Raw genomic sequence first — 228,127 nt, forward strand, 5'->3', positions numbered from 1 at the left:
ATCAGCAGCTTCGGCGACAGCGGCTTACCGGTGTTCCAGGCCGGGCACTGCGACTGGCAGCGACCGCACTCGGTGCAGGTGGAGAAGTCCAGCAGACCCTTCCAGGAGAACTGCTCGACCTGCGAGACACCGAACACGTCGTCGTCACCCGGGTCGGTGAAGTCGATCGGCTTCCCGCCCGACGTCATCGGCTGCAACGCACCCAGCGCGGTCGAACCGTCCGCGTTCCGCTTGAACCAGATGTTCGGGAAGGCCAGGAAGCGGTGCCACGCGACGCCCATGTTGGTGTTGAGCGAGACCGTGATCATCCAGATCATGGTCGTGCTCAGCTTGATCATCGCGAACAGGTAGACCAGGTTCTGCAGCGTGCCGATGCTCAGGCCCTTCAGGGCCAGCACCAGCGGGTACGAGGCGAAGTACGCCGCCTCGTAGTGGTCCACGTGGTGGATCGCGCCCTCCAGGCCGCGCAGCACGTAGATCGCGAGGCCGATGGTGAGGATGACGTACTCGACGAAGTACGCCTGACCCATCTTCGAGCCGGTGAAGCGCGACTTGCGGCCGGGCCGGGACGGCAGGCTCAGCAGGCGGATGACCATGAGGACGGCGATGCCGAGGGTGGTCATGGCGCCGATGAACTCGATGTACATCTCGTACGGCAGGAAGCCGCCGAGCACCGGAAGGGTCCAGTCGGCCTCGAAGAGCTGGCCGTAGGCGGTGACGATCGTCGGCGGCAGCGTCAGGAAGCCGATCGCCACGAACCAGTGGGCGACGCCGACGATGCCCCAGCGGTTCATGCGGGTGTGTCCGAGGAACTCCCGGACGAGGGTCACACTGCGCTGGTAGGGGTTGTCGGTCCGGGTACCGGCGGGGACCGGCTGGCCCAGCCTGAAGTACCGGACGAACTGACCGATCGCGCGTGCGAGCAGCGCAACGCCGACCACGGTCAGAACCAGCGACACGATGATCGCGGCGAGTTGCATGGGGGCTCCTCGGGCCTGCGAGGCGTTCGTCGGGGGCTCCGCTACGGCTTCCCCAGATTACTAAGCGGTAACTTATGCAGTCTGTTCGAGATTACCCCTATCTTCGGTCGCACTGTAGCCGGGCGTGGGGTGATCTGAGTCGCTGAGGGTCGCCTGACATATCGCTGAGGCTGCCTGGCGTGACGCCGAACGGGGGATCCGGTACGGCGCCGAACGGGGTGTCTGCGATGGCACCTCGCTTCCGATCGTGTTATTCACGCCAAATCCGTACATACGCCCCTAACTTATATCCGTGCTCTACGGGATCGTCGTCGCCACCACCGCCCTGCTGCTCTCCGCCCTCCTCACGGCGGTGCTGCGGGGCCCCGCCCTGCGCCTCGGTGCCGTGGACCGGCGGCGGCAGCGGGCGGTTCCACTGTCCGGGGGAGTCGCCGTCATGCTGGTGACCGGGCTGGTCGCCGGCGTCGGCGACTGGACGGGCGTCGCGCCGCTCGGTTCCGGGGTCGGACGGCTCCTGGTGGCCGGGGTCTGCGTCGGCGCGCTCGGGCTCGCCGTGGACCGCTGGCGGCTGCGCTGGTGGGTGCCCGTCGCCGGTACGGCTCTGGCGGCGGTGCTCGTGGTGCCGTACCCGGAGACCGGTGCGGGCGCCGGGCTGCTCGCCGCGGGGTGGGTGGTGTGCGTCACCGTGGCGTTCCGGGGGCTGGACCACGCCGACGGGCTGGCCGGGGGTGTGGGGGTGGTGACCGCGTTCGGGGTGGCGGCCTGTGCGGCCGTGGAGCTGATGGACGGGGTCGCGGTGCTGCTGAGCGTGCTGGCCGCCGCGCTCACCGGATTCCTCATGCACAACTGGTATCCCGCCCGGGTCGCGCTCGGTGCGGGCGGTGCGCTGTTCGCCGGGTTCGTGCTCGCCTCGGCGGCGGTGTTCGTGCGCGCCGGGCAGGGGGTCGGCACGAGCGCGGGCGTGCTGTTCGCCCTCACCGCCGTGGTGTGCGCGGACGCCGTCCTCGTGGTGCTGTCGCGATGGCTGGCCGGCCGGCCCCTGCCGCGTGGCCGCCCGGACCATCTCGCGCACCGCCTGCGGCGCCTCGGGCTCGCTCCGCGCGCCGTGACCGTACTGCTCGGCATCGGCGCGCTCGCCGGGGTACTCGTCGCCGTGCTCACCCATACGGGCCGCACCTCCGGGGGCGCCGTGCGATGGGTGGCGGCGGTTACGGTGGTGGTGGTGCTTGCCCTGGTGCGGGTACCGGGGCGCGAGGCGTCCGGGAGGTCCGCGGGGACGGCTGTCGGCCGCAGGGCCGAGGCGCCCTCCGGCCGGGTCTCCGGGGAGCCCGCCGGACCGGTGGCCGAGGGGCCGCCGCCGTACGGCAGGGACGGCCGACGGGTGGCGAGAGTCCCGGTGGCCGGAGCCGATACCCGGACTCGATCCGGGGTAGACCGTCCAACCGGGGCCGGTCGTCCCTCTGGGGGTGGACGTCCGTCCGGAGTCGGTGGTCCATCCGGGGCCGGTCGTCCCTCTGGGGGTGGTCGTCCGTCCGGAGTCGGTGGTCCATCCGGGGCCGGTCGTTCCTCCGGGGCCGATCGTCCGTCCGGGGCCGGTCGTCCGTCCGGAGTCGGTGGTCCATCCGGGACCGACCGTCCCTCCGGAGCCGGTCGTCCCTCCGGGAGCGGCCGTCCGTCCGAGGTCGGCCGTCCGTCCGAGGTCGGCCGTCCGCCGGCCACCGCTCCCCGGCCCCGCTCGGTCGCCGACCGGCCGCGCGGACGTCTCCCCGACGTCCCCCGCAGCCGGTCGTCCGAGGAGCCGCCCCCCGCGCGGGCCCAGCGGGCGGCGCAGGCCGCGCGTGAACCCTCGCGCGCACCCAGATTTCGTACCCCATAACCGATCACCGGCCGCATCACCACAGGTCAGACGCCCGTTGCGCGTAAGGAGCAGATAAGAGTTGAGTCTGATCGACTCAGCTCTGTTGACCCTGCGTCGGGCGTCAGGCATGCTTGAGTCCGTTCCACTCAAGTCAGCTGGAGGAATTGAAATGGCACGTGCGGTCGGCATCGACCTGGGCACGACTAACTCCGTCGTCAGCGTTCTGGAGGGCGGCGAGCCCACCGTCATCACCAACGCCGAGGGCGCCAGGACCACGCCTTCCGTCGTCGCCTTCGCCAAGAACGGTGAGGTGCTGGTCGGTGAGGTGGCCAAGCGCCAGGCCGTGACCAACGTCGACAGGACCATCCGGTCGGTCAAGCGCCACATGGGCACCGACTGGAAGATCAACCTGGACGGCAAGGACTTCAACCCGCAGCAGATCAGCGCCTTCGTGCTGCAGAAGCTGAAGCGGGACGCCGAGGCGTACCTGGGCGAGAAGGTGACCGACGCGGTCATCACCGTCCCGGCGTACTTCAACGACGCCGAGCGCCAGGCGACCAAGGAGGCCGGCGAGATCGCCGGTCTGAACGTGCTGCGCATCGTCAACGAGCCGACGGCCGCCGCGCTGGCGTACGGCCTCGACAAGGACGACCAGACCATCCTCGTCTTCGACCTCGGTGGCGGTACCTTCGACGTCTCCCTGCTGGAGATCGGCGACGGTGTCGTCGAGGTGAAGGCCACCAACGGTGACAACCACCTCGGTGGTGACGACTGGGACCAGCGCGTCGTCGACTACCTGGTCAAGCAGTTCCAGTCGGGTCACGGCGTGGACCTGTCCAAGGACAAGATGGCGCTGCAGCGTCTGCGCGAGGCCGCCGAGAAGGCGAAGATCGAGCTGTCGAGCTCCACCGAGACCTCGATCAACCTGCCCTACATCACCGCCTCCGCCGAGGGCCCCCTGCACCTCGACGAGAAGCTGACCCGGGCTCAGTTCCAGCAGCTGACCGCGGACCTGCTCGAGCGCTGCAAGACGCCGTTCCACAACGTCATCAAGGACGCCGGCATCTCCATCAACGAGATCGACCACGTCGTCCTCGTCGGCGGCTCCACCCGTATGCCCGCCGTCGCCGAGCTCGTCAAGGAGCTGACCGGCGGCAAGGAGGCCAACAAGGGTGTGAACCCGGACGAGGTCGTCGCCATCGGCGCCTCGCTCCAGGCCGGTGTCCTCAAGGGCGAGGTCAAGGACGTCCTGCTGCTCGACGTCACCCCGCTGTCCCTCGGCATCGAGACCAAGGGCGGCATCATGACCAAGCTGATCGAGCGCAACACCACGATCCCGACCAAGCGCTCGGAGATCTTCACCACGGCCGAGGACAACCAGCCGTCGGTGCAGATCCAGGTCTACCAGGGCGAGCGCGAGATCGCGGCGTACAACAAGAAGCTCGGCATGTTCGAGCTGACCGGTCTGCCCCCGGCGCCGCGCGGCGTCCCGCAGATCGAGGTCTCCTTCGACATCGACGCCAACGGCATCATGCACGTCACGGCGAAGGACCTCGGCACCGGCAAGGAGCAGAAGATGACCGTCACCGGCGGCTCCTCGCTCCCGAAGGAAGAGGTCGACCGCATGCGTGAGGAGGCCGAGCGCTACGCGGAGGAGGACCACAAGCGCCGCGAGGCCGCCGAGTCCCGCAACCAGGGCGAGCAGCTCGTCTACCAGACCGAGAAGTTCCTCGCGGACAACGAGGACAAGGTCCCCGGCGAGATCAAGTCCGAGGTCGAGGCCGCCGTCGCCGAGCTGAAGGAGAAGCTCAAGGGCGACGACACCGCCGAGATCCGCACCGCCACCGAGAAGGTCGCGGCCGTCTCCCAGAAGCTGGGCCAGGCCATGTACGCCGACGCCCAGGGCGCACAGGCGGCCGGCGGTGCCTCGGCCGGCGCCGGTGCCGGTGAGGCCAAGGCCGACGACGACGTCGTGGACGCCGAGATCGTCGACGACGAGCGGAAGGACGGTGCCGCGTGACGGAGGAGACCCCGGGCTTCGACGAGCAGCAGCCGCAGCAGCCCGACGTCCCCTCCGGCGCCGCTTCCGAAGACGCCGAGCCGAAGGCCGCCCCCACCCCCTCCGCGGAGGAGGGGGCGGCCCCGGCCGGGGACACGGGCCAGAACGCGGCCCTGGTGGCCCAGCTGGACCAGGTGCGCACCGCGCTCGGTGAGCGCACCGCGGACCTGCAGCGCCTCCAGGCCGAGTACCAGAACTACCGCCGCCGGGTCGAGCGCGACCGGATCGCGGTCAAGGAGATCGCCATCGCGAACCTCCTGACCGAGCTCCTGCCCGTGCTCGACGACATCGGCCGCGCGCGGGAGCACGGCGAACTGGTCGGCGGGTTCAAGTCCGTCGCCGAGTCGCTGGAGACGACCGTGGCGAAGATGGGCCTGCAGCAGTTCGGCAAGGAGGGCGAGCCCTTCGACCCGACGATCCACGAGGCCCTGATGCACTCCTACGCCCCGGACGTCACCGAGACGACCTGCGTCGCGATCCTCCAGCCGGGGTATCGCATCGGCGAGCGCACCATCCGCCCCGCGCGGGTGGCCGTCGCCGAACCGCAGCCGGGCGCGCAGACGGTGAAGGCCGCCGAGGAGAGCACCGAGGACAAGGCCGAACCGGCGGAGAACAAGGAGAACGGTGGCCCGGAGGAGGGCTGACGTAATCACCGACGACGGGAAGGAGGGACGTCGGGGATGAGCACCAAGGACTTCATCGAGAAGGACTACTACAAGGTCCTCGGCGTCCCCAAGGACGCCACCGAGGCCGAGATCAAGAAGGCGTACCGGAAGCTCGCCCGCGAGTACCACCCGGACGCCAACAAGGGCAACGCCAAGGCGGAGGAGCGCTTCAAGGAGATCTCCGAGGCGAACGACATCCTCGGGGACCCCAAGAAGCGCAAGGAGTACGACGAGGCCCGCGCGCTGTTCGGCAACGGCGGCTTCCGCCCGGGGCCGGGCGCCGGCGGCGGCTCGTTCAACTTCGACCTCAGCGACCTGTTCGGCGGCCAGGCCGGCGGCCAGGGCGCGGGCGGCGGCTTCGGCGGCGGTCTCGGTGACGTCTTCGGGGGCCTGTTCAACCGTGGCGGCGCGGGCGCGGGGACGCGTACGCAGCCGCGGCGCGGCCAGGACATCGAGTCCGAGGTCACGCTCAGCTTCACCGAGGCGATCGAGGGCGCGACCGTCCCGCTCAGGATGTCCTCCCAGGCGCCCTGCAAGGCCTGTTCGGGCACCGGCGACAAGAACGGCACACCGCGCGTGTGCCCGACCTGCGTCGGCACCGGCCAGGTCGCGCGGGGCAGCGGCGGGGGCTTCTCCCTGACCGACCCGTGCCCGGACTGCAAGGGCCGCGGTCTGATCGCGGAGACCCCGTGCGACATCTGCAAGGGCAGCGGCCGGGCCAAGTCCTCGCGGACGATGCAGGTGCGCATCCCCGCGGGCGTCAGCGACGGCCAGCGGATCCGGCTGCGCGGCAAGGGCGCCCCGGGCGAGCGCGGCGGCCCGGCGGGCGATCTGTACGTCGTCGTGCACGTCGGCGCGCACCCGGTGTTCGGCCGCAAGGGCGACAACCTCACCGTCACCGTGCCGGTGACGTATCCCGAGGCGGCTCTCGGCGGCGAGGTGCGGGTCCCGACGCTGGGCGGGCCGCCGGTGACGCTGAAGCTGCCACCGGGCACGCCCAACGGCCGCACCATGCGCGCCCGGGGCAAGGGCGCGGTCCGCAAGGACGGCACCCGCGGTGATCTGCTGGTCACCGTCGAGGTGAGTGTTCCCAAGGACCTGTCGGGGAAGGCTCGTGACGCGCTCGAGGCGTATCGCGAGGCCACCGCGGGCGAGGACCCGCGGGCGGAGCTGTTCCAGGCCGCGAAGGGAGCTTGATTTCAGATGGACGGCCGTCGACGCAATCCGTATGAACTGACCCAGGACACCCCGGTCTACGTCATTTCGGTGGCGGCCCAGCTCTCCGGCCTGCACCCGCAGACCCTGCGCCAGTACGACCGTCTGGGGCTGGTCTCGCCGGACCGCACCGCCGGGCGGGGCCGGCGCTACTCGGCCCGCGACATCGAACTGCTCCGCCAGGTGCAGCAGTTGTCGCAGGACGAGGGCATCAACCTGGCCGGAATCAAGCGCATCATCGAACTGGAGAACCAGGTCGCCGCGCTCCAGGCCCGTGTGGCCGAACTGGAGGACGCCCTCGACGGCGCGGCGGCGGCGATGCGCCAGCGCGAGGCGGCGGTGCACGCCTCCTACCGCCGTGACCTGGTGCCGTACCAGGAGGTCCAGCAGACCAGCGCGCTGGTGGTGTGGCGGCCGAAGCGGCAGCAGCAGTCGGACTGAGCAGCCGGACAGCGGCGGACGTGACATTCCGGTAAGGGCCCGGGGGCCGGTGTGCGGCCTCCGGGCCCTCACGCGTGCGCGCACACATCAATGAGCGGCGTATGTGCAGGTGTTCGCGGGTCCTTCGCGGGTCGTCCGCGTGTTCCGCACGAGTTCAGCGGAGCGTGCTGTGTCCATCTCGTTAAGTGGTTCCCCTTGACGCCGATGGTGGGTGAAGCGTTGGCTTTTCAGTCACATGGGTCGCACTGCTGTGCCCACGTCCCGAATACGTACCTGAAGTGAGCCCTCGCATGCGTCGTCGTATCGCCATCTCCGTGGCCGCCACCACTGTGTCCGTCATGCTCGCCGGCTGCGGCGTGCTCAACGCGACGGGCAGCAGCGACGACGCGAGCCCGACGAAGGGCAACGACATCACCGTCGGCCTGCTGCTGCCGGAGAAGGCCAACACGCGGTACGACCAGTTCGACTACCCCATCTTCAAGCGCAAGGTGGAGTCGCTCACCAGCGACGAGGGCAAGGTCGTGTACGCCAACGCGGACGCGGACGCGGCCAAGCAGGCGAGCCAGCTCCAGCAGATGATCGAGGACCAGGTCGACGTCATCGTGCTGGACGCGGTCGACTCGCACGGCATCGCGGACGGCGTGAAGAAGGCCAAGGACGCCGGTATCCCGGTCATCGCCTACGACCGGCTGGCCGAGGGTCCGATCGACGCGTACATCTCCTTCGACAACGAACTCGTCGGCGAGGTCCAGGGCCGTTCGCTGCTGGAGGAGCTCGGCGACGGCCTCGACATCACCGACAAGATCGTGATGATGAACGGCTCGCCGACCGACCCGAACGCCAAGCAGTTCAAGGCGGGCGCGCTGTCCGAGCTCAAGGGCAAGGTGACGATCGCCAAGTCCTACGACACCAAGGACTGGAAGCCGGAGAACGCCCAGGCCAACATGACCGAGGCGATCGACGAGGTCGGCGCGGAGAACATCGTCGCGGTCTACGCCGCCAACGACGGCATGGCGGGCGGCGTCATCAAGGCCCTGCAGGCGGCCGGGGTGACCGACCTGCCGCCGGTCACCGGTCAGGACGCCGAACTCGCCGCCGTGCAGCGGATCATCGCGGGTGAGCAGTACATGAGCGTGTACAAGTCCTACCCGCAGGAGGCCGAGGCCGCCGCCGAGATGGCCGTGGCGAAGATCCAGGGCAAGGACATCCAGTTCGACGCGCTGACCCGCGACCGGGTCGACAGCCCCACGAACAAGGACATCCCCTCGCAGCTGGTGCCCGTGGTGGCCCTGACGAAGGACAACATCGAGGACACGGTCGTGGCCGACGACATCTACGAGGTGTCGGACATCTGCACGGCGAAGTACAAGGCGGCGTGCAGCGCGATCGGCCTGAAGTAGCCGTCACGGGGTCGGGGGATCGGGCGGGGAGTCCTCACCCTCCCTTCCCCGTCCGGCCTCGGTGCAGGGCTGCGGCGGCGGCCCTGTTCGAAATCCCCCGATGACCGGCAATCCCACCAGCGCGTGGTCGGAAAACACCCCCAGCTTGTTGCAACGGGTCATCCCGGAGGAGTGGACATAGGGGACTCCAGGGGGTGTTCCGGGGCGTTTCCCCGCCCGAGCCGTGTTGCGAAGGCGGAGGCGTCCGCGCATAGTTGCGCTGCGGAGACGCTGAACCGGGGGTGGGATGGGCGATGGCCGGGCACGGGACGGACGGGCATCCACACGGTGCTGACCGACTGTGCGAGGCCGGGGATCGCGTGTATTCCCGGGCCGTGCGGCGCGGGCGGGTGCACCGCCGGGACGCGGAGCCGGTGCCCTGCCTGCTGGAACTGGCCCTGCTGCACCCCGATCCGGACGACATGGACTGGCTGGTGCCGACCTCCCCGCAGGAGGTCATGACACGGCTGCTGCGCGGCGTGTACGACGAGATCAGCGCGAGCCGGCGACGCGTGGGCTCGGCGGTGGAGGCCTTCGAGTGGTACGCGGGCCTGGGCCGCCGTCATGCGCAGCCCTCGCCGTCCGCCTCGGAGGGCCCGGCGATCCGTGTCCTGGACGGACTCGCGCGCATCCAGGCGGCGATGGACGAGGCGACGCAGGCCTGCACGACGGAGGTGCTGACCGTCCAGCCCGGCGGCATCCGGCGGGAGGCGGAGCTGTCGGAGGGCCTGCACCGGGCGATGGCGCTGCGCGGCCGGGGCGTACGCATGCGGGACCTCTACACGCACGTGGCCCGGCACGGCCACGGCCTGCTCTCCTATCTGGAGCTGATGGGCGACGCGGTGGAGGCGCGCACGCTGGACGAGGTGATCGAGCGCCTGATCCTCTTCGACCGCACGGTGGCCTTCATCCCGGCCAACGCCGAGCGCACGATGGCCCTGGAACTACGCCACCCCGCGCTCGTGGACTACCTGGTCACGGTCTTCGACCGCCTGTGGCGCCTCGCCATTCCGTTGACGGCCCCGCTCCCCGACACGGGCATCGAGGGCATCTCGCACCGGGAGCAGTCCATCGCGGCGCTGCTGGCGGAGGGCCACCAGGACGCGGTGATCGCGGAACGCCTCGGCATCAGCGTCCGCACCTGCCGCGCCCACATCGCCCGCCTGTCGGAGACCCTGGGCGCGGCGAGCCGCACCCAACTGGGCGTCCGCATAGCCCAGGCGGGCCTGGACGGCTCCCACCGCCCGCCGGTCACCGTGCCTGATCAAGAATCCCCGAGCGTCCGATGAGAAACCCGAGCTGAGCCCGGCTCTGACTGCCCAGAGTGGCGGCGAGCTTGGCGATGTGCACCCGCGCGGTCCGCACATTCATGCCGAGCCGGTCGGCGATGACGGCATCGGTGTGGCCTTCGACGAGGAGTTGGGCGATGGCGCGTTGGCGTGCGGTGACGCCGTTGAGGGACGGGGGCTGGACGGACTGGGGGTACATGGGAATCGCGAGGCGCCAGAAGCGGTCGAACATGGAGGTCAGGTAACCCACGATGGCCGGGTGCCGGATCTCCAGCGCCATGTCCCGGTCGCTGTCGGCGGGGATGAAGGCGACCGCCCTGTCGACGATGATGAGACGTTCGGTGACCTCGTCCAGCGTGCGGGCCTGGGCATCGCCTCTGAGCTGCTCGTACCGAGCGACGACGACGGGGATGTGGCGCTGCGTGTGTGCGTACAGGGCCCGGATCCGGCCGCCGCGGTCGAGGAGCGCCTGGTCGCGACGCATCGCCAGGGCTTGCGCTGTTCGGGCGTATTCGGAGGTGTGGTACTTCAACTGGGGCTGGACGGAGAGCAGTTCCTCCGTCGCGCCTGCCAGGATCTCGGTGATGGCCTGGTTGATCCGGTCCTTGCCGCTGAGAACGTTGAGGAGCGGAGTGCTCCCTTCTTCCGCCGATCGTTCACCGATCTGCATGAGTGACTGAAAGATCTCGGCCAGCTGTTCCTCCCGCCGCCTTTCGTCCGCGATGCGTTCCCCGGAGTGCCGCAGCAGTCGCTGCAACGCAACGGCCGGCGCGACAGGTTCCAGCCGGGCCAGATCGTCGAGGGCGGGATGCAGGAGCCCTGTGTCGAGCAGGCAGGGGGCTTCGCCGGCGTCCTCGGCGGGCAGGTGTCCCTCACGTAGAGCCCTCTCGTACAGCTCCCTTCCTGCTGGGCACAGTTCACTCGCACCGTGCTCGGGGTGTCGAGGCGCGATCACGGACCCTGCCCCTCCTGCTCGAGGATCCCCGACTGCCCGATGAGGTAGCCGAGTTGTGCCCGGCTCTGGCTGCCGAGGGTGGCGGCGAGTTTGGCGATGTGGACGCGGGCGGTGCGGACGTTCATGCCGAGGCGCTCGGCGATGGTGGCGTCGGTGTGGCCCTCGATGAGGAGTTCGGCGATGGCGCGTTGGCGGGGCGTGATTCTGTCCGGGGGCCGGGGGGCGGCATGCGGGAAGGTGGGAGTGGCCAGGCGCCAGAAGCGGTCGAACGCGGTGCCGAGATATCCGACGATCGCCGGGTGCCGTATTTCGATGGCGACGGAGCCGTCCTTGTCAGCGGGAACGAAGGCGACCGCACGGTCGACGATGATGAGACGGTCGGGAACCTCGTCCAGCACGCGCTCTTCCATGTCGCCCGACAGACGCTCGTGGCGGGCCGTGACGGAGGGCAGGTGACGCACGGTGTCCTGATACAGCGTGCGGACGCGGGCGCCGCGCTTCAGCACGTCCTCGTCGCGCCCCAAGGAGGCGGCGTCGGCGCTCTCCCCTCGGGGGCCGGTGAGCCCGGTGCGGGGCTGCACGGTGAGTACTTCCCTCACGGCCTCTGCCATGGCGTCAGTGATGGCCTGGTTGATCCGCTTCGTACCGCTGAGGACACGGAGCACCGGTGTGCCGGTCCCGGTCGACCCGTCCTGGCCGAGAGGCATCAACGACTGGAACACGTCGGCCAGCTGTTCTTCATGCCGTCGTGCCTCGGCGATGCGCTCTGCGGACATCCGAAGCATCCGGTGCAGGGCCACGACCGGGGGCACGGGCTCCAGCCGCTTCAAGTCGTCGACCGCGGGGTGCAGGAGCCCGACGTCGACCGGACAGGGGATCTCACGTGCGTCGTCCGCGGCGACATGCCCCTCCCGCAGAGCCCTCGCGTACAACTCCGTTCCTGGGGCGCACAGGGGCTCGTCGCTGTGTTCCACGTGCGACGGCGAGGTCACGAGTGGCTTCCTCCAGGTGCGCGGTCTCCTGCTGTGCTGCCGGCCGATCGACCCCGCAGAGTACCGCTGAGTCACGGTCAGTGGCCTCAGTCGCCCTGGTCCAGGATGCCCGATCGCGCGATGAGGTACCCGAGCTGCGCCCGGCTGCCACTGCCGAGAGCTGCCGCGAGTTTGGCGATGTGGGCCCGGCAGGTGCGTACGTTCATGCCGAGTCGACGGGCGATCGCCTCGTCGACATGGCCTTCGATGAGGAGCTTGGCGATGGAGCGCTGGACGCCGGTGATGCCGTGGGAGTCGACGTCGTTCGGCACATCCTCGGTCAGGGGGACCGCGCGCTGCCACAACTGCTCGAAGACCATGGCCAGGTAGCGCACCAGTCCCGGGTGGCGCAGTTCGAGGGCGATGCGCCGGTCTTCGCCGGCTGGTATGAAGGCGACGGCCCGGTCGAAGATGATCAGCCGCTCGATGAGCTCCTCGAGGGTGCGGACCTGAATACGGCCGTCGGATATGCGATCCACATAGGCGAGGGTGCTCTGGCTGTGTCGGGCCGTGTGCTGGTAGAGGGTGCGGATGGTCACCCCCCGGTCGGCGAGGGGCTGATCGCGCTCCAGAGCCTCCATGAGGGTGTCTGCGGGGCGGCCTCCGCCCGGCTGCACGGTCAGCATCTCGCTGCGGCACTCCGCCGTAGCGAGGTTCAGGGCGGCGTTGATCCGGTCGATGCCCTCGAGGACCGTGATGGCGTGAGTGGTGGCCACACTCTGCGTGCTGATGTCGATGAAGGGATCGAAGGCGTCCGTCAGGGCGATCGTCTGCCGGCGTCGCTCCTGGATCTCCTTTTCCAGCGGGCGCAGTTGCTGGGCGAGGGCGATGGACGGCGGGACCGGCCGCAGCCAGTCGCTGTCCTCGGGGTCAGGGCGAAGGAGCGCGAACTCGATCAGGCAAGGGGCCGATTTCGCCTCGGCTCGGCTGATCCGTCCGGCGCGCAGCGCATTGGCGTAATGGCGCGCTCCTTCGTCGCACAACTCAGAGACAGCATGGGGATGTGTCTGTTTAGTGTGCTTTGCGGTCAATTCTCCACCCCCCAGGGTCCTGAACGTGCAGGAACATGATGCATCCCCCCTGTGGCATTGACGTGCCTGAATGAGCCATCGTCTTGTCCTGCGGGGGAGAGGATTCCATCAAGTGAGGACGAAGCCGACTATGCGAGCGAGATTGATTGGTTCAGTTCTTGCCGCCGTCTTCTCCGCCGCAGTGGCCCTGGGCGCCGTAAGTGGTACGAATCATCTCGCGGGGGACGCCGGGACAGCGGTCGAGGCCGACAGCGGCTGGAACCTGGTGGCGCCGAGGTCAGTCGTCCTGGCGGACAGTGGTTGGAACACCGTCGTGGCCGGTACCCCGACCGACAGTGCGCGGAGCTGATGGAGATGACCACTCCACCCGACGACCGCTCCTTCCGTCGTGAAATGGCCACCGCCTACCGGTCCGGCTGGCACTTCATCGACCTGGTCACCGCCATCCCCCACAGCGGTGACTCGTTGATGGTGACCGTGTTCGGGGAGCCGGTCGTCGTCACGCGGGACGAGGACGGAGACGTGCGGGCGTACCGGTGTCTGCGGCGGCCGCGGGGTGCGCCGCAGCCCGTGCGGTGTGCCATCCGGTACGGAATGATCTTTGTGAATCTCGACCAGCGGGACCATCAGCAGGTGGACGCCGACGCCCCTGCTGCTCGGACCTTCTCTGCCACCCCCCGCAGTGCCTGACGCGATTCCCCCGTCGTAAAAGATCGCGCAGGTGCTTCCCCCCGCAGCGGCGTCACCGTGACCTGAACACGGTGACGCCGCTGCAGTTTGTGGGCGTACCGCACCATTCCTCCGGGCGTCGCGCCCTGGCCGGAAAAGGTCGTTCGGGGGTGCGCATCCTCAGGCCCGGCCCAGCGCCCGCGTCAGCGTGATCTCGATGACCACCCGGGACGGGTTCGGGGTCGGTGTGCGGCCGTAGCGTTCCGCGTAGCGGCGTTCCGCCTCCGCGACCCGGGCCGGGTCCGTCCGGACGAAGGCGCGGCCCTCCAGCGTGGCCCAGCGCCCGCCGTCCACCTGGCACACCGCCACCGGCGCGCCCTCCGGCCCGGCCGCCAGTACGTTGCGCACCTTCGTGCTCGTCTTCCGTGTGATCACCCGAGCCAGCCGCGCCCCGGGGTCGTATGTCACTCCGACGGGTACCACGTGCGGTGTGCCGTCCGGGCGGAGGGTGGTCAGGGTGCACAGGTGCCGGTCCTGCCAGAAGGCCAGGTACGGGGCGTCCGGTTCGCCCGGGTCCATGCGGGGACTGGTGGTCATGGGTGAAATCTAGCCCGCCGCGGCCTCCCGGACCTCGCCTTGAGTGGAATAGACTCAAGTTTGTATACGTTGACCGAGTCAGCCAGGAACGCCGCTGAAGGGTCACCGCAAGGAGGAGAACGGACACGTGGACGCCGAGCTGACCAACCGGAGCCGGGACGCGATCAACGCGGCCGGCAATCGGGCCGTGACCGAGGGGAACCCCGACCTCACCCCGGCCCATCTGCTGCTGGCCCTGCTCGAGGGGCAGGACAACGAGAACATCACCGACCTGCTCGCCGCGGTCGACGCCGACCAGGCGGCCGTACGCTCCGGAGCCGAGCGCGTCCTCGCGGGGCTGCCGAGCGTGACCGGGTCCACCGTCGCCCCGCCGCAGCCCAACCGGGAGATGCTCGCCGTCATCGCGGACGCCCAGGCACGGGCGCGTGAGCTCGGCGACGAGTACCTCTCCACGGAGCATCTGCTCATCGGGATCGCCGCCAAGGGCGGTGCCGCCGGGGAGGTGCTGCAGAAGCAGGGGGCCGGTGCCAAGAAGCTGCAGGAGGCCTTCCAGAAGGCCCGCGGCGGGCGCCGGGTGACCACCGCCGACCCCGAGGGGCAGTACAAGGCGCTGGAGAAGTTCGGCACCGACTTCACCGCCGCCGCCCGGGAGGGCAAGCTCGATCCCGTCATCGGGCGGGACCAGGAGATCCGGCGGGTCGTGCAGGTGCTGTCCCGGCGCACCAAGAACAATCCCGTGCTCATCGGTGAGCCCGGCGTCGGCAAGACCGCCGTCGTCGAAGGGCTCGCCCAGCGGATCGTCAAGGGCGACGTGCCCGAGTCGCTCAAGGACAAGCGGCTCGTCGCGCTGGATCTGGGGGCGATGGTCGCCGGGGCCAAGTACCGCGGCGAGTTCGAGGAGCGGCTGAAGACCGTCCTCGCCGAGATCAAGGACTCCGACGGGCAGATCATCACCTTCATCGACGAGCTGCACACCGTCGTGGGCGCCGGGGCCGGCGGTGACTCCGCCATGGACGCCGGGAACATGCTCAAGCCCATGCTGGCGCGTGGTGAGCTGCGGATGGTGGGTGCCACGACCCTGGACGAGTACCGCGAGCGGATCGAGAAGGACCCGGCGCTGGAGCGGCGGTTCCAGCAGGTGCTGGTCTCCGAGCCGTCCGTCGAGGACACCATCGCCATCCTGCGCGGACTCAAGGGCCGCTACGAGGCCCACCACAAGGTGCAGATCGCGGACAGCGCGCTGGTCGCCGCCGCGACCCTGTCCGACCGGTACATCACCTCCCGGTTCCTGCCGGACAAGGCCATCGACCTCGTCGACGAGGCCGCCTCCCGGCTGCGCATGGAGATCGACTCCTCGCCCGTCGAGATCGACGAGCTCCAGCGCGCCGTCGACCGGCTCAGGATGGAGGAGCTGGCGATCGGCAAGGAGACCGACGCCGCCTCCCGCGAGCGCTTGGAGAAGCTGCGCCGCGACCTCGCCGACAAGGAGGAGGAGCTGCGCGGTCTCACCGCCCGCTGGGAGAAGGAGAAGCAGTCCCTCAACCGCGTCGGTGAGCTGAAGGAGAAGCTCGACGAGCTGCGCGGCCAGGCCGAGCGCGCCCAGCGCGACGGCGACTTCGACACCGCCTCCAAGCTCCTCTACGGCGAGATCCCGGCCCTGGAGCGCGACCTGGAGGCCGCCTCCGAGGCCGAGGAAGAGGTCGCCAAGGACACCATGGTCAAGGAGGAGGTCGGCGCCGACGACATCGCCGACGTCGTCGCCTCCTGGACCGGTATCCCGGCCGGCCGGCTGATGGAGGGCGAGACGCAGAAGCTGCTGCGCATGGAGGACGAGATCGGCCGGCGGCTGATCGGGCAGAGCGAGGCCGTGCGGGCCGTGTCCGACGCCGTGCGCCGCTCCCGCGCCGGGATCGCCGACCCCGACCGGCCCACCGGGTCGTTCCTGTTCCTCGGCCCGACCGGTGTCGGCAAGACCGAGCTGGCCAAGGCGCTCGCCGACTTCCTCTTCGACGACGAGCGGGCCATGGTCCGCATCGACATGAGCGAGTACAGCGAGAAGCACTCCGTCGCCCGCCTGGTCGGCGCGCCCCCCGGCTACGTCGGCTACGAGGAGGGCGGCCAGCTCACCGAGGCGGTGCGGCGGCGGCCGTACAGCGTCGTGCTGCTCGACGAGGTGGAGAAGGCCCACCCCGAGGTCTTCGACATCCTGCTCCAGGTGCTCGACGACGGCCGGCTCACCGACGGGCAGGGCCGCACGGTCGACTTCCGCAACACCATCCTGGTGCTCACGTCCAACCTGGGCAGCCAGTTCCTGGTCGACCCGATCACCAGCGAGGCGGAGAAGAAGGAGCAGGTCCTCGAGGTGGTCCGGGCGTCGTTCAAGCCGGAGTTCCTCAACCGCCTGGACGACCTGGTGGTCTTCTCGGCGCTGACCAAGCCCGAGCTGGAGCGCATCGCCAAGCTCCAGATCGACCGGCTGGCCAAGCGGCTCGCCGAGCGGCGCCTCACCCTGGACATCACCCCCGAGGCGCTGGCCTGGCTCGCGGAGGAGGGACTGGACCCGGCCTACGGTGCCCGCCCGCTGCGCCGCCTGGTGCAGAGCGCGATCGGCGACCGGCTCGCCAAGGAGATCCTCTCCGGCGAGATCAAGGACGGCGACACGGTCCGCGTGGACCGGTTCGCCGAGGGTCTGCTGGTGGGCCCGGCGACAGAGAAGTCACTGTGAGTGACAAGGTGTCGGTCGGCTCACCGTGGTACCCGCAGATTGACCGGATCGTGTCAGCCCGTGGCTGACAGGCCCGTCGGGGCTTGCCACCCCCCTCCCCGCATGGGGGAGGATGGCGGGATCCGTACGAAGGGAAAAACACGGTGAGCATCGACCCGTCCTCGATTCCGAACTTCGGGGGCCAGCCCGAGCCGCAGCCCCAAGGACCGGCGGGCCCCGTCGTCCCGGATCAGGACCTCGTGAAGCAGCTCCTCGACCAGATGGAGCTCAAGTACGTCGTCGACGACGAGGGTGACCTCGCGGCGCCGTGGGAGCAGTTCCGCACCTACTTCATGTTCCGCGGGGAGGCCGACCAGCAGATCTTCTCCGTGCGGACGTTCTACGACCGGCCGCACGCGATCGACGAGAAGCCGCAGCTGCTGGAGTCCGTCGACGACTGGAACCGCCGCACCCTGTGGCCCAAGGTCTACACGCACACCCATGACGACGGCACCGTCCGTCTCATCGGTGAGGCCCAGATGCTGATCGGCATGGGCGTCAGCCTGGAGCACTTCGTCTCGTCGACGGTCAGCTGGGTGCGGGCCGCCATCGAGTTCGACAAGTGGCTCGTCGAGCAGCTCGGCCTGGAGCAGGAGATCAACGAGGCGGACAAGCCCGACGACGAGTGAGTGAGCCTTGAGGCTCCGCTCAGGACGAGCAGGGCCCGGCACGGAACCGGCCGTCACGGCCGGCTCCCGGCCGGGCTCTTGCCATGTCCGGCCCAGCCCCGCCTCAGCCGGCCGCCGCACCCTTCAGCCGCCGCGCCGCCTCCTCCAGCACGCCCTTCCGCTTGCAGAACGCGAAGCGGACGAAGGGCGCGCCCGCCTCGCGGTGGTCGTAGAAGACCGCCGTGGGGATCGCCACGACGCCCGCGCGCTCCGGCAGGGCGCGGCAGAAGGCGATGCCGTCGCTCTCGCCGAGCGGGCGGATGTCGGCGGTGATGAAGTACGTGCCGGCCGTGCGGAAGACCGAGAAGCCCGCGTCCGCCAGGCCCGCCGCCAGCACGTCCCGCTTGGCCCGCAGATCGTCCCGCAACCCGGTGAAGTACGACTCCGGCAGCGCGAGCGCCTCGGCGACCGCGTACTGGAACGGGCCCGCGGAGACGTACGTCAGGAACTGCTTGGCCGAGCGGACCGCAGTCACCAGCTCGGGTGAGGCGGTCACCCAGCCGACCTTCCACCCGGTGAACGAGAACGTCTTGCCGGCGCTGGAGATCGCCACCGTGCGCTCCCGCATCCCCGGGAAGGTCGCCAGCGGCACGTGCTCGGCCTCGTCGAAGACCAGGTGCTCGTACACCTCGTCGGTCACCACCAGGAGGTCCCGCTCCACCGCCAGCCCGGCGATCGACGCCAGCTCCTCGCGGGTGAGGACGGTGCCGGTCGGGTTGTGCGGGGAGTTGATCAGCAGCAGCCGGGTGCGGTCGGTGACGGCGTCGCGCAGCTCGTCCAGGTCGAGCCGGAAACGGCCCTCGCCGGGGCGCAGGGTGACGGGGACGCGCCGGCCGCCCGCCATGGCGATGCAGGCCGCGTAGGAGTCGTAGTACGGCTCCAGGGCGATCACCTCGTCGCCCGGCTCCACCAGGGCGAGCAGCGCGGCGGCGATCGCCTCGGTGGCGCCCGCGGTGACCAGGACCTCGGTGTCGGGGTCGTAGGACAGGCCGTAGCGGCGCTGCTGGTGCGCGGCGATCGCGGTGCGCAGCTCGGGGATGCCGGGGCCCGGCGGGTACTGGTTGCCGCGGCCGTCGCGCAGGGCCCGTACCGCCGCCTCCCTGACCTCCTCGGGGCCGTCGGTGTCGGGGAAGCCCTGGCCGAGGTTGATGGACCCGGTCCTCAGGGCGAGGGCGGACATCTCGGCGAAGATCGTCGTCCCGAACTCCGCCAGCCGGCGGTTCAGGAGGGGGCGCGCGCTGGAGGTCATGCCGGTCATCCTGCGCCGAAGCCGCGGCCTTCCTCAACACGGCGGCAGGGACCTCAGAAGTTGCTCAACTCTGCTTTGGGCCGTGACGGGGAGGGGCATCTCCCGACCACGCACGTGAACGAGGCACCCACGGGGGGCTGCTTCGGGGGATTCACGGGGGACTCGAAAGGACGGTGACGCCATGACCATCGGCATCATCCTCGTTCTGATCTTCGCTCTGTTCGTGGTGCTCGTCGTGAGTGCCGTACGCCGGGCCGCGCGCCGGGCGGACCGGATGCGGGGCCGGCCGTACAGCCGTCGCGGCAGCAGCCACAGCTACAGCGGCAGCGACAGCAGCTGGTGGGTCGGTGGCGGAGCCGTCGGGTCGTCCTGCAGCTCCGGAAGCGACAGCGGCGGCGGCTCGTCCTGCGGGGGCGGGTCGTCGTGCGGGGGCGGCGGCGGATGCGGCGGCGGGGGCGGCTGACACGGGGCAGCACGCCTTCACCTTCGGGGGAACGCATCCGCGACAGCGGGGTCCGCGCCTGGGGCGGGCCCCGCTGAGCCGTTCGGTGACGCGAGTGAGTGAGCGCGTGGGCGCGAGCCCGTGTCCTGGGGCGTACGCCGTGGTTGAACAGTTGAGCTGTGGAGCCCCCGGTGGGATGGAAAGCCTACGAATTTGGGTAAAAACGCTGTGGCAGCGCCACAGTTCATGATTCCCTCTAAATCACCAAAGCAGCCCTCGGACTTCCTGCGGACCCCACCCGACCGGCCGACCGGGCTGACGGGCCGAAATCCCCGGCGCGGCCGGGGGGACACCGGTCCCGTTCTTCTTCCTCTCCTTTGTGTGCTTGCGGAGCCGATCCATGCTCACGACCCTGAACACCGCCTACACCGACACCCGCGCGGCCGACCTCGCCTGGGCGCTGGGACGCGAGCCGCTTCCCGCGCTGGCCACGCTCGACCTGGAACTGGCCGGAGCGAAGCTTCAGTTGAGACTCCTCGGCGCCTCCCACCAGGTGCTGCTGGAGGAGGAGCGGGGCCTGTGCTCGGAGACGGTGGCCTGTATCCCGGGCAGCAGCACGCCCCTTCCGCTGGGCGTCGCCAAGCGGGTGGGGGACTGGGAGTACGAGTTCGCCGCCCGCGTGGAGGAGCTGCCGCCCGGCTCCTTCGCGGGCCGCGCGCAGGAGCTGCTCGCCCTGGTCTCCGACCATCCGCACGGCCTCGCCGGGGTGTTCCCCGGCAGCCCGCACGCGTTCACCGCGATGCTCGCCCACCACCACGAGGGGCAGGTGCACTGGCGCACCTGGCACGCCTACCCGCAGGACGGGCAGTTGGTGGCCACCCGGACGAAGGTCGGGGCGCGGGTGACCGCGGCGGCGTGAGGGCCCGCTCGCCCCGCCCCGGCGCGGCCCGCTTGCTCATACCAAAATCGGCCAGGTGTAAACAAACACCCCACGTGTGGGTGACGCTTCGCGCCGAAGGTGTGACGTACCGTCGCAGGATGATCGAACCGCAGGCACCCGCCCCGCCCGGTTCCGCGCACCCCGGGGAGCGGCTGGGCGGCACCGTGAGGTCCGGCGGCTGCGGTGGTCCGGGCGGTGTCGCGCCGCTGCCCGTGCGACAGGCCACCGGGCGGTTCCTGGTCCTCGCGGGAGTGTTCGTCTGTGCGGCCTGCGGACTCGTGTACGAGCTCGAACTGGTCGCGCTGGCCACGTACTTGATGGGCGACTCGGTCACCCAGGCGTCCGTCGTGCTGTCCGTGATGGTCTTCGCGATGGGGATCGGCTCGCTCGCCGCCAAGCGGCTGCGCCGGCACGCAGCGGCCGGCTTCGGCGCCGTCGAGGCGGTGCTCGCGCTCGTCGGCGGGTGCAGCGCGATGGCCCTGTACGCCGTCTTCGCCTGGACCGGGGACTGGGGCGGACTGTGGGCCCACGGGCCGCGCGTTCTGCTGGTCGCGTTCTCCCTCGCCACCGGTCTGCTGATCGGCGCCGAGGTGCCGCTGCTGATGGAGCTGATCCAGCGGATCCGCCGCCAGGACGCGGGCGGCGCGGTCGCCGACCTGTTCGCCGCGGACTACGTGGGGGCGCTCGTCGGCGGGCTGGCCTTTCCGTTCCTTCTCCTGCCGTTCCTGGGCCAGTTGACCGGTGCGCTGATCACCGGGGCCGTGAACGCGGTCGTCGGCGGTGCGCTGGTACTGGGTCTGTTCCGGCAGGACCTCACCCGCCGTGCCCGCCGGCTGCTGGTCGTCGCCAACGTCTGCGTGCTCGCGGTCCTCGCCTCGGCCACCGTCCTGGTCGACGACTTCGAACGGGCCGCCCGGCACGCCCTGTACGGCTCCGACGTCCGCGTGGCGCTGCGCACGGAGGTGCAGGAGGTGGTGCTCACCGGCGGCCGTGACGGCCGGCCCCTGTCGCTGTTCCTCGACGGCCGGCTGCGGTTCAGCGGCCACGACGAACTCCGGCACCACGAGGCGCTGGTCCACCCCGCGATGACCGGCCGGCACATCCGCGTGCTCGTCCTCGGCGGCGGCGACGGGCTCGCCGCACGCGAGGTGCTGCGCCATCCGGGAGTGCACCGCGTCGACCTCGTCGAACTCGACGCGGGCCTGGTGCGGTTGGCCCGCAGTGACGCCGCTCTGTCCACGCTGAACCGGCACGCCCTGGACGACCCCCGGGTGACGGTGACGACCGCCGACCCCTTCGACTGGCTGCGCGGTGCGCCCCCGGCGGCGTACGACGTCGTGGTGTCGCACCTGCCCCGCCCCGGGATCACCAGGTCCACGAAGCTGTACTCCGAGGAGTTCTACGGCCTGGTCCGGCGCGTGCTGGCCCCGGGTGGGCGGCTCGTGGTGCACACGGGGCCGGTGGGGGCCCGCCCTCGGACCTTCTGGACCGTGGAGTCGACCCTGCGCGCGGCCGGTTTCCGCACGGCCCCCTACCGGGCGGGCGACCGCGGGCTGATCCTGGCCTCCCGCTCCGCGCCCCTGCTCCGCCTCGACCCCTCCGGCCCGCACCCGCGCACGCTCACGGACGCCTCCCTCGCCTCCGCCGCCCGCGCCGTGTCCAGCACACGCATCCCCGGTCTGCCCCCGTCGAGCCTCGTCCATCCCCGGTACGCCCGCTGAGCGCCGGCCGCCGGCTCCGTGAGTCCTCGGACCCGCTCTCAGGGCGAGGCGCGGAGGGCCGGTGGCCGGGGGCAGCGGGATGAGACGCGCCGTGACTTCTCGCCGGCGGGGGTGCAGGGGGGCGTTGCGTGGGTAGGCTCCGCTGTCATGGAGCACGAGGTGTTCGTTCCGGTTCCCGCCCAGCGGCTCAGGGAGGTCCTGGACGACCCCGAGCGGGTCGCCCGGGCGGTTCCCGGGCTCCAGCACGACGCCGGCGCCGAACCGGTCGCCGGGCGGCTGAAGGTCAGGATCGGCAGTCACTCCATCACCTACCGGGGCACCCTGCGCGTCACCGGCCACGACGACGGCTCCTACGCCGTCGAGGGCGACGCGGCGGAGACCCGCGGCAGCGGCTCGGTGAAGCTGGCGCTGCGGCTGCGCCTGCGGGACGCGGAGGGCGGCGCCACCCTCGCGGTCGACGGCACGGCCAGCGCCGACGGCCGGATCACCGAGCTTCCGGCGGACGCGGTGGCGTCGGCGGTGTCCCGCCTGATCGACCGGTTCGCGGAGAACCTGGGGGCGGACGCAGGGGAGAAGGGCGAGGGGGAGTCGGGGGAGAAGGGCGAGGGGGAGTCGCCGGAACTGCTGCGCACGGGCGATTTCGAACCCCGGGCCACCAGCGACTTCGAGACCACCCCGGACGCGGACGACACGCCGCCGCCCGCGTCGGCGCCCGCACCCTCTCCGTCGTCTTCGTCCGAGAAGCCCGCCGAGCCCGCCGAGCGCACCGAGCCGGAGTCCGAGGCGCCCTCCGTCTTCGAGACCGAGGTCCCCCCGCCCTCGCTGGACCCCGCCGCGGAGGACGAGGGCCCCGCAGACGCCGAGGACGCCGAAGACACCGCCGGTGTCGCCGAGGCCGCCCACGCACGCCGGACGATGATCGGCCGCAGCGCCGAGGAGGTGGACCACGCGCCGCCGCGCGGCCGGTACGCCCCCGTCCCCGCGCCCCAGACGGTCTCGCCGCCCACCCCCCTGCGCTGGGCGGCCCCGGCGGCGGCGCTCGCCGTGGCCTCCGCCGTCGTGGCGATCAGGGCGCTGCGTCGCCGCCGCTGAACACCCGTTCCCCACGCGCCCGGCGAGGCCCTCTTGATCACCCCAGTAGGTTTGTCACGTGAGGAACGAAGACATCACGCTGACCGCGGGTGACGCGGAGGTGACCGTCGTGCCGGGCAACGGCGGACGGGTCTCAGGACTGCGCGTCGGGGGCGTCGAACTGCTGCGGCAGGGGGAGCGCTACGGCAGCTTCCCCATGGTCCCCTGGTGCGGTCGCGTCCGCGACGGCCGGTTCCGCGACGGCGCCACGGTCCACCAGCTGCCGCTCAACGCCCCGCCGCACGCCATCCACGGCACCGCACGCGACGCCGCGTGGCGCACCGCCCGCACGCGGACGGACGAGGCCGTGCTCACCTACGACCTCACCGAGCCGTGGCCGTACCCGGGCCGGGTCACCCAGCAGATCGCGCTCACCGCGGACGCGCTGACGCTGACCATGAGCGTGGAGACGTACGAGTCCTCCTTCCCGGCGCAGATCGGCTGGCACCCCTGGTTCAACCGGAACCTCGGCGGCGAGGACGTACGCCTCGACTTCGCACCCGCCTGGCAGGAGGAGCGCGGTGAGGACCACCTGCCCACCGGCAACCGCCTCGACCCGAAGCCCGGTCCCTGGGACGACTGCTTCGGCATGCCCGGCGGTGTCGACGTCACCCTCACCTGGCCTGGGCAGCTTCAGCTGAAGGTGACCAGCCGCGAGGAGTGGGTGGTGATCTACGACGAGCAGCGCGAGGCGGTGTGCGTGGAGCCGCAGACCGGCCCGCCCGACGGGCTGAACACCCTCCCGCGCCTGGTCACCCCGCTGGAGCCGCTGGAGGCCTCGACGACCTGGACCTGGACCCGGCTCTAGGTCCTGTCTGGAGTTCCCCGTCTGCGCAGCGGCGGTCGGCACGCACCCTCGCCGCCGCACACCGAGGGCACGCACCGACCGCCGCTGCGCCCGCCCTTCGGGCGGACGACGGGGAACTCCAGACAGGACCTAAGCTGACAGGCATGACGGACACACGCGGCGCGCTGCTGCAGCAGATCAGGAACAAGGCCGTGGTGCACGGCAAGGTGACCCTCTCCTCGGGTCTGGAGGCCGACTACTACGTCGACCTGCGCCGCATCACCCTCGACGGTGAGGCGGCCCCGCTGGTCGGGCAGGTGCTGCTCGACCTGACCGCCGAGTACGACTTCGACGCGGTGGGCGGGCTCACCATGGGCGCCGACCCGGTGGCCGCCGCGATGCTGCACGCCGCCGCCGCACGCGGCCGGAGGCTGGACGCGTTCGTCGTCCGCAAGGCCGCCAAGGCGCACGGGCTGCAGCGCCGCGTCGAGGGCCCCGACATCAAGGGCCGCCGGGTCCTGGTCGTCGAGGACACCTCCACCACCGGGGGTTCCCCGCTCACCGCCGTCGAGGCGGTACGCGAGGCCGGCGCGGAGGTCGTGGCCGTCGCGACCATCGTCGACCGGGCGACCGGCGCCGCGGAGAAGATCCAGGAGGGTGCGGGCGTGCCGTACCTGTTCGCCTACTCCAAGGACGAGCTGGGCCTGGACTGACCGGCCGACCGCCCAGCCCGCGGACGGCGGGATGGACCTTCCGGCCGAGTCTGGAAGGATGTGACCGACAATGACGTCGCATCCAAGGTTCCAGGTCAGGGCCGACAGTACGCAGTACGCCAACCCGCACGCATAAGGAGCGGACAGATGCCCATCGCAACTCCCGAGGTCTACAACGAGATGCTCGACCGGGCGAAGGCAGGCAAGTACGCCTACCCGGCCATCAACGTCACCTCGTCCCAGACCCTGCACGCGGCACTGCGCGGCTTCGCCGAGGCGGAGAGCGACGGCATCGTCCAGATCTCGACCGGCGGTGCGGAGTTCCTCGGCGGCCAGCACAAGAAGGACATGGTGACCGGCGCGGTCGCGCTCGCCGAGTACGCGCACATCGTCGCCGAGAAGTACGACGTCAACATCGCCCTGCACACGGACCACTGCCCGAAGGACAAGCTCGACGGGTACGTACGTCCGCTGCTCGCGGTCTCCGAGGAGCGCGTCAAGGCCGGCCGCAACCCGCTGTTCCAGTCCCACATGTGGGACGGCTCCGCGGAGACCCTCGCCGACAACCTGGCCATCGCGCAGGAGCTGCTGGAGCGCACCCGCGCCGCGAAGATCATCCTCGAGGTGGAGATCACCCCGACCGGTGGCGAGGAGGACGGCGTCTCGCACGAGATCAACGACTCCCTCTACACCACCGTCGAGGACGCCATCCGCACGGCGGAGGCGCTGGGCCTGGGCGAGAAGGGCCGCTACCTGCTCGCCGCGTCCTTCGGCAACGTCCACGGCGTGTACAAGCCGGGCAACGTGGTGCTCCGTCCGGAGCTGCTGAAGGAGCTGAACGAGGGCGTCGCCGCGAAGTTCGGCAAGGCGTCCCCCTTCGACTTCGTCTTCCACGGCGGCTCCGGCTCCACGGAGGAGGAGATCGTCACCGCGCTGGAGAACGGCGTCGTGAAGATGAACATCGACACGGACACCCAGTACGCCTTCACGCGTCCGGTCGCCGACCACATGTTCCGCAACTACGACGGCGTCCTGAAGGTGGACGGCGAGGTCGGCAACAAGAAGATGTACGACCCGCGCACCTGGGGCAAGCTGGCCGAGGCGTCGATGGCCGCCCGCGTCGTCGAGGCGTGCCGCAACCTGCGCTCCACCGGCACGAAGATCAAGTAACCGTCCGGCACACGTCGAGCCCGGCACCGCGATCGATCGGTGCCGGGCTCGACGCGTATGCGCGGAAACACGTGTACGCGTAGGAGCGTGCCGCCGCGCGGCTACCGCTTCAGCTCCGCGTACGCCTCCTCGCTGCTGTCCTTCAGGAACTGCCAGCAGCGCTCCGTCTCGTCCTTCTCGTCGATCGCCCCGGCGGCGCGGGCGAGGGCGGCGAGGCAGCGCAGGAAGCCGCGGTTGGCCCGGTGGTCCCAGGGGATGGGGCCGTGTCCCTTCCAGCCGGCCCGGCGCAGCGCGTCCAGCCCCCGGTGATAGCCGGTCCGCGCGTAGGCGTACGACTCGACCACGCGTCCGGCCTCGAACGCGTCGTCGGCGAGCATCGCCCAGGCCAGCGAGAACGTGGGGTACTGCGCCACGACCTCGGCCGGAGGCCGCGACTCCTCGCCCAGCAGGCGGTACGCCTCTTCGTTCTCCGGCAGGTAGGTCGGATCCGGGCCGCCGAGCAGGTTCTTGTGCGTCGTCATGCCGCCAGTCTGCCACCTGCCTCCGGCGCCCGGCCGGTCACACCGGGAGGAACGAAAGGGGCCGACGGCCTGCGGGTGCGATCGGTTCCCCGGCCCTTCGAGATTGGCTCAAGTGCGTCGGGAATCGGCGGACTCGGGGAAACGGTGATTCACCCCACGGTGCCGTCGGCCGGAAATCGCTTGTCCGTCGAATGGGTGGTGGGTGAACCTTGATCCGCCCGGGTGATCGCCCGGGAAACGGGAAAGGAGAATGCGATGAAGCTCATCAAGGCTGCTCCCGCCGTCAAGAAGGTCACGTTTTCCGTGATGTACAACGCCCCGGTCTGATCCGAGGCGTCGTGCTGCGTGAGGGGCGGAATTTCTCCGCCCCTCACGGGCATGACCGATCGTCCGACGGAATGGACTTCTGAGAGAAACGGGGCCGAGGGTGCGGCATTTCGTGGTTTCAGCCGGTCGTGGAGTCGTGGGATTCACGCCGGTCAAGGCGCTCGTCGAGGTGGCGGACAGGTCGCACTGGCCGCGGGAGGCGCTGATCGGACTGCGGCTGATCTCGCCCGACGACCCGTCCTGCGCCGGCATCGACCGCGAGGCCAGCCTCACGGACGCCGCCCAGGCGGAGGACCGGATCCGGTTCTTCCTGCGGGACCGCCTCACCCGGAACTTCCGTGACGTCGGCAAGGCCTGGCTGTCCGCCGTGGGTCCGTGCACCGTCGAGGTGATCCACGCCGAGTTGCTCGACGACGGCAGCCGGCTCTTCCTGGAGACCCTGGCGACCCTGCCCGGCCCGGGCGCCGAGGTGCGGCTGCGGGTGGGCGCGGGCGACACCCCGGTCACCGCGCACGCTCCGCAGAACCCGCGCGAGGAGACCGTCGACCGGCTGCTCGCCCAGGTCGCGGCGCTGCCGGAGGCCGACCTGGACCGCCTGTACGAAGAGGCGGTGCAGTATCTGAGCGTCGGCGACAGCTGGACGGCCGAGCGGATCCTGCGGCGGATCCAGCCGCACCACGACCTGCCGAAGGTCTGGGGGCGTCTGGGCCTGGCCCACACGATGCAGGGCAGGACCCTGGAGGCCGAGTTCTGCTACCTCCGGTGGCGCGAGGACCCGGACCCCGTGGGCGTGGCCGGAGCGGACTACGCGCTCTCCATGCTCTACGCCCGCCACCACCCGGAGCACCTGCGCTCCCTGGACCGGACGGCCGAGTACCTGGAACACGGATACGCGGCCCTCGACCGGGTGGACGACGGCGACGACCGGGATCTCACGTTCCACCGCGTCTTCAACCGCAACGGATACGCCCTGGTGGAATTCCGGCGGGGACGGATCGACGCGGCGATAGAGCACCTGACGGCGGGTATTTCGAAACTGCGCAGCGGAAATGCGGTGCACCGCATGCACCAGACGGTGCTCATCTACAATCTGGCCCAGTGTTACCGGCGTATCGGCCGTGTCGACGACGCGATCGAGACCTACCGGGAACTCCTCGGCGTCGACGGGAAAATGCCGGAATACCATATGGAACTCGCTCAGTGCCATATGAGCAACGAGCAGTTCGACGACGCGCTGTCCTCTCTCCTTCGAGCCCGCGATCTGGGGCCGTCCATTCCCGAGGTGCATTCCCTGCTCGGATACACGTATCTGCAACTGGGGAAGACGGCCGAGGCACTCGACGCGTACCGGGCCGCGCACGACTGCGATCCGCAGGACGTCGAGGCGCTGTACGACTACGCGTATCTGCTGGCCGAGTCCGGGCAGCCGGAAGAGGCACTGCGCCTGGCCCGCAGCGTCGACACCGGTCTGCTGCCGGCCGAGCAGGCGGTCAAGCTCCTGACCCTGGCGGCCGAGCAGCACGCCCAGCTCGGGGACCTCGCCGCGGCCCACTCGGCGCTCCAGGACGTCCTCGCGCTCACCCCGGACGACCCCGCGGCCCGCGCCAACCTCGACCAGGTCGCCGCCGCCATGGCCTGACCGGCCGGCCCTGCGCCCGCCGTATCCCCGCCCCGCACACCCGCTGTATCCCCGCCCCGCACACCCGCCGCACCCCGAGCCGTACCTGTCCGTGCCCACAGCCGAGAAGGCGTCCATGCGTTCCTCACCCGCCACGCCGTCAGGCGGGCGTCCGCCGGTTCCCGGCGCCCGCCGGGTCGTCGGCTTCACCTTCCTGTTCTTCACCGGCATGTGGCTGTCGAAGACCGTGCACCCCCTGTACTTCGACCGGCACGACCACCTGGTGAACTTCGGCCTCTCGTACACCGCGATGGCCGTCGCCGGCACCACGTCGGTGTTCATCGGCCGGCTCGCGGACCGGTGGGGCCCTCGGGCGGTGCTCGTCGCCGGCACCGTCCTGTACGCGGCCGGCATGACGCTGCGCACCGTCCACGACAGCGCGCCGGCCGCGGTGGCGTCCGGCCTCGTGGCCGGGATCGGGGCGTCGTCCGTCTTCATCGGGCTGCGCACCTGGACCCTGCACAACACGACCGAGGACCAGCGCGCGGGCCTCGTCTCCCGCCGGGAGTTCATGACGCAGGCGGGCACGGCGCTGGGCATGGGCGGCGCGGGAGGGCTCGCCGCGTTCGCCGGCGCGGGGGACCGCGGTTATGTCTTCGTGCTGCTGCTCGCCGCGGGCTGCGTGCTGGCCGGGCTGCTCCTGATCCCGCCGAGCCGGACCGGCCCGGGCTCCGACGGCCCGGCGAAGGCCGCCGAGGCGGGGTTCGCCACGGTGTTCCGGCAGCACCGGGGCCTGGCGCTCGGCATCGTCGGCCTCGGGCTGCTGATGGGCTTCTACGTCAGCATCCTCAGCCCCTACCTGCCCCTGCTGCTCGCCGAGCGGGGCGTGCCCGTGGCGCTCGTCGGTGTCGTGCTCGCCGTGGCCAGCGTCGTCCGGCTGACCGCGGCGGCCCTCGCCGGAAGGTATCTGCGCGAGCGTTCCCCGCTGGCGGTGTTCCTGGTCTCGGAGAGCTGCTGCGCGGCCGCCACCCTGGCCCTGGCCCTGTCGGTGAGCCCCTGGCTGGCGGCCTGCGCCCTGGCGCTGCGCGGCGCCTTCCTGCTGGGCGCGACGGTCTCCCAGGAGCTGCTGCAGCTGAACGCGTTCCCCAGCGCCCTCGCCGGGGTGTTCTTCGGACTCGTCCAGAGCGCCTTCCTGGCCGGGGACTCGCTGGGCGGCGCGCTGGGCGGCTGGCTGTACCACCAGCTCGGCAGCTCCCAGACCGTCCTCATCGCCACCGGACTCACCCTGGCCAACGCCCTGCTCGTACCCGCCTTCTACGGCCGTCTGCGCAGACTCGCCGAGACCGACCCGGAAAGGCAGCGTGCGCATGCCGCACCCTGACGTCTCCCTCCCGCAGCGCCCGGTGCCGCGGACCTTCTTCACCGAGCGCGGCCGGTTCCTCCTGACGTGGGACGGCGGACCGGTGCTGGGCGAGGTCCAGGACGACGGCGCCCTGCACCTCGACGTGCCCGCGGACGCGACGCGCGTGCCGGCCGGGGCCCGCATCGGCCTCGACGGTGACGCCGTGCTGTTCGTCGAGGCGCGTGAGGTGCTGGTGACCGTGCAGCTGGACGGCACGCGCGCCGTCGTCGTGGAGAGCGCGCTGGGCGGACCGAGCGAGCGGTGGCAGGCCGCGCTGCCGCCGGCGCGGCACGGGTCCTGGACGCTCACGGACGTCGTGGCCGCCCGGGAGGAGACGGGCGCCGACTGTCTCGTGCTCACCGTCCAGGACGCCGAGGGCGCCGTCGAGTTCCACCAGATCGGTGCCGGTCTGCCGACCCGCGCCCACCGGCCCGCCGTACCGGGGCAGTTGCTGCACTGGGATCTGCGCTGCGACGCCGCCGTCGTCCGTGAGGACCGCGGCCCCTTCGAACCCCGGCTGCACCTGGAACGCCCGCTGTCCGGGGCCGCTCCGCGGTCGGTCACGGCCCGCTGGGCGGACGGCTGGGACGGACGCGGCCTGCTGATCGAGACACCCCCCGACGCCGCCGGCCGCCTCGCGGTGTGGGACCTGTCGACCTCCGCCACGACGCCGGTCCCCTGCCCGGCGGGCCACCTCGACGACGCCCGTCTCGCGCGGGACGGCAGCGGGCGGATCCTCGTCGTCACCACCGTCGACGGCTCGGACACCCTGCACGTGTGCCACCCGGGCGACGGCGGGATCCGGCCGCTGCCCCTGGGCGGCACCGGCCGGCTGCGCATCCGGACCGCCGGGCCGCGCGGGATCGGCCTGTACCGGGTGTCGACCCTGGACGGATCCGGCTGGCTGTGGTGGGACCACGGCACCGCCCTGCACCGCTCCGAGGGCGCTGTGCCCCGCCACCCGGGCCGGGCCACGCTGTCCCACGCCTGGTACGGCCGGACGCCGGTGCTCCGGTATTTGCCGGAGGGGCCCGCGGTGGCCGCCGTCGTCTCGCTCCACGGCGGCCCGGAGTCCCTGGAACGTGACGAACTGCGCTGGGACGGCCTCTACCGGGAACTCCTCGACGCCGGTGTCGCCGTCCTGGGGCTCAACTACTGCGGCTCCACGGGATACGGCCCCCGGCACACGCGCCGGGCGTGGCACACCTGGGCCGACGCCTTCCGGGAGGACCTGGAGTCGTGCGTCGCTGCCGCCGCGGAACGGGGAGTGCGGCCCCCTGGCATCGCCCTCCTCGGGGGCAGCTTCGGCGGCGCCCTCGCCCTACTGGGCTGCGTCCTCAGGCCCGACCTCGCCGGCGCCGTCGCCAGCGCCCCGCTGATCGACATCCGCCGCCACGCGGAGCACGCCGCGACGGCCGACCCCTCCTACCGGGACTGGTTCGAGGCCCGCTTCGACCTCACCGCGTCGGCCCCACCGGACCGCCGGGTCTTCGACCCCGCGCATCTGACGACCACGGCCCCCGGACAGCGCGTCGTCCTCGTCCACGGCAGCGAGGACGAGGTCACGCAGTGGCGGCACAGCAGGCTCGCGGCCGACGAGGCGGCCCGCCGGGGGCTGCCCTGGACGCTGGTCACCGAAGCCGGAGCGGGTCACGTCCCCGCCGATCCCGACGAGGCCGAGCAGCGGTACCGGAACATCCGCTCGGCCCTGCTGGACGTGCTCCGGATCGATCCGGAGGCCCGGAACGCACGACCGTGATCCGCCCGGGGTCCGCCGGTGAGACCGGCCCGAGGTCCGCCGGTGAGCAGGCGGACCTTGCGATCGTGGGGGACGATTGCGGAGGATGCACCGTGGGGACCGGGGCCCCCGTGCCGGTAACGGCAGGGGCGGACCGCTACCCGGAGTGCATGTTCAGGAGACAGCGATGTCCCAAGAGGCTCACGAGACTCACGAGTCCGAGGCCCCGCATCTCGACTTCCAGGGGACGACCCCCTACGAGGACTACGTCAAGGCAGACGTCCTCACCCATCTGCAGCACACCCTCTCCGACGATCCCGGAGAGATGGTCTTCCTGGTCACCACCCAGGTGATGGAGCTGTGGTTCACCGTCATCGTCCACGAGTGGGAGACGGCGGCGAAGGCGCTGCGAGGCGACGACGTACCCACCGCGATCGCCGCGCTGAAGCGGTCCGTGCGGGAGCTGGAGGCGCTGAACGCCTCCTGGAAGCCGCTCGGCCAGCTCACCCCGCAGCAGTTCAACTCCTACCGCTCGGCGCTCGGCGAGGGCTCCGGCTTCCAGTCGGCGATGTACCGGCGTCTGGAGTTCCTGCTCGGTGACAAGTCCGCGTCCATGCTGGTTCCGCACCGGGGCGCCCCGCGCGTGCACGCCGAGCTGGAGAAGGCGCTGCACGAGCCCAGCCTGTACGACGAGGTGCTGCGGCTGCTCGCGCGGCGCGGGCACGCCGTGCCGGAGGAGGTGCTGCGCCGGGACGTGGCGCAGCGCTACGAGCCGTCGCCCGAGGTGGAGCAGGTCTGGACGGCCGTCTACGCCGGTGACGAGGACGACGAGGTGGCCCGCCTCGGCGAGGCGCTGACGAACGTCGCCGAGCTGGTGTGGCGCTGGCGCAACGACCATCTGGTCGCCACCCGCCGCGCGATGGGCGCCAAGCCCGGCACGGGCGGCTCCGCCGGGGTGGCCTGGCTGGAGAAGCGGGCACAGAAGAACGTGTTCCCCGAGCTGTGGACGGCGCGGTCCTATGTCTGAGCCGAGCATGCGGGCCGAGCTGAGCATGCGGGCCGAGAAGCTGGACGGGGCCGACGAACTGGCCCACAAGCGCGCCGAGTTCGTGCTCGACGACGTGGTCTACCTGGACGGCAACTCGCTGGGCGCGCTGCCCGCCGCCGTCCCCGGCAGGGTCGAGGACGTCGTACGCCGCCAGTGGGGCGAGCTGCGCATCCGGTCCTGGACGGAGGGCGGCTGGTGGACCGCGCCCGAGCGGATCGGTGACCGGATCGCACCGCTGGTCGGCGCGGCGGCCGGGCAGATCGTGGTCGGCGACTCGACGAGTGTCAACGTGTTCAAGGCGGTCGTGGGGGCGGTGCGGCTCGCGCGGCTCGCCGACCCGGCGCGGGACGAGATCGTCGTCGACGCGACGACCTTCCCCACGGACGGATACATCGCCGAGTCGGCCGCGCGCATGACCGGCTGCACCCTGTGCCCCGTCACCCCGGCCGAGGTGCCGGGCGTGCTCGGGGAACGCACCGCCGCGGTGCTGCTCAACCACGTCGACTACCGCACCGGCCGGCTGCACGACCTGCCGGCCCTCACGGCCGCCGTGCACGAGGCGGGCGCGTACGCCGTCTGGGACCTGTGCCACAGCGCGGGCGCGCTGCCGGTGGGCCTGGACGCGCACGGCGTGGACCTCGCGGTCGGCTGCACCTACAAGTACCTGAACGGCGGCCCCGGTTCACCGGCGTACCTGTATGTGCGCAGCGACCTGCAGGACCGCTTCGACTCGCCGCTGCCCGGCTGGAACTCCCATGCGGAGCCCTTCGGCATGCGTCCGGACTACACGCCGGCGCCGGGCGCGCTGCGCGGCCGGGTCGGCACGCCGGACATCCTGTCGATGCTCGCCCTGGAGGCGGCGCTGGAGGTCTGGGACGGGGTCTCGATCGAGGCGGTGCGGGCGAAGTCCCTCGCCCTGACGGACTTCTTCCTGGAGTGCGTGACGCAGTACGTCCCCGAGGGCCGCGTCGAATGCGTCACACCTCGCCGGCACGCTGAGCGGGGCAGCCAGATCGCCCTGCGCTGTGCGGACGCCGGCGAGGTCATGCCGCGGCTCATCGAGCGGGGCGTGGTCGGCGACTTCCGCCACCCCGACGTGCTGCGCTTCGGCTTCACGCCGCTGTACGTCGGCTTCGCCGACGTCGAGCGGGCGGCGCGGGTGCTGGCGGAGGTGCTGGCCGAGGCGGGGGAGCGAGAGGAGTAGGCGACTCGGTGACGGGGGGCCGCGGCGCGTCCGCCGGGCGGCCCCCCGTTCCGGGTGACCGAGCGTGACATCCCCTTGCCGGCGCAGGCGTGCGGCCCTGATACCGTCCCGGCCGACGGCCGATCTCTTCGCCGCTCCGCCAAGTAGGTTTCATCGCTGGAAGGTTGGGACATGCCGGACGCCGCAGACGCCGCCGCAGTCGCCGCAGCGCGGGCCGCTGCCGAGGAGGAGTCGGCGTTCTCCCACCCGCCCGTCGATCCCGACGCCACTGCGTCCTACGGCGGCGACCCGGACCAGGTGATCGACTTCTACGCCCCGCGCACCGAGGACACCGCCGCCGACCGGCTCGCCCCCGTGGTGGCCGTGCTGCACGGCGGCGCGTGGCGGGCCCCGTACGACCGGCGGCACGTCAGCCCGTTCGCCGCGTTCCTGGCGGGCCGGGGCTTCGCCGTGGCCAGTGTGGAGTACCGGCGGGGCGCGGGGGACGCGGGCGGCGGTGATCCGGTGGCGGGACGCTGGCCCGACACCCTGGACGACGTGGCGGCCGCACTCGACGCCCTGCCCGCGCTGGTCCGAGCGCATCTTCCGCAGGCCGACCCGCGCCGGATCGTGCTCACCGGCCACTCCGCGGGCGGCCACCTCGCCCTGTGGGCCGCCGCGCGCCACCTCCTGCCCGCCGACGCCCCCTGGCGCGCCGACCGCCCCGCACCCCTGCGCGGCGTCGTCGCCCTCGCCCCCATCGCGGACTTCGCGATCGCCGACAAGCTGGAGGTGTGCGGCGGGGCGGCACGCGAATTCCTGGGCGGAGATGCCCGGTTCACGGAGCGCCGGCCGTACGCCGACCCCGCGCTGCTGCTGCCCACCGGTATCGCGACGACCCTCGTCCAGGGCCGCTGCGACCTCGACGTACCGCAGGCGGTGGCGGAGTCGTACGCGGACGCGGCGGCGAAGGCGGGCGAGGTGGTGGGCGTGACACTGCTGGAGGACGTCGGCCACTTCCCGCTGATCGACCCGGCGGCGGACGCGTGCGCGGTGGTGGCGGAGGAGATCGCCCAACTGGCGTGGTGAGACCCGTCATACCTGAGAGCTACCGCTGAGGTGAGCCCTCGGGCGTGACGTGGTCTACGACCGCCGCTTCGTAACTTCCCTCCCAGACGGGCCCGATGGCCGGGCCGGGGGAGGAAGACGACCATGGGGCGAGGGCGATCCGGGTCCTTGAAACCGACGGCCGCACAACGCGCCCCAAAGGGGCGCGGGGAACTGCGCGACCAGCCACGACGCCGCCGCAGCCGAAAACCACCGCACCGCCTACGGCGAGCCGTCCTGTCCGCCCTCATCGCCTCCGCCATCGCACTCCCCCTCTCGGGAGCAGCCGAACCCCGCATCCCCGCACCCGCCCCCGCGGCTCTCGACGCCCCCACCCCCACCACGCTCGACAAGATCTACGCAGCGAACCGCGCCAATGCCGCGAAGGCCGCCCAGATGGCCGCCGCTCACGGCGCCGGCAGGCGCGCCGCCGCCGACCGCCGTCTCGCGCACCCCACCCGCCAACTCCTCACCTTCGACGGCCGAGGCCCCGGCCTGGTCACCGAGGTACTCGGCGACCTCGCGCAAGCGACCCGCATCGCCGTCCTCGTCCCCGGCTCGGACACCAGCCTCGACACCTACGGCCGCTTCCACACCGCAGCTCTCAACCTGCACCAGCGCCTCACCCGCGAAGCCCCGCCGGGCACCCGCACCGCCGTCATCGCCTGGCTCGGCTACGAGACCCCCGGCACGATCAGCACGACGGTCGCCACGACGGAGCGAGCAGAGCAAGCTGCACCTCAACTCGGCGCGCTGATAAGGGACGTCCGGCACATCACCGATCCCGGGCCCCGCATCTCCCTCCTCTGCCACTCCTACGGCTCCGTCGTCTGCGCCCAGGCCGCCCCCGCCACCGGCGACGACGTGAACGACATTGCCCTCCTCGGCAGCCCCGGCACCGGCGCCGACACCGCCGCAGCCCTCCGCACCTCCGCCCGGGTCTGGGCCGCCCGCGGCGACAACGACTGGGTCGAGAACGTCCCCCACCTCAGCGCCGACCTCTTCGGCACCACCGTCGGCTTCGGAACCGACCCCGTCTCCCCGGCCTTCGGCGCCCGAGTCTTCGCGGCCGGGGACGGCGGCCACAGCGACTACTTCGAGCCCGGTTCCCTGTCCCTGACCCATCTCACCCGGATCGTCCTGGGCGAGAGCGAGGCGGTGACCCATGACTGACCTGGTCGCGCGGATCGACGCCGCCACCCCCGCCCACCGCGACCGCGCCGTGGACGCCCTGCGCGCCCTCGCCGTGCTCGGTGTCGTCCTCGGCCACTGGCTGGTCACCGCGCTGGTCGCGGACGGCCGCACCCTGCGCACCGCGAGCCCGCTCCAGCACCTGCCCTGGCTGGCCCCCGTCTCCTGGATGTTCCAGACCCTCGCCGTGTTCTTCCTGGTCGGCGGCCATGTGGCGACCCGCTCGTACGCCTCGGCGCGCGCCCGCGGCATCCCGTACCACCACTGGCTGCGCGGCCGTCTCGGGCGGCTGTTCAGGCCGGTCGCCGCCGTCCTCACCCTGTGGACGGTCGTCGCGGTCACCCTCCTGCTGTCCGGCGCGGACCTCACCACCACCCGCACGCTGGTGAAACTCGCCCTGTCCCCGCTGTGGTTCCTGCTGGTCTTCGCCGTTCTCACCGCGGCCACCCCGCTCCTGACCCGGCTGCACCCGCTGTGGCCGCTCGCCGTCGTCCTGCACGTGGACCTGCTGCGGTTCGGGCTCGGCGCCCCGGCAGGGCTCGGCTGGATCAACCTCGCGGCCGGCTGGCTGGTGCCGTACTCACTGGGCGCCGCCTGGACCCGGGGCGAGCTGGACCGGCGCCGCTCGGGGTGGCTCCTCCTCGTCGGTGGTACGGCGGCGACGGCCGCGCTGGTCGCCTGGGCCGGTTACCCGGCGTCGATGGTCGGCGTACCGGGCGCCGAGGTCTCCAACCTCAATCCGCCGACGCTCGCCGCCGTCACCTTCGGGCTCGCCCAGTGCGGGGCGGTGCTGCTCCTGCGCGCACGGCTCGCGCACGCCATGCGCCGGCCCCTCGCGTGGGCGGCGGTGGCGCTGGTGAACCTCTCCGCGATGACGTTCTTCCTGTGGCATCAGACCGCGCTGATGGCGACCACCGCCACGGGACTGCTCCTCGGGCACCTGCCCGGCCTGCACACCCGCCCCGACGACCTCGGCTGGGTCGCCGTCCGCCTCGCCTGGCTGCCGGTGTTCGCCGTCGCCCTCGCCGTCTGCTGGGCCGCCTTCCGGTCCTGGGAACGGGGCGGTGGCGGAGCGCGCGGGCGGTCGCGGGTGGTGCGGGAGCACCGGCCGGTGAAGGACGTACGCCATGTCTAGGCTGGACCGTGTGACGAACAAGGGGGCGGAGCTCGTCCGGCGGTGGCTGGGGGTGCTGCGGGACGATCTGTGGGCCTGGCGGGCCGACCCGCTGCCGCCCTCGGTGTGGGTGCGCTGGCTGCCGCACGGCGTCGTGTGCCTGGCCGCGCTCGGCGTGCTGATCGGTGACGCGGCCCAGCTCGGCGACCACGGCATGCTCGACCAGGGGTCCGCCTTCCTGATCGCTGTCGCCGAGGCCGGTGCGATGGTGCTGGCGCTGTGGCGGCCGGTCCCGGCGTGGTGGCTGTCGATGGCGGCCATGGTGGTGAGTGCGTTCGCGGTGCGGGCCGGGATGACCGCCGACGGCCACCAGTTCACCTGGCCCTGGACCTCCGCGGGGATCATCGGGCACCTGTTCGTCCTGCTGCTGCTGGCCCTGCGGGTCCGCACCCGGGTCGCCGTGGAGGCGCTGGCGCTGACCGCCCTGGTCACGTATGTCGTCCAGGGGCTGATCGGCGGACCGCACTACCAGCCCACCGGCCAGCTGGCCGTCATCCTCTACGCGGTCGTCGTCCTCGTCGGCACCGCGCTGCGCGGCCGCCGTGAGGCGCGTGCCGAGCTGGTGCAGCAGACCACGCTCACCGCCGAGGAACGCGCCCGGCGCACCCTGCTGGAGGAACGCAGCCGTATCGCACGGGAGTTGCACGACGTGGTCGCCCACCACATGTCGGTGATCTCCATTCAGGCGCAGGTCGCCCCGCACCTCGTCGAGGACCCGCCCGACGAGCTGAGGGAGAACCTCGCCGGCATACGCCAGAACGCCGTCGAGGCGCTCACCGAACTGCGTCGCGTGCTGGACGTCCTGCGCTCGGAGCACCCCGGCCCTCAGCCACCCGGGAACGACGCGGACAGCGTCCCCCACGCCCCCCAGCCCACCCTCGACCGGCTCCAGGCGCTGGTGGAGAACACCAGGGCCGCCGGACTGACCGTGACCACCGAGGTCACCGGGGAGCGGCGTCCGCTGCCGCCCGGGGTGGAGCTGTCGGCGTACCGGATCGTGCAGGAGGCGCTGAGCAACGTGCTGCGGCACGCCCCCGGCGCCACCGCCCGGGTCGTCCTCGCCTACGAGCCGCACGCGCTGCGGGTGGAGGTGACCAACACCCGGCCCACCCGTGAGGCACCGCCGTCCTCCGGCGCCGGGCACGGGCTGCTCGGCATGCGGGAGCGTGCCGTGATGCTCGGCGGCAGCCTCACCGCCGGACCCTCGGCCGACGGCGGCTACCGGGTCGCCGCCCTGCTACCGAAGGACACGACCGCATGACCATCCGCGTACTGATAGCCGACGACCAGCAGATGGTCCGGCAGGGCTTCACCGTGCTGCTGAACACACAGCCCGACATCGAGGTGACCGGCCAGGCGGTGGACGGTCTGGACGCGGTCGCGCAGGCCGCCGAACTCGCCCCCGATGTCGTGCTGATGGACATTCGCATGCCCGAGCTGGGCGGGATCGAGGCCACCCGCCGCATCACCACCGCCACCCCGGACATCAGGGTGCTGGTGCTGAACACCTTCGACCTCGACGAGTACGTCTACGACGCGCTGCGCGCCGGGGCCTCCGGCTTCCTGCTGAAGGACGCCTCCGCCGAGCAGCTCGCCGAGGCGGTCCGGGTCGTCGCCGCCGGGGACGCGCTGCTCGCGCCCGGCATCACCCGCCGGCTGATCGCGGAGTTCTCCCGGCTGGACGCCCGGCCGCGCTCCCCGCTGAAGGACCGCGTCGGCAGCCTCACCGAGCGCGAGACGGAGGTGCTGGCGCTGATCGCGCAGGGCCTGTCCAACGCGGAGATCGCGGTGCGGCTGGTGGTCGCCGAGCAGACGGTGAAGACCCATGTGGGCCGGATTCTGGTGAAACTGGGCCTGCGCGACCGTACGCAGGCGGCGGTGTTCGCGTACGAGTCGGGGCTGGTCCGGCCGTCGGGGTACTGAGGGTCCGCGGTACGGCAGGCAGTACGGGTAGTACTTGAGACGGACGCCGGAGAACCCCTCTCACCGGGGACGACCGCGGCGCCCGTTCGGCCTACGGTGGCACCGTGACCGAGACGACCCAGATGCAGTCCCCGGGCTCACCGGGCTCCCCGGGGGACGGGGCCGCATCCCGCAGCCCGGAGTTCCGGCTGGCCCAGAACGCCCTGCGCGGACTGCGCCAGGACCTGTTCCACGACGCGTTCGCCTACCGCCCGCTGCCGCGCACGGCCGGGACCGGGCCGCTGGCACGGCTGCTGCCGGGCCCGCTGCGGCGGCACGCGGGCTACCTGCCGCACGCCGTGGTGGCGGCGGTCGCGCTGCTGGCCTTCTGGGCCGGCGCGGTGGAGAGCTTCCACGGCGAGGGCGTGCTGGCGCTGCTGACCGGGCTGGCGTGCGCGGTGCCGGTGCTGGTGACGCTGATCCGGCCGGTCGGCGCCTTCTGGCTGTCCATGGCGGCGACCCCGGTGGTCTCGGTGCTCGGCAGCAGCTGGGGCGACTGGCCGTGGCTGCCGGGGGCGTTCATCTGCCACCTGTCGGTGCTGTTCTTCGTGGCGATACGGACCCGGCCGCGCACCGCCGCCTGGATGTGGGCCCTGACCGCCCTCTACGGCTTCGTCGCCGAGACGGGCTTCGGCGGCGGCCACTACTACACGAACAGCGCGCCCATGCTGTTCGTCTCCGCGCTGGCCCTGCTGTGCGTGTCCGTCTGGCACATCCGGCGCGCGGCCGAGCAGGAGGTGACCGCCCAGCAGACGGTCACCGCGCACGAACGCTCGCGGCGCACCCTGCTGGAGGAGCGCACCACCATCGCCCGTGAGCTGCACGACGTGGTCGCCCACCACATGTCGGTGGTCGCCATCCAGGCGGAGGCAGCGCCGTACCGGGTGGAGAACCCGCCGCCGGAGCTGGAGCGGGCCTTCGCCACGATCCGCGAGAACGCGGTGGCCGCCCTCACCGAGCTGCGCCGGGTCCTCGGTGTGGTCCGCGCCGAGGACTACGAGGCGCCGGACGCCCCGCAGCCGACCCTCGCCGACCTGGACGCTCTGCTCGCCAATGTGCGGGACGCGGGGCTGGACGTGGAGAAGGTGGTCACGGGCGCGGTACGCGAACTGCCGCAGGGCGTGGAGCTGTCGGCGTACCGGATCGTGCAGGAGGCCCTGAGCAACAGCCTGCGCCACGCACCCGGGGCGGGCGCCCGCGTGGAGATCGGTTACGTCCTCGGCGGGCTCGGCCTGCGGATCGTCAACGGCCCACCGCCGAACCCGGCGCTCGTGAAGCCCTCACCCGGTGCCGGGCACGGCATCACCGGGATGCGGGAGCGGGTGGCGATGCTGAACGGCGAGATGACGGCGGGCCCGACGGACGGCGGCGGCTACGAGGTGGCGGTGTTCCTCCCGGTCACGTCGACGGAACTCGCGGGTGACGACGCATGACGATCCGCGTACTGATCGCGGACGACCAGATGATGGTCCGCGAAGGCTTTTCGGTGCTGCTGAACGCGATGCCGGACATCGAGGTCGTCGGCGAGGCGGTGAACGGCCGGGAGGCGGTCGCGAAGGTTCGCGAACTCGCCCCGGACGTCGTGCTGATGGACATCCGCATGCCGGAGCTGAACGGAATCGAGGCGACGAGGGAGATCGTCGCGGCGGACGGCGTGGCGAAGGTGCTGGTCCTGACGACCTTCGACCTGGACGAGTACGTCTACCAGGCCCTGCGCGCCGGCGCCTCCGGCTTCCTCCTGAAAGACGCCTCGGCCCGGCAGTTGGCCGATGGCGTAAGGGTCGTAGCCGCCGGCGAGGCCCTCCTCGCCCCCTCGGTGACCCGACGCCTGATCACCGAGTTCTCGAAGCTCTCCGAGACCCCGCGCCTGATGCCCTCCGCCCAGGCGGCCTACGGCGACCTGACCGAACGGGAGACAGAGGTCCTGGTCCTGATCGCCCAGGGCCTGTCGAACGTGGAGATCGCCGAGCGCCTGGTGGTCGCCGAGTCCACGATCAAGACCCACGTGAGCAGAATCCTGGTGAAACTCGGCCTCCGGGACCGTACGCAGGCAGCGGTGTTCGCGTACGAGGCGCGGCTGGTGACACCGGGGTAGGGGCGGGATGGTCCAGGGGGCCCGACCACGAGGCTGATCGGACGTCAGTCACCGGGGTGTGCCATCGCGTCGATGGCGATCACCGCCGCCACCACCGTGGTGTGGTCGGCCTCCGGGCCGATGTCCAGGCCGTAGGTGTCCCGAAGCCGGAACCACTTCTTCGAGACCTGGGCGATCTTGTAGCCGTCCCGCTCGATCGTGTACTCGTGGTCGAGGATGCTTCCGCGCACCGTCAGGTCGTCGCCGTCCTCCTGCTTGATCCGCCACCGGTCGCGCAGCGGGCCGACGACCGCCTTCTTGACGAGGGCCACCCGGTCCCCCGCGGCGTCCTCGATCGCCATCGAGTCCTTGATCCGCAGAGGACGGCTCTGCACGGTCGCGACTCGCTCACCGTGCTGGTCCTCGATGCGGTAGGTCCGGCGGGCCCGGAGCACCTTGCCGTCGACCTTGTACCGGTGCCGGCCCGAGTCGTCGTCGATCCAGTAGTCGTCACCGAGGGAGATCGCCCGCTGCCGCAGACGGTAGCGGGTCACACCCACGTCGTGGTCGAAGGCGCGATTGGCCCGCCGACGGTCCCTGCGCTTGTCGAACATGGTCCGTCCTTCCCGCCGCCCGCCGGGGACGCGATGAGCACGGTGACGGCAGCTCTCCTCCCTTCCTATGCCACACGCCACGGGCCCGCATCTCTTGCGGACCCCCTGGTCGGAGCGGGGTCCGCCGGGCTAGCGTCCCTTCATGGCCGTACCCGAGGAGCTCGCCTTCGATCCGTGGGACCCGGCGTTCGTCGCCGACCCGTACCCCGCCTATGCCGAGCTGCGTGCCAAAGGGCGCGTGCACTGGTTCGAGCCGACGAACCAGTGGCTGGTGCCGCATCACGCGGACGTCTCGGCGCTGCTGCGGGACCGGCGGCTGGGGCGGACGTACCTGCATCGGTTCAGCCACGAGGAGTTCGGCCGTACGCCGCCCCCACCGGAGCACGAGCCGTTCCACACCCTGAACGATCACGGGATGCTCGATCTGGAGCCGCCGGACCACACCCGCATCCGGCGCCTGGTGTCGAAGGCGTTCACGCCGCGGACGGTGGAGCGGCTGAAGCCGTACGTGGAGCGGCTGGCCGGTGAGCTCGTCGACGGGCTGGTGGAGGCCGGCGGCGGTGATCTGCTGCGCGACGTCGCCGAGCCGCTGCCCGTCGCGGTGATCGCGGAGATGCTGGGGATCCCGGAGGCGGACCGGGGGCCGCTGAGGCCCTGGTCGGCGGACATCTGCGGGATGTACGAGCTGAACCCTTCACAGGCCGCGGCGGAGAAGGCGGTGCGGGCGTCGGTCGAGTTCTCGGAGTATCTGCGGGAGCTGATCGCCGAGCGTCGCAAGGAGCCCGGCGACGATCTGATCTCGGGACTGATCGCCGCCCACGATCAGGACGACCGGCTGACCGAGCAGGAGATGATCTCGACCTGCGTGCTGCTGCTGAACGCCGGGCACGAGGCGACGGTGAACGCCACGGTCAATGGCTGGTGGGCGCTCTTCCGCAACCCGGACCAGTTGGCGGCCCTCCGCGCGGACCACTCCCTCGTCCCCTTCGCCGTCGAGGAGCTGATGCGCTACGACACACCGCTCCAGCTCTTCGAACGCTGGGTGCTGGACGAGATCGAGATCGACGGCACCGTCATCCCGCGCGGCGCGGAGATCGCGATGCTCTTCGGCTCCGCCAACCACGACCCCGCGGTCTTCACCGACCCCGAGCACCTCGATCTCACCCGCCGCGACAACCCGCACATCTCCTTCAGCGCCGGCATCCACTACTGCATCGGCGCCCCCCTGGCCCGGATCGAGCTGGCGGCGTCGATGCGGGCGCTGCTGGAGAAGGCCCCGAATCTCCGTCCGGCGCAGGAGCCGAGGCGCAAGCCGAACTTCGTGATCCGGGGGCTGGAAGGGCTGGTCGTGGAGGTGGCTTGATCACTCGTTCGGCTGATCGCAGGGCGGTACCCGGCACCGTCATGTGCGGATCGGCAAGCTGGTGCCCGCCTGCGAAGGAGGGCACCATGACGGTTATGGCGCAGCACACGGCTCAGATGTCCGTAGAGGAGTTCGAGGAGCTCGCCGCGCACGTGGCCAAGAGGTTCGACGCCGTCAGGTTGGAGTTCATCAACGGACGGGTCGGGATCAAGGGCATGACGGACGGCAACCACAGCGAGGTCATCCGGTGGCTTCAGGAGTGCTTCCTGATGGCGATGGCGGGGACCGGGCTGTGGCTCTACGGCGGTGGCGAGCTGGGACTGCGGATTGAGAAGTACCGCAAGGGGCGGGCGCTTCCCGACGCCGTACTGGCTCCCCGCGGCACGTTCACGGGCAAGGGGGACTGGGCCGAAACGGCCGGCGTGGTGATGACCGTCGAGGTCACCTCCTACGACGCGGACACGCACCGGCGGGACCGTGAGGAGAAGCCCGCCGGGTATGCCGACGCCGGGATTCCCTTCTACCTGCTGATCGACCGCGACGACTGCTCGGTCACGCTCTACAGCGATCCCGCGCCGGGGGACGGGTACCGCAGCACGGTGAAGAAGGCGTTCGGGGCGAAGCTCTCGCTGCCCGAACCCCTCGGTGTCGAACTCGACACCGAGGAGCTCAAGCAGTACGTCGGTTGATCCGTCACGTTCACGTCGTCATGTCGCGGTGACGCAGACCTGCCAGCCCCCCGGCCACCAGCGTCGCCGCGATCGCGCACAGGACCAGCACCGGCCCCCAGCTCATCTCCGCCCCCGGCACCTTCGGCAGGTGGCCGAAGGGGGAGAGGTCCAGGACCGTCTGCGGGACGTCCAGGGCCGGGCCCACCCAGCCCAGCAGGAGCACGGCCCCGGCGACGCCCCACGCCGCCCCCACCGCGGCACGGGGCAGCACGCCGTGCAGCAGGACCGCCGCGCCGCCGATCACCCACACCGCCGGGAGCTGCACCAGACACGCGCTCAGGATCCCGCCCACGTCCTTGCCGTACGCCAGGGCATACCCGGCGCCGGCGAGCAGCATGATCCATGCCGCCCCGCCGAAGGCGATCGCCAGGTGGCCGACCGCCCAGCGGAGCCGGCCGACCGCCGCCGCCAGCACCGGTTCGGCCCGGCCGGAGGTCTCCTCGCCGGTCAGGCGCAGCACCGAGCCCACGACGTACAGCGCGGCGATCAGGCCCAGCATCCCGATCATCGACGCGACGAACGCGTCCGTCAGCCCGGACTGTCCGCCCATCCGCTCGATGATCTGCCGCGCCTGCTCGTTGTCACCGACCAGGTCCGCCGCGCCCTCCGTCATCCCGCCGTACACCAGCCCGGCGAGGAAGAAGCCGATGCTCCACCCGAGGACGCTGCCCCGCTGCAACCGCCAGGCCAGCGCGCCGGCCGTGCTCAGGCGGCCGTTCGCCGGGCCCGGCCGGGTCGGCAGGAAGCTCATGCCGAGGTCGCGGCGCCCGGTGAGCTCGTACGCCACCGCGCCCTGCGCCAGCGCCGCGCCGGCGATCAGCAGCAGCACCCACCAGCGTTCGTCCGCGAAGGCCCGCAGGTTCTCCAGCCAGCCCAGCGGGGACAGCCAGGTCAGCACCGAGGAGCCGTCCGCCGTCGCCGAGTCACCGGCCGCGCGCAGCACGAACGCCGCACCCAGCACCCCGGCGGTCAGGCCCCGTGCCAGCCGTGCGCTCTCCGTCAGCTGGGCGACGATCGCCGCCATCGTCGCGAACAGCATGCCGGTGCCCGCGATGCCGAGCGCGAAGGCGAGCGCTCCGGACGCCCCCTGGCCGGACAGGCCCGCCGCCAGCAGCAGCGCCAGCAGACCGTTGGCGACCGCCGCCGTCAGCAGGGCCGCCGTCAGCGAGGCCCTGCGGCCGACCATGCCCGACGCCACGAGTTCCTGCCGGCCGCTCTCCTCCTCGTCGCGGGTGTGCCGTACGACGATCAGCAGGCTCATCACGGCGGCGAGCGCTGCCGCGTACACGCCGGCCCGCCACGCGGTGAGCGCGCCGAGCGAGTCGTCGAAGACGGGGCCGACCATCGCTCGCAGCGAGGAGTTGGTCTCCATCTGCCGCATCAGATCGGCGCGTTCGGCCGGCGTGCCGTACAGGCTCTCCAGCGTGCCCGGCATGGACAGCACCATGAGCGCGTTCACCGCGACCCACAGCGGGATCATCACCCGGTCGCGGCGCAGCGCGAACCGCAGCAGCGTCCAGGTGCCCGCGAGGGGGCGGGAGCTGGTCGGACGAACGGTGAACGCCGAGGTGGCCGCCTTCATCGGGACACCGCCTCCGTGCTCGTCACGTCGTCCTGGTAGTGCCGCAGGAACAGCTCCTCCAGTGTCGGCGGCGTCGACGTCAGCGACCGCACGCCCGACTCGCTGAGCGACCGGAGTACGGCGTCGAGCTTGTCGGTGTCGACCTGGAGCCGGACCCGGCGTCCCTGCACGTCGAGGTCGTGCACGCCGGGCAGGCCGGCCAACCCGTTCGGCGGTCCGGCGAGTTCGGCGCTCACGCTGGTGCGGGTCAGGTGGCGCAGCTCGGCGAGCGAACCGCTCTCCACCGTGCGGCCCTTGCGGATGATGCTCACCCGGTCGCACAGCTCCTCCACCTCGCTGAGGATGTGCGAGGACAGCAGGACCGTACGGCCGCGGTCGCGTTCCTCGGCGACGCACCGCTGGAAGACCTCCTCCATCAGCGGGTCGAGCCCGGAGGTCGGCTCGTCGAGGATCAGCAGGTCGACGTCGGAGGCGAACGCGGCGACCAGCGCCACCTTCTGCCGGTTGCCCTTGGAGTACGTCCGGCCCTTCTTCGTGGGGTCCAGTTCGAACCGCTCGATCAGCTCGGCGCGGCGTCGCGCGTCCAGCCCGCCGCGCAGGCGCCCGTACAGGTCGATGACCTCGCCGCCGGAGAGGTTGCGCCACAGCGTCACGTCGCCGGGGACGTAGGCGATACGGCGGTGGATCTCGACGGCGTCCGTCCACGGGTCGCGGCCGAGGACCTGGGCGGCGCCCGAGTCGGCGCGCAGCAGGCCCAGCAGGACCCGGATCGTGGTGGACTTCCCGGAACCGTTGGGGCCGAGGAAGCCGTGGACCTCGCCGGACTCGACGTCCAGGTCGAGCCCGTCGAGCGCGTGGGTGCGGCCGAACGCCTTGTGCAGTCCGGAGACGCTGATTGCCTTCGTCATGTTTCGGAACGTACGCTTCTTTCAGAAATTTGTGAAGTTAAGGAAGCATCAAGGCTGTGAGGCATGATCGGACCATGACCGAAGCGGCGGAACAGGGTGGTCCGGGGCGCGACCCGGAGGCGGTGTCGAAATTCGTCGAGGGGTTCGCGGCGCAGCTCGTCGAGGCCGGGATGCAGCGGATGCCGGCCCGGGTGTTCGCCGCGCTGCTGGCCTCCGACTCGGGCACGCTGACCTCCGCCGAGCTGGGCGAACAGCTCCAGGTCAGCCCGGCCGCCGTCTCCGGGGCGGTGCGCTATCTGTCCCAGCAGCACATGGTGTCGCGGGAACGCGAACCCGGCTCCCGGCGCGAGCGGTACCGGGTGCACAGCAACCAGTGGTACGAGGCGCTCACCAACCGCGAGGCCGTCATCAAGCGCTGGGAGGCGGCCCTGCGCGAGGGAGTCACCAGCCTGGGCCCGGACACCCCCGCGGGCCGCCGCATGGCGGAGACCCTGGCCTTCTTCGAGTTCGTCGAGGGCGAGATCGCCGCGATGATGGAACGCTGGCGGGTGCACCGCGAGGAGCGGTTCGGCCGGGGTGACTGATCCCCGACTCCGCTACCCCGCCGGCACCGTCAACCCCCAAGCCCCCTCGCGCACCACCCACGTCCGGGTCCGTACCGGGCCCGAGATCGCCGCGTCCGCGCGGTAGCGGAAGTGGGCGCCCGAGACCGTGACCGTGCGGGCCTCGGCGAGCAGCGGGGTCGCCTCCGCGCCCACCGACAGCGGGCGGACCTCGACCCGGGCCGTCCCCGCGGCCGTGGGGGTCACCGACACGGACTCCACCGGCTGGCGCAGGTCGATCAGGGTCTCGCCGTCGACCTCGACGCGCAGGTGGGCGGGGCCCGTCTCGGGGGCGGAGACCAGGCGGGAGGGCCGGGCGGGGAGCAGGGTGCGCACCAGGGACTGGCAGGTCCGCAGCAAGGGGCGGCCCGCCTCGTCGGCCCCCGGCTCCCGCCCGTACACCGCCCCGAGCGGCGGGATCCGCAGCGCGCCCAGCACCACCCCGTCGCTGTCGTCCACCAGCAGGTCCATCCGCCGCTCCGCCCCGTCCAGCACGGCCCGTGCCGCCGCCACCGCGCTCGTCGGCACCCCCAGCGACCTCGCGAGGGCCGACGCTCCGCCCACCGGCACCAGCGACAGCACGCAGGCCGCGAGCTCCCGCTGCCGGTGCAGCAGGCTCACCGCACGCACCAGCGCCCGGTCGTCCCCGACCAGCACCGGCCGGCGCGAACCCCGCCGCCGCAGCGCCCGCGCGAACTCCTCCGGACCGTCCGGCAGACACACCTTCGTGCCGACCGCACCCGCGCTGAGCACGTCTTTCGCGATGCGTACGGACTCGCCGTCCGTGCGGCGGGCGACCGGATCGACGACCACCAGGAGCTGATCGGGAGTGGACGAAGACGTCGCGGAAGATGTCGCGGAAGTCGCCACCTCGGCCATGCCTCGCTTCCTCGGGTAGCATCTTTGTGCAAGAGCCCCTTGCGCTATTGCGCCAGGGGCTTCGTCTATTCCGGGGCATCCGGTCCGACGGTTGGCGGCCAACGACGGTCGCGGTGTACGCGGCGAAACGCTCCCGCGTGCGCCCTCGACCATGGACATGCCCCGCCCGGAAGGGGTGTACGCGCGTGCCCGCACTTGTGCTGCTCGGTGCTCAGTGGGGTGACGAAGGCAAGGGAAAGGCGACGGACCTGCTCGGTGGATCCGTCGACTACGTGGTGCGCTACCAGGGCGGCAACAACGCCGGCCACACGGTAGTCGTGGGTGACCAGAAGTACGCCCTCCACCTGCTCCCTTCCGGAATCCTGTCCCCCGGCTGCACGCCGGTCATCGGCAACGGCGTCGTCGTCGACCCCTCGGTCCTGCTCTCCGAGCTGAGCGGGCTCAACGAGCGAGGCGTCGACACGTCCAAGCTCCTGATCAGCGGTAACGCGCACATCATCACGCCGTACAACGTGACGGTGGACAAGGTGACCGAGCGCTTCCTCGGCAAGCGGAAGATCGGCACCACCGGGCGCGGCATCGGCCCGACCTACGCCGACAAGATCAACCGTGTCGGCATCCGCGTCCAGGACCTGTACGACGAGTCGATCCTGACGCAGAAGGTCGAGGCGGCCCTCGACGTCAAGAACCAGATCCTCACCAAGCTCTACAACCGCCGCGCGATCGCCGTGGACCAGGTGGTCGAGGAACTGCTGGGCTACGCGGACAAGCTGGCGCCGTACGTCGCCGACACCGTGCTGATCCTGAACCAGGCGCTGGAGCAGGACAAGGTGGTCCTCTTCGAGGGCGGCCAGGGCACGCTGCTGGACATCGACCACGGCACCTATCCCTTCGTCACCTCCTCCAACCCGACCGCGGGCGGCGCCTGCACGGGCGCCGGCGTGGGCCCGACGAAGATCAGCCGGGTCATCGGCATCCTGAAGGCGTACACCACCCGCGTCGGCGCCGGCCCGTTCCCGACGGAGCTGTTCGACGAGGACGGCGAGGCGCTGCGGCGCATCGGCGGCGAGCGGGGAGTCACCACCGGCCGCGACCGCCGCTGCGGCTGGTTCGACGCGGTGATCGCCCGCTACGCGACCCGGGTCAACGGCCTGACCGACTTCTTCCTCACCAAGCTCGACGTCCTCACCGGCTGGGAGCAGATCCCGGTCTGCGTCGCCTACGAGATCGACGGCAAGCGCGTCGAGGAGCTGCCGTACTCGCAGACCGACTTCCACCACGCGAAGCCCGTCTACGAGATGCTGCCGGGCTGGTCGGAGGACATCAGCAAGGCGAAGTCCTTCTCCGACCTGCCGAAGAACGCCCAGGCGTACGTCAAGGCCCTGGAGGAGATGTCCGGCGCCCCGATCTCCGCGATCGGCGTGGGCCCGGGCCGGGACGAGACGATCGAGATCAACTCGTTCCTGTGAGTCCTCCCCTCCCGGGGACCTGAGGATCTGACCGGACGGCCGGCGCGATGAACCCGCCCGGCCGTCCCGTCACGTCTGCGGGCCGAGGGGACCTCCCACGACGGCATCCGGGCGACGAGTCCGCCCGCGACCGCGAGGCTGCCGCAGAGACCTCGCTGATCACCGATATGACATGGCAGGTGACGGGGGAGGCGTGTCCGCAGGGGGTGCCAGGTGCTGGGGGCGTCGGCGGCGGGCCATGCAGGTGACGATCGCGGCGTAGAGCAGGGCGGTGGTCATGTCCGCGAGGGCGAGTTGCCAGGGTGCGTCGGCTGCGGTGTCGTCGGACGACAGCCCGTCGACCATGGCGGCGGAGACGCCGAAGGCCAGCAGGTTGTTCAGTGCGTGCAGGGCGATGGCGGCTTCCAGGCCGCCTGTGCGGAGGGTCAGCCATCCCGCCGTGAGGGCGAAGAAGAGCAGGTCGAGAAAGCCCCACGTGGTGCCCCAGCCGTGGGCGGCGGCGAACAGCGCGGCCTGCGGGAGCAACGCGAGCCACGGGGAGCGCAGGAACGCCCCGAACGCCTGGGTGAGCCAGCCCCGGAAGACGTACTCCTCGGCTGCGGCCTGCACGGGGACGAACACGGCCAGGACGGCAAGGGACACGAGGAAGGGTGACAAGCCGACCCATGCCGTGGACTCTCCGTCGGCCCGGGCGTCGTCCGGCAGGAAGAGGGAGGCCGACGCGAGCAGCGTCACGGGGACGAGAGCGGCCAGCAGGCACCGGGCCAGCCAACGCTTCCGCAGTCGTCCGATGACTGATGACACGGTGCCGGCCGGCCGCCGCTCCGTCAGCCGTACGGCCAGCAGGATGAGGGGCAGGGCGACGGCGATGTACGTCAGGTCCAATGCCGTATTGCGCAAGGGGCCTAAGTCCACGCCACCGTCGGGGAGTTCGGGGTATCCGGCTGCCGTCCCCAGGGCGTAGGCGAACAGGTAGAGCATGAGCACGGCCACGAGCCAGGTCGGCAGGAACAGCACGGCGCCGAGCAGGGGCCGCCACCATCGGTGACGGCCCGTGCGACCCATGCGGTGATAGGCGAGGCCAGTGGGATCCGGGGATGCGGTGGTCATGATCAGCAGCATTCCAACCGCAGCCGGGCGAAAAATCCGCCCGCAGCAGGAATGGCCATCAGCCCGCAGACGGATGCCGTACGGATCTGACGGTGTGACGTTTTCGCGCGAGTCGACGCTGTGGTGTGCAGAGGCGTTTAACCGCGATTCCGAGTGAATTGAGCGGAACTTGAGGTTTCGGGGTGGCGGTAGTGGCCAGTCCGGTTTGCGCCGTCCATCGCCCGGCTCGCTATAGATCGTCCGCGTATGTCCGCCCGGCTTGCGAAAAACATCCTGTCTGCGTGTCCCGGCCCGGCGAACGTTTCAGGGCATATGCGCTTCAAGATCTGGAACTGAAGATCAACACAGGGTTAGGTTCTTCACCGCCCCCGGCACAGAAGCCCGGGGGTGCGGGCACCGCCCCTTCCGACGCACACGGTTTCCAGGCCATCAGTGCACCGGTCGGCAGCGCCCGCACCGTCTTACCCGAAGGACCACGATAGTGAATCGTCGGCATATCCGCATGGGTGCGATTGCCGCCCTGGCCGCGCTGACCCTCGGTGTCACAGGCACCACGGCGGCGCAGGCCACCACCCACCGCGAGACGGCCGCTGCCGCTTCCGCCACCCCGGAGTTCGACGCGGCCTTCGAGTTCTCCTCGCCCGAGGCCTGGGAGAGCTACCTCGACACTCCCGAGGGCAAGGAGCTCCTGAAGGAGGAGGGCCTCACCAAGCAGCAGGTGGTCTCTGCCGCCGGCACTGACGGCTTCGCGGCCAAGGGGTTCCTGGACAAGCTGAAGAAGAAGGCGCTGAAGAAGGCCTTCAAGGCGCTGCCCGACTCCTGGCAGAAGAAGCTGACCGACTGGGCGAAGAAGGGCAAGGGCTACTTCAAGGAGAAGTGGAACTCCCTCCCGGGCTGGGTGAAGAAGACGCTGACCCTGGGCGGCGCGATCTCCGTCAAGACCGCCATCGAGTGGATCATCGACATCATCCTGTGACGTACCTGATCCGCTGATGCCGCCCCTCCCCGGGGGCTGGAACACCCATGTGCGCCCCACGGTCTTCCCCCCTGCCGTGGGGCGCACATCCTTGCCGACACCTACCAAGCCGCGGAGGCATTCCATGACCGAGACCGGTGGCCCTGAGCGGGTGCGGGAGTTCAGCCCGGCTCAGTACATCGCCCCTTACCTGCTGCTCATCGTCGGCAACGCCGGAGTGCAGAACGCATCCTCGAGCGAACGGCCCGTGCTGTTCTGGGTGTTCACCGCCATCGCCGCGCTCGGTGCGCTCTCCGCCGTGGTACGCCTGAGGCGCATGGGGAACACCCACCGACGCCGCACCCTGCCCGTATGGACCCGCTTCCTCGGGCTGCTCCTCGCCCTGTACGGGCTGTACGTCGCCTACCGCGTCGTCGCGGAGATCGCCGGATAGATCTTCGGCCGGCGCCGGCCCGGTCCTCGCTCGCCGGTCCGGCGTCACGGGCATAGCCTGAAGCCGTACCCCGCGTGCGTCGACCAGAAGAAGGTGAGTGCGATGCGCGTGATGCTCAGGGCGACGCTGGACACCGAGAAGGCGAACGACGTCATCCGCAGCGGGAAGATGCCCGAGCTGATGAAGGAGATCATGGACCGGCTCCACCCGGAGGCCGCCTACTTCGGCCCGCTCGGCGGGCGGCGGACGTGCCTGCTGGTCGTCGACCTTCAGGACAGCTCGCAGATCCCGCCCACCGGTGAGCCGTTCTTCTCCCAGCTCAACGCCCAGGTCGAGATGACCCCGGTGATGAACGCGGAAGACCTGCAGAAGGGACTCTCCGAGCTGCGCTGATCCCGCCGGTTCAGCTGAACACGATCATCGACCCCTGCGCCAGACTCCGCGTGGCCGCCGCGTGCAGGCCCAGCCAGACGTGGCGTTCGCGGGCGAAGGGGCTGGGGTCGTAGGGGGCGGGGAGGGCCGGTTCCTCGAGTTCCGTCGGGCCGCGCGGGGGCTCCGGGGCGGCCGGGGGGTTGGCCGGGTCGATGCCGAGGGTCGGGGCGACGAACTCCAGTTCCCGCAGCAGCGACTGGGAGGAACCCAAGGGGCCGCCACCGGCGAGGAGTTCGTCGCTGGACAGCGGGGCCGGGAAGTCCACGGGGACGTACGCGCCCGCGTGGTCGTAGTGCCAGACCAGGTGGGACTGCTGGGCCGTCGCCTCGAACATCTCCAGCAACTGCTCGTAGTCACCGCCGAGTTCGTCCACCGGCGTCACCGGAAGCCCGCACACCTGGAGCAGATACGCGCGCCGCAGGAAGTGCAGCGCGTCGTAGTCGAATCCCGCGACCGGGGCGACCTCGCCGGACAGGCCCGGCATGTACTGGTACACCGGCACCGGCGGCAGTCCCGCCTCCGAGAGCACCGTGTTGTACTGCGCGAGTTCCTCGGCGAACGGATTGTCGGGCGTGTGGCACAACACGTCGACGAGCGGTACCAGCCACAGGTCACAGGCCAAAGAGGGCTCCTCACACGGCACGGAGGTCGTCAGTCGTCAGGGACGTGGTCAGGGAAGGGTACGGCGTCTTCGTGCAGGTCCCATACCCATACGGACACAGACGACGCAGTCTCGGCCGCAAGCGCCCGTCCGCGACCGCTCAGCCGTCTTCCCAGTCGTCCCTCATCCGTCGCTCATCCGTCCGTCAGGCGCTCGATCAGCGCGAGCCCGTGCGCGTTGTACGACGCGACGATCGCGCGGGCGCCATCGATGTCACGGCGCGCCAGCGCATCGACGAGATCGGTGTGTTCGGACCACAGCCGGCCCCGCAGGTCGGGCAGCCGGCGCAGCTGCTGCACCACACACACCCAGGTCTGCACCCGCAGCCGGTGCAGGAAGTCGCTGAGGTACGGGTTGCCGAACAGTGCCCCGAGCTCGCGCCAGAACCGCAGGTCGTAGCCGATCAGCACGGTGAGGTCACCGGCGAGAGCCGCCCGCTGGGCCTCCTCGCCGCGCCGCCGGACCCCGGCGAGCGCGGCGGCGACCCGGGGCTCGTCGGGCATCACGTGGGCGAGGCGGCCGTCGGTCAGCGCCTGGAACATGCCGTCGGTCACCATGCTGCGCGCCTCGATCATGCCGCGGAAGTCGTCCACGGAGTACTCGTGCACGCGGAACCCGCGGTGCTGGTCGGCGTCGAGCAGCCCCTGCGCCGACAGGTCGACCAGCGCCTCCCGCACCGGGGTCGCGGACACCCCGTACTGCTCGGCGATCTCCTTGACGGTGAACTCCTGCCCCGGCTGCAGCCGCCCGGCCAGCACCTCGTCGCGGAGCGCGTCGGCGATCTGCTGCCGCAGGGTGCTGCGGGTCACGGCGACGTTGCCGCTGATGCCGGGCATGGTCGGGCGTCTCCCTCGTCGCGTGGTCGGTGACGTGCTCGCACAGGTCCACACAGGTGCACAGGTCTACGAGCACGTCACCTTACGCGTTCGGGAGGGCATGCCCCATGCCCCGCCCGGTGCCGCTACTCCACGTACGCGTCCGCCACCGACAGTGCCGCGTCCAGGACCGCCAGGCCCTCCTTCAGCTCCGCCTCGCTCGCGTTGCACGGCGGCACCGCGTGTGTGCGGTTCATGTTCACGAAGGGCCACAGACCGCCCTCCTTCGCGGCGGCGGCGAACGCGGCCATCGGGGCGTTCGCCTCACCGGCCGCGTTGTACGGCACCAGCGGCTCGCGGGTCTCGCGGTCGCGCACCAGCTCCACCGCCCAGAACATGCCGACGCCGCGCACATCGCCCACGCTGGGGTGCCGCTCGGCCAGCTCGCGCAGGCCGGGGCCGAGGACGGTCTCGCCGAGGCGCGCCGCGTTCTCCACGACGCCCTCCTCCTCCATCACATTGATCGTCGCGACGGCCGCGGCACAGGCCAGCGGGTGCCCGGAGTAGGTCAGCCCGCCCGGGTAGGGCCGCTTGCCGAACGTCTCGGCGATCTTCCCGGAGATCGCGACGCCGCCCAGCGGCACATAGCCGGAGTTCACGCCCTTGGCGAAGGTCATCAGGTCCGGCACGACGCCGTACAGATCCGCCGCGAACCACGAGCCGGTCCGCCCGAACCCGGCCATGACCTCGTCCAGGATCAGCACGATCCCGTACGTGTCGCACAGCTCCCGCACGCCCGCGAGATATCCGGTCGGCGGCACCATGATCCCCGCCGTGCCCGGGATCGTCTCCAGCACGATCGCGGCGATGGTCGACGGCCCCTCGAAGGCGATGGTCGTCTCCAGGTGCTCCAGCGCCCGCGCGCACTCCTGCTCCTCGGTCTCGGCGTAGAAGCGCGAGCGGTACAGGAAGGGCGCCCAGAAGTGCACGACACCGGCGGAGGCGCTGTCCGAGGCCCAGCGGCGCGGGTCGCCGGTGAGGCTGATCGCCTGCTGGGTGCCGCCGTGGTACGAGCGGTACGCGGAGAGCACCTTCGGGCGGCCCGTGTGCAGGCGGGCCATGCGCACCGCGTGCTCGTTGGCGTCGGCGCCGCCGTTGGTGAAGAAGATCTTGTCGAGGTCGCCCGGGGTGCGCTCGGCTATCAGCCGGGCCGCCTCCGAGCGGGCCTCCACCGCGAAGGCGGGCGCGAACGTCGTCATCCTCGCCGCCTGCTCCTGGATGGCGGCGACGACCTTCGGGTGCTGGTATCCGACGTTCGTGTAGACGAGGCCGCTGGTGAAGTCGAGGTAGCGGCGCCCGTCGTAGTCCCAGAAGTACGACCCCTCCGCTCCGGCGACGGCGAGCGGGTCGATGAGCTCCTGAGCGGACCAGGAGTGGAAGACGTGCGCACGGTCGGCGGCCTTGACGGCGGCTCCGGCCTCGGGGTTCGGCTGAGGGGTCTGAGGGGTCATGCGCCCGAGCGTAGGCGGCGCCGGTGCGGCGGCGACATCGGCGGCCTGTCTGCGGTCCGGGACTTTCCGCGACAGATTGTCGACAGGCCGGGCGCCCGGGGGAGGCCGGACACCTGACGACGCTTGACAGCATGCTGGCATCATGACAGGATTCTGTCATCAGTAGGCGTCACCCCTACACACCCAGGGAGCGGTCATGACGACTCGCAAGCCCGTCCACCTCGCCGTCTACGACACCTTCGCCGACTGGGAGACCGGTCACGCCACCGCGCATCTCGCGCAGGCCGGATTCGAGGTCCGTACCGTCGGGCCCACCAGGGAGCCCGTCACCAGCATGGGCGGACTCCGGGTCCTCCCCGACCTCGCCCTCGACGAGCTGCGGCCCGAGGACAGCTCCCTGCTGATCCTCGTCGGCGCCGGACTGTGGGACACCGGCGACAGCCTCGCCCCCTTCGCGCGGGCCGCCCGCGCCTTCCTCGACGCCGGGGTGCCCGTCGCCGCGATCTGCGGCGCCACCGCCGGCCTCGCCCGCGAGGGCCTGCTCGACAACCGCGCCCACACCAGCGCAGCGCCCTTCTACCTCGCCGCGACCGGCTACGCGGGCGGCGAGCGGTACGCCGACGTCGACGCCGTCACCGACGGCGGACTCGTCACCGCCGGCCCGACCGAGCCGGTCGCCTTCGCAAGGGAGATCTTCCGGCTGCTCGGCGCCTACGACGACAAGGCGACCGACGCCTGGTACCGGCTGTTCCACGACTCGGACCCGCAGGCGTACGCCGAGCTCGAAGAGGCACTGGCGCGGTGAGCAGTAAGCGGCAGGACCTGCTCAGCCGCAGCGCGCTCGGTGTCTTCCGGCTCAACGGCCAGTTCCTCGCGATCGCCGAGGAACTGGCCCGGCCGGCCGGACTCACCGCCGCCTGGTGGCAGGTGCTCGGCGCGGTCCTCACCGAACCGCTGCCGGTGTCCGGCATCGCCCGGACCATGGGCATCACCCGGCAGAGCGTCCAGCGCATCGCCGACCTCCTGGTCGAGCGGGGCCTCGCCGAGTACCGCCCCAACCCCGCCCACCGCCGCGCCAAACTCCTCGCGCCCACCGAGCGGGGCCGGGCCGCGATCGCCCGTGTCGATCCCGGGCACGCGGCCTTCGCGGAACGGCTGGCGCAGGCGTACGGGGAGGCCGATCTCGCGCGGGCGGTGGCGGCGTTGGAACGCCTGTCCGAGGTCCTCGACGCGCTGGGTCCCCCTGTTACGGAACCGTAGACGTCGCCCAGCTCACCGGGCACCGGCCCCGCACTATCCTCGGGATGTTGCTCACTGGGGGGAAGGCGGCGCAGCGATGGAGAAGCTCGGGGCCGGGGATCCGCAGCGGATCGGGGCGTACCGGCTGCTCGCGCGGCTCGGGGCCGGGGGGATGGGGCACGTCTATCTGGCCCGTTCCGAGCGGGGACGCACGGTCGCCGTGAAACTCGTGCGGGAGGAACTGGCCCGGCAGGAGGAGTTCCGGGCGCGCTTCCGTCAGGAGGTGCAGGCCGCGCGGCAGGTCGGCGGCCACTGGACGGCGCCGGTGCTGGACGCCGACACCGAGGCGGCGGTGCCGTGGGTGGCCACCGGGTATGTCGCCGGTCCAAGCCTCCAGCAGGTCGTGGGCCACGACCACGGCGCCCTGCCGGAGCGTTCGGTGCGCATCCTCGCCGCCGGTCTCGCACACGCGCTGCAGGACATCCACGCGGCCGGCATCGTCCACCGCGACCTCAAACCGTCCAACGTGCTGGTCACCATCGACGGGCCGCGCGTCATCGACTTCGGGATCGCACGGGCCCTGCAGACGGTGACCGACGGCGGACTCACCCGCACCGGGGCGCTCGTCGGATCGCCCGGTTTCATGGCGCCCGAGCAGGTGCGCGGCGACCGCATCACCCCGGCCTGCGACGTCTTCTGCCTCGGCTCCGTCCTCGCGTACGCGGCGACCGGCAAGCTCCCCTTCGGCACCGCCAACAGCGGGGTGCACGCGCTGATGTTCCGCATCGCGCAGGAGGAGCCGGACCTGGAGCAGGTGCCCGAGGGCCTCGCCGATCTCGTCCGCGACTGTCTGAAGAAGGATCCGGCCGCGCGCCCCGGCCTCGACGAGGTCCTGGACCGCACCGGCGCGGAGGACACGGTCACCGAGGGCCGCTCCCGCGACCCGTGGCTCCCGAGTGCCCTGGTCGCCCAGCTGGGCCGGCACGCGGTGCGGCTGCTGGACACGGAGGACCCGGAGGCGCCGGCCGCCCCCGGCGGGCCGACCCCCACGGCCGTGTCGGGGACGCCGGTCGCGGCGACCGCCCCGGCACCCGCCGCCGCTCCCTCGGCGCCTTCCGGCGGCACGGGCCCCGCCCCCGCGGCCACCCCGGAACACGCTCCCGCGGACGACGACTCGGGCGCGGCCCCCGGCAGCGCCGGCCCGCCCCGGCCCGGCCGGCCCGGCGGCGGGGGCCCGGTGAACCACCTGCCGACCGTGGTCGTCGGCGGCCAGGGCGGCCCCACGCCACCGCCGAGCCCGGCCCCGGGCGGATACGGCCATCCGCAGCAGCACCCCCAGCCGCCCGCCTACGGCTACCCCTACAACGGCCACCAGGCGGGCGGCGCCACCCCGCCGTACGGCCCTCCGCCCTTCTACGGCCCGCCCGGCCCCGGCCAGGACCCCCGGCGCGACGGCCGGTCCTCCACCGCACTGCTCGTGCTGATCGCGCTGGTCGTCGCGCTCATGGCGGGCGGCACGGTGTACGCCCTCATGAGCGGCGGGGACAGCAACAACCAGGCCGAGGACCCGACGACACCGCCGTCGCCGTCCCCCACCGCACCCGGGACCACGGGGGCCACCACACCCACCACCGACCCGAAGCAGCCGAGCACCGCCGCACCACCCTCCGACGGGGCGATCCCCACCGCCTACCTGGGCACCTGGTCCACCACCATCGACAACGCGAGCGGTGTGCACACCCGTGAGCTCACCATCCAGCAGGGCGAGACCGGCGACACGGTGCTGTCCCTCGTCGCGGACGGCCCCACCGGGAACGGCACCTATCACTGCGTCTTCGAGGCCGACCTGACCTCCGCGTCCGGCGGCCGCCTGGAGATCGGCCCGTCCACCGTCACGGTCGGGCAGCCCCGCAGCGCCTGCACACCGGGCTCCGCCAGCGAGATCACCCTCCTCCCGGACGGGTCGCTCCGCCGCGTGAACACCAGCAACGGCGACGAGCTGACCTACGAGCGCGGCTGACGCGGGACGGACGGAGCCACATCCCCGTTCACCGGGGGTCGTTGAACGTTCGTTGAACTTCCGCGGACGAAACCCGCGCACCCCTTCGCACGGCCGTACGGTGGCCACCCGATCCAACGGGCGGGCAGTGACGGGGGCGGCACGGTGCAGTGGCTCAGCGCGGAGAACCTGGTGGCCGTCTGCACGGCGCTGCTCGGCATCGTCGCCTCGGCCGTCATGGTCTGGTACGAGCGCCGGGTGCCGCGCCGCAAACGCATCGGCTACCGCGTACAGCTGGACACCCCGATCGGCGACGACGGGCAGTCGGGCCGTACGCACCGCCGGCTGGGCTGGTTCGACACGGCGGCCGGCATGACCGACGCCAGCATGGTGCTGCTGCGCATCGAGAACGACGGATCGCAGGGCATCGGCCGCGACGACTACCTGGGGCCCGGCAGCCACGGTCTGACCGTGGAGTTCGGCCGCCGCACCATCCTGGGCGTCTCGGTCACCCAGCCCTCGGAGACCAGCCATCTCCTCGACCACTTCACCCGCGAACGTGGTTTCGCCTACCAGGGCGGCACGCTGCACATCCCCCGCGTCCCGCTGAACCGCGGCGCCTACTTCAAGCTGCTGGTGCTGCTCTCCGGCGGCCACGAGGGCGACGAGATCCAGGTGAGCGGCGATCTCAGCGACGGCGAGGTGCATCGCAACCGCAGCGCCACCCCCGACGAGAAGGCACCCCTGTTCAGCCGCGCCGCCCGGCTGATCACCATCACGCTGACGCTGTGCGTGATCGCCCTCGCCGTGATCGTCGTCGCGCAGGACGACAGCCCGCCGCCGATCGGCTGCGAGAGCGGCACCCTCACCCTGACCGGCTCGACGGCCTTCGCACCCGTGCTGCGGGAGGTCGCGGAGAAGTACGAGCGGGACTGCGAGGACGAGGACACGGACATCGTCGTGGACGCGCACGGGTCGACGTCCGGCATCCGGGAGCTGGCGGCGGCCGGCGCGAAGGCGAAGCAGGGCTCACCGGCGATCGTGGCCCTGTCCGACGGGCCCAAGCCGAGCGGGCTGCCGCGGCTGCGCGAGAACCGGGTGGCGGTGTCGGTCTTCGCGCTGGTCGTGAACGAGAGGGTGGGCCTGCGGAACCTGTCGACCGCGGACGTACGGAGCCTGTACCGGGGGGAGGTCGCGAACTGGCGGGAGCTGGGCGGGCCGGACCTGCCGGTGCGTCTGGTCAGCCGCGACGCCAACTCGGGGACGCGGCAGGTGTTCCAGCGCCGGGTGCTGGGCCGGGGCGAGATCGCCAACTCCTCCCTCGACTGCCTGCACAAGGACGACCCCACGGCCCCTCTCATCCGCTGCGAACTCGACTCCACCGAACAGGTGCTGGCGACGGTCGCCGACGTTCCCGGCGCGATCGGCTACAGCGAACTGAACCTGGCGGACCGCGCGAAGGGCCTGCGCGTCCTGACGCTGGACGGCGAGCCGGCCTCCGTCGACGCCATCGAGAACGGCACGAGCTCCTACCCGTACCGCGAGATCGAGTACGCCTACACCTACGGCCGGCCCCCGGCGGACTCGCTGGCCTCCAGCTTCCTCACCTACCTGACCAGAGGAAACGGCCAGGACGTCATCCGCACCCACGGCCACCTGCCCTGCTGGACCCCGGAGGGCCTGAAACTGTGCGCCCGGCCGAGCCCGTGACAGACCACCCATCCTGCGGGCGGTGGTGGCCGCCCGTCCCACGGGCAGTCGTGCCGCAGGGCGATGGGGGTCCCTCCTGCTCGAGCGAAGCCGAGAGCGGGGGAGGTGGGCGCGGACGGCGCCCTGTCAGCGCCGGGCCGCGCGACCGGCCCCCGGCCCACAGCACCTCCGGCCACCCAGACCCCCGGCCTTCTTACCTCGGCTCCGGCGGACGCTGTCTCGGCATGTTCGGGCGGGGCTGGCCCTGCGGGGACGGGAACCGGCCGTTCGACAGGCCCGACTCCTGCCGTCCCCCGTGCGCCACCGCCGTCTGGATGCCCAGCGGCGCGCCCCCCGTACGGAACTCGACCATCCAGTCCGCCGTCTCGACCCGCACCAGCTCCGTGACGTCCTCCGAGAAGCGGCGCAGCACCCCCAGGCACCGCTCCGCCGCCTCGCTCGCCGTCCCCTCCGCCGGCCCCAGCACCTCCCGCACGCACTCCGACGCCCAGTCGAACTGCAGCGCCTGCAGCCGCCGCTGCACCGCCTGCGCCGTCGCCACGTCCCTTATCCACCCGGACGTCACCCCGAAGAACCGGTCCCCGGCCACGCACGCCACCCCGAGCAGCAGCGCCAGATACCCCCAGGGCGCCACCCCGCCGACCACCCCGGTCAGATCCAGCAGCGGCAGCGCCGCCCCGGTCACCGCCCCCGCCGCCGCCCCGCCGCGCAGCGCCCGCGCGCACCGCCGCTTCCACACCCGGTCCGCGAGGTACCAGGCGGCCGTCTCCAGCGCGCCGCGCTCCACCCACCGGTACAGCTCGTCCAGCCGGGCGGCCGGCTCGCCCCAGTCGCCGAGCGGGAAGACCCGCCCGCCCAGATCCCCCGGCCGCAGGCCGGCCGCCCCCTCGCCGCGCAGCTCACCGCGTCCGTCCTGAGGCCGACCCTCGGGCTGCATCTCCGGCTGACCCACCCGGTACTCCCTACTGACCGCAACTACCGTGACTGACCCCGACTGATCCGGCTGATCCCCGTCCGCCCCCGGTCGGCACGTACCGTTCACGCCGTGCACGAAGCGTGACGCCTGGTGTCGATGTGGCTGACCCTTCCTACCGCCCAATGGGTGGCGGAGTCGGGGGTTCGGCCGCTTTTCCGCCCGTAAGGGGGCGTTGATCAGGTATAGGGCCCCGGCCGGACTCACTCGAAAGAGTGCTGGGGCGACGGCTGCCCCGACCACGTAGGCTCGTGCCGAACGGGAAAATCACCCGAGCGACGCAGTGACGATGGGAGCAGATCGTGATCCCCGGTGGTGGCCAGCCGAACATGCAGCAGTTGCTCCAGCAGGCCCAGAAGATGCAGCAGGACCTGGCCAAGGCGCAGGAGGAACTCGCGCGCACGGAGGTCGACGGCCAGGCGGGCGGCGGCCTGGTGAGGGCCACCGTCACCGGCTCCGGAGAGCTGCGCGCGCTGAAGATCGACCCGAAGGCGGTGGACCCGGAGGACACCGAGACCCTCGCCGACCTGATCGTCGCGGCGGTCCAGGCGGCCAACGAGAACGCGCAGACGCTCCAGCAGCAGAAGCTCGGCCCGCTCGCCCAGGGCCTGGGCGGCGGCAGCGGCATCCCCGGTCTGCCTTTCTAAGACGGACCGAAGCCCTCTACCGTACGTAGTGCAGGAACCCCAGGAAGGACGGCAGTCCGTTGTACGAAGGCGTGGTGCAGGACCTCATCGACGAACTCGGGCGGCTGCCCGGCGTCGGTCCCAAGAGCGCCCAGCGCATCGCCTTCCACATCCTCCAGGCGGAGCCGACCGACGTACGGCGCCTCGCACACGCCCTCATGGAAGTGAAGGCGAAGGTCCGCTTCTGTGCGACCTGCGGCAACGTCGCGCAGGAGGAGCAGTGCGGGATCTGCCGCGACGCCCGCCGCGACCCGGCCGTCATCTGTGTCGTGGAGGAACCGAAGGACGTCGTGGCGATCGAGCGCACCCGTGAGTTCCGGGGCCGTTACCACGTCCTCGGCGGCGCGATCAGCCCCATCGACGGGGTCGGACCCGACGACCTGCGGATACGAGAACTTCTCGCGCGGTTGGCCGACGGCACGGTCACCGAGCTGATCCTGGCCACGGACCCGAATCTGGAAGGCGAGGCCACGGCCACGTACCTCGCCCGCATGATCAAGCCCATGGGCCTGAAGGTCACCCGCCTGGCCAGCGGCCTCCCGGTGGGTGGCGACCTGGAATACGCGGACGAGGTCACCCTCGGCCGTGCCTTCGAGGGGAGACGACTCCTAGATGTCTGATGCCACGCTGCACGCGACCGACCAGAACCCGGACGACTTCGCGGTCCAGATCGCGGATCAGATCGAGAGCTTCCTGGTCGCCGTCACGGAGGTGGCGAAGGGCGACGAGCCGGACTCGGCGGTCCCCTTCCTCCTCCTGGAGGTCTCCCAGCTCCTCCTGGCCGGCGGCCGTCTCGGGGCCCACGAGGACATCGTCCCGGACGAGCGCTACGAGCCGGACCCGGGCCCGGAGCCGGACGTGGACGAACTCCGCGAGAACCTCGCCCGCATGCTGGAGCCGATCGACGTCTACTCCGAGGTCTTCGACCCCTACGAGCCCCGCAAGGCGCCCGTTCCCGCGCGCATCTCGGACGACCTGACGGACGTCATCACCGACCTCCGCCACGGCATGGCCCACTACCGCGCCGGCCGCACCACGGAGGCCCTGTGGTGGTGGCAGTTCTCCTACTTCTCCAACTGGGGCAGCACCGCGTCCGCGACCCTGCGCGCACTGCAGTCGGTGGTGGCCCACGTCCGGCTGAACCAGCCCCTCGCGGAACTGGACGGCCTCGACACCGACCAGGGCATGGGCGACGACACCCTGGAGTTCGAGGCGGGCAAGGTGATGGCGGAGGAGATCGCGGGCCCACTGGGCATGCGGCCGGTGCAGTAGGAAGCGCCGGTGCAGCAGGATCTACCCCACGATCCGCAGCTCCCCGCGGCGCACCCCCAGCACCCGCTCCAGCGCCGCCTCGGCGGCAGTGTCGGCGGGCAGGTGCACCATCAGGCGCTGGCCGTCGTCGACCGGGAGCTCCAGCACCTCGTAGGCCAGGCGTAGTTCGCCCGCGTCCGGGTGGGCCATGCGCACCACGCCGCTCGCCGTCGGCAGGCCCGGCAGGCGTGCCATCCGTTCCGTGAACTCCCGGCCCGCCAGCAGGCCCAGCTCGGACACCAGTGCGCTGCCGCCCGGTGACTGCCGCACCGGTCCCTGCTTCAGGGCCGCCACCTGGTCGTCCGCCACGCGGTCCCAGTCGGGGTACGCCGTGCGCGCCCGCTCGTCGGTGAGGACGAACCTCGCGAGGTTCGGTGGCTCGCCGTCGAGCAGGCCCAGGGGGCGCGCCAGCCGGTCGTAGCCCTCGGTCCAGGCGAGGGCCTCGCTGAGGGTGTTGAGCAGGACGGCCGGGGTGGGTTCCAGCCGGTCGAGGAGCATCCGGACCGTGGGCCGGACCGTGCGCACCGGCGGGGGAGCGCCGCAGGTGCCTCCGCTGATCGTCTTGGCCAGGCGGTGGAGGTGGACGCGCTCGGCGGTGGTCAGGCGGAGTGCGTCGGCGAGGGCGGTCAGGACCTCGCCCGAGGGGCGGCGGTCCCGGCCCTGTTCGAGACGGGTCACGTACTCGACGCTGACGCCGGCGAGGGTGGCCAGTTCGGAGCGCCGCAGACCCGGGGTCCGCCGTCGCGGCCCGGCCGGGAGGCCCACCTCCGCCGGTGTGCGGGCCTCGCGGCGAGTGCGCAGGAACATGCCCAACTCGTTGTCGTCGCTCACGCGTTCAACGTAACAAGCGGGGCGCTGCGGAGGGTGGCCCTGCCACTACCACCCTCGGCGCGGTCTCCCTCCCCTCGGCCGCGCCGAGGAACGTAAGGGCCATGACGACCGACCCGAACCCGAACCAGAACGTGAACTCCGACCCGCTCCACCTCACCGTGATCCTCGGCAGCGTCCGCGAAGGCCGCTTCGGGCCCGTCGTGGCCGACTGGATCACCGAACAGGCCACCGCGCACGGTGCGTTCGAGGTGACCACCGTCGATCTCGCCGACGTCGACCTGCCGCCGGTCCTCCCCGCCACCCCACCCGCGCTCGACCCGGACCCCGAGCGGCCGGCGGGGATGGCACCGCTGACCCGGGCCCTCGACGACGCCGACGCGATCGTCGTCGTGACCCCCGACTACAACCGCAGCATCCCGGCGTCGCTGAAGACGGCGATCGACTGGCACTTCACCCAGTGGCAGCGCAAGGCGATCGGCTTCGTCGGGTACAGCGGTGCCTCGGGCGGGATCCTCGCCATCGAGCATCTGCGGCAGATCTTCGGCGAGCTCCAGGCCCACACGATCCGCGACTACGTGTCCTTCCCCCGTTACTACCAGCACTTCGACGAGGCGGGTGCCTGGGCGGCCCCCGACGATCAGGAGGCCGCGGCCAAGGCGATGCTCGACGAGCTGCACTGGTGGGCCGGGACCCTGCACCACGCCCGCCGGAGGATGTGACACGGGTCGCTTTTCCGAGTGGCCCGCGTGCCCCTGGGCATGAGCCCTCCTGCACGAGTGCCCGGATGTCTCACCATGCGATATCGCGGAGGGGATTTTCGGGCGCTCGATAGACTGACTGCCGACCGCGGCCTGCACACATGTGTACGGACCGTGGAAAACGACGGACTGAGCGAGGAGCGCACGTGGGCCTTGTCGTGCAGAAGTACGGAGGCTCCTCCGTAGCCGATGCCGAAGGCATCAAGCGCGTCGCCAAGAGGATCGTGGAAGCCAAGAAGAACGGCCACCAGGTGGTCGCCGTGGTTTCCGCGATGGGCGACACGACGGACGAGCTGATCGATCTCGCCGAGCAGGTTTCCCCGATCCCTGCCGGGCGCGAGCTCGACATGCTGCTGACCGCCGGAGAGCGGATCTCCATGGCACTGCTGGCCATGGCGATCAAAAACCTGGGTCACAACGCCCAGAGCTTCACCGGCAGCCAGGCAGGTGTCATCACCGACTCGGTCCACAACAAAGCCCGCATCATCGATGTCACGCCGGGCCGGATCCAGGCCTCGGTGGACGAGGGCAACATCGCCATCGTCGCCGGGTTCCAGGGCGTCAGCCAGGACACCAAGGACATCACCACCCTCGGGCGGGGCGGGTCCGACACCACGGCCGTGGCGCTCGCCGCCGCGCTGAACGCCGAGGTGTGCGAGATCTACACCGACGTCGACGGTGTGTTCACCGCCGACCCGCGCGTGGTGAAGAAGGCCCGGAAGATCGACTGGATCTCGTTCGAGGACATGCTCGAACTGGCCGCCTCCGGGTCCAAGGTGCTGCTCCACCGCTGTGTGGAGTACGCCCGCCGGTACAACATCCCGATCCACGTCCGGTCCAGCTTCTCGGGGCTTCAGGGCACGTGGGTCAGCAGCGAGCCGATCAACCAAGGGGACAAGCAGGTGGAGCAGGCCATCATCTCCGGTGTCGCGCACGACACCTCGGAGGCCAAGGTCACGGTCGTCGGTGTGCCGGACAAGCCGGGCGAGGCTGCCTCGATCTTCCGCGCCATCGCCGACGCCGAGATCAACATCGACATGGTCGTGCAGAACGTGTCCGCCGCGTCCACGGGCCTGACGGACATCACCTTCACCCTGCCCAAGGCCGAGGGCCGCAAGGCCATCGACGCCCTGGAGCGGGCGAAGACCGCGATCGGTTTCGACTCGCTGCGCTACGACGACCAGATCGGCAAGATCTCCCTGGTCGGCGCCGGTATGAAGACGAACCCGGGTGTCACGGCCGACTTCTTCACCGCGCTCAGCGACGCCGGGGTGAACATCGAGCTGATCTCGACCTCCGAGATCCGCATCTCGGTCGTGACCCGCAAGGACGACGTGCCGGAGGCCGTGCGCGCCGTGCACTCCGCCTTCGGTCTCGACTCCGACAGCGACGAGGCCGTGGTCTACGGAGGCACTGGCCGCTGATGGCCGGAACCGGACGGCCCCCGCGGGTCGTGCGACCGACGCTCGCGGTCGTGGGAGCGACCGGCGCCGTCGGCACGGTCATGCTCCAGATCCTGTCCCAGCGGGCGGACATCTGGGGCGAGATCCGACTGATCGCCTCATCGCGCTCGGCCGGCCGCAAGCTGGCCGTGCGCGGCGAGGAGGTCGAGGTCGTGGCGCTCACCGAGGAGGCCTTCGACGGCGTCGACATCGCGATGTTCGACGTGCCCGACGAGGTCGCCGCGCGGTGGGCGCCCGTCGCCGCCGCGCGGGGCGCGGTGGTGGTGGACAACTCCGGCGCCTTCCGGATGGACCCGGAGGTTCCGCTCGTCGTCCCCGAGGTCAATCCGCACGCGGTGCGGATGCGGCCGCGCGGGATCGTCGCCAACCCGAACTGCACCACGCTGTCCATGATCGTCGCGCTGGGCGCGCTGCACGCCGAGTTCGGCCTGCGGGAGCTGGTCGTCTCCTCGTACCAGGCGGTCAGCGGCGCGGGGCACGCGGGCGTGCGGACGCTGCGCGAGCAGCTGTCCCTGGTCGCCGGCACGGAGCTGGGGACCAGCCCCGGTGACGTACGGCGGGCCGTGGGGGACAACACCGGGCCGTTCCCGGAGCCGGTCGCGCTGAACGTGGTGCCGTGGGCCGGCTCGCTGCGGGAGGAGGGCTGGTCGTCGGAGGAGATGAAGGTCCGGGACGAGTCCCGCAAGATCCTGGGCCTGCCGAACCTTCCGGTCGCCGTGACCTGCGTACGGGTCCCGGTGGTCACCACGCACTCGCTCACCGTGCACGCCCGCTTCGAGGACGAGGTCACCGTCGACCGGGCCCGCGAGATCCTCGCCACGGCGCCCGGTGTCGTGCTGTTCGACAACCCGGCCGCGGGCGAGTTCCCCACGCCGGCCGACGTGGTCGGCACCGATCCGACGTGGGTGGGGCGGGTGCGGCGGGCGCTGGACGACCCGACCGCGCTGGAGCTCTTCGTGTGCGGGGACAACCTGCGCAAGGGAGCCGCGCTCAACACCGCGCAGATCGCGGAGCTGGTGGCGGCCGAGACCTAGGGGTGTCCGCCGGACGTCAGGGCCGGTGGGGCCGGTGGGGCCGGTGGCTCAAGGTCTGGACCAGCACCTGGGAAAAAGTTGAGGCCTGCACTAAGTTTCTTTGTAGGTTCTGTGTAAATTTACCTCCCCGCTCTCCGCAACCAAGTGGACGGCGGGGAGCGTCTTTGCGATCACCCTTTCCGGTGCGTGGGGACGCCTGGAACCGGGCGTGGGGACGCCCGTTCAGTTCGGGACATAGGGGAAGAGCGGGACACATGAGGGCAATGGACGTCGGCGCAAAAGTGACGCCCGGCACGTACAACCCTTACGGGGGGAAGCGTGTCCAACTTGCGTGGCTGAGGTACTCGACTTCACAGCGCCGCGTGGCACGGCCCTCAGGCCGCCCCGCCAGGCTCTCCGACCCCGCATGCCCGGCTCGCCCGGTGGCATGCCGGTGATCGCGCCCATGCCCGCAGCGCGGCCGGCCCGCCTCCCGAACCAGCGTGACGGCGCCGACGAGGCAGTGGCGGCCGGAACGACCGTCGATCACCTCACCGAGACCTACCGGGCGCACTACCGCTCGCTGCTCGGCCTCGCCGCGCTCCTGCTCGACGACACCGCCTCCTGCGAGGACGTCGTCCAGGAGGCCTTCATCCGCGTGCACTCCGCCCGCAAACGCGTCCGCGACCCGGAGAAGACCCTGGCCTATCTGCGCCAGACGGTCGTCAACCTCTCCCGCTCCGCGCTGCGCCGCCGCATCCTCGGCCTGAAGCTGCTGTCCAAGCCGATGCCCGACATGGCGAGCGCGGAGGAGGGCGCCTACGACCAGCTGGAGCGCGACTCCCTCATCCACGCGATGAAGGGGCTGCAGCGCCGCCAGCGCGAAGTGCTGGTGCTGCGCTACTTCGCGGACATGACCGAGGCCCAGGTCGCGGAGACCCTCGGTATCTCCCTGGGGTCGGTCAAGGCGTACGGCTCGCGCGGCATCGCGGCGCTGCGGCTGGCCATGGAGGCGCCGGCATGAGCGACGGCAACACCGCCCGTCCCGAGGACCACGGGCCCGAGCAGGCACGCGAGCCCACCGGGCCGCACGGGCACGCAACGAAGCAACCGCACGCTGGGAACGGAACTGTGAACCACGGCCTGGACGACCAGAGCCCCGACGGGCTCGACTCGGACGAGCTGAACCTGCGCGCGATGCTGCACCAGGCGGTGCAGCAGGTAGAGCCGAGCGACGGCACGCTGGAGTATCTGCGCCGCGCCGTCCCCGCCCGCCGGGCCCGCAAGCGGCAGGCCCTGGTCGGCATGGCCGCCGCCGCCCTCTTCGTCGGCACCGCCGTACCGGCCCTCGTCCACGTCTCCAACTCCACCGGCTCCGACGCCAACCCCTCCGCCATCGGCCACGCCTCCTCCGCCCAGGGCGGCACCAGCGAGGGCAAGGGCCCCGGCAACGGCGAGAGCACCGCCGGCGGCTCCTCGGACAAGGTCGAGGACGGCGGCAAGGAGAACGGCAAGGACAAGGACAAGGGCGCCGGCCCCGGCGCCGGCACGGGCGCCACCGAAGGCGCCGACCCCTCGTCCGGCATGACCGCCGAGGCACCCGCCTGCACCGCCGCCGAGCTGGGCCCCGCGGTCGCGAGCAGCGCCGCCCCCGACTCCACCGGCGCGGTCTACGGCTCCTTCCGGGTCACCAACGTCTCCGGCGCGAGCTGCACCGTCACCGGCCCCGGTGGCGTGGGCGTGACCCCTGCGGGCGCGGCCGACGCCACGAAGATCGGCTCGATGCGGCACGTGGCGGGGGACCCGGCGGCCGGCCTGCCGGACCCCTCCCTGGAGGTGCCGCAGCTGGTGCTCAAGCCGGGCGAGGCGTACGAGGTGAAGTTCGCCTGGGTGCCCACCGAGACCTGTCCCACCCCCGGCGAGACCAACGGCGGCTCCACGGGCGGTCCCTCGCCCGACCCGACGCCCACCGAGGACCCGACGACGACCGCCGGGACGTCCACGGGCGGCGACACGGGCACCTCCACGCAGCTGCTCACGGAGGACGGCGCGGCCGACGGCAGCGTGACCGTCACCTACACGCCGGAGACGGGCAGCGGCTCGGCGTCGGTCGTGGTGACCAACGCCTGCGCGGGCTCGGTCTACTGGACGGGCCTGCTGACGGCGACCTGATCCCGGTCCTCGCGCCGCTCGGGCTCCTGCGGCTGCTCGTCGTCCGGGAGCAGCCCCAGCTCCGCGTCGCGTGCGAACTCCAGCTCGCGGCGCAGCAGGCGGAACCACATGAACACCACGAAGCCCACGAACGCGAACCACTCGGCGGTGTAGCCGAGGTTCTGGAACGCTTTCAGGTCCAGCCCCGTGCCGCCCGGCGCGGTGGCGGGCACCGCCTTCATCCCGGAGTCGCCGCGGTTGAGCGTGACGAACGCGTCGTACACGTCGTAGGGCACGAGGTTCACCAGGGACGCCGCGCTGATCGCCGCGGTCTGCCCCTTCGGCAGGCCGCCGCGGGCGCTGACGCCGTTGTTGCCGGGCGTCTCGGACGCCTGGAGCGCACCGGAGACGCTCACCTCACCGGCGGGCGGCGCGGGCACGTCGGCCGGGTCGGGCGTGCCGGGCAGCCAGCCCCGGACCACGGGCAGCGCCTTGCCGCCGTCGGTGCGCAGCAGCGCGAGCACGTACGTCCCCGGTCTGCCGTCCAGCTCCCGGTCGGGCACGAGCAGCTGCTCGTCGTACCGGCCGCGTGCGGTGACCTGCTTGCCGGAGGTCTCCTTCGTCACGGGCAGCAGCGCGTCCAGCGGCCGGGGGGCCTCCTTCTTGGCGGACGCGACCTGTTCCTCGGCCGCACGGTGATTCTCGACCCGGTCCTCGAACCGGCCCAGCTGCCAGGACCCCATGAAGACGCAGAAAGGGATGGCAAGCACCACGAAGAGGTTGATCCCCCACCACCGGGGCGTCAGCAGAAACCGGTACACACCACAACGGTACGGGTGGCGGACGGGTGCCTTTCCGACGGGGGGTGGAACAGCAGGCCCCATGGCGCTACGCACCCCCTCCCAGCGGGCAGTATGGGCCCATGACTGAGCCACACGCCCCCGCCTCCGAGATGCCCGACTGGGAGAAGCGATTCCGGGCCCCCCGCGTCTCCCTCCCCGAGTGGGCCGAAGACGCACCCGACCGCTCCCTCTTCGTGTCGAACGCGACAGGAACGTACGAGCTGTACGCCTGGGACCGCTCGACCGGCGAGCAGCGCCAGGTGACGGACCGGCCCAACGGCACCACGGACGGCGTGCTCTCGCCCGACGGCGAGTGGATCTGGTGGTTCGACGACAAGGACGGCGACGAGTTCGGCGTCTGGCGCCGCCAGCGCTTCACCGGCGGCGAGGACGAACTCGCCACCCCTGGCCTCGACCCGTCCTACCCCGCCGGTCTCGCCCTCGGCCGGGACGGCCGTACCGCGGTCGTGGGCCGGTCGACGGACGAGGAGGGCACCACGGTGCACCTGGCCCGCATCGGCGAGCGTCCCGTGGAGATCTACCGGCACCGCGAGTCCGCGGGCGTCGGCGACCTCTCCCACGACGGCACGCTGATCGCGATCGAGCACACCGAGCACGGCGACGCGATGCACTCCGCGCTGCGCGTCCTGCGCCCCGACGGCACACCCGTCGCCGACCTCGACGACACCGAGGGCGGCACCCGCGAGCTGGGCCTGGAGGTGCTGGGCTTCGCACCCGTCGCCGGGGACACCCGGCTGCTCATCGGGCATCAGCGCCGCGGCCGCTGGGAGCCGCTGGTGTGGGACGTGGCGACGGGGGAGCAGAGGGACCTCGCCCTGGAGCTGCCCGGCGACGTCAGCGCCGAGTGGTACCCGGACGGCACCGGGCTGCTCATCGCGCACAGCTTCGAGGCCCGCAGCGAACTGTTCCGCTACGACTTCGCGGCCCGCGAGCTCGTGGAGCTGCCCACCCCGCCCGGCACCGTCTCGGGTGCGACCGCCCGCCCCGACGGCAGCGTGGAGTACCTGTGGTCCTCGGCGGCCGAACCGTCGGCGGTCCGCTCCACGGCGGGCGGGGTCGTCCTGGACCCGCCCGGGATGAGGTCGCCCGGCTCGGTCCCGGTGGAGGACGTGTGGGTGGAGGGCCCCGGCGGCCGTATCCACGCCCTCGTGCAGAAGCCGGCCGGCGCCACCGGACCGCTGCCGACCGTCTTCGACATCCACGGCGGCCCCACCTGGCACGACAGCGACTCCTTCGCCGCGGGCCCCGCCGCCTGGGTCGACCACGGCTACGCGGTCGTCCGCGTCAACTACCGCGGCTCCACCGGCTACGGCCGCGCCTGGACCGACGCGCTCAAGCACCGCGTCGGCCTGATCGAACTGGAGGACATCGCCGCGGTCCGGGAGTGGGCGATCGGCTCCGGGCTGGCCGACCCCGCCCGGCTGATCCTCACCGGCGGCTCCTGGGGCGGCTACCTCACCCTCCTCGGCCTCGGCACCCAGCCCGACGCGTGGAGCCTGGGCATCGCGGCGGTGCCGGTCGCCGACTACGTCACCGCGTACCACGACGAGATGGAGGCGCTGAAGGCGATGGACCGCACGCTGCTCGGCGGCACCCCGGAGGAGGTTCCGGAGCGCTTCGAGGCGTCCTCCCCGATCACGTACGTCGACCAGGTCAAGGCACCCGTCTACATCTCGGCCGGTGTCAACGACCCGCGCTGCCCGATCCGCCAGATCGAGAACTACGTCCGGCGCCTGGAGGAGCGGGGCGCGGTGCACGAGGTGTACCGGTACGACGCGGGCCACGGCTCCCTGGTGGTGGACGAGCGGATCAAGCAGGTCCGGCTGGAGCTGGACTTCGCCGAACGGCACCTGGGCTGAACGCCGGCGGGCGTCCCCGCGTACCCAAGGGCGTGGCCAGCACGAGGACGGCTCCGCCGGAGCAGCACACGCGGGAAGGGGAGGCCGAGGAGGCCCGCCGCCTCACCTCCCCGCTGCTGCTGACCCTCGTCCTGCTCACCGCGGTGATGTTCCAGGACCCGGTGCGCCGGGCCCTGGCCGCTCCGGTGATGCAGAGCTGGATGACGGTGTTCGTGGCGGTGATCGTGCAGGCCCTGCCCTTCCTGGTGCTCGGGGTGCTGCTGTCCGCCGCGATCGTGGTGTTCGTCCCGCCGTCCTTCTTCGCCCGCGCCCTGCCCGGGCGTACCGCCCTCGCCGTGCCGGTCGCGGGGGCGGCGGGCGCGGTGCTGCCGGGCTGCGAGTGCGCGTCCGTCCCGGTGGCGGGCGCGCTGGTGCGCAGGGGGGTGGCCCCGGCGGCGGCCCTCGCCTTCCTGCTGTCGGCGCCCGCGATCAACCCGATCGTGCTGACGGCGACCGCGGTCGCCTTCCCGGACGACCCGGAGATGGTCCTCGCCCGTTTCGTGGCGAGTCTGCTGGTGGCGTGCGCGATGGGCTGGCTGTGGCAGCGCCTCGGCCGCGGCGACTGGCTGCGGCTGCCCGCCCGCCCGGCCCACGACGGCGACCGGGGCAGGGGCGCCGCGTTCTGGGGGTCGGTGCGGCACGACGTGATGCACGCGGGCGGGTTCCTGGTGGTCGGCGCGATGGCGGCGGCGACGCTGAAGGCGGTCGTCCCGGCCGAGTGGCTGCGGGCGGCGGCCGGCAACCCCGTGCTGTCGGTGCTCGCCCTGGCGGCCCTCGCCGTGCTGCTGTCCATCTGCTCGGAGGCGGACGCGTTCGTGGCCGCGTCCCTCACGCAGTTCTCGCTGACGGCCCGGCTCACTTTCCTGGTCGTCGGGCCCATGATCGACCTCAAGCTGTTCGCCATGCAGGCGGGCACCTTCGGGCGGGCCTTCGCCCTGCGCTTCGCGCCCGCGACCCTCGCGCTCGCCGTGGCGGTGTCGGCGCTGACGGGAGCGGTGCTGCTGTGAGGACCCGTCTCGACCGTCAGGCGCAGTCGGCGCTGCTGTTCCTGCTCGGCGCGACCGTGCTGCACGCGGGCCTGACCGACCTCCACCTGCGCTATGTCAAGGCCGGTCTGCGCCCGTTGCTGCTGCTGGCGGGCGCGGTGCTGATCGCGACGGCGGGGGCGACGGTCTGGTACGAGTGGCGGGCGCGGGCGGGGGGCGGGGGTGCCGGGGCGGCGAGCGGGCACCGCGAACCCCGTATCTCCTGGCTGCTCGCCCTCCCCGTCCTCGCGCTGATCCTGGTCGCCCCGCCGGCCCTCGGCTCCTACAGCGCGAGCCACACCGGCACGGCCCTGCAGGAGCCCCTCGGCTTCCCGGAGCTCCCCGCCGCCGGCCCGCTGCGCATGGGCGTCGGCGAGTACGCGGCCCGAGCCGTCTACGACGAGGGCCGCCGCCTGCGCGACCGGCCCCTCACCCTCACCGGCTTCCTGACCGTGGATCGCTCCGGCCGGCCGTACCTGGTCCGCATGACCCTGAACTGCTGCGCGGCCGACGCCCAGCCGATCAAGGTCGCCCTGACCGGCGACCTGCCCCCGGTCCTCCAGCCGGACACCTGGCTGGAGGTCTCGGGCACGTACACCCCTCGCCGTACCAAGGACCCGGTCAACGCGGGCCCCGTCCCGTACTTCCAGGTCACGGCGACGAAGCCGGTCCCGGCGCCGAGGGACCCGTACGAGAACTGGAACGGCTGAGGGACGCGGTCAGGAGGCGGTCAGGACTGGTACGGCTGCTGCTGGTGCGGCTGCCCGTGGCCCTGTCCGCCGGCGGCGGCCTGCGCCTGGAGCTGCGTCGCCTGCTCCGCGGTCACCCGCTGCTCCGCACCGCAGAACGTGCACTGCGTCGCGTACTTCGTCGAGACCGGGAAGAGCGGCACGAAGAACAGCGTGAACTTCGTGACCCGCTTGCGCAGCGTGTGCGCGGCGGGATTGCCGCACTGGCCGCACACCAGCGTGAGTATCGCCAGCTGGTAGAGGTATCCCTTGGTGCCGAAGATGATCACGTCGTCGGTCCTTCCGGTCGCAGTCGGCAGTGTGACAGGCCGGAACACTGCCGCAGCCTGCACGGAGAGTGTGACTCCGCCGCTGTCAGGATGTCGACCACGAGTGATGTCCGACTGGCGGTATCCGGTGAGCGCGGTCGAGTCGGGCACCAGTGGGGCTGCAGGGGGCGGCGGCAGGGTGGGGCGGTGAGAGGGCCCTCAGGAGGGGGTCCCGGGAAGGGAGTCGTCATGTCCCAGTCGGTCGGTACGGACAGCGCCCCGGCAGGAGCGCGGGCGCCGGTGCGGCCCGTGTCCGGGGATCTGTACGCCGAGGTGCGCACGTTCTACGCACGGCAGATGCGGCGGGTCGACGCGCTGGACATCGCCGGGTTCGCCGCCACCTTCACCGAGGACGGCGAGGTCGTGCACGCCGGGGGCCAGCGGCAGCGGGGGCGGGCCGAGATGATCGCCGGGATGCGGGCCAACCTGCCGCGCTACCGCGACATCGCCGTGCGCCACTGGTTCGACCACCTGCTCATCGAGACGGACCCCGTGGACGAGGACACGCTGCGGGTGTCGTACTACACCCTGGTCACGCAGACGGACCGCGACGGCAGGGTGTCCTTCCAGCCGACGTTCACCGTGGAGGACGTCCTCGTGCGCCGCGACGGGCGGCTGCTGACCCGGTCGCGGGTCATCCACCGTGACGCTCCCGTCGAGCAGGGCTGAGAAGCCACGGAGGCGCACAGGGGTGAGGGGGCCCGGGCCGGGCCCCCTCACCCCTGTCGTGCGTCAGTCGATGCCCCGGCAGATGTGGGGTTCGCTGCCGTCGTCGTCCGGGTCGCCGGCGAGGATCCGCGGCTCCCAGAGGTAGCCCTCGGCCGGCGGCCGGTGCTCGGTGTCGGTCCCCGGAGCCTCGGTCCGGCGTTCCAGCACACTGATGGTTGCCATGTCCTCGTCCTCTCGGTCGTCAGGCGTGGCACGCGGGCAGGCCGCCGTGGAAGGCGACCATCTCCTTGAAGGAGGCGGCGACGTCGATGCGGGCCCCGGGCGGCAGGCCGTCCAGTTCCGCGTAGGCCCGATGCAGGTTGCCGACCAGCCGCTCGGGGTCGGTCAGGCCGGCGAAGGCGCCGAGGTCGGCGCGGGCCGCCGCCTGAAGCGGGGTGAGGCCGGCGCGCCTGCCGTCCTCCGCCAGACGCAGGATCAGGCGCAGATACGCCTCCGTGGCGTCGATCAACTCGGTGCCGCCGACCGGGCCGTGCCCGGGGACGACGACGCGGGGCCCGAGCGAGCGCAGACGGTCGAGCGCCCGGAACGACCCCGAGATCGAGCCCATGAGGACGTACGGGGTGACGCCGGACCACACCACGTCGCCGGCGAACAGCACCGACCGCTCCGGCACCCAGGCCACCACGTCGTTCGCGGTGTGCGCGGGGCCCACGTGCAGCAGCTCCACGCTCAGGTCGTCGGCGTGCAGCGTCAGCGCCTCGCGGAACGTCAGGGTCGGCAGGGTCAGCGGGGTCTCACCCCAGACGACGTCCGGCCACAGCTGCCGCAGGCCGAGGCCGGCCTCCGCGGTGTCGGCGCGGGTGCCCTCATGGGCGACGATCACCGCGCGGGGGGCGAACTGCCCGTTGCCGAAGGTGTGGTCGCCGTGGAAGTGGGTGTTGACGACGAAGTCCGGGCCGCCCGGCACGATCCGCTCCACCTCCTCGCGCAGCCGCCGCGTCCGGGACTCGGTGGCCGCCGTGTCCACGAGGACGCTACGGCCGCGTCCCGCGACCAGGCCCGCGTTGTTCAGGCACCAGCCGCCGTCGGGCTGGACGAAGGCGTACACCCCGTCCGCGACCGGGGTCAGCGTCGGGGGACCGGCGTCCGGGGTGATGGCGTCGTGGGTGACGGTGTCCGTGGTCATGCGGCGGCCTCCGGCCGGGTCGCGGGCAGCCGTTCGTAGCGGCCCTGGTGGAAGACGAGCGGGGCGGACGGACGCGGGCCGCAGGTCAGGGCCACGACCCGGCCGAGGAACAGCACGTGGTCGCCCGCCTCGTGCGCGGTGTGCAGGACGCACTCGAGCGACGCCTCGGCCGACGGGAGCACCGCGTGGCCGCTCACCCCGCGCACCGCGCCCAGCCGCCGCATCGCCGCCCGGCCCTGCGGGCGTTCCGCGCGGCTGAACTCCCGTGCCAGGCCCAGCTGTTCCTCGCCCAGCACGTTCACGGCGAAACCACCGCCGTCGGCGATCACGGGGCGGAGCCGTCCGTCGGCGCGGATCGACACCAGGACCAGCAGCGGGTCGAGCGAGACGGAGGTCAGGCTGTTGAGGGTCATGGCCGCCGTGGCGTCGCCGCTGCCGTGGGTGAGCAGGGCGACCCCGGTGGGGAAGCGGCCCATGGCGGCGCGGTAGGCGGCGGGGTCGGGCCCGCCGGGCACCTCGACGGGCGCCGCGCGGGGCGGTGTTCGCGGTGTGGTCAGGGAGGTCATGGCGGCGGCTCCGTTTCCGCGGTGCGGGCGAGGCCCATCAGTAGGTGCCCATCAGTAATTGCCGAGGCCGCCGCAGACGTTCATCGCCTGGGCGGTGATCGAGGCGGCGGTGTCGGAGACCAGGTAGCCGACCAGGCCGGCGACCTCCTCGGGGGTGGAGTAACGGCCGAGCGGGATCTTCGCGTTGAACTTCTCCTGGATCTCCTGCTCGCTGACGCCGAAGTGACCCGCGTAGCCCTGGCGCACCCGCTGGGCCATCGGGGTCTCGACGTACCCGGGGCAGACGGCGTTGACCGTGATGCCGGTCTGCGCCAGCTCCTTGCCGACCGCCTTGGTGAAGCCGATGACGCCGTGCTTGGACGCCGAGTACGGGGCGGCCAGCTCCACGCCCTGCTTGCCGCCCGTCGAGGCGATGTTGACGATGCGGCCCCAGTCGCCGTCCCGCATCAGGCCGGTGGACAGGACCTCGCGGGTCACCCTGAACGTGGCGTTCAGGTTGGTCTCGATCACGTCGTCCCAGAGTCCGTCGGGAAGCTCGGCGGTGACCCCGCCGCCGCCCCGGCCCGCGTTGTTGACGAGGATGTCGATGCGGCCGTACGCGGCGACGGCCGCGCGGACGGCGGCGCCGATCTGCTCGACGGAGGTCACGTCGCACACCGTGCCGGCGACCTCCAGTCCCTCGCCGCGCAGCCGCTTGACGAGGGCGCGCACGCTCTCCTCGCCGCGGGCGACCCCGAAGACCGCCACGCCCCGGCGGGCGAGCAGCTCGGTCACGGCGAGGCCGATCCCGCTGGTCGCCCCGGTGACGAAGGCGACGTGGCGCGTGCCGCGCCGGTGGTCCGTGTCCTGCTCGGTCAGCTGGTCCGTCGTCATCGCTTAACTCCCCTGCTGGTGGCTCGGCGCCGTGGTGGCCACGACCGTGAACCCGCCACCTTGCGCGCCGCTCGCACCCGGCCGGAGGGGCGGTGGGGCGGTGCCTCCGCCGTGCCCTCCGCCGCCGCTTCCGCCGTGCCCTCCCTCGCCGCTTCCGCCGTGGCCTCCACCGGCGTTCCACGCGGGGTCCAGCGGGATCGGTGAGCGTCGGGACGTCCAGTGACCGGACCGACCGAGGAGGGCGTGTGCCCGAGCAGCAGACGATTCCGGATGTGAGGAAGTCGGTGACCGTGGCGGCCACGCCCGAGCACTGCTTCAAGGTGTTCACCGAGCGCCCCGCCGACTGGTGGCCGCCGAGCCATGTCCTGCTGAAGAAGCAGCGGGTGGGCCTGGCCTTCGAGCCGGGCGTGGGCGGCCACTACTACGAGTGGGACATCGACGGGAACCGCATCGACTGGGGCAAGGTCCTGGAGTGGGAGCCGGGCCGGCGGCTCGTCATGACCTGGCGGATCGACGCCGACTGGCAGTCCATACCCGACGACGAGCGGGCCAGCCGCATCGAGGTCGAGTTCACGGCCGTCGACGACACCCACACCCGTGTCGAGCTCGCGCACGTGGCCCTGGAACGCCACGGCGAGGGAGCGGACCGCATCTTCCGCGCCCTGGACGGGCCCAGCCCCGGGGAGACGCTGGAGCTGTTCGCCAAGGCGATCTGAGCGGCACCCGCCCGACGCACCCACCGCCATCCCGCCCATCTCCCCGTCCCTCAGGAACGGCCCCCACCCCGACCGCAGTTCTCTCAGCCAGGAGGTCTTCAGGATGTCCGTCGACTTGGAAGCGCAACCCGGGGTGGCCGGGGCTGCCGAGGGGGTACGGGACCTCGCGGCCCGGCATGCCGCCGACGCCGACAGCAGCCGGAAGCTGCCGCGTGAGGTCGCCGACGCCGTCCGTGACGCCGGGTTCGCCCGGCACTTCGTCGGGCGGGCGCACGGCGGCGCCGAGGGGACGTTCGCCGAGCTGACCCGGGCGGTCGTCACGGTGGCCCGGGGCTGTGCGTCCACCGCCTGGTACGCCTCGCTCGCCGCCTACTCCGGCCGTATCGCCTCCCACCTGCCCGAGGCCGGTCGCCAGGTCGTGTGGGCGGACGGCCCCGACGCCGTGATCGCGACCGCCCTGATGCCCGCGGGGCGGGCCGAGAAGACCGACGGCGGGTGGCGGCTCAGCGGCCGCTGGGGCTACGTCAGCGGCATCGACTTCGCCGACTGGATCCTCGTCTGCGCTGTCGTCCGGGGTGCCGAAGGGCCGCCCGCCCTGCGGTTCTTCGCGCTTCCGTGGGGCACCTGGACCGTCGAACCGACCTGGGACAGCGTCGGCATGCGGGCGACCGGCAGCCACACCGTGACCGTCACCGACACGCTCGTGGCCGAGCCCTTCTCGTTCGACCGGCAGGAGCTGCTCACCGGGCGCAACGGCTCCTCCGACCGGCCCGTCCACAACGTGCCGCTGCCGGCCGTCGCCGGGCTGCCGTTCGTGGCTCCCGTCGTGGGCGCCGCCCTCGGTGCCCTGGACGCGGCCGCCGCGACCGTCACCGGCCGCCGCCGCACCCCGGCGGGCGAAGTGAAGCTCGTCCGCGCGGCCGGCCGGATCGAAGCGGCGCGGCTGCTCGTGGAGCAGAACGCCGAGGCCGCCGACACGCACCGGTTCGACCGTGGCCTGCTGGCCCGCGCCGAACGCAACGCCACCACGGCCGCCGAGATCCTCCGCGAGTCCGCGGGGCAGCTCGTCGCCCTCGCGGGCACCGGGGGCCTCGGCGAGACCCACGCGCTCCAGCGCCACTGGCGCGACATCACGTCGGCCACGAGCCATGTCGCGCTGCAGTACGAGACATCCGCAGCGAAGAGCCACGCGAACGCCCTCCTCGGCCCCGCGGAGGAGTGACGAGAAACCGGGGGTGCCCGGTGAGCCCCTGCCCGGGGTGCCGGGGACCGGGGTGTCCCGTGACCGGCCGTCGGGGGTCCCGGGGCCGGGTTCCGGTGACCGGTCGTCGGACATCCCTCGCCGGGCGTTCGTGACCGGCTGTCGGGCGCTCCGGGGCCGGGGTGTGTGGAGCCCGGTAGGGCGGGTGGGGGCCGGGTGTTGCAGGAAGCGGGCCTAGCCCGGAGGACTGATCATCTGAAGGAGCCAGCCATGTCCACCGCCGTTCACGCGGGACCCGTCGTCCCGGGCGCCGGGGTCGGGGCCGCAGGGGCCGTGGGGAGTCCGCCGCGTCCGTCGGCCCCCGGCACCGGGCCGGCCCTGGCCGCGCGCCTCGCACGGTCCGCCGCCGCCACCGGGGCGGGTGCCTCTCTGCGGACCGACGAGGTCTCCGACTGGTTCGAGGAACGCCGGCGCGCCCACCACTTCGCCGTCCGGCGCATCCCGTTCGCCGAGCTCGCCGGCTGGTCCTTCCGGCCCGGCACCGGGAACCTCGGCCACGACAGCGGCCGTTTCTTCACCGTCGAGGGGCTGCGCGTCGAGGTCGACGACGGGCCCTACCGCAGCTGGCAGCAGCCGATCATCAACCAGCCCGAGGTCGGCATCCTCGGCATCCTCGCCAAGGAGTTCGACGGCGTCCTGCACTTCCTGATGCAGGCCAAGATGGAACCCGGCAACCCCAACCTGCTCCAGCTGTCCCCGACCGTCCAGGCCACCCGCAGCAACTACCTCAAGGTCCACCGCGGCGCCGACGTGCCGTACCTCGACCGCTTCCTGGAGCCCGAGCGGACCGGCGGACGCGTGCTGTGCGACGCCCTCCAGTCCGAGCACGGAGCCTGGTTCTTCCGCAAGAGCAACCGGAACGTGATCGTCGAGGTGTTCGACGAGTTCGACGAGGTGCCCGCGCACGACGACTTCCGCTGGCTGACCCTCGGTCAGATCGGCGAACTGCTGCACCGCGAGAACCTCGTGAACATGGACGCCCGTTCCGTCCTGGCCGGCGCCCCCGTCACCGACCCGGCGGCCCCGGCCGACCTCGGCGCCGTCCGGTCGGACACCCACCTGCTGTCCTGGTTCGCCGCCGAGCGCTCCCCGTACGTCCTCGCCGAACGCATCCCGCTGGACGGCCTGGAGGGCTGGCGGCGCGACGCCTGGCGGCTGGAGCGCGACGACCGGCGGTTCTTCCGGGTGGTGGCCGTGGCCGTCGAGGCCGGCAGCCGTGAGGTCACCGGGTGGACGCAGCCGCTCATCGAGCCGGTCGGCCGGGGCGTCGCCGCGTTCGTCGTCCGCCGCTTCCACGGCGTCCCGCACGTCCTCGTGCAGGCCCGCACCGAGGCCGGGCTGTGCCACGGGGTGGAACTCGCCCCGACGGTGCAGTGCGTACCGGAGAACCACACGCAGCTCTCCGGTGCCGACCGGCCGCCCTTCCTCGACGTGGTGCTGGAGGCGACGCCCGACCGCGTCCACTACGAGGCCGTGCTCTCCGAGGAGGGCGGCCGCTTCCTCGACGCGGAGAGCCGGTACCTGATCGTCGAGGCACCCGAGGACGCCCCCGGCCGTCGCGGCGAGGCGGCACGGGCCGCCGTCCCGGACGTGCCGCCGCCCGGCTACCAGTGGGCCACCCCCGCCCAGCTCGGCTCCCTCGCCCGGCACGGCTTCTACCTCAACGTCCAGGCCCGCACGCTGCTCTCGGTCATCGGCACCGGTGCGGCGGGCCCCGCCCTCAGCCCCCGAAGTGCGTACGGAGGATCCTCATGACCGAAGCAGCCCGGCCCACCGCCCCCGTCCCCCGGGCCGGCAGGCGGGAGTGGACCGGACTCGCCGTCCTGGCGCTGCCCACCCTGCTGATCTCGATGGACGTCACGGTCCTCTACCTGGCCGTGCCGCAGCTCAGCGCCGACCTGGCGCCCAGCAGCTCCCAGCTGCTGTGGATCCTCGACGTCTACGGCTTCCTCGTCGCGGGCTTCCTGATCGCCATGGGCGTGCTGGGCGACCGGATCGGACGCCGGCGCCTGCTGCTGGTGGGCGCCGCCGCGTTCGGGGCCGCGTCCCTCGTCGCGGCCTGGTCGACGAGCGCGGAGCTGCTGATCGCCAACCGGGCCCTGCTGGGCATCGCCGGGGCCACGCTGATGCCGTCCACGCTGGCCCTGATCCGCAACATGTTCCAGGACCCGCGCCAGCGCACCGCCGCCATCGCCGTGTGGATGTCCAGCTTCACGGTCGGCATGACGCTGGGGCCGCTCGTCGGCGGTGCCCTGCTGGAGCACTTCTGGTGGGGCTCGGTGTTCCTGCTCGGCGTGCCGCCGATGGTGCTTCTGCTGGTGGTGGGCCCGGTGCTGCTGCCCGAGTACCGCGACCCGGACCCCGGCCGCCTCGATCTGAGCAGCGTGGCCCTGTCGGTGGCCGCGATGATCGCTCTGGTGTACGGCGTCAAGGAGCTGGCGAAGGACGGTGCCGCCCTCGTGCCGGCGCTGGTGCTGCTGGCGGGCCTGGTGCTCGGGTACGTCTTCGTCCGGCGGCAGCGCCGGCTGGCCGACCCGCTGCTGGACCTGCGGCTGTTCGCCGACCGGGCGTTCAGCGCGTCCCTGCTGACGCTGACGCTGTCGCTGTTCGCGATGTCCGGGCTGTTCTTCTTCCTCTCCCAGTACATGCAACTCGTGCTGGGGCTCTCGCCGTTCGAGGCGGGTCTGTGGACGCTGCCGCAGACGGCCGCGATGATCGCCGCGGCGGGTGTCACCCCGGCCCTGGTCAAACGCTCCCGCCCGGCCTACGTCATGGGCGGCGGCCTGGTGGTCGCGGCGGTGGGCTTCCTGATGTTCACGCTGCTGGACGGGTCCGACGACCTGGGGCTCATGGCCGCCGGGACGGTCGTCTTCGCGCTGGGCATCAGCCCCATGTCGATCCTGGGGGTGGACATGATCGTGGGTGCGGCGCCGCCGGAGCGGGCCGGTGCCGCCTCCGCGCTCTCCGAGACCAACCAGGAGTTCGGCATGGCGATCGGCGTCGCCGTGCTCGGCAGCGTCGGCACGGCGGTCTACCGGACTCAGCTCACGGACGCCCTGCCCGCCGGTGTGCCCGAGGCGGTCGCCGAGACGGCGCGGGACACCCTGGGGGGCGCGCTCGAAGCGGCGGGCGCGCTGCCGGACGGGACGGGCTCCGCCCTCGTCGCCGCGGCACGGTCGGCCTTCGTGGACGGCCTGCACGTCAACGCGGTCATCGGCGCGGCGCTGGTGGTCGTCGCGGCCGTTCTGGTCGTCCTGATGCTCCGTGACGTCGAACCGGCCGACCCGGAGACGGCGGAGGCGGCAGCGGCGGCCGGCCCGGGGCGCTCCCCGGACACGTCGACGAACGTCGAGGACACCCCGGCCCCGGCTCCCCACCCCTCGGACGTACCCGCCTGACCCCCGTCCCGCCGCCCGCGACACAGGGGCGCGGGGCGCCCCTGGCCGACCGGCTCGGGGCCGCCTCGCGCCTCGCGCTGTGCGGCGCGGGACCGGAGTCGCCGGTCTCATCGGCATACGGCCGTGGCGATCCGGCTCGGGCCCGTCCCGCACAGCGCGGATGCGGCTCGGGCGACGGAGCCGGCGGGCGGCGCATCGTCGTCGGCGCCTGCGGCTGCCCGGAGCGCGGCCCGCTGGGCCGGGACCTCGGGGCCCTCAGGTACGGGGCGCGGTGCGCGGGTGGTCCGCGAGCCGGGCCGTGACCGTGACGCGCTTCGTGCGCAGGGTGCGGCCGGTATCGGCGTCGCGGACCACCGAGACGCCCTCGCTGCGGAACGTGTCGCCGTCGAGCAGCGCGAGCTGGTCGATGTCCACCCAGCCGACGCAGGCGCCCGCTTCGGGGCCCCGCTCGTCGAAGAGCGGCTCGGCCACGCGGAACGCGAAGCCGCCGGCCCCTGCGGGCTCCCAGTGCCCGGCGCCGCCGCCGGAGAGGAAGACCCGGCCGTCGCCGGTGAAGTGCAGCACCGTCGCCGACGTCTCGGTCTCGCGGCGCACCTGCGCCGTCCACGCCCCGACGAGGGCGAGGTGGTCCGTGCGGGGAGTGGCAGCCATACGGCCAGGGTGGTGCAGGTCCCTCGAACGCCCGTCGAGCCCGCGTCGTCCTCCGGCCGCGCCGGGCCGCACGGCCGGACGCGACCGCCGCGGCCGGCACGCCGGGAGCCGGGCGACCCCACAGGGGTGGCCCGGCTCCGGTGGGCGGCTCACAACCGGCATGCCTTGCGGTCCGTTCACCCGGCTCACCTCGGTGCCGGGGTCGGCGGGCTACTGCGGCTGGCGGGTTCGCTGGTACTCCTTGAGGTCGAAGCCCGGGTCGGACACCTCCGCCGGGGTGGGCAGCGCGCCGGCTCCCTCCGCCAGGAGGCGGCGGGTGATCATGTGGTCGGCGGGGCGGTTGACCGACTCCGTGCCGACCAGGCGGTCGCCGGCGAAGCAGAACACCGAGAAACGGCCGCCCGCCACGTCCCCGGACACCACCGTGCGGTCGTGCCCCGCGGTGATGCCCGCCAACTGCACGCGCAGCCCGCACTGCTCGGTCCAGAACCACGGGAGAGCCGTGTACGGCTCCGGGGCGCCGCAGATCGCCGCGGCGACCAGGCGGGCCTGGTCCGAGGCGTTCTGCACCGACTCGAGCCGCAGCGGGCGACCCGCGTACGGGCTGGGGAAGCGGGCGCAGTCGCCGATCGCGTGGACGGCCGGGTCGGCGGTCCGCAGCGTCGCGTCGACGAGGACGCCGTCGCCGACCGGCAGCCCGGCGTCCGTGGCGAGTTCGGTGCGCGGCAGGACGCCGACGCCCATCACGACGACGTCCGCGGGCACCCGTTCCCCGCCGTCCAGCTCGGCCACCCGCACCCGGCCCGTGGCGTCGCCGCGCAGGGCCACCACCTCGCGGCGGGTCAGCACCCGCGTGCCGTGGGCGCGGTGCGCGGCGGTCAGATGCCCGGCCAGGGCCGCGCTGACGGACCGGCCCATGACCCGGGAGCCCGCCTCGACGACGGTGACGTCCAGGCCCAGCAGCCGTGCGGTGGAGGCGAGTTCGAGCCCGACGAAGCCCCCGCCGACGACCAGCAGATGCGCCCCGGGCCGCAGTTCCGCGCGCAGCGCCAGCGCGTCCCGCAGATCGCGCAGGGTGTGGACGCCGCTCAGGCCGGCGCCGGGCACCGGCAGCACCCGCGGCCGTGCGCCGGTCGCGAGGACGAGATGGTCGTAGCGCAGCCGCACCCGGCGCCCCCCGGCCCCCTCGAGGGTGATCCGCTGACCCTCGGCGTCGAGGGCGGAGACCGGCGTGCCGGTGATCAGCTCGACGTCCTGCGCCTCGAAGAACGACCGGGGGCGCAACGGGAGTTCGTCGGCCGGGGTGCTCCCCGTGAGGTAGCCCTTCGACAGCGGCGGGCGCTGGTAGGGCAGGGCGTCCTCCGCGCCGATCAGCGTGATCCGGCCGGAGAAGCCCCGGCTGCGCAGCGCGGCGGCCGTCTCGGTGCCGCCCTGCCCCGCGCCGACGACGACGACCGAGGGCGCGGCCATCAGGACTGCTTCTCCGGCAGATGCACCAGCAGCCCGTCCAGCGCGTCCGTGACGGGCAGCTGGCAGCTCAGCCGGCTGGTCGCGCGGCGGGGGCTGGCGGTGCCGTGGAGGACGTCGTCCTCCACCTCGTGCATGGGCGGCAGCGGCAGGGTGTTGGCCTCGTCGACGTAGACGTGGCAGGTGCCGCACTGGGCCGAGCCGCCGCACTGCGCCTCGATGCCGTCGATGTTGCTGAGTTTGGCGCCGCGCATCACGGTATTGGGGGCGGCGACGTCGACGACGGTGTCGGTGCCGTCCGGGCTCCGGTAGGTGATCTTGGGCATGGGTGTCCTCCTTGTGGGTGTTCCGGTGGGGCCCGCGGGCGTCACCAGGTGACCGGGAGCTCCCAGAGGCCGTAGATCACGGCGCCCTCCTTGCGGGGGATCTCCGCGAACGGCTTGGCCAGCCTCAGGGTCGGGATGCGCTGGAACAGCTTGCTCCAGACGATCTCCAGCTCCAGCCGGGCCAGATCGGCGCCGATGCAGTGGTGCACGCCGTGGCCGAAGCCGAGGTGCTTGCGGCTGCCGCGGCGCAGGGCGACCTTCTCCGGCTCCGGGAAGACCTCCGGGTCGCGGTTGGCGGCGAGGCCCAGGCACAGGATGCCGTCGCCCTTGCGGATGACCTGCCCGCCGATCTCGATGTCCTCCAGCGCGACCCGCGGCACCGCCGTGTCACCGATCGTCGCGATCCGGATGAGCTCCTCGACCGCCGGCCCGACCAGCTCCGGGTCGGCCTTCAACTCCTCCAGCTGGTCCGGGTTCTCCAGCAGGCAGGCCGTGCCGAGGGAGATCTGGCTGGCGGTGGTCTCGTGCCCGCCGTTCATCAGCAGCCGGACCATGTTGAACAGGTCGCGGTCGGTGTACTCCTCGCCGGACGCCTCGTAGTCGGCCATCGCGCGGCTGAGCAGGTCCTCGCCGGGCTCCCGCTTCTTCAGCTGGATCAGGTCGTCGACGTAGGCGTTGACCTCGACGATCGCGGCCTGGCGCTGCTCCGCGGTGCTGTGCCCGCCGAGCAGGGCGGTGCCGTGCTTGATGAAGAAGTCGTGCTTGTCGTGGGGGATGCCGAGGAGTTCGCAGATGACCGTCATCGGGACGGGCAGGGAGAAGGCGTGGTGCAGGTCGACCGGCGGCGGCGTCGCCAGCATGCGGTCGATGTGCTCGTCGACGATCTCCTCGATGCGCGGGCGCAGCTTCTTGACCTGGCGGCTGGTGAAGGTGAGCGCCGCCTTGCGGCGGGTCCTGGTGTGCTCGGCGCCGTCGTAGCCGATGAAGGAGGTCTCCGTGCGGAACTCCGGCGGCGCGATGAAGTAGAAGGGGAAGTTGGCGTGCTTGCGCGAGGCGCTGACCCGGGGGTCGGTGAGCAGCTGACGGATCGTGTGATAGCCGGTGACCGTCCAGATCCGCAGACCCGAACCGGTCAGGGTGACCTGCGAGACGTCCTTCTCGATCATCTCCGGGTACTCGGCGGGCATGCTGAACGGGCAGCCGCGCTGGTACGGGAAGGTCTTGGGCTCGGTCTCGGAATCGGCGCCGGACGGACTGGTGCTGGTCGTCATCGTCGTGCATCCCTTCGATCGGCGTGGGCCGCGAGGCCGGAAGTCTCGCCCCACGCCCTCAGCGCTCGATGGAGTCACGCTCAAGGGCCTCTGAAGGCCGCGTTCCTAGCCTCCGGCCATGGAGACACCCCTGACCGGTGGTCCGCTCGGCGGGCTGCGCGTACTGGAACTGGCCGCGATCGGCCCCGCGCCGTTCGCCTGCATGCTCCTGGCCGACCTGGGGGCCGACGTCGTGCGCGTCGACCGGCCGGGCGTGCCCCGGGCGTTCGGGGCCTGGCACCGGGTGCTGGACCGCGGGCGCCGCTCGGTGGCCCTGGACCTGAAGAACCCGGCCGCCGTGGACGCCCTGCTGCGGCTCGTCGACGGGGCGGACGTGCTCGTCGAGGGCTACCGGCCCGGCGTCGCGGAGCGGCTCGGGGCGGGACCGTCGGTGTGCCTCGCCCGCAACCCGCGCCTGGTGTACGGCCGGATGACCGGCTGGGGACAGGACGGGCCGCTCGCCCAGGCTGCCGGACACGACATCAACTACCTGGCACTGAGCGGCGCCCTGGACGCCATCGGCCGGCCCGGCGGCGCGCCGGTCGTGCCGCTCAACCTCCTCGGCGACTTCGCGGGCGGGGGGCTGCCGCTCGCCCTCGGCATCCTCGCCGCCCTTCAGGAACGCGGGCGTTCGGGCCGCGGCCAGGTCGTGGACGCCGCGATCGTCGACGGGACGGCCGCACTGCTCGGCATGCTCGCCGCGATGACCGCGGCCGGCGAGTGGACCCCCGAGCGGGGCACCAACATCCTGGACGGCGGGGCCCCGTTCTACGACGTCTACGCCTGCGCCGACGGCCGCCATGTCGCGGTCGGTGCCCTGGAGGACCGCTTCTACGGCGCGCTGCTCGCTGGGCTCGGCCTGCCCCCGGACGACCTCCCCGACCGCGCTGACCGGTCCTCCTGGCCGTACCTGCGCGCATGCTTCGCGGAGCGTTTCGCCGCCCGCACCCGGGACGACTGGGCGACCGTGTTCCAGGGGACGGACGCGTGCGTGACCCCGGTGCTGACGCTGCGGGAGGCGCAGCGGCACCCGCACCACCGCGCCCGCGGTGTGCACACCGAGACGCACGGCGTCATCCAGCCGGCCCCCGCCCCGCGCTTCGGCCGCACCCCCGCCCCACCGGCCCGGACGCCCGCCCCGGCGGTCGGCGCCCACACCCGCGAGGTCCTGGCGGAGGTGGGGCTGACCGAGGCGGACGTAACGTGACCGCGCTCTCACGCGCAGGCGGAGCCGTCCGGTGGGCCGGTGCGGGTGCCGCTGACCTGGACCGGGACCCTGGCTTCCACGGTGCCGTCGGGGGCGTGGACGGTGGAGGTGCCCGAGCCGGTGAAGGTGTCGCCGGTCCGGCGGGCCGACTGGGCTATGTCCACCCAGCCCTCGAGCGTGCCGTTCGGGTCGTACCACATCTCCCGGATGTCGTAGGCGAACGCGTCCTTGCCGGTGTGGTGCCAGCGGCCCTTGCTCGCCCCCGCGGGGGAGACCAGGCACACCGAGCGGTCCGTGGCGAAGGACAGGGTGACGTCGTACGTGGCGCCCTCGCGGACCACCGTGGCCTGCCAGGTGCCCACCGGGCCGACGGCCCGGGGCGCGGCCTGCGCGGTGCCCGCCGGGAGCGGGGACAGCAGGGCGCACGCGAGGGCCGTGCCGGCGAGCGCGCGCCGCGCGGGGTACGACGTCGGCCACTTCTTCCTTCGTGTCTGCCTCATGCGATTCATGGCGCGGAGTCTCGCCGCGCGGCCTCTCACCGCGCTCGACCGCTGCTGTAGGGCCCGGCCCTAGCGTCTGCGCCACCGCGACCGCACCCGCCTCGCGGACGGATCAAGCCACGGAGGAGGCCACGGGGTGAGCTCAGTCATCGAGCCCTACCGGGCGGACATCCCGCAGACCGCGCTCGACGATCTCCGCGACCGGCTGCACCGCACACGCTGGCCGGACCCGGAGACGGTGGACGACTGGTCCCAGGGCGCGCCCCTGGACCAGGTGCGGCGGCTGTGCCGGCGCTGGGCGGACGACTACGACTGGCGCGCGACCGAACGCCGGCTGAACGCCTTCCCGCAGTACACCACCGAGATCGACGGCCTGCCGGTCCACTTCCTGCACGTCCGCTCCCCGCACCCGGACGCCGTACCGGTGCTGCTCACGCACGGCTGGCCCAGCTCCGTCGTGGAGTTCCTCGACCTGATCCCGCGCCTCACCGATCCCGAGGACCCGGCCGACGCCTTCCACGTCGTCTGCCCGTCCCTGCCGGGGCACGGTCTCGGGCCCGCGCCCACGGCGACCGGCTGGACGGTCGGCCGGATCGCCGCGGCCTGGGCCGAACTGATGGCCCGCCTGGGCCACGACGGATACATCGCCCACGGTGGCGACTGGGGCTCCTGGGTGTCGGCGGCCCTCGGCGCCACGGACGCCACGCACCTCAGGGGCATCCACCTGACGATGCCGCTGGCCCGGCCCCCGGAGCGGCAGATCCCGTTCGAGGAGCTGGACGAGCGGGACCGGGCGGCCCTCGCCCGGATGCAGAGCTTCGGGAAGAACCGCTCCGGCTACGCGGCCATCCAGTCCACCCGCCCGCAGGCCCTCGGCTACGGGCTCGCCGACTCACCGGCCGCCCAACTGGCCTGGATCACCGACCGGTTCTGGGAGTGGGCCGACCACGACGGCGACCTGGAGAAGGCCGTGCCGGCCGACCGGCTCCTCGACATCGTGTCGATGTACTGGTTCGGCAACACCGGCACCGCGTCCGCCCGCCTGTTCTGGGAGAGCTTCGAGTCGGAGCCGATGCGTCCGACCGCGGTCCCCACCGGCTGCTCGGTCTTCCCCAAGGACGCCTGGCTGCCCCGCGCCTGGGCCCGGGAGCGCTTCACCGACCTCAGGTACTGGCGCGACCTTCCCGACGGCGGCCACTTCCCGGCCCTGGAACGGCCGGATGTGCTGGCTGCCGAGCTGCGGGCGTTCCGCCGCGCACTCGGCTGACCGGCCCGCACCCACCCGTCCGGACGTCCAGCACGTCCGCACGCACCCGTACGTCCGCACGTCCCGCACCACCGACGAACCACAGAGAGGACTGAGCGCACATGACTCGGCGCACGAAGAAGCACGGCATCCGGATCCTCGCCCCGGCGGCGGGCCTCGCCGCGGCGGCCGTCCTGCTCGCCCCGGCGAGCGGCGGGGCCAGCCCGGCGAGCGACGCGGAGCTCCGCCGCTCCACCCCGGTCGGCACCTGGGAGGGCACCGTGGAACACGCGGAGGGCGCCGGCAACCTGACCCTGTCCTTCCACGCCGACGGAGTGATGTGCCTGTCCTCGGGCGGCGGCCCCGAGGGCGGCGGCGAGGGCCGGGGCGTCTGGAAGCGCACCGGCGGGAACACCTTCGACTACCGCGTCCGGGAACGGCTCTACGAGGGCGACGGCACCACCGTCGGCTACGTCGACGTCGACCAGAAGGCCCGCCAGAGCGGCAAGACCTTCAAGAGCTCCGGCATATCGAAGATCTATGACGCGAACAACACCTTCCTGGCGGAGGCGGAGGCCAAGGTCCGGGTGACCCGGGTGAGCGCGACCCCCACCGCCTGCTGACACACGCGTGTTCGAGTGCCGGTCGAGCCCGCCGAGGCACCCTCGGTCCGGACATACCGGCATATGAGCCGGATCCGTCTCTCCGAGGAGCGTACGCGGTGAATCCATTCGACAACCGGGACGGGCAGTTCCTCCTGCTGGCCGACGACCAGGGCCGGCACGCGCTGTGGCCCGCCCCGCTGACCGTGCCGGCGGGATGGCGCACCGTCCACCGCGGCGGGCACGCCGACTGCCTGGAGCGGGTGACGGAGCTGTGGACCGACATGCGTCCGCTGAGCGTGGTCGACGCGCACACCCGGGGCACGTCCCGCACGGACCGGCCCGCCTGCACCGTCGAGCTGTTCGAGCGGCAGGCGGCCCGGCAGCCGGGACAGACCGCCGTCGTCCACGAGGACGTCGAGCTGACGTACCACGCGCTCAACGCCCGCGCCAACCGCGTCGCGCACCGCCTCATAGCCCGCGGCGTCGGTCCGGAGGACGTGGTCGCCCTGCTGCTGCCCCGCTCCGCCGAGCTGGTCGTCGGCCTGCTGGCGATCCTCAAGACCGGCGCCGCGTACATGCCGGTGGACACCGAGTACCCCGAGCAGCGGCGCCGGCTGATGTTCGACCTGGCCCGGCCCGCCCTCGTGGTGGACGCGGAGCTGCTCGCCGCGCTGGAGGCGGAGCAGGGCCCCGGCCACGACCCCGTCGACGCCGACCGCGTCCGGCCGGTGACGCCCCGGGGTGCCGCGTACCTGATCTTCACCTCGGGTTCCACCGGCGTCCCCAAGGGGATCGTCATGCACGACGCCGGGCTGACCAATCTCCTGCGCTGGCAGCGCGGCGCCCTGCCCGGCGGACCGGGCGTGCGCACCGCCCAGTTCGCCGCGATCGGCTTCGACGTCTCCGTCCAGGAGATCCTGTTCGCACTGGTCTCCGGCCGCACCCTGGTCGTCCCGCAGGACGGCATCCGCCGGGACCCGGAGGCGGTCGTCGCCTGGCTGGAACGGCACCGGGTCAACGAGCTGTTCGCCCCCACGGCCGTGCTGGACGCCCTCGTCGCCGCGGCCGCCGAGACCGGCAGCGCGCTGCCCCACCTGACCGATGTGATCCAGGCCGGCGAGGCGCTCCATGTCGACGGCGGGCTGCGGGACTTCGGCCGCCGCACCCCCTTTCGCCTGCACAACGAGTACGGCCCCGCCGAGACCCACGTCGTCCTCGCCCACACCCTGCCCGCGGACGCCGCCGGCTGGCCGTCCTCCGTGCCGATCGGCACCGAGGTGACCGCCACCCGCTCCTACGTCCTCGACGAGCAACTGCGTCCGGTGCCCGACGGCACGACCGGCGAGCTGTACCTGGCGGGCGCGCAGGTCGCCCGCGGCTACTGGCGGCGTCCCGACCTGACGGCGCAGCGCTTCGTGCCCGACCCCTACGGCGGTGCCGGGTCGGTGATGTACCGGTCGGGCGATCTGGTCCGCCGGGGCGCGGACGGCGTCTTCGAGTTCCTCGGGCGCGCCGACGACCAGGTGAAGATCCGCGGCTTCCGCGTCGAGCCGGGCGAGGTCGAGGCGGTGCTGCTCTCCCACCCCGGGGTCACCCGGTGCGCCGTCGTCGTCCGCCGGGACGAGGCGACCGGGCCGCGGCTCGTCGCGTACACGGTGGGCGACGCCGACGAGCCCGCCCTGCGCGCGCACCTGGCCCATCTGCCCGACTACCTGGTGCCGTCCGCGTTCGTGCGCCTGGACAGCTTCCCGCTGTCCCCGAACGGCAAGGTGGACCGCAAGAACCTGCCCGCGCCCGTCCGGCAGCCGGCGGGACGCACCGAGCCGCGCACCGAGGCCGAGGCTCTGTACTGCGCCATCTTCGCCGAGGTCCTGAAGCTGCCCGAGGTGGGCCCCGACGACGACTTCTTCCGGCTCGGCGGCCACTCCCTGCTCGCCACCCGCCTGACCGCGCTGATCCGCCGCCGCACCGGCGTCTCGGTCCCCGCCCGCCGCGTCTACGACGCCCCCACCCCGGCTGCCCTGGCGGCCCTCACCGCACAGCAGGTCCCCGCCTCGGTGGGCGCCTGACCCGTACGCGACCTCATGGCCGAGGCCCCCCGCACCGTGCGGGGGGCCTCGGCCATGAGGGGTCTGGTGGATCAGTCCCGGGCGGGCGAGCCGGTGTCCAGGAAGGACAGCACGTCCCTCGGGAACCGCGGGTTGTTGAACGTGCCGATGTGGCCGGCCTTCTCGTACACCACCAGCTGTGCGTCCGGCATGCCCTCGACCGTGCGGCGGCACACCTCCGGCGGGCAGGCGCGGTCCTGGCCGCCCGCGATCACCAGGGTGGGCACGCGGATCTCCGCGAGCCGGTCGCGGACGTCGAACGCCGCCTCGGCCCGCACGAAGGCCACCATGTCCGAGGGGTCCTTGGGCCGCACGAACGGGTCCGCCAGCCACATCAGCGGCGCGGCGACCCTGGCGAGGGCGGCGCTCTTGAAGGAGATCCGCGCGGTGTGGTGCAGGGCGCGCCGCCCCGCCTCCGACGCCTGCGCGTACTTCAGCTGCGCGGCGCGCGCCTCGTCCCCCATGGTGTGACCGGCCATCGCGAGGACCATGCGCCTGAAGACCTGCGGATGGTCGGCGGCCAGCTGCATCGCGACCGAACCGCCGGAGGACGTCCCCAGGATGTGGACAGGACCGCCGAACCTGTCGGCCAGCGCCTCCGCGTGCTGCTCGGCGATCTGCGCCATGGTGGTGCCGTCCGCCATGCCGGGCGCGCGGTTGACCGCGTGGACGCGGTAGCGCTCGGCCAGCGGGGCGAGCTGCTTCAGCTCGACGGTCCGCTCCCACCCCTCGGGGTTGGTGTGGTTGTCGGTGAACCAGCGCAGCACCACCAGGGGTTCGTCTCCGGTGCCGAGCGCACGGTAGGGGAGGCCGTGCTTCAGCGTCCCCTCCTCCACGTTCAGATGCGCGAACTTGTCCTTCTTGTTCGCCTTGCCCTTCGTGTCGCTCCTCTCCCTCTTCGCTGCGGCTTGCTGCGCGGCCGTGTCAGCCATCGGTCGTGTCCTCTCCTCACCAGGGGATCTCGGAATGCCAGGGGGGTGGTCCCCGGGGGTCAGGCGGCCCGTGCGGGCAGGTCGACGAGGAACTCCAGCACGGCGACCGTCCAGACGAACCCGGCCGTCGCGCCCATCGCGATCAGCAGGTCGCCCTTGCGCGGGCCGCGTTCCGCGACGACGTGGTCCAGGCTGATCAGGTGGTCGCCCGCGCCCATGTGCCCCAGGTCGCGGGCCCACTCGTACGTCGTGGTGGCCGGGTCGACCCCGAGCGCGTCGTGGTACGCGAACTCCACGGTCGCCTGGTTGATGTTGGGGTGGACGAAGAACCGCGCGCTGCCGAGATCCGTACCGGCCTCCTTGAGGGCGTCCTCCAGCACCCGGACGCTCATCGACCCGATCTTTTCGCCCATGATGTCAAGGTTGGTCTCGCTCTGGGTCATGAAGTCCCGGATGCGGCTGCGCAGATCGATCGGCCTGCCCTCGGCGAACGGCGCGGGCGTCCATCCCGTGGTGCCCCGCAGGAACGGCTCCAGCGACGGGTCGCCGTACGACACCGTGGCCACCAGCCGTGCGAAACCACCCTGGTTGCTGAGGACCACCGCGCCCGCGCCGTCACCGTGCGCCAGCGCGTCGTCGGAGTTCCAGCGGTCGAAGTACGGCAGCCGGTGCTGGTCCCCGGTGGTGATCAGCACCGCGCCCGGCTGCGGACGCGCCGCGAGGTGGGAGGCCGCCATCTCCAGCGAGAACAGCCCGCCGCTGGAGTTCTGCAGCACCTCCACCGCCGGCGCGGTGCCGCCGATGGTCTCGCGCTGCACGAAGCTCGCCGGCGTCCACAGCTCCTGTCCCTGGTGGAGCACGTAGGAGTGGATCAGCAGACCGAAGTCCTCCGCTGCCAGCCCCGACCGCTCGACCGCACGCCGCCCCGCGTGCGCGGCCATCACAGGCCCGGTCTCCTCCGGCGTCGCGACCCGCACGGCACGTATGCCGTGCGCCGCGACCTCCTCCGCGTCGGCGAGCCCCTCGGCGACCGCCTGCTCCGCCGTCTGCACCTGCTCGGGCAGGTAGGAACCCGTGCCCGCGAGATAGATGTTGTCCCAGCGCATGTCATCCCCTGTGATTCGTGGTCGGTCGGGGCCCGCTCACGGGCGGGGCACCCGAGTCGTCGCGCACCCGGTCCGTCTCATCCCGCCGGCACGGCCGGCCGCGGCACGCCCGGCACGCACGTCACGGCGCCGGACGGCAGCTCGCCCTCCACCAGATAGCGGTTGACGATCTCGTCCACGGCCGGGTCGCCGCCGAGCGCGTACACCTCGTGCGCGCCCGAGTCGGTGATCCGCACGAGCCGGTGCCCCAGCCGTTCGGCCATCACCCGGCCCCCCTCGTGGTGGTCCAGCGGATCACCGTCCGCCTGCACGACCAGCCCCGCCGGACACCCCCCGCCGCGGATCCGGACCGGCGGCTCGGGCGGAGTGAACGTACGGAACGTCCCCACCCACGGCTGTGCCCGCATCACGCCCAGCCCGTAGGGGCAGCGCTCCCGGAAGTCCCGCATGGCCGCGTGGTAGACCGCCGGATCGGACGGCCAGTCCGTCTCGCAGGTGACCGCCTCGAGAACGGCCTCCCGCCGGCTCCCCGCGGGCCTCCCCGGCCGCCACTCCGCCTGCCCCGCCAGCAGCCGGCCGGCCAGGGCCGCGTCACCGGAGCCCGCCGCGGCCAGCAGCGCACGCACGAGTTCACCGAGCCGGTCCCACCGCGCCCGGTCCGCGGCCAGCGTGCCGACGATCATGTCGAAGGAGGTGCGCAGGGCCCGCCCGCCCTGCAGCGCGGCCAGCGCCCGTGCCGTCCGCTCGACCGAGGCGATCACCCCGGCGGCGTCCGCCCCCAGCCCGAACGCGGACGGCCGCTCGCCGGCCCACGCGGCCCAGGCGTCGACGTTCTCCCGGGTCGCCTCCGCCTGCGAGCGGAACTGCGTCCGCCAGTCCCAGTCGGGGTGCACGGACGAGTCCAGCACGCTGCGGTCCAGCCGCCCGGGGAACATCGTCGCGTACACCGCGCCCAGCAGCGTGCCGTACGCCCAGCCGACGAAGCTCAGCCGCTCCGCACCGAGCACGGCCCGGATCAGATCCATGTCCCGGGCGTTGTTGCGGGTGGAGACGTGCGGGCGCAGTTCCCCGCCCGCCCGCCGGCAGCCCTCCTCCCGTTCGCGCATGTCGGCGGCGAGCGCGTCGAACACCTCGTCCGGCGGACGGGAGTCGAACGGCACGGACACCGGGCTGTCCTCCCCCTCCAGACGGGTCGAGTCACCGGTGCCGCGCGGGTCGAAGCCGACGAGGTCGTACACCTCCCCCAGCGGGGTGGCCGCGGCCAGCCGCTCCGGCAGACCGCGTCCGATGCCGTTGTCGCCCCCCGGGCCGCCGTTCAGCGACAGCAGAACGCCGCGCCGCCGGCCCGTCGCGCGGATCCGGCTCAGGGCCAGGGTGATCCGCGGCCCGTCCGGGCGCGCGTAGTCGAGCGGCGCCTCGATCTCGGCGTGCTCGAGCCGCCCGTGCGCGTCCACGGGCCGCCACCGGGGGCGCTGCGCGAGCAACGCGGGCGAGGGAGCCGGGAGCGGGTGCGCGATGTCCATGGTCATGGCTCCACCTTGCCGACGCGGCCTCGAGACGGACTGGAGCCGGGCGCGGGCCTGCCGCCCGCTGTCCAGGAGGGCTGGACCCGTGCTCGAGGCGGACGGGCCACGTTGGCGTCCCGGAAACCGGCCGAACGCCACCGAAGGCGACGGGAGTCGACAGGAGAAGCGATGAAAGCCCTGGTTCTGTGCGGCGGTTCGGGCACCCGCCTGCGTCCGCTGAGCCGCACCATGCCCAAGCAGCTGATCCCGGTGGCGGGCCGCCCCGTGCTCCTGCACGTCCTGCAGAACCTGCGCGAGCTGGGCGTCGAGGAGATCGGTGTGATCGTCGGCGACTGGCGGGAGGCGATCGAGGAGGTCCTGGGCGACGGCTCGGCCTTCGGCGCACGCGTCACCTACATCCCCCAGCAGGCCCCGCTCGGCATCGCCCACTGCGTCCTGATCGCCCGCGAGTTCCTCGGCGACGACGACTTCGTGCTCTACCTCGGCGACACCGTGCTCACCGAGGGCGTGGCGGGCATCGCCGAGGAGTTCACGAGCGCCCCCACCGCTGCCCGGATCGTGGTGCAGAAGGTCTCCGACCCGCGCGCCTTCGGCGTGGTCGAGACCGACGCGGACGGCATCGTGACCCGCCTGGTCGAGAAGCCGCGGAACCCGGCCACCGACCTCGCCGTGGTCGGCGTGTACTTCTTCACCCCGGCGATCCACGAGGCCGTGGCCGCCATCACGCCCAGCGCCCGCGGGGAACGCGAGATAACCGACGCCGTGCAGTACCTCGTCGACACCGGTCACGAGGTCCGGGCCAGCGTCCACTCGGGCTTCTGGCGGGACACCGGCCGCGTCGGCGACCTCCTGGACTGCAACCGGGAGCTGCTGAACGGACTGCGCCGGAGCGTCGCCGGCCGGGTCGACGCCACCAGCGAGATCACCGGCGACGTGGTCGTCGAGGACGGAGCCGTCGTGGAGCGCTCCCGCATCACCGGCCCGGTCGTCATCGGCGCGGGCGCGACGGTCCGCGACAGCCACATCGGCCCGCACACGGCCATCGGCGCCGGCTGCGTCGTCGAGGCGGCCGGCATCACCGACTCGATCCTGCTGCCGGGCGCCGCGGTCCGCCGCGTGAGCGACGTCCACGGCTCGGTGCTGGCCCGCGAGTCCGCCGCCGGCCCGGCCGCCCGCCGCCTGCGGCTCACGGCCGGCCGGCCCGCGTGGACAGGGGCGGCGGCATGACCGTCCTGGTCCTCGGAGGCAGCGGATTCGTCGGCCGGGAAGTCTGCCGCGCCCTGGCCGCCCGCGGCCGACGCGTGCTGTCCGCCGCCCGCGGCGAGCACCGCACACCCGGCGTACGCACGGTCCGTCTCGACCTGTCCTCGGCCGACGCCGTCCCGCAGCTCACCCGCCTGCTGGACACCGAGCAACCGCACGCCGTCGTCAACTGCGTGGGCAGCATCTGGGGCCGCACGGACGCGGAGATGGTCCCCTCCATCGTCACCCCGACCCGCCACCTGCTCACGGCCCTCGCCGCCGCCGCGCCCCGCCCCCGCCTCGTCCACCTGGGGTCCGTCCTGGAGTACGGCCCCGTCCCCGCCGGCACGACGGCCCGCGAACCGGCCCGCCCGGACAGCGCGTACGGACGCGCGAAGCTGGCCGCCACCCGGGCCGTCCTCACCGCCCACGCGGCAGGCGACGTCGACGCACTCGTCCTGCGCGTCGCCAACGTCGCCGGACCGGGCACCCCCACCGTCAGCCTGCTCGGCCAGGTCGCCGCGCGGCTGATGGCACAGCGCCCGCGGCCCGCGACGGACATCGAGCTGTCCCCGCTGCGTGCCCACCGCGACTACGTGGACGTGCGGGACGTCGCCGACGCCGTGGTCCGGGCCACCGACCCGGCCGTCCCGGCGACGGGCGCGGTCGTGGACATCGGCCGGGGCGAAGCGGTCCCCGTGCGGGAACTGGTCGGTCTGCTGATCGCCGTCAGCGGTGTCCCCGCCCGCGTCACGGAGCGCGGCGCACCGGGACCGGCCGACTGGATGAGGATCGACCCGACACCGGCCGCGGACCTCCTGGGCTGGCACCCCCGGCACTCACTGGAGGACGCGGTCCGGGCGTACTGGCAGTCTCTCGCGTGACCGGCGAAGGGGGGCCGCGGCCCCCCTTCCGGCCGCCCTCTCACACCGCGGCCAGAACCTCGCGCAACGCCTCGATCGTCCGGTCCTGCACCTCGCGCGGCAGCGAGGGATACATCGGCAGCGAGAAGATCTCCCCGGCCAGCCGCTCCGTCACCGGCAGCGCGCCCACCGGCACGTCCAGGTGCCGGAACCCGGTCATCGTGTGCACCGGCCACGGGTAGCTGATGTTCAGCCGGATGCCGTACGCCTTCAACGCCTCGAGAACGGCGTCCCGGCGCGGATGCCGCACCACGTACACGTAGTACACGTGCTCGTTGCCCTCGCCGGTACGCGGCAGCACCAGCTCCTCGAGATCCCCGAGCGCCTCCTCGTACCGCCGGGCGACCGCCCGCCGTGCGGCGGCATACGCGTCGAGCCGGGTCAGCTTGCGCCGCAGGATCTCCGCCTGCACCTCGTCGAGCCTGCTGTTGTGCCCCGGGGTCTCGACGACGTAGTAGCGCTCCTCCATGCCGTAGTAGCGCAACCGCCGCAGCCGGCGTTCGACGTCCTCGTCGTCCGTGACGACTGCGCCCCCGTCGCCGTAGGCACCCAGCACCTTGGTCGGGTAGAAGGAGAACGCGGCGGCGTCCGACATCGCGCCGGCGACCCGCCCGTGGTGCCGGGCCCCGTGCGCCTGCGCGCAGTCCTCCAGGATCCGCAGCCCATGACGTTCGGCCACGGCCCGCACGCCCTCCATGTCCACGCACTGCCCGTACAGGTGCACGGGCACGATCGCCTTGGTGCGCGGCGTGACCGCCGCCTGAAGCTGCGCGGTGTCCATGAGGAAGTCCTCCTCACGGACGTCGACGAACACGGGCGTGGCCCCCGTCCCGTCGATCGCCAGCACGGTGGGTGCCGCGGTGTTGGACACGGTGATCACCTCGTCGCCGGGGCCGACACCGAGGGCCTGGAGGCCCAGCTTCACGGCGTTGGTGCCGTTGTCGACGCCGACGCAGTGCGCCAGGCGGTGGTAGGCGGCGAACTCCTCCTCGAAGCCGCGCACGCTCTTGCCGAGCACGAGCTGCCCGGAACGGAAGACGGTGTCGACGGCGTCCAGCAGGTCGGCGCGCTCGGTCTCGTACTCGGGCAGGTAGTCCCATACGTAGGTGGCCATACGGCCACTGTCCACGGCCGCGTTGGAACACCGCTCGACCGCCGCTGGACCGGGCAGGGGCACGGGATCAGAGATGCCTGCCGGTGTCCACCGGCCCCATGGTCAGCACCGGCACCGCCTCCAGGATCTCCCCGACCCGCGCCGCCTGCTCCTCCACCTGGGCGAGCTGCGCCCGGGACAGCTTCCCGAACGCCTCCACGGTGAGCGCGACCTTCCGCCCGGAACGCTTCTGGTGCCACACCCCGGCCACCACCCCGTCGACGGCGAGCACCTGCACCGTGCCCGCCTGCCCCCTCGACAGCGCCCGCTCGGCGGCGACCCCCGGATAGACCAGCTCCCGGGGGTGGCTCCCCACGGCGTAGGCGTCGAAGTAGGGCAGCAGCCTGACGCGACCCGGCTCGGCGGCCCCCTCGTACGGCTCCTCGTCGGCCGCCTCGTACCACACGGTGTCGTCCCCCGACACGCCCTCCACGGGCCTGAGTTCGTCACCCAGTGAGGCGAACAGCCCGGCCGCCCAGCGCCGTGGCGCACTCAGCCACTGGGCGAAGTGCTGGGCGGTCGCCGGCCCGTAGGACCGCAGATAGCGCCGGACGACCTCGGCGAGGGCCTTGTCCGGGTCCATGGGGGTGAAGCCGGGCAGCCAGCGGTCCGGGCTGGTGTAGGTGACCTTCCGGCCGCGGTCGGGTCCGAAGCACAGCGCGCCCCGGTGTCCGGCCGTGTGCAGGGCCTGCCGCCAGCGCGGCCACATGCCGGAGAAGCCGGGCACCACGGGGTCGGCGGCCCAGGGGCCCAGCCGCTCGATCACCGCGTCGCTCAGCTCGTCCACGGTCGGCGGCTCGTCGGCCCTCAGCGCGTCGGCGACCGCCTCGACCACGGCGTCCGTCTGCGCCGCGTCCAGCCGGGCCGCCTGCGGAAGCCCGCCGCCCGCGGCCGGGACGGCGGCCAGCGCGCCGGTCCACAGCGGGAGTTCGGCCGCGGGCAGCAGATGCACGGTGCCGCGCGGCCCGAACGTCTTGACCAGGGTGCGGTCCTCCCACAGGGCGCGCCGCACGTCCGCGCGGGTGGTCCCGGCCGTCCGCAGCCCGATCGACAGCTCGGCCGCCGACATGACCTGCGCGTGGGCCCCGCCCATGGCCGCGACGACGTCCGCCGTCCGTGCGGCGGGCGCGGGCACGTCCAGGCTGTGCCGGGCCAGCCGGCGGGCGCGCACGTCGGCCCAGGACGGGCTCGGGGCTGCGGGCTGCTTGCTGCCGGCCATGCGCGGGGTTCCTCCTCGACTGCGGCGGGACGGGCTCCGCCCCTGCGCGGACCCCGGTGGTCAGCCTGCCACGCCCGGGCCGAGCGCCGATCGAGCGGCGGTCGACCGCGCCGCCGGACCCTGACCGAGGCGGCAAGTCGCCGTGCCCGAACGGCCATTCGAGGTGATCTTCATGTACGGCGCCGAAGCGGCGGAGATCTACGACCTGACCCACAGCGCCCGCGGGAAGGACTTCCCGGCGGAGGCGCAGACCGTCCTCGACCTCATCCGGACGCGGACGAAGGACACCGCCTCCCTGCTGGACGTGGCCTGCGGCACCGGCGCCCACCTGGAGGTCTTCCGGGACCACTTCGACCGGGTGGAGGGCGTCGACCTCTCCGCGGCCATGCTGGAGTCCGCCCGCCGCAGGCTTCCCGGGGTGCCGGTGTCGGTCGCCGACATGCGCGACTTCGACCTGGGCCGCACCTACTCCGTCGTCACCTGTCTGTTCGCGTCGGTCGGCTACCTCACGTCGGAGGCCGAACTGACCGCCGCCCTGCGCTGCTTCGCCCGGCACCTGGCTCCGGGCGGCGCGGTGGCCGTCGAGCCGTGGTGGTTCCCGGAGACGTTCCTGCCGGGCCATGTCGCCGCCGACGTGGTGGAGTCGGGCGCCCGCCGCATCGCCCGCGTCTCCCACACGGTGCGCGACGGGGACGCCAGCCGCATGGAGGTCCACTACGTGGTCGCCGACCGCGAGAAGGGCGTCCACCATTTCACGGAGACCCACCGGGCGACCCTGTTCACCCGGGCCCAGTACGAGTCGGCGTTCCACGCGGCGGGCTTCGAGGTGACGTACGTCCCGGGTGTCCAGAACGGCCGGGGCCTGTTCGTGGCGGGGGCGGCCTGAGGAACAGGTGGGCAGCGGCACGACGAAGGGCCGGAACCCCGCAGGGATCCGGCCCTTCGCGCGACCGCACGGTCATCCCGTCACGCCGTACGGTCTCCCGTCACGCCGCACGGGTCTCCCGTCACGCCGCCACGCGACGCCGCTCGTGCCGCCGCAGGTGCGCCAGCATCTCGTCCGCCGCCCGCGCCGCGCCGCCCGCCGCGCGGACATGCCCCCGCATCTCGGCGACGCTCTCCCGGACCGCCTCGTCCCCGGCCACCGCAGTCACCGCGTCGCGCAGCAACGCGGCGGTGACCTCCTCGCGTCCGAGCACCCGGCCCAGGTTCAGGTCGACGAGCTGGTGCGCCAGTTGGTCGGTCTCGCCGACCTGCGGCACGACCACCATGGGCGTCCCCGCGTACAGCGACTGCATGACCGTCCCCCAGCCCCCGTGGCACACGAAGACGCTGGTGTGCGCGAGCACCGCCTGGAGCGGCAGCCACGCGTGGACCTCGACATGCTCCGGCAGCGGCCCGAGCGCCGCCCGGTCCACGCCGGGCCCCGTGACGAGCACCGTGTGCCAGGGCAGACCCCGCAGCGCCTCCACGCACATCCGGAAGAACTCCGGCTGCGCGTTGAAGCTCGTGCCGAGCGAGATCAGCACCACGGGACGGCCGCTCGCCGGCGGCTCCCAGCCAGCCGCCAGGTCGCTCTCCCGCAGACACGGCCCGACGAAGGCGAACCGCTCCTCCTCGAAGGTCTCCTGCCGGTACTGGAAGGCGCGCGGCACGGACACCAGGTTCAACGCCGCGGGATCGTCGACGAGTTCGTCGAACGACACGCCCGTGACACCGTGCGCGGCGGCGAAGTCCCGCAGCTCGGCCTCGATCCGGTCGTACGCCGGCCCGACGGCCTGACGGGGGATGCTCCGGTTCGTCGGCGACACGGAGTAGAACTTCACCCCGGGCCGGTCCCACTTGCGGGTCAGCACCCCGCCGAGGAACTGCACGGAGATGTCGTACGCCAGCACGTCCGGCAGGTCACCGCGGAAGTGCTCCTCGAACACCGGGGCCGTCGCGGCGCCCTCGCGCACATTGCCGAGCAGCACCCGGGCGAGCCAGTCCTCCGCCCCCGCGGGCACGATCGTCTGCGGGTCGATGGACGAGGTGTACGGCAGGACGGTCGCGCCCGTGGAGGCGATCAGGTCCGCGTACGCCTCGGTCGCCGCGTAGGTCACCCGGTGGCCCCGGCGGACCAGCTCCTCGACCACGCCCAGCGTGGGGACGAGGTGGCCGGTGGCCGGGATGTTGAAGAACGCGAAGTGCCGGCCGGCCCCGCTCATGACAGCTTCACCACGAGGTTGCCCGTGTACCTGCCCCTGAGCAGGTCGATCAGCGCCTGCGGCGCCGCCTCCAGGCCGCCCTCCACGACGGTCTGCGGCAGCACGAACCGGCCCTCGCCCAGCCACTGGGCGAAGTGCGAGTTCCACGCCCAGATCTGCTCGGGCGTGTGGTACGTCGCGAACGGCCGGATGACGAGCTGCTTGACGATGGCGGTCATCACGTCCAGGCGCGGGAACGCCCCCTCCGCATCGCCGACCTGGCCCGACAGCGCGCCGCACAGCGCGAAGCGGGCGCCCGGCGCCGCCGCCTGCACGGCTGCCTCGAACTGTTCGCCGCCGACCGTGTCGAAGAAGACGTCGATGCCGTCGGGGGCCAGCTCGCGCAGCCGGTCCACGACGGGGCCGTCGTGGTAGTCGAACGCGGCGTCGTAGCCGAGCTCGTTCACCAGGTACTCGACCTTCGCCTTGCTGCCCGCGGCCCCGATGACCCGTTTGGCGCCCCGGCACTTGGCGATCTGGCCCGCGAGCGAGCCGACGCCGCCGGCCGCGCCGGAGACGAACACCGTGTCGCCCTCACCGGCCTCCGCGATGTCGACCATGCCGTGGTAGGCGGTCGGGCCTTGCGTCAGATAGTGGACGGGGCTGGGGAAGGCATCCGGGTCGAGCTTGAAGTAGTCGCCGGCCGGTCCGGCCGAGAACTCCTTGAAACCGTCCATGCCCTCGACGAGGTCGCCCGCGGCCAGATCGGGGCTGTTCGACTTCACCACGACCCCGACCGCGGCGCCCCACATCGGGGCGCCCGGCTGGTAGCCGGGCATCGGCAGGCTCGGGTCCGGCTTCATCAGGTCCTGCATCACGGCGGCCAGCTGCAGGTACTGGTAGCGCACCAGCACCTCGCCGTCGCCGGGCTCGGGAACCTCCACCTCGGCCAGCTCGAAGTGCTCGAGAGTCAGCGCGCCGTCCAGGTGGTGCGCGAGCCGCACCTCCTTGGCCTTCGCGGGGATCTCTTCGGTGGTCATGGGGCCCTCCTGGTCGTGTGGTCCGGGTCCAGTCCTCACCGGGACGCGACCCAACGCACCCCAGCATCACGGGCCGCCCTCGAATCCGGGTGGACCGGCGGGCCCCGGCGCGGCTCCGGGCGCTCCAGTGCGTCTCCACCTGTGCTCAGGGTGGTCGCTGGACCGTTCGAGCCGCGGCGGCGGGGGCCCGCCGGCCACCGCTGACACAGAGGGAGGGCGGCAGATGAGCGAGCGGAGTTTCCAGCTCTACGACACGACCCTGCGCGACGGCAGCCAGCAGGAGGGCATGGTCCTGACGGTCGACGACAAACTGGCCGTCGCCCGCCACCTGGACGCCCTCGGGGTGGGCTACATCGAGGGCGGCTGGCCCGGCGCCGTGCCCCGGGACACGGAGTTCTTCCGCCGCGCCCGGACCGAGCTCGACCTCGAGCACGCCGAGCTGGTCGCCTTCGGCGCCACCCGCAGGCCCGGCGCGGCCGTCTCCGGCGACCCGCAGGTGCGGGCGCTGCTCGCGGCCGAGACGCCGGTGGTGACGCTCGTCGCCAAGAGCCACACCGGGCACGTGCACCACGCCCTGCGTACCACCCTCGCCGAGAACCTCGCGATGATCGGCAGCACGGTGCGCCATCTGGTGAGCGCGGGCCGCCGGGTGTTCCTCGACGCCGAGCACTACTTCGACGGCTACCGCCTCAACCGCGAGTACGCCCTCGAAGCCGTGCGGATCGCCGCCGAGGCCGGGGCCGAGACGATCGTGCTGTGCGACACCAACGGCGGCTGCCTGCCCGACGAGATCGGCACGGTCGTCGCCGACACGATCGCCGCGACCGGCGCGTCGGTCGGCATCCACTGCCACGACGACACCGGCTGCGCCGTCGCCAACACGATGGCCGCCGTCGACGCCGGGGCGGTCCACGTGCAGGGCACCGCGCACGGGTACGGCGAGCGGTGCGGCAACGCCAACCTCTTCACCGTCCTCGGCAACCTCGCCCTCAAGCGGGGCCGCGAGGTCGCCGACCCCGCCCTGCTCGGCTCGCTCGCCGCGACGGCCCGCACGATCACCGAGCTGACCGGCGTCCCCTCCGACCCGTCCGCGCCCTACGTCGGCGTCTCCGCGTTCACCCACAAGGCCGGGTTGCACGCCTCCGCGCTGCGCATCGACCCGGACCTGTACCAGCACATCGACCCCGAGCGGGTCGGCAACACCATGCGCACCCTCGTCTCCGACGTGGGCGGCCGCTCCTCCATCGAGCTGAAGGCACGCGAGCTGGGCTACACGGTGGACGCCGGGTCCGCGCAGAGCGCTCGGGCCGCCGCCCGGGTGAAGGAGCTGGAGAGCCGGGGCTACAGCTTCGAGAGCGCCGACGCCTCCTTCGAACTGCTGCTGCGCGAGGAACTGGCGGGCAGCACGCCGGCGCCGCCCTTCGAGGTCGACTCCTGGCAGGTGTCCGTCGTCCGCCGCCCGGACGGCGAGGTGCGCACCGAGGCCGGCGTACGGCTGAACGTCGACGGTGTCCCGCTCGCCGCGACGGGCCGCGGCAACGGGCCCGTCAACGCCCTCGACACCGCGCTGCACCGGGCGCTCGACCCGTACTTCCCGCAGCTCGCCCGCCTCGAACTGGTCGACTACCGGGTGCGGGTGCTCAGCGGCGAGACCGGCAGCGGTGCCGCCGCCCGGGTCCTCGCCCAGTTCCGTGACGGCGACCGGCGCTGGGGCACCGTCGGCGTGGACGAGAACACGGTCACCGCCAGCTGGCGGGCCCTGCTGGACGCGGTGCACTACGTGCTGCTGGACGACGTACGGACCGACGGCCGCAGGCCGTTCCTCCAGGAGCGCGGCGAACCGCGCGACCGGGCCCGGCGCACCTGCACCGCTCAACCGGCCTGAACCCCGCGGCGCATCAGCATCCCGACGAAAGGCACCGTCCGTGCGTGTCGAAGACACTTGGATCCGTGGAACCGCGGTCCGCCTGCCGTCCCGGCTCCGCGTCGAGGACGCCGTGGCGTCCGGCGACTGCCCCGCGCGGATCGCCACCGCCACCGGCATGGAGTCCGTGGCGTACTCGCCCGACGAGTCGGCCGCCGAGATGGCGGCCGTCGCCGCCCGCGAGGCCCTGGCCCGCGCCGGGTCCGGCCCCGGGGACGTCGGGCTGATCCTGCACGCCGACACCTACCACCAGGGCCAGGACCTGTGGCCTGTCGCCTCCTACATCCAGCGCGAGGCGACCGGGAACAGCTGCCCCGCCCTGGAGATCCGGCAGATGTCCAACGGCGGACTCGCCGCCCTGGATCTCGCCACCGCCTACCTGACCGCCGGTCACCACAGCGCCCCCGACGCCCTGCTGACCACCGCCGACCGCTTCTGCGAGCCCGGCATCGACCGCTGGCGCACCGACCCGGGCACGCCGTACGCCGACGGTGCGACCGCCCTCGTGCTGTCCCGGCGCGGCGGGTACGCGCGCCTGCTCTCCCTCGCCCTGTTCGCCGACCCCGGCCTCGAGCCCATGCACCGGGGCGACGACCCGTTCACCAAGGCGCCGTTCGCGCATCGCGTGCCGGTGGACTTCGAGGAGGCCAAACGCGCCTTCATCGGCCGCACCGGCATGTCGTACGCCGTCAACCGCGCGCACCAAGGCCAGCAGACCGTCATCAAGCAGGCCTGCGCCGACGCCGGCATCGACCTGGCCGACGCGCGGTGGGTGCTGCTGCCGCACTTCGGCCGGCGCAGGCTCCAGTCCATCTACTACACGCCGTTCGGGATCGACCCGCGGCGCACCACCTGGGAGTGGAGCCGCACCGTGGGACACCTGGGCGCGGGCGACCAGTTCGCCGGCCTCGACCACCTCGCCGGCACCGGACGGGCAACGCCCGGCGACCTGCTGGTCCTCGTCGGTGTCGGGGCGGGCTACAGCTGGGGCTGCGCCGTCGTGGAGATCACCGGCACCCCCGGCCACGCCGGGCCGCCCCGCTGAACAGCACCGGTCCACCCGCGCTCGACCCGCCCTCGAGCGCATGCCTGCCACTGTTGAATCCGCCGTTCACACGGCCGCACCGAAGGGAAGGTACGCCGTGGCGACCGCACTGTCCGACACATCGGCGACCAAGGTCACGGAACACTCCATCAGCGTCGCCGCGCCGCCGGCGGACGTCTACCGGCTCGTCGCGGACGTCTCCGCGTGGCCGCAGGTCTTCGGACCCACCGTGCACGTCGAGGTCCTCCAGGACGCCGACCCGGAGCGCGGCGGCGAGCAGACCCTGCGGATCTGGGCGACGGCCGAGGGCCGGGTCCGGGCGTGGACCTCGCGCCGCGTCCTCGACCCCGCCACCCGCCGAATCGTCTTCCGCCAGGTCGTCCCCGCCCCGCCGGTCGCCGCCATGGGCGGCGAGTGGCGGATCGAGGAGCGCGACGACGGCACCGCCCGCGTCGTCCTGCTGCACGACTACCGCGCCGTCGGCGACGACCCGGAGGCCGAGGCCCTGATCGCCCGTGCCGTGGACCGCAACAGCACCGCGGAGCTGGCCGCCCTGAAGAAGGCCGCCGAACTCGGCGCGAGTGGCGACGAACTGCGCATGACCTTCTCCGACACGCAGATCGTCCACGGCGACGCGGCCGACGTCTACGCCTTCCTCGCCCGCGCCGACCTGTGGCCGCAGCGGCTGCCGCACGTCGCCCGGCTCGACCTCACCGAGGAGGACGGCGGCGTCCAGCACATGGACATGGACACCCGCAGCCCGGACGGCTCCCTGCACAACACCACCTCGATCAGGGTCCTCTTCGTGGACCGCCGGGAGATCGTCTACAAGCAGCTCAGGGTGCCCGTCGCGATGAGCGGGCACACCGGGCGCTGGGAGATCGAGCCGCTCGGCGACGGCACCGTGCGGGCCACCTCCTGGCACACGGTCACCCTGGACCCGGAGGGCGTGCGCAGCGCCCTCGGCTCCGACGCCACCCTCCAAGAGGCACGCGACCTGGTGCGCAAGGCGCTGGGCGGCAACAGTTCGGCGACCCTGCGCCACGCCGGCCGATTCGCGGAGGAAGCCCGTGCCCGTACGTGATCTCGACGGGCCGGTGACCGTCGTCAACCGGTTCGAGGTCAAGGACGACATCGCGGAGTTCGAGCGGGAGTTCCGCGCGCACTCCCAGTTCCTGCGCCGGCGCGCGGGCTTCGACTTCCTGGTGACGGTCCGTCTGGTGGACGACCCCCGGGTGTATGTGCACCTGGGGCACTGGCGGAGCCTGCGCGGCTTCCTGGACACCGTGCACGACGACACCTTCACCGAGCAGGTCCGCCGGCTCGGGGCGAAGGTGCACACCGTGGCGGACCAGGCCGTCAGCGTCCGGCGGATCCTGCACGAGCCGACCGCGGTCGGCTCGGCCGGCGTCGTTCTCCTCCGGGCGCGGGCGCGCGGCGAGTGCGCCGAGCTGGAGAAGCGCTTCGCCCTGCTGGGCGACCGCTGCCAGGAGACCGGCGGCTTCGGCGGCAGCGACCTGCTCCGCTCGACGATCCGCCCGCTGTCGTACACGGGTGTGCTGTGGTGGCGCGACACCGGGACGTGCGCCCGCACCCTCTCCGGCGAGGGCTGGCAGCAGTCCCTCGACGCCCTGCGCGAGACGGCCGACCTCACCGTCGAGCACAGCCGCCTCGTCGCCTACGAACGCGCGCACGAACGCGACTGATGACCACCGCGAGAAGCCGGGGACGACACGTCCCCGGCTTCCGCGCGTTCGGCGCGCGAGCCCAGCTCGAGCGGGTGGGCGCACCCTGCCGTCATGGCAGAAGAGACAGCAATCACCGTGCTCCACCAGAATCCGGACGCGGCGGAGCTCGCTGCCGTGACGGCCGTGCTGCTCGCGCGGCTGCGGATGCGGGCGCGCTCCGGGGACACGCCCGCGCCCGCGCCGCGCGCCGGGTGGACCGTCCGGGGCGAGGGCCGCACGGCGCCGGTCTCCTGGACGGCGCAGCCGCCGCGGGGCCGGCGATGAGCGCCCCCGCGATGAGCGCCCCCGCCCCCCGGCTGTTCACCGACGTCTTCCGCGCCACGGCCGCCGCCCGGCCCGAGCGGACCGCCCTCGTCCTGCTGACCGAGCGCGAGGGGCAGCTCGTGCCCGAGGAGATCGGCTACGGCGCCCTCGACCGGCACGCCCGCCTCCTCGCGGCCCGCCTGCGCCGGCACACCGTGCCCGGTGACCGGGTGCTGATCCTCCAGTCGTCCCGGCGCCTGTTCGCCGCGAGCTTCCTGGCCTGCCTGTACGCCGGGGCCGTCGCCGTTCCGGTGGCGCCGCCCGGCGGGCGCGGCCACCACGACGAGCGGATCGCCGGGATCGTCAAGGACGCCGCCGCGAGCTGCGTCCTCACCGAGGCGCGCGACGCGCCCGACGTGTCGCAGCTGCTGGCCCGCACCGGCTTCGGCGACGTCGTCTGCGCCCCGGCCGACCTGCCGCACCCCGGGCAGGAGGAGGCCACGCCCGCCGCGGACGCCGAGCCGTACCGCGCGGCCCCGCAGGACGTCGCCTACCTCCAGTACACCTCCGGCTCCACCCGCGAGCCACGCGGAGTGATGATCACCCACGGGAACCTCGTGGCCAACCAGGAGGCCATCCGGCGGGCCCTCGGCACCGGAGCGGAGTCCCGGATCGGCGGCTGGCTGCCGTTCCACCACGACATGGGCCTGGTGGGACAGTTGCTGCACCCGCTGTGGCTCGGCACCACCGCCGTCCTGCTGTCGCCGGCGGCCTTCGTGAAGAAGCCGGCGCACTGGCTTCGGACGGTGTCCCGCTACCGGCTCACCGTCAGCGGCGGCCCGGACTTCGCCTACGACCTGTGCCTGCGCCGGGTCACCGACCTCCAGCTCGCGGGACTGGACCTGTCCGGCTGGCGCGTCGCCGTCAACGGCGGCGAACCGGTGCGCGCCGAGACCCTGCGCGCCTTCGCCGAGCGCTTCGCCGCCGCCGGGCTGCGCCCCGAGGCGCTCACCCCCTGCTACGGGCTCGCCGAAGCCACCCTCCTGGTCTCCGGCGCCGCGGAACCGGCACCCGTACGGCCCCGCCCCGCCGACCCTGCCGCGCTGGAGGCGCACCGGCTCCTGGACGCCCCCGGCGACGCCCCGCACCGCCCGCTCGTGGCCTGCGGACCGCCGGCCGCCGGCACCGAGATACGGATCGTCGACCCGGACACCGGCACCGAACTGCCCGACGGCCGCATCGGGGAGATCTGGGTGCGCGGCGCCGGCGTCGCCCCCGGCTACTGGCGCCGCCCCGCCGAGACGTCCGAGACCTTCGACGCCCGGCTCGGCGGCCTCGGCGGCCATCTGCGCACCGGCGACCTCGGCACCGTCCGGGACGGGCTCCTCCACGTCACCGGCCGCATCAAGGACATGATCGTGATCGCGGGCCGCAACCTGTATCCGCAGGACCTGGAGCGCACCGTCCAGCAGATCGACCCGCTGTTCGGCGCCGCGACCGTCTTCTCCGTGCCGGACACCGAGGGGCGTGAACGGGTCGTCGTCGTGCAGGAGCTGCGCGACCGGGGCCACTACGACATCGATCCGGACGCCCTCGCGGGGGCGGTGGAGACCAGGATCGGCGAGGAGTACGAGATCCGCACGGGCGGCATCCTGCTGGTCCGCTCGGGCACCGTCCGCCGTACCGCGAGCGGCAAGGTCGAACGCGCGGCGATGCGCCGGATGTTCCTGCGCGGGGAACTCACCCCCCTGCACGCCCGGCTCGACCCGGGCATCGAGCCGCTGACGGCGGGAACGGCGGCATGAGCACGGTGAACGGGCCGGTGCGCGAGGGGTGCGAGGACGCGGCACAGCACCGCATCGACGCCCTGGAGCGTTCCTTCGGCCCCCTCGACGACGACACCAACCCCCTCGGCGGCAGAGCCCTGCTGGAGGCCGACGCGGCGGGCGAGACCCTGCCCGCGGCCGAACGCGTCCTCGACGCCTACGGGCTCAACGCCGAGTTCGTCCCCGCGCCGCTCGGCGGCAGGCTGCGCCGCATGGACGTCCTCGGGCGGCTGCTGCGCCCGGTCTTCCGGCGCGACGCCTCCCTCGGCTTCGCCTACGGCCTGAACTGCTTCTTCGCCGCGACCCCGGTGTGGACCGCCGGCACCGACGCACAGCGCGCCAAGGTGGCCCGGCTGCTCCTCGACGGCCACCGCATCGCGGTCGCCCGGCACGGGGTCGCGCACGGCAACGACTTCGTCCGCGACGAGTTCACCGCGACCGTGCGGCCCGACGGCTCGCTCGTGGTCAGCGGCAGCAAGACGGGCATCGCCAACGCCTCCCGCGCCCGCGGCCTGGTCGTCTTCGCCCGGACGGGGACCAGGGGCGGCGGCCGCAGCCACACCGTCCTGCTGCTCGACCGGGAGGAGCTGCCGCCGGGCAGCGTCGAGGACCTGGGCCGCCGGGCCACCACCGGGATGCGCAGCACCGAGTTCGGCGGGCTGCGGATCACCGACTGCCCGGTCCCGGCGAGCGCGGTCCTCGGCCGGATCGGCGACGGCTACGAACTGTCCCTGCGCTCCTCCCTGGTGATCCGCGGGGTGATCCCGTCGATCGTGCTGGCCGGGGCGGACACGGCCCTGCGCACGGTCGCGGCGTTCGCCGCCCGGCGCCGCGCCGACGGACGCTCCTCGCTCGACGTCCAGCACGTCCGGGACGTGCTCACCGGGGCCTTCCTCGACCTGCTGCTCATCGACTGCCTCGCCCTGGTGAGCACCCGGGCGCTGCACCTGCTGCCCAAGCAGCTCAGCGCCTACGCGGCCGCCGCCGCCTATCTCGCGCCCAAGCTGGTCGCCGAGAGCATGGACGAGATGTCCGCCGTGCTGGGCGAGCTGACCTTCGCCAAGGAGGGCGCGTACGGGGTGTTCCAGAAGCAGCTGAGGGACCTGCCGGTGACCTCGCTGGGCCACGCGGGCAGCGCGGGCCGCCAGGTCAGCATCCTGCCGCAGCTGCCGTTCTTCGCCCGGCACACCTGGTTCATGGACCCGGAGGCGCCGCCGGGCCTGTTCCGGTTGCACGAGGACCTGCCGCCGCTGGACCTGTCCGCGCCCGCGATCCTCGGCGACGGCGACCGGCTGGCCGCGACCCTGGTGGCCGGCAGCGACCTGCTCGAGGAGACACCGGTCGCCGGAGGCGCGGACAACGGAACCCTGCGCTTCCTCGCCCGCACCCTCACCGCCGAACTCGGCCGGCTGCGCAAGGCGTTCGCGGAGGTCCCGCAGAACGACCGCACGGCGCTGTCGAGCCCGCACAGCCTGGCCCTCGCCGACCGCTACACGCTGGTGCTGGCGGCGGCGGCCTGCCTGGGGGTGTGGCGCGAGCAGCGGTCCGCCGCCGACGGCGACCCGTTCCTCGCGGACCCCGCCTGGCCGTCGGCCGCGCTGTACCGGCTGTGCCGGCGGCTCGGTCTGCCCCTGCCGGACCGGCCGGTCGCGGCGGAGCGGCGCGTCCTCGACGAGGCGCTCGCCCGGCTGCGCGGCCGCCGCAGCTACGACCTCTACGGTTCCCCGCTGGCCTGAGGCGGCGCCCCGGCGGCGGGCCGGCCCGGTCCCGGGGGAGGCCGCCGGTCCGTCGCCGCCGGTGCAGCGACCACTCACCCTCGCCCCGAAGGAGCACCCATGTCCGTCCCGGAGCCCGGTCACCCCCGAGCGGCCCACCGCGAGTGGCTGCTGGAGCGGCTCGCCCACTACCTCGGCCGGCCGGTCGAGGAGACGGTCCCGCTGAGCGAGTACGGCCTGGACTCGGTCGTCGCGCTGTGCCTCTACGGCGACATCGAGGCGGAGTTCGGCCCGCTGGTCGAGCCCGACGACATCTGGGCCCATCCGACCGTGCGTGAGTTCGCCCGGTACCTCGCCTCCCGCGACAGCCGGCGCGGCGCAGGCCACCGGGTCCGGCCCGTCTTCGTCTTCACCGGCCAGGGCTGCCAGCACCCGGGGATGACCACCGGCCTCTACCTGAACTCGACCGGCTACCGCCGTCACCTGCACGACGCGGCCGAGGCACTGCTGCCGTACACGGGACTGTCCGTCGTCGACCTGATCCTCGACAAGGACCCGCGCATCCACCTCGCGTCCTGCACCCAGCCCGCCCTCTTCGCCGTCGGCTACGCCCTCGCCCGCACCCTCCAGGACGCCGGGGTGGTGCCCGCCGCGGTCCTCGGCCACGGCATCGGGGAGTTCGCCGCGGCCACCGTCGCGGGCGCCCTCGGTCTGACCGACGCCGCCCGGCTGGTGGCGCTGCGCGGGGCGCTGATGCAGCAGCTGCCGTACGGCGGCGGGATGACGGCCGCCTGCATCACCCGGCACGAGGCCGCCGAACTCGTCGCGGGCGAGCCCCGCGTGGGCATCGGCGCCCTGAACGCGGCCAAGTCCACCGTGCTGTCCGGGGAGATCGCCGGTCTGGAACGCATCGAGGCCCGCCTCGCCTCCCGTGGCGTGCGCTGCCGCCGTCTCGCCGTCTCGCACGCCTTCCACTCGCCGCTGATGGAGCCGGTGGTGGACCGGTTCACCGCGGCCGCACGGCGCCTGCGCGGCGGGATCGCCCGGCTGCCCTTCTACTCGACGGTGTACGGCCGTCTGGCCACCGAACCCCTCTACGCCCCGTACTGGGCCGAACAGCTCACCTCGCCGGTGCGGTTCGCCGACGCGGCCCGCGCCATGCTGGCTCAGCAGGCACCCACCCACGTCGTCGAGATCGGCCCCCGGGTCGTCCTCAGCCCCTATCTGCGCCGCATGGGCGGCCCGGCCTGCGTCCCCGTCTGCGAGGGTCCCCGGAGCGACGCGGTCGATCTGGCCGGGGTGATCTCCGCCCTGGACGCCGGTCCGCTCGCGGCCGGACTGGCGGGTGCCTGAGTGCCCGTGCGCATCCCGCACCCGCTCACCGTCCACGGGACGGACGGTCCGTGGGAGCCGCTGCGGGAGCTGCTGGCCGAGGCCGGCAGCGTCGTCGTGTACGCAAGCGCCGTCGACTGGCACCCGGGCCCGGAGGCGATGGACGGCGCCCGCCGGATCCTCGGCCGTGACTGGCGGCGCTACGAGAGCCTGACGCAGCCGCGCATGCGCGAGCGGTTCGTCGCCTCACGGCTGCTGCTGCGCTGTGCCGCCGCGGCCGCCCTGCAGACCGAGCCCCATCTGGTGGATCTGGCCCACCAGCCGGGCGGGCGGCCCTATGTGCGCGGCTGCGACCAGATCGACGTCAGCCTCAGCCACACCGAGGACATGCTCGTCGTCGGCGTGACCCGCCTCGGCCGGATCGGGGTCGACGTCGAGCGCGCCGACCGGCGCCTCGCGGGCACCGGCTCGGAGGTCCACGCGTGCACGCCGTGGGAGAAGCGGCGGCTGGACGCCGGCGGGCCGTCGGCGCGCAACGGCAGCCTGGTGCGGCTGTGGACCCTCAAGGAGGCGTACAGCAAGGCCCTCGGGCAGGGACTGCGCTTCCGTTTCACCGAGTTCGGCTTCGACCTGCGGGCGCCCGAGGCCCGGCTGGTGCGCCCGGACGGGTCGGCCGCGGGCGGCCCCGAGTGGACGTTCGCGACGTTCCGGGCGGGGGAGCGGTACGTGGTGAGCGTCGCGGTGCACGACCACGGGTTCGGCGAGACGGCCGACGTGTCGGTCGGCACGGCCCTGGACGAGGGGCTGCTCGACACGCTGTTCGGCGGCCTGCCCGCCGCGTCACGGGATCCAGCCGGCCTCCTCGGCGATCCGGACCGCGTCGATCCGGTTGCGGGCGCCGAGCTTGCTGACGATCGCGGTGAGGTAGTTGCGGACGGTGCCCTTGGACAGGTAGAGGCAGCCCGCGATCTCGGCGGTGTCCGCCCCCTGGGCGGCGAGGCGTAGCACCTCGAGCTCTCTGGGCGAGAGCGGGTTGTCCACGGAGTCCCAGGCGGTGAGGGCCAGTTGCGGGTCGACGACCCGGCGTCCCGCGGCCACCGCCCGCACCGCCTGGGCGAGCTGGTCCGGCGGGGAGTCCTTCAGCAGGAATCCGGCGACATGCGCGCTGAGCGCCCGGCGCAGTGTGCCGGGACGGCCGAGGTTGGTCAGGATCAGCGTCCGGCAGGTGGGCAGCTGCTCGTGGAGTTCGGCCGCCGCGGTGAGCCCGTCCGTGCCCGGCAGGTCGATGTCGATGATCGCCACGTCGGGGCGGGTCTCCAGGGCGGCCTTGAGTATGGTGTCGCCCCGGTCGACGGACGCCACCACCTCCAGGTCCGGTTCGAGTTCGAGCAGCGCGACCAGCGCGCCGCGGATCATGTGCATGTCCTCGGCGAGCAGGATCTTCAAGGACAGCATCGGTTCCCCCGTCGGTCGATGTCCTCGTGGTTCGTGGTCGTAGTCGTGGCGGGTGGTCGTGGTCGTGGTCGTGAGGGCCGCGGGCCGTGGTCGTCGGTGCCGCGGTCGTGGGTGTGGTGGTCGTGGTGGTCCTGGTCGTGGTGGTCCTGGTCGCGGTGGTCATGATCGTGCCCGATGTCCGGCCGCTGTGGTCGCAGGGGCCGTCGTCGCGGGTCAGGTCAGCAGGGCGACACCGCCCCCCTGCCGCCCGCCGTCCGCGTCCGGCGGCCCGGCGGCGACCGGCGGTGTGGCCGGGGCCAGGGCCTCCAGATGGAAGCGGCCGTCGTCGCGCATCCCCGCGGTCAGCCTGCCGCCGATCGCGGTGAACCGCTCGCGCAGATTGCCGAGCCCGCTGCCCGAGGGCCCCCCGGACCCCTTCCCGGAGGTGTGCGCGCCGTCGTTCACCAGGGTCAGCAGGACCATCTCGTCCTGCCGTACGGCCCTTATCGTGCAGCTCTCGACCTTGCTGTGGCGCAGGATGTTGGTGACGCCCTCGCGCAGGGCCGTCGCGAGCGCGGTGTCCGCGACCGGGTGCAGAGGCCCGCAGTCGATGTCCACCTGGGCCCGGATGTCCGCGGACGCCAGGATCGACGCGGCCGAGGCCGCCTCGTCCCGCAGGGACATGTCGCGGTAGCCGCGGGACACCAGGCGCACGTCCGCCAGGGCCTGGCGGGCGACCTTGAGCAGTTCGGTGGTCTCCTCGCGGGCCTGCTCGGGGCGGACCGTGATCAGGCGGTGGATCAGCTCCCCCTTGAGCGTCACCGCGGACAGGCTGTAGCCGAGGAGGTCGTGCAGATCGCGGGCGAAGCGCAGGCGTTCCTGGCCGACCGCCATGCGCGCGAGCTCGTCGCGGGTCGCGTGGAGCTCGTGCACCAGGTCGGTGAGCCGGCTGAGCCCGTAGATGACGAGTCCGGCGAGCATGCCCGCGATGAGGAAGTAGCCCACCTCCACGAGCGGCACCCCGATGGCCGCCGCGTACGCCGGGATGCTGACGACGACCACCCCGTACAGCGGCCAGGCGACGCGGGCCGGGAGGCTCAGCAGCACGGTCGCGGCGAGCGGGCCCTCCATGCTGCCCCAGGACAGGCCGAAGGAGGTGATGGGCAGGTAGGTGAGGGCGACCTGGAAGCCGAGCACCGAGAGCTTGCGCCGCAGGCTCCAGGTGCGGGCCCGCGGCGCGGAGACCACGAACTGCACGCCGAACACCAGCAGGACGAGGACGAGGCAGATCACGAGCCGTACGGGGCCCGGGTGTTCGGCGCGTAAGACGTTGAGGACGGTGACGCTGGCGTAGCAGCACAGGGCGACCACCGTGATGGCACGTGCCAGCCGGGGCGCGGGGAGCTCGGGGGAGGAGGCGGGCCGGCCGGCCGTCCCCCGAAGAGGATGGCCGGATTCCGGTGTCGAACCGTACGTGCTGGTGTCCTCGTCGCGACCGGTGCCTGACGGTCTGTCAACGGGGGCACGACGGAAACGGTTCGGCATCGCAGCCTCCTCGGCAGGGACTGTTGCAGAACCGCATGCTAATGACCAGCATTTGGTAAAGGCTACTCAACCTGATCAATAGGCGTGCTTCAGACGAACAGTGGAACCGGGTTGATTGCGCCGTACTCCAGCGGCTTCTCGCGCCAGCCCAGCCGCACCGGTACGTCGAACAGCCGGCCGGGGGCATAGCGCGCCCAGAAGTGCCGCAGACCGGGGACGATCACCTTGACCACGGGGAGTCCCACGTCGGGACGGGTCTGCTGGAGCACCAGCAACTCCATGCCCCGGGCCTGAACCGCACCCTCCGCGGCCTCCACGTCCGCCCGCAGATCGGCCCGCGGCACATAGCCGTACACACCCGGCACGTAAGCCGTCTGGCCGGAATCCGGCGTCAGGTAGGGCAGTTGCTCCGTGGTCGCGGTGGACCACCACCGGTTCAGCTCGGGACACCCGAGCCGCGTCTGTGCCGTCTCCCCATCGAAATAGCCCCGTGGCGGCAGCAGTTGGCACATCTCGGTGAGCGCCCGGCGCAGCGCGAGCCGCGGGTCGAAGTGGGCGCCGAAGCCGAACGAGATGCCCTGCGCCGCCCCTTGCTCGCGGCGGGACACCGCCGCCATCACCGGGATGCCGAAGTCCGTCGTCAGGTCCAGCACCCACACCCGGCGCCCCGCCCGCGCGTACGCGGCTCGTGTCCGGGCCAGCCACGGCTCGTCGAAGGCGTCCAGGTCCACGGCCGGCCGGCGCAGCCGGTTGTACCACCACAGCGCCACCGCGTCCCGCTCCACGAGCTCCAGGAAGCCCTGGACCACCGCGTCCTCGGTGCTGCTGCCCGCCGCGTTGCCGTTGGAGTCCGCCCATGGCGCGCGGCTCACCCCGTCCGGGCCCGGGCCGAAGTACAGCATGGAGGTGGGCAGCATGCGGTGCATGCCAGCCGTCAGCGACCAGACCGGCGTCCACTCGGTGGGCGCGTCCGGGTCGAACCGCGGGGGCACCCACTGCATCTCCTGGTGCCGGGCGTTCCACGCCTCCCGGTCGTCGAACTGCCGGTCGGCGAAGAGCTGGCAGTCGTTGGGGTGCAGCGCGGCCGGACCGAGCCCGTTCAGGGTGTCCCGGACGACGGGCTCGTCCCCCTGGCGCGTACCGCAGTAACGTTCCACCGCCTCGCACAGCGCCCCGGCCTCGGCCTCCTCCGCGGTGACCCCCTTGCCGCCGCTGTGGCCCCGCAGCCCGTTCAGCGAACTGCTCCGCAGCGCCAGATTGCGGCCGGACACGAAGCGGTTGAGCCCGTCCGGCGTCCCCTCGGCCCGCCGGACCTCCGCCACGATGCCCGTGACCGGGTCGATCAGATGCCGGTAGCGGGCCAGTACGGCGCCGGGGGTCATCGACCGGTGATTGCTCCCCGCACCCTCCGCCTTCGGCCGGGACACCGGCGTGTACGGCGCCCGCACCAGCGCGCCGACCAGACCCGGGTCCCCGCACCGCGGGCACTGCGGCCGTCGGGTCACGGGGTGGTGCCGGGTGGACAGCGTCCGCGTGTCCAGCGTGCACACCGCGTCCTGACCCGAATACCGCACCCCGGCCAGCCACTTCAGGGCCTCCAGCACCGTGGTGTGCAGGCCCAGCATCCGCCCGGCCACCAGCGATGCCTCGGGCAGCTTCAGCGGACCCACCAGGCCGAGCGCGCAGCGCACCGGCGCCTGCGACGAGCGGTGGCCGCGCAGCCGGTGGGCCAGGCACGACCAGCACGCGCCGTCCGGGCCGAACACCGGCCCCACCCACACGGCGGCGCCCCCCGGCCGGGCCAGCAGCCACGGCCGCCCGGCCGCCCGGTGCGCCTCGTCCAGCCGGGCCAGCTCCGGGTCCAGGTAGTCGTCGCACAGCACCAGCGAGAACGCGGCGGGTGCCCCCGGCCCGGCCAGGGTCAGGCCGGCGGCCCGGCACTCCGCCCGGGCCGCCTCACCGTCCGTCCGGCCGAGCGGGACCACGTCCACCGGGGCGGCGCGCAGCGCGGACTGCACCCCGGGGCCGCCGACCCCGGCGAGCTCCCAGTACGCCTCCGCCGCCGCGTCCGCCTCCGGGTCGCGGTAGCCGATCAGATCCGCCCGGGCCAGCTCGGCGATCACCCGGCCCGCCTCCGCCGCGGGCAACGCCGGCAGCGCCTCCGCCAGCAGCCTGTCCAGCGTGCGGGTGCCGTCCAGCAGCGGTGCGAGGGCCTGGATGTGATCGCCCTGCAGGACGGTGGTGCCGCGCTCCGACAGCAGGTACACGGCCTCACCGGCCACCGTCTCCACCCGCAGGTGCCGCTTGAACCCGACGGGAAGACCGGCCGGCGTCGATTCCGCCACCGTCACCGCACGTCGGCCGCGGCGGCCGGAATGCCGGGGATGTGAGTGAAGTTGGAGTAGCAGCCGCGCGTCACCGCGGCGTCCACGGTGTCGAGGTCCTCGCGGACCACGGCCTGCGCCGCACCGGCCGGCTCACCGGCCAGGTACACCGTCTCGGCCGCGGGCAGCCCGAACTCGGCCAGTACCGAGGCGGGATCGTTCAGGTAGCGCTGGGCCAGCTCCGGCTCCAGGCCGGCGCGGGCGGTCAGCAGGGCGAAGCGGTGGTCCTGCGCGGAGACGTTCGGGGTCGAGACGTTCGGGGTCGTGCCAGTACTCATCACGGTCGAGACGATCATGGTGTTCCCCTCCTGAGTCGGTCGCCGAGTGGCGTCCGGCGGTCCGTGGAGAGGATTCTGCGTGGCTCGTGTGAAGACGCACAGTGCTGGCCTCATCAACGAACCATGACATTTTCACGTCCGCCTTCATGACCCCTTCACTGGGGCGCGGAGCACTCCCGGTGCCAGGCTCGGTCCATGCGCAGGCCCGCCGTCCGGCGGACCTGGGACGGGGAACGTGGGAAAGGGAGCGAACACCATGGACATCCAAGTGCTGGGCCCGCTCACCGCCCGGAAGCACGGCGTCTCCGTCGTGCCCACGGCGGCGAAGCCGCGCCAGATCCTCGCTCTGCTCGCGCTGCAGGCCGACCGGGTCGTGACCGTACCCACGCTGATGGAGGAGATCTGGGGCGAGGACATCCCGCGCAGCGCCGCGACGACCCTCCAGACGTACATCCTCCAGCTCCGGCGCAACATCGCCGCGGCGCTCGACGGCGACCCCCTCCAGCAGGCCAAGGACGTCCTGGTCACCCAGCACGGCGGCTATCTGCTCCAGATCGGACCCGGGCAGGTCGACGTGCAGGAGTTCGACCGCGTCGCCGCGGCCGGGCGGGCCGCCCACGAGGCCGGCGACCACCGCGCCGCGTCCGACCTCCTCGGCCGCGCCCTCGGCATGTGGCGCGGGCCCGCCCTGGTGGACGTACGGGTCGGCTCGGTGCTGGAACTGGAGGTGCTGCGGCTGGAGGAGGACCGGATGGCCACGCTGGAGCGGCGCATCGGCGCCGACCTGCAACTGGGCCGGCACGCCGAGATCGTGCCCGAACTGCGGGTCCTGGTCGCCAAGCACCCGATGCACGAGAACTTCTGCGCCCAGCTGATGACGGCCCTGCACCGCTCCGGCAGCGCATGGCGCGCCCTGGAGGCGTACCAGCGGCTGCGCACCACCCTCATCGAGGAACTCGGCCTCGAACCGTCCCCCCGCCTCCAGCGCCTCCACCAGGGTGTCCTCAACGCCGACCCGGACCTGGACCTGACCGCCCCCCACGAGCCCCAAGCCCTGCGCTGACCGCCCCGGCTCGCCCTCCCGGCCCACCAGGGTCCAGCCGGTCTCGAGGCCGCGTTCCTACGTTCGGCCGATGACGATCCTCGACGACCTGACGGTCACCCCCGAACCCCGGCCCGCGACACGGACGGCCACCGAGTCCGCTGCCGAACCCCGGCCCGCGACACGGACGGCCACCGAGTCCGCTGCCGAACCCCGGCCCGCGACACGGACGGCCACCGAGAGCCCTGCCGCCCTCGCCCCGACGCCGTCCGCCACCGAGCCGGCCGCCGCCCCGCCCCCCGCCGCCGAACCCCGCAGCGAAGTCCCCGCAGCCCCCGGTCCCGATCTGCGGCGGGCCACCGAGGAGTTGCGGCGGCTGAAGGAGGAGGTGGGGCGCGGGCCCGATCCCGCCGCCACCCGGCGTCAGCACGAGAAGAACAAACTCACCGCGCACGAGCGCCTGAGCCTCCTCTTCGACGAGGGCACGTTCACCGAGATCGAACCGCTGCGCCGGCACCGCGCCACCGGCTTCGGCCTCGAGGACCGCAAGCCGCACGGCGACGGCGTCGTCATCGGCTGGGGCCTGGTCCACGGCCGGACGGTGTTCGCCTACGCCCACGACTTCCGCGTCTTCGCGGGCGCCCTCGGCGAGGCCCACGCGGCCAAGGTGCACAAGGTGATGGACCTCGCCGAGTCGGCCGGCGCCCCCCTGGTCAGTCTCAACGACGGCGCGGGCGCCCGCATCCAGGAGGGTGTCACCGCACTCGCCGGCTACGGCGGCATCTTCCGCCGCAACGTGGCCGCCTCCGGTGTGATCCCGCAGATCAGCGTGATGCTCGGCCCCTGCGCCGGCGGCGCGGCCTACTCACCGGCCCTCACCGACTACGTGTTCATGGTCCGCGACACCGCGCAGATGTTCATCACCGGCCCCGACGTCGTCCACGCGGTCACCGGCGAACGCATCACCCACGACGGCCTCGGCGGCGCCGACGTCCACGCCACCACCTCCGGCGTCTGCCACGTCGCCCACGACGACGAGGAGGAGTGCCTGGAGGACGTGCGGTACCTGCTCTCCCTCCTGCCGTCCAACAACCGCGAGATGCCCCCGGCCGCCCCGACCGACGACCCCCCGGACCGCCGCACCGACGCCCTGCTCCAGCTGGTCCCCGCCGAGCCCGGACGCTCGTACGACATCCGCGCCGTCATCGAGGAGATCGTCGACGACGGCGAGGTCTTCGAGATCCACGAGGACTGGGCGCCCAATGTGGTCTGCGCCTTCGCCCGGCTCGACGGCCACACCGTCGGCATCGTCGCCAACCAGCCCGCGGTCCTCGCCGGCGTGCTCGACATCCACGCCTCCGAGAAGGCCGCCCGGCACGTCTCCACCTGCGACGCCTTCAACATCCCGCTGGTCACCCTCGTCGACGTCCCCGGCTTCCTGCCCGGCGTCGACCAGGAGCACGACGGCATCATCCGGCACGGCGCCAAGCTGCTGTACGCATACTGCAACGCCACCGTCCCGCGCGTCTCCCTCGTGCTGCGCAAGGCGTACGGCGGCGCGTACATCGTCATGGACTCCCGCTCCATCGGCGCCGACCTGTCCTTCGCCTGGCCCACCAACGAGATCGCCGTGATGGGCGCCGAGGGCGCGGCGAACGTCATCTTCCGGCGCGAGATCGCCGCCGCCGACGACCCCGAGGCCGTACGCGCCCAGCGCATCAAGGAGTACCGGACGGAGCTGATGCACCCGTACCACGCGGCCGAACGCGGCCTGGTGGACGACGTCATCGACCCCGCGGACACCCGCCGCGTGCTGTGCGAGTCGCTGGCCGTGCTGCGCACCAAGCGCGCCGAGGTGCCCGCCCGCAAGCACGGCAACCCGCCCACCTGACGCCCACGTGACGTCCCCCTGAGGCCCACATGCCCCCCGCACCCGCCCGCCCGACGCCGCGTCCCGTCTCAGGTCCACGGCCGCGCGAGCGCCGGTCGAGGGCTCGGACGTTCCATGGCGGAACCGGATACGGCGGCACGCCACGAGCGGGCGGCCGACCGGTCCGGCCGGCCGGGGCGCGGAGGATCCGACCCTGAACCGCCCCGGCCGCCGCACCGAATGGAGTGACCAGGAGTGACACGGACGAAGGGATCGACAGTGACCCCCACAGTGCCATCCGGCTGGTGCACCTCGCGGCACCCGGCCCCGTCGAAGGTCAGGTAGGCCATGCGCCGAGTCGCCATCACCGGCCTTGGAGTCGTGGCCCCCGGAGGGGTCGGTGTCAAGGAGTACTGGGACCTGCTCACCGCGGGCCGCACCGCCACCCGCACGATCAGCTTCTACGACCCCTCGCCCTTCCGGTCCCGGGTCGCCGCCGAGTGCGACTTCGACCCGGCCGCCGCGGGCCTGACGCCGCACGAGATCCGGCGCCTGGACCGGGCCGCCCAGTTCGCCGTGGTCTCCACCCGGGAGGCCCTCGCCGACAGCGGCCTCGACGTCGCCGCCCTCGACCCGGGCCGCATCGGCACCTCGCTGGGCAGCGCGGTCGGCTGCACCACGAGCCTGGAGCGCGAGTACGCGGTCGTCAGCAACGGCGGACGCCTCTGGAACGTCGACCACACCTACGCGGTCCCCGAGCTCTACCGGCACTTCGTGCCCAGCTCGATGGCCGCCGAGGTGGGCCGGGCGGCAGGAGCCGAGGGCCCCGCCGCGGTGGTCTCCACCGGCTGCACCTCCGGCCTCGACTCCCTCGGCCACGCCGTGGACCTGATCCGCGAGGGCACCGCCGACGTGATGATCGCCGGCGCCACCGAGGCACCGATCTCACCGATCACCTCGGCCTGCTTCGACGCCATCCACGCCACCACCCCGCGCAACGACACCCCGGAGAGCGCCTGCCGCCCCTTCGACCGGACCCGCAGCGGCCTGGTCCTCGGGGAGGGCGCGGCCGTCCTGGTCCTGGAGGAGCTGGAGTCCGCCCGGCGCCGCGGCGCGCACATCTACGCCGAGATCGCCGGGTTCGCCTCCCGCTGCAACGCCTTCCACATGACCGGGCTCAAGCCCGACGGCCGCGAGATGGCCGAGGCGATCGACGCGGCCCTGGACGAGGCCCGCCTCGCCCCCGGCACGATCGACTACATCAACGCCCACGGCTCCGGCACCAAGATGAACGACCGTCACGAGACCGGCGCGTTCAAGCGAAGCCTCGGCGAGCACGCGTACCGGACCCCGGTCAGCTCCATCAAGTCGATGATCGGGCACTCGCTCGGCGCGATCGGCTCCCTGGAGATCGCCGCGTGCGCCCTCGCGATGGAGCACGGCGTACTGCCGCCCACCGCCAACCTCCACGAGCCCGACCCGGAACTCGACCTCGACTACATCCCGCTCACCGCCCGCGAGAAGCGGACCGACGTGGTGCTGAGCGTCGGCAGCGGCTTCGGCGGCTTCCAGAGCGCCATGGTGCTCGCCCGACCGGAGAGGAGCACCGCCGCATGAGCAGCACCGCAGCACCCGTCCGCCCGGCCGTCCGGACCCGCACCGCGACGACCGTCGTGACCGGCCTGGGCATCACCGCCCCCAACGGCCTCGGCACGGAGGCGTACTGGAGGGCCACCCTGGCCGGCGAGTCGGGCATCGCCCCGGTGACCCGCTTCGACGCCTCCGCCTACCCCTCGCGCCTCGCCGGGGAGGTGCGGGACTACGTCGCCGAGGAGCACATCCCCAGCCGCCTGATGCCCCAGACCGACCACATGACGCGCCTCGCCCTCACAGCGGCCGACTGGGCGCTGAAGGACGCCGGCATCGACACCGCCGAACTCCCCGAGTACGGCATCGGCGTGGTCACCTCCGCGTCCGGCGGCGCCGTCGAGTTCGGCCAGCGCGAGCTGCAGAACCTGTGGAGCAAGGGCAAGGAGTACGTCAGCGCGTACCAGTCCTTCGCCTGGTTCTACGCCGTCAACACCGGCCAGATCTCCATTCGCCACAAGCTGCGCGGCCCCAGCGGGGTCCTGCTCACCGAGCAGGCCGGCGGCATCGACGCCGTCGGCCAGGCACGCCGGCACATCCGCAAGGGCTTCCCCGTCGTCATCACCGGCGGTGTCGACGCGGCGATCTGCCCCTGGGGCTGGGTGCCGCAGATCGCCTCCGGCCTGATGAGCACGAGCGACGACCCGGCCCGCGCGTTCCTCCCCTTCTCGCCGGAGGCGAGCGGCTACGTGCCGGGCGAAGGCGGCGCGATCCTGGTCACCGAGGACGCCGACAGCGCCCGCGAGCGCGGCGCGGCCCGGATCTACGGTGAGATCGCGGGCTACGCCGCCACCCTGGACCCCGCGCCCGGCCGCCCGACCGCTCTGCGCAGGGCCGTCGACAACGCCCTGGCCGACGCGCGGCTCACCGCCGCCGACATCGACGTCGTCTTCGCCGACGCCGCCGGCGTACCCGCCGCGGACCGCGCCGAGGCCGAGGCCCTGGCCGCGATCTTCGGTCCGCGCGCCGTGCCGGTGACCGCACCGAAGTCCATGACCGGCCGGCTGCTGGCCGGCGGAGCGGCCCTGGACGTGGCGACCGCGCTGCTGTCGCTGCGCGACGGCGTCGTCCCGCCGACGGTCAACTCCGGCGCGGCGGATCCGGGTTACGCGATCGACCTGGTCACCGAGGTCCGGGAGGCCCGTCTGCGCAACGCCCTGATCGTGGCTCGAGGCCACGGCGGCTTCAACGCCGCCCTGGTCGTACGCCGCGCGTCCTGACGGACCGCCGCCCCTTCCACGTCCGACAGCCACCACCGAGAACACCACCCCACGGAGAGGACCAACCCACCATGGCCACCACCGGGACCACCACCGTCACCCTCGCCGACCTGACCCGCATGCTCCGCGAGAGCGCCGGCGAGGAGGAGGGCGTCGACCTGGACGGCGACGTCGTCGACACCCCCTTCATCGAACTCGGCTACGACTCGCTCGCCCTGCTCCAGGTGATCGGCCAGATCCAGCGCGAGTACGGCATCGCCATACCGGACGACGCGGTCGTGGACGCCGAGACGCCGGGCGCACTGCTCGCGCTGATCAACGCGGGCGACACCCCGGCCGCAGCCTGACCGCACCCCACCCCCCGACGCGGCCGCCCCGTCTGTTCACCCCCCGTCAGGCGGGGCGTCCGCCCTTCACCCTGCTCCTCTGCCCCAGCCGCTTACCCCTGCCACCCACGTACCGCCGACGCCCCACCCACGCGTCCCACTGACCACTGACGCGTCCCACTTGCCACTGAGGAGGGAACCATGCCGCTGACGGAACACAGCGCGGTGGTCCGCAGGCTGGTCGTCAGCCCCGGGCCCGCGTCCGCGGACCGACCGCAGGGCCCGCACCTCACCGCGTCGCCCGCCGCGATCTCGGCGGTGCTGCGTGCCTTCGGCCGCCCACCGCACGAACTCCCCGCCCGCACGGTCGTCCACATCGGCGCCGCGGTCCAGGACCCGGCGCTCCCCGCGGAGCACGAGTCCTTCCGGATCCGCACCGCGGCCACACCCGGCCGCGCCCTGCGCCGGGCCCACGACGAACTCCTCGCCGGGGAAGCCGACTTGGCCCTGGTGGCCGGCTTCGGCGAACCCGCACCGGACACCATCACCGTGTACGCGGTCAAGCGCGCCGCGGAGGCGGTCGCGGACGGCGACCAGGTCGTGGGCGTCGTCGACCTCGCCGACACGGGCGACCCGGACGCGACACCCCCGCTGCGCCCCCTGCGCCACGGCCGGCGCGACACGGACCCCGACCGGCACCGGCTGCTGCTGTGGTCGGGCCGGGACGAGGCGGACGAGACCCGGGTGCGCGCCGAACTCCTGTCCCTGGTAGGCGGCCTGCACTGCGAGGCGTTCCCGTCCCTGCCGGCACGGGTGCCGTGCGGTACGGCACCGGGCCCGGTCCGGGGCGCGGCCGTCACGGTCGCGCGGCTGGCGGAGGGCGCCGTCCACAAGGCCAGGACCGCCACCGCCTCCCGGCCGCGCCCCGTCGCTCTGCTCTTCCCGGGCCAGGGATCACAGCACAGGGCCATGGCGGCCGGCCTGTACGGCCGTGAGCCGGTGTTCACGGCGGCCGTCGACGCGGTGGTCTCGCACATGGGCCCGGAGGGGCCCGCGATCGTCGCCGACTGGCTGACGGACTCGGCCCCCGCCATCGGCATCGACGACGTCCGCCGGGCCCAGCCGCTGCTGTTCGCCGTGGACTACGCCCTCGGCCGCATGGTTCTCAGCTGGGGCATCCGCCCCGTGGCCCTGCTGGGCCACAGCGCCGGCGAGCTGGTCGCGGCGGCCATCGCGGGCGTGATGTCCCTGCCGGACGCGGTACGGATGGTCATGGCCCGCGTACGCGAGGCCGTGCGGATCCCGCCCGGCGGCATGCTGGCGGTCGCGGCGAGCGCGGAACAACTGCGCCCGTATCTGGACGCGGACGTGTCGATCGCCGCGGTGAACGCCAACCAGCAGGTCATGCTGGCCGGTTCGGCCGAGCCCCTGGCCCGCGCCGAGACCCGCCTGCGGGCCGACGGCTACACGCTGGTCCCCGTCCCGGCGACCAGCCCCTTCCACTCGCCGGCGATGGCCCCGGCGTCCGACGCACTGGAGACGGCGTACGACGGCATCGCCTTCCGCGAACCGTCCCTCCCCCTCTACTCGGGCTACACCGGAGGCCTGATGCGCCCGGAGGACGCCCGCAGCCCCAGGTTCTGGGCCCGCCAGGTCACGGACACGGTGCACTTCCTGCCCGCCCTGGACGAACTCCTCGCGGCCGGCGACGTCCTGCTCGTGGAGGCAGGCCCGCGCCAGACCCTCACGGCCTTCGCCCGCCGCCACCGCGCGGTCCGCCTGGGCGCCAGCGCGGCGCTCCCGCTCCTCCCGTCCCGCCCGGGGACACGAGAGGCGGACCGCCAGTCCACGCTGACGGCAGCGGCCCGCCTCTGGACGGAGGGCCACACCCCCGACCCGGAACCGCTGTCCCACCTGTGGACTTGGTCGTCCACGGAACAGCCCCGCCCCACCGCGACCCAGCCCCCCGCGATGGCGGCCACGCCCGCCTGACAGGAAGAGGCCCCGCCTGACTCCCGCTAGGCAGCGGGCTCAGGCGTGTCCTCGGTGGGCCATACGGTCTCGTCCTCCCCGAAGCCCGGGCCCTGGAAGGGGTTGGTCGTCGGGGGCGGCGCCACCGGGATGGAACGGCGAGGCTGCCCTTCCAGCGCGGAGAACAGCGATGTCGTGTCGATGAGAGGTCTGCCTTTCGTCACAGGCCCCGGACGGGGCCTGGCGTGCCGTGATCGCACACAGTGGTCCTAGAGCTTGGTCATCTTGGAGTACGGGCTCAAGATCCGCATCTGGGCCGAGCCGAAATCCACGAGCGCCGCGACACCGTCCTCGATGCCGACCACGCGGCCGAGACCGTACACGTCATGGGTGACCTGGTCCCCCGTGGCGAAGTGCTTGGGCGCCGGTACGACCGGGGCTTTGAAGGGACTGGTGGGCAGATGACGCTTGGGCGCCGCAGGCTTGGTCATGACTCAGTATGCGCCCACGCACGCCCCACCCGCTGTGGCCAGGGGCACAGAATCTCGCGGCCGGCACCCGCGCACGGCCCGTGACCTGGACGTTTCCCCCAGGACAAGCCGACCACCAACGCCCCGCCGCCCCCGCCGTCACGAGGGGCAAACGTCAGTCAGCGTTCGTTGCATGGTTTGAATGGTGTGAATCGTTGATCGGTCGATCGGCACCGTTCTTGGCCGACAGCAGGTCGCCGAGAGCGCGCAGCGTCGCCTCTGCCTCGGAGATCAGCCGGTGGACGAGTTCGGCGGCCGGGGTGATGTCCCGCACGAGCCCGGCGGACTGGCCCGTCAGCGGGATCAGTTCGTGCGCCGTGCCGTCGCGCATCGACGTCATCACCTGGGTGCGCAACGTCTCGGCCTGCTCGGCGGCCATGCCGGGTCGGGCGTTCCCCTCCTCGACGAACGGGGTGCGCAGCGACCGGGGGACGGTACGGTATCCGCCCTCGGTCGGCGGGGGCAGGATGTGCTCGGCGAACGCCACTTTGACGGCGTCCTGACTGGCGGCGGAGACGAGGGCAGCCTTCCAGTCGTCGCTGACGCCGCACTCGGCGGAGGCCAGGAACCGGGTGCCGATGTTGACGCCCTGCGCCCCCAGGGCCAGGGCCGCGGCGATGCCCCGGCCGTCGGCGATGCCGCCGGAGGCGAGTACCGGCAGCGGCCGTACGGCGTCGACGACCTGCGGCACCAGCGCCATCGTGCTGACGTCACCGGAGAACCCGCCGGACTCGGTGCCCTGGGAGCTGATCACGTCGACACCGGCCTCGGCCGCGCGTACCGCCTGCTCGACCGTCGTCACCTGCTGGAGAAAGACCGCGCCGGCGTCGTGGACGCGGGCCACCAGGTCGCCCGGCTCGCCGAGCGCGAAGGAGAACACCGCAGGAGCCTCGGCGAGCACCGCGTCGAAGACCTCGGGGTCGAACGGCCGCCGGGTCATGTTCACGGCGAAGGGCCGATCGGTGAGATCCCGCAACCGACGGACGTCGTCACGGACCTGCGCCGGCGTGCGCAGCGTGGTGGGCACACTGCCCAGCGCCCCCGCGTCGCTGACCGCGGCGGCCAGCCGCATGCTCTGCTGCCAGGGCCCGCCGAGCGGCCCTTGCACGATCGGCACCTCGACGCCCAGCACCGGGCACACCGGTGTCCTCAGCATCGCGCCTCCGTCCTGGGAGCCGATACAGGAAATACAGGAAATATCGAAACACCAAGCCTAGGCGCGCCGCCCCCGGCCCGCCCGCCGGCCCGCACTGACCCCGGAGTCCACACCGACCTACGCTTACGGCCGGAAGAGATCGCCCGGCGTGGAGGCGCTGGCCGTCCCAGATGACCTGGTGCGATGGTCCGTAGGCGTGGCGGTTGTCCGCCGCTGTCCGTAGGCGTCGTCACGCAGTCGGACACTCACCCCTTAGCTGGGCAAGGGTTCATGCGTCAGCCAGGCGGAACTGGACGATGGCAACCTCATCGGAGGGAACGATGTCCGGGTAGTGGTACCGCAGCCTGTCGTGCAGTTCTTCAAGATCGCGGAATCCGTCAGCGATGGCGTCCTGTTCGGTCAGCTCACCGACCCTTTTTGAGGTGATCTGCGTTACGACACCCCGTAGCACCACCTCCTCATCCAGCTCGAAGACCATGTCGACCGGCCCGGTGGCGACCGGATCACGGAAGCGAACGGTCGTCGTCTTCCGTCCGGTGCGGACGGCGTCGAGATAGTCCCGATGGAAATACATGGGCTGCCTCGCCGTCGCATGGCAGCCCGGTTCAGAGGAAGCGGCCTGATCGGCCCATACATAGCTGTGCGGCAGGAGGTCCGCTATGGCGATGCTGCGAACCCCGTCGGCCGTGGGCACCAGGACGCGTATGCCTGGATGGTGGTCGAGAAGGACTTGTCGATCACGGCCACACGGCGCGAGCACACCGCGGTCCCTGTCGCCGACAGCGACAATGGTCGCCAGCTCACGCGCCCCTGCCGCACGGGCATGCCCCAGTGCCACGAGCTCTGCACAGGGTCCGCCAGTGAAGTGGTAGAGGTTGATGCCACCGAATATCCGTCCCCCCGCATCTCGGACAGCGGCGCCAACCGTGTGCACCTCCCCGTCGCCGTTGGCCTCCACAATGCGCCGGGCGAACTCGACCAGCTCCATTTCTTCTTCTGTCGGCAATTGCAGGGTGCTGTCCACGCCCAGCACCCTACTGCTGGCAATTGAGGCGACGGACCAGGGGTGAAGTGCGCGTGAGGTCGGCGGAGCGGCCGGCTCGATGGCCCGGCAGATTCGGACGCCCCACCGCCCGCCTTGCCCAACCGTCGCCCAACCGGCCGTGAATTCAGACGCCGACGAGTGGACGCTTCGCGAGCTCCGGCACGGCTGTGACGAGTCACGCGGTTAGACACGCAGACAGCCAGAGGGGCCATACCAGTTTTGGTATGGCCCCTCTGACCTGCTACTCAGCTGTCGGGGTGGCGGGATTTGAACCCACGACCTCTTCGTCCCAAATGAGGTTCGGTGAGGATTGACACCGACCGGATTGCTGTTTGGCTTGGTCAGACCGTTGAGGTGCAGTGGTCTCGGGTGGCGTCGAAGGGGGTTGGGGAGCGGGTTGGCTCCCAGGAGGCTAGTCACCCGTACTCCGCCGTTTATGTCTTCTACTTGGCCAGGTGCTCGGGATTCATCTCCACGAGGCTGAGACCGATCGGCGTAGCTGCCGTCGTCGTCCCGGCGGAGCGTCGGCCATGCGGTCCCTTCGACTGCCGTATCGAGGAGGCCGCCGAGCCGATGCCAGGGGCCCGGGCCAGCGTGCGACATGGGGCTGGCCGTGAACCGTTGCCACGCCGTGTCACGGATGTGTCGTCTCTATGCCTGGCGTGACAGGTCGGCCACCAAGAGATCGAGAGTGGCTTCTTCATGGAGCGCGACCCCAAGAGCGGTCATCGCAGGAGCGAGACCCGGGTCCCAGACCGCGTTGACGGGCTGGCCGTCGAGCGGCAGCTGAGGGATCCCCTCGGCCTGGCTGCGAGCGGCCAGCTGCTCGTACTCCTCGGCACCCATGCGCCATGGCTGGGCTCCGTAGCGGCGGATTATTCGATTCGCCAGAGCGATGCCCGGCCAGTCGAAATCGCCGTGGTACGCGAAACGGCAGCCGGTTGCGGCGAGGGAATCGAGGAGTGTGAGGACCACCGTGGCCGCGCTGCCGGACGTGCACACCAAGGGCCGGACGCATGCCGCGTCCGCCGCAGCTTCCACCACGCGCGGATTCTCACAGATGTGGACCACTGCTCCGGCAGGTAGTCGCAGCTGCAAGTCGTGCAGATCGCGCGGCGTGAGGTGAGCTTCGGCGTGATGGTCTGCCCGCTCTCGCAGGGCCTGCTCCCGCCAGCCCCCGCCCATGGGCCGCAGCCCGTAGGTCAGCACTGTGCTGGAGACCTCGTCCGGTGTGACGGACACCAACCGCCACAGTGCGCGCCGGCCGGCCGCGTCGCTGGGAAACTCGGTGCCGTGGGCGAGGGCGATGCCGCGTTGGACGAGGCGTGCGAGCCAGGTGCCGTCGTCCAGGCCGTGTGCGGACCCGGTCGCCAGGGCAGCGAGTTCTCCTCGGCCTCGGGTGCCGCCTCGCTCCGGACCGAGCAGTACGGTGAGGACTTGGACAGCCTGCTGAAGCGTCCGTATCGCCGTTTCAGGTGGTACTCCTCTCGGTACGCCGGTACGGCGCAGCAGGTCGTACCACTGGCCAGTCCACTCCTGGCCGGCAAGCGGAGAGGCATCCAGCGCCGAGGCGAGCGCCGACCAGACGTGCTCGCGTCGTGCCGCGATGCCTGCGCGGACGGCACGGCGGTCGGTGAGGGGAGGGCCCAGTTCCTCCAGGACCTCTCTGAGCCCGAGTCCGGCCGCCGAGGCGCGCAGCCGCGTGTCGAGGGCGTCGAGGCGCACAGTCACGGCAGCACCCGTGACGGGTTTGCCCAGCAGGAGCGACAGGTCGTTGCGTTCCTGGGTGCTCACCGAGGTCAGCCGGAGGGAACCGGTGGCCTGCACGCCGTTGCTTTCCAGGCGCTTGCGTACCGCTTCCCAGAGCCGGGTGAGCCCGGGACCGGCCAGCCAGTCCCGTGTCGCCGCGGGCAGCTTGCTCATACGGAAACCAGACGCCGGTGCCGGCCGTTCCAGGTGTAGTGCAGGGTGGCCACCCCGCGCACATGGGGATCACGGAGGCACTCGTAGATGTGCAGGGACGGCACCTCCGGCCAGTTGCCCATGAGCCGTTCGCTGGTGAGGACGAAGTCGAGGTCGAGATCGACGAGGATCCGCCCCAGCCGCCCGTGGGTGGGTTCGTCGACCTTGGCAAAGGCGTCGTCGAGCAGGATCAGCCGCGGCGCGTGGGGTGCCGACTCGGCGAGGCTGGTGAAGTGGGCGGCGGCCGCGGCGAAGAGCACGAGGTAGGAAAGCACGCGCTGCTCGCCCTGGCTGAGCCCGGTGCGGCCGGTCAGTTTCCGCCTGCGTCCCGGGGCTGCGTCCTCGACCACGAAGGTGTGGAAGCGGAACCAGTCGCGGTAGTCCAGCGCGGTCCGCAGATGGGCGGCGTAACCGGCTGAGGGATCGGCCCGTCGCGCATCCTCGATCCGGCGTTGCAGCACCTCGCGGAGCTGCTCGGTCTGCTCACGCGTGCGCAGGCTCGACGGACTGCGCAGCAGCTCGACAGCCGCCCGCACGTCCGCGTCCACGTCCTCGTCCAGCTTCCACAGCAGCTCCACGCCGAGACCGTGGGAGGTGCGTACGGTCCGCAGGGTGTCGTTGAGAGCCGCGACCAGGTTCGTCGCGGTGATGACCTGGGTCGAGAGATGGTCGCCGAGCTCGCCGGTCAGGAACCGCTGGAACACCTCGCGTTCGCGCTCGGTGAGCCGTCCCCGGGCCTCTGCCGCCTGGACGGCGATCCGCTCACCCACGGCCGCGACGTCGTGGGAGCCGTGGTCGTCGATCAGGCGGCACACCTTGATCCCGTCTCGTTCCTCCAGTTGCGCGTCGTAGCCGCCGGCCAGTTGGTCGCGCAGTTCGGTGTGCCGGTTGAGCAGGATGCTGTCCGACACCTCGCCTTTCGGGCGCCCGAGGGCCTGTTGTACCGCGTCGGCCAGTGCATGTAGCGCGCGCAGACGGCTGCGGACGTCCGAGCCGGGATCGTCCGCCACGTCCTCGGGCAGTGAGGACCGGTCCAGACCGGCCCCGCGCAGCACCTCCGGCCGGCCGAGTGCGCCGCGAAGGGCGCCGCCGGTTGCGATGACCGCCGTCTCCTGGGCGGCCAGGTCCTCGCGCAGGCGCTTCTCCTCCTCTTCCGCGCGCACGCGCCGGTCGTGCAGATCGTTCCGGATGCGTTGTGCCGCCGGGACAGCCTGGGCGGCGTGCCCGATGCGTTGTCTGGCTTCCTGCTCGCGGGTGAGGATCTCTTCTTCGGTCGCGCCGATGGCCTCCTCGCGGGTGCGCAGGTCCTGTTGCGCGGTACGCAGCCCGGTGAGGCGGAGCCGGTAGTTCTCCTCCGCGGCAAGGCGGTCGCTACGGGCGCGTTCGTACCGGTCGGCATCGGCGTGATGGGCGCCGAGCCGCTCGCCCGTGCCGCCGACCGCCCTGCGAAGACGCCCGATGCCCGTGAGGAGGGCAGCCAGCGCGGTGCGTACGGGCTCCAGCTCGACGGGGTTGCTGGGCAGGTCATGGGCGGTGGCGGTGGCGTCCGCCTCGGCGCGTGCGGCTACGGCGAGAGCGCGGGCCTCCTCGGCCAGACGTGCCGCGCGGGTCGCCTTGGCGGTCAGGTCACGCAGTGTTCTCTCGTCCGACTCGGCTCTGCTCCAGGCGTCGGCGAGACCGCGTGCCCGGGGGAAGTCCTGCTCCGCGAGCCTGAGGGCCCGGCGCCGGGCGTCGGCCTCGGTGAGTTCGTGACGGGCGTCGGCCAGCCGCTGCTCCGTCTGCGTGAGCCGCTCCTCCAGCTCGGCCAGGATGCGCCGCCGGGTCTCGGCGCGTACAGCGGCTCCCACGTACTCGGCGTCACTCTTGTGGTGCCGGCCGCTGAGGATGCCCAGACGCCAGCTTCCGTCGTAGTACACCGCGTCATGAGCGGTCGTTTCCTCGGCCGGTGCGAGCGCGATGGCGGCCAGCAGGTGTTCCACCTGCTCGGACCTGACCCCCCACCCCGGTTGCGGTGCTGGGCGCAGGGCCGAGGCGAGGGTCGGCCGGTCCCGCAACGTGGGCCCCGGGCGCAGCAGAGTGTCACGAGTGCCGGGATCGACAAGAGCGCCGTCCGCGCCGACCCACGCGTCCAGGATCCCGCTGGCTTCCAGCGCTGCTTCCAGACCGGCCCGATGCGCGGGGCTCAGATCATCCACGAAGTCCACCAGCCGGTAGAAGGGCGCCCCGGTGCCGGGTGTCCTTCCGGCGACGCGATGGTAGGGGACCGGCGGCTCGGGATCGGTACGTCGCTCCCAGTCACGCTTCTGACTCGCCAGGCGGCCGAGTTCCTCGTCGAGCCGGCCGACGGTGAGGGCGAGCGCGTCGCGGCTCCCGGTGAGTTCCTCGCCGTACGGCTCCAGTGCGGCATGGGCGGCCTGCCACGCCTGGCCGTCGATGTCGGGCGGGAGCGTGCGGTCCGCGAACGGGGCGTCGGCGGAGCTCTCGCAGGCGACCACTGCGTGGACGGCGTCCAGCGGCGGGCAGTCGGACCCGACGGCGGCCCGCGTGCGTGTGACCCACTCGGCGACCCGGCGGGTATAGGCACCGCTCTCCTCGGCGATCTTCTCGCGGTCGGCGTCGAGACGGCCGACGGCCTCTTCCGCCTCGCCCTCCAGCCGTTCCCGCTCGGTGTCGGCCTGCTCCGCCCGGCTTCGGGCCTTCTCGGCCTGCGCGGTGAGGCGCGTCACCTCCTGGACCATTCGGGTCCGGTTCTTCACGACCGTCTCGGCGTCCTCCAGCTGCCCCTGCCAGGAAAGCAGTCCGTCCTGCACCGCCGCCGTGTCCACACGGACGACCGACCGGTGCTGCGCGATGTGCGCCTCCCCGTCCGGAGCGGTCAGCTCCGTCTCGACGTCCGGGGAGCGGACCGTGCGGGGCAGAGCGACTGCCTCGCCGAGATGGCCGGTGGGAAGCCCGGCCTTCTCCGCCTGTGTCAGCAGTTCCCGGTGTTCAGTGCTGAGTTCGGCGAGCCGGCTGCCGAGGTGTTCGACACCGTCAGCCAGCCGCTCGGCCGCGCCTTCTTCTGCGCCGTGTGCGTTGCTGAGGGCGGTGAAGGCGGCCACGGCGGCGGTGTGCAGCGCCTCGACGGTGGTGCGGCGTTCCGACAGTTCGCGCAGACTGCGGTAGGCGTGGCTGGCGTGCAGGGCGGCGAGGTCGGTCCGGGCGGCTTCTTCCTCTTCGCGCAGGGTTTCCAGCCGGGCTTCCGCCTCCTCCTCCCGCGTCTGCAGCTCGCTGGTCCGCTGTGCGGCGTCTCCGGCCGCCCGGCGTCGCTGTGCGAGGACCTCCAGCTCCCGGCTCACCGCCTGCGCGCAGGTGCGCAGGACGCCGGACAGGTAACCGCGGTAACTGGTGAGGAAGGTACGCAGCGCCGTATCGGTGCGCTCCAGGCGGCCGAGTTCGTCGCGTACGGCGTCGAGGTCGTGGAGGTTGCGCGCGACCTTCTCGACCACGTCCTCGTCGAGTCCCGGCAGGGTCTCGCTCAGCAAGGAGGCCAGTCCTCCGTGCTCGATGCGGTCCCCGACCGTGGGCCGCCGCAGCCGGTGGAGGAGCTGGGTGAGGTTGCGGTAGCGGGTCGCGTCGGTGATGCCGAACAGTTCCCGCGCCACCCGCGCGCGGTGGACGACCGCGCGGTCGGTGACGTTGTCGGAGCCGACGATCTCCTTGAGCCGGTCGACCGGCAGGGGCCTTCCGCCCTCGACCAGGTGTAGGTCCTCACCGACGCGCAGCGGGGTGACGAAGAACGTCGGCAGCGCCTTCTGCGTCGACTTCGAGGCACGGATGGCGGCGCCGAGGGTGAGGTGGCGGTGGTCGCCGCCCTCGGCCGTGCCCCGAAACTCCACCCACAGGTAGCCGAGACGGTTCGTCTGCTCGAACCCGTCCAGCATCAGCCAGGCGAGGGTGGTCCTGCCGGTGCCTGTGGCGTCCAGTGCCCGTGAGTCACCGTCCAGCAGATACGGAAGCAACATCTCCAGGGCCTTGGACTTGCCCGCGCCGTTCTTGCCGCGCAGCAGCAGCCGTCCGTCGCCGAAGGCGAACTCCTGCTCGTCGTACTGCCAGACGTTCTGGATGCCCGCGCGGTGCAGCCGGAAACGGGTGCCGGCGGTCGTCGCGGGGCCGGAACGCGGCAGCGGGACGAGGCCACGCGCATCGGTGGTCACAGCGGCAACTCCTCCTGGGCGTCGAGCCCCTTACCGGCTGCGGTGGCCGGGCGCATGGTCACGTGGGTGGCGTAGCGTGCCGCCGCGGCCAGCAGCACCCACCCGTCGCCGCAGGGACGTGCCCCACGAACATCCGTTACGGTGCGCCCTTCCGGTGCCTGTTCGGCGTACCCTTCCGGCAGTCCGTCTCCCTCGGCGCGCACCGGGCCGGTCCGGGCCATCAGCCGCATGCGGGCCAGCAGGTCCAGCACGGCCTCCCGCAGGGCGGGGATGTCCTCCAGGTAGCCACGCTGCCAGTTGCTGCGCTGTCCGTACTCGGCGACCAGTCCGGCCAGCAGCTCGTCCACGAGGCCGTCCGGGACGCCCACGCCGATGACGAGCGTCCCTCCGGTTGCCGGGTGTCCGGGGTCCTGTGGCCGAAGCCGCTCCACAAGGCGTTCCACCAGCAGCAGCGCGGCCTGCGCGACCGTCCCGGTGCCCGGCAGGTGCAGATCCGTCAGCTCGTCCTCGGGATCCACCAACGCCACTCCCTCGGCGCGGATCTCCATCTCCAGACCCAGAAGTTCGGAGAACGCCTGTGCTTCCCGGCGCTGCCGGGTGCGCAACCAGTCGCGTTCGGCGTCGGTCAGCTCGTCGAGGTGGACGACGGGCGTCTCGACGAGCATCCGGCGCACATAGGTGCGAGGTCCGCCGAACCCCGGGTCCGCCGCCCGCCGGACCAGGTCGGCGCCGTCACGGGCCTGGGCGAGCGGGCCGGCGACGACGACGCGGGCCAGCTCCCGATCGACCGTGATCAGGGCCTCTCCGCCCGCTTCCTGCGCGAGCGCGGCCACATGGCCTTCGGTCTCGATCAGGACGCGCCACTCGACGAGCTGCCGCAGCGCCGCGACCAGGGTCCGTTTCCCGGCCGCCCTGCCCGTCTCCTCCGGCTCGATCCCCGCGTCGGCCGCGGCGGCCCTGATGTCGGCCACCAGTTGCGACAGCAGCAGTTGTTCGGGGGCGGTCACCAGCACGGACAGGGCCAGCGCGAGGCAGGCGTACGTGTGAGGGGTGAAGGGGGTGCCGGTGGAGCGCTCCAGCCGGTGTCCTGCGCCTGCCCCCAGCCCTGCTTTGAACAGCCGGGCGTAGGAGCTGTCGACCAGCAGGCGGTAGCCGAGCACCTGCTGGAACCGTTTGCCCAGCCAGTCGGCGTGCCTGCGGATCAGCGGGAAGAGGTCGGCGTGCGGGCCGTCCGAGGTGACCAACGGATGGGCGAGCAGCAACCGGGCGGCGCTGCGGCGCTCGGCGGCCAGAGCCACGTCGTGTGCCGAGGGGAGGGTCATGACACGCTCACCTCCGCATCGCCGTCGGCCGCGGTGGAGGAGGTACGGCCGACGTCCAGCTCCAGGTCGTCCAGCAGCAGGTCTCCGTCGGCCGAGTGCATGACGCACCGCGCGCCCGCCGTGCGTCGCACGGTGAGCCGTATGCCCAGCTCGGCGTCCTCGCTGTGCGCCTGGTCGAGGTCGAATTCCGTCGCGCCCTTCCCGTCCGTGCCGGCGCGACGCCTCAGCTGCGCGTTCCCGAGTGCGGTGGCCAGCAGTTCGAGAAGCAGGCCAAGCGCTGCGGAGGTGAGCCGTACCTCGGCGAACCGGCCCGAGGCGCTGCGCAGTTCGTCCGCCGCCGCTGCCCTGGCCGCCGCCCGCTCACGGGCGGCCTCCCGCAGCCGCCGCTTCTGCGCGGAGTGGTCCTCGACAGCGGACGTCCGGCCCCGCTGGGCGCGGCTGCCCCTCTCCCGCAGGGCCACCGGCACCTCGACCACCGGCCCGGTCCACCAGCTCGTGTAGGCGGGCACCACCTCGTCGGTGGCCGGGGGTATGCCCAGATGGCGGGCGCCGTAGAGCCCGAAGGCGGCGACGGCGATGTCGTGCGCGTCCTGCGGCGCCGCTTCCTCGAACCACCGGGCCAGCCGCAGCAGATCCTTGCGCCGGGACATCTCCCCGGTGGCCGACCGCAGCATCCGCTTGGCATTGGCGAGCAGCGACTGCAACGCGCGCAGGGTGGCGTCCCGCAGTTGATCGACCTGGCTGCCCTGCCCGTCGGTGTCGCTGAACCAGCCGCGCAGGCCCTCCCAGTCCGCGAACTCGCGCCCACGGCTGCGCTGCACCCGTGTCTCCGGGCGGCCGTCGCCCTGCGGGGACAGCCCGGTGAGGCCCTGTGCGTGGGCGTCCAGCCGGACCAGCAGACCCGGGACGTGCGGCCACAGCGTGTCCAGGGCCGCCGAGATCCGGGGCGCACGAAACGCCACGTCTTCAGTGATCGCCTCGACGTAGTCGAGGAGCAGCTCCTTGAAGCCCTGGTACTCGGCGCTGTCCAGGTCGTACCGGGCCAGCACCTGGCCGAGGTAGGCGTAGAAGTCCCGGATGGAGTCAGCGAATTCGCTGAACTGCACGAACAGCGTACTGACCCGCTCCAGCCCGTCCTGCGGTTCGATGCCGCCGGGCACGGTCACGAGCTCGGCCAGCTCCCTGAGCCCGCGCTCGACCAGGGCGAGCAGCTCGTTGCTCACCTCGCGGGCGGCGTCCGCCTCGGCCAGGACGCCATCGGCGTCACGCTGGATGCGCTCGCCCAGCTTCGACAGCTGGTAACGCGCACGGGACCGCTGGTACTCGCTGATGCTGGACGCTTTTACGGTGTGGCTGCTGCGCAGCAGGTTTCCCCACTTCACCAGCTGTTCCAGCCGGACGGTGAGGGTGTCGGCGTCGAGCCCGGCGGCAGGGCCGTCGGCCTGGCGCAGCTTCGCCAGGACGTCCGGGACGGCCAGGTCCGCCAGCAGGGTCCCGCAGAAGACCCGCATGATGGCCAGGTGCTCCAGCCGCTCGGGGGCGCTGAGGTAGGTGTATGCGTCCAGCCGCCTCCGCGCCTCGTCATGGCCGGCATCCGGCGATGTGTCGGGTGCGGGTGTCTTCATATCCGTGAGGTTACGTGGCGTGTCCGGGTGTTGGCGGTGTGTCGCCGTAAATGCTCCTGCGCGGACAGGAGCCCAGGGCTGGCCGGACCCGTCGGCGCTGTGCGCGGTTCCACCCACGGCGGCCACGCGGATGACGCGCCGCGCTGGCGAGGATCTCCGCTGGCCGACCTGGCCGGACGGTGGCTCCGTGGTTACGGGGGTGCACCAATCAACCGGGGAGGCACGTGGTGGACCTTTCGCCGGTCACTCCGCCTTGGGCGACAGCAACCATGTCTCCGCGTCGCTCAAGAGCTCGCCCATGGCGCCGAGGGACATCGGCGACGACTCGTACTGGGCCGAGAGGTTGACCTCGTACAGCTTGTAGGCGGGTTCGGTCTCCCGCGCCGCAGCACACGCCGCCGCCAGCGCCCGGACCGCACGCCCCCGATCGCCGGCTTCCACCGCCTCCACGAGGTCCGGCCACAGCCTGTCACCGATGTAATCGACGAGTTCCCTGAGATGGGTCCCCGCCCGATGGGCGCGCTCCTTGATCGCTTCCTGCTCGGCGTCGGCGCGGTCTTCGGCCCGCTGGGAGTCTCGTTCGTCAGGATCCGACCAGTCATGGTCCCCCCAGATTTCTTCCCAGCGCCGATCCGCCCGCGCCAGGTCGGCCTGGAAGTCGCGGTCCAGGTCCTCCTGCGAGAGGCGGGGGTGTTCCCAGGAGTCGCCGTTCTGGAACAACGACAGCGGCAGAGTGGGATCGGGCACGGGTTCGTCGTCGCGCAGAGCGGTCAGCAGCAGGACGGCGTCGATCGCCGGAAGGACCTCCTCCATGTCCACAAGGCTTCGCAGGTAGGCGAGGGACTGCTCGACGGCCATGTAGTCGTACTCGGCGATCTGGTTGTCGAGATCACCATGAATGTCGAGGACGGCGCTGCCGATCGTCTCGATCTCGTCCATGCGCGTGGCTATCTCCGTGTCGAGACGCTCCACGATCTTCCGCAGCTCGCGAACGTTCTCGACCTTTTCCTCGAGTTCGGCCACTGCTTTGGCCAGATCGCCCATCTGTGTCCCCTTGTCTCGGCGGTCGCCGCGTTCCCTCTGGAGGCAGGGTAATGACGAAGGCTGCCCAGTCCGTTGTCATCTGGCCATGGGGACGGGTGTCCCTGGCTTGCGTCGTCAGGCATTGTCACGTAAGAGGCCGCATGGGGATGCCCTAGGTTTGATAACCCCCGTTATCAAACAAGAGGAGACACTAGGATCCAAATCGTCGTATCGTTTGGACGCCGCGTGATGAGCCTTAGAGCCGAAGCTGTGGCCTGCGGCAAAGCCGACCTACGGTCGGATCGGCTGATGTGACGAGAGAAGGACGGGGAGGGGTGCATACCGTGATCGTTGGCCCGCGGGACACGACACTACGCGCCCAGGAGCCCGTCCTGGTATCGATGTCCGAGATCGCCGCTTTCGCCCGGGTGAAGCGTCCCGTCGTGTCCACCTGGCGCCGCCGTCACCCGGACTTCCCCGCCGCCGTGTCCCAGCACTCGGGGAGGCCGCTGTTCGACGCTGCGCAGGTGGCCGACTGGCTGATCGCGTCCGGCCTGGGCAACGCCGGCCCGACCGAACTCCGGTCGGAGCTGGCTCTCTTCGGCATCATCGCGCTGCGGGAACGGTTCACGCCGTGGCAGCTGGTCGAGGCGCTGGGAAGCCTCCTGTGCCTGCGCCGACTCGATCGCGGTCGGCCGCTGACCGACGGCGCGAGCGGCTCTCTGAGCGACACCGAAGCGGACGAGGGGCTGTGGTCCACCGTGCTGCGCCGCGCCGAACGGATCGACGCGGAGGACGAGTTCGTCCTCCGGGAACTGCGCTCCCTCGACGCCACGGCGGCCCCGCTCGCCCGCCTCGCCGAGAACCTGGTCGAGGCCGCCTACGACGAGCGCGGTGCCTACGAGTGGCTGCTTGCCGCCCGTTCCCGGCTCGGGTTGGACTCTCTCGCCGCCGACGCCGTCGCCCCCGAGCTGCGCCGCCTGCTCACTCAGCTCGCCGATCTCCGTATCCGGCTGGAGCACGGCGAGTCCCTCACTCTCGCCGATCCGCACGCCCGCGCCGGCGACCTGCTCGCCGCGCTTATCGACGACACGGAGGACCGCGAGCACGTCACCGTCCTCGCGGCCGACCCCGACGAGTGGCTGGCCCGCGTCACCCGCCGCCGCCTCCTCCTCGCGGGCGTCAGCGAACTCGACCTCGACGTCCAGACCGGCCCCGACTTGGAGGAACGCCTGGCGGACCCGGACCTCGTCGTCACCCAGCTCCCCTACCGTCCCGGCGAGGCCCGCTCCGTGCTCGCCGCCCTGGCGGATGTCGAGCGCGTCGCCGACCTCCTCGGCCCCGGCTGCACGGCCCTCGTTCTCGGCCCGGCCGACGCCCTTGTGGACGAACTGAGGGACACCGAAGCGTCCCAGCTCCGCTCCGCCCTCCTGCGCAGCAACATCGTCGAGTCCGTCATCGCGCTCCCCGGTGGCGTCCTGCCCTTCCGCCCCGGCTACCGCCCCGCACTGTGGACGCTCACCCGCGGGCCCGTCCGCGAGGCGGAGGGCAAGGTCTTACTGGCCGACATCAGCTCCGAGCAGCTCACTGCCGAGGTGTGCACGCGGCTCGCCGAGGACGTCCTCCTCTGGCGCGCGGAAGGCTTCCGGGAGCTCGACGGCCACGACCCGCGCTACGGTCGCGCGGTTCCCGTAGCCGTCCTGGAGCGAACCTTCGGCGGCCCGCTGACCCCTCCTGCGCCACCCGCCTCCGCGATCTGGTCCGACAAGGTCACGGAGCGCCCGGCTCTGATCGCCGAGGCCGAGGCGCGCCTGGAGCGTGCGACGGCCGACATCCGTACGTACGAGGACGAGCAGGGTCCCTACCGAGGAGGTGTACTGCGCCGGGTGGGCCGCCTGCCCCGGCGCACCACTCTCGGCAAGCTGATCACCGGACGGGCCGTGACCCGGCTTCCGGGCCATCGCGTCGACGACCGGCACCTCACGGTGGACGGCCATCACGCCGTCCTCGGCCCCGAGGAGATCACGGGCGAGCGGCCCGTCGGCGCGCGCTGCATCGACCGGCTGGTCCTGGCTGCCGAGTACGACCGGGTGGCGCTCACCGAGCCCGGCGACGTGGTCTACACCCTTACGCCCCGCCTGGGCCTGTACGTCGATCACGACGGTTTCTCGGTGGTCGCCTTCCCGGCCCGCGTCCTCCGCGTCAACCCCGACGCGGCTCGCCCGCTGACCCCGCGCGTCCTGGCGGCCCTGCTGGGCGCCGCCCGAGGCACCGCCCGCAGCCCCAGCGCGGTCCGCCCCGCCCGGCGCATCGAGGACTACCAACTCCCCGACCTCGACCCGGACGAGGTGCTGCGCTTCGACGCCCTGCTGGCCGAGACCGAACGCCGGGAACGCCTGCTGCGCACCCAGGCCGACGCTCTTGCCGAGGCCCGGAGCCTTACGATCGCCGGCCTGGCGGACGGCACGCTCACGCTCGCCGATCCGAACGCCCGTCCCATGAACCGTATGTAGCCCATCCACCGACCCGAACCGGAAGAAGGAACGATGCCTCCCCGCAAGCGAGCCGCAGCAGCCGCCGGACAGGGCGAACTGCCCGGCGTCTCCAGCACCAAGGAGATCCAGGACATTCTGTGGAAGGCCGCGGACAAGCTCCGCGGCTCCATGGACGCCGCCCAGTACAAGGAGTTCGTGCTCGGCCTGGTCTTCCTGAAGTACGTCTCCGACGCCTTCGCCGAGCGCCGCGAGGAACTGGCCGCCGACCCCGAGCTGGCCCAGATCCCCGAGCATCGCCGCGCCGCCTTCCTGGAGGACAAGGACGAGTACACCGAGAAGAACGTCTTCTGGGTGCCCCCGACCGCCCGCTGGGACTACATCTCCGAGAACGCGGCCAGCGCGGAGGGCGGCGTCGGCAAGCTGCTCGACGCGGCCATGGACGAGGTGATGAAGGCCAACAAGGCCCTCACCGGCGTCCTCCCGAAGATCTTCAACCGCGACAACGTCGACCAGAAGCGCCTGAAGGAACTCGTCGACCTGATCAGCGACGCCCGTTTCACGGGGCACGGCGACCGTCCGGCGCAGGACGTGCTGGGCGAGACGTACGAGTACTTCCTGGAGAAGTTCGCCCGTGCCGAGGGCAAGCGCGCCGGCGAGTTCTACACCCCGGCGAGCGTGGTCCGCCTGATCGTCGAGGTGCTGGAGCCGTACGAGGGGCGGGTGTACGACCCGGCGTGCGGCTCGGGCGGCATGTTCGTCCAGAGCGGCAAGTTCGTGAGGAAGTGGAAGGGCCAGGACCACACGCACGACATCGCGATCTACGGCCAGGAGGCCAACGAGCGCACCTGGCGCCTGGCGAAGATGAATCTCGCCATCCACGGCATGGACCCCAAGGGCATCGGCGACCGCTGGGCGGACACCTTCGCCGAGGACAAGCACCCCGACCTCAAAGCCGACTTCGTGATGGCCAACCCGCCGTTCAACATGTCGGACTGGGCGAGGAAGGCAGGTGACAAGCGCTGGAAATACGGTGTACCGCCGCAGTCGAACGCCAACTACGCCTGGCTCCAGCACATCGTCTCGAAGCTGGGGGACCGGGGCAGCGCGGGCGTGGTCCTCTCCAACGGCTCGATGTCGTCCAAGCAGTCGGGCGAGGGGGAGATTCGCGCGGCCATGGTCGAGGCCGACCTGGTCTCCTGCATGATCGCCCTGCCGGGAAACCTGTTCCGTACGACGGCGATCTCGGCGTGCCTGTGGTTCCTGACGAAGGACAAGTCCCCGCAAGGCGCAAAGGCGTTGGGGGACCGGAGGAGCCAGGTGCTGTTCATCGATGCGCGGTCGATGGGCACGATGGTCGACAAGACCGAGCGCAAATTCACCGATCAGGACCTCGAGAAGATCTCCGATACATATCACGCGTGGAGGGGCACGAAGTCGGCGAAGGACAAGGGACTCACGTATGAAGACGTTCCGGGCTACTGCTATAGCGCGACGCTAGAGGAGATCGAGAAGCACGACTATGTGTTGGCGCCGGGGCGGTACGTGGGTACGGCGGAAGCCGAGAAGGATCCGGATGCGGAACCAGTGGAGGAGCGGATCGCTCGGCTGACGAAGGAGCTGTTCGAACAATTGGACGAGTCGGCAAGGCTGGATGCCTTGGTACGGGAGCAGTTGGGGAGGGTCGATGGCTGAGTGGCAGCGTATTGTTAGCGATCTCGAAGCTGAAGGAATTCTCCTGGTTCAAGATGGCAACCACGGCGAATATCGGCCGCGACCAGCCGAATTCGGCGACACTGGGACGGCTTTCATTCGTGCCGCAGACATGAGCAGTGGGCGCCTTCTTTTCGAGTCGGCTCAAAAGATCAACGATGTGGCCAGAGGGCGGATCCGGAAGGGAATCGGTGCGCCCTATGATGTGATCCTTTCTCACAAAGGAACAGTTGGGAAGGTTGCTTTCGCGCCAGCGACTTGCCCCCCGTTTGTCTGCTCACCACAGACTACTTTCTGGCGTAGCCTGAGGCATGAGGTAATTGATCCACTGTATCTCTACGCCTTCCTCCAATCTGAACCTTTCAGAGCTCAGCTTCGAGCGCGTGAGAATGAGTCGGATATGGCGGCATATGTGTCGCTCACTGAACAGCGGCGACTTAGTGTGGCTGTGCCACCTTTGGAAATTCAGCGCGCGATTTCCGATGTGCTCTCGGCTCTGGACGGCAAGATTGCGGTAAACGACCGTGTTTCGACCATGGCCCTTGAACTTGCGGACGCCAGGTACGCGCACGCCATTAGAGAGCTGGACTTCGGGCCTGAGACATTCGGCTCAGTAGCGACTGTTGTCGGCGGAGGGACGCCTAGTACGAAGACAGAAGAATACTGGGGCGGGGGGATCGCTTGGACCACTCCAACTGACGTAACCGCACTGTCTGCGCCATATCTGTTCGAAACCAGCAGGACCATTACGAGTGCAGGACTAGAGAACTGCGCATCGCAGCTCTACCCGGCGCAATCCATTTTCATGACCTCTCGTGCAACAATTGGGGCGTTTGCTCTGCCTCAGATGCCCGCTGCCGTAAACCAGGGATTCATCGTGGTCCTGCCGCCGACCGAAGAGCTGCGGTGGTGGCTGCTGCACGAAATGCGTTCTCGTGTGGGTGAAATGATCAGCTTGGCCAATGGGTCGACGTTCTTGGAGCTGAGTCGCAAGAACTTCAAGGCAATGCCGATCCGGCTGGCTGATGCCCAGGTTGTTGCCGAGTTTGCTCAGGCAGTCTCGCCATTGCATGGCAGGGCCGCGCAAGCAGCGGCCGAATCGCGCACCCTGGCCGCCCTCCGCGACACCCTCCTCCCCCAACTAATGTCCGGCAAGCTTCGCGTCCGAGACGCTGAAAAGATCGTGGAGGACGCCGTATGACCGCCGACAACGGCAGCGAGCACACCCCCGCCCACCTCGACGCCAAGATGACCGAGTCCACCTGGGAGCACCTCGCCCTCGACGAACTCGGTCAGCTCGCCTGGGAGATAAAAGCCGGCAAAGACCTCGCCCCCGGCACCGGCCACCGCCACGCCTGGGACGACCTGATCCTGCACGACGAACTCCAGGCGGCCATCGAGAGGTTGAACCCGGAGCTGTCCGCCACCGCCGTCCACGAAGCCCTCCGCATCGCCACCGACCCCGCCTCCCGGGAGGCGTACGCGGAGAACCGGCAGGCGCACGAGTACCTCACCGGCGGCATCCGGCTGACGTACACCGACGAGTTCGGCGCCGAGCAGGCCCCGACCGTCCACCTCGTCGACTTCGCGGACCCAGACGCGAACAGCTACTACGCCGTCAACCAGGTCACCGTCCGGGAGACCGACGGCAGTCACCGCCGCTTCGACATCGTCCTCTACGTCAACGGCCTGCCTCTCGCCGTCGTCGAGCTGAAGAGCGCCTCCGACGAGAACGCGACCCTCAAGTCCGCGCACGCGCAACTCCAGACGTACGTCTCGGAGTTCCCGATCGCCTTCCGCTACAACGTGCTCTGTCTCGTCTCGGACGGCATAACCGCCAAGTACGGCACGATCTTCACGCCGTACGAGCACTTCGCACCGTGGAACGTCGACCATGAGGGCGAGCGCGTCGACACCAACGAGCCCGGTTACGACGGCCTCGACGCCCTGAACCTGGCCCTCCACGGCCTGTTCACGCAAGAGAGGTTCCTCTCCCTCACCCGCAACTTCGTCAACTTCCCCCCGCCCAAGCCGGGCGAGCCGCTCTCCGGTAAGCGCATCGCGAAGCCGCACCAGTACTTCGCGGTCAACAAGGCGGTGAAGGCGGTTGTCGAGGCGTCCCGCTCGACCGGGCAGGCCGGCGTCGTCTGGCACACGCAGGGCGCGGGCAAGTCGGAGGAGATGGTGGAGACGGCCGCGCTCGTCTCCCGCCACCCTGCCCTGAACAACCCCACCATCGTCGTCATCACCGACCGCAACGACCTCGACGACCAGCTCTACGACACCTTCCGGGACAGCAAGACGCTTCTCGGGCAGGAACCCATCCAGGTCAACACGCGGGAAGAGCTGCGCACCGAGCTGAAGAGCCGCACCGTCGGCGGGATCGTCTTCACCACCCTCCAGAAGTTCGGCCTGAGCAAGGAGGAGAAGCAGGCCGGCAAGTCCCACCCCCTCCTCTCCGAACGCCGCAACATCCTGGTGATCGTCGACGAGGCGCACCGCTCGCACTACGACAGCCTCGACGGATACGCCCGCCACCTGCGCGACGCCCTTCCGTACGCCACGCTGCTCGCCTTCACCGGCACGCCTATCTCGAAGGCCGAGGCGGACACCCGTGCCGTCTTCGGCGACTACATCGACATCTACGACCTGAAGCGCGCCGTCGACGACGGGGCCACGGTCCGCGTGTTCCATGAGCCGCGTGTCATCGAGGTCGACCTGCCCAAGGGCATCGACCCGGGCAAGCTCGACGAGCAGGCCAACAGCCTCACCGAGGGCATGGACGACGCCGAGCGCCGTCGCGCGATCAAGTACGCCACGACGATGAACACCGTCTACGGCGCCCCCGACCGGATAGCGAAGCTCGCCGACGACCTGATCGCCCACTGGGAGCAGCGCCGGGAACTCGTCAAGCCCGACATCGGCGGCCCCGGCAAGGCGATGGTCGTCTGCGCCACCCGCGACATCTGCGTACGGCTCTTCGACGCTTTGGCCGAGCGACGGCCGGGATGGGTGGGCAAGGAAGCCGACCAGGGCGTCATGAAGATCGTGTTCCACAGTGACCCGTCCGACGAGGAGCACCTGCGCAAGCACGCTCTGCGGCCGTCCCAGCAAAAGGTCGTCCAGGCCCGCGCCAAGGACCCGGACGACGAGCTGGAACTGCTGATCGTCCACTCGATGCTGCTCACCGGTTACGACGCGCCGCCCATCCACACCCTGTACATGGACCGCCCCATGCAGGGCGCCAACCTGATGCAGGCGCTGGCCCGCGTCAACCGCCGCTTCCGGGGAAAGCAGGACGGCCTCCTGGTCGGCTACGCGCCCCTCACCGACAACCTCGCCAAGGCCCTGCGCGAGTACTCGGAGCAGGACCGCAAGGACCAGACGCTCGGCGCGGACGTCGATCGGGCCATCACCGAGGTCAAGAACGAGCTGGCCACCATCAAGGGACTGCTGGCCGGGTGCCGCTGGAGGGAGTGGCTCGCGGACACCGGACGCCCCGACTCCCGTAAACGCGCCCTGCGCTTGACCGCCGACTTCCTGCGTGACCCGAAGAACCCGGGCAACAAGGTCGAGCCTGGTGCCAAGCCGCTCTCTGCTCGCTTCAAGGACAGCGCCGCCCGGCTCGACCGCTTCTATCGCGTCTGCGCGATGAGCCGCGAGATCGCCGAGCGCTGCGCGGACATGGGCGACTGGCGCCGCGACATCGGCTTCTTCAGCGAGGTCCGGGCCTGGATGGTCAAGCTCGACGCAGCCCAGCGCGAGGCGAGCGGGCAGCCGCTCAGCGCCGAGGTCCAGCGCTACCTCCAGGCCCTTGCGGCCTCGGTCGTCGACGCCGACGAGATCACCGATCTGTACGCGGAGGCCGGCATCGGCCGGCTGGACATCACCCGCATTAACGAGGCGCAGCTGCGCAAACTGGAGAACTCCGAGACCCCGCACCTGGTCACCGAGGCGCTGCGCCGCATGATCCAGCAGAAGATGCGCGAGGTGACCAAGCACAACGTCGTCCGGAACGAGAGCTTCTCCAAGCGCCTCGACGACCTGATGAAGCGGTACATGCTGCAGCAGCTCACCAGCGCCCAGGTCATCGCCGAACTCGCCGCCCTGGCGAGGGAGGTGTCGGCGGAGGCCCGCCGCGGCGAGCAGTTCGACCCGCCGCTCAACCACGCGGAGCTGGCCTTCTACGACGCGGTCGCCCAGCGGAACATGGCCGAGCTGGTGGAGGGCGGCCAGGACACTCTCGCCGAGATCGCCCGGGCTCTGGTGAAGGACATCCGGAAGAACCTGTCCGTCGACTGGCTCTCCCGCGAGCCTGTGCGTGCCAAGCTGCGCACCCGCATCCGCCGCGTGCTGGCGATGTTCGACTACCCGCCGGAGGAGGAGCGCGACGCCGTCGACCTCGTCCTCAAGCAGATGGAGATCGTGGCCGCCCTGTGGGCGCCTGGGGCGAAGGAGTAGAGGAGTAGTAGCAGGCGGGGTTTCCGGGGCGGGTGACGACTACGCCAGCCCCAGGATCACGCGCACGCACTCCTCCACACGCCGCATCTCGCTCGGAGCCAGCAGGCCGAGACGCCGCCGGAGCCTCGGCTTGTCCACGGTGTGCAGGTCGGTGCAGTTCACGTAGGACTCGTCGTACTTGGTCACGCCGCAGTCCGGACCGATGGGAACGTGGGTGGAGGTCGGGCCGGGTGTTCCGGTGATCACGGCGACAGTAAGCGCCGACAGCGGTTCGGCGATGCGGTTCACCGTGAGAACGACCACCGGATGGGGGCCGATGGGGCCTGGGAAAGCGCAGCCCCACACTTCACCCCGCAGAGCGGAGCCGATGTTCACCATTCGGTTTCGTCCGCCGCCGCCATTTCGTCCGCTGTCGCGGGCGCAACGCCTTCAGGAGTCGGAGCCTGGGCGCCCTGGTAGAAGTCGCGGATCTCCTGTGAGGCGGCAACCTCGGTCGCCTCGCGAGAGAGCAGCCGAAGCCCTTCGCGCAAGGCATCGGAGAGCGAGTGCAGATCGAGGACCTTCATCACTTGCTGCAGGTCCGCCAGCTCGTCCGGGCGCAACCGCACCTGGGCCACGCTCGTCGCACTGCTGCCGCCCTGCTTCTGGCGCGGCTGTGTCGTGCGGGCCGTGGTCGAGCTGCGCCTCCTGTTCGTGGCACCTGAGGCGTGCTTCTTCTGTTCGGTCTTCGGGGCCATTCCTACCTCCCTTCCCACTGTGTATGACGGATGTCGTACACCTAGTGTCAGCCTGGTGTCCCGGCTGGTCAAGCGCCCTGAGTCGCCGACGTCAGGCGGCGGCAGGGAGGCTCCCCTCGCCCTGTCGGCAGTCACGGCAGTGCCCGGGCGCATGCGCGCGGAACGCCCGCTCACAGCCGTCGCAGGTCTGGAAGGGCGGCACGGTCGGGCGGGGCGCGCTCTCTGCGAGCGGGTGCGGAGGCGGTGCGGGCAGGGGCGTTTCCCGAAGGCGGTAGGCGAGGATGCCCGCCGGGCGGGTCAGGAAGTGGTCGGGGAGCCCTGCGGTCAGCTGTGCGGTGATCTGCTGGGATGCGACACCGGCCGCGAGCCACTGGGCGACGGCCGGCGCCAGCCGCACGGCCTCCTGTTCGGACAGAACGAGACGCGGATCGACGCGGCGGAGGGAGGCCAGAACGGCGACCGCCCGAGGGTCGGCGTCGGAGAGTGACGCCGGGTTCTGTGGCTGGTCCCGAGTGGGAGCGGGGTCGGGGGCCACTTCAGTGGTGGGCGTCGCGTTCTCGGCTACGGACGGCTTGCGGGGCCGGGGCGGCTTTGGCGGATGCGGCGGCCCGTCCGGGTCTGCGCCGCCGCCAGGGACGTCGTAGAAATACGTCCGGGTGCGGACCTGTCCGGTGGGCGTCCGCTCGCGGCGGCGCTCCAGGTATCCGGCCGCTTCGAGCTCCCTGAGCGCTCGCGAAATGAGGATCTCTCCCTCGCTGAAGTGATCGCACAGTGCGGCGATGGTCACGGGGGAGCCGTCGGGCAGGGAGGAGATGTACGCTGCGACGCCCACCGTGACCGCGCTGCCGCGCCGCTGGGCGAGGGCGTTGGAGATCACGGTGAAGTCGGCCGTCAGCCGGGTGCGTACGTGGATCACGCCGGAGGTCGGAGCTCCGGCGTCGGCGCGCAGGGGCGCGTTAGACTGCGGGTCAGCCATCGGGAAGTGTGCTCTTCCTGATCGGTCAGGCCCTCGATCGGGATGCCAGTCCCGGCCGGGGGCCGTCGTCTGTGTGCGGTTGTCGCGGCGAACGTAACCGTCCGTGTCCCGGGCCTGCAAGCCGGTCACCCGGACGGGTGACGCGGGCTTCCCGGCGGGGAAGGTGGGTGGGCGGGAAGTTCTTTCCCCTGGTTCTTTTAGGAGGTCAGCGGCACGCCGGGCCCTCGCGGACAAGGGCCCGGTGAGCCCGGAAGACGGACGGGGGCCGGCGCCCGGCCGCTTCAGGAACGGTGGTGCCCGGTCTTCAACTCGCCTATGAAGGCGGCCCAGGCGGTGGCCTCGAAGCACAGCGCCGGACCGTGCGGGACCTTGCTGTCACGGACGGGGACGACGGCCCCTCGGAACCCGTCGGCCACCTCCACGCAGTCGCCTCCCTCCTGATTGCTGTAGCTGCTCTTGCGCCAGGCGGCGCCGGTCAGATCGGGACGGGACCTTCGCTTCACGGTGGGTGTCCTCCATCACGGATCGGATCATGTCGAGCGACATGAGCGGGGGCAAAGCTGCCGCCCGGAGCCGATCGTAGGTCAGCGCGAAACTCCTGACCTCGTCCGGATCCTCGATGAGTTGGCCGTAGTGCGCGCCTTCCGTATAGGCGATCTCCCGGCCGTCCGGCATGGTGAGCACCGTGAGCGAGCCGCCCATCACATCGTGCTCGCCCTGGTCGAACGGCAGTACCTGCACGGTGATGTGCGGTTCCGCCGTCGTCCTGAGCAGCCGTGCCAACTGCTCACGCATCACTGCGTGGCCACCGACGGGACGCCTGAGCACTGCCTCGTCGAGAACCACCCACAGCTCGGGACGATCGGGCATGCCGAGGCGCTCCTGTCGCCCCATGCGAAGAGCGACCCGCTCTTCCAACTGTTCCTCACTGCCCAGTGTTCGACCGACTCTCAGCACCGCCCTCGCGTAGTCCTCGGTCTGCAACAGACCCGGAACCACGTGAGCCGCGTACTGCCTGATGGCTACCGCTCGCTCCGAGTACTCCATGAACTTCTGCGACCAGTCCGGAAACGCCTCCCGGTAAACGAACGGCCACAGCTCCACCAGCAGGTTGTCCGCACCCAGCGCCACGTCCAGCGCACGCGCCAGCTCCAGCGTCGGTTTGGCTCCGGTCGCCCGCTCGATCTGTGTGATCCGCGTGCTCACCACATGCACCATCTCGCCCAGCTCGACCTGGGTCAGTCCGGCCGCCGTACGGAGCCTGCGCACGCGCGCGCCGAAGAGGGCCGCCATGGACGCACTGGGGTCAATTCCGTTGGCCAAAGCGTCACTTCCGTTCCTTACGGACTGAAAAGTAAGCCTGTGTCACCTGTCGAGCGTAGGGCGATCAGACGACTCTTGGGCACGGAACGTGACGACTCATGTGCGTCGCGGGACGCCTCAAGTTCGACAGACAAGGACGGACAAGACGTGCTGACAGGAACGACCACCCCGGGAGACCAGCCACGCCGCCGGACCGCCGCGCCTCTCGCGACGGAAACGCTCTCACTCGCCGACGCGGCACATGAACTCCCCTCGTTCGCAGAGCAGTTCGTCTCCTCGCCGCGAGGTGCGCAGCTCGCCCGGCGTCTCGCCGTCCGGCGTATGGATGAGTGGGGCTATCCGCCGGCGTCCGACGCGTCGTGCACGGTCGCGCTCGTCGTCGGCGAACTCGCCGCGAACGCCGTACGGCACGGCCGCGTTCCAGGACGCGACTTCGGCCTCCGGCTCACCCTCGACGCGGCGGCGCGCCTGGTGCGTATCGAGGTCGCGGACGCCGCCTCCGCGAAGCGGCCACCCATGGCCCCACCCTCGTCGTTCCCCGACGGTGAGTCCGGTCGAGGACTGCTCCTGGTGGATGTCCTGTCCGTGCGTTGGGGATCGGCACCTCGCCTGCCCGTGGGCAAGACGGTATGGGCTGAGGTGCCGATTGGGGCACCAACTCATTTGTAACAAGCGGCAGTTGTGATAACCGGGGTTATCGCTGAAATCATAGAATGCATCACCTCTCCGTCTCTAACGTCAGTTCCGTCACACCGGGCTCGTGCACAGCGGTAGGGCATATCCCTCCCGCTCGCCGCACCGCCCGGTGACTCCTCACCGGAACCGACCGCGGAAGGGCGGAGAGCGCTATGACGGAACACCCCGAGCACCACGATTCCCCGGAGCACGCCGAGCGGGCCGGTCAGGCCCCCGGCAGCAGCGGCTCCTCGACGCTCTCCCGGCTGACCGGCCGCCTCGCGGCTTCCACCCTCGCCGAGGCGACCAAGGAGATGCTTCGTGAGGCGCTGGGCGGGGCCGGCACTGATGCACACGCGCCTGTCGGTCCGCACCCGGAGCAGCGGGTGTTCCTCGAGTCCATCAGTGTCAGCGGCTTTCGCGGGATCGGCCGCACGGCACGTCTGCCGCTGAGCGCGAAGCCCGGCGTCACCCTCGTGGTCGGGCGGAACGGGTCGGGGAAGTCCAGTTTCGCCGAGGGCGCGGAGACGGCGTTCACCGGCCGGACCGCCCGCCTCGACAAGCAGCGCGGCGAGGTGTGGCGCCGCCACTGGCGCAACCTGCACGACGGGGCCGAGCCGAAGGTCGATGTCCGCCTCGCCATCGCGGGTGACGCCCGGCCGTCGACGCTGACGTGTACCTGGCCGGGCGACGACGTCACGGCTCCCGCGGTCGAGTTCAAGCGGCCGAGACACGGCCGGCGGCCCTTCAAGGACGCCGGCTGGGAGCGGGCGCTGCACGACTACCGGCCCTTTCTGTCGTACTCCGATCTTGACAAGGTCATCAGCGGCAAGCCCAGCGAGCTGTACGACTCCATCGCCACCATCCTCGGGCTCGGCGAGCTGACGGCCGCCGACGAGCGGCTCCAAGCCGTCGAGAAGGCACTCAACTCGGCGGTAAGGACGGCGGAGGCGGAACTGCCCGCACTCGTGGAGGCGCTGTCCGCGCTGGACGATCCCCGGGCGGAACGCGCGCTCGCGGCTGTCAGCGCATCGGACACTCCCGACTTCGACGAGCTGGACGCCCTCGTCACCGGACTGCCGGACGCGGACGACGACCGTCTGAGGCAGCTGCGCGCGACCGTCGAGCTGGCCGGCCCTGACCTCGACGCGGTCGGCGCGGCCGTGGACCGGCTGCGCGAGGCCGTCGCCGTACTCGACGACGTACGCGCCTCGGGTGCCGAGGACGCCCACCAGCGCGCCGAACTGCTGGACAAGGCCCTGGACTACAGCCGTCGGCACGCGGACGAGGACACCTGCCCGGTGTGCGGCTCCGGCCGGCCGCTCGACGAGGCATGGGCCGAGCGGGCCGCCGAACAGGTGGCGGCCCTGCGGCAGGAGGCCGCGACCGCGCAGCACGCCCGCACGGAACTGCGGGACGCGGTGGACGCCGTCCGCTACCTCGTCACGCGAGTCCCCGCGTGGCTGCCCGCTCCCCTCGTCCACCCGTGGGAGGAGTGGGCGGCCTGCCGGGCGACCGACGACGCCGAGCGGCTCGCCGCCCGCGTCGAGACCGCCGCGCTCGTCCTCGCCGACGCCTGCGCGGCCCTGCGGGAGGAGGCCGCCCGGGAACTGGAAAAGCTCGACGAGGAGTGGCGGCGCTGCGTCACGCGTCTGGCCGCCTGGCTCGACCGGGCCAGGGCCGCGCACGCCGGCAAGCCCCGGCTGCGCCAGGTCAGGGCCGCCCGCAAGTGGCTCAAGGAGGCGTGCGCCGAGCTGCGCGAGGAACGGCTGCGGCCCTTCGAGGACCACTCACAGCGGATCTGGGAGGAGCTGCGCCAGCACAGCAACGTGGACCTGCGTTCCGTGCGCCTGACCGGCAGTGAGAAGGCCGCCGTGCGCAAGCTCGTCATGGATGTGTCCGTGGACGGTACGGAGGCCGCCGCGCTCGGCGTCATGAGCCAGGGCGAGCTGCACTCCCTCGCGCTCTCGCTCTTCCTGCCGCGTGCCGCCGCACCGGACAGCCCGTTCGGGTTCGTCGTCATCGACGACCCCGTGCAGTCCATGGATCCCGCGAAGGTCCACGGCCTCGCGAAGGTCCTGCACGACCTCGGCGAAACCCGCCAGGTCGTGGTCTTCACCCACGACACGCGGCTCCAGCGTGCCTTCACCAATCAGGAGCTCCCGGTGACGGTCCTGGAGGTGGAACGGGAGGCGCGTTCCTCGGTGACCGTGCGGCCGGTGACCGATCCGGTCGGCCAGGCACTGGCCGACGCACGCGCCCTCGCCCGCACGCCGAACCTCCCGCCGGTCGCCCTGACCCACGTACTGCCCGGCCTCTGCCGCACCGTCCTGGAACGGGCCTTCTCCGAGGCCGCGTGGCTGCGGCTGCACCGCGCCGGACTGACCGAGGACGAGGCGGAGAAGACCGTCGCGGGCGCTCTCAAGCTGATGGACATTGCCGCCCTGGGACTCTTCGGAGATCTGTCGAAGACGGCAAGCGTCTATCGCGAGTTGCGCAGGCGCTGCGGCTCCGGGGCCGTGCACCTCGTCCAGCAGTGCCAGGAGGGCGCGCACCCGTCCGGCACCTCTATGCCGGACCCCCTTCAGTTCGTGCGGGACATCGCCGCCGTCGCCCAGACCGTCCGCAAGGCCGAGGAGGCCACCCAGTGAACGCGACGATTCGTCAGTTGCTCGACACCGCCGACCTGCTCCTCGCTGACAACGAGGGTTCTGCCACCGCCGGTCCGGTCACGGGCGGCCCCGCCACCGCGGTGTCCGGCGTGGCCGTACTCGCCCCACCCACTGCGCTCACCGCCACTGCGGTGAGCCGGTGCCGCGGTGCGGCCTTCGCTCTCCGCGCAGCGCTGGAAAGCGCGGTCGCCACCCGTCTCGCCGCTCACGGCGTGCCCCGCACGATTCGTGAGGGCTCCATGCGGGCCGCTCTCCTCTGGCTTCGGTGCTGCGCCGAAGCCGGAACCGCCCGCCGTGCGAAGGCCGCCTGGAGCCAGCTCTGCCTCGGCTGCCACTACCACCAGTACGAGATCGGCCCCACGGGGGACCAGGTGCGCGCGTGGCACACCGAAGTCGGCGCGATTGTCGCGCTGCTGACCAACTGATCACACCCGATCGGCCTGAGAACGACATCAGGGGGCGGCTATTGCTGCCCTGTACGAAAGGAGCGACACCATGGCAGCCCGTACAACCCGTACGTCCAAGCGAACCCTGTACCGGCTCAGGGGCGTCGCTCCCACCGTCGACGCGATGTTCGACGCCCTGGACTCGAGCCAGTTGGAGCGTATCCGCGCGTATTTCGTACCGGAGCCTCGGTGTACCGGCGGTCTCGGTCAACTCAGCTTTGAACAGCCCGTCACCGACCTTATCCCGCGCCATGAGCCACCGCGAGCTGCCATTCAGAGCCACTCGGGACGAGTGAATCGACCCCGTTATCTCCGGTAACAGGCACCGGAGGGCTTAGCGCACGTCTTGACCCGCAACGGTCCCTACCTTGCAGGGGGTGTTCCACTGGGTATCGGCACGGCCCCGCCCCGAGCGACCCCTACGCTGGATCGCCTGCACCACCCGACAACGAAGGACACTGATGGACACTCCAAGCCAGCCCCAGCCACTCATCGGCCCGCAGACGTTCGTACTCGGCACCGTTGCGGCGCTCACTATTGCAGCGTTCTCAGCCGCACTTTGGGGAAACGCTGAGCAGAGCAAGCGCGGCTTCCGGTTGCTGAACTGGCTTCACGACCGCAGCGAGACCGAGCTCCCGTCCGCAGAGTCGGACCTGTAACGCTGACAGGCTCCTATGTGTCGTGCCGCGCCTGCGGGAGAGTGGTTCCTCCAGCAGGCGCCGGGTTTCGTTCCAATGTTCCTCATCCGCCTACGATCGGAGCCAGGCAGCTGGATCACTCGGCGGCAGCAGGATCTCGTCCAGCCGTAGCCACCGCTCTCGACCGGCACTGATCGCCGTACGCCCCTAACCTCGCCCGCCTCGTACAGGGCGTCCCCGACCGCCCGCGCGCGCCCTCGCTGTGCAAGGCGACCAGCGCGAAGGAAGCGACGTTCACCGCGGTGCGACGGTGTTCATCTGTGTGGGCCGCTATCTCCCGGTGCCCCACAATGGAGGTCAGCGCCTCTGGGCCGGCGACCGTGTACGTCAGCAGCAGCCCTCGCGCTCGAGCACCACCTGCGCCCCGGCTCCATCAACGAACCGTCGCCGTTAATCGACAGCGCTACCTTGCCGACCAGCGGACCCATTCCCGATCTCAGGGACCGGGTCGAACTGCTCCACCGTGGCGTCCACGAACCGCTCCGTGTCGGGCAGCACCAGCGCAGTGCCCGTGCCACGAGGTGCCCGTTCAACTCGGCGTGAGCGAGCCGTAGCGGGTGCCACCTCCGTCCTTGTGCTGAACCGCCAGGCCGATCGGCAGCAGTTCAGTCCTTACCTCCAGCTGGCCGTAGGCGTTCCGTAGCGTCAAACACGGGTCCAGACCACGTTCGCCGGCACATGACCGTCCACCAGAGCCGCCCACAGGTACAGCAGCACCCGCTCCACCGGCGGGTCCGGCTTCGCAATGCTCCAGCAACTCGGTAAAGGAGAACTGCCGGGGATCTGATCTGGGCATTTGGTGCTTGGCTCCGCCGCTCGGATCATCATCCACCCGCTCCGCTGCCTCATCCCACGACAACCGCTCAAGAAAGGGGCCAGTCGGTCACCACACACCTGACTTCTGCTGATCACGCACAGAGCAAGATCATCCCACCGCCCTTTGGCGCGTATCTCGACAGAGGCAGGAGTCCGGGCCCTTGCCCGCTCGAAGGCGGAGCTGCTCGCTGGGAGCCGCCGGAGAGCTGGTTCTGGAAGTCGGCTCCCAAGTGGTTCCGAAAGGGTCCCAAAACGAATCAGGCCTGGTGCTGATCTCTCAGCACCAGGCCTGACCTGGTGTTTCGCTGTCGGGGTGGCGGGATTTGAACCCACGACCTCTTCGTCCCGAACGAAGCGCGCTGCCAAGCTGCGCTACACCCCGATGTCGCTGCTGTCGCGGCGACGACGTTTACTTTAGCCCACCGGTGGCTGGAGGCGAAATCCGGTTTAGCGGCGGCGGCGGACCGGGTTCGGGCGGGTGTGGTCCAGGGCGACCAGGAGGACGGCCAGGGCGTAGAAGGAGAGGCCCACGAGGAGGGCGTTGGCGAGGACGCTCTTGTAGCCGTCCTGGGTGACGTCCAGGAAGGGGTAGAGGTAGCCGGACGGGCTGCCGGGGAGCAGCTCGCCGCGGACGAGGGTGAAGGCCAGGTAGGCCAAGGGGTACAGCATCCACGTCGTGGCCTGGCGGAGGTGCGTGCGGGCCGGCGGCGACAGCAGGAGCCAGTCCACCAGCGCCGCGACCGGGATCACCGTGTGCAGGGTGTACGCCGCGGCGGTCTCGAGCGTGCCCGTGGCGCCCGTCATGGAGAACGCCGGCGTCGCGTCCGCCAGGACGGTGTGGTGGACCAGCGCGGCCATCGCCACGTAGAGGAAGGCCGCACCGGTGATCGCGCCCGGCAGGGGATGGCGGGCCGTCCAGGCTCGGCGGGCCGAGGCCAGCGTGACCACGACCAGCAGGAGCGTGCTCTGGATCCCGAAGTAGCTCAGGACCCGGGTGGGGCTCCCGAGGAGCAGCTCGACGGTCACCGCCGCCGTGGCCGTGAGGGCGAGCAGTACGCGGTACACCGCTGTCAGCGGGCGGCGTACCGGCGGGACCACGGCCCGGGCCGGGACCGGGGAGGGCAGCAGCGAGGGCGTCGCACCCGGAAGAGCGGGCAGGTCCGGGATGTCCCTGGGTATCGGGGCTGTCATGCCTCCAGCGTGGGAGGGTGACCCGTTCGGTGCGATCCAGGTGGTCTGTACGGGTTACTGTCAGCCCGGCCGGGGGCTACTCCCCGTCCCGCCGGCGTTACTCCGTACCCACCGTCACTACTCCTTGCCCACCAGCGTCAGCAGCGTCGCCTCCGGTGGGCACGCGAAGCGGACCGGGGTGTACCTGTTCGTGCCGCAGCCCGCCGAGACGTGCAGGTAGGAGGTGCGGCCCTCGGCCGTGTGCGTGGACAGGCCCTTCACCCGGTCCGTGTCCAGGTCGCAGTTGGTGACCAGCGCGCCGTAGAAGGGGATGCACAGCTGCCCGCCGTGGGTGTGGCCGGCGAGGATCAGGGGGTAGGCGTCGGCGGCGAAGGCGTCCAGGACGCGCAGGTAGGGGGCGTGGACCACGGCCATCGAGAAGTCCGCCGAGGACGACGGGCCCCCGGCCACCTCCGCGTACCGGTCCCGCTTGATGTGCGGGTCGTCCAGTCCCGTCATCTCGATCGACAGGCCCTCGATCTTCAGCGTGCCCCTGGTGTTCGTCAGATTCAGCCAGCCCGCCGCGTCGAAACCGTCCCGGATGTCCTCCCACGGGTTGTGGACCGCGCCCACGGCCGGCGGATTGCCGTTCAGGCCGTGCCTGCCCTGGGCCTTCTCGATCAGATAGCGGGCGGGGTTGCGCAGCCTGGGGCCGTAGTAGTCGTTGGAGCCGAAGACGTACGCGCCGGGGAACTCCATCAGCGGGCCCAGCGCGTCCAGGACCTCCGGTACGCCCTCGGGGTCGGACAGATTGTCGCCCGTGTTGATCACGAAGTCGGGGCGCAGTCCCGCCAGGGAGCACAGCCAGCGCTGCTTCTTGCGCTGTCCGCTCACCATGTGGATGTCGGAGACCTGCAGCACACGCAGGGGGCGCATTCCGGAGGGCAGGACGGGGACCGTCACCCGCCGCAGACGGAAGGAGCGGGCCTCGAAGCCCGCCGCGTACAGCAGACCGGCGGCCCCGGCCGCCGTGATTCCCAGGGGGATTCCGTATCGCGCGCGCATACGCCCATCGTGTCAGACGCCGCTCGGCCGCCGTGCACACGAACGGCCCCTTCCCGTACGCCCCTTAAATCAGCAGGCGTCCTGCCCTGCGCACCTGCGACAATCAAGCCATGACCACGCTCAAGTCGAAGCTGCAGGATGACCTCAACGCCGCGATCAAGGAGCGCGACGAGCTCCGCTCCTCGACGCTCCGGCTGACGCTCGCCGCGATCACCAAGGAGGAGGTCGCGGGCAAGGAGAAGCGTGAGCTCTCCGACGACGAGGTGCTCAAGGTGATCACCCGCGAGGCGAAGAAGCGCCGCGAGGCGGCGGACGCCTTCGCGCAGGGCGGTCGCGCCGAGCAGGCGGAGCGGGAGAAGGCGGAGGGCGAGGTGCTCGCGCAGTACCTGCCCAAGCAGCTGTCCGACGACGAGCTGAACGCGATCGTCGCCCAGGCGGTCGAGGAGGCGAAGGCGGCCGGCGCCGAGGGGCCTCGTGCCATGGGCGCCGTCATGAAGATCGTGAACCCGAAGGTGGCCGGTCAGGCGGAGGGCGGCCGGGTCGCCGCCGCGGTGAAGAAGCTGCTGGCCGGCTGACACCGCCTTCGGCCCCGTACACGAGCAGCGATCGGCCCCTTCCCCCCGAGTGCGGGGGAAGGGGCCGATCCCGTACTGGTGGGTGCGGAGGACGACTGAGTGGGAGCGGAGTACGACGCCGCCTGCGCTCAGTCCCGGCCCCCCGGCCCGTTCCCCGGCCCCTGGATGAACCCCTCCGGGATGGAGAACGTCGGGTCCGGCTGCGGGCCTCCGCCGCCGTTGCCCCCGCCGTTGCCGCCGTTGCCGTTGCCGCCGCCGATCAGGCCGCCGATGAAACCGTCGTCGCCGTTGTCGCCCTCGTCGCGGTCCTCGTCGTCATCGCCCCGGTCACGGTCGCCGCCGTCGGGGATGTGGACGAGGTTGAAGTCGGGCGCGTCCTTGCCCTCCAGCGCGCCGCTCATCATGTCGCGCCAGATCGGGCCGGGCACCTGGCCGCCGAACACCTTGGCGTGCCACTGGCCGCCGATGGAGATGTCGACCATCTTCCGCTTGTGCGCGGGGTCGCCGACCCACACCGCGCCGGCCATGTTCGGGGTGTATCCCACGAACCAGGCCGCGTAGCGCTCGTCCGTCGTACCGGTCTTGCCCGCGCTCGGCCGGCTGCCGAGACCGGCCTGGGTGCCCGTACCGTCCTCGACCACGCCCTTGAGCAGCGTGTTGATGGTGTCGGCGGTCTTCTCCGACATCGCCCGCGAGCAGGTCGACTTCGGCACCTGGAGCGACTTCTGCTTGTTGCCGATCCGCTGGCTGATCGACTCGATGGCGACCGGGGTGCAGTGCATGCCGCGAGCGGCGAAGGTGGCGTAGCCGTTCGCCATGGTGAGCGGGGACATCTCCTGGGTGCCCAGCGCGATGGACGGCGCCTGCGCCATCTTGCCGCCGTCGGCCCGCTGGACGCCCATCTTCTTCGCCATCTCGGTGACCGGGCAGATCCCGATCTCACTGATCAGCTCGATGTAGTAGGTGTTGACCGACTTGGCGGTCGCCTCCTTCATCCCGTACGGGCCGACCTCCGACTCGTTCTCGTTCTCGACCGGGACGCCCTTCTCGTTCCAGACCTTGCCGTCGCAGGCCTGGACGGGGGAGGGGTAGTCCATCTTGTACGGCGAGGCGTACGTCTTCGTCGGCGGCACCCCGTTCTCCAGGGCGGCCGCGGCCACGATCGGCTTGAACGTCGAGCCGGGCTGGTAGCCCGCGCCGCCGCCCATGGCACCGTCGACCGAGAGGTTGATCGTCGTCTCGTGCTTCTTGGTGTCGATGCCGTACGGCCGCGACTGGCCCATCGCGAGGATCTTGCCGGTGCCGGGCTCGACGACGGTGGCGGCGGTCGCCACGTCGTCGCTCTGGTTGACGTGGTCCTTGACCGACTGCTGCACGGACTCCTGCGCCTGCGGGTCCATGGTCGTACGGATCGTCAGGCCGCCGCGGTTCCAGATCCTGGCCCTGGCCTCCTTCGTCTTGCCGAAGACCGGGTCGTTGAGGAACACCTCGCGCACGTAGTCGCAGAAGAAGCCCGCGCCCTTGGCCGCCGTGATGCAGCCGTTCTTCGGCTTGCTGACCTTCAGCCCGAGCGGAGCCCTCGCGGCCTTGTCGGCCTCCTCCCGGGAGATGTCGCCGACCTCGGCCATCCGCTGGAGCACCACGTTGCGCCGCTTCTTGGCTTCCGCCTCGTCGTTCACCGGGTCATAGCGGCTCGGCGACTGGACGATGCCGGCGAGGAGGGCGGACTCCTTCAGGTCGAGGTCCTTGGCGGACTTGGAGAAGTAGCGCTGGGCGGCGGCCTCCACGCCGTAGGCCTGCTGGCCGAAGAACGTGATGTTCAGGTAGTTCTCGAGGATCTTCTTCTTGCCCAGCTCCTCCTCGACCTGGATCGCGTACTTCAGTTCGCGGATCTTGCGGCCCAGGGTCTGCTGGGTGGCCTCGGCGACCTTCGTCGGGTCGTCGCCGGCCTCCTCGACGAAGACGTTCTTCACGTACTGCTGCGTGAGCGTGGACGCGCCTTCCGCGACGCCGCCCTCCTGCGCGTTGCGGTTGAGCGCGCGCAGGACGCCCTTCAGGTCGACCGCGCCGTGCTGGTAGAAGCGCGAGTCCTCGATCGCGACGATCGCCTTCTGCATGTATGGCGAGATGTCCTTGAGCTCGACCACCGTACGGTCGCGCGAGTAGACCGTGGCGATCTGGCCGCCCTTGGCGTCGAGAATGGTGGTGCGCTGGCTCAGCGGCGGGGTCTTCAGATTGGCCGGGAGCTCGTCGAAGCTCTCGACCGAGCCCTTGGCCGCCAGCCCCAGCGCGCCCACCGCGGGCAGCGCGATGCCGGCCAGCACCGCTCCTGCGAGGACACTGACACCGAGGAACTTGGCGGCCTGCTGCGTGGGAGACAGACCACCGCCCGAGCGCTTCTTTGGCATGGGAGCAGCCTACGTTCTCATTCGCCGGACAGGCGTATATGCCTTGGCCTAAGCTGCTCTCAACTGTCACAGCTGTGAGGCCACGTATCAATACGTCCGGCGACCCCGAATCGTTCCGGATCTTCTCGACTTTCTTTTCTTCGGACGAGTCGAGTGCGTGTCCGGATCCGCCTTGTGTGTCACTTGGTGTCCGTTGTGACGCAACTGAACTGACCCTGTATGCCGGGATTGTCGCGCATGTCGCCAGCTCACTCCCCCGGGTGATCTGCCGCTTACCCATAGTCCGTTCGGACCATTCAAGATTGGGCCCGCTGGGGGTGTTGCGCTGTGCCCACCTTCCGTAACGTCCTCAACTGGCGGCGGTGAATATGCCGCTGCCGCCGTGGGGGAGCCTCGATTCGGGAGAGGACGGCGCCGGTATGGGCTGGGTTACCGACTGGAGTGCGCAGGCTGCCTGCCGCACTACCGATCCGGATGAACTGTTCGTTCAGGGAGCAGCGCAGAACAGGGCCAAGGCGGTGTGCACCGGATGCCCGGTACGCACCGAATGTCTGGCCGACGCGCTGGACAACCGCGTCGAGTTCGGCGTGTGGGGAGGCATGACGGAGCGTGAGCGCCGGGCGCTGCTGCGCCGGCGTCCCACTGTCACTTCATGGCGCCGGCTCCTCGAGACCGCGCGCTCGGAGTACGAGCGGGGAACGGGTGTCGTACCCCTGGGCGACGACGAGGTCTACGAGAACTACGCGGCGGTGAGCTGAGGACCCTCGGGGGGTACTCCGCCCCGCTCGGTCTCTTCAGGTGCCGACTGTCAGGAGCCTGTTGCCTCGGGCAGCTCAGGCCGGTTGTTCGCGAGCCGGTCGCCGATGGCCCGCAGCCCCGCGAGGTCGTGCACATCACCGGGCAGCGCAGCCACCTCGGTCACCGCGACCTCGGGATGGAGCGCGGTGAAACGGTCGCGTGTGCGCTGCTCACGCGAGAGCAGATGCATCCGCTCGGCGTGCAGCCTCAGCAGGCCCGCGGTGAACCGGTCCACGGACTGCTCCGCGTCGGCGGGGGAGCCTTCGTCGGGAGAGTCGAGTCCGTCGGGAGCATCGGGCTCGTCACGGGCTGGTGATGCTGAACTGTCGTCTGTGCTCGGGGAGTTGCCGGGAGAGGTACGAAGTCCAGCTTTCCCGTCCTCCTGATCCACAATGCGGGACTCCTCAAGATTTTCCGCGGCGGCGAGGGCCCGCTCGGCCGACAGCCGGTCGGCGCCGCTGCCGTGGACCCGGTTGAGCACCAGACCGGCGAGCGGCATGTTCTCCGCGGCCAGCCGTTCCACGAAGTACGCGGCCTCGCGCAGCGCGTCCCGCTCCGGGGCCGCCACCACCAGGAACGCCGTCCCGGGCGCCTGGAGCAGCTTGTACGTGGCGTCCGCCCGCGTACGGAACCCGCCGAACATCGAGTCCATCGCGGCCACGAACGTCTGCACGTCCTTCAGCAGCTGACCGCCCAGCAGTTTGCCCAGGGCGCCCGTCATCATCGACATGCCGACGTTCAGGAACTTCATCCCCGCACGGCCGCCGACCTTCGCCGGCGCCAGCAGCACACGGATGAGCTTGCCGTCGAGGAAGGAACCCAGCCGCTTGGGCGCGTCCAGGAAGTCCAGCGCGGAGCGGGAGGGCGGGGTGTCGACGACGATCAGATCCCACTCGTCGCGGGCCCGCAGCTGGCCCAGCTTCTCCATCGCCATGTACTCCTGCGTGCCCGCGAAGCCCGCCGAGAGCGACTGGTAGAAGGGGTTGCCGAGGATCGCGGCAGCCCGCTCCGGGTCGGCGTGCGCCTCGACGATCTCGTCGAAGGTGCGCTTCATGTCGAGCATCATGGCGTGCAGTTCGCCGCCCGCCGAGTCGTCGATGCCCTTCACCCGGCGCGGGGTGTTGTCGAGCGAGTCGATGCCCATCGACTGGGCGAGCCGGCGGGCCGGGTCGATGGTGAGCACGACCACCTTGCGGCCCCGCTCGGCCGCGCGCAGACCGAGGGCCGCGGCGGTGGTCGTCTTGCCGACGCCGCCCGAGCCGCAGCACACCACGATCCGGGTCTCGGGGTTCTCCAGCAGCGGGTCGACATCGAGTGTGCGCACGGGGGAGAGGTGCTGACGGGCGGCCGGGTCGTGCGCCTGGGCCGGTTCCGGACGGCTCATGTCATCCCTGCTTCCGATACGTCGCTTCCGATACGTCCGACGTGTGGCGAAACGGCAGCCGTGCAGTGGGGGTGCCGCGGCTCACAGGACGCCCTGCTCGCGGAGCTCGCGGGCCAGTTGGTAGAGGGCCGCGAGGTCCACGCCCTCCGCGAACAGCGGCAGTTCGTGCAGCGGCAGGCCGAGGTCCGCCAGCACGGCGCGCTGCTCGGCCTCCAGCGCATGCCGCTCGGCGTACTCCTCCGCCTGCGCGAGCAAGGGGTCCACCAGCCGCTCCGCGTGTCCGCCGCGCCGCGCCCCGCCGAGACCGGCGGACGACAGTGCCCGTGCGACAGAAGAACGCGGGACGCTCCCCACGAGTTCCAGGTCGGCCGGGTCCAGCAGCGCCGGGCGCACCATGTTCACGATGACCCTGCCCACCGGCAGCCGCGCAGCCCGCAGCTCGGCGATGCCGTCCGCGGTCTCCTGGACCGGCATCTCCTCCAGCAGCGTCACCAGGTGCACGGCCGTCTCCGGCGACTTCAGCACCCGCATCACGGCCTGCGCCTGATTGTGTATCGGGCCGATCTTGGCGAGCCCGGCGACCTCGTCGTTGACGTTGAGGAAGCGGGTGATGCGCCCGGTCGGCGGGGCGTCCATCACGACGTAGTCGTAGACGAACCGCCCGCCCTTGTCCTTGCGCCGCACCGCCTCGCACGCCTTGCCGGTCAGCAGGACGTCTCTGAGACCGGGCGCGATGGTCGTCGCGAAGTCGATCGCGCCGAGCTTCTTCAGCGCGCGTCCGGCGCCGCCCATCTTGTAGAACATCTGGAGGTAGTCCAGAAGGGCCAGTTCGGGATCGATGGCGAGGGCGTACACCTCGCCCCCGCCCGGAGCGACGGCGATCTTCCGCTCCTCGTACGGCAACGCCTCCGTCTCGAAGAGCTGTGCGATGCCCTGGCGGCCCTCGACCTCGACGAGAAGCGTCCGCTTCCCCTCCGTGGCCAGGGCCAGCGCGAGGGCCGCGGCCACCGTGGTCTTGCCGGTTCCGCCCTTGCCACTGACGACCTGGAGCCTGCTCACGCTTCGAGCCTAATTCCTCCGCCCCCGCACCGGCGGCTCCGGGGCCGACTTCCGCGGACATGTCACCGAGCGACAGGCGGGCCGGGCGCCGAGCGACAGACGGCCGGGCGCCGAGCCGGACGCCGTCGCGGCGGCACGCGGCGGTACGGCTAGAGTCGGCCACATGACCAAGTGGGAATACGCGACTGTGCCGCTGCTCGTCCACGCCACGAAGCAGATTCTGGACACCTGGGGCGAGGACGGCTGGGAGCTCGTCCAGGTCGTCCCCGGGCCGAACAACCCCGAGCAGCTGGTGGCCTACCTGAAGCGGGAGAAGCAGGGATGAGCGCCGTCGAGGCGAAGCTGGCCGAGCTCGGCCTGCGCCTTCCGGAGGTCGTCCCGCCGTTGGCGGCGTACCAGCCGGCCGTGCAGTCCGGGCCGTACGTCTACACCGCCGGGCAGCTGCCCATGGTGGACGGCAAGCTGCCGGTCACCGGCAAGGTCGGCGCGGAGGTCACCCCGGAGGAGGCCAAGGAGCTGGCGCGCACCTGTGCGCTCAACGCCCTCGCCGCGGTCAAGTCCGTCGCCGGTGACCTGGACCGCGTCGCCCGCGTGGTGAAGGTGGTCGGCTTCGTCGCCTCCGCCGCGGACTTCACCGGCCAGCCGGCCGTCCTCAACGGCGCGAGCGAGCTGCTCGGCGAGGTGCTGGGTGACAAGGGCGTGCACGCGCGGAGTGCGGTGGGCGTCGCGGTGCTGCCGCTGGACGCGCCGGTGGAGGTCGAGATCCAGGTGGAGCTGACCGAGTAGAACGCCCCGCGCCCCCTAGGGGCGCGGGGAACTGCGCGACCAGCCACGACGGCGCGACACCCGCACGACGACCAGGCGCCCCGGGCTCGTAGGCGCTCCTCGCCCGCCGGAGGCCCTCGGCACTCGAACATCCGGGCGTCAGCAGATAGCCTCCGGCCATGGCGAATGTGCAGGCTGATGGGCAGTGGTACCCGCCGGAGTGGCCGGAGCGGATCCGGGCGCTCGCCAGTGGGGCGCTCACGCCGGTCGTGCCCAAGCGGGCGGCCACCGTGATGCTGCTCAAGGACACCGCCGGCGGCCCTGTCGTGCACATGCTGCGCCGCCGTACGTCCATGGCCTTCGCGGGAGGCGCGTACGCCTACCCCGGCGGCGGGGTCGACCCGCGCGACGACGAACGGCACATCCGCTGGGCGGGCCCCACGCGCGCGTGGTGGGCGGACCGGCTCGGCGTCGACGAGACGGGCGCCCAGGCGATCGTCTGCGCGGCCGTACGGGAGACGTACGAGGAGGCCGGCGTCCTGCTCGCGGGACCAACAGCCGAGACGGTGGTCGGTGACACCACCGGCGACGACTGGGAGGCGGACCGGGCCGCACTCGTCGCGCGGGAGGTCTCCTTCGCCGAGTTCCTCGACCGCCGCGGACTGGTCCTGCGCTCCGACCTGCTCGGCGCGTGGACGCGCTGGATCACCCCGGAGTTCGAGCCGCGCCGCTACGACACCTGGTTCTTCGTCGCCGCGCTCCCCGAGGGCCAGCGCACCCGCAACGCCTCCACGGAGGCCGACCGCACGGTGTGGATCGCGCCGCGCGAGGCGGCCGCCGCGTACGACAAGGGCGAGCTGCTGATGATGCCGCCGACCATCGCCACCCTGCGTCAGCTGACGCCGTACGCCACCGCGGCCGAGGCGCTCGGCGCGGCGCCCGCGCGGGACCTCACGCCGGTCCTGGCCACCGCGCGCCTGGAGGACGGCGAGATCGTGCTCTCCTGGCCGGGCCACGACGAGTTCACCAAGCACATCCCGACCGGTGGAGCCCCCGCATGACGGACGCCAGCACCCTTCCGGGCCAGCCACGGGGCGGAGTCCTCTCCGGTCCGGCGACGCCGCGCGCGGTCAACGTCCTGGCGCCCAACCCCTCGGCGATGACCCTGGACGGCACGAACACCTGGATCCTCTCCGAGCCGGACTCTCCCCTGGCGGTCGTCGTCGACCCCGGCCCGCTGGACGACGGTCACCTGCGTCATGTCGTCGCCACGGCCGAACAGGCCGGCAAGCGCATCGCCCTCACCCTGCTGACGCACGGTCATCCCGACCACGCGGAGGGCGCGGGCAGGTTTGCCGAGCTGACGGGCACAAAGGTGCGCGCCCTGGATCCGGCGCTGCGGCTCGGGGACGAGGGGCTGGCCGCCGGGGACGTGATCAGCGTGGGCGGCCTGGAGCTGCGGGTCGTACCGACGCCCGGGCACACAGCGGACTCCCTCTCCTTCCACCTGCCGGCCGACCGGGCCGTCCTGACCGGCGACACCATCCTGGGGCGCGGTACGACCGTGGTGGCCCACCCGGACGGGCGCCTCGGCGACTATCTGGACACGCTGCGCCGCCTGCGCTCCCTCACGGTCGACGACGGCGTCCACACCGTCCTCCCCGGCCACGGGCCCGTCCTGGAGGACGCCCAGGGCGCCGTCGAGTACTACCTCGCCCATCGCGCCCACCGGCTCGCCCAGGTGGAGACGGCCGTCGAGAACGGGCACCGTACGCCCGCGGAGGTGGTCGCCCACGTGTACGCGGACGTGGACCGCTCGCTGTGGCCGGCGGCGGAGCTCTCCGTGCGGGCGCAGCTGGAGTATCTGCAGGAGCACGGGCTCATTTAACTCCTCTGATGAGCCCGGACACGGGCGGAGCCCCGCCTCCCGGACGGGGGGCGGGGCTCCGGCGTACGTCGCGTCGGGTCGTCAGCGGCGTCGGGCTGTCAGCCGGGGGGCGTCAGCGCGAGCGCTTCGCCAGGCGCTCGACGTCCAGGAGGATCACCGCGCGGGCCTCCAGCCGCAGCCAGCCGCGCTGGGCGAAGTCCGCGAGCGCCTTGTTGACCGTCTCGCGGGACGCGCCGACCAGCTGGGCCAGCTCCTCCTGCGTGAGGTCGTGCACGACGTGGATGCCCTCCTCGGACTGCACGCCGAAGCGGCGGGACAGGTCCAGCAGAGCGCGCGCGACACGGCCCGGGACGTCCGAGAAGACCAGGTCCGACATCGCGTCGTTGGTCTTGCGCAGACGGCGCGCGACGGCGCGCAGCAGGGCCGTGGCGACCTCGGGGCGGGCGTTCAGCCACGGCTGGAGGTCGCCGTGGCCGAGGCCCAGCAGCTTGACCTCGGTCAGCGCCGTGGCCGTCGCGGTGCGCGGGCCCGGGTCGAAGAGCGACAGCTCGCCGATGAGTTCACCGGGGCCGACGACCGCCAGCATGTTCTCGCGGCCGTCGGGGGAGGTGCGGTGCAGCTTGACCTTGCCCTCGGTGACCACGTAGAGCCGGTCTCCGGGGTCGCCCTCGTGGAACAGGGAGTCGCCCCGTGCCAGGGTCACCTCACTCATGGAGGCGCGAAGCTCCGCGGCCTGCTCGTCATCGAGCGCCGCGAAGAGCGGGTTCCGCCGCAGAACGTCGTCCACGAGTTCTCTCCTTGTCGACCTGCTCAGGGGATCTTGTTCCCCCACGTACCAGGGGACCGTGGTGCCCATTTTGCCGGACGGTCCAAACAGTGTGATCTGTCACAAGGATGCCGCACGGGCCTGCCGGGGTACGCGGCAGGGGTCCAATTGGGCGCCGATCTTCAGGGTCCGGGGCGGATGTCGGTGCCGGGCCGTAGGCTGGCCGGGTGTCCAAAGCGCCGGTGAGAGCACAGGCAGAGGGGGCTGCGCGGGTGGCTGTACGTCGCGATTCCGCTGTGGGCGAACAGGGCCCCGATGGCGGTAAGGAAACGGCGAAAGCGGCAAAGAGGGCGCCGGTGAGGAGGAAGTCACCGGCGCCGGAGGCGAGTGCGCCCGAGAAAGGGGCGCCGGAGAAGCAGGCCGCGGTGAAGAAGCCGGCCGAGGAGAGGGCGACGCCTGCCAAGCGGGCGGCTGCGAAGAAGGCCGCTGAGAAGGCAGCCACCAAGCAGGCAGCCACCAAGAAGGCCGCGTCTGCCAAGAAGGCGCCCGCGAGGAAAGCCGCTGCGAAGAAGACCGCTGCGAAGCAGGCACCCGCCAAGAAGACCACCTCCGCCAAGAAGGCCACCTCCGCCAAGAAGGCCACCTCCGCCAAGAAGCCCACCCCCGCGAAGAAGGCCGCGCCCATCAAGAAGGCACCCGCCGCCAAGAAGCCCCTCGTCGCGCCCAAGAAGGCCACGGCCGCCGTCAAGGCCGCCCCGGCGAAGACCGTCGTCCATCCGGGCAAGGGCGAGTCCCGCACCGCGCTCGTGCGCCGTGCCCGCCGGATCAACCGGGAGCTCGCCGAGGTGTATCCGTACGCCCACCCCGAGCTGGACTTCGACAACCCCTTCCAACTCCTGGTCGCCACCGTCCTGTCGGCCCAGACCACGGACCTGCGGGTCAACCAGACGACCCCCGCCCTCTTCGCGAAGTACCCCACCCCCGAGGACCTGGCCGCCGCCAACCCCGAGGAGGTGGAGGAGATCCTGCGGCCGTGCGGCTTCTTCCGCGCCAAGACCCGTTCGGTGATGGGGCTCTCCAAGGCCCTCGTGGAGGACTTCGGCGGCGAGGTCCCGGGCCGGCTCGAGGACCTCGTCAAACTGCCCGGCGTCGGCCGCAAGACCGCCTTCGTGGTGCTCGGCAACGCCTTCGGCCGTCCCGGCATCACCGTGGACACCCACTTCCAGCGCCTCGTACGCCGGTGGCGGTGGACGGAGGAGACCGACCCGGACAAGATCGAGGCGGCCGTCGGCGCGCTCTTCCCCAAGAGCGACTGGACCGACCTGTCGCACCACGTGATCTGGCACGGCCGCCGCATCTGCCACGCCCGCAAGCCCGCCTGCGGGGCCTGCTCCATCGCCGCGCTGTGCCCGGCGTACGGCGAGGGTGAGACGGACCCGGAGAAGGCCAGGAAGCTGCTGAAGTACGAGAAGGGCGGCCTGCCGGGCCAGCGTCTGAAGCCCCCGCAGGCCTACCTGGACGCCGGCGGCCGTCCCGCTCCGCCGCTGGGGGCCGGATGACGGGGCGCACGGGACCCACGGGCCGCCCGGGACGTCCCACGGGGCGGCGTGTCGCGGAACGATCGCGGGCCCCCCGGGCGTTGCACCCGCAGGACGGGACAACACCGCGCGGGCCGGGACGAGGGGGGTGGCGATGACGCGGGCGAGCAACACCCGGGGCGGGCCGGTGACGATCAGCACGGAGGGCCTGCCCGCCTGGCTGGACCCGGTGGTGCGCGCGGCGGAGACGGTCGCGCCGCGCCAGCTGAGCCGCTTCCTGCCCCCGAAGGACGGCGCGGGCCGCCAGTCCGCCGTGCTCATCCTGTTCGGCGAGGACGAGCGGGGCCCGGAGCTGCTGCTGATGGAGCGGGCGAGCTCGCTGCGCTCGCACGCCGGGCAGCCGTCCTTCCCGGGCGGCGCGCTCGACCCGGAGGACGGTGACCCGCTGGGGGACGGTCCGCTGCGGGCCGCGCTGCGCGAGGCCGAGGAGGAGACCGGGCTCGATCCGTCCGGCGTCCAGGTCTTCGGCGTCCTGCCGAAGCTGTACATCCCGGTGAGCGGCTTCGTCGTCACCCCGGTGCTGGGCTGGTGGCGGGTCCCCAGCCCGGTCGGTGTCGTGGATCCGAACGAGACCGCCCGGGTCTTCACCGTCCCCGTGGCGGATCTCACCGACCCGGACAACCGTGCGACCGCCGTCCATCCCCGAGGCCACCAGGGTCCGGCATTCCTGGTCGAATCGGCCCTGGTGTGGGGCTTCACCGCCGGGGTCATCGACCGGCTGCTGCATTTCGCCGGCTGGGAGCGCCCCTGGGACCGGGACCGGCGGGTCCCGTTGGACTGGCGGTCATGACAGGGTGGGCGCCGGAGCGAGGCGAATGACGAGGCGAGGCTTGAAGCGGTGAACGTGCTGGACATCCTGTTGCTGGTCGCCGCCGTGTGGTTCGCGGTCGTCGGCTACCGCCAGGGCTTCGTCGTCGGCATCCTGTCGGTGATCGGGTTCCTGGGCGGCGGCCTCGCCGCCGTGTACGTGCTGCCCGTCATCTGGGACGCCCTCACGGACAACGCCGAGGTGGGCACCACCGCCGCGGTCGTCGCGGTAGTCGTGGTCATAGTGTGCGCCTCCGTCGGCCAGGCCCTGACCACCCACCTCGGCAACAAGCTGCGCCGCTACATCTCCTGGTCCCCGGCCCGCGCGCTCGACGCCACCGGCGGCGCCCTGGTCAACGTGGTCGCGATGCTCCTGGTCGCCTGGCTGATCGGCTCCGCCCTCGCGGGTACGACGCTGTCGGCGCTGGGCAAGGAGGTCCGCAGCTCCAAGGTGCTGCTCGGGGTGTCCCGGGTGCTGCCCGACCGGGCCGACACCTGGTTCGCCGACTTCTCCTCCATCCTCGCGCAGAACGGCTTCCCGCAGGTCTTCAGCCCCTTCGCCAGTGAGCCGATCAACGACGTCCGGCCCCCGGACCCGGCGCTCGCGAACAGCCCCGTCGCCACCCGGGCCCAGCGCTCCATCGTCAAGGTCATGGGCACCGCCGAGAGCTGCGGCAAGGTCCTGGAGGGCACCGGCTTCGTGTTCGCCGAGCGCCGCGTGATGACCAACGCGCATGTCGTGGGCGGTGTCGACGAGCCGACCGTGCAGATAGGCGGCGAGGGCAGGAGGTATGACGCGACGGTCGTCCTCTACGACTGGGAGCGCGACATCGCGGTCCTCGACGTCCCCGACATGAAGGCGCCCGCGCTGAGATTCACGACCGAGGACGCGAGCAGCGGCGACAGCGCGATCGTCGCCGGCTTCCCGGAGAACGGGGCGTACGACGTGCGCGCCGCACGCGTGCGCGGCCGCATCACGGCCAACGGCGCGGACATCTACCACCGCGGCACGGTCCGGCGCGACGTGTACTCGCTGTACGCGAACGTCCGGCAGGGCAACTCCGGCGGCCCCCTGCTGAGCACCGACGGGAAGGTCTACGGCGTGGTCTTCGCGAAGTCCCGGGACGACGCCGAGACCGGGTACGCGCTCACCGTGGACGAGATCCAGGAGGACATCGCCAAGGGGCGCGCCGCGAACCGCGAGGTGGACAGCGACAGCTGCGCGCTGTGAGCAGCTGTGCGCACCGGCGCCTTGATGCCGCGGGTGTCGAAGGTGTCGGGGCGGTGGTCAGCCCCTGGGGTGGCGCAGGCGTACCGAGACCCAGCGGGCCCGGCGGCGGAGGATGCGCGGAATTCCCACCCTGAGGTCCGTACCTGCCATCTGCGGTGCACCGCCTCGCTGGTGGGAACCCATACCGCCCGCCGAGCGGCGATTGCGGCTTGCGTCACTGTAGTCGTGCGTCCAGCCCATACCCCGACGTCTGCCCCCGCCCCAAGGTCGATAACCGCCTGGCGGGCGCCCAATTGGCCTATGCGCCGGGCAAGTACGGGCAGCGCCCGCTCGGTTACCGATCCGGCTCGGGATCCTTCAGCCAGTTGACCAGTTCTGTGGAGAAAGCGACCGGATCCTCCTCGTGCGGGAAGTGTCCGAGTCCGTCGAACAGCCGCCAGCGGTACGGGGCCTCCACGTACTGGCCCGAGCCCGCCGCGCTGCGTGTGCGGATCACCGGGTCGAGCGAGCCGTGCAGATGCAGCGTCGGCACCCGCACCGGCCGCTTCATCCGCCGGTTGAACTGGATGCCGTCCGGGCGGGCCAGGGAGCGCACCAGCCAGCGGTACGGTTCGATCGAGCAGTGCGCCGTGGAGGGGATGCACATGGCCCGGCGGTAGATCTCCAGGGCCTCCTCGTCCGGCGGGCGTGGCCCCGACCAGTCCTGGATGAGCCGCGACACCAGCGCCCCGTCGTCCGCGGTGAGCCGGCGCTCCGGGATCCAGGGCCGCTGGAACCCCCAGATGTGGGACAGCGCGGCCGACTGCTTGACGTCGGCGAGCATCGCCGAGCGCCAGCGCCGCGGGTGCGGCATGGACGCCACCGCCAGCCGCCGCACCAGCTTGGGGCGCATCGCCGCAGCCGTCCACGCGAGGTATCCGCCCAGGTCGTGGCCGACGAGCGCGGCATCCGGTTCACCCAGCGAGCGGATCACGCCGGTGATGTCGAGGGCGAGGTTGGCGGGGTCGTAGCCGCGGGGTGTGCGGTCGCTGCCGCCGACGCCCCGCAGGTCCATGGCGACGGCCCGGAACCCGGCGTCGGCGAGCGCGCCGAGCTGGTGCCGCCAGGTCCACCAGAACTGTGGAAAACCGTGCAGCAGCAGCACCAGCGGCCCGTCACCGGCTTCCGCGATGTGGAAGCGGGCGCCGTTGGCGGCGACATCCCGGTGGATCACCTCGGTGCCGGGGATGTCGAGGCGTACGACCGAGGCGCCTTGCGCCGGGAAAGGGGCGGGGTCCGTCATGAGGACGAGCGTGCCACAGCCTCGATGGCCTCCGGTGCCCGGTCCTGCGGCAGCGCCGGGCGCTCCGGACGCGGATGCGGCTTGGCGTTCTGCAGCACGCCCGCCGTCTCCTTCACCGACGCGGCGACCTTCTGCGGGCCGCGGCCCTGCTTGGCCTTCTTGGCGAAGACCACGCCGATGAGGGCGAGGAGGCCCGCGATCAGCACGTTCGCGGCGAAGGACAGCAGGAAGCAGACGGCGAGGTTCCAGTCGCTCCAGGTGTGGATGCCGTACGCGAGGGCGAAGTTGAGCATCGGCAGGGAGAACAGGAGCAGCACGCCGGCCGCCATGAACGCGCCGCCGCTGGTCGCGCCGCGCTTGACGTCCTGCCTGAGCTGCGCCTTCGCCAGCGCGATCTCGTCGTGCACCAGCGCCGACATGTCCGCCGTCGCCGAGGCGAACAGCTGTCCGATGGTGCGTTCGGCGCCGACCGGGCTGCCGTCGGGTGCGCTCATCGCGGTCTCCCTCTTCTGCCGGCCGAGATGCTGGCTCGTCTGCCGGCTCGTCTGCGTGCGGTTCCGACTTCTGTACCGTCCCGCTTTTGTACCGTCTCGTCAGATCATGCCCGACGGTCCTCGTCCTCGCCTGCCCCGCCCGCCACTTCGGCAAGCCGCTGCCGCTCGGCGGCCTTCTCCTCGGCGAGTCGCCGGTGCTCGGCGGCCTTGCGCTCGTGGATCTCGGCCATGCGCAGGTGGTACGCCGGGTCGTCGACCTCGTAGATGTCGGGGACCCCGCTGAGGTCCTCGTCGCGCTCCTCCTCCTCGGTCAGCCTGCGGTACTTGGCGTTGCGCAGCTTCAGCAGCACCGCCGCCAGCAGGGTCGCCAGCACCGAGCCGGTCAGGACGGCGGCCTTGACGCTGTCGGTCATCGACGCGTCGTCCTCGAAGGCGAGTTCGCCGATGAGCAGCGACACGGTGAAGCCGATCCCGGCGAGCGTCGCCACCGCGAACACGTCCGCCCAGGCCAGATCCTCACTGAGCGACGCCTTGGTGAAGCGGGCCGTCAGCCAGGTCCCGCCGAAGATGCCGAACGTCTTGCCGACGACCAGTCCGAGGACGACGCCGAGCGTCTCCGGAGTGGTGAAGACGTCCGCGATCGCGCCGCCCGAGACGGCCACACCCGCGCTGAACAGTGCGAACAACGGCACCGCGAACCCCGCCGACAGCGGCCGGACGAGATGCTCGATGTGCTCACCCGGCGAGTGCTCCTCGCCCTCGTGACGGTGGCAGCGCAGCATCAGGCCCATCGCGACACCGGCGATGGTGGCGTGGATGCCGCTGTTGTACATCAGCGCCCAGATCACCAAGGCGAGCGGCACGTACACGTACCAGCCGCGTACGCCCTTGCGCAGCAGCAGCCAGAAGACGGCCAGGCCCACGAGCGCGCCGCCGAGCGCCGGGAAGTTCAGGGAGTCGGTGAAGAACACCGCGATGATCAGGATCGCGAACAGGTCGTCGACGACGGCGAGGGTGAGCAGGAAGGCCCGCAGCGCGCTCGGCAGGGACGTGCCGATGACGGCGAGCACGGCGAGCGCGAAGGCGATGTCGGTCGCGGTGGGCACCGCCCAGCCGGCGAGCGAGCCGCCCCCCGCGCTCGCGGTGAGCGTGTAGACCAGCGCCGGCGCGGCCATGCCGCACAGAGCCGCGACGACCGGCAGTGCGGCGGCCCGCGGATCGCGCAGATCACCGGCGACGAGTTCGCGTTTGAGCTCGATCCCGGCCACGAAGAAGAAGATCGCGAGTAGCCCGTCGGCCGCCCAGTGCTCCACGGACAGGTTCAGCCCGAGCGCCTCGGGACCGAAGTGGAAGTGGCTGACGCTCTCGTAGCTGTCGTGCAGGGCGGGGATGTTCGCCCAGATCAGCGAGACGACGGCGGCCAGGAGCAGCAGCACACCACCGACGGTCTCGGCGCGCAGCGCATCCGCGACGAAGGTCCGCTCGGGCAGCGACAGCCGTCCGAAGACCTTGCGGGGGGTGGGGGTGCGGGGCGCGGTCACGGCGGAGACCTCCGGTCGATGGGCAGCACAGAACACATGCCGACCAGACTTCCCGGCGCACCATGAGAATCTTGATGTGTCTCTTACGTGTTCTTGAGCTTACCCGCGGATCTTGCCGGACGCGCAGGGCGGCCGCCCGCCGAGACGACGAGGGCACCCGGCGTGTCCTTCGCCGGGTGCCCTCGTCGCGGGCCGTTCGGTCCGCCTGGCGGCGGGACTCAGTCCTCGCTGGGCGCCTGCGGCAGCTTGGCCTGGATGAGGTCCATGACCGTGCTGTCGGTCAGGGTGGTGACGTCACCGAGCTGGCGGTTCTCGGCGACGTCCCGCAGCAGGCGGCGCATGATCTTGCCGGAGCGAGTCTTCGGCAGCTCCGCCACCGGCAGGATCCGCTTGGGCTTGGCGATCGGTCCCAGCGTGGCACCCACGTGGTTGCGGAGCTCGGCGACCAGGTCCTCGGTCTCCGCCGCCGTACCGCGCAGGATCACGAAGGCGACGATCGCCTGCCCGGTCGTCTCGTCCGCCGCGCCGACCACGGCCGCCTCGGCGACCGACGGGTGGGACACCAGCGCGGACTCCACCTCGGTGGTGGAGATGTTGTGCCCGGACACCAGCATCACGTCGTCGACCCGGCCGAGCAGCCAGATGTCGCCGTCGTCGTCCTTCTTGGCGCCGTCACCGGCGAAGTACTTGCCCTCGAAGCGTGACCAGTACGTGTCGATGAACCGCTGGTCGTCGCCCCAGATGGTGCGCAGCATCGACGGCCACGGCTCGGTGAGGACGAGATAGCCGCCACCGCCGTCGGGCACCTCGTTCGCCTCGTCGTCGACGACCGTCGCGGAGATGCCGGGCAGCGGCGTCTGGGCGGAGCCCGGCTTGGCCGCGGTCACACCCGGCAGCGGCGAGATCATCATCGCGCCGGTCTCGGTCTGCCACCAGGTGTCCACCACGGGGGTGCGGTCCGCGCCGATGTTCTTGCGGTACCAGATCCACGCCTCGGGGTTGATCGGCTCACCGACCGAGCCGAGCACGCGCAGGCTGCTGAGGTCGAACTTCGCGGGGATGTCGTCGCCCCACTTCATGAACGTCCGGATCGCGGTCGGCGCCGTGTAGAGGATCGTCACGCCGTACTTCTGCACGATCTCCCAGAAGCGGCCCTGGTGCGGGGTGTCGGGCGTGCCCTCGTACATCACCTGCGTCGCGCCGTTGGCGAGCGGGCCGTAGACGATGTACGAGTGCCCGGTGACCCAGCCGACGTCGGCCGTGCACCAGTACACGTCGGTCTCCGGCTTCAGGTCGAACACGGCCCAGTGCGTGTACGCCGTCTGCGTGAGGTAGCCGCCGGAGGTGTGCAGGATGCCCTTCGGCTTACCCGTCGTGCCCGAGGTGTAGAGGATGAACAGCGGGTGCTCGGCCTCGAACGCCTCCGGGGTGTGCTCGGTGCTCTGGCGCTCCACCACGTCGTGCCACCACACGTCGCGGCCCTCGGTCCAGGCGACGTCCTGCCCGGTGCGGCGGACGACGAGGACGTGCTCCACGTTGTCCACGCGCCCGACCGCCTCGTCGACGGCCGGCTTGAGCGCGGAGGGCTTGCCGCGCCGGTAGCCGCCGTCGGCGGTGATGACGACCTTGGCGTCGGCGTCCTCGATGCGCGTGGCGAGCGCGTCGGCCGAGAAGCCGCCGAAGACCACCGAGTGGGCGGCGCCGATGCGGGCGCAGGCCAGTATCGCGACCGCGGTCTCGGGGATCATCGGCATGTAGACGGCGACCCGGTCGCCCTTGCGGACCCCCAGCTCCAGCAGGGCGTTGGCGGCCTTGGAGACCTCGTCCTTGAGCTGGGCGTAGGTGATGGCGCGGCTGTCGCCCGGCTCGCCCTCGAAGTGGATGGCGACCCGGTCGCCGTGGCCGGCCTCCACATGCCGGTCGACGCAGTTGTAGGCGACGTTGAGCTCGCCGTCCTTGAACCACTTCGCGAACGGCGGGTTCGACCAGTCGAGGGTCTCGGTGGGCTCCTTGGCCCAGGTCAGTCGGCGGGCCTGCTCGGCCCAGAAACCGAGCCTGTCAGCCTTGGCCTGTTCGTACGCCTCGGCCGTGACGTTGGCGTTCGCGGCCAGGTCAGCGGGCGGCGCGAAGCGACGCTCCTCCCTCAAAAGGTTGGCCAGGCTCTCGTTGCTCACGGCATCTGCCTTTCCCAGGGTGTCCGTTGTGTCCCAGGCCACAGCTCATCAGACGCGGGGGTGCGCTGACAAGGGTCGTCGGCACATTGGTTTAGACCTGTTCGGGTGTGTGACCTGCTTGCTGTCTCGCGGTGTCGCGGTGTGGCTGTCTCGGACCGGTGTGCGCGGTCATCCCTTCCCACGGTCGACGGAGCAAGCCGGTTCAAGAGGTGTAACGCCCCTCACACCCGGACGGGTCCCTCACACCACCAGGTCCACCGCCCGCACCCGCTCGAACACCGGCTCCTCGTCCGTCTCCGTGAGGAGGTACGTCTGTGCCTCGCCCACGTGGAAATACAGCCCGTGCAGCTCCAGCGTCCCGGCCCCGAGGGCACGGGCCACCGACTCGTGGGCGCGCAGATGCTCCAACTGCTGAACCACATTGGCCAGACAGAGCTGCTCCACCGCGTCCGCGGGCGCTCTCCCCGCCAGCCGCACCGGGGCGGCCCCCTCGCCCATGCGCTCCAGGCTGGGTCGCCCGTGCCGCAGCCACCGCCTGAGCGGAGTGCGCGCGCCGGACATCTCCGATCCGAGCAGCGCCTGCATCGCGCCGCACCCCGAGTGGCCGCAGACCGTGATGGAGCGCACGGCCAGCACGTCCACCGCGTACTCGATGGCCGCGGCCACGGAGTCGTCACCGCTCTCCTCGCCGGGCGGCGGCACCAGATTGCCGACGTTGCGCACCACGAACAGGTCCCCCGGACCACTGGAGGTGATCATCGAGGTGATCAGCCGCGAGTCGGCGCAGGTCAGGAACAGCTGCGTGGGCCGCTGCCCTTCGCGTGCCAGCCGGGCCAGCTCACCGCGCACCAGCGGGGCGGTGTTCCGCTGGAAGGCGCTGATGCCACGCACCAGTTCCAGCCCTCCACTCCCGGACGGCGCCGGCTGGGCGCCCGCGCCGAGGAGGGACGGTCTGTCGTCGACGGGGCAGGACGGCAGGGTTTCTTCGGCCGACGCGGACGGTCCGGCGGGGGTGGGCTGTGCGGCCGACGTGGCGTGTGCGGCGGGGGTGGGCTGTCCGGCGGACGCGGGGTGTCCGGTGGGTGCGGACTGTGCGGCCGACGCGGGGTGTCCGGTGGGGGTGGAGTGTCCGGCGTGCGGCGCTTGTCCGGTGGGCGCGGGATGCCCGATGTATGTGCCTTGTCCGGCGGGCGTGGCGTGCCCGGCGGGTGTGGGCTGCCCGGTCGGCGCAGGCTGCCCGGCCTGCTTGGTGTGCCCGCCGACCTGCCCGGTCCGTGAGCCCCGCATGCTTCGCGTGCCCTGCTCGGTCTGCAGGGGGTGCACCGCTTGGGGGCCCTCGCACTGGTGGTTGCGCCAGGCCGTCCAGGGGCGGCAGCGGCAGTCGGCGTCTGGGGCCGTGGGGCGGTCGCTCGCGTCACCGCCCTCCGGGATGGAGTCGTCACCGACCGGATCGGCGGTGAGCGCGGCGGGCTCGGCGATCCGGAGGCCCGACCGGCGGCCGGTGATCCGCACGGTGCCTCCCCGCGCGGTGTGCGTGTTCTGCCAGTCCTGCAGGGTCTCGTAGGCGGCGTGGTCCATGAACGACCCGTCCAACGCGACGACGGCGTCCGCCCCTTGGGGCACGAGATGCAGGGCCCGGCTGAGCCGCGGCACCGCGAGGAACGTCAACTGGCCTCTCACATGGACGTGATGGACTCCTTCCTGCTCGTCGTGCGTGATACGGGTGCGGGTCAGCCGGTGCAGGGCGACGCCGACGGCCACGGCGATACCCAGCGCCACGCCCTCCAGGACGCCGAAGGACACCACGCCGAGGGTGGTGACGGCGTAGACCAGGACTTCCCGGTGGCGGGTCACCGTGCGGATGTGGTGCAGGGACACCATCTGGATGCCGACGGCCATCACCAGGGCGGCGAGCGAGGCGAGCGGGATGAGCTCCAGGAGCGGGACCATCAGCAGCGCGGCGACTACTACGAAAACGCCGTGCAGCATGGTGGAGTTCCGGCTCACCGCACCCGCTTGCACATTCGCCGAGCTGCGCACGGCGACCCCGGCCACGGGCAGTCCGCCGAGGGAGCCGGAGACGATGTTCGCGGCGCCCTGGCCGAGCAGTTCCCGGTCCAGATCGGAGCGCTTGACGGGGACGGGACCGGGACGGGCGGCCACCAGTTTGTCCACCGCGACCGCGCCGAGCAGTGACTGCACACTGCACACCAGCGTGGTGGTGAGCACGGCGGCGAGCAGCCCGAGCACCGGGCCCTCGGGCAGTCCGGCCAGGGCGTGGTTGCTCCAGGACGGCAGGTCGACCTTGGGCAGCACCAGGCCGGCCAGGGCCGCGACGGCGGTGGCCCCGGCGACGGCGACCAGCGCGGCCGGTACCTTCCGCAGGAGGCGGCCGGTGCGGCCGGGCAGTTTCGGCCAGAGCAGCAGCAGCGCCAGGGTCAGCACGCTCACGGACAAGGCCGCCGGGTGCAGATTCGCCAACTGGGCGGGAAGCGCACGGAGGTTGTCGGGGACGGAGCTCTGCGGTGTGCCGCCGAGGACGATGTGCAGCTGGGCGACGGCGATGGTGACGCCGATTCCGGCGAGCATGCCGTGCACGATCGCGGGGCTGACGGCGAGTGCGCCGCGGGCCACCCGCAGGCAGCCGAGGCCGAGTTGGGCGAGCCCGGCGAGGACGGTGATGGCGCAGGTGGTGCGCCAGCCGTACTGCTGGATGAGATCGGCGGTGACGACGGTGAGTCCGGCGGCTGGGCCGCTGACCTGCAGCGGGGAGCCGCCGATCCGTCCGGCGACCAGCCCGCCCACGGCGGCGGCGACCAGGCCGGCTTGCAGGGGTGCGCCCGTGGCGAGGGCGATTCCGAGGGACAGGGGGAGGGCGATCAGGAAGACCGCGATCGAGGCCGACACGTCGGCGCCCGCGATGCGGAAACGCCGGGGGCCGGCCGGTGGCGGGCTGTGCGGGGGGTGGGTGCGCTCGGTGGGGTTCGAGCCCTGGGCATGGGTGGGGACGCAGGCTGACATGCTTCCCGTCTCCTCGGGTCGTGCGGTCGCGGACGGCGGGATGTATCAACAGGGACTTCAACAGTCAGTAAACGAATCGTAATTCGGAGTAAAGAGCAAACCTAGATTTTCGGGGTAAATGGGCTAATCAATCCCTCTAGCGGGTGAAGCGGCCATTTCATCGGCTTGTCGTACTAATTCCTTCTCGGCCCCGTGCGACTTTGGCGGAGATCGCCCTCAGCAGGGTTGGCCCGAGAGAAGGAAGAAGGTGGACGGATGGCCGCCACCCGAAGAATCGCCGCGGGCACCGTGATGGTCGCGGTCGGCGCAGCCTCCCTCGCCGGCTGCGGCACCGACGGCTCGCAGAGCAAGGAGAAGGCGAGACCCGCCCCGGCGCCGAAGAACGTGATCCGGCTGATCGGCGACGGCTCCACCGCCTACACCGGTGCGCAGCCGCATCTGCCCCGGCCCCAGCGGCTGAAGCCGGGTGAGAAACCTCCTCAGTTCGTGGTGTTCTCCTGGGACGGCGCCGGGGAGGACAGCCAGAAGCTGTTCTCCCACTTCCGCAAGGTCGCCCGGGAGAACAACGCGACCATGACGTACTTCCTGAGCGGCGTGTACCTCCTCCCGGAGGAGAAGCGCGATCTGTACCGGCCGCCGCAGCACTCCCCGGGCCGCTCCGACATCGGCTTCAACGACCCCGAGGGCATCGCCGACACCGTGAAGCAACTGCGGCTGGCATGGCTGGAGGGCAATGAGATCGGCACCCATTTCAATGGGCATTTCTGCGGCAGCGGCCGTGGGGTCGGCGAATGGTCGGTGGCGGACTGGAAGGACGAGATCGCCCAGGCCAAGTCGTTCGTGAAGACCTGGAAGACCAACACCGGCATGAAGAACGCCTCACCGCTCCCCTTCGACTACGACAAGGAGCTGATCGGCGCCAGGACGCCGTGTCTGGAGGGCCAGAAGAACTTCATGAAGGCGGCCCGCGACCTCGGCCTGCGCTACGACACCAGCGGGGTCAACAACCAGGTGTGGCCCGAGAAGAAGCAGGGCCTGTGGGACCTGTCGATGCAGCTCGTGCCGTTCCCGGGGCACAGCTTCGAGCAGCTGACCATGGACTACAACTTCATGGTCAACCAGTCGGGCACCACCACCCAGGGCGACCCCGCCAAGCACGAGCTGTGGGGCGACCAGATGCGTGACGGCCTGCTGCAGGGCTTCGAGCGGGCGTACAAGGGCAACCGCGCACCCCTGATCATCGGCAACCACTTCGAGTCCTGGAACGGCGGCACCTACATGCGGGCCGTCGAAGAGGTCATCGAGACGGTGTGCAACAAGTCCGAGGTGCGCTGTGTCTCCTTCCGTCAACTGGTGGATTGGCTGGACGCCCAGGACCCGAAGACCCTGAAGAAGCTGCGCACCCTGGGCGTCGGTGAGGCCCCGAAGAAGGGCTGGAAGTCCTTCCTCGCCGGCAGCCCCGCCCCGGCACCCAAGGGCGTACCCGGGGCACCGGCGGCGAAGGGCTGACCGCCTCGGACCGGCACGGGCGCGGCTCACGCGCCCGGCGGAGCCTCACGCGCTCGCGGTGACGCTCTCGCCGAGCACGAAACCGGGGTCGATCTGCGCGGCCAGGTCGGCTCCGGTGCGCTCGTTGCCCCACGAGCGGGCGTTCTTCAGGTGGAAGTGCACCATCTGCCGGGTGTAGCGCTCCCAGTCGCGCAGCTCGTACGTGGCGTCGGCGGTCGTGTGCAGCAGGCGCAGGGCGGAGCGGTTGGGGGCCTCCAGGAGGTCGAACCGGGGCGGCCGGCCCTTCTCCATGGCCCGGACCCAGTCCGAGTGGCCCACCGTCACCAGCAGGTCGTCCCCGACCTCGGCGCGGAGGAAGTCGAGGTCGTCCTGACCCTGCACCTTGTTGCCGACGACCTTCAGGGTGACGCCGAAGTCGTGGGCGTACTCCTTGTACTGGCGATAGACGGAGACCCCCTTCCGGGTCGGCTCGGCGACGAGGAACGTGATGTCGAAACGGGTGAACATGCCGGAGGCGAAGGAGTCCGAGCCCGCCGTCATGTCGACCACGACGTACTCCCCGGGGCCGTCCACCAGGTGGTTCAGGAACAGCTCCACCGCTCCGGTCTTGGAGTGATAGCAGGCGACCCCCAGGTCGGCGTCCGTGAAGGGGCCCGTGACCATCAAACGGGCGGCCCCTCCGTCGAGTTCCACCGGCCGCGCGCAGGCGTCGTAGACCGGGTTGTCCTCGCACACCCGCAGCAGCCGGGAGCCCGCTCCGGGTGGCGTCGTCTTGATCATCGTCTCGGCGGAGGCGATGCGCGGATTGCTGCCGCGCAGCCAGTCCTTGATCAGCGGCAGGTGTTCGCCCATCGCGGGCAGCCCCGCCGCCTCCGTCTCGTCCAGGCCCAGCGCGGCGCCCAAGTGCTGGTTGATGTCGGCGTCGACCGCGACGACCGGGGCACCCTCGGCCGTCAGGTGGCGGATGAACAGGGAGGACAGGGTCGTCTTGCCGCTGCCGCCCTTCCCGACGAAAGCAATTTTCATGTTCACCAAGCGTAGTGGTGTGATAGCTGTAGGTGGCAGGGGGGCGTGAAGAAGACCACTCCATCGTGGGGCGGGCGCCCGGAGTGCGTAGGGTCGTACTCATGAGTACGACAGGGGCGTCCGATCCGCTCGCGGCGCTGGGCTCGCTGCCCGGCGTGGCCGACTCCGTGGAGTCCGTGCGCAAGGCCGTGGACCGGGTCTACGGGCACCGGGTCATGCGGCGGCGCAGCAACGAGATCACCTCCGAGGCGGCGCTGCGCGGCGCCCGTGGCTCGGCGGCGCTGTCCGGCGCCGACTGGGCGCTGGAGGAGGTGCGTCGGCGCAGTGACTTCAGCGGTGACGACGAGGCGCGGACGATGGGCGCGGCGCTGCGCCTGACCGCCGAGGCGGGGCAACTGCTGTCCATCTGGCGGCAGTCTCCCCTGAGAGTGCTGGCCCGGCTGCATCTGGTGGCCGCCGCGGACCAGGCCGACCAGACCGGGCGCCCGCGGCAACCGGGCGAGCCGGTCGACGAGCCGCTGATCGGGCTTCCGCTGCCGGGCGCGGCAGAGATGCACGGCCGGCTGGAAGGGCTGTCCGAGCTGATCATCGCGGGCGGTTCCGCGCCTGCGCTGGTGACGGCAGCGATCGTGCACGGCGAACTGCTCGCCCTGCGCCCCTTCGTCTCGCACAACGGCCTCATCGCGCGCACGGCCGAGCGCATCGTCCTGGTCGGCAGCGGGCTCGACCCGAAGTCCGTCTGCCCGGCCGAGGTCGGCCACGCGGAACTGGGCCGGGAGGCCTATCTGACCGCGCTGGAGGGCTACGTCTCCGGGACGCCCGAAGGTGTGGCCGCCTGGATCGCCCACTGCGGCCGGGCGATCGAACTCGGGGCGCGGGAGTCGACGGCGGTGTGCGAGGCGCTGCAGCGCGGAGCCGCGTGACGCGTGCCGGTCGCCACGCGTGCGTGGGGGCGGGAGAACGCCCGCGCGTGGGGCCCTGAGGACGCCACGAAACAGTGATGCGGCGGTACGAGGACTCGTACCGCCGCTGGCATGTCCACCGGGTTACCAAGCGTCCTCGATATGTGCCCATCAGGCCGGGGACTTTGCCCGTCACCTGGTGCGGCTGGCCCGTAATCGACGGGTCGACGTCGCGTGGGTGCCCGGTGTTCATGCTCGGTCCGTGGGGCCAATTGCGTTGTGAAGGTGATCCTCTCGGATGTCCTTGGTCTCGCGGGCCGTTGAGTCCTTTGTACTCCAGGACCGAAGCAAGCGGAAGTCCTGGCCCTGCTTCTTTACTTTTAGGTTCAAAGAGGAGCTAAACGGACGCCGGTCGTCGGCGGCTGGCGTACCAGACCAGGCCCGCGGTGGCCGCCGCTGCTCCTATGGCGGCGGCCGCGACCAGCGCGGGGCGGGCCGGTACGGAGAAGGCGGGCAGGCGCTGCTTGAGCCGTACGGGCCGGTGGAAGTCCAGAATCGGCCACTCGCGTGCGAGTGCTTCGCGTCGCAGCGCGCGGTCGGGGTTCACGGCGTGCGGATGGCCCACCGCCTCCAGCATCGGCAGATCGGTCGCCGAGTCGCTGTAGGCGTAGCAGCGGGACAGGTCGTAGCCCTCGGACTCGGCCAGCTCGCGGATCGCCTCGGCCTTCGTCGGGCCGTACGCGTAGTACTCCACCTCGCCGGTGAAGCAGCCGTCGTCGCCCACGACCATGCGGGTGGCGACGACCCGGTCCGCGCCCAGCAGCTCGCCGATCGGCTCGACCACCTCGGCTCCCGAGGTGGACACGATCACCACGTCGCGGCCCGCGGTGTGGTGCTCCTCGATGAGGGTGGCGGCCTCGTCGTAGATGATCGGGTCGATCAGGTCGTGCAGGGTCTCGGCCACGATCTCCTTGACCTGCTGGACGTTCCAGCCCCGGCACAGCGCGGACAGGTACTTGCGCATCCGCTCCATCTGGTCGTGATCGGCGCCGCCGGCCAGGAAGACGAACTGGGCATATGCGGTACGCAGCACTGCCCTGCGGTTGATCAGACCGCCTTGGTAGAACGACTTGCTGAACGTGAGCGTGCTCGACTTCGCAATGACCGTCTTGTCCAGATCAAAGAAGGCCGCTGTGCGGGGCAAGGAGTGGTTTTCCACGTCCCTGAGCATAGGCGCACCTCATTCGGCGTAAGGTAGGGCGCGTGGGTTTGCCTGAGAGGGCTCTCGGGTACACCATGGAAGTCACGGATCGTTCGCGACCGTGCTAACCCGGTCCGACTCCTCCCCCCCCGAGTCGGCCGTGGGGACGACCCCCGCTCTCCCCCCCGGCGGGGGTCGTCGCATGTCCGGGTGGGTTTTCTTGCTCCCTTCGTGGTCGACGCGCTGCTGTGTGGTCGCAGGGTGGTGCGTGTTGACATGCTCATGATCTATAACTCCGTGTAATTGCCGGGCTGCGCTGCGAGGCGCGTCCGGAAGGTGAGCCGAGCTCACCTGTATGGGTGATGGCGATATTCACAACGGTCGACTTGTCCACAGTTTTCGACCAAGATCCACATCGATTTCCCGATCGCTGCACCGTGATTCCAACGCGCCCCGCTCGCGGCGAGTTCATGGCCGGTTCCGTTTGCCGGGTCGCGTTTGGCCGGTTTCTGTCGGCCGTCCATATGACGGCCCCTTGCCGGTTCTTCACACGTTCGGGAATCGCGGGGCGCAGGAGCCGCGCGAGAGATGCAGCGAAGGGGGACGAACATGGCCGGAACCATCACACACGATCCGCCACCCGCCACCGGGGGAGGCCGTCAGGGCGGGCCGCTGATCGTCACCGAGGACGCACAGCTCCTCGACGATCTGCTGCGCCTGTGCGCGGCGGCCGGCGCCACGCCGGAGGTCCATCACGGGGTGCCGGAACCGAGGGGCAGCTGGGAGGCCGCACCGCTGGTCCTCGTCGGCGACGACGCCGCGCGGCGCGTCCGCGGTGCCGCGCGGCGGCGCGGTGTGGTGCTGGTCGGCCGCGACCAGGACGACTCCGGGGTCTGGCGGCGGGCCGTGGAGATCGGCGCCGACCATGTGCTCATGCTGCCCGACGGGGAGCAGTGGCTGGTCGACCGCATCGCCGACGTGGCCGAGGGCGTCGGACGGCCCGCCCTGACCGTCGGCGTCATCGGCGGCCGGGGCGGTGCAGGGGCGTCCACGCTGGCGTGTGCCCTCGCCGTGACCTCCGCGCGTGAGGGGCTGCGCACGCTCCTCGTGGACGCGGACCCTCTGGGCGGCGGCCTCGACGTGGTCCTCGGCGGCGAGACGGCGGAAGGGCTGCGCTGGCCCGCGTTCGCCGCCTCACGGGGGCGGGTCGGCGGCGGAGCGCTGGAGGAGTCGCTGCCGGAGCTGCACTCGCTGCGGGTGCTCAGCTGGGACCGCGGCGACTGCGTGGCCGTACCGCCCCAGGCCGTCCGGGCGGTGCTCGCGGCCGCCCGGCGCGGCGGCGGCACGGTCGTGGTCGACCTGCCGCGCCGCGTCGACGACTCGGCGGCCGAGGTGCTCGCCCAGCTCGACCTCGGCCTGCTGGTGGTGCCGGCCGAACTGCGCGCCGTCGCCGCGGCCGGACGTGTCGCGTCCGCGGTGGGCATGGTCCTGCGCGATCTGCGGGTGGCGGTGCGCGGGCCCTACGCGCCCGGCCTGGACGACCGTGAGGTGGCCCGGCTGCTCGATCTGCCGCTTGCCGGAGACGTGCCGGTCGAGCCCGGCCTGCGGCGCCCGCACGAGTCGGGCCGGCCGCCCGCCGCGTCCGGCCGCGGGCCGCTGGCCCGCTTCTGCAAGGAGTTCTGGGAGCGGGCACTGGTGGAGGCGAGGGCGGCATGAGGACGAGGACCACTGGGAGCGGCATGAGGCCGAGGTCCGCCGAGGGCGGCATGAGGACGAATGTCACGCCGTCGCCGGGCGCGCCGGGGATGCCCGCCGGACTGCTGGACGGGGTGCGGCGCCGGCTGGCCGAGAGCGGGGCCGAGCCGACACCCGCGCGGGTGGCGCAGGCGCTGAGGGAGCAGGGACGGGTGCTCGGCGACGCGGAGGTGCTCGGGGCGGCCGAGCGGCTGCGGTCCGAACTGGTCGGCAGCGGCCCGCTGGAGCCGCTGCTCGCCGACCCGTCGGTGACCGACGTCCTGGTGTCCGCCCCGGACCGGGTCTGGGTGGACCGCGGCGGCGGTCTGGAGCTGACCGGGGTCTCCTTCCCGGACGCGGTGTCCGTGCGCCGCCTCGCACAGCGGCTCGCCGCCGTCGCCGGCCGCCGGCTGGACGACGCCCGACCCTGGGTGGACGCCCGGCTCCCCGACGGGACACGGCTCCACGCGGTGCTTCCGCCGGTGGCCGTCGGCAGCACCTGCCTGTCCCTGCGCGTCGTACGGCCCCGCGCCTTCACCCTCGACGAGCTGACGGCGGCGGGAACCGTGCCACCGGGCGGCGACCGCGTGCTGCGGGCGCTGATGGACGCCCGGCTGTCCTTCCTCGTCAGCGGCGGCACCGGCAGCGGCAAGACGACGCTGCTCAGCGCCCTGCTGGGGCTGGTCGGGCCGTACGAGCGCATCGTCCTGGCCGAGGACTCGGCGGAACTGCGGCCCGACCACCCGCACGTCGTACGCCTGGAGACACGGCCCGCCAACCAGGAGGGCGCCGGGCTCGTCACCCTCGAGGACCTGGTGCGCCAGGCGCTCCGGATGCGACCGGACCGGCTGGTCGTCGGCGAGGTGCGCGGCTCGGAGGTGGTCCATCTGCTGGCCGCCCTCAACACGGGACATGACGGCTCGGGGACGGTCCATGCCAACGCCGCCGCCGACGTGCCGGCCCGGCTGGAGGCCCTCGGTACGGCAGCCGGGCTCGACCGCCTCGCGCTGCACAGCCAGCTGGCGGCCGCCTTGTCGGTCGTACTGCACCTCGTACGGGACCGGACCGGGCGGCGGCGCATCGCGGAGGTGCACGTACTGGAACGGGACCCGTCGGGGCTGGTGCGGACGGCACCTGCACTGCGGTGGGCGCCCGAGGGGTTCGCCTACGAGCCGGGGTGGGAGCGGCTGCGGCGGCTGCTGAACTCGGGCAGCGAGAGGGGCCGGGGATGACGGGCATGAACGGGGCCACCGAGGTGTCGATGGGCGTCGCCGCCGCGTGTCTGGTGAGCGCGGTCTGGCTGTCGGGCGGCAGGAATGCCGGTGCCAGGCGGGCGCGGCTGCTGCTGGCTGGCGGGGGAGTGGTGGGCAGCGGGCCGCCGGGGTGGTCCGGGGTGCTCCGGGAGTGGGGGCGGATCCGGGGGCGGATGCGGGTCGAGTGGTGGGCGCTCGTCGCCGGGGCCGCGCTCGCCGTGCTGGGCGCGTCGGTGCTGCCGCTGGTCGCCGGGGCGGCCGGGGTGCCGGTGCTGCGCCGCGTCCGGCTGGCCGCTCGGGAGCGCCGGGCGCGTGAGCGCCGTGGGGACGCGGTGATCGCGCTGTGCGCGGCGCTCGCCGGGGAGGTGCGCGCCGGGCGGCAACCGGGCGAGGCGCTGCTTCCCGCCGCGCGTGACACCGGCGGACTCGGCGAGGCGCAGGCGGCGGTGCTCGCGGCGGCGCGGTTCGGCGGGGACGTCCCCGCCGCGCTCGCGGCGGCGGCACGGCAGCCGGGAGCGGAGGGGCTGCGGGGACTCGCCGCGTGCTGGCGGGTCGCCGTGGACCAGGGCGCCGGGCTCGCGGCCGGGCTCGACCGGCTGGAGGCGGCGTTGCGTGCGGAGCGGGACCAGCGGGGCGACCTGCGTGCCCAGTTGGCCGGAGCCCGTGCCACGGCGGTGATGCTGGCCGGACTCCCGGTGCTGGGTCTCGGGCTCGGTGCAGCCCTCGGCGCGGACCCGCTGCACATCCTGCTGCACACCCCGGCCGGGCTGGGCTGTCTGGCGGCCGGCGGGGTGCTGGAGGGCCTGGGGCTGTGGTGGGTGCTGCGGATCATGCGGGGCGCGGAGGAGGCGGCGGCATGACCGGGGACGTTGTCCACAGGCTGGGGGTGGTGATGGGGACGTTGTCCGCACTCGGCTGGCTGGCGCGTTGGCTGCGGCGGGCCCGGCTGGGGCGCAGAGCGCGCCGGCGCCTGACGGGACTGCTGCTCCGGGAGCCGGAGGCGGTCGTCCCACGCCGCATCGCGCTGAAGGACGCGGCGCGCTGGCTGCCCCACGCGGGTGTGGTGTGTGCCGGCTGGGCGCTGGTGGGCGGGCTCGCCGGAGTCGCGGTCGGACTGGCCTGCGCGGCAGGACTGTGGCACCGGCAGCGGCGGCAGGAGGCGGCCGGCACACAGCAGCAGGCACGGGAAGCGGCACGGGCGGAGCGTCAACTTCCGCTCGCCGCCGACCTGCTGGCCGCCTGCATCGCGGCGGGCGCCGGTCCCGTGACAGCCGCGCAGGCCGTCGGGGAGACGCTGGCGGGACCGGTCGGGGACGCGCTGACGCGGGGCGCGGCGGAGGTGCGGCTCGGTGGCGAACCGGCCGCGGCGTGGCGGCGCCTGTCGGCGGTACCGGGCGCCGGAGCCCTGGCCCGGCTGCTGGAACGGGCCGACGTCGCCGGGCTTCCCCTGGCCACCCCTGCCGCCCGCCACGCTGCCGAGGCCCGCGCCGAGTGGGCCCGCGCGGCGACGGCACGGGCCCGTCGGGCGGCCGTCATGGTCAGCGCGCCGGTCGGGCTGTGCTTCCTGCCCGCGTTCGTCGCGGTGGGCGTCCTGCCTGTGGTCATCGGGCTGGCGGGCGGAGTGCTGGGAGGGGGTGGTCGATGAAGCGCCCCAACAACAGCAGTAGCAAGAGCAACAACAGCAAGAGCAAGAGCACCAACAGCAAGAGCAACAACAGGACCTTTCCTCACGGGGGTTGAGATGTATCAGGCGGTACGGGCACGGCTGTGTGCCCTGACGAACAGGGCGCGTACGAGGCGGAAGGACGCCGGGATGGTGACCTCCGAGTACGCCATGGGCATCGTGGCGGCGGTGGCGTTCGCCGTGGTGCTCTACAAGGTGGTCACCAGCGGCCCGGTCAGCACGGCGCTGCGCAACATCGTGCAGCAGGCGCTCGATGGCCGGATGTGAGCGGCGCGCCGACCGGGGGTTCGTGACGGCGGAGTCGGCCCTGGTGCTGCCCGTGCTGGTGCTGTTCGCGACGGCGCTGGTGTGGGGGCTCCTGGTGGTGGCGGCGCAGATCCAGTGCGTGGACGCCGCTCGCGCGGGCGCCCGTGCGGCGGCCCGCCAGGACCCGCCCGACGCGGTCGTCGCGGTCACCCGCGAGGCGGCGCCGCCCGGCGCACAGGTCACCGTGAGCCGGGGCGAGCAGCAGGTTCGGGTGGTCGTCGTGGCCAGGCCACGGTTGTTGCAGGGGCTTCCGTTCGACGTACGGGAGGAGGCCGTGGCGGCTGTGGAGGAGACGGTGGGGTGGGTTCGTGAGAGGCGGTGAGCGGGAGCGCGGGGAAGGGGAAGGAGCCCGCGGACGTGGGTCCATGAGAAGCGGTCACAGCGGGCGGCGCGCGGGAGTCGGCGGGCGCCCCGCGCGGGGGGCCGTACGGCAGGAAGGGCGGTCCGGCCGGCCGTCCGACCGGGGTTCGGCGACCGTGTGGAGTGTCGGGGCGATCGCCGTGCTGTGCGTCGTGTTCGGTGTCGTACTCGCCCTGGGGCACGCGGTCGTCGTCCGGCACCGCGCCGCCCAGGGCGCCGACCTCGCCGCGCTCGCGGCGGCGGACCACTGGTCGGAGGGCGGCACGGCGGCCTGTGCCCGTGCCGGCCTGGTGGCCAGGGCGCAGGGCACGCGGCTCGTGCGGTGCACGGTCGAGGGGGAGATCTCGGACGTGTCGGTGGCCGCGGGCCGGGCCCTGTTCGCGGCGGAGGTCAGGGCGCGGGCGGGACCTGCGGGGCCGATGAGTCCCGGGGGGCCGGTCGACCCCGCGACTCCTCCGGACCCGCCGCTTCACCCGGACGGCCCACCGGCGCCCCCTGATCCGCCACAGGCACGCCTTCCCTCCCCTCCTCGCCCTCCTGCTTCTCCTCCGGGGCCCCCTCCAGCAGCACCGTGAGCAGGCGTACCGCTCCCCGCTTGTGCAGCGGATCGTTGCCGTTGCCGCACTTGGGGGACTGGATGCAGGAGGGGCAGCCGGCGTCGCATTCGCAGGAGGCGATGGCCTGGCGGGTGGCGGTGAGCCAGGCGCGGGCCGTGTGGAACGCGCGTTCCGCGAAGCCCGCGCCGCCCGGATGGCCGTCGTAGACGAAGACGGTGGGCAGCAGGGTGTCGGGGTGGAGAGGGATCGAGACGCCGCCGATGTCCCAGCGGTCGCAGGTCGCGAACAGGGGCAGCATGCCGATCGAGGCGTGCTCGGCGGCGTGCAGGGCGCCGCCGAGGATCTCCGGGTTGATCCGGGCCCGGTCCAGCTGGTCCTCGGTGACCGTCCACCACACCGCGCGGGTGCGCAGCGTACGCGGAGGGAGGTCGAGTTTCGTCTCGCCCAGCACCTCACCGGTCATGACACGCCGACGCAGAAAGGAGACCACTTGGTTGGTGACCTCGACGGAGCCGAAGCACAGGCGGCCGTCGCCCCACGGGACCTCGGTGTCCGTCTCCAGCACGGAGATCGACGTCGTGTCGCGGGCGACCGTCGTATAGGGCGGGTCGGCCTGCTCGACCAGGGCGACGGAGTCCTCCAGGTCCAGGGAGCGGACCAGATAGGTGAGGCCCTGGTGCAGGTGCACGGCACCCTCGTGGACGGTCGTGTGCGCGGCGCCCGCGTCGACCGTGCCGAGCAGTCGTCCCGTGCCCGACTCGACGACCTGGACCGGCCGGCCGCCCTCGCCGCGGATGCCGGTGAGGTCGGCGGCCCGCTCGTGGCGGGTCCAGTGCCAGGCCTTCGTCCGGCGGCGGAGCAGCTTCGCGGCCTCCAGTTGCGGGAGGAGCTCCGCGCAGGCGGGGCCGAACAGGTCGAGGTCGTCGTCCGTCAGCGGCAGTTCCTCGGCCGCCGCGCACAGATGCGGGGCGAGCACGTACGGGTTGTCCGGGTCCAGGACGGTGGACTCCACGGGCCGGTCGAACAGCGCCTCGGGGTGGTGCACGAGGAAGGTGTCCAGCGGGTCGTCACGGGCGACCAGGACCGCTAGGGCGCCTTCCCCGGACCGTCCCGCGCGCCCCGCCTGCTGCCACAGGGAGGCGCGGGTGCCGGGATAGCCGGCGATGACCACGGCGTCCAGCCCGGAGATGTCCACGCCGAGCTCCAGGGCGTTCGTCGCGGCGAGGCCGAGGAGCTCGCCGGAGTGCAGGGCGCGTTCCAGCGCGCGGCGCTCCTCGGGGAGGTAGCCGCCCCGGTACGCCGCGACACGCCGGGCGAGTGAACGGTCCACCTCGGCCAGGCGCTCCTGGGCGATCACCGAGATCAGCTCGGCGCCGCGCCGGGAGCGTACGAAGGTGACCGAGCGGATGCCCTGCACGGTGAGGTCGGTCAGCAGGTCGGCGGCCTCGGCGGTGGCCGTACGGCGGACGGGGGCGCCCTTCTCGCCGTGCAGCTCGGTCAGCGGCGGCTCCCAGAGGGCGAACACCAGTTCACCGCGCGGTGAGGCGTCGTCGGCCACCTCGACCACCGGCAGCCCGGTGAGACGGCGGGCGGCCACCGCGGGCTCGGCGGCGGTCGCGGAGGCCAGCAGGAACACGGGAGAGGAGCCGTAGCGGGCGCACAGGCGGCGCAGGCGGCGCAGCACCTGGGCGACGTGCGAGCCGAACACGCCCCGGTAGGTGTGGCACTCGTCGATGACGACGTACTTCAGCGATTTCAGGAAGGAGGACCAGCGGGGGTGGGACGGGAGGATGCCCCGGTGCAGCATGTCCGGGTTGGTCAGCACGTAGTTGGCGTACTGGCGGATCCACTCGCGTTCCTCGAACGGCGTGTCGCCGTCGTAGACCGCCGCGCGCACCGAATGGCCCAGGGGATGTGAAAGTTCCTTCACCGACCGGCACTGGTCCGCCGCGAGGGCCTTCGTGGGGGCGAGGTAGAGGGCGGTCGCGCCGCGGCCGTTCGGGGCCTCGGCGCCGTCCAGGAGCGTGGAGAGGACCGGCGTCAGGTACGCCAGGGACTTGCCGGAGGCGGTGCCGGTGGCGACCACGACCGACTCGCCGTCCAGGGCGTACTCGGCGGCCCGTGCCTGGTGGGCCCAGGGGTGCTCGATTCCCGCGGCCTGCACGGCGGCGATCACCTCGGCGCGGATCCGGTCGGGCCAGACGGCATGGCGACCCTCGCGCGGGGGCAAGTGCTCCGTATGAGTAATGCGCGAAGCCCGGCTCGGTCCGGACGCGAGCCGGTCCAGGACCACGCCCGGCGCGGGCCGGGACGTGGTGCCGGTCGGGGGTCGATCGGATCGGTGATTCTTGGCCATCGGCACCGAGTGTGTCACTGGCGTGACGGACAATGGAGCCAAGGCGTCGTGCACGCCTGCCGGTAAGTGATTGAATGCCATCGCGGCTGGCGAACCGTCCCGGGGGCTGAGCCGAGATGCCCCAAGGGCGACCGCTCGATAGCAAGGTGCTGGAGGATCCGTGGACCTGTCCCTGTCGACCGAGACCATGGGCGATCGCACGATCGTCAGGGTCGGTGGCGAAATCGACGTATATACCGCGCCCAAGCTGCGCGAGCAGCTGGTCGAGCTGGTGAACGACGGCAGTTTCCACCTTGTCGTCGACATGGAGGGTGTGGACTTCCTCGACTCCACCGGGCTCGGCGTACTGGTCGGCGGCCTGAAGCGGGTGCGTGCCCATGAGGGCTCCCTGCGTCTGGTGTGCAACCAGGAGCGCATTCTCAAGATCTTCCGCATCACCGGCCTCACCAAGGTGTTCCCGATCCACACCTCGGTCGAGGAAGCGGTTGCGGCCACCGACTGACCATCGCGCCCGGGCCGGCGCGCCCGGGCGGGAGAAGCGAAGCACGCGGGGACCGGGCGTTTCGGCGGCCCGGTCTCCCCGCAGCACGCCCGAAGTTGCGAGGGGGATGCATGGCCACCGTTGAACTCCGCTTCAGCGCGCTGCCCGAGCATGTCAGGACCGCCCGGCTCGTGGCGGCGGCAGTGGCGCGCAGGGCCGGAGTGGACGAGGCCGTCCTCGACGAGGTCAGGCTCGCCGTCGGCGAGGCGTGCTCACGGGCCGTAGGACTGCACCAGATCGGCGGAATCTCGGCACCCGTGAAGGTGCTGCTGATCGAGGAGGAGAAGCAGTTCTCCATCGAGGTCGGCGACGAGGCGCCCCACGCGGTCCCCGGAGAGCGGGCGTCCGCGGGTGGCTCCGGCGGTGAGGCGGAACCCGAGGAGGACGAGATGGGCCTCGCGGTCATCAGCGGACTCGTCGACGACGTCGAGGTCAGCGCCGGGGAGCACGGCGGGTCGATCCGCATGAGGTGGCCCACCACGCCGCCGCCCACCCTGATCGACTGATCCGCACCCCGAGGTTCACCCGAACAGTCAGACTTCCCGAAGGGCCCCACTCGTGGGGCCCTTCGGCATGTGCGGGTGTCAGTGCCCGCGCTTACAGTGGTCTCTGTGCGATTGATCGCGTGAATTCCTTCACGATCAATCAATGGATAGTGGTGCGATCAAGTAAATGCCTCCGAGGCATTACCGTGCGGGCCATTTACATTTAACGCGCTCTGTTTTGATCAGGTTCCGGTACCTACAATCCCGTCCACATCTTGAGCTCAGCCCAAGCGTCAAGGAGGACGAATGGCGGGGCTTTCCATCTCACATCAGTCGGGCCACACCACCTCCCTCGCAGCCGCCGTGCTGACCGACGACAACCGCGTACTCGTGGTGGTCATCGGCGTCGTGGCACTGGCGGCACTGGTGGTCGCGGGAGTCCTGGTACGCCAGGTACTCGCGGCCGGCGAGGGCACCGACAGCATGAAGAAGATCGCCGCAGCGGTCCAGGAGGGTGCCAACGCCTATCTGGCCCGCCAGCTGCGCACCCTCGGCGTATTCGCCGTGATCGTTTTCTTCCTGCTCATGCTGCTGCCCGCGGACGACTGGAATCAGCGTGCCGGACGGTCGGTGTTCTTCTTGATCGGAGCGGCGTTCTCGGCGGCCACGGGCTATATCGGCATGTGGCTCGCCGTACGCAGCAATGTGCGTGTCGCCGCGGCGGCTCGTGAGGCGACCCCGGCACCGGGCGAGCCGGAAAAGGATCTCACCGCCGTCTCGCACAGAGCGATGAAGATCGCTTTCCGTACGGGCGGTGTCGTCGGCATGTTCACCGTCGGACTCGGCCTGCTGGGTGCCGCCTGCGTGGTGCTGGTGTACGCGGCCGACGCGCCCAAGGTGCTCGAGGGATTCGGTCTCGGGGCCGCGCTGATCGCGATGTTCATGCGTGTCGGCGGCGGCATCTTCACCAAGGCCGCCGACGTCGGCGCCGACCTGGTCGGCAAGGTCGAACAGGGCATTCCGGAGGACGATCCGCGCAATGCCGCGACCATCGCCGACAACGTGGGCGACAACGTCGGCGACTGCGCGGGCATGGCGGCCGACCTGTTCGAGTCGTACGCCGTGACGCTGGTGGCCGCGCTGATCCTCGGCTCGGCGGCGTTCGGCGACGCCGGGCTGGCCTTCCCGCTGCTCGTCCCGGCGATCGGTGTCCTCACCGCGATGGTCGGCATCTTCGCGGTGGCTCCGCGGCGCGCCGACCGCAGCGGCATGAGCGCGATCAACCGGGGCTTCTTCATCTCCGCGGTGATCTCGCTGGTCCTGGTCGCCATCGCGGTGTTCACCTATCTGCCGTCGTCGTACGCCGACCTCGACGGCGTGACCGACGCGGCGATCCAGGGCAAGGACGGCGATCCGCGGATCCTCGCGCTGGTCGCGGTGGCCATCGGCATCGTGCTCGCCGCCCTGATCCAGCAACTCACCGGCTACTTCACCGAGACCACCCGGCGTCCGGTCAGGGACATCGGCAAGACCTCGCTCACGGGCCCGGCCACCGTCGTCCTGGCCGGCATCTCCGTCGGCCTGGAATCGGCCGTCTACACCGGCCTGTTGATCGGCCTCGGCGTCTACGGGGCGTTCCTGCTCGGCGGTACGTCGATCATGCTGGCGCTGTTCGCGGTGGCGCTGGCCGGCACCGGGCTGCTCACCACGGTCGGTGTGATCGTCGCGATGGACACCTTCGGGCCGGTCTCCGACAACGCGCAGGGCATCGCCGAGATGTCTGGCGACGTCGAGGGCGCGGGCGCCCAGGTGCTCACCAACCTGGACGCGGTCGGCAACACCACCAAGGCCATCACCAAGGGCATCGCCATCGCCACGGCCGTGCTCGCGGCGTCGGCGCTGTTCGGCTCGTACCGGGACGCCATCACCACCGGCGCGCGGGACGTGGGCGAGAAGCTCAGCGGTGAGGGCGCGCCGATGAGCCTGATGATGGACATCTCGCAGCCCAACAACCTCGTCGGTCTCATCGCGGGCGCCGCGGTCGTCTTCCTCTTCTCGGGGCTGGCGATCAACGCGGTGTCGCGGTCCGCGGGTTCGGTGGTCTTCGAGGTGCGGCGGCAGTTCCGTGAGAAGCCCGGGATCATGGACTACAGCGAGAAACCGGAGTACGGCAAGGTCGTCGACATCTGCACCAAGGACGCCCTGCGGGAACTCGCCACGCCCGGTCTGCTCGCCGTCATGGCGCCGATCTTCATCGGGTTCACGCTGGGTGTCGGCGCGCTGGGCGCCTTCCTCGCCGGCGCGATCGGCGCGGGCACGCTGATGGCAGTGTTCCTCGCCAACTCCGGTGGCGCCTGGGACAACGCGAAGAAGCTCGTCGAGGACGGCCATCACGGCGGCAAGGGCAGCGAGGCCCATGCGGCGACCGTCATCGGCGACACCGTCGGCGACCCCTTCAAGGACACCGCGGGACCGGCGATCAACCCCCTGCTGAAGGTGATGAACCTGGTGGCGCTGCTCATCGCGCCCGCGGTCATCAACTTCTCCTACGGTCCGGACAAGAGCGTGGGGATGCGGGTGCTGATCGCGGTCCTCGCCGTGGTCGTGATCATCGGCGCGGTGTACGTGTCCAAGCGGCGCGGCATCGCCGTGGGTGACGAAGGCAACTCCGAACCGGAACCCAAGTCGGCCGACCCCGCGGTGGTTTCGTAGGGACGGGGTCCCGGCCCCAGTTCAAGGTGCGGGCGGGCGGCGCGTATTGACGCGTCGCCCGCCCGTGCTGTGCGGGGTGCGCCGATGCCGTGAGCCTTCTCTCGCTTGGTGCAAATGGTTATAAACGTGTCTTAAGGGATGTCCGACGGGTGGGTGTCGCCCATCTGGCGTGTATGTTCCGGGGCCGAGAGCCATGGAAGGGACCAAACCGGTGAACAAGAAGCTCGCGGCCGCACTGTCCGGCGGTGCGGTACTGGTACTGGCGCTGACGGGATGCGGCGGCGACGACACCAACGAGAAGCTGGACTCCTGGGCCGAGCAGGTCTGTGACGCCGTGCAGCCGCAGGCGAAGAAGATCGAGGCCGCCAACGCCGCGATCCAGAAGGAGACCTCGGACAACAGCACGCCGGAGGAGGTCCAGAAGACCGACTCGAAGGCCTTCCAGGACATGTCCGACGCGTACAAGGCGATCGGCGCCGCCGTGAACAAGGCCGGGGCGCCGGATGTCGAGGACGGCGAGAAGAAGCAGACGGACGCGGTGAAGGAGCTCAACAGCATCTCCGCGTCGTACGCCTCCCTGAAGAAGCAGGTCGACGGCCTCGACACCGACGACCAGGCGAAGTTCGCCGACGGTCTGAAGGACATCGCCACCGAGCTGGACAAGCTCAGCAAGAGCGGAAGCGACGCCCTGAGGACGCTGGAGGAGGGCGAGGTCGGTGAGGCGATGTCCCGTCAGCCCAGCTGCCAGGCGGCGACGGCCTCGGCGGGGGCCACGAACAGCTGACCCGCAGGAACCGAGGGGCGCGCACCGTGAGCGGAACAGCGGGGCGCGCGCCCTGAACGGGACGGCGGGGCGCGGGGGTCGGGGTGGGCGGCCACAATGGGGGGCGTGAGTGAAGCCGGTCTGCCGCCCCTGCCCTCGTCCGATCGCCCCGAAGTCGCCGCGCGACTGCGGGAGGCGCTGCTCGGCGCCTCCTTCACCGCCGACGGACTGCTCGACCTGCTCGGCGCCCCCGCGTACGCGGCGCTCGCCCGCAGCGAGACCGTGCCCGCGCTGCGGGCGACCCGCGGGGACACGCCGCTGGAGGCGCTCGTACGGCTGTTCCTGCTGCAGCAGCCCGTGGCGCACGCGCGCGTGGCGGACGTCCTGCCGGTCGAGGCATGCCTGGAGAGCGGCTGGCTCAGGCGCGCCGGCGCCGACGAGGTCGCCGCGACCGTGGACGTACGGCCCTACGGCGGGCCGGACGGCGAGGACTGGTTCATCGTGTCCGACCTGGGCTGCGCGGTCGGCGGCGCCGGAGGCATCGGCAGCCATGACGAGGGCGTCGTCCTGGGCGTCGGCGGTGCGTCCACGACCCTGGCCGGCATCACGGTCCGTACGCCGGTCGCGTCCGCGCTGGACCTCGGCACCGGCTCCGGCATCCAGGCGCTGCACGCCGCCCGGCACGCCACGCGCGTGACGGCGACCGACGTCAATCCGCGCGCCCTGCACATCACCGCGCTCACCCTCGCCCTCTCGGGCGCTCCGGCGGCCGATCTGCGCGAGGGGTCGCTGTTCACCCCGGTCCGGGACGACGAGACGTACGACCTGATCGTGTCCAACCCGCCCTTCGTGATCTCGCCGGGCGCGCGCCTCACCTACCGGGACGGCGGTATGAGCGGGGACGATCTGTGCCGCACGCTCGTTCAGGAGGCGGGGGACCGCTTGACCGAGGGCGGGTTCGCGCAGTTCCTCGCCAACTGGCAGCACGTGGAGGGGGAGGACTGGCAGGACAGGCTCAGGTCGTGGGTGCCCCGCGGGTGCGACGCCTGGATCGTGCAGCGCGAGATGCAGGACATCACCCAGTACGCCGAGCTGTGGCTGCGGGACGCGGGGGACCACCGCGGTGACGTGGCCGAGTACCAGGCGCGGTACGACGCGTGGCTGGACGAGTTCGAGGCGCGCAAGGTGAAGGCGGTCGGCTTCGGCTGGATCACCCTGCGCAAGTCGGGCTCCGCCGTGCCGTCGGTCACCGTGGAGGAATGGCCGCATCCGGTCGAGCAGCCGCTCGGGGAGACGGTCCGCGCGCACTTCGACCGGCTCGACTATCTGCGGACGCACGACGACGCGGCGTTGCTGGAGGCGAGCTTCCGGCTGGCCGACGAGGTGGTGCAGGAGCAGGTGGGGCTGCCCGGCGCCGAGGACCCGGAGCACGTCGTGCTGCGCCAGAACCGCGGGATGCGCCGGGCCACCAGAGTGGACACGGTCGGCGCGGGCTTCGCGGGCGTGTGCGACGGCACGATGAGCGCGGGCCGCATCCTGGACGCCATCGCCCAGCTCCTCGGCGAGGACCCGGTCGTCCTCCGCGACCGCACCCCGGCCCAGATCCGGCTGCTGGTGGAGCAGGGGTTCCTGGAGCCGGTGAGCTGAGAGGGCCAGGAAGGCTGCGGAGAGACAGGAGGGCTGAGAGCAGCAGGAGGGCTGCGATGAGCCAAGAGGGCTGAGAGCAGCCAGGAGGCCTGAGAGGCGCCACCGAGCTCCCGACAAAAACTTTCGCGTCGTTCTCAGGCCGCCACCGGCGGACACCTCCGCCGCGTACCACCCGTGTCGCCGAGCCGGCGTCCGCGCGTTCACCCGGGGTTCGTCTGCTCGCCGCCCGGGCGTGGCAGTCTGCGCTGCGGTCGGCAGCGGGCGGACGCGGGAGAAGGGCTCGAAAGATCATGGAGAGCGGACCGGCGATCTTCGCGGGAATGGTGTTCTGCCTGTTCGGAGCCGGATTGCTGGCCTGGACCGCGACCCGCGCACGGCAGCGGCGCCCCGTCGCCCACGGTGTGAGTCCCGTCGCATCGGTCGCCGTCGCGAGCCTCGTCGCAGTGATCTCCCTGGCCCTCGGCACATGGTGTCTCACCCGCCTGTGAGAGGCGTACGACCGGCGTCGCAGCAGGTAACCGAAATGTTGCGCTCCGCATTTCGGTGTGCAGGCTCCGGACACTCCGGGCGGCAGGAACGGCGGTAGTCGGGTTACCGTTCGAGTGGCCGTTGCGGGCTTTTCCCGTTTGACACGGGGGCGGGATGTACCGTCACACTCCGCAGCGTCACCATGTCCAAGCCCCGGGAGGACCGCCTGGGGAGGCCCCAGCGTCGATCCGGAGAGAAGAGCGAAGTTGTCCCCGACCAGCGAGACCGCGAAGGGCGGCCGCCGACTCGTCATCGTCGAGTCGCCTGCCAAGGCGAAGACGATCAAGGGCTATCTCGGCCCTGGCTACACCGTCGAGGCGAGCGTCGGACACATTCGCGACCTTCCCAACGGCGCCGCTGAGGTGCCCGAGAAGTACACCGGCGAGGTCCGCCGCCTCGGTGTGGACGTCGAACACGACTTCCAGCCGATCTATGTGGTCAACGCGGACAAGCGGGCCCAGGTCAAGAAGCTCAAGGACCTGCTGAAGGAGTCCGACGAGCTCTTCCTCGCCACCGATGAGGACCGCGAGGGCGAGGCCATCGCCTGGCACCTGCAGGAAGTCCTCAAGCCGAAGATCCCGGTCAAGCGGATGGTGTTCCACGAGATCACCAAGGACGCGATCCGCGAGGCCGTGGCCAACCCGCGTCAGCTCAACCAGAAGCTGGTCGACGCCCAGGAGACCCGCCGCATCCTCGACCGTCTCTACGGCTACGAGGTCTCGCCGGTCCTGTGGAAGAAGGTCATGCCGCGGCTGTCCGCCGGCCGTGTCCAGTCCGTCGCCACGAGGCTCGTGGTGGAGCGGGAACGCGAGCGCATCGCGTTTCGTTCTGCTGAGTACTGGGACCTGACCGGCACCTTCGCGACCGGCCGCGCAGGGGACGCGTCGGACCCGTCGTCGCTGGTCGCCCGTCTGCAGTCCGTCGACGGCAGGCGGGTCGCGCAGGGCCGCGACTTCGACTCCCTGGGACAACTGAAGAGCGCGAACACCCTCCACCTCGACGAGGCGAACGCCCGCGCGCTCGCCGCCGCCCTGGAGAACACGCGGTTCGCCGTGCGTTCCGTCGAGTCCAAGCCGTACCGCCGCTCGCCGTACGCCCCGTTCCGTACGACGACGCTGCAGCAGGAGGCGAGCCGCAAGCTCGGCTTCGGCGCGAAGGCCACCATGCAGATCGCGCAGAAGCTGTACGAGAACGGCTACATCACCTATATGCGTACGGACTCGACGACCCTGAGCGACACGGCGATCGCCGCCGCCCGCGCCCAGGTCACGCAGTTGTACGGCGCCGACTACCTGCCGCCGCAGCCCCGCACCTACGCGGGCAAGGTCAAGAACGCGCAGGAGGCGCACGAGGCGATCCGCCCCTCGGGCGACCGCTTCCGCACGCCCGCCGAGACCGGGCTGACCGGCGACCAGTTCAAGCTGTACGAGCTGATCTGGAAGCGCACGGTCGCGTCCCAGATGAAGGACGCGACGGGCAACTCGGTCACGGTGAAGATCGGCGGCACCGCGTCCGACGGCCGCGACGTCGAGTTCACCGCGTCCGGCAAGACGATCACCTTCCACGGCTTCCTGAAGGCCTACGTCGAGGGCGCCGACGACCCGAACGCCGAGCTCGACGACCGCGAGCGCCGGCTGCCGCAGGTCGGCGAGGGCGACGCCCTGACCGCCGAGGAGATCACGGTCGACGGGCACGCCACCAAGCCCCCGGCCCGCTACACCGAGGCCTCGCTGGTCAAGGAGCTGGAGGAGCGCGAGATCGGCCGCCCGTCGACGTATGCGTCGATCATCGGCACGATCCTGGATCGCGGCTATGTGTTCAAGAAGGGCACGGCGCTCGTGCCGTCCTTCCTGTCCTTCGCCGTGGTCAACCTGCTGGAGAAGCACTTCGGCCGGCTCGTCGACTACGACTTCACCGCCAGGATGGAGGACGACCTCGACCGCATCGCCCGCGGTGAGGCGCAGGCCGTGCCGTGGCTGAAGCGGTTCTACTTCGGCGAGGGCACGCACAACGGCGGTGCGGCCGAGGCGGGCAACGGCGACGGTGACCACCTGGGCGGCCTCAAGGAACTGGTGACCGACCTGGGCGCCATCGACGCCCGCGAGGTGTCGACGTTCCCGGTCGGCAACGACATCGTGCTGCGGGTCGGGCGCTACGGCCCGTACATCGAGCGCGGCGAGAAGGACACCGAGCAGCACCAGCGCGCGGACATCCCGGCCGACCTGGCACCCGACGAGCTGACGGTCGAGCTGGCCGAGGAGCTGCTGGCCAAGCCGAGCGGCGACTTCGAGCTGGGCACCGACCCCGCGACCGGGCACACGATCGTCGCCAAGGACGGCCGCTACGGCCCCTACGTCACGGAGATCCTCCCCGAGGGCACCCCGAAGACGGGCAAGAACGCGGTGAAGCCGCGCACGGCGTCCCTGTTCAAGTCGATGTCCCTGGACACGGTGACGCTCGACGACGCCCTGAAGCTGATGTCGCTGCCGCGCGTGGTCGGCGTCGACTCCGACGGCCAGGAGATCACCGCGCAGAACGGCCGCTACGGCCCGTACCTGAAGAAGGGCACGGACTCGCGCTCGCTGCAGTCCGAGGACCAGCTCTTCACGATCACGCTGGAGGAGGCTCAGGCGATCTACGCCCAGCCCAAGCAGCGTGGGCGGGCGGCCGCCAAGCCGCCGCTGAAGGAGCTGGGCGAGGACCCGGTCAGCGGCAAGCCGGTCGTGGTGAAGGACGGCCGCTTCGGCCCGTACGTCACCGACGGGGAGACCAACGCCACGCTGCGCTCCGGCGACAGTGTGGAGACGATCACCCCGGAGCGCGGCTTCGAGCTGCTCGCGGAGAAGCGGGCGAAGGGCCCGGCCAAGAAGACCGCGAAGAAGGCGACCACCAAGAAGACGGCCGCCAAGAAGGCTCCGGCGAAGAAGGCGACGGCCGCCAAGAAGACCGCCGCGAAGAAGACGACGACCGCGAAGAAGACGGCGAGCGCGTCGACCGCGGCGAAGAAGACGGCCGCGCGGAAGGCGACCGCCTCGAACGGCGCGGAGGACTGAGCCCCTCTCAGAGCCCGTCCGCTTCGTCCGCCTCGCGGTGAGGCTCTTCGCCGCAGGTTCGCAATGCGAACGCCCCGGCAACACTTCGGTGTCGGGGCGTGCGCATGTCAGGATGGGCGCCCCGGGCTGTCGGTGCGGGCCGATAGGCTGAAAGCATGACGCGAGCCGAGCAGCCAACGGCCCCTCAACCGGCCCCCGACGACGCCCTGGTCGCGGACTCCCGCGAGCGCGCCGTCCGCGCGCTACTGCGCCGGCCGCAACTGAAGCGGCTGTGGAGCGCGCAGCTCGTGGGCGGTGTCGGCGACACCCTCGCCCTCCTCGTGCTGGTCCTCCTCATGGTCCAGGCGGCGGTCGCCGAGGGCTCCTTCGGCGGTGGCTACCGAGGCGTGGCGTTCGCAGTGGCGACCGTTTTCGCGGTGCGGATTCTCGCCACCCTGCTGTTCGGCGCGGTCCTCCTGGGCCCGCTCACCTCACTCACCTCGCACGACGGCCCGCTGGACCGCCGCTGGACCATGGTCGGCGCGGACGGTGTACGGGCCGCGCTGCTGATCGTCGCGCCCCTGTGGATCGACTGGACGCCCGAGGACGCTCCGGCCGTCCTCCTCGTCACCGCCTTCGTCACGTCGGTGGCCGAGCGGTTCTGGACGGTGTGCCGCGAGAGCGCGGCGCCCGCGCTGCTGCCCGCCCCGCCCCCGGAGGGCGCCTCGATCCGGCCCCTGCCGGACCACATGGACGCCCTGCGCCGCCTGTCGCTGCGCACCGGCTTCGTCGCGGTGCCGCTGGCGGGGCTCGCGCTCGTGGTGGCGTCGCTGTTCAACAACCTGCTGGGAACCGGGATCGCGTGGTTCGGCGAGCACCAGGCGGCCCTCGCCTCGTACGTCGCCGCCGGACTGTTCGCCGCGTCGCTGTCCGTGGTGACCTTCCTGGAGCTGCCCGACACGCGCACCCCGCGCGCGCGGTCGCCGCTGGAGGGGCTGCGCCGGCCCAAGAGCGCCACGGGCTCCGACAAGGGCCGCACCGGCGCCATACCGCTGCTGGTGTTCGCGTCCGCGTCCGTCGCCGCCGCCGTGTCGGCCGGTGTCGCGGTGTCGGTGCTGCACGCCAAGGACCTGGGCGGCGGCCCCGTCCTCTTCGGTCTGATGGTGGGAGCGCTGACCGGTGGTGTCGTCCTCGGCATCCGTACGGCGCCGTCCCTGCTGCCCGCCCTGTCGCGGCGCCGCCTGCTCGCGCTGGCCCTCGCCTTCACCGGCGTCGCGCTGCTCGCCTCCGGCCTGGTGCCGGACGTCACCAGCGTGCTGCTGATCATGGCGCTGGCCGGTGCCGGCGCGGGCGTGGCGGCCAACGCCGGGCACACCCTGCTCGACCAGGAGACCGAGGACCAGCGGCGGGCCCGGACCACGGAACATCTGCACGCGGTCGTGCGCGTCTTCGTGGCGCTCGGCGCGGTGATCGCCCCGCTGGTGGCCGCGGGCATCGGACCGCACCGGCTGGAGAGCGGCCGGTTCGTGTTCGCGCACGGCGGAGCCGCGTTCACCCTGATGCTGGTGGGCGCGCTGCTGCTGCCGGTGGCCGCCCTCGTGCTGGCCAAGGTCGACGACCGCTCCGGAGTGCCGCTGCGCCACGACCTGCGCGACGCGCTGCGCGGCGGCGACGACCCGGAGCAGCGGCCCGCCGCCTCCGGCTTCTTCATCGCCCTGGAGGGCGGCGACGGCGCCGGGAAGTCCACCCAGGCCGAGGCGCTCGCCGAGTGGATCCGGGCCAAGGGCCACGAGGTGGTCCTCACCCGCGAGCCCGGTGCGACGCCGGTCGGCAAGCGGCTGCGGTCGATCCTGCTGGACGTGTCGAGCGCCGGCCTCTCGCACCGCGCGGAGGCCCTGCTCTACGCCGCCGACCGGGCCGAGCACATCGACACCGTCGTACGACCCGCCCTGGAGCGCGGTGCGGTCGTCATCTCCGACCGGTACATCGACTCCTCGGTGGCCTACCAGGGCGCCGGGCGCGACCTGTCACCGACCGAGATCGCCCGGATCAACCGCTGGGCGACCGACGGGCTGGTCCCGAACCTCACCGTGCTGCTGGACGTGGCGCCGGAGACCGCGCGTGAGCGGTTCACCGAGGCGCCGGACCGGCTGGAGTCCGAGCCGGCCGAGTTCCACGCACGCGTGCGGGCCGGTTTTCTGACCCTGGCCGCCGCCGCCCCCGGCCGGTACCTGGTGGTCGACGCGGGCCAGGAGCCGGAGGCGGTGACCACGGTCATCCGGCACCGCCTCGACCAGGTGCTGCCGCTGTCCGAGGCCGAGATCGCCGCGCGTGAGGAGGCGCGCCGCAAGGCCGAGGAAGAGGCCCGGCGGCGTGCCGAGGAGGAGGCGGCCCGCAAGGCCGAGGAGGAGCGCCTGGAGCGCGAGCGCCAGGAGCAGCTGGCGCGGCTGCGTGCCGAGGAGGAGGAGCGCAAGCGGCGCGAGCTGGAGGAGGCGCAGCGACGCGAGGCCGAGCGGCAGGCCGAGGAGGCCCGCAGGCGGGCCGAGGAAGCGCGTCGGCGTGCCGAGGAGGAGCGCCAGCGGCTCCTCGCCGAGGAGCAGGCGCGGGCGGAGGAGGAGGCCCGGCGCCGCGCGGAGGAGGAACGCCGCCGCAAGCAGGCCGAGGAAGAGGCCCGGCTGCGCGCCGAGGCGGAGGCACAGCGCCTGGAGAAGCAGCGCAAGGCCGAGGAGGCCCTGCTGCGGGCCGAGGAGGCCCGGCGCCTCGCGGAAGCGGCGGCTGCCGCGGCCCAGGCGGGGCCGAAGCGTGTGGCACCAGGGTCCGCTTCGGCGGCCCCGCAGGGGGCGCCGGCCCCGGACGCGGCGACCCGGGACGCGGCGACGGTCCCGACGCCGGTGCCTCCCGTGGCGCCGCCGGACGGGCCGAGTGGCGGTGGGGCGGACGAGACGACGGTGCTTCGGCGGGTGCCCGACGAGGGGGAGGACGCAGGCGCCGGAGCGCAGGGGCCTGGTGTCTCCGAGTCCGAGGTGACGGCGGAACTGCCGAAGCCGCCGGTCCCGCCGGGGGCGACCGACGAGACGGCGGTGCTGCCGCCGGTCAGCCCGAGGGCCGGGGCCGGTGCCGGTGACGACACGGAGGTCCTGCCTCCTGTCCGGCCGGACGCCGCCGACGAGACGGCGGTGCTGCCGCCTGTTCCGCCGGGCGCGGCCGACGAGACGGCGGTGCTGCCTCCGGTGCGTGGGGAGGGTGACCGACCGGGCCAGGCTTCCGCGGACCGTGTCCCACCGGGCTACTTCCGTGACGAGCACCCGGCGAACCCGGCCGACGGAACGGAGGGCAGCACGCGCGAGCTGCCCCAGATCGACGCCGAGCCCGCCCCCCGCAGACGCCGCCGGCGCTCGGACTGGGCCGAGGAGACCCCCCTCGACGACCTGCCGACTCTGGCGGACGAACTGCTGGGCCCGCACGAGGACGACCAGGGCGACGAACGGGGGCGGGGCGGCGGGCGCCGCCGCTGACCGCCGACCGGCGACGGCCGCTGCGCGCGGCCGCCGACCGCGACCGAGGGCGACGGCAGCCGTCCGTTGCTGCTTGCTGTACGTGCCTGCGACGTGCCGGTCTTGCGCCGGCACGCCGGTCTCGCGCTCCCGCCGTGGTCTCGCGCTCCCGTCGTGGCCGGCGCTTCCAGCGTGGCCTGCGCTCCCGTGGTGGGGGTGCCGTGCTCTCGTGGTGGGGCCGCGCGCTCCCGTCGTGGCCGGCGCTTTCAGCGTGGCCAGCGCGCTCCGGTGGTGGGGTGCCGCCTTCTCGTCGTGGAGGCAGGCTCCTGGCGGGGTCCTGCGGCGTGGCTCGCCGGGTCTGCGCGGCTGTTGGCAGTTGTTCGCCGTCGTCCGACGCGGCCGTGGGCCGGGCCGGCCCTCGCTGCCACCTGGCCTCCGCCGTCACCCGGGCGCCCCGTGCTGTCCCTTGCCGCTCCCCGGCCGCAGCCTTCGGTGTTCCCCGGTCCGCAGCCTCCGGCGCTCCCGGGCCGCAGCCCTCTGCGCTCCCGCAGCCCTCGCCGCTGCCCGGCCCGCGGCACCTCGGCGGTCCGCGTTGTCAGTGGGCACCCCCACAATGGATTGCGCAGGGCGAATGTGAACGAAGGGCGGCGTGATTCATGACCGTGTGGGACGACCTCGTCGGGCAGGAGCGGGTGAGTGCGCAGCTCGACGCCGCCGCTCGGGACGCCGACGCGCTCGTCACCGCCGCGGCGGCCGACGCCCCTCCGCCCGAGGCGTCGAAGATGACGCACGCCTGGCTGTTCACCGGCCCGCCCGGCGCGGGACGCAACCAGGCGGCGCGTGCCTTCGCCGCCGCGCTGCAGTGCGTCAGCCCGGACCGCGCTCTGGGCGGATCCCCCGGCTGCGGTTTCTGCGACGGCTGCCACACCGCGCTGGTCGGCACGCACGCCGACGTCACCACCGTCGCCGCAGTCGGCGCCGAGATCCTCGTGAAGGACATGCGCGACACGGTGCGCAAGTCGTTCACCGCCCCGGCGAACGGCCGCTGGCAGATCATCCTCGTCGAGGACGCCGAGCGGCTGAACGAGAAGTCCGCCAACGCCGTCCTCAAGGCCGTCGAGGAGCCCGCCCCCCGTACGGTCTGGCTGCTGTGCGCCCCGTCCATCGAGGACGTGCTGCCGACGATCCGCTCCCGCTGCCGCCACCTCAACCTGAGCACGCCGTCCGTGGACGCCGTGGCCGACATGCTCGTACGCCGCGAGGGGATCGAACCCGAGGTCGCCGCCGCCGTGGCCCGCGCCACCCAGGGCCACGTCGACCGGGCCCGCCGCCTGGCCACCGACCCCGCCGCCCGTGAGCGCCGCGCCGCCGTGCTGAAGCTGCCGTTGCGGGTCGAGGACATCGGCGGCGCGCTGAGGGCGGCGCAGGAGCTCGTGGACGCCGCCGCCGAGGACGCCAAGCAGCTCGCCGAGGAGATGGACACCAAGGAGACCGACGAGCTGAAGGCCGCACTCGGTGCCGCCCAGGGCGGCCGGCTGCCGCGCGGCACGGCGGGCGTGGTCAAGGAACTGGAGGACATGCAGAAGCGCCGCAGAACGCGCACCCAGCGCGACAGCCTGGACGTGGCGCTGACCGACCTCACCAGCTTCTACCGCGATGTGCTCGCCCTCCAGCTCGGCTCCCGCGTCGCCATCGCCAACACCGAGGTGCAGGACGCCCTGGACCGCCTGGCCCGCGGCAGCTCCCCGGAGTCGACGCTGCGCCGCATCGAGGCGATCGCCGCCTGCCGTGACGCCCTGGACCGCAATGTGGCCCCGCTCCTCGCGGTGGAGGCGATGACGATGGCCCTGAGAGCCGGCTGAAAGGTCTGGCCGCCTGGAACCCCCGAGGGGGCATCGTCGTAACTCGTACGAGGCACGCGCCGCACGCACGGCACTCAGGTCATTGCGCAGAGTTACGCTCGCAAGATGTACACAAGGCGCACTCTCCGCAGGACACGTACCGGAGCGACACTGCTCGCCGTCGCCGCACTGCTGGTCGCCGGCTGCTCCTCCGGGAGCACGACGAGCAGCGCGAGTTCGGCAGGCCCGGCGGCGGAGGCGGCGGCGCTCAAGCCGCTGCCCAGCTCCACACCGGCGGCGCTCACGCCGTACTACGAGCAGAAGCCGAGGTGGCGCGACTGCGGCGCCCCCGGCTTCCAGTGCGCCACGCTGAAGGCCCCGCTCGACTACGCCGAACCGTCCGCCGGGGACGTGCGCCTCGCCGTGTCCCGCAAGAAGGCCACCGGCCCGGGCAAACGGCTGGGCTCGCTGCTGGTGAACCCCGGGGGGCCGGGCGGCTCGGCGATCGGGTACCTCCAGTCGTACGCCGGTGTCGGCTATCCGGCCGAGGTGCGGGCCCGCTACGACATGGTGGCCGTCGACCCGCGGGGCGTGGCCCGCAGCGAGCCCGTCGAATGCCTCGACGGGCCCGAGATGGACGCCTACACGCGGACGGACGTCACCCCGGACGACGAGCGGGAGACGGACACGCTGGTGGAGGCGTTCCGCACGTTCGCCGAGGGCTGCGGCGCGGACGCGCCGAGGCTGCTGCGCCATGTGTCCACGGTGGAGGCGGCGCGGGACATGGACATCGTGCGGGCGGCGCTCGGCGACGAGAAGCTGACCTACGTGGGCGCCTCCTACGGCACCTTCCTCGGCGCGACGTACGCGGGGCTCTTCCCGGACCGGGCGGGCCGGCTGGTGCTGGACGGCGCGCTGGACCCCTCGCTGCCCGCGCGGCGGCTGAACCTCGAACAGACGGCGGGCTTCGACACGGCGTTCACCGCCTTCGCGAAGGACTGCGTGCGGCAGAGCGACTGCCCGCTCGGCGGCGCGGGCACGTCCCCAGAGACGGTCGGCAAGAACCTGAAGTCCTTTTTCACCGAACTGGACGCCCGGCCCATCCCCGCCGGCGACGCCGACGGCCGTAGGCTCACCGAGTCCCTGGCCACCATGGGCGTGATCGCGGCGATGTACGACGAGGGGGCCTGGCAGCAGCTGCGCGAGGCGCTCACCTCGGCGATGAAGGAGAACGACGGCTCGGGACTCCTGCTGCTGTCCGACAGCTATTTCGAGCGCGAGGCCGACGGCGCCTACACCAACCTGATGTTCGCCAACGCTGCCGTGAACTGCCTGGACCTCCCGCCCGCCTTCGCATCCCCGGACGAGGTGCGCGAGGCACTTCCCGACTTCGAGAAGGCGTCCCCCGTCTTCGGCGAGGGCCTGGCGTGGGCCGCGCTGAACTGCGCCTACTGGCCGGTGGAGGCCACGGGCGAGCCGCAGCGCATCGAGGCGAAGGGCGCGGCGCCGATCGTGGTCGTCGGCACCACCCGCGACCCGGCGACCCCGTACCGCTGGGCCCAGGCCCTGGCCGGCCAGCTCTCCTCGGCCCGCCTCCTCACCTACGAGGGCGACGGTCACACGGCGTACGGCCGGGGCAGCGAGTGCATCGACTCCACGATCAACACCTACCTCCTCCGCGGCACCCCGCCCACGGACGGAAAGCGCTGCTCATAGCGGCCGCGCCAGCCCCCGGAGGCGGGCCGCGGCCCCCGCCTCCGGGGCAGGTACGAAGCACCCCACGAAACTGTGTAGACTTACCGACGTTGCTGATCGCACCATGGTGCGCACGGCGCGCCGCCTTAGCTCAGATGGCCAGAGCAACGCACTCGTAATGCGTAGGTCTCGGGTTCGAATCCCGAAGGCGGCTCCACTTGAGACCCCGGGTCGGATGGCTTCCGACCTGGGGTTTTCGCGTTCAGCGGAGATAGCGTCCGGACGGCGGGCCGGGTTGCGTTCGTCATGCGGGCGCGCGTCTCTCGCCGCACTCTGGTGCCATGGCCGGTGATCAGCCCATCGTGATCTATCCGCCCGCCTCGGACGGTGGGCGGCGGGTTCGTGCGGGCGGGAAGTTTCTGGGGATGGCGTACGGGCTGCTCGACGTCGTCGAATTCCTGCGGCTCGCGGGGCTGGAGGACGTCGACGACGACTGGGTGCGGCAGTCCGAACTGGTCGAGTGGCGGGGCGGGGGGCCTGGGCACTGGGTGGCCTGAGCGGTGGAGCTTCCCGGAGGGACCCTCGCCGGCAAACCCGGACTGTGAATGAGGAGCCCGGACCCGTGGACCAGGAGCCCTGACCCGCGGACGAGGGGCCCGGTCGTTCACCTCTGCCGACCGGGGGTCCCCCGCGATCGGACCGGGCCGCGGCGGCGACACTCCCCCGAGTTGCGCGTGAGCACGCGCGCGCCCCCGGGCCGGGTCCGATGTTGTGATCACATCAGATCTTGCCAACGGATCGCTAACATGTGGCCAATGGTTCTCCGTTGAGTGTCCGGTGTGGGGCGCGTGGACGGCGGGATGCGTCCGGAGCCGGTCCGGGAGCGGTGGGCGGGAAGGCAGTGGTGCGGCGTGATACGGCGCGAGCTGCGGTTCGGCCTGCTGGGGACGCCCGTCCTGTATGTCACGGACGGAACCGGGGCGGCGGCGCGGGACATCGGGAGTCCCAAGGTGCGTACGCTGCTCGCCGTTCTGCTGCTCGGTGCCGGGCGGGTCGTGTCGCTCGAGGCGCTCAAGGAGGCGATGTGGGGCGGGGCGCCGCCCCCCTCAGCGCAGCCGTCGCTGCACAATCACGTGGCCCGCTTGCGTCGGTTGCTCGACGAACCCGATCGTCTGGTCACCGTGCCGAGCGGGTATCTGCTGCGTGTGGGCGAGGGCGAGTTGGACGTCCATGTCTTCGACTCCCACGTCGCCGCGGCCCGCGCCGCCCACGCCGCGGGCGACTGGCAGCACGTGGTGCGCGCGTGCACGGCCGCACTCGCCCTGTGGCGGGGGGATCCGCTGGCCGGGCTGCCGCCCGAGGTGGGCGGGTACGCCTTCGCACGGCGCCTGCGGGAGGCGCGGCTGCTGCTCCTGGAGTGGCGGTACGACGCCGAACTGGGCCTCGGCGGTGAGCGACTGGCCTCCCTGGTGCCGGAGTTGGCCGCACTGACCGCCGAGTATCCGCTGCGGGAGGCGTACCACCGTCAGCTCATGCTCGCCCTGCACCGCACCGGCCGCCAGGCGGAGGCGCTGGCGGTCCACCGGGATCTGCGCGACCGGCTGATCGAGGAACTCGGTGTCGAGCCGGGGGCGGGGGTGCGGGAAGCCCACGTGGAGGTGTTGCGCGGCGTAGCCGCCGATGCGGGGCGCGTCGAGGCAGGAGAGTCGTCCGCCGGGGCCGTCAATTCCGGTGGCTCCGGCGGCTCTGGCGGCTCCGAGGGCCCCGTTGACTCCGGGGGCTCCGCCCTGCCTGCCGCCGCCGTTCTCCCCGTTGCGGGGCAGTCGCGGGGGAGTGGTGAGGACGGGACCTCCGTGACTCGTTCGGCTTCGGCCGGCTCCGCGGATTCCGCCGCGGAATCCGCAGCCTCCGCGTCCCCCTCGCCCCTCCCCTCACCTCCCGCCCAACTCCCTCCACCTCCCCCGCAACTGCCCCCAACCCCAGCGCAACTACCCGCGCCCCCCGCCCACTTCACCGGCCGCCACTCCACCCTCCGTGCCCTCCTCCGCACGCTCACCCCTGAAGCTCCCCACCCCACAACCCCCGCCGTCGCCGTCCTCACCGGCATGCCCGGGGTCGGCAAGAGCGCTCTCGCACTGCAGGTCGCGCATCAGGTGGCGGAACGTTTCTCCGATGGGCAGCTCTACGTCAATCTGCACGGCGCCACCCCGGGCATGACGCCCCTCGCCCCCGCCCAGGCGCTCGCCGCCCTGCTCCGCGACCTCGGCACCGAGCCCCGTGACATCCCGGAACACCCGGACGCCGCAGCCGCGTTGCTCCGCTCCCGGCTCGCGCCGACCCGCACGCTCCTCGTCCTGGACGACGCCGCGGGCGCCGCGCAGATACGGCCCCTGTTGCCGGCCGGGCCCGGCTGTGCCGTGATCGTCACCAGCCGCTCACCGCTCACCGCCCTAGACGGCGCCGCCCGTTTTCCGCTCGCCCCGCTGTCGGACGAGGACAGTGCCGCCCTGCTGCGTGCGGTCTCCGGCCGTGCCGATCTCGAGCCCGGCCACCCCCTCGTCGCGCTCACCGGGCGTCTGCCGCTGGCCCTGCGGGTCGTCGCCGCCCGGCTCGCCGCCCGCCAGGCGCTCACCCCGGACGCCCTCGCCGGGCAGCTGACCGCATGCGCCAGCCGGTTGCCCCACCTCGAATACGACGACCTCAGTGTCCGCCGCTCCCTCGCCGTCGCGCACGACGCGCTCGCCGCCTCCGACCGCCAAGCCGACCGGGACGCGGCCCTCGCCCTGCGGCACATCGGCGCGCTCGACCTGCCGGGCTACGGCGCACCCCTCCTGGCCCGCCTCACCGGCACCGACGCCCACCGCGCCGAGGCCGCCCTGGACCGGCTCGTCGACGTGGCCCTCCTGGAGGAGACCGCCTACGGCCGCTACGTCCCGCACGACCTCGTCCGCGACTTCGCCCGCGAACTCGCCGCAGCGGATGCCGCTGCCAGGAGAGCGACCGACGCCGACAGCACACCTGACGGCCCACCGATCACCCCACCCGTCAGCCCAGCCGACGGCGACACCATCCCCGACACCGCCCCCGGCGCCCCCGACGCCGCCGCTACCTCTGACCCCCTCACCACCCCCCACCCCATCGAAACCGCCCTCCGCTGGTACGCCGCCGTCGCCGAGCGCAGCCTCACCGCGATCGTCGAACCCGGACTCGACCAGGACGACCGCCGCCGGCCCACCCCCTCCCAGCCGCCCGGGCACGCGGCGCAGGTCGGTACCGTGCCGCCGTTCGCCGATGCCGCGGCGGCCTTCGCCTGGGGCGACCGGGAACTGGAGAACATCGTCACCCTGGTCGAACAGGCCGAGCGGTACGCCGATGACACGGCCGCCCACGGCGTCCGCGCCACCCTCGCCACGCTGCTGCGCCTCCTCTACCCCTACCTCCTGCGCAGTGGCCGTGTCGCCGAGCTGGAGGTGCTCGGGCGGGCCGCGCTCCGGGTGGCGCGGCGGCTCGGGGACGAGGCCGCCGAGGCGTACGCCCTGGGCGATCTCGCCGGGGTGCACTTCCTGGCCGGCCGCCTGGGCGACGCCCTCGAGCTCACCGACCGCGCGCTGGCGGTCTGGCGGCGGCTCGACGCGGCCTCCCGGATCCGGCGGTGCCTCAACAACCGCGGGCTGCTGCTCGAAGGACTAGGCCGGTACACCGAGTCCGGCGAGGCGCTCCGGCAGAGCCTCGCCTACTCGCGGCAGCTGAACGACCCCTACGGCGAGGCTGTCACCCACAGCCACCTGGGCAACCTGTACGAGCACACCGATCCGCGCGCCGCCATCGAGCAGCACCGGCTGTCGCTCGCCATCGGGGACGGGATCGGCGCCGTCATCGTGCAGCACTCCGCGCACTGCAACATCGGCTACGCCCACCTCAGCCTCGGTGAACCGGCCGCCGCCCTGCCGCACTTCGAGGAGAGCCTGCGCATCCTCGGCGCCCACGGGGACTGGCACGGCGAGTCCCAGACCCGGCTCGGCCTCGTCCGGGCCCTGCGGCTGCTGGGCCACACCGAGCGCGCCGCGCACGAGTGCGAGGAACTCCTCGCCCGCGCGGACGCCCGCGCCGACCGCTACACCGGCGGTCTCGCCCGCCACCAGTACGGACTGCTGCTGCGGCAGCGAGGGCGTCTGAGCCAGGCGGACGAACACTGGCGCTCGGCGCTCGCCGCGCTGGACGGGACGGACGAGCAGGCCGTGGTGGAGGAGCTCCGCGAGCTGCTGCTGAACACCGTGCCGCCTGCCGCGCCGGCCGTCAGCACGCCGCCCCGCCGCTGATCACTTGGCGTCCGCATAGCACTCCACCACCGCCGTGCTGAACGGGAACCGCACCGGCGTCTCGCCGAAGGTCAGCCGGCCCGCCACCCGGGCGGCCTCCCGGATCGCCGCCACCACTGTCTGCGCCTCTTCTTCGGGGCAGTGCACGATCACCTCGTCGTGCTGGAAGAAGACCAGCTCGGCCGCCATGTCCGCCAGGGCCCGGCGCAGCGCGGCGAGCAGCAGCAGGGCCCAGTCGGCGGCGCTGCCCTGGACGACGAAGTTGCGGGCGAAGCGGCCCCGCGCGCGGGCGTCGGTCGAGGCGTAGCCGGGGACCCACGGCCGGGCGGTGTCGGAGTCCTGGTCGTCCTCGGTGACCGGGATGCCCGCCTCCTCCACCGCGTCGTCCGTCGTCCGGGCGGCCGGCGGGCAGGTGCGGCCCAGCCACGTCCGTACGAGCCGGCCCTCCTCTCCGGCGCGGGCGGCGTCGTCGACGTAGGCCACGGCCTTCGGGAAGCGGCGTCTGAGGGCGGCGAGGTTCTTCAGGCCGTCGCCCGAGGTCTGGCCGTAGACCGCGCCGAGCACGGCGAGTTTGGCCTGGGCGCGGTCGCCGGAGAAGGCGCGGTCGGACACCGACTGGTACAGGTCGCTCTCGCGCCCGGCGACCTCCATCAGCCCCGGATCACGGGAGATCGCGGCCAGCACGCGGGGTTCCATCTGGTCCGCGTCGGCGACGACGAGCCGCCAGCCCGGGTCGGCGACCACCGCGCGGCGGATCACCTTCGGGATCTGCAGGCCGCCCCCGCCGTTGGTCACCCACCGGCCGGTGACCGTGCCGCCCGCGAGGAACTCGGGCCGGAAGCGGCCGTCGCGGACCCAGTCCTGGAGCCAGCTCCAGCCGTGGGCGACCCAGATGCGGTACAGCTTCTTGTATTCGATCAGTGGTTTCACCGCGGGGTGATCGATGCTCTCGATCTCCCAGCGGCGGGTCGAGGTGACCTTGATGCCGGCCTGTACGAACGCCTTGACGACATCGGCCGGCAGATCGGGCCGCACCCGGCGTCCGAACGCGGCGGACACCTCGTCCGCGAGCTCGGCCAGCCGGCGGGGCTCACCGCCGCCCGCGTACCGCTCGCCGAGCAGGTCGTGGAGCACGGCGCGGTGCACGTCCGCCCGCCAGGGCAGCCCCGCGTGGTTCATCTCGGCGGCCACCAGCATCCCGGCCGACTCGGCGGCGATCAGCAGCCGCATCCGGTCCGGGTGCGCGGTCGCGTCGGTCCGGCGCTGCTGCTCGGCGTAGACCGCGAGCAGGTCGGCGGCGGGGACGTGCACACCGCGCGGTTCGAACAGGGGTGACTGGGCGCCCGGTTCGGCCGGGCGCAGCGGCGGATCGGGCGGTACGGGGCCGCCGCGCAGCCGGGCCAGAGCGGCCGCGGCCGAACGGGGTTCCCCGTACCGCCCCTCGTGACCGAGCAGGAGCGTCTCGGCGGCCTCGATGTCGTAGCACCGCTCCACTCGCACCCCCGTGGCGAGCAGGCGCGGGTAGACCTCGGCGGTGGACCGCCACACCCACCGCGTGACACCGGGACGGCTCCGCACGGCCGCGGCGGGATCCGCCTCCCGCCGCACCGGACCGGCGGGCAGCCCGTCGGGGCCGAGGGGGGCGACGTCCACGCCACCGTCCTCGGCCACGACGAGCACCCATCGATCGGCCATGCCGCGAGTCTGACAGGGGGGTCTGACCATGCCCCCCGGCCGACGAGGACGGGCCCGGCCTTCAGCTCTCTGCCTGGCCGTCAGCTCTCTGGCCCCTGCCCGGCCCTCAGGCCTTCTCCTGTTCCCCCTGTGCCCCCCGTTCCCCCTGCTCGCCCTGTTCCCCCTGCGCACCTTCCGCGGGCCGGAGCTGGATCTGTGAGAGCACCTCGGTGATCCACTCCTCGGTCCTCGCCTTGGTGATGCCGAGGCCGCTGAGGACGCCTTCGCCGTTCTCGTGCTCCAGCAGGGCGAGCAGGAGGTGCTCGGTGCCGACGTAGTTGTGGCCGAGGCGGAGCGCCTCGCGGAAGGTGAGTTCGAGGACCTTCTTGGCGGCCGGGCCGTACGGCACCAGGTCGGGGGCGTCCTCGACGGCCGGCGGGAGCGCGGCCGTCGCCGCCTCGCGGACCGCGTCGAGGGTGACGCCCTGGTCGGTGATCGCCTTTCCGGCGAGGCCCTCCGGCTCGGAGAGCAGGCCGAGGACGAGGTGCTCGGGCAGGCCTTCGGCGTGGTGTGCGGCCTTCGCCTCGTTGTGCGCGGCCATCACCACGTTGCGGGCACGCGGCGTGTAGCGGTTGAAGCCCTCGTTCGGGTCCAGCGCGGCGGACTCCTTCGGCACGAAGCGCTTCTGCGCCGCCTGCCGGGTGACGCCCATGCTCTTGCCGATGTCGGTCCAGGAGGCGCCGGAACGCCGGGCCTGGTCCACGAAGTGGCCGATGAGGTGATCGGCGACATCGCCGAGGTGCTCCCCGGCGATCACCGCGTCCTGGAGCTGTTCGAGGGGCTCGTCGTGGACCTTCTTGATGGCCGCGATGAGGTCGTCGAGACGCACGGATGACGTGATGGAGGAGTTCGTGGTCATGTGTCAACCGTAAGTTGACACCCCTGGGCTGTCAACCAGTCGTTGACACCTGCGGGTGAATTCCCGCGCATGGCACGATCGGCCCGTGAGTACGTCCAGCACCGTCGACCGGGCCTTCCGTGCCGCCCTCTACGACCCCGGGGACACCGGCCTCGACACCGGTGCGTCCCTGCTCGCCGCCGACCCGGCCGCGGACGCCGAACTCTCCCGCCGAGGTGAGGAGTTCGTCGCCACCGCCTGGCGGCGCGGCTGGCAGCCCGCCGATGTCGTGCGGATCGTGCGGCGGGAGCTGGACGACGTGCACGTGCGGCTCGTCGCCGCGCTGATCCGCGCCCAGGCCGCGCACGACGACCGCCCCCGCGGCCCCCGCTGGAACGCTCAGCTCGCCGACCTCCCCGCCGAGAAGGCGCCGCGCGCGGAGCGCGGTGACCGCTTCTCGCACGCCACCGCCGTACTGGAGCTGTACCGCCTGCTGCTGCGCCTGCCCGTGCTCGAGTCCCTGGACGAGACGGCCGCCGCCGCGGACGGCCGGAGCGGGAACGGCCGGAGCGGGGACCGGCACCCGGAGTCGCGCATGCTCACCCGCATCCGCGCGCTGCTGGCCAAGGCGGAGGCCACCGGCTTCCCGGAGGAGGCGGAGGCGCTCAGCGCCAAGGCGCAGGAGCTGATGGCACGGCACAGCGTCGACGAGGCGCTGCTCGCCGCGCGGACCCCCTCGGCGCAGACGCCCACCGCCTGCCGGATCGGGGTCGAGCCGCCGTACGAGCAGGCCAAGGCGGTGCTCCTGGACGCGGTCGCCACCGCGAACCACTGCCGCGCGGTGTGGAACGAACCCCTCGGCTTCTCCACCGTCGTCGGTTTCGCCCCCGACCTGGAGGCGGTCGAACTGCTCTACACCTCCCTGCTCGTGCAGGCCACGACTGCGATGACCAAGGCGGAGGCCGCTCAGCGCAAGGGCGGACGGAAGCGGACCAAGACCTTTCGGCAGTCCTTCCTCGCGGCGTACGCCCACCGGGTGGGTACGCGCCTGGCGGCCGTCGCCGAGACCCAGGTGACCGACGATCTCCTCCCGGTCCTCGCCACCCGCGAGGTGGCCGTCACCGAGCGGCTGGACCGCCTGTTCCCCCACACCACGACCACCCGCCTGCGCGGCGTGAGCGACGCGGCGGGCTGGCAAGAGGGCGCACGGGCGGCGGACGCGGCCCAGGTGAAGCCCCGCCGCCACCTTCCCTGAGGCCGAGGGCCGCTTCCGAAACCGGCGGCCGCTCACCCGAAGCCGGGGCTGCTCCCCGCACCGCCCGCGGGCGCGGGCGACGAGGCCGTTCAGTCGCCCACCTTCTGGTAGGCGCCCACGGAGATCTCGAACCCGCCGTCGCCGTCGCCCGCCACCGGGCCGTACGACCACCGGAACACCCGCGTGCTGGGGTCACCGGCCTCGCTGGGGAAGACGACGTGCAGGTTCTTGGCGTCGAACGCGCCCTCGCCACGCGGACCGCGCACATAGGTGAGGGTGAACGACGCGGACTCGCCCTTGGCCAGGGTCAGCTTCTGCGCCCGGGCACCCTCGGCCGGCGGCACGTCGAAGGTCTCGGAGTCACCGGCACCGGCCAGGCGTACCTCAGGGAAGCCGTCCAGGGTGCACTCCGCGCTCTGGTTGGTGAAGCCGACCGGCACCTCGCCGGTGTCCCCAGCGGCCGGGGCGACGCTCGCCGGGCCGACCTCCATGCTCACCTTGTCGATCGCGCAGGCGCCCTTCTTCGGCTGCCCGGACTTGCCGCCCTCGCCCCCGTCGTCGCAGGCGGTCAGCAGGAGGAGGGCGGACAGGGCGGTGACGGCGATCGGTACGGCGCGCATGAGGGTCCCCTGGGTGTGTGGAGGTGCACCCCGATCATCACGCACGGGACCCCGGACCCGTACGCCGACCCCGCCGGGGAGGGGTCACTGGCTCGGCGATCCCAGCCCCGCCGTCGGGAGCCCGGAGGGCAGCTTGCCGCCCTCCGCCTTGGTGTAGGTCTCCGTCCCGAGACCACTCTCCCAGGTGACCTTCAAGGAGGACCCGCTCACCGAGTCGACCGTGCCGGTCGCCCGGTCCTTGCTGCCGTCCGTGCACGTCAGGCGGATCGTCGAGGTTCCGGCGTCCTCACGCGCGGAACCGCTGCACACGGTGCCGCCCGTGGCGAAGAGACCGGCCTGCTCGCCGGTGACCACCAGCGCAACGGCCTTGCCGCCGGTCGTGGCGAGCCAGCTGCCCTCCAGCTTGCCCGCGGGGTCCTTCGGGGCACCCGTGCTGCCGTAGCCGTCGGGTGCCGTGGCAGACGGGGTGGGGCTCGGCTTGGAGTCGCCGGAGTCCCCGGAGTCGCCGTCCCCGCTGCACCCGGTGAGTGCGAGCGCGCCCACCAGGCCGACGGCCGTGGCCGCCACGCGGACGCGCGAGAAGGTCACCGAAGCCACCGAAGTCACTGCAAGCCCCCTAGCTGTAGCCGGCCCCGCCGGCCGGAACGACCGCAGCCAGCTAACCGTACTCACCAGTCACCTCACCACCCCCAGTGACGCACCTCGCACAACCCGGGCACAGGGCCGCCCCGCGACACCGGATCACCTCACCCCGGAGGCCCCCCGGCAGCGGCCCACCCCCGCCGGCACCGCTCGGCACCGCGCGCCGGAGGCACCCCGGCAGCGGCTCACCCCGCCGCGGGCCTCCGGCAGCGGCTCACCCCCCGCCGAGACCGCTCGGCACCGCCCGCCACGGGTCCCTGGCAGCGGTTCGCCCCCGCCGGCACCGCCCGGCACCGCCCGCCACGGGTCCCCGGCAGCGGTTCGCTCCCGCCGACACCGCCCGGCACCGCCCGCCGCGGGCCCCCGGCAGCGGCTCACCCCGCCCGGCACCGCGCGCCGCAGCCCCGCCGCACCCCCCGCGGCCCAGGCGCCCCGCCCCTACCAGGAAGCCTTCCGCACCCCCGGCAGATACCCCGCGTGCGCCTGGCCCCGCAGGTTCACGCGGGACAGTCCGAACGCCCGGACGTACCCGCGCGGCCGACCGTCGACCTGGTCGCGGTTGCGTACGCGCGTGGCGCTCGCGTCGCGCGGCTGCCTGCGCAACTCCCGCTGCGCCGCCAGCCGTTCCGCCTCCGTCGACGACGGACGCCGGACGATCTCCTTCAGCTCCGCCCGCCGGGCCGCGTACCGCGCGACGATCTCCCGCCGCTGCTCGTTCTTCGCGATCTTGCTCTTCTTCGCCATCAGACCTTCCCTCCCCGTGCGCGGATGCGGGCGACCGCCGCCTCGACGCCGATCGCGTCGACCGTCTTGATCCCCTTCGCGCTCAGCCGCAGCCGCACGTACCGGCCCTCGCTCGGCAGCCAGTAGCGCTTGGACTGGATGTTGGGGTCGAAGCGGCGCGAGGTGCGCCGGTGGGAGTGGGAGATGCGGTTGCCGAAGCCGGGCTGTGCGCCGGTCAGCATGCAGTGCGCGGACATGGTGACGTACCTCTCTCACGGTCGGTCCGACCCCCTGATGTAAATGGGAATCGTTTTCAGTAAGCTACCAGCATGGCACGCAACGAACTCCGCCCGGTCATCAAGCTCCGCTCCACCGCGGGCACCGGCTTCACCTACGTCACCCGCAAGAACCGCCGCAACGACCCCGACCGCCTGACGCTGCGCAAGTACGACCCCGTCGTCGGCCGTCACGTCGACTTCCGAGAGGAGCGCTGAACCACCGCCATGCGCCAGGGAATCCATCCGCCCTACGGGCCCGTCGTGTTCCGTGACCGTGCCGCGGGGTACGCCTTCCTCACCCGGTCCACCATGACCAGCGACAAGACGATCGAATGGGAGGACGGCCGCACCTACCCGGTCGTCGACGTCGAGATCTCGAACGTCAGCCACCCCTTCTACACCGGCACCGCGCGGGTCCTGGACACCGCCGGCCGCGTGGAGCGCTTCGAGCGCCGCTACGGCAAGCGGGGTGACGCGTGACCCCGCCGGAAGCCGTCCCCGCGCCGCTCCCCGTCGCCGTCGTCGGCGGCCTGCACGCCGAGGCCCGCGGGGCCGCGGTCGCGCGGCTGCTCGCCGACGTGCCGGGCAGCGTCGTACTCCACCACGACCTCGAGACGGCCGCCGCGGGCACCGTCGTACGGACCGTGCGGGACGCCGGCGGCGTGCTCTCCACCGGTGAGGCGCCGCTGGTGAACGACTGCGCCTGCTGCGCCCTGCGCGAGGACCTCGTCCCCGAGCTGCGGCGGCTCGCGGACGCGGGCGACATCCCGCTCGCGATCGTCGAGCTGTGGGACTCCGTCGAGCCGAAGGCCATGGCCGAGGTGATCGCGGCCGGCGGCTTCACCGTCACCGGTGTGATCACCGCCGTGGACCCGGCGCTGCTGCTGCCGTACCTCGCCAACGGCGACGACCTCGCCGAGCGCGGGCTCGCCGCCGCGGTCACCGACCAGCGCACCGTCGCCGACACCTTCGCCCGGCAGCTGGAGTACGCCCCCGTGCTGGCCGTCGCCGACTCCCCGGAGGCCGACGACGAGGACCGGGAGCTCCTGCGCCAGCTGCATCCCACGGCGCACCCGGTGCCCCTCGGCGCCACCGGCGGCAGCAGGTCGCTGCTCGCCGCCGCCGCGCTCGCCGGGTTCGACCTGGAGGCCGCCGCCGCGGCCCAGCACCCGGCCTGCGCGCTGCTGCCCGCCGAGGCCGACGCGCACGGTGTCTCCACCCTCGTGTGGCGCCGGCGCCGCCCCTTCCACCCGGAGCGGCTGTACGCCGCCCTGGAGGACCTCACCTGCGCCGCCGTCCGCAGCCGGGGCCGGTTCTGGCTCGCCGACAAGCCCGACACGCTGTTCCACTGGGACGCGGCGGGCGGCGCCCTGTGCGTGGAGAGCGCCGGGCCGTGGCTGGGCTCGCTGCCGGACGCGGCCTGGGACCTGGTGCCGCCGGTGCGCCGGGCCGCCGCCGCGCTGGACTGGCACCCCGAGCACGGGGACCGCTGCCAGCACCTGGTCTTCACCTCGCCCGCCCTGGACCGCGACGGGCTGCACCGGCTCCTGGACTCCTGCCTGCTGACCGACGCCGAGTACGCCGCCGGGCCCGAGGCCTGGCAGCGGCTGCCGCACGCCTTCGACACCCTCCTGGAGGTCTGACCCATGCCCCGCAGGACCGAGCGCAAGCCCGCCAAGGCCCGCCCCAACCCGCTGGACCAGGCCGGGATCACGTACATCGACTACAAGGACACCGACCTGCTGCGGAAGTTCCTCTCCGACCGCGGCAAGATCCGCAGCCGGCGCGTCACCCGGGTCACCGCACAGCAGCAGCGACAGCTGGCCAGGGCGATCAAGAACGCCCGCGAGATGGCGCTGCTGCCGTACTCGAGCCGCTAGGAAGGTTCACAGGAAGGAAGTTCAAGGGAACACAAAAGCCCCCGGCTGCGTCTGAACTTACAGCGGGGGGCAATCCGGCGTCCGACGACGCTGTAACCACAGGATGACCCCGCGTGCACGTGCATCTGCGCCTGCATCTGCACATGAACAAAGCTATGATCCGGGTCAGTTGACCATGCATCAATGGCCACACCAGCCAGTGCACACCGGGGAGCGACCTGTGGACCACGACGTGTACGACGGTGACGTGTACGACGGTGCCGACGCGTCCGGCGTGTACAACGGCATGGCGGCCACCAGGCTGAACGGCGTGGCCTGGCAGAAGAGCCGGCACAGCAACTCGCAGGGGTCCTGCGTGGAGTTCGCGCGCCTGCCCGGCGGGGACGTGGCCGTGCGCAACTCCCGCTTCCCGGACGGTCCCGCGCTCGTCTACACGCGTGCGGAGATCGAGGCGATGCTGCTGGGTGTGAAGGACGGCGAGTTCGATCACCTGGTCGCCGGCTGACGCCCGGCCGGGGGGCCCGGTCCGGTATCCCGGCGAGGCCCGGACGCCGACCCGGTGTGACGCGCGTAGAGCCGTGGCGCGGTGAAGCGCCGCGGTGCGTCAGTCGGAGGGGTGCGGGCACTCGCCCGCGTGCTGAAGCCGGAACAGCGCCCACACCACCTTCCCGCCGAGGGTGCCCGCCATCGGGTGCCAGCCCCAGCCGTCGCTGAAGGAGTCGACGAGGAACAGGCCGCGGCCCGACTCGGCGGAGAAGTCGTCGGAGTCCCGGGCGACGGGACTCTCCCGGCTGGGATCGCGCACCGCGCACACCAGCCGCTCGGTCCACCGCATCAGGTGCAGCCGCACCGGAGGGTCCTGCTCCGTCAGTCGCGGGGTGTTCGCCGGCAGCGCGTGCCGCAGCGCGTTGGTGACCAGCTCGGAGACGACCAGGCACACGTCGTCGAAACGTTCACCCAGGTCCCACTGGTCGAGGGTCCTGCGGGTGAACCGCCGGGCGTCGCCCACCGCTTCGTAGCGGGCGGGGAGGGCGCAGGAGGCGGCGTCGGACACGGCCGCGGGGTCCAGCGGCGGAAGGCCCTGCCGTAACGGCTCGAGCATGGTCGATCCATTCGTCCCCATGCGAGGCACTCCCGGGAATTCGCGTGCTGGCGAGGCGGCGGTGGTGCGGGGACCATGGTTTCGGATGCGTACAGCAGATGCAAGGGCAGATGCACGTGCAGCTGACCGAAATGGACCTGCCCGTACCGCTTGTTGGCCAATTTTTCCGTCATCTTCACCTCCTCTTCTGGCCGAGCTCTTGCCCACTCGGTGCTCGTTCCCGACCGGTTTCCTTGGCCGGATTCCGTTTCCGTAACCGGACGAGTACTGCTCGGAGTGTTTTAGTGGCAGACTGCGGGCCCTGCGGATGTTGGGGAGGCTGGCGAACGTGAGCGCGGGAGAGCCGGGATCGGTGGTGCGGCGCATGCTGCTCGGATCACAACTCAGGCGACTGCGTGAGGCGCGGGGGATCACGCGCGAGGCGGCGGGTTACTCGATCCGCGCCTCGGAATCGAAGATCAGCCGGATGGAGTTGGGCCGGGTGAGCTTCAAGACCAGGGACGTGGAGGACCTGCTGACGCTGTACGGCATCACGGACGAGCAGGAGCGCACCTCGTTGCTCTCCCTCGCCCGGGAGGCCAACGTCGCGGGCTGGTGGCACAGTTACTCGGACGTCCTGCCGAGCTGGTTCCCCACCTATGTCGGCCTGGAGGGCGCGGCCTCGCTGATCCGGGCGTACGAGGTGCAGTTCGTGCACGGCCTGCTGCAGACCGAGAGCTACGCCCGCGCGGTGGTGCGGCGCGGGATGAAGGGCGCGAGCGAGGCGGACGTCGAGCGCCGGGTCGCGCTGCGGCTGGAGCGGCAGAAGTACCTGGTGGCGGAGAACGCCCCCGAGTTCCACGTGGTGCTCGACGAGGCCGCCCTGCGCCGCCCCTACGGGGACCGCGAGGTGATGCGCGGGCAGCTCCAGCACCTGATCGAGATCTCCGAGCGGCCCAACGTCCGCCTCCAGGTGATGCCGTTCAGCCTCGGCGGGCACTCCGGGGAGTCCGGCGCGTTCACCATTCTCAGCTTCCCCGAGTCCGACCTGTCGGACGTCGTCTACCTGGAGCAGCTCACCAGCGCGCTGTACCTGGACAAGGCCGAGGACGTCGCCCAGTACGAGAAGGCGCTGAAGGAGCTCCAGCACGACAGCCCGGGCCCTTCGGAGAGCCGGGACCTTCTGCGAGGACTCCTTCAACTCTCTTGAAACACAAGTACGATGACGTGTGATCAGAAAATGATCAGACCGTGGGTCGATCTGGGTTCTGCTTCGGCAGCAAGGGATTGAGGGATCACATGTCGTCGTACTTCACCGACCTGGCGCAGCAGTACATCGACGGTGAGTGGCGCCCGGGCACAGGCTCCTGGGACATCATCGACTTCAACCCGTACGACGACGAGAAGCTCGCGTCGATCACCATAGCCACGGTCGACGAGGTCGATCAGGCGTACCGGGCCGCCGCCCGTGCCCAGAAGCAGTGGGCGGCGACCAACCCCTACGCCCGCCGCGCGGTCTTCGAGAAGGCGCTGAGACTGATCGAGGAGCGCGAGGAGGAGATCTCCGAGGCGATCGTCGCCGAGCTCGGCGGTACGCGTCTGAAGGCCGCCTTCGAGCTCCACCTCGCCAAGGAGTTCCTGCGTGAGGCGATCCACCTGGCGCTGGCGCCCGAGGGCCGGATCATCCCCTCGCCGGTCGACGGCAAGGAGAACCGCGTCTACCGCGTCCCGGTCGGCGTCGTGGGCGTGATCAGCCCGTTCAACTTCCCCTTCCTGCTGTCGCTCAAGTCGGTCGCCCCGGCGCTCGCGCTGGGCAACGGCGTCGTCCTCAAGCCGCACCAGAACACCCCGATCGTCGGCGGCTCCCTGGTCGCGAAGATCTTCGAGGACGCGGGCCTGCCCGGCGGCCTGCTGAACGTCGTCATCACCGACATCGCCGAGATCGGCGACGCCTTCATCGAGCACCCGGTCCCCAAGGTCATCTCCTTCACGGGCTCCGACAAGGTCGGCCGCCATGTCGCCACCGTCTGCGCCGCGCACTTCAAGCGCTCCGTGCTCGAACTGGGCGGCAACAGCGCGCTGGTGGTCCTGGACGACGCCGACATCGACTACGCGGTCGACGCGGCGGTCTTCAGCCGGTACGTCCATCAGGGCCAGGTCTGCATGGCCGCGAACCGTGTCCTGGTCGACCGGGCGGTCGCCGACGAGTTCACCGAGAAGTTCGTCGCCAAGGTGAAGACCCTCAAGGCCGGCGACCCGCGCGACCCGGAGACCGTCATCGGCCCGGTGATCAACTCCCAGCAGGCGGACGCGGTCTCCGGCGTCGTCGAGCAGGCCCTCGCCGAGGGCGCCACGGCCCTGGTGCGCGGCGGCAGGCGGGACAACCTCGTCGAGCCCTCCGTCCTCACCGGCGTCCCCGCCGACTCGGCCCTGCTCCAGCAGGAGGTCTTCGGCCCGGTCGCCTTCCTCGTCCCGTTCGACGGCGAGGAGGAGGCCGTCCGCATCGTCAACGACACCCCGTACGGCCTGAGCGGCGCGGTGCACACCGGGGACGTCGAGCGGGGCGTCGCCTTCGCCAAGCGGATCGACACCGGCATGTTCCACGTGAACGACGGCACCGTCCACGACGAGCCGATCGTCCCCTTCGGCGGCGAGAAGCACTCCGGCGTCGGCCGCCTGAACGGCGACACCATGCTGGACGCCTTCACCACCCTGAAGTGGATCTCGGTCCAGCACGGCCGGAGCGGCTTCCCGTTCTGAGGGGCAACAGCGACGCCCTGCACGGCGGACCATGGCGGAACATGCATCCAGGTGTACAGTAGATGCATGTCTGCTACGTATCCCATTGCCGAGGCGCGGGGGAAGCTCGGCGAGCTCGCTCGCCGAGCCGCCCAGCACGAGCACATCACGCTGACCGACCGCGGCGTCCCGGCCGCCGTGCTGATCTCGCCGGCCGAGCTGGAGGACCTCGAGGACGCGCTGGCGCTCGCCCGTCTGGAGCGTGACCGCGCACTCGGCCGCAGCGGGGCACCGGTCCCGCACTCCGAGGCTCGTCGGGCTCTGCTGGAGGCCGCCGGGCGGGGTGGCGAGTGACCTGGCAGGTCGTCTGGGAGCCGGCCGCGCTGGATGCGGCCACCGGGTATCTCAAGGTCGATCCGCAGGACGTCGACGACCTCCTGCGGGCCACGGACCAGCTCGCGGAGGAGCCGCGGCCGGAGGGATCGCGCGCCTGGGGTGTCGACCATCGTCGCCTCCACCACGGCCGTTGGCGCGTCCTGTACCGGCTCGAACCGGAGACCCGCACGCTGTACATCGAGCACGTCGGCCGCAGGGAGGCCTGACCGCCCCGCCGCGGGTGGAGCAGGGCAGCGACTGGGGCTGAGCCCCGGGGTCCTACGCTGGGCGCATGTCAGCGATCCGTCTTCTCGTGCTCGGCGCGGTGCGCCAGCACGGGCGGGCCCACGGCTACCAGGTGCGCAACGACCTGGAGTTCTGGGGCGCGCACGAGTGGTCCAACGCCAAACCGGGCTCGATCTACCACGCGCTGAAGCAGATGGCGAAGCAAGGGCTGCTGCACGCGCACGAGATCGCCCCGTCGACGGCCGGCGGCCCGCCGCGCACCGAGTACGAGATCACCGACGAGGGCACCGAGGAGTACTTCCGGCTGCTGCGGGCGTCCCTGACGTCGTACGACCAGAAGCCGGACGTGCTCTCCGCCGCCCTCGGCTTCATCGTCGACCTCGAACGCGCGGAGGCCCTGGCCCTGCTGGAGGAGCGGGTGCGGGCCATCGAGGCGTGGCGCAAGGCCGTGACCGAGTACTACACGCCCGAGAACGGCCCCGGTCAGCTCGGTCACATCGGGGAGATCATGGACTTCTGGGTCCACTCCGCCGACACCGGCGCCGCGTGGACCCGCGGTCTCATCGAGCGGATCCGGGGCGGCGCGTACACCTTCGCCGGTGAGGGCGAGCCGTTCGTCGGCATCCTGGCCGAGGGCGAGGAGAACCCGTACGCGACGGGGGAGCGGCATCCCGGCGACGAGCGCTGAG

The 228,127-nt window shown here is 71.9% G+C and carries 196 protein-coding genes, 2 tRNA genes and 5 pseudogenes; 127 read left to right on the top strand and 76 right to left on the bottom strand.

From position 1 onward, the window contains the following. A pseudogene (locus AB0412_RS16150) lies at positions 1 to 980 on the bottom strand (Fe-S oxidoreductase); the annotation flags it as partial. Positions 981 to 1,272: 292 nt separating this feature from the next. Between AB0412_RS16150 and AB0412_RS16155 the strand changes: the two are divergent. The 7 genes and pseudogenes from AB0412_RS16155 to AB0412_RS16185 all read left to right on the top strand — a co-directional run. Beyond that, positions 1,273 to 2,223: pseudogene (locus AB0412_RS16155) on the top strand (MraY family glycosyltransferase); the annotation flags it as partial. 784 nt (positions 2,224 to 3,007) lie between these two features. Next, complete coding sequence (gene dnaK / locus AB0412_RS16160) at positions 3,008 to 4,858, top strand: molecular chaperone DnaK (RefSeq protein ID WP_366403198.1); 1,851 nt, start codon at positions 3,008 to 3,010, stop codon at positions 4,856 to 4,858. Next, positions 4,855 to 5,541, top strand: coding sequence for a nucleotide exchange factor GrpE (grpE, locus tag AB0412_RS16165; RefSeq protein ID WP_366403199.1), 687 nt, complete (start codon positions 4,855 to 4,857; stop codon positions 5,539 to 5,541). Before dnaK ends, grpE begins: the two co-directional genes overlap by 4 nt. Before the next feature lie 36 nt (positions 5,542 to 5,577). Continuing rightward, a complete protein-coding gene (gene dnaJ / locus AB0412_RS16170) occupies positions 5,578 to 6,759 on the top strand; it encodes a molecular chaperone DnaJ (protein WP_366403200.1) in 1,182 nt (393 codons plus the stop codon). A 6-nt stretch (positions 6,760 to 6,765) separates the two neighbouring features. Then, positions 6,766 to 7,218, top strand: coding sequence for a helix-turn-helix domain-containing protein (locus AB0412_RS16175; protein WP_006134641.1), 453 nt, complete (start codon positions 6,766 to 6,768; stop codon positions 7,216 to 7,218). Positions 7,219 to 7,496: 278 nt separating this feature from the next. Continuing rightward, complete coding sequence (locus tag AB0412_RS16180) at positions 7,497 to 8,618, top strand: substrate-binding domain-containing protein (protein ID WP_366403201.1); 1,122 nt, start codon at positions 7,497 to 7,499, stop codon at positions 8,616 to 8,618. A 293-nt stretch (positions 8,619 to 8,911) separates the two neighbouring features. After that, the gene (locus tag AB0412_RS16185) at positions 8,912 to 9,946 is read left to right on the top strand and encodes a helix-turn-helix transcriptional regulator (RefSeq protein ID WP_366403202.1); all 1,035 of its coding nucleotides are present in this window, start codon (positions 8,912 to 8,914) and stop codon (positions 9,944 to 9,946) included. On the opposite strand, the gene AB0412_RS16190 is transcribed toward AB0412_RS16185, so the two are convergent. The 3 genes from AB0412_RS16190 to AB0412_RS16200 form a co-directional block, all read right to left on the bottom strand. Beyond that, positions 9,909 to 10,901 (bottom strand): LuxR C-terminal-related transcriptional regulator, encoded by a 993-nt coding sequence (locus tag AB0412_RS16190; protein WP_366403203.1) that lies wholly within the window; start codon positions 10,899 to 10,901, stop codon positions 9,909 to 9,911. The genes AB0412_RS16185 and AB0412_RS16190 overlap by 38 nt on opposite strands. Then, complete coding sequence (locus AB0412_RS16195; protein WP_366403204.1) at positions 10,898 to 11,893, bottom strand: helix-turn-helix transcriptional regulator; 996 nt, start codon at positions 11,891 to 11,893, stop codon at positions 10,898 to 10,900. Before AB0412_RS16195 ends, AB0412_RS16190 begins: the two co-directional genes overlap by 4 nt. Positions 11,894 to 11,979: 86 nt before the next feature. After that, complete coding sequence (locus AB0412_RS16200) at positions 11,980 to 12,963, bottom strand: helix-turn-helix transcriptional regulator (protein WP_366403205.1); 984 nt, start codon at positions 12,961 to 12,963, stop codon at positions 11,980 to 11,982. Positions 12,964 to 13,317: 354 nt separating this feature from the next. Here AB0412_RS16200 and AB0412_RS16205 point away from each other — a divergent pair, with 354 nt between their 5' ends. After that, on the top strand, positions 13,318 to 13,653 hold the full coding sequence (locus tag AB0412_RS16205) for a hypothetical protein (protein ID WP_366403206.1): 336 nt from the start codon (positions 13,318 to 13,320) through the stop codon (positions 13,651 to 13,653). A 159-nt stretch (positions 13,654 to 13,812) separates the two neighbouring features. Here the strand turns inward: AB0412_RS16205 and AB0412_RS16210 are convergent, their stop codons facing one another. Beyond that, positions 13,813 to 14,229, bottom strand: a complete 417-nt coding sequence (locus AB0412_RS16210) for a TIGR03618 family F420-dependent PPOX class oxidoreductase (RefSeq protein WP_366403207.1) — start codon at positions 14,227 to 14,229, stop codon at positions 13,813 to 13,815. A gap of 127 nt (positions 14,230 to 14,356) precedes the next feature. Here AB0412_RS16210 and clpB point away from each other — a divergent pair, with 127 nt between their 5' ends. Both clpB and AB0412_RS16220 read left to right on the top strand, forming a co-directional pair. Further along, entirely contained in the window at positions 14,357 to 16,954 is a 2,598-nt protein-coding gene (gene clpB, locus AB0412_RS16215) for an ATP-dependent chaperone ClpB (RefSeq protein WP_366403208.1), read from the top strand. A 143-nt stretch (positions 16,955 to 17,097) separates the two neighbouring features. Next, a complete protein-coding gene (locus AB0412_RS16220) occupies positions 17,098 to 17,622 on the top strand; it encodes a YbjN domain-containing protein (RefSeq protein ID WP_366403209.1) in 525 nt (174 codons plus the stop codon). 103 nt (positions 17,623 to 17,725) lie between these two features. Here AB0412_RS16220 and AB0412_RS16225 read toward each other — a convergent pair whose 3' ends face one another. Further along, complete coding sequence (locus AB0412_RS16225; RefSeq protein ID WP_366403210.1) at positions 17,726 to 18,919, bottom strand: pyridoxal phosphate-dependent aminotransferase; 1,194 nt, start codon at positions 18,917 to 18,919, stop codon at positions 17,726 to 17,728. Between the two features lie 172 nt (positions 18,920 to 19,091). Between AB0412_RS16225 and AB0412_RS16230 the strand changes: the two genes are divergently transcribed. The 7 genes from AB0412_RS16230 (at position 19,092) to fbaA (ending at position 25,814) form a co-directional block, all read left to right on the top strand. Further along, on the top strand, positions 19,092 to 19,373 hold the full coding sequence (locus tag AB0412_RS16230) for a hypothetical protein (protein WP_366403211.1): 282 nt from the start codon (positions 19,092 to 19,094) through the stop codon (positions 19,371 to 19,373). Between the two features lie 379 nt (positions 19,374 to 19,752). Then, positions 19,753 to 20,271, top strand: a complete 519-nt coding sequence (locus AB0412_RS16235; RefSeq protein WP_366403212.1) for a DUF2617 family protein — start codon at positions 19,753 to 19,755, stop codon at positions 20,269 to 20,271. 119 nt (positions 20,272 to 20,390) lie between these two features. Next, positions 20,391 to 22,013 (top strand): polyamine aminopropyltransferase, encoded by a 1,623-nt coding sequence (locus tag AB0412_RS16240; protein ID WP_366403213.1) that lies wholly within the window; start codon positions 20,391 to 20,393, stop codon positions 22,011 to 22,013. Between the two features lie 147 nt (positions 22,014 to 22,160). Further along, positions 22,161 to 23,105: an SRPBCC domain-containing protein gene (locus AB0412_RS16245; RefSeq protein WP_366403214.1), complete on the top strand. Its 945-nt coding sequence runs from the start codon at positions 22,161 to 22,163 to the stop codon at positions 23,103 to 23,105. A gap of 58 nt (positions 23,106 to 23,163) precedes the next feature. Further along, positions 23,164 to 23,952 carry an aldose 1-epimerase gene (locus AB0412_RS16250; RefSeq protein WP_366403215.1) on the top strand — a complete coding sequence of 263 codons (789 nt, stop codon included), beginning with the start codon at positions 23,164 to 23,166 and terminating at the stop codon, positions 23,950 to 23,952. A 143-nt stretch (positions 23,953 to 24,095) separates the two neighbouring features. Continuing rightward, on the top strand, positions 24,096 to 24,644 hold the full coding sequence (gene pyrE, locus AB0412_RS16255) for an orotate phosphoribosyltransferase (protein ID WP_366403216.1): 549 nt from the start codon (positions 24,096 to 24,098) through the stop codon (positions 24,642 to 24,644). A 147-nt stretch (positions 24,645 to 24,791) separates the two neighbouring features. Beyond that, the gene (gene fbaA, locus AB0412_RS16260; protein ID WP_366403217.1) at positions 24,792 to 25,814 is read left to right on the top strand and encodes a class II fructose-bisphosphate aldolase; all 1,023 of its coding nucleotides are present in this window, start codon (positions 24,792 to 24,794) and stop codon (positions 25,812 to 25,814) included. 101 nt (positions 25,815 to 25,915) lie between these two features. On the opposite strand, the gene AB0412_RS16265 is transcribed toward fbaA, so the two are convergent. Beyond that, a complete protein-coding gene (locus AB0412_RS16265) occupies positions 25,916 to 26,335 on the bottom strand; it encodes a DUF3151 domain-containing protein (protein ID WP_366403218.1) in 420 nt (139 codons plus the stop codon). Between the two features lie 463 nt (positions 26,336 to 26,798). On the opposite strand from AB0412_RS16265, the gene AB0412_RS16270 reads away from it, so the two are divergent. From AB0412_RS16270 to AB0412_RS16325, 12 genes are all read left to right on the top strand, one after another. Next, on the top strand, positions 26,799 to 28,301 hold the full coding sequence (locus tag AB0412_RS16270) for a tetratricopeptide repeat protein (RefSeq protein WP_366403219.1): 1,503 nt from the start codon (positions 26,799 to 26,801) through the stop codon (positions 28,299 to 28,301). A 115-nt stretch (positions 28,302 to 28,416) separates the two neighbouring features. Beyond that, complete coding sequence (locus AB0412_RS16275) at positions 28,417 to 29,661, top strand: MFS transporter (RefSeq protein WP_366403220.1); 1,245 nt, start codon at positions 28,417 to 28,419, stop codon at positions 29,659 to 29,661. Continuing rightward, positions 29,648 to 31,441, top strand: coding sequence for a prolyl oligopeptidase family serine peptidase (locus tag AB0412_RS16280; RefSeq protein WP_366403221.1), 1,794 nt, complete (start codon positions 29,648 to 29,650; stop codon positions 31,439 to 31,441). The genes AB0412_RS16275 and AB0412_RS16280 overlap by 14 nt, the downstream gene beginning before the upstream one ends. Before the next feature lie 166 nt (positions 31,442 to 31,607). Beyond that, positions 31,608 to 32,447, top strand: coding sequence for a tryptophan 2,3-dioxygenase family protein (locus tag AB0412_RS16285; protein WP_366403222.1), 840 nt, complete (start codon positions 31,608 to 31,610; stop codon positions 32,445 to 32,447). Further along, positions 32,440 to 33,672, top strand: a complete 1,233-nt coding sequence (kynU, locus tag AB0412_RS16290) for a kynureninase (protein ID WP_366403223.1) — start codon at positions 32,440 to 32,442, stop codon at positions 33,670 to 33,672. Before AB0412_RS16285 ends, kynU begins: the two co-directional genes overlap by 8 nt. Positions 33,673 to 33,843: 171 nt before the next feature. Further along, complete coding sequence (locus AB0412_RS16295) at positions 33,844 to 34,740, top strand: alpha/beta hydrolase (RefSeq protein WP_366403224.1); 897 nt, start codon at positions 33,844 to 33,846, stop codon at positions 34,738 to 34,740. A gap of 123 nt (positions 34,741 to 34,863) precedes the next feature. Beyond that, positions 34,864 to 35,931, top strand: coding sequence for an alpha/beta hydrolase (locus AB0412_RS16300; RefSeq protein ID WP_366403225.1), 1,068 nt, complete (start codon positions 34,864 to 34,866; stop codon positions 35,929 to 35,931). Beyond that, entirely contained in the window at positions 35,924 to 37,084 is a 1,161-nt protein-coding gene (locus AB0412_RS16305) for an acyltransferase (RefSeq protein WP_366403226.1), read from the top strand. The genes AB0412_RS16300 and AB0412_RS16305 overlap by 8 nt, the downstream gene beginning before the upstream one ends. Continuing rightward, entirely contained in the window at positions 37,077 to 38,384 is a 1,308-nt protein-coding gene (locus tag AB0412_RS16310) for a sensor histidine kinase (protein ID WP_366403227.1), read from the top strand. The genes AB0412_RS16305 and AB0412_RS16310 overlap by 8 nt, the downstream gene beginning before the upstream one ends. Beyond that, on the top strand, positions 38,381 to 39,046 hold the full coding sequence (locus tag AB0412_RS16315; RefSeq protein ID WP_366403228.1) for a response regulator transcription factor: 666 nt from the start codon (positions 38,381 to 38,383) through the stop codon (positions 39,044 to 39,046). Before AB0412_RS16310 ends, AB0412_RS16315 begins: the two co-directional genes overlap by 4 nt. Positions 39,047 to 39,150: 104 nt before the next feature. Then, complete coding sequence (locus AB0412_RS16320; protein ID WP_366403229.1) at positions 39,151 to 40,518, top strand: histidine kinase; 1,368 nt, start codon at positions 39,151 to 39,153, stop codon at positions 40,516 to 40,518. After that, positions 40,515 to 41,180, top strand: coding sequence for a response regulator transcription factor (locus AB0412_RS16325; protein ID WP_366403230.1), 666 nt, complete (start codon positions 40,515 to 40,517; stop codon positions 41,178 to 41,180). The genes AB0412_RS16320 and AB0412_RS16325 overlap by 4 nt, the downstream gene beginning before the upstream one ends. 44 nt (positions 41,181 to 41,224) lie before the next feature. Here AB0412_RS16325 and AB0412_RS16330 read toward each other — a convergent pair whose 3' ends face one another. Beyond that, a complete protein-coding gene (locus AB0412_RS16330) occupies positions 41,225 to 41,773 on the bottom strand; it encodes an LURP-one-related family protein (RefSeq protein WP_366403231.1) in 549 nt (182 codons plus the stop codon). A gap of 142 nt (positions 41,774 to 41,915) precedes the next feature. Between AB0412_RS16330 and AB0412_RS16335 the strand changes: the two genes are divergently transcribed. After that, a complete protein-coding gene (locus AB0412_RS16335; RefSeq protein ID WP_366403232.1) occupies positions 41,916 to 43,136 on the top strand; it encodes a cytochrome P450 in 1,221 nt (406 codons plus the stop codon). Between the two features lie 86 nt (positions 43,137 to 43,222). Beyond that, positions 43,223 to 43,825 (top strand): Uma2 family endonuclease, encoded by a 603-nt coding sequence (locus tag AB0412_RS16340; RefSeq protein WP_366403233.1) that lies wholly within the window; start codon positions 43,223 to 43,225, stop codon positions 43,823 to 43,825. 10 nt (positions 43,826 to 43,835) lie between these two features. Here AB0412_RS16340 and AB0412_RS16345 read toward each other — a convergent pair whose 3' ends face one another. Together AB0412_RS16345 and AB0412_RS16350 are read right to left on the bottom strand one after the other, a co-directional pair. Continuing rightward, positions 43,836 to 45,449, bottom strand: a complete 1,614-nt coding sequence (locus AB0412_RS16345) for an ABC transporter permease (RefSeq protein ID WP_366403234.1) — start codon at positions 45,447 to 45,449, stop codon at positions 43,836 to 43,838. Then, positions 45,446 to 46,357: an ABC transporter ATP-binding protein gene (locus tag AB0412_RS16350; RefSeq protein ID WP_366403235.1), complete on the bottom strand. Its 912-nt coding sequence runs from the start codon at positions 46,355 to 46,357 to the stop codon at positions 45,446 to 45,448. Before AB0412_RS16350 ends, AB0412_RS16345 begins: the two co-directional genes overlap by 4 nt. Positions 46,358 to 46,431: 74 nt before the next feature. Here AB0412_RS16350 and AB0412_RS16355 point away from each other — a divergent pair, with 74 nt between their 5' ends. After that, complete coding sequence (locus AB0412_RS16355) at positions 46,432 to 46,941, top strand: MarR family transcriptional regulator (RefSeq protein ID WP_366403236.1); 510 nt, start codon at positions 46,432 to 46,434, stop codon at positions 46,939 to 46,941. Between the two features lie 12 nt (positions 46,942 to 46,953). Here the strand turns inward: AB0412_RS16355 and AB0412_RS16360 are convergent, their stop codons facing one another. Beyond that, positions 46,954 to 47,838, bottom strand: coding sequence for a diacylglycerol kinase family protein (locus tag AB0412_RS16360; RefSeq protein WP_366403237.1), 885 nt, complete (start codon positions 47,836 to 47,838; stop codon positions 46,954 to 46,956). 185 nt (positions 47,839 to 48,023) lie between these two features. Here AB0412_RS16360 and AB0412_RS16365 point away from each other — a divergent pair, with 185 nt between their 5' ends. After that, a complete protein-coding gene (locus AB0412_RS16365) occupies positions 48,024 to 49,307 on the top strand; it encodes an adenylosuccinate synthase (protein ID WP_366403238.1) in 1,284 nt (427 codons plus the stop codon). Between the two features lie 159 nt (positions 49,308 to 49,466). Here the strand turns inward: AB0412_RS16365 and AB0412_RS16370 are convergent, their stop codons facing one another. Continuing rightward, positions 49,467 to 50,417, bottom strand: a complete 951-nt coding sequence (locus AB0412_RS16370) for a type II CAAX endopeptidase family protein (RefSeq protein WP_366403239.1) — start codon at positions 50,415 to 50,417, stop codon at positions 49,467 to 49,469. A gap of 502 nt (positions 50,418 to 50,919) precedes the next feature. Between AB0412_RS16370 and AB0412_RS16375 the strand changes: the two genes are divergently transcribed. The 3 genes from AB0412_RS16375 (at position 50,920) to AB0412_RS16385 (ending at position 52,219) form a co-directional block, all read left to right on the top strand. After that, on the top strand, positions 50,920 to 51,393 hold the full coding sequence (locus AB0412_RS16375; protein ID WP_366403240.1) for a hypothetical protein: 474 nt from the start codon (positions 50,920 to 50,922) through the stop codon (positions 51,391 to 51,393). A 124-nt stretch (positions 51,394 to 51,517) separates the two neighbouring features. Continuing rightward, complete coding sequence (locus tag AB0412_RS16380) at positions 51,518 to 51,826, top strand: hypothetical protein (protein ID WP_366403241.1); 309 nt, start codon at positions 51,518 to 51,520, stop codon at positions 51,824 to 51,826. Between the two features lie 102 nt (positions 51,827 to 51,928). Beyond that, the gene (locus AB0412_RS16385) at positions 51,929 to 52,219 is read left to right on the top strand and encodes a hypothetical protein (RefSeq protein WP_366403242.1); all 291 of its coding nucleotides are present in this window, start codon (positions 51,929 to 51,931) and stop codon (positions 52,217 to 52,219) included. 10 nt (positions 52,220 to 52,229) lie between these two features. Here AB0412_RS16385 and AB0412_RS16390 read toward each other — a convergent pair whose 3' ends face one another. The 3 genes from AB0412_RS16390 to AB0412_RS16400 form a co-directional block, all read right to left on the bottom strand. Next, complete coding sequence (locus AB0412_RS16390) at positions 52,230 to 52,880, bottom strand: hypothetical protein (RefSeq protein ID WP_366403243.1); 651 nt, start codon at positions 52,878 to 52,880, stop codon at positions 52,230 to 52,232. Positions 52,881 to 53,053: 173 nt separating this feature from the next. After that, positions 53,054 to 53,755, bottom strand: coding sequence for a GntR family transcriptional regulator (locus AB0412_RS16395; RefSeq protein WP_366403244.1), 702 nt, complete (start codon positions 53,753 to 53,755; stop codon positions 53,054 to 53,056). Between the two features lie 125 nt (positions 53,756 to 53,880). Beyond that, complete coding sequence (locus tag AB0412_RS16400; protein ID WP_366403245.1) at positions 53,881 to 55,245, bottom strand: aspartate aminotransferase family protein; 1,365 nt, start codon at positions 55,243 to 55,245, stop codon at positions 53,881 to 53,883. A gap of 196 nt (positions 55,246 to 55,441) precedes the next feature. On the opposite strand from AB0412_RS16400, the gene AB0412_RS16405 reads away from it, so the two are divergent. From AB0412_RS16405 to AB0412_RS16420, 4 genes are all read left to right on the top strand, one after another. Then, a complete protein-coding gene (locus tag AB0412_RS16405; RefSeq protein ID WP_366403246.1) occupies positions 55,442 to 56,050 on the top strand; it encodes a type 1 glutamine amidotransferase family protein in 609 nt (202 codons plus the stop codon). After that, on the top strand, positions 56,047 to 56,505 hold the full coding sequence (locus AB0412_RS16410; protein ID WP_366403247.1) for a MarR family transcriptional regulator: 459 nt from the start codon (positions 56,047 to 56,049) through the stop codon (positions 56,503 to 56,505). The genes AB0412_RS16405 and AB0412_RS16410 overlap by 4 nt, the downstream gene beginning before the upstream one ends. A 76-nt stretch (positions 56,506 to 56,581) precedes the next feature. Beyond that, the gene (locus AB0412_RS16415) at positions 56,582 to 58,504 is read left to right on the top strand and encodes a serine/threonine-protein kinase (RefSeq protein ID WP_366403248.1); all 1,923 of its coding nucleotides are present in this window, start codon (positions 56,582 to 56,584) and stop codon (positions 58,502 to 58,504) included. A gap of 144 nt (positions 58,505 to 58,648) precedes the next feature. Further along, positions 58,649 to 60,193 (top strand): substrate-binding domain-containing protein, encoded by a 1,545-nt coding sequence (locus AB0412_RS16420; protein ID WP_366403249.1) that lies wholly within the window; start codon positions 58,649 to 58,651, stop codon positions 60,191 to 60,193. 193 nt (positions 60,194 to 60,386) lie between these two features. On the opposite strand, the gene AB0412_RS16425 is transcribed toward AB0412_RS16420, so the two are convergent. Next, on the bottom strand, positions 60,387 to 61,145 hold the full coding sequence (locus AB0412_RS16425) for an SLATT domain-containing protein (protein WP_366403250.1): 759 nt from the start codon (positions 61,143 to 61,145) through the stop codon (positions 60,387 to 60,389). Positions 61,146 to 61,468: 323 nt separating this feature from the next. Between AB0412_RS16425 and AB0412_RS16430 the strand changes: the two genes are divergently transcribed. The 3 genes from AB0412_RS16430 to AB0412_RS16440 are packed head-to-tail and all read left to right on the top strand — an operon-like array spanning position 61,469 to position 63,124. Next, the gene (locus AB0412_RS16430) at positions 61,469 to 61,813 is read left to right on the top strand and encodes a YbaB/EbfC family nucleoid-associated protein (RefSeq protein ID WP_260824679.1); all 345 of its coding nucleotides are present in this window, start codon (positions 61,469 to 61,471) and stop codon (positions 61,811 to 61,813) included. A 59-nt stretch (positions 61,814 to 61,872) separates the two neighbouring features. Next, complete coding sequence (gene recR, locus AB0412_RS16435; protein WP_145868131.1) at positions 61,873 to 62,472, top strand: recombination mediator RecR; 600 nt, start codon at positions 61,873 to 61,875, stop codon at positions 62,470 to 62,472. Further along, positions 62,465 to 63,124, top strand: a complete 660-nt coding sequence (locus tag AB0412_RS16440) for a DUF5063 domain-containing protein (RefSeq protein WP_366403251.1) — start codon at positions 62,465 to 62,467, stop codon at positions 63,122 to 63,124. Before recR ends, AB0412_RS16440 begins: the two co-directional genes overlap by 8 nt. Positions 63,125 to 63,145: 21 nt before the next feature. On the opposite strand, the gene AB0412_RS16445 is transcribed toward AB0412_RS16440, so the two are convergent. Next, positions 63,146 to 63,970 carry a helix-turn-helix transcriptional regulator gene (locus tag AB0412_RS16445; RefSeq protein ID WP_366403397.1) on the bottom strand — a complete coding sequence of 275 codons (825 nt, stop codon included), beginning with the start codon at positions 63,968 to 63,970 and terminating at the stop codon, positions 63,146 to 63,148. Positions 63,971 to 64,095: 125 nt separating this feature from the next. Between AB0412_RS16445 and AB0412_RS16450 the strand changes: the two genes are divergently transcribed. The 5 genes from AB0412_RS16450 to AB0412_RS16470 all read left to right on the top strand — a co-directional run bounded on the left by AB0412_RS16450 (position 64,096) and on the right by AB0412_RS16470 (position 69,400). Further along, positions 64,096 to 64,713 (top strand): NAD(P)H-dependent oxidoreductase, encoded by a 618-nt coding sequence (locus tag AB0412_RS16450; RefSeq protein ID WP_366403252.1) that lies wholly within the window; start codon positions 64,096 to 64,098, stop codon positions 64,711 to 64,713. Positions 64,714 to 64,898: 185 nt separating this feature from the next. Next, a complete protein-coding gene (locus tag AB0412_RS16455) occupies positions 64,899 to 66,176 on the top strand; it encodes an aspartate kinase (protein WP_260824688.1) in 1,278 nt (425 codons plus the stop codon). Then, positions 66,176 to 67,249 carry an aspartate-semialdehyde dehydrogenase gene (locus AB0412_RS16460; RefSeq protein WP_366403253.1) on the top strand — a complete coding sequence of 358 codons (1,074 nt, stop codon included), beginning with the start codon at positions 66,176 to 66,178 and terminating at the stop codon, positions 67,247 to 67,249. The genes AB0412_RS16455 and AB0412_RS16460 overlap by 1 nt, the downstream gene beginning before the upstream one ends. 427 nt (positions 67,250 to 67,676) lie before the next feature. Beyond that, positions 67,677 to 68,252: a SigE family RNA polymerase sigma factor gene (locus tag AB0412_RS16465; protein ID WP_260824715.1), complete on the top strand. Its 576-nt coding sequence runs from the start codon at positions 67,677 to 67,679 to the stop codon at positions 68,250 to 68,252. Further along, the gene (locus tag AB0412_RS16470) at positions 68,249 to 69,400 is read left to right on the top strand and encodes a hypothetical protein (protein WP_366403254.1); all 1,152 of its coding nucleotides are present in this window, start codon (positions 68,249 to 68,251) and stop codon (positions 69,398 to 69,400) included. Before AB0412_RS16465 ends, AB0412_RS16470 begins: the two co-directional genes overlap by 4 nt. Here the strand turns inward: AB0412_RS16470 and AB0412_RS16475 are convergent. Then, positions 69,370 to 70,200, bottom strand: a complete 831-nt coding sequence (locus tag AB0412_RS16475) for an SURF1 family protein (protein WP_366403255.1) — start codon at positions 70,198 to 70,200, stop codon at positions 69,370 to 69,372. The two genes, AB0412_RS16470 and AB0412_RS16475, sit on opposite strands and share 31 nt — an antisense overlap. 101 nt (positions 70,201 to 70,301) lie before the next feature. Between AB0412_RS16475 and AB0412_RS16480 the strand changes: the two genes are divergently transcribed. The 3 genes from AB0412_RS16480 to AB0412_RS16490 are packed head-to-tail and all read left to right on the top strand — an operon-like array spanning position 70,302 to position 73,875. Further along, a complete protein-coding gene (locus AB0412_RS16480; protein WP_366403256.1) occupies positions 70,302 to 72,101 on the top strand; it encodes a prolyl oligopeptidase family serine peptidase in 1,800 nt (599 codons plus the stop codon). 32 nt (positions 72,102 to 72,133) lie between these two features. After that, complete coding sequence (locus AB0412_RS16485; RefSeq protein ID WP_366403257.1) at positions 72,134 to 73,147, top strand: permease; 1,014 nt, start codon at positions 72,134 to 72,136, stop codon at positions 73,145 to 73,147. Next, positions 73,144 to 73,875 carry a TIGR03943 family protein gene (locus tag AB0412_RS16490; protein ID WP_366403258.1) on the top strand — a complete coding sequence of 244 codons (732 nt, stop codon included), beginning with the start codon at positions 73,144 to 73,146 and terminating at the stop codon, positions 73,873 to 73,875. The genes AB0412_RS16485 and AB0412_RS16490 overlap by 4 nt, the downstream gene beginning before the upstream one ends. A 20-nt stretch (positions 73,876 to 73,895) precedes the next feature. Here AB0412_RS16490 and AB0412_RS16495 read toward each other — a convergent pair whose 3' ends face one another. After that, entirely contained in the window at positions 73,896 to 74,183 is a 288-nt protein-coding gene (locus AB0412_RS16495) for a zinc-ribbon domain-containing protein (RefSeq protein ID WP_366403259.1), read from the bottom strand. 228 nt (positions 74,184 to 74,411) lie between these two features. Between AB0412_RS16495 and AB0412_RS16500 the strand changes: the two genes are divergently transcribed. Then, positions 74,412 to 74,891: a nuclear transport factor 2 family protein gene (locus tag AB0412_RS16500; RefSeq protein ID WP_366403260.1), complete on the top strand. Its 480-nt coding sequence runs from the start codon at positions 74,412 to 74,414 to the stop codon at positions 74,889 to 74,891. Between the two features lie 63 nt (positions 74,892 to 74,954). On the opposite strand, the gene AB0412_RS16505 is transcribed toward AB0412_RS16500, so the two are convergent. From AB0412_RS16505 to AB0412_RS16520, 4 genes are read right to left on the bottom strand one after another with little or no spacing between them, the layout of a single operon-like run. Beyond that, positions 74,955 to 75,113, bottom strand: coding sequence for a hypothetical protein (locus tag AB0412_RS16505; protein WP_366403261.1), 159 nt, complete (start codon positions 75,111 to 75,113; stop codon positions 74,955 to 74,957). Positions 75,114 to 75,132: 19 nt separating this feature from the next. Continuing rightward, positions 75,133 to 76,077 carry an MBL fold metallo-hydrolase gene (locus tag AB0412_RS16510; RefSeq protein ID WP_366403262.1) on the bottom strand — a complete coding sequence of 315 codons (945 nt, stop codon included), beginning with the start codon at positions 76,075 to 76,077 and terminating at the stop codon, positions 75,133 to 75,135. Continuing rightward, positions 76,074 to 76,643, bottom strand: coding sequence for a flavin reductase family protein (locus tag AB0412_RS16515; RefSeq protein ID WP_366403263.1), 570 nt, complete (start codon positions 76,641 to 76,643; stop codon positions 76,074 to 76,076). Before AB0412_RS16515 ends, AB0412_RS16510 begins: the two co-directional genes overlap by 4 nt. Positions 76,644 to 76,694: 51 nt before the next feature. Further along, on the bottom strand, positions 76,695 to 77,516 hold the full coding sequence (locus tag AB0412_RS16520) for an SDR family NAD(P)-dependent oxidoreductase (protein WP_366403264.1): 822 nt from the start codon (positions 77,514 to 77,516) through the stop codon (positions 76,695 to 76,697). A gap of 245 nt (positions 77,517 to 77,761) precedes the next feature. On the opposite strand from AB0412_RS16520, the gene AB0412_RS16525 reads away from it, so the two are divergent. The 4 genes from AB0412_RS16525 (at position 77,762) to AB0412_RS16540 (ending at position 82,891) form a co-directional block, all read left to right on the top strand. Then, entirely contained in the window at positions 77,762 to 78,232 is a 471-nt protein-coding gene (locus tag AB0412_RS16525) for an SRPBCC family protein (protein ID WP_366403265.1), read from the top strand. A gap of 103 nt (positions 78,233 to 78,335) precedes the next feature. Then, the gene (locus AB0412_RS16530) at positions 78,336 to 79,454 is read left to right on the top strand and encodes an acyl-CoA dehydrogenase family protein (protein WP_366403266.1); all 1,119 of its coding nucleotides are present in this window, start codon (positions 78,336 to 78,338) and stop codon (positions 79,452 to 79,454) included. A gap of 249 nt (positions 79,455 to 79,703) precedes the next feature. Then, complete coding sequence (locus tag AB0412_RS16535; RefSeq protein ID WP_366403267.1) at positions 79,704 to 81,248, top strand: NDP-hexose 2,3-dehydratase family protein; 1,545 nt, start codon at positions 79,704 to 79,706, stop codon at positions 81,246 to 81,248. Beyond that, a complete protein-coding gene (locus AB0412_RS16540) occupies positions 81,245 to 82,891 on the top strand; it encodes an MFS transporter (protein WP_366403268.1) in 1,647 nt (548 codons plus the stop codon). Before AB0412_RS16535 ends, AB0412_RS16540 begins: the two co-directional genes overlap by 4 nt. Positions 82,892 to 83,146: 255 nt before the next feature. On the opposite strand, the gene AB0412_RS16545 is transcribed toward AB0412_RS16540, so the two are convergent. From AB0412_RS16545 to AB0412_RS16560, 4 genes are all read right to left on the bottom strand, one after another. Continuing rightward, positions 83,147 to 83,542 carry a hypothetical protein gene (locus tag AB0412_RS16545; RefSeq protein WP_366403269.1) on the bottom strand — a complete coding sequence of 132 codons (396 nt, stop codon included), beginning with the start codon at positions 83,540 to 83,542 and terminating at the stop codon, positions 83,147 to 83,149. A 210-nt stretch (positions 83,543 to 83,752) separates the two neighbouring features. Continuing rightward, entirely contained in the window at positions 83,753 to 85,012 is a 1,260-nt protein-coding gene (locus AB0412_RS16550; protein ID WP_366403270.1) for an FAD-dependent oxidoreductase, read from the bottom strand. Next, complete coding sequence (locus AB0412_RS16555) at positions 85,012 to 85,335, bottom strand: 2Fe-2S iron-sulfur cluster-binding protein (RefSeq protein WP_366403271.1); 324 nt, start codon at positions 85,333 to 85,335, stop codon at positions 85,012 to 85,014. Before AB0412_RS16555 ends, AB0412_RS16550 begins: the two co-directional genes overlap by 1 nt. A gap of 41 nt (positions 85,336 to 85,376) precedes the next feature. Then, a complete protein-coding gene (locus tag AB0412_RS16560) occupies positions 85,377 to 86,606 on the bottom strand; it encodes a cytochrome P450 (RefSeq protein WP_366403272.1) in 1,230 nt (409 codons plus the stop codon). Positions 86,607 to 86,724: 118 nt separating this feature from the next. Between AB0412_RS16560 and AB0412_RS16565 the strand changes: the two genes are divergently transcribed. Continuing rightward, positions 86,725 to 87,852 carry a CaiB/BaiF CoA-transferase family protein gene (locus AB0412_RS16565; protein WP_366403273.1) on the top strand — a complete coding sequence of 376 codons (1,128 nt, stop codon included), beginning with the start codon at positions 86,725 to 86,727 and terminating at the stop codon, positions 87,850 to 87,852. 8 nt (positions 87,853 to 87,860) lie between these two features. Here AB0412_RS16565 and AB0412_RS16570 read toward each other — a convergent pair whose 3' ends face one another. Further along, a complete protein-coding gene (locus AB0412_RS16570; RefSeq protein WP_366403274.1) occupies positions 87,861 to 88,352 on the bottom strand; it encodes a hypothetical protein in 492 nt (163 codons plus the stop codon). Between the two features lie 136 nt (positions 88,353 to 88,488). Here AB0412_RS16570 and AB0412_RS16575 point away from each other — a divergent pair, with 136 nt between their 5' ends. From AB0412_RS16575 to AB0412_RS16585, 3 genes are all read left to right on the top strand, one after another. After that, positions 88,489 to 89,619 (top strand): epoxide hydrolase family protein, encoded by a 1,131-nt coding sequence (locus tag AB0412_RS16575; protein ID WP_366403275.1) that lies wholly within the window; start codon positions 88,489 to 88,491, stop codon positions 89,617 to 89,619. A gap of 101 nt (positions 89,620 to 89,720) precedes the next feature. Continuing rightward, positions 89,721 to 90,221 carry a hypothetical protein gene (locus AB0412_RS16580; protein WP_366403276.1) on the top strand — a complete coding sequence of 167 codons (501 nt, stop codon included), beginning with the start codon at positions 89,721 to 89,723 and terminating at the stop codon, positions 90,219 to 90,221. Between the two features lie 98 nt (positions 90,222 to 90,319). Next, complete coding sequence (locus AB0412_RS16585; RefSeq protein WP_366403277.1) at positions 90,320 to 92,272, top strand: amino acid adenylation domain-containing protein; 1,953 nt, start codon at positions 90,320 to 90,322, stop codon at positions 92,270 to 92,272. 71 nt (positions 92,273 to 92,343) lie between these two features. Here the strand turns inward: AB0412_RS16585 and AB0412_RS16590 are convergent, their stop codons facing one another. The 3 genes from AB0412_RS16590 to AB0412_RS16600 all read right to left on the bottom strand — a co-directional run bounded on the left by AB0412_RS16590 (position 92,344) and on the right by AB0412_RS16600 (position 95,878). Continuing rightward, on the bottom strand, positions 92,344 to 93,243 hold the full coding sequence (locus tag AB0412_RS16590) for an alpha/beta fold hydrolase (protein WP_366403278.1): 900 nt from the start codon (positions 93,241 to 93,243) through the stop codon (positions 92,344 to 92,346). 59 nt (positions 93,244 to 93,302) lie between these two features. Next, a complete protein-coding gene (locus AB0412_RS16595) occupies positions 93,303 to 94,349 on the bottom strand; it encodes a ketoacyl-ACP synthase III family protein (RefSeq protein WP_366403279.1) in 1,047 nt (348 codons plus the stop codon). Between the two features lie 77 nt (positions 94,350 to 94,426). Next, entirely contained in the window at positions 94,427 to 95,878 is a 1,452-nt protein-coding gene (locus AB0412_RS16600; RefSeq protein ID WP_366403280.1) for an alpha/beta fold hydrolase, read from the bottom strand. 165 nt (positions 95,879 to 96,043) lie between these two features. Here AB0412_RS16600 and AB0412_RS16605 point away from each other — a divergent pair, with 165 nt between their 5' ends. Both AB0412_RS16605 and AB0412_RS16610 read left to right on the top strand, forming a co-directional pair. Beyond that, on the top strand, positions 96,044 to 97,102 hold the full coding sequence (locus tag AB0412_RS16605; RefSeq protein ID WP_366403281.1) for a glucose-1-phosphate thymidylyltransferase: 1,059 nt from the start codon (positions 96,044 to 96,046) through the stop codon (positions 97,100 to 97,102). Next, positions 97,099 to 98,001 (top strand): NAD(P)-dependent oxidoreductase, encoded by a 903-nt coding sequence (locus AB0412_RS16610; RefSeq protein WP_366403282.1) that lies wholly within the window; start codon positions 97,099 to 97,101, stop codon positions 97,999 to 98,001. Before AB0412_RS16605 ends, AB0412_RS16610 begins: the two co-directional genes overlap by 4 nt. Positions 98,002 to 98,041: 40 nt before the next feature. Here AB0412_RS16610 and AB0412_RS16615 read toward each other — a convergent pair whose 3' ends face one another. Next, entirely contained in the window at positions 98,042 to 99,154 is a 1,113-nt protein-coding gene (locus AB0412_RS16615; RefSeq protein WP_366403283.1) for a DegT/DnrJ/EryC1/StrS family aminotransferase, read from the bottom strand. Positions 99,155 to 99,221: 67 nt separating this feature from the next. Further along, positions 99,222 to 100,412: a winged helix DNA-binding domain-containing protein gene (locus tag AB0412_RS16620; RefSeq protein WP_366403284.1), complete on the bottom strand. Its 1,191-nt coding sequence runs from the start codon at positions 100,410 to 100,412 to the stop codon at positions 99,222 to 99,224. A 142-nt stretch (positions 100,413 to 100,554) separates the two neighbouring features. Here AB0412_RS16620 and AB0412_RS16625 point away from each other — a divergent pair, with 142 nt between their 5' ends. Then, the gene (locus AB0412_RS16625) at positions 100,555 to 101,298 is read left to right on the top strand and encodes a class I SAM-dependent methyltransferase (RefSeq protein WP_366403285.1); all 744 of its coding nucleotides are present in this window, start codon (positions 100,555 to 100,557) and stop codon (positions 101,296 to 101,298) included. A gap of 121 nt (positions 101,299 to 101,419) precedes the next feature. Here AB0412_RS16625 and AB0412_RS16630 read toward each other — a convergent pair whose 3' ends face one another. Further along, positions 101,420 to 102,619, bottom strand: coding sequence for a macrolide family glycosyltransferase (locus AB0412_RS16630; RefSeq protein WP_366403286.1), 1,200 nt, complete (start codon positions 102,617 to 102,619; stop codon positions 101,420 to 101,422). After that, positions 102,616 to 103,638, bottom strand: coding sequence for an NADP-dependent oxidoreductase (locus AB0412_RS16635; protein WP_366403287.1), 1,023 nt, complete (start codon positions 103,636 to 103,638; stop codon positions 102,616 to 102,618). Before AB0412_RS16635 ends, AB0412_RS16630 begins: the two co-directional genes overlap by 4 nt. A gap of 223 nt (positions 103,639 to 103,861) precedes the next feature. On the opposite strand from AB0412_RS16635, the gene cimA reads away from it, so the two are divergent. From cimA to AB0412_RS16680, 9 genes and pseudogenes are all read left to right on the top strand, one after another. Then, positions 103,862 to 105,523 carry a citramalate synthase gene (gene cimA / locus AB0412_RS16640; RefSeq protein ID WP_366403288.1) on the top strand — a complete coding sequence of 554 codons (1,662 nt, stop codon included), beginning with the start codon at positions 103,862 to 103,864 and terminating at the stop codon, positions 105,521 to 105,523. Between the two features lie 40 nt (positions 105,524 to 105,563). Further along, entirely contained in the window at positions 105,564 to 106,607 is a 1,044-nt protein-coding gene (locus AB0412_RS16645; protein ID WP_366403289.1) for a ketoacyl-ACP synthase III family protein, read from the top strand. A gap of 97 nt (positions 106,608 to 106,704) precedes the next feature. Beyond that, positions 106,705 to 107,691 carry an aromatase/cyclase gene (locus tag AB0412_RS16650; protein ID WP_366403290.1) on the top strand — a complete coding sequence of 329 codons (987 nt, stop codon included), beginning with the start codon at positions 106,705 to 106,707 and terminating at the stop codon, positions 107,689 to 107,691. Then, entirely contained in the window at positions 107,678 to 108,313 is a 636-nt protein-coding gene (locus AB0412_RS16655) for an antibiotic biosynthesis monooxygenase (protein ID WP_366403291.1), read from the top strand. The genes AB0412_RS16650 and AB0412_RS16655 overlap by 14 nt, the downstream gene beginning before the upstream one ends. Positions 108,314 to 108,406: 93 nt before the next feature. Next, positions 108,407 to 108,619, top strand: coding sequence for an acyl-CoA carboxylase epsilon subunit (locus AB0412_RS16660; protein ID WP_366403292.1), 213 nt, complete (start codon positions 108,407 to 108,409; stop codon positions 108,617 to 108,619). 11 nt (positions 108,620 to 108,630) lie between these two features. Next, the gene (locus AB0412_RS16665) at positions 108,631 to 110,403 is read left to right on the top strand and encodes a fatty acyl-AMP ligase (RefSeq protein ID WP_366403293.1); all 1,773 of its coding nucleotides are present in this window, start codon (positions 108,631 to 108,633) and stop codon (positions 110,401 to 110,403) included. Beyond that, complete coding sequence (locus tag AB0412_RS16670) at positions 110,400 to 112,160, top strand: acyl-CoA dehydrogenase family protein (protein ID WP_366403294.1); 1,761 nt, start codon at positions 110,400 to 110,402, stop codon at positions 112,158 to 112,160. The genes AB0412_RS16665 and AB0412_RS16670 overlap by 4 nt, the downstream gene beginning before the upstream one ends. 99 nt (positions 112,161 to 112,259) lie before the next feature. Further along, a complete protein-coding gene (locus AB0412_RS16675) occupies positions 112,260 to 113,492 on the top strand; it encodes an acyltransferase domain-containing protein (protein WP_366403295.1) in 1,233 nt (410 codons plus the stop codon). Between the two features lie 366 nt (positions 113,493 to 113,858). Next, positions 113,859 to 114,197, top strand: a pseudogene (locus tag AB0412_RS16680) (4'-phosphopantetheinyl transferase superfamily protein); the annotation flags it as partial. A gap of 114 nt (positions 114,198 to 114,311) precedes the next feature. Here the strand turns inward: AB0412_RS16680 and AB0412_RS16685 are convergent. From AB0412_RS16685 to AB0412_RS16700, 4 genes are all read right to left on the bottom strand, one after another. Then, complete coding sequence (locus tag AB0412_RS16685) at positions 114,312 to 114,926, bottom strand: response regulator transcription factor (protein WP_366403296.1); 615 nt, start codon at positions 114,924 to 114,926, stop codon at positions 114,312 to 114,314. A gap of 213 nt (positions 114,927 to 115,139) precedes the next feature. Continuing rightward, positions 115,140 to 116,450 (bottom strand): histidine kinase, encoded by a 1,311-nt coding sequence (locus tag AB0412_RS16690; protein WP_366403297.1) that lies wholly within the window; start codon positions 116,448 to 116,450, stop codon positions 115,140 to 115,142. Positions 116,451 to 116,539: 89 nt separating this feature from the next. Then, positions 116,540 to 118,801 carry a TOMM precursor leader peptide-binding protein gene (locus tag AB0412_RS16695; protein WP_366403298.1) on the bottom strand — a complete coding sequence of 754 codons (2,262 nt, stop codon included), beginning with the start codon at positions 118,799 to 118,801 and terminating at the stop codon, positions 116,540 to 116,542. After that, entirely contained in the window at positions 118,798 to 119,130 is a 333-nt protein-coding gene (locus tag AB0412_RS16700; RefSeq protein ID WP_366403299.1) for a hypothetical protein, read from the bottom strand. Before AB0412_RS16700 ends, AB0412_RS16695 begins: the two co-directional genes overlap by 4 nt. A gap of 238 nt (positions 119,131 to 119,368) precedes the next feature. Between AB0412_RS16700 and AB0412_RS16705 the strand changes: the two genes are divergently transcribed. The 6 genes from AB0412_RS16705 (at position 119,369) to AB0412_RS16730 (ending at position 127,209) form a co-directional block, all read left to right on the top strand. Continuing rightward, on the top strand, positions 119,369 to 120,175 hold the full coding sequence (locus AB0412_RS16705) for an AfsR/SARP family transcriptional regulator (RefSeq protein WP_366403300.1): 807 nt from the start codon (positions 119,369 to 119,371) through the stop codon (positions 120,173 to 120,175). A gap of 70 nt (positions 120,176 to 120,245) precedes the next feature. Then, positions 120,246 to 122,045, top strand: a complete 1,800-nt coding sequence (locus AB0412_RS16710; RefSeq protein ID WP_366403301.1) for a carboxyl transferase domain-containing protein — start codon at positions 120,246 to 120,248, stop codon at positions 122,043 to 122,045. Between the two features lie 327 nt (positions 122,046 to 122,372). Then, the gene (locus AB0412_RS16715) at positions 122,373 to 123,641 is read left to right on the top strand and encodes a beta-ketoacyl-[acyl-carrier-protein] synthase family protein (RefSeq protein ID WP_366403302.1); all 1,269 of its coding nucleotides are present in this window, start codon (positions 122,373 to 122,375) and stop codon (positions 123,639 to 123,641) included. Then, on the top strand, positions 123,638 to 124,891 hold the full coding sequence (locus AB0412_RS16720; RefSeq protein WP_366403303.1) for a ketosynthase chain-length factor: 1,254 nt from the start codon (positions 123,638 to 123,640) through the stop codon (positions 124,889 to 124,891). The genes AB0412_RS16715 and AB0412_RS16720 overlap by 4 nt, the downstream gene beginning before the upstream one ends. Positions 124,892 to 124,962: 71 nt before the next feature. Then, entirely contained in the window at positions 124,963 to 125,238 is a 276-nt protein-coding gene (locus tag AB0412_RS16725; protein ID WP_366403304.1) for an acyl carrier protein, read from the top strand. Between the two features lie 180 nt (positions 125,239 to 125,418). Further along, a complete protein-coding gene (locus tag AB0412_RS16730; protein WP_366403305.1) occupies positions 125,419 to 127,209 on the top strand; it encodes an acyltransferase domain-containing protein in 1,791 nt (596 codons plus the stop codon). A 248-nt stretch (positions 127,210 to 127,457) separates the two neighbouring features. Here the strand turns inward: AB0412_RS16730 and AB0412_RS16735 are convergent, their stop codons facing one another. The 9 genes and pseudogenes from AB0412_RS16735 to AB0412_RS16775 form a co-directional block, all read right to left on the bottom strand. Continuing rightward, entirely contained in the window at positions 127,458 to 127,679 is a 222-nt protein-coding gene (locus AB0412_RS16735; RefSeq protein WP_366403306.1) for a hypothetical protein, read from the bottom strand. Between the two features lie 154 nt (positions 127,680 to 127,833). Continuing rightward, positions 127,834 to 128,874 carry a nitronate monooxygenase gene (locus tag AB0412_RS16740; protein WP_366403307.1) on the bottom strand — a complete coding sequence of 347 codons (1,041 nt, stop codon included), beginning with the start codon at positions 128,872 to 128,874 and terminating at the stop codon, positions 127,834 to 127,836. A 268-nt stretch (positions 128,875 to 129,142) separates the two neighbouring features. Beyond that, positions 129,143 to 129,448 (bottom strand): ASCH domain-containing protein, encoded by a 306-nt coding sequence (locus AB0412_RS16745; RefSeq protein ID WP_366403398.1) that lies wholly within the window; start codon positions 129,446 to 129,448, stop codon positions 129,143 to 129,145. Between the two features lie 48 nt (positions 129,449 to 129,496). Then, positions 129,497 to 129,814: pseudogene (locus tag AB0412_RS16750) on the bottom strand (cytidine deaminase); the annotation flags it as partial. Between the two features lie 756 nt (positions 129,815 to 130,570). Further along, the gene (locus AB0412_RS16755; RefSeq protein ID WP_366403308.1) at positions 130,571 to 131,842 is read right to left on the bottom strand and encodes a TIGR02679 family protein; all 1,272 of its coding nucleotides are present in this window, start codon (positions 131,840 to 131,842) and stop codon (positions 130,571 to 130,573) included. Continuing rightward, the gene (locus AB0412_RS16760; protein ID WP_366403309.1) at positions 131,839 to 136,077 is read right to left on the bottom strand and encodes a TIGR02680 family protein; all 4,239 of its coding nucleotides are present in this window, start codon (positions 136,075 to 136,077) and stop codon (positions 131,839 to 131,841) included. The genes AB0412_RS16755 and AB0412_RS16760 overlap by 4 nt, the downstream gene beginning before the upstream one ends. After that, positions 136,074 to 137,399, bottom strand: a complete 1,326-nt coding sequence (locus AB0412_RS16765) for a TIGR02678 family protein (protein WP_366403310.1) — start codon at positions 137,397 to 137,399, stop codon at positions 136,074 to 136,076. The genes AB0412_RS16760 and AB0412_RS16765 overlap by 4 nt, the downstream gene beginning before the upstream one ends. Continuing rightward, entirely contained in the window at positions 137,396 to 139,024 is a 1,629-nt protein-coding gene (locus AB0412_RS16770; protein WP_366403311.1) for a TIGR02677 family protein, read from the bottom strand. Before AB0412_RS16770 ends, AB0412_RS16765 begins: the two co-directional genes overlap by 4 nt. A gap of 243 nt (positions 139,025 to 139,267) precedes the next feature. Beyond that, positions 139,268 to 140,068: a hypothetical protein gene (locus AB0412_RS16775; RefSeq protein ID WP_366403312.1), complete on the bottom strand. Its 801-nt coding sequence runs from the start codon at positions 140,066 to 140,068 to the stop codon at positions 139,268 to 139,270. A 380-nt stretch (positions 140,069 to 140,448) separates the two neighbouring features. Here AB0412_RS16775 and AB0412_RS16780 point away from each other — a divergent pair, with 380 nt between their 5' ends. From AB0412_RS16780 to AB0412_RS16795, 4 genes are read left to right on the top strand one after another with little or no spacing between them, the layout of a single operon-like run. Next, on the top strand, positions 140,449 to 142,560 hold the full coding sequence (locus AB0412_RS16780; protein WP_366403313.1) for a hypothetical protein: 2,112 nt from the start codon (positions 140,449 to 140,451) through the stop codon (positions 142,558 to 142,560). A 33-nt stretch (positions 142,561 to 142,593) separates the two neighbouring features. Further along, complete coding sequence (locus tag AB0412_RS16785) at positions 142,594 to 144,234, top strand: class I SAM-dependent DNA methyltransferase (RefSeq protein WP_366403314.1); 1,641 nt, start codon at positions 142,594 to 142,596, stop codon at positions 144,232 to 144,234. Next, positions 144,227 to 145,453 carry a restriction endonuclease subunit S gene (locus AB0412_RS16790; RefSeq protein WP_366403315.1) on the top strand — a complete coding sequence of 409 codons (1,227 nt, stop codon included), beginning with the start codon at positions 144,227 to 144,229 and terminating at the stop codon, positions 145,451 to 145,453. The genes AB0412_RS16785 and AB0412_RS16790 overlap by 8 nt, the downstream gene beginning before the upstream one ends. Further along, the gene (locus AB0412_RS16795; protein ID WP_366403316.1) at positions 145,450 to 148,713 is read left to right on the top strand and encodes a type I restriction endonuclease subunit R; all 3,264 of its coding nucleotides are present in this window, start codon (positions 145,450 to 145,452) and stop codon (positions 148,711 to 148,713) included. The genes AB0412_RS16790 and AB0412_RS16795 overlap by 4 nt, the downstream gene beginning before the upstream one ends. Before the next feature lie 39 nt (positions 148,714 to 148,752). On the opposite strand, the gene AB0412_RS16800 is transcribed toward AB0412_RS16795, so the two are convergent. From AB0412_RS16800 to AB0412_RS16820, 5 genes are all read right to left on the bottom strand, one after another. Continuing rightward, positions 148,753 to 149,091 carry a type II toxin-antitoxin system PemK/MazF family toxin gene (locus tag AB0412_RS16800; protein ID WP_366403317.1) on the bottom strand — a complete coding sequence of 113 codons (339 nt, stop codon included), beginning with the start codon at positions 149,089 to 149,091 and terminating at the stop codon, positions 148,753 to 148,755. Next, positions 149,085 to 149,450 (bottom strand): hypothetical protein, encoded by a 366-nt coding sequence (locus AB0412_RS16805; RefSeq protein WP_366403318.1) that lies wholly within the window; start codon positions 149,448 to 149,450, stop codon positions 149,085 to 149,087. The genes AB0412_RS16800 and AB0412_RS16805 overlap by 7 nt, the downstream gene beginning before the upstream one ends. 91 nt (positions 149,451 to 149,541) lie before the next feature. Continuing rightward, a complete protein-coding gene (locus AB0412_RS16810) occupies positions 149,542 to 150,426 on the bottom strand; it encodes a hypothetical protein (protein ID WP_366403319.1) in 885 nt (294 codons plus the stop codon). 281 nt (positions 150,427 to 150,707) lie between these two features. Next, a complete protein-coding gene (locus AB0412_RS16815; protein ID WP_366403320.1) occupies positions 150,708 to 150,848 on the bottom strand; it encodes a DUF397 domain-containing protein in 141 nt (46 codons plus the stop codon). After that, entirely contained in the window at positions 150,802 to 151,719 is a 918-nt protein-coding gene (locus AB0412_RS16820) for a helix-turn-helix transcriptional regulator (RefSeq protein ID WP_366403321.1), read from the bottom strand. The genes AB0412_RS16815 and AB0412_RS16820 overlap by 47 nt, the downstream gene beginning before the upstream one ends. 177 nt (positions 151,720 to 151,896) lie before the next feature. On the opposite strand from AB0412_RS16820, the gene AB0412_RS16825 reads away from it, so the two are divergent. From AB0412_RS16825 to AB0412_RS16835, 3 genes are all read left to right on the top strand, one after another. Continuing rightward, positions 151,897 to 152,418, top strand: coding sequence for an ATP-binding protein (locus AB0412_RS16825; RefSeq protein ID WP_366403322.1), 522 nt, complete (start codon positions 151,897 to 151,899; stop codon positions 152,416 to 152,418). A 179-nt stretch (positions 152,419 to 152,597) separates the two neighbouring features. Next, on the top strand, positions 152,598 to 155,075 hold the full coding sequence (locus tag AB0412_RS16830) for an AAA family ATPase (RefSeq protein ID WP_366403323.1): 2,478 nt from the start codon (positions 152,598 to 152,600) through the stop codon (positions 155,073 to 155,075). Further along, entirely contained in the window at positions 155,072 to 155,521 is a 450-nt protein-coding gene (locus AB0412_RS16835; protein ID WP_366403324.1) for a hypothetical protein, read from the top strand. The genes AB0412_RS16830 and AB0412_RS16835 overlap by 4 nt, the downstream gene beginning before the upstream one ends. 1,843 nt (positions 155,522 to 157,364) lie before the next feature. Here the strand turns inward: AB0412_RS16835 and AB0412_RS16840 are convergent. The 3 genes from AB0412_RS16840 to AB0412_RS16850 form a co-directional block, all read right to left on the bottom strand. Beyond that, positions 157,365 to 157,438: transfer RNA gene (locus tag AB0412_RS16840), tRNA-Pro, on the bottom strand. Positions 157,439 to 157,503: 65 nt separating this feature from the next. Continuing rightward, entirely contained in the window at positions 157,504 to 158,247 is a 744-nt protein-coding gene (locus AB0412_RS16845) for a Pr6Pr family membrane protein (RefSeq protein ID WP_366403325.1), read from the bottom strand. 117 nt (positions 158,248 to 158,364) lie between these two features. Continuing rightward, the gene (locus tag AB0412_RS16850) at positions 158,365 to 159,291 is read right to left on the bottom strand and encodes a metallophosphoesterase (RefSeq protein WP_366403326.1); all 927 of its coding nucleotides are present in this window, start codon (positions 159,289 to 159,291) and stop codon (positions 158,365 to 158,367) included. Between the two features lie 110 nt (positions 159,292 to 159,401). Here AB0412_RS16850 and AB0412_RS16855 point away from each other — a divergent pair, with 110 nt between their 5' ends. After that, positions 159,402 to 159,866 (top strand): GatB/YqeY domain-containing protein, encoded by a 465-nt coding sequence (locus AB0412_RS16855; RefSeq protein ID WP_366403327.1) that lies wholly within the window; start codon positions 159,402 to 159,404, stop codon positions 159,864 to 159,866. Between the two features lie 128 nt (positions 159,867 to 159,994). Here the strand turns inward: AB0412_RS16855 and AB0412_RS16860 are convergent, their stop codons facing one another. After that, the gene (locus AB0412_RS16860; protein ID WP_366403328.1) at positions 159,995 to 162,274 is read right to left on the bottom strand and encodes a transglycosylase domain-containing protein; all 2,280 of its coding nucleotides are present in this window, start codon (positions 162,272 to 162,274) and stop codon (positions 159,995 to 159,997) included. 419 nt (positions 162,275 to 162,693) lie between these two features. On the opposite strand from AB0412_RS16860, the gene wblA reads away from it, so the two are divergent. Further along, positions 162,694 to 163,032, top strand: a complete 339-nt coding sequence (gene wblA / locus AB0412_RS16865; protein WP_366403399.1) for a transcriptional regulator WblA — start codon at positions 162,694 to 162,696, stop codon at positions 163,030 to 163,032. A 50-nt stretch (positions 163,033 to 163,082) separates the two neighbouring features. Here wblA and AB0412_RS16870 read toward each other — a convergent pair whose 3' ends face one another. Together AB0412_RS16870 and AB0412_RS16875 are read right to left on the bottom strand one after the other, a co-directional pair. Further along, positions 163,083 to 164,456 carry an ArsA family ATPase gene (locus AB0412_RS16870; RefSeq protein WP_366403329.1) on the bottom strand — a complete coding sequence of 458 codons (1,374 nt, stop codon included), beginning with the start codon at positions 164,454 to 164,456 and terminating at the stop codon, positions 163,083 to 163,085. Between the two features lie 81 nt (positions 164,457 to 164,537). Next, on the bottom strand, positions 164,538 to 165,515 hold the full coding sequence (locus AB0412_RS16875; RefSeq protein ID WP_366403330.1) for an ArsA-related P-loop ATPase: 978 nt from the start codon (positions 165,513 to 165,515) through the stop codon (positions 164,538 to 164,540). A 163-nt stretch (positions 165,516 to 165,678) separates the two neighbouring features. Here AB0412_RS16875 and AB0412_RS16880 point away from each other — a divergent pair, with 163 nt between their 5' ends. The 4 genes from AB0412_RS16880 to AB0412_RS16895 all read left to right on the top strand — a co-directional run bounded on the left by AB0412_RS16880 (position 165,679) and on the right by AB0412_RS16895 (position 168,168). Beyond that, entirely contained in the window at positions 165,679 to 165,840 is a 162-nt protein-coding gene (locus AB0412_RS16880; protein ID WP_142194045.1) for a DUF4177 domain-containing protein, read from the top strand. Beyond that, positions 165,837 to 166,301, top strand: coding sequence for a RidA family protein (locus AB0412_RS16885; RefSeq protein WP_366403331.1), 465 nt, complete (start codon positions 165,837 to 165,839; stop codon positions 166,299 to 166,301). The genes AB0412_RS16880 and AB0412_RS16885 overlap by 4 nt, the downstream gene beginning before the upstream one ends. A gap of 158 nt (positions 166,302 to 166,459) precedes the next feature. Next, positions 166,460 to 167,341, top strand: a complete 882-nt coding sequence (locus AB0412_RS16890) for an NUDIX hydrolase (protein WP_366403332.1) — start codon at positions 166,460 to 166,462, stop codon at positions 167,339 to 167,341. After that, positions 167,338 to 168,168, top strand: coding sequence for an MBL fold metallo-hydrolase (locus AB0412_RS16895; protein WP_366403333.1), 831 nt, complete (start codon positions 167,338 to 167,340; stop codon positions 168,166 to 168,168). Before AB0412_RS16890 ends, AB0412_RS16895 begins: the two co-directional genes overlap by 4 nt. A 112-nt stretch (positions 168,169 to 168,280) precedes the next feature. On the opposite strand, the gene AB0412_RS16900 is transcribed toward AB0412_RS16895, so the two are convergent. Then, on the bottom strand, positions 168,281 to 168,955 hold the full coding sequence (locus AB0412_RS16900) for a Crp/Fnr family transcriptional regulator (RefSeq protein ID WP_010031945.1): 675 nt from the start codon (positions 168,953 to 168,955) through the stop codon (positions 168,281 to 168,283). Between the two features lie 404 nt (positions 168,956 to 169,359). On the opposite strand from AB0412_RS16900, the gene nth reads away from it, so the two are divergent. The 3 genes from nth to AB0412_RS16915 all read left to right on the top strand — a co-directional run bounded on the left by nth (position 169,360) and on the right by AB0412_RS16915 (position 172,570). Beyond that, positions 169,360 to 170,493, top strand: coding sequence for an endonuclease III (gene nth / locus AB0412_RS16905; protein WP_366403400.1), 1,134 nt, complete (start codon positions 169,360 to 169,362; stop codon positions 170,491 to 170,493). A 133-nt stretch (positions 170,494 to 170,626) separates the two neighbouring features. Then, on the top strand, positions 170,627 to 171,322 hold the full coding sequence (locus AB0412_RS16910; protein WP_366403334.1) for a CoA pyrophosphatase: 696 nt from the start codon (positions 170,627 to 170,629) through the stop codon (positions 171,320 to 171,322). 48 nt (positions 171,323 to 171,370) lie between these two features. Beyond that, positions 171,371 to 172,570 (top strand): MarP family serine protease, encoded by a 1,200-nt coding sequence (locus AB0412_RS16915; protein ID WP_366403335.1) that lies wholly within the window; start codon positions 171,371 to 171,373, stop codon positions 172,568 to 172,570. 57 nt (positions 172,571 to 172,627) lie between these two features. Here AB0412_RS16915 and AB0412_RS16920 read toward each other — a convergent pair whose 3' ends face one another. The 6 genes from AB0412_RS16920 to AB0412_RS16945 all read right to left on the bottom strand — a co-directional run bounded on the left by AB0412_RS16920 (position 172,628) and on the right by AB0412_RS16945 (position 181,082). Beyond that, positions 172,628 to 172,810: a hypothetical protein gene (locus AB0412_RS16920; RefSeq protein ID WP_229876306.1), complete on the bottom strand. Its 183-nt coding sequence runs from the start codon at positions 172,808 to 172,810 to the stop codon at positions 172,628 to 172,630. A 94-nt stretch (positions 172,811 to 172,904) separates the two neighbouring features. Then, the gene (locus tag AB0412_RS16925) at positions 172,905 to 173,852 is read right to left on the bottom strand and encodes an alpha/beta hydrolase (protein ID WP_366403336.1); all 948 of its coding nucleotides are present in this window, start codon (positions 173,850 to 173,852) and stop codon (positions 172,905 to 172,907) included. After that, a complete protein-coding gene (locus tag AB0412_RS16930; RefSeq protein WP_366403337.1) occupies positions 173,849 to 174,346 on the bottom strand; it encodes a phage holin family protein in 498 nt (165 codons plus the stop codon). Before AB0412_RS16930 ends, AB0412_RS16925 begins: the two co-directional genes overlap by 4 nt. A 104-nt stretch (positions 174,347 to 174,450) precedes the next feature. Continuing rightward, positions 174,451 to 175,887 (bottom strand): Na+/H+ antiporter NhaA, encoded by a 1,437-nt coding sequence (gene nhaA / locus AB0412_RS16935; protein WP_366403338.1) that lies wholly within the window; start codon positions 175,885 to 175,887, stop codon positions 174,451 to 174,453. Positions 175,888 to 176,105: 218 nt separating this feature from the next. Further along, entirely contained in the window at positions 176,106 to 178,061 is a 1,956-nt protein-coding gene (gene acs, locus AB0412_RS16940; protein ID WP_366403339.1) for an acetate--CoA ligase, read from the bottom strand. A gap of 240 nt (positions 178,062 to 178,301) precedes the next feature. Beyond that, positions 178,302 to 181,082 carry a SulP family inorganic anion transporter gene (locus tag AB0412_RS16945; RefSeq protein WP_366403340.1) on the bottom strand — a complete coding sequence of 927 codons (2,781 nt, stop codon included), beginning with the start codon at positions 181,080 to 181,082 and terminating at the stop codon, positions 178,302 to 178,304. Between the two features lie 255 nt (positions 181,083 to 181,337). Between AB0412_RS16945 and AB0412_RS16950 the strand changes: the two genes are divergently transcribed. Next, on the top strand, positions 181,338 to 182,591 hold the full coding sequence (locus AB0412_RS16950) for a hypothetical protein (RefSeq protein ID WP_366403341.1): 1,254 nt from the start codon (positions 181,338 to 181,340) through the stop codon (positions 182,589 to 182,591). Between the two features lie 45 nt (positions 182,592 to 182,636). Here the strand turns inward: AB0412_RS16950 and AB0412_RS16955 are convergent, their stop codons facing one another. Further along, on the bottom strand, positions 182,637 to 183,617 hold the full coding sequence (locus AB0412_RS16955) for an ATP-binding protein (protein ID WP_366403342.1): 981 nt from the start codon (positions 183,615 to 183,617) through the stop codon (positions 182,637 to 182,639). A gap of 101 nt (positions 183,618 to 183,718) precedes the next feature. Here AB0412_RS16955 and AB0412_RS16960 point away from each other — a divergent pair, with 101 nt between their 5' ends. Further along, positions 183,719 to 184,540 carry an oxidoreductase gene (locus AB0412_RS16960; protein ID WP_366403343.1) on the top strand — a complete coding sequence of 274 codons (822 nt, stop codon included), beginning with the start codon at positions 183,719 to 183,721 and terminating at the stop codon, positions 184,538 to 184,540. Between the two features lie 376 nt (positions 184,541 to 184,916). Here the strand turns inward: AB0412_RS16960 and AB0412_RS16965 are convergent, their stop codons facing one another. Next, a complete protein-coding gene (locus AB0412_RS16965; protein WP_366403344.1) occupies positions 184,917 to 185,750 on the bottom strand; it encodes an HAD family hydrolase in 834 nt (277 codons plus the stop codon). Between the two features lie 579 nt (positions 185,751 to 186,329). Between AB0412_RS16965 and ssd the strand changes: the two genes are divergently transcribed. The 7 genes and pseudogenes from ssd to AB0412_RS17000 form a co-directional block, all read left to right on the top strand. Further along, positions 186,330 to 187,436 (top strand): septum site-determining protein Ssd, encoded by a 1,107-nt coding sequence (gene ssd / locus AB0412_RS16970; RefSeq protein WP_366403345.1) that lies wholly within the window; start codon positions 186,330 to 186,332, stop codon positions 187,434 to 187,436. Between the two features lie 50 nt (positions 187,437 to 187,486). Further along, positions 187,487 to 188,686, top strand: coding sequence for a TadA family conjugal transfer-associated ATPase (locus AB0412_RS16975; protein ID WP_366403346.1), 1,200 nt, complete (start codon positions 187,487 to 187,489; stop codon positions 188,684 to 188,686). 5 nt (positions 188,687 to 188,691) lie between these two features. Then, on the top strand, positions 188,692 to 189,567 hold the full coding sequence (locus AB0412_RS16980) for a type II secretion system F family protein (RefSeq protein WP_366403347.1): 876 nt from the start codon (positions 188,692 to 188,694) through the stop codon (positions 189,565 to 189,567). Continuing rightward, positions 189,564 to 190,352, top strand: coding sequence for a type II secretion system F family protein (locus AB0412_RS16985; protein ID WP_366403348.1), 789 nt, complete (start codon positions 189,564 to 189,566; stop codon positions 190,350 to 190,352). Before AB0412_RS16980 ends, AB0412_RS16985 begins: the two co-directional genes overlap by 4 nt. A 96-nt stretch (positions 190,353 to 190,448) precedes the next feature. After that, positions 190,449 to 190,658 carry a DUF4244 domain-containing protein gene (locus AB0412_RS16990; RefSeq protein ID WP_366403349.1) on the top strand — a complete coding sequence of 70 codons (210 nt, stop codon included), beginning with the start codon at positions 190,449 to 190,451 and terminating at the stop codon, positions 190,656 to 190,658. Next, positions 190,645 to 191,019 (top strand): TadE family type IV pilus minor pilin, encoded by a 375-nt coding sequence (locus AB0412_RS16995; protein WP_366403350.1) that lies wholly within the window; start codon positions 190,645 to 190,647, stop codon positions 191,017 to 191,019. The genes AB0412_RS16990 and AB0412_RS16995 overlap by 14 nt, the downstream gene beginning before the upstream one ends. Before the next feature lie 43 nt (positions 191,020 to 191,062). Continuing rightward, positions 191,063 to 191,485: pseudogene (locus AB0412_RS17000) on the top strand (Rv3654c family TadE-like protein); the annotation flags it as partial. Here the strand turns inward: AB0412_RS17000 and AB0412_RS17005 are convergent. Continuing rightward, positions 191,448 to 194,051 (bottom strand): DEAD/DEAH box helicase, encoded by a 2,604-nt coding sequence (locus tag AB0412_RS17005; RefSeq protein WP_366403351.1) that lies wholly within the window; start codon positions 194,049 to 194,051, stop codon positions 191,448 to 191,450. The pseudogene AB0412_RS17000 and the gene AB0412_RS17005 overlap by 38 nt on opposite strands. Before the next feature lie 79 nt (positions 194,052 to 194,130). Here AB0412_RS17005 and bldG point away from each other — a divergent pair, with 79 nt between their 5' ends. The 13 genes from bldG (at position 194,131) to AB0412_RS17070 (ending at position 215,027) form a co-directional block, all read left to right on the top strand. Next, positions 194,131 to 194,472, top strand: coding sequence for an anti-sigma factor antagonist BldG (gene bldG, locus AB0412_RS17010; RefSeq protein WP_003991900.1), 342 nt, complete (start codon positions 194,131 to 194,133; stop codon positions 194,470 to 194,472). Between the two features lie 110 nt (positions 194,473 to 194,582). Next, positions 194,583 to 195,017 (top strand): ATP-binding protein, encoded by a 435-nt coding sequence (locus AB0412_RS17015; protein WP_366403352.1) that lies wholly within the window; start codon positions 194,583 to 194,585, stop codon positions 195,015 to 195,017. Between the two features lie 285 nt (positions 195,018 to 195,302). Then, on the top strand, positions 195,303 to 197,708 hold the full coding sequence (locus AB0412_RS17020) for a sodium-translocating pyrophosphatase (RefSeq protein ID WP_366403353.1): 2,406 nt from the start codon (positions 195,303 to 195,305) through the stop codon (positions 197,706 to 197,708). A 193-nt stretch (positions 197,709 to 197,901) separates the two neighbouring features. After that, on the top strand, positions 197,902 to 198,492 hold the full coding sequence (locus AB0412_RS17025; protein ID WP_366403354.1) for a small secreted protein: 591 nt from the start codon (positions 197,902 to 197,904) through the stop codon (positions 198,490 to 198,492). A gap of 96 nt (positions 198,493 to 198,588) precedes the next feature. Then, a complete protein-coding gene (locus tag AB0412_RS17030) occupies positions 198,589 to 200,118 on the top strand; it encodes a methyltransferase (RefSeq protein WP_366403355.1) in 1,530 nt (509 codons plus the stop codon). A 290-nt stretch (positions 200,119 to 200,408) separates the two neighbouring features. Beyond that, positions 200,409 to 200,606: a hypothetical protein gene (locus tag AB0412_RS17035; protein WP_366403356.1), complete on the top strand. Its 198-nt coding sequence runs from the start codon at positions 200,409 to 200,411 to the stop codon at positions 200,604 to 200,606. 246 nt (positions 200,607 to 200,852) lie between these two features. Further along, positions 200,853 to 203,699 carry a type I DNA topoisomerase gene (gene topA / locus AB0412_RS17040; RefSeq protein ID WP_366403357.1) on the top strand — a complete coding sequence of 949 codons (2,847 nt, stop codon included), beginning with the start codon at positions 200,853 to 200,855 and terminating at the stop codon, positions 203,697 to 203,699. Between the two features lie 155 nt (positions 203,700 to 203,854). Continuing rightward, a complete protein-coding gene (gene tmk, locus AB0412_RS17045; RefSeq protein WP_366403358.1) occupies positions 203,855 to 207,193 on the top strand; it encodes a dTMP kinase in 3,339 nt (1,112 codons plus the stop codon). Positions 207,194 to 207,828: 635 nt separating this feature from the next. Then, a complete protein-coding gene (locus tag AB0412_RS17050; RefSeq protein ID WP_366403359.1) occupies positions 207,829 to 209,034 on the top strand; it encodes a DNA polymerase III subunit delta' in 1,206 nt (401 codons plus the stop codon). Between the two features lie 105 nt (positions 209,035 to 209,139). Beyond that, positions 209,140 to 210,729, top strand: a complete 1,590-nt coding sequence (locus AB0412_RS17055) for an alpha/beta hydrolase (RefSeq protein ID WP_366403360.1) — start codon at positions 209,140 to 209,142, stop codon at positions 210,727 to 210,729. A gap of 119 nt (positions 210,730 to 210,848) precedes the next feature. After that, positions 210,849 to 210,925: transfer RNA gene (locus tag AB0412_RS17060), tRNA-Thr, on the top strand. Positions 210,926 to 211,049: 124 nt separating this feature from the next. Further along, positions 211,050 to 211,265, top strand: a complete 216-nt coding sequence (locus AB0412_RS17065; protein WP_366403361.1) for a hypothetical protein — start codon at positions 211,050 to 211,052, stop codon at positions 211,263 to 211,265. Between the two features lie 303 nt (positions 211,266 to 211,568). Beyond that, on the top strand, positions 211,569 to 215,027 hold the full coding sequence (locus AB0412_RS17070; protein ID WP_366403362.1) for a BTAD domain-containing putative transcriptional regulator: 3,459 nt from the start codon (positions 211,569 to 211,571) through the stop codon (positions 215,025 to 215,027). Here the strand turns inward: AB0412_RS17070 and AB0412_RS17075 are convergent, their stop codons facing one another. Then, a complete protein-coding gene (locus tag AB0412_RS17075) occupies positions 215,028 to 216,722 on the bottom strand; it encodes a bifunctional 3'-5' exonuclease/DNA polymerase (RefSeq protein WP_366403363.1) in 1,695 nt (564 codons plus the stop codon). It lies immediately after the preceding gene. 106 nt (positions 216,723 to 216,828) lie between these two features. Continuing rightward, positions 216,829 to 217,620: a Clp protease N-terminal domain-containing protein gene (locus AB0412_RS17080; RefSeq protein ID WP_366403364.1), complete on the bottom strand. Its 792-nt coding sequence runs from the start codon at positions 217,618 to 217,620 to the stop codon at positions 216,829 to 216,831. Between the two features lie 85 nt (positions 217,621 to 217,705). Here AB0412_RS17080 and AB0412_RS17085 point away from each other — a divergent pair, with 85 nt between their 5' ends. Further along, positions 217,706 to 218,854 carry a DUF2786 domain-containing protein gene (locus tag AB0412_RS17085; protein ID WP_366403365.1) on the top strand — a complete coding sequence of 383 codons (1,149 nt, stop codon included), beginning with the start codon at positions 217,706 to 217,708 and terminating at the stop codon, positions 218,852 to 218,854. 89 nt (positions 218,855 to 218,943) lie between these two features. Here AB0412_RS17085 and AB0412_RS17090 read toward each other — a convergent pair whose 3' ends face one another. From AB0412_RS17090 to rpmB, 4 genes are all read right to left on the bottom strand, one after another. Beyond that, positions 218,944 to 219,474, bottom strand: coding sequence for a DUF4232 domain-containing protein (locus AB0412_RS17090; protein WP_366403366.1), 531 nt, complete (start codon positions 219,472 to 219,474; stop codon positions 218,944 to 218,946). Between the two features lie 84 nt (positions 219,475 to 219,558). Continuing rightward, positions 219,559 to 220,062, bottom strand: coding sequence for a hypothetical protein (locus tag AB0412_RS17095; RefSeq protein ID WP_366403367.1), 504 nt, complete (start codon positions 220,060 to 220,062; stop codon positions 219,559 to 219,561). Between the two features lie 492 nt (positions 220,063 to 220,554). Further along, positions 220,555 to 220,860 carry a 30S ribosomal protein S14 gene (rpsN, locus tag AB0412_RS17100; RefSeq protein WP_366403368.1) on the bottom strand — a complete coding sequence of 102 codons (306 nt, stop codon included), beginning with the start codon at positions 220,858 to 220,860 and terminating at the stop codon, positions 220,555 to 220,557. Beyond that, positions 220,860 to 221,096 carry a 50S ribosomal protein L28 gene (gene rpmB / locus AB0412_RS17105; protein WP_366403369.1) on the bottom strand — a complete coding sequence of 79 codons (237 nt, stop codon included), beginning with the start codon at positions 221,094 to 221,096 and terminating at the stop codon, positions 220,860 to 220,862. Before rpmB ends, rpsN begins: the two co-directional genes overlap by 1 nt. A gap of 72 nt (positions 221,097 to 221,168) precedes the next feature. Between rpmB and rpmG the strand changes: the two genes are divergently transcribed. The 5 genes from rpmG to AB0412_RS17130 all read left to right on the top strand — a co-directional run bounded on the left by rpmG (position 221,169) and on the right by AB0412_RS17130 (position 223,502). Then, complete coding sequence (rpmG, locus tag AB0412_RS17110; protein ID WP_033321692.1) at positions 221,169 to 221,333, top strand: 50S ribosomal protein L33; 165 nt, start codon at positions 221,169 to 221,171, stop codon at positions 221,331 to 221,333. A gap of 9 nt (positions 221,334 to 221,342) precedes the next feature. After that, positions 221,343 to 221,597, top strand: coding sequence for a type B 50S ribosomal protein L31 (locus AB0412_RS17115; protein WP_366403370.1), 255 nt, complete (start codon positions 221,343 to 221,345; stop codon positions 221,595 to 221,597). After that, the gene (locus AB0412_RS17120; RefSeq protein WP_366403371.1) at positions 221,594 to 222,760 is read left to right on the top strand and encodes a GTP-binding protein; all 1,167 of its coding nucleotides are present in this window, start codon (positions 221,594 to 221,596) and stop codon (positions 222,758 to 222,760) included. Before AB0412_RS17115 ends, AB0412_RS17120 begins: the two co-directional genes overlap by 4 nt. Positions 222,761 to 222,763: 3 nt before the next feature. Then, positions 222,764 to 222,997, top strand: a complete 234-nt coding sequence (gene rpsR / locus AB0412_RS17125) for a 30S ribosomal protein S18 (RefSeq protein WP_366403372.1) — start codon at positions 222,764 to 222,766, stop codon at positions 222,995 to 222,997. Positions 222,998 to 223,217: 220 nt separating this feature from the next. Further along, positions 223,218 to 223,502, top strand: coding sequence for a DUF397 domain-containing protein (locus tag AB0412_RS17130; RefSeq protein WP_260825529.1), 285 nt, complete (start codon positions 223,218 to 223,220; stop codon positions 223,500 to 223,502). Positions 223,503 to 223,601: 99 nt separating this feature from the next. On the opposite strand, the gene AB0412_RS17135 is transcribed toward AB0412_RS17130, so the two are convergent. Further along, complete coding sequence (locus AB0412_RS17135; protein WP_366403373.1) at positions 223,602 to 224,099, bottom strand: ATP-binding protein; 498 nt, start codon at positions 224,097 to 224,099, stop codon at positions 223,602 to 223,604. 364 nt (positions 224,100 to 224,463) lie between these two features. Here AB0412_RS17135 and AB0412_RS17140 point away from each other — a divergent pair, with 364 nt between their 5' ends. The 5 genes from AB0412_RS17140 (at position 224,464) to AB0412_RS17160 (ending at position 228,126) form a co-directional block, all read left to right on the top strand. After that, on the top strand, positions 224,464 to 225,288 hold the full coding sequence (locus tag AB0412_RS17140) for a helix-turn-helix transcriptional regulator (RefSeq protein ID WP_366403401.1): 825 nt from the start codon (positions 224,464 to 224,466) through the stop codon (positions 225,286 to 225,288). 89 nt (positions 225,289 to 225,377) lie between these two features. Further along, on the top strand, positions 225,378 to 226,838 hold the full coding sequence (locus AB0412_RS17145; RefSeq protein ID WP_366403374.1) for an aldehyde dehydrogenase family protein: 1,461 nt from the start codon (positions 225,378 to 225,380) through the stop codon (positions 226,836 to 226,838). A gap of 66 nt (positions 226,839 to 226,904) precedes the next feature. Further along, entirely contained in the window at positions 226,905 to 227,171 is a 267-nt protein-coding gene (locus AB0412_RS17150; RefSeq protein WP_366403375.1) for a type II toxin-antitoxin system prevent-host-death family antitoxin, read from the top strand. After that, a complete protein-coding gene (locus tag AB0412_RS17155) occupies positions 227,168 to 227,419 on the top strand; it encodes a type II toxin-antitoxin system RelE/ParE family toxin (protein WP_366403376.1) in 252 nt (83 codons plus the stop codon). Before AB0412_RS17150 ends, AB0412_RS17155 begins: the two co-directional genes overlap by 4 nt. A gap of 65 nt (positions 227,420 to 227,484) precedes the next feature. After that, on the top strand, positions 227,485 to 228,126 hold the full coding sequence (locus AB0412_RS17160) for a PadR family transcriptional regulator (protein WP_366403377.1): 642 nt from the start codon (positions 227,485 to 227,487) through the stop codon (positions 228,124 to 228,126). The last annotated feature ends 1 nt before the right edge of the window (position 228,127 follow it).

The organism is Streptomyces sp. NPDC052012, assembly GCF_040689265.1.
GTDB lineage: Bacteria > Actinomycetota > Actinomycetes > Streptomycetales > Streptomycetaceae > Streptomyces.

Excerpts from the sequence above, each read along its gene's own strand:
- dnaK (WP_366403198.1), top strand. The coding sequence starts at position 3,008 with ATGGCACGTGCGGTCGGCATCGACCTGGGCACGACTAACTCCGTCGTC.
- dnaJ (WP_366403200.1), top strand. The coding sequence starts at position 5,578 with ATGAGCACCAAGGACTTCATCGAGAAGGACTACTACAAGGTCCTCGGC.
- AB0412_RS16175 (WP_006134641.1), top strand. The coding sequence starts at position 6,766 with ATGGACGGCCGTCGACGCAATCCGTATGAACTGACCCAGGACACCCCG.
- AB0412_RS16185 (WP_366403202.1), top strand. The coding sequence starts at position 8,912 with ATGGCCGGGCACGGGACGGACGGGCATCCACACGGTGCTGACCGACTG.
- AB0412_RS16205 (WP_366403206.1), top strand. The coding sequence starts at position 13,318 with ATGACCACTCCACCCGACGACCGCTCCTTCCGTCGTGAAATGGCCACC.
- AB0412_RS16210 (WP_366403207.1), bottom strand. The coding sequence starts at position 14,229 with ATGACCACCAGTCCCCGCATGGACCCGGGCGAACCGGACGCCCCGTAC.
- AB0412_RS16225 (WP_366403210.1), bottom strand. The coding sequence starts at position 18,919 with ATGACCGGCATGACCTCCAGCGCGCGCCCCCTCCTGAACCGCCGGCTG.
- AB0412_RS16230 (WP_366403211.1), top strand. The coding sequence starts at position 19,092 with ATGACCATCGGCATCATCCTCGTTCTGATCTTCGCTCTGTTCGTGGTG.
- AB0412_RS16235 (WP_366403212.1), top strand. The coding sequence starts at position 19,753 with ATGCTCACGACCCTGAACACCGCCTACACCGACACCCGCGCGGCCGAC.
- AB0412_RS16240 (WP_366403213.1), top strand. The coding sequence starts at position 20,391 with ATGATCGAACCGCAGGCACCCGCCCCGCCCGGTTCCGCGCACCCCGGG.
- AB0412_RS16245 (WP_366403214.1), top strand. The coding sequence starts at position 22,161 with ATGGAGCACGAGGTGTTCGTTCCGGTTCCCGCCCAGCGGCTCAGGGAG.
- pyrE (WP_366403216.1), top strand. The coding sequence starts at position 24,096 with ATGACGGACACACGCGGCGCGCTGCTGCAGCAGATCAGGAACAAGGCC.
- fbaA (WP_366403217.1), top strand. The coding sequence starts at position 24,792 with ATGCCCATCGCAACTCCCGAGGTCTACAACGAGATGCTCGACCGGGCG.
- AB0412_RS16265 (WP_366403218.1), bottom strand. The coding sequence starts at position 26,335 with ATGACGACGCACAAGAACCTGCTCGGCGGCCCGGATCCGACCTACCTG.
- AB0412_RS16275 (WP_366403220.1), top strand. The coding sequence starts at position 28,417 with ATGCGTTCCTCACCCGCCACGCCGTCAGGCGGGCGTCCGCCGGTTCCC.
- AB0412_RS16280 (WP_366403221.1), top strand. The coding sequence starts at position 29,648 with ATGCCGCACCCTGACGTCTCCCTCCCGCAGCGCCCGGTGCCGCGGACC.
- AB0412_RS16285 (WP_366403222.1), top strand. The coding sequence starts at position 31,608 with ATGTCCCAAGAGGCTCACGAGACTCACGAGTCCGAGGCCCCGCATCTC.
- kynU (WP_366403223.1), top strand. The coding sequence starts at position 32,440 with ATGTCTGAGCCGAGCATGCGGGCCGAGCTGAGCATGCGGGCCGAGAAG.
- AB0412_RS16295 (WP_366403224.1), top strand. The coding sequence starts at position 33,844 with ATGCCGGACGCCGCAGACGCCGCCGCAGTCGCCGCAGCGCGGGCCGCT.
- AB0412_RS16300 (WP_366403225.1), top strand. The coding sequence starts at position 34,864 with ATGGGGCGAGGGCGATCCGGGTCCTTGAAACCGACGGCCGCACAACGC.
- AB0412_RS16305 (WP_366403226.1), top strand. The coding sequence starts at position 35,924 with ATGACTGACCTGGTCGCGCGGATCGACGCCGCCACCCCCGCCCACCGC.
- AB0412_RS16310 (WP_366403227.1), top strand. The coding sequence starts at position 37,077 with ATGTCTAGGCTGGACCGTGTGACGAACAAGGGGGCGGAGCTCGTCCGG.
- AB0412_RS16315 (WP_366403228.1), top strand. The coding sequence starts at position 38,381 with ATGACCATCCGCGTACTGATAGCCGACGACCAGCAGATGGTCCGGCAG.
- AB0412_RS16325 (WP_366403230.1), top strand. The coding sequence starts at position 40,515 with ATGACGATCCGCGTACTGATCGCGGACGACCAGATGATGGTCCGCGAA.
- AB0412_RS16330 (WP_366403231.1), bottom strand. The coding sequence starts at position 41,773 with ATGTTCGACAAGCGCAGGGACCGTCGGCGGGCCAATCGCGCCTTCGAC.
- AB0412_RS16335 (WP_366403232.1), top strand. The coding sequence starts at position 41,916 with ATGGCCGTACCCGAGGAGCTCGCCTTCGATCCGTGGGACCCGGCGTTC.
- AB0412_RS16340 (WP_366403233.1), top strand. The coding sequence starts at position 43,223 with ATGACGGTTATGGCGCAGCACACGGCTCAGATGTCCGTAGAGGAGTTC.
- AB0412_RS16345 (WP_366403234.1), bottom strand. The coding sequence starts at position 45,449 with ATGAAGGCGGCCACCTCGGCGTTCACCGTTCGTCCGACCAGCTCCCGC.
- AB0412_RS16350 (WP_366403235.1), bottom strand. The coding sequence starts at position 46,357 with ATGACGAAGGCAATCAGCGTCTCCGGACTGCACAAGGCGTTCGGCCGC.
- AB0412_RS16355 (WP_366403236.1), top strand. The coding sequence starts at position 46,432 with ATGACCGAAGCGGCGGAACAGGGTGGTCCGGGGCGCGACCCGGAGGCG.
- AB0412_RS16360 (WP_366403237.1), bottom strand. The coding sequence starts at position 47,838 with ATGGCCGAGGTGGCGACTTCCGCGACATCTTCCGCGACGTCTTCGTCC.
- AB0412_RS16370 (WP_366403239.1), bottom strand. The coding sequence starts at position 50,417 with ATGACCACCGCATCCCCGGATCCCACTGGCCTCGCCTATCACCGCATG.
- AB0412_RS16375 (WP_366403240.1), top strand. The coding sequence starts at position 50,920 with ATGGGTGCGATTGCCGCCCTGGCCGCGCTGACCCTCGGTGTCACAGGC.
- AB0412_RS16380 (WP_366403241.1), top strand. The coding sequence starts at position 51,518 with ATGACCGAGACCGGTGGCCCTGAGCGGGTGCGGGAGTTCAGCCCGGCT.
- AB0412_RS16385 (WP_366403242.1), top strand. The coding sequence starts at position 51,929 with ATGCGCGTGATGCTCAGGGCGACGCTGGACACCGAGAAGGCGAACGAC.
- AB0412_RS16395 (WP_366403244.1), bottom strand. The coding sequence starts at position 53,755 with ATGCCCGGCATCAGCGGCAACGTCGCCGTGACCCGCAGCACCCTGCGG.
- AB0412_RS16400 (WP_366403245.1), bottom strand. The coding sequence starts at position 55,245 with ATGACCCCTCAGACCCCTCAGCCGAACCCCGAGGCCGGAGCCGCCGTC.
- AB0412_RS16405 (WP_366403246.1), top strand. The coding sequence starts at position 55,442 with ATGACGACTCGCAAGCCCGTCCACCTCGCCGTCTACGACACCTTCGCC.
- AB0412_RS16415 (WP_366403248.1), top strand. The coding sequence starts at position 56,582 with ATGGAGAAGCTCGGGGCCGGGGATCCGCAGCGGATCGGGGCGTACCGG.
- AB0412_RS16440 (WP_366403251.1), top strand. The coding sequence starts at position 62,465 with ATGTCTGATGCCACGCTGCACGCGACCGACCAGAACCCGGACGACTTC.
- AB0412_RS16445 (WP_366403397.1), bottom strand. The coding sequence starts at position 63,970 with ATGTTCCTGCGCACTCGCCGCGAGGCCCGCACACCGGCGGAGGTGGGC.
- AB0412_RS16450 (WP_366403252.1), top strand. The coding sequence starts at position 64,096 with ATGACGACCGACCCGAACCCGAACCAGAACGTGAACTCCGACCCGCTC.
- AB0412_RS16460 (WP_366403253.1), top strand. The coding sequence starts at position 66,176 with ATGGCCGGAACCGGACGGCCCCCGCGGGTCGTGCGACCGACGCTCGCG.
- AB0412_RS16465 (WP_260824715.1), top strand. The coding sequence starts at position 67,677 with ATGCCGGTGATCGCGCCCATGCCCGCAGCGCGGCCGGCCCGCCTCCCG.
- AB0412_RS16470 (WP_366403254.1), top strand. The coding sequence starts at position 68,249 with ATGAGCGACGGCAACACCGCCCGTCCCGAGGACCACGGGCCCGAGCAG.
- AB0412_RS16480 (WP_366403256.1), top strand. The coding sequence starts at position 70,302 with ATGACTGAGCCACACGCCCCCGCCTCCGAGATGCCCGACTGGGAGAAG.
- AB0412_RS16500 (WP_366403260.1), top strand. The coding sequence starts at position 74,412 with ATGTCCCAGTCGGTCGGTACGGACAGCGCCCCGGCAGGAGCGCGGGCG.
- AB0412_RS16505 (WP_366403261.1), bottom strand. The coding sequence starts at position 75,113 with ATGGCAACCATCAGTGTGCTGGAACGCCGGACCGAGGCTCCGGGGACC.
- AB0412_RS16510 (WP_366403262.1), bottom strand. The coding sequence starts at position 76,077 with ATGACCACGGACACCGTCACCCACGACGCCATCACCCCGGACGCCGGT.
- AB0412_RS16515 (WP_366403263.1), bottom strand. The coding sequence starts at position 76,643 with ATGACCTCCCTGACCACACCGCGAACACCGCCCCGCGCGGCGCCCGTC.
- AB0412_RS16520 (WP_366403264.1), bottom strand. The coding sequence starts at position 77,516 with ATGACGACGGACCAGCTGACCGAGCAGGACACGGACCACCGGCGCGGC.
- AB0412_RS16530 (WP_366403266.1), top strand. The coding sequence starts at position 78,336 with ATGTCCGTCGACTTGGAAGCGCAACCCGGGGTGGCCGGGGCTGCCGAG.
- AB0412_RS16535 (WP_366403267.1), top strand. The coding sequence starts at position 79,704 with ATGTCCACCGCCGTTCACGCGGGACCCGTCGTCCCGGGCGCCGGGGTC.
- AB0412_RS16540 (WP_366403268.1), top strand. The coding sequence starts at position 81,245 with ATGACCGAAGCAGCCCGGCCCACCGCCCCCGTCCCCCGGGCCGGCAGG.
- AB0412_RS16545 (WP_366403269.1), bottom strand. The coding sequence starts at position 83,542 with ATGGCTGCCACTCCCCGCACGGACCACCTCGCCCTCGTCGGGGCGTGG.
- AB0412_RS16550 (WP_366403270.1), bottom strand. The coding sequence starts at position 85,012 with ATGGCCGCGCCCTCGGTCGTCGTCGTCGGCGCGGGGCAGGGCGGCACC.
- AB0412_RS16555 (WP_366403271.1), bottom strand. The coding sequence starts at position 85,335 with ATGCCCAAGATCACCTACCGGAGCCCGGACGGCACCGACACCGTCGTC.
- AB0412_RS16560 (WP_366403272.1), bottom strand. The coding sequence starts at position 86,606 with ATGACGACCAGCACCAGTCCGTCCGGCGCCGATTCCGAGACCGAGCCC.
- AB0412_RS16565 (WP_366403273.1), top strand. The coding sequence starts at position 86,725 with ATGGAGACACCCCTGACCGGTGGTCCGCTCGGCGGGCTGCGCGTACTG.
- AB0412_RS16570 (WP_366403274.1), bottom strand. The coding sequence starts at position 88,352 with ATGAGGCAGACACGAAGGAAGAAGTGGCCGACGTCGTACCCCGCGCGG.
- AB0412_RS16580 (WP_366403276.1), top strand. The coding sequence starts at position 89,721 with ATGACTCGGCGCACGAAGAAGCACGGCATCCGGATCCTCGCCCCGGCG.
- AB0412_RS16590 (WP_366403278.1), bottom strand. The coding sequence starts at position 93,243 with ATGGCTGACACGGCCGCGCAGCAAGCCGCAGCGAAGAGGGAGAGGAGC.
- AB0412_RS16595 (WP_366403279.1), bottom strand. The coding sequence starts at position 94,349 with ATGCGCTGGGACAACATCTATCTCGCGGGCACGGGTTCCTACCTGCCC.
- AB0412_RS16600 (WP_366403280.1), bottom strand. The coding sequence starts at position 95,878 with ATGACCATGGACATCGCGCACCCGCTCCCGGCTCCCTCGCCCGCGTTG.
- AB0412_RS16605 (WP_366403281.1), top strand. The coding sequence starts at position 96,044 with ATGAAAGCCCTGGTTCTGTGCGGCGGTTCGGGCACCCGCCTGCGTCCG.
- AB0412_RS16610 (WP_366403282.1), top strand. The coding sequence starts at position 97,099 with ATGACCGTCCTGGTCCTCGGAGGCAGCGGATTCGTCGGCCGGGAAGTC.
- AB0412_RS16615 (WP_366403283.1), bottom strand. The coding sequence starts at position 99,154 with ATGGCCACCTACGTATGGGACTACCTGCCCGAGTACGAGACCGAGCGC.
- AB0412_RS16620 (WP_366403284.1), bottom strand. The coding sequence starts at position 100,412 with ATGGCCGGCAGCAAGCAGCCCGCAGCCCCGAGCCCGTCCTGGGCCGAC.
- AB0412_RS16630 (WP_366403286.1), bottom strand. The coding sequence starts at position 102,619 with ATGAGCGGGGCCGGCCGGCACTTCGCGTTCTTCAACATCCCGGCCACC.
- AB0412_RS16635 (WP_366403287.1), bottom strand. The coding sequence starts at position 103,638 with ATGACCACCGAAGAGATCCCCGCGAAGGCCAAGGAGGTGCGGCTCGCG.
- cimA (WP_366403288.1), top strand. The coding sequence starts at position 103,862 with ATGAGCGAGCGGAGTTTCCAGCTCTACGACACGACCCTGCGCGACGGC.
- AB0412_RS16660 (WP_366403292.1), top strand. The coding sequence starts at position 108,407 with ATGGCAGAAGAGACAGCAATCACCGTGCTCCACCAGAATCCGGACGCG.
- AB0412_RS16665 (WP_366403293.1), top strand. The coding sequence starts at position 108,631 with ATGAGCGCCCCCGCCCCCCGGCTGTTCACCGACGTCTTCCGCGCCACG.
- AB0412_RS16670 (WP_366403294.1), top strand. The coding sequence starts at position 110,400 with ATGAGCACGGTGAACGGGCCGGTGCGCGAGGGGTGCGAGGACGCGGCA.
- AB0412_RS16675 (WP_366403295.1), top strand. The coding sequence starts at position 112,260 with ATGTCCGTCCCGGAGCCCGGTCACCCCCGAGCGGCCCACCGCGAGTGG.
- AB0412_RS16685 (WP_366403296.1), bottom strand. The coding sequence starts at position 114,926 with ATGCTGTCCTTGAAGATCCTGCTCGCCGAGGACATGCACATGATCCGC.
- AB0412_RS16690 (WP_366403297.1), bottom strand. The coding sequence starts at position 116,450 with ATGCCGAACCGTTTCCGTCGTGCCCCCGTTGACAGACCGTCAGGCACC.
- AB0412_RS16700 (WP_366403299.1), bottom strand. The coding sequence starts at position 119,130 with ATGATCGTCTCGACCGTGATGAGTACTGGCACGACCCCGAACGTCTCG.
- AB0412_RS16705 (WP_366403300.1), top strand. The coding sequence starts at position 119,369 with ATGGACATCCAAGTGCTGGGCCCGCTCACCGCCCGGAAGCACGGCGTC.
- AB0412_RS16710 (WP_366403301.1), top strand. The coding sequence starts at position 120,246 with ATGACGATCCTCGACGACCTGACGGTCACCCCCGAACCCCGGCCCGCG.
- AB0412_RS16715 (WP_366403302.1), top strand. The coding sequence starts at position 122,373 with ATGCGCCGAGTCGCCATCACCGGCCTTGGAGTCGTGGCCCCCGGAGGG.
- AB0412_RS16720 (WP_366403303.1), top strand. The coding sequence starts at position 123,638 with ATGAGCAGCACCGCAGCACCCGTCCGCCCGGCCGTCCGGACCCGCACC.
- AB0412_RS16725 (WP_366403304.1), top strand. The coding sequence starts at position 124,963 with ATGGCCACCACCGGGACCACCACCGTCACCCTCGCCGACCTGACCCGC.
- AB0412_RS16730 (WP_366403305.1), top strand. The coding sequence starts at position 125,419 with ATGCCGCTGACGGAACACAGCGCGGTGGTCCGCAGGCTGGTCGTCAGC.
- AB0412_RS16735 (WP_366403306.1), bottom strand. The coding sequence starts at position 127,679 with ATGACCAAGCCTGCGGCGCCCAAGCGTCATCTGCCCACCAGTCCCTTC.
- AB0412_RS16740 (WP_366403307.1), bottom strand. The coding sequence starts at position 128,874 with ATGCTGAGGACACCGGTGTGCCCGGTGCTGGGCGTCGAGGTGCCGATC.
- AB0412_RS16745 (WP_366403398.1), bottom strand. The coding sequence starts at position 129,448 with ATGTATTTCCATCGGGACTATCTCGACGCCGTCCGCACCGGACGGAAG.
- AB0412_RS16755 (WP_366403308.1), bottom strand. The coding sequence starts at position 131,842 with ATGAGCAAGCTGCCCGCGGCGACACGGGACTGGCTGGCCGGTCCCGGG.
- AB0412_RS16765 (WP_366403310.1), bottom strand. The coding sequence starts at position 137,399 with ATGACCCTCCCCTCGGCACACGACGTGGCTCTGGCCGCCGAGCGCCGC.
- AB0412_RS16770 (WP_366403311.1), bottom strand. The coding sequence starts at position 139,024 with ATGAAGACACCCGCACCCGACACATCGCCGGATGCCGGCCATGACGAG.
- AB0412_RS16775 (WP_366403312.1), bottom strand. The coding sequence starts at position 140,068 with ATGGGCGATCTGGCCAAAGCAGTGGCCGAACTCGAGGAAAAGGTCGAG.
- AB0412_RS16780 (WP_366403313.1), top strand. The coding sequence starts at position 140,449 with ATGTCCGAGATCGCCGCTTTCGCCCGGGTGAAGCGTCCCGTCGTGTCC.
- AB0412_RS16785 (WP_366403314.1), top strand. The coding sequence starts at position 142,594 with ATGCCTCCCCGCAAGCGAGCCGCAGCAGCCGCCGGACAGGGCGAACTG.
- AB0412_RS16790 (WP_366403315.1), top strand. The coding sequence starts at position 144,227 with ATGGCTGAGTGGCAGCGTATTGTTAGCGATCTCGAAGCTGAAGGAATT.
- AB0412_RS16795 (WP_366403316.1), top strand. The coding sequence starts at position 145,450 with ATGACCGCCGACAACGGCAGCGAGCACACCCCCGCCCACCTCGACGCC.
- AB0412_RS16800 (WP_366403317.1), bottom strand. The coding sequence starts at position 149,091 with ATGGTGAACATCGGCTCCGCTCTGCGGGGTGAAGTGTGGGGCTGCGCT.
- AB0412_RS16805 (WP_366403318.1), bottom strand. The coding sequence starts at position 149,450 with ATGGCCCCGAAGACCGAACAGAAGAAGCACGCCTCAGGTGCCACGAAC.
- AB0412_RS16810 (WP_366403319.1), bottom strand. The coding sequence starts at position 150,426 with ATGGCTGACCCGCAGTCTAACGCGCCCCTGCGCGCCGACGCCGGAGCT.
- AB0412_RS16820 (WP_366403321.1), bottom strand. The coding sequence starts at position 151,719 with ATGGCGGCCCTCTTCGGCGCGCGCGTGCGCAGGCTCCGTACGGCGGCC.
- AB0412_RS16830 (WP_366403323.1), top strand. The coding sequence starts at position 152,598 with ATGACGGAACACCCCGAGCACCACGATTCCCCGGAGCACGCCGAGCGG.
- AB0412_RS16845 (WP_366403325.1), bottom strand. The coding sequence starts at position 158,247 with ATGACAGCCCCGATACCCAGGGACATCCCGGACCTGCCCGCTCTTCCG.
- AB0412_RS16850 (WP_366403326.1), bottom strand. The coding sequence starts at position 159,291 with ATGCGCGCGCGATACGGAATCCCCCTGGGAATCACGGCGGCCGGGGCC.
- AB0412_RS16855 (WP_366403327.1), top strand. The coding sequence starts at position 159,402 with ATGACCACGCTCAAGTCGAAGCTGCAGGATGACCTCAACGCCGCGATC.
- AB0412_RS16860 (WP_366403328.1), bottom strand. The coding sequence starts at position 162,274 with ATGCCAAAGAAGCGCTCGGGCGGTGGTCTGTCTCCCACGCAGCAGGCC.
- wblA (WP_366403399.1), top strand. The coding sequence starts at position 162,694 with ATGGGCTGGGTTACCGACTGGAGTGCGCAGGCTGCCTGCCGCACTACC.
- AB0412_RS16870 (WP_366403329.1), bottom strand. The coding sequence starts at position 164,456 with ATGAGCCGTCCGGAACCGGCCCAGGCGCACGACCCGGCCGCCCGTCAG.
- AB0412_RS16880 (WP_142194045.1), top strand. The coding sequence starts at position 165,679 with ATGACCAAGTGGGAATACGCGACTGTGCCGCTGCTCGTCCACGCCACG.
- AB0412_RS16885 (WP_366403331.1), top strand. The coding sequence starts at position 165,837 with ATGAGCGCCGTCGAGGCGAAGCTGGCCGAGCTCGGCCTGCGCCTTCCG.
- AB0412_RS16890 (WP_366403332.1), top strand. The coding sequence starts at position 166,460 with ATGGCGAATGTGCAGGCTGATGGGCAGTGGTACCCGCCGGAGTGGCCG.
- AB0412_RS16895 (WP_366403333.1), top strand. The coding sequence starts at position 167,338 with ATGACGGACGCCAGCACCCTTCCGGGCCAGCCACGGGGCGGAGTCCTC.
- AB0412_RS16910 (WP_366403334.1), top strand. The coding sequence starts at position 170,627 with ATGACGCGGGCGAGCAACACCCGGGGCGGGCCGGTGACGATCAGCACG.
- AB0412_RS16920 (WP_229876306.1), bottom strand. The coding sequence starts at position 172,810 with ATGGGCTGGACGCACGACTACAGTGACGCAAGCCGCAATCGCCGCTCG.
- AB0412_RS16925 (WP_366403336.1), bottom strand. The coding sequence starts at position 173,852 with ATGACGGACCCCGCCCCTTTCCCGGCGCAAGGCGCCTCGGTCGTACGC.
- AB0412_RS16930 (WP_366403337.1), bottom strand. The coding sequence starts at position 174,346 with ATGAGCGCACCCGACGGCAGCCCGGTCGGCGCCGAACGCACCATCGGA.
- AB0412_RS16945 (WP_366403340.1), bottom strand. The coding sequence starts at position 181,082 with ATGTCAGCCTGCGTCCCCACCCATGCCCAGGGCTCGAACCCCACCGAG.
- AB0412_RS16950 (WP_366403341.1), top strand. The coding sequence starts at position 181,338 with ATGGCCGCCACCCGAAGAATCGCCGCGGGCACCGTGATGGTCGCGGTC.
- AB0412_RS16955 (WP_366403342.1), bottom strand. The coding sequence starts at position 183,617 with ATGAAAATTGCTTTCGTCGGGAAGGGCGGCAGCGGCAAGACGACCCTG.
- AB0412_RS16960 (WP_366403343.1), top strand. The coding sequence starts at position 183,719 with ATGAGTACGACAGGGGCGTCCGATCCGCTCGCGGCGCTGGGCTCGCTG.
- AB0412_RS16965 (WP_366403344.1), bottom strand. The coding sequence starts at position 185,750 with ATGCTCAGGGACGTGGAAAACCACTCCTTGCCCCGCACAGCGGCCTTC.
- ssd (WP_366403345.1), top strand. The coding sequence starts at position 186,330 with ATGGCCGGAACCATCACACACGATCCGCCACCCGCCACCGGGGGAGGC.
- AB0412_RS16975 (WP_366403346.1), top strand. The coding sequence starts at position 187,487 with ATGAGGACGAATGTCACGCCGTCGCCGGGCGCGCCGGGGATGCCCGCC.
- AB0412_RS16980 (WP_366403347.1), top strand. The coding sequence starts at position 188,692 with ATGAACGGGGCCACCGAGGTGTCGATGGGCGTCGCCGCCGCGTGTCTG.
- AB0412_RS16985 (WP_366403348.1), top strand. The coding sequence starts at position 189,564 with ATGACCGGGGACGTTGTCCACAGGCTGGGGGTGGTGATGGGGACGTTG.
- AB0412_RS16990 (WP_366403349.1), top strand. The coding sequence starts at position 190,449 with ATGTATCAGGCGGTACGGGCACGGCTGTGTGCCCTGACGAACAGGGCG.
- AB0412_RS16995 (WP_366403350.1), top strand. The coding sequence starts at position 190,645 with ATGGCCGGATGTGAGCGGCGCGCCGACCGGGGGTTCGTGACGGCGGAG.
- AB0412_RS17005 (WP_366403351.1), bottom strand. The coding sequence starts at position 194,051 with ATGGCATTCAATCACTTACCGGCAGGCGTGCACGACGCCTTGGCTCCA.
- AB0412_RS17015 (WP_366403352.1), top strand. The coding sequence starts at position 194,583 with ATGGCCACCGTTGAACTCCGCTTCAGCGCGCTGCCCGAGCATGTCAGG.
- AB0412_RS17020 (WP_366403353.1), top strand. The coding sequence starts at position 195,303 with ATGGCGGGGCTTTCCATCTCACATCAGTCGGGCCACACCACCTCCCTC.
- AB0412_RS17025 (WP_366403354.1), top strand. The coding sequence starts at position 197,902 with ATGGAAGGGACCAAACCGGTGAACAAGAAGCTCGCGGCCGCACTGTCC.
- AB0412_RS17030 (WP_366403355.1), top strand. The coding sequence starts at position 198,589 with ATGGGGGGCGTGAGTGAAGCCGGTCTGCCGCCCCTGCCCTCGTCCGAT.
- AB0412_RS17035 (WP_366403356.1), top strand. The coding sequence starts at position 200,409 with ATGGAGAGCGGACCGGCGATCTTCGCGGGAATGGTGTTCTGCCTGTTC.
- tmk (WP_366403358.1), top strand. The coding sequence starts at position 203,855 with ATGACGCGAGCCGAGCAGCCAACGGCCCCTCAACCGGCCCCCGACGAC.
- AB0412_RS17050 (WP_366403359.1), top strand. The coding sequence starts at position 207,829 with ATGACCGTGTGGGACGACCTCGTCGGGCAGGAGCGGGTGAGTGCGCAG.
- AB0412_RS17055 (WP_366403360.1), top strand. The coding sequence starts at position 209,140 with ATGTACACAAGGCGCACTCTCCGCAGGACACGTACCGGAGCGACACTG.
- AB0412_RS17065 (WP_366403361.1), top strand. The coding sequence starts at position 211,050 with ATGGCCGGTGATCAGCCCATCGTGATCTATCCGCCCGCCTCGGACGGT.
- AB0412_RS17070 (WP_366403362.1), top strand. The coding sequence starts at position 211,569 with ATGCGTCCGGAGCCGGTCCGGGAGCGGTGGGCGGGAAGGCAGTGGTGC.
- AB0412_RS17075 (WP_366403363.1), bottom strand. The coding sequence starts at position 216,722 with ATGGCCGATCGATGGGTGCTCGTCGTGGCCGAGGACGGTGGCGTGGAC.
- AB0412_RS17080 (WP_366403364.1), bottom strand. The coding sequence starts at position 217,620 with ATGACCACGAACTCCTCCATCACGTCATCCGTGCGTCTCGACGACCTC.
- AB0412_RS17090 (WP_366403366.1), bottom strand. The coding sequence starts at position 219,474 with ATGCGCGCCGTACCGATCGCCGTCACCGCCCTGTCCGCCCTCCTCCTG.
- rpsN (WP_366403368.1), bottom strand. The coding sequence starts at position 220,860 with ATGGCGAAGAAGAGCAAGATCGCGAAGAACGAGCAGCGGCGGGAGATC.
- rpmB (WP_366403369.1), bottom strand. The coding sequence starts at position 221,096 with ATGTCCGCGCACTGCATGCTGACCGGCGCACAGCCCGGCTTCGGCAAC.
- rpmG (WP_033321692.1), top strand. The coding sequence starts at position 221,169 with ATGGCACGCAACGAACTCCGCCCGGTCATCAAGCTCCGCTCCACCGCG.
- AB0412_RS17115 (WP_366403370.1), top strand. The coding sequence starts at position 221,343 with ATGCGCCAGGGAATCCATCCGCCCTACGGGCCCGTCGTGTTCCGTGAC.
- rpsR (WP_366403372.1), top strand. The coding sequence starts at position 222,764 with ATGCCCCGCAGGACCGAGCGCAAGCCCGCCAAGGCCCGCCCCAACCCG.
- AB0412_RS17135 (WP_366403373.1), bottom strand. The coding sequence starts at position 224,099 with ATGCTCGAGCCGTTACGGCAGGGCCTTCCGCCGCTGGACCCCGCGGCC.
- AB0412_RS17140 (WP_366403401.1), top strand. The coding sequence starts at position 224,464 with ATGCTGCTCGGATCACAACTCAGGCGACTGCGTGAGGCGCGGGGGATC.
- AB0412_RS17145 (WP_366403374.1), top strand. The coding sequence starts at position 225,378 with ATGTCGTCGTACTTCACCGACCTGGCGCAGCAGTACATCGACGGTGAG.
- AB0412_RS17150 (WP_366403375.1), top strand. The coding sequence starts at position 226,905 with ATGTCTGCTACGTATCCCATTGCCGAGGCGCGGGGGAAGCTCGGCGAG.
- AB0412_RS17160 (WP_366403377.1), top strand. The coding sequence starts at position 227,485 with ATGTCAGCGATCCGTCTTCTCGTGCTCGGCGCGGTGCGCCAGCACGGG.